Below are 230686 nucleotides of genomic sequence, written 5' to 3'. Positions count from 1 at the left end.
AACTCGTGGACAACGTCCTGCGCGGCCAGATGTACGTCAGCAATTTCCGCCTCGACGACTATCCGGTCCGTGAGGAAGACATTCTGCACACCGGCGTCGCCGCATTCGAGGCCGCGCTCAACACGGTCAACGTCGGAAAGTTCAACCTCTGCACCGGCTCCATCGGGATCACCGAACATGCGTTCTTCGAGGCAATCACTCACGCGCAGAATCGAATTCTCTACGGCAATCCGGTCACGGACTTCGCCCACGTTCGCGCCGCATTCGTCGACGCGTACTCACGTCTGATCGCGATGAAACAGTTCAGTGCCCGGGCGGTCGACTACTTCCGCAGCGCCAGCCTCGAAGATCGTCGCTATCTGCTGTTCAACCCCATGACCAAGGCCAAGGTCACCTCGGAAGGTGAAAAGGTCGTCGGGTTGCTGCACGACGTGATCGCAGCCAAGGGCTACGAGAAGTCCACGTACTTCCGTGAGGCAGCGCAGATGATCGGCACGCTGCCCAAACTCGAGGGCACCGTCCACGTCAACGTCGGCCTGATCCTCAAGTTCTTGCCGAACTATCTGTTCAATTCGGCGCAGTTCCCGGAGATCGTTACTCGTGACGACGCCGCCGATGACGAGTTCTTCTGGAACCAGGGGCCTACCCGCGGCGCTGCGAAGATTCAGTTCCACGAGTGGAAGCCCGTCTACGAGAAGCACTCGTCGATTCCGAACGTCGCTCGCTTCTACGAGCAGGCTATCGCGCTCACCGAATTGCTCACTGCGGCAGCGCCGGACGCGCAGCAGCAAAAGGATCTCGACTTCATGCTCAACGTGGGGCACCTGTTCTCCCTCGTTGTCTACGGCCATCTGATTCTCGAGCAGGCCGAGATCGGCGGGCTCGACGCCGACGTCGTCGATCAGATCTTCGACTTCCAGATCCGTGACTTCTCGGGATACGCGATCGCACTGCACGGAAAGCCGTCGTCGACGCCGGAGCAGCAGAAGTGGGCCTTGGCCGCGGTGCGGAAGCCTGTCGTCGACAGTGAACGCTTCGACCGGGTGTGGCAGCAGGTCAAGGCGTACGACGGTGCATACGAGATGCGCGCATGACGGCCCCGGTGACGCGCGAGCAGTTGATGGCCGTCGTGGAGGGATCCCCGAAAGCCGTCGGCGCGCATGACCGCTCGACCTGGGTTGCCCTGTTTGCCGAAGAGGGCCAGATCAACGACCCGGTAGGTTCACGTCCGCACAACGGGCAGGCGGCGATCGAGAGTTTTTACGACACGTTCATCGCCCCCAATTCGATCACCTTCCATGTCGAGCGAGACATCGTGTGCGGCCGCACGGTGTGGCGTGATTTGAGCCTCGCTACCGAGATGTCGACTGGAGTCGTCCTCGACGTGCCGATGCATTTGCGCTACGACTTGGTGGGGGAGCCGGATTCGTTGCGGATCGGAACCCTCTGTGCGCATTGGGAATTGGTGACGATGCTGAGCCAGCTCGCTACCGCCGGCGTTGCCGGGGTGAAGGCGGCCGCGAAATTGACTCCGCAGTTGCTCTCGAACCAGGGGATCGGGGGAGCGCTCGGATTCTCGCGCGGCATCTTCGGCGTCGGAGACAAAGGCAAGAAGGCAGCTTCGCGGTTCCTCGAGGCGGCCGCTGTCGGTCGAACGCCGCCGGTGCCCGTCGAGCTTCCGGCGGGCACGCCGTTGTCCAATGCCGACGTCAACGCTTTGCTCACCGGCGTGACGAAGAGCAAGATGCTGGTTGCCGGTCGCACTGTGACGGCGAGCGTAGTCGTGTGCGGAGAACCGGCCATCGCACTGTTCGGCTTCGAGGCGAGCGGTCATCGACTCAATCGGGTGCGCTTCTTCACCGAAAGCTGATACCGAGAACACTCGAATGCAGGTCAGGCTCGGCACGCCACTCCGGCGCGCCGAGCCTTCCCTTTTCGGTGAAGTGTCAGATCGCCCCGAGATCCGCAGACAGCCAGTGCTGCGGATTCATGTAGATCGCTACCTGCTCACCCAACTGCGATCGCGCGAATTCGAGATACCCGTCGACCTTGTCCGGGGTCAAATAACGCCGCGAGACTTCGACCAGCATCTCGTCGGTGCCCGGAACGATCTTGTCGACGGATCCGCTGACGCTGACGTAACGGATTGTCGGATCGAGCCTTTCGGCCATCAACGAGAAATGTCCGGCCGACTCGATGAGTCGTGCTTTTCGTGAATCCTTGCCCGTGAGGATCCATGGTTTGCCACCGGGCGAGTACAGGTACCAGATCGGGACGGTCAAGGGACCGCGTTCGGCGCCGTCCGCTACGGACAGCGCCCCGATGTGGGGTTCGGCCAGAAACTGTTCACGCTCATTTTCGGAGAGTGCCATTCCTCGAGATTACCGCGACGTTTGACACGGCGTTGTGACTCCGTACACAATCGATGTGCTCATTATGAACAGGCGTTCGCAATGCGAACATTTCGATCTGAACTACTGGATCCGAACCGGTCGCGAACGCCCACAAGCAGTGAATGTCGAGGATCCGATGACCGCACCGCATACGCAGTCGAGTTCAATTACCGGTTCGCGTGGGGCGCGTGCCGCAATGTGGGTGGCACCGTTGTGTTGGATCGCTGTGCTTCTGGACGGATTCGACCTGGTCGTACTCGGCGCGGTCATTCCTTCGCTTCTCGACTACGACGCGTGGGGATTGAGTACCGGCACGATCACGATGATCTCGACCTTCGGGCTCATCGGCATGACCATCGGCGCCCTCGTCATCGGCACTCTCACCGACGTCATCGGTCGACGCCGTGCGCTGCTGTACGCCGTTGCCGCATTCTCGATTCTGACTCTGTTGTGCGCACTTGCGCCCAATCCGTTCATCTTCGGTCTGCTGCGCTTCCTCGCCGGTGTGGGTCTGGGTGGCGCCCTGCCGACGGCATTGGCTCTGGTCAACGAATTCTCGAAGAAGCAAGGCGGGGGATCTGCGTCGACCATGCTGATGACCGGCTATCACGTGGGCGCCGTTGCCACCGCCGCGCTGGCGCTCGTCGTGATCGAGCCTTTCGGTTGGCGAGCGATGTTCGTTGTCGGCGCACTTCCGGCCGTCGTCCTCATTCCACTCATGTTGCGGTATCTGCCGGAATCCCCGTCATACCTTCTCGCTCACGGAAAGCGTGCCGAGGCCGAGGAAATCGCTGCCCGCTACGGCGTCGAACTCGAGGCTGCGCCTACGTCCGAAGCTGGGCGCGCCGAAGCTGCCAATCCCGTTCGCGCACTGTTCTCTTCGAAGTTCCTGCGTAACAGCATCGCCATCTGGATCACCAGTTTCATGGGCTTGCTGCTCGTCTATGGATTGAACACGTGGCTTCCGACGATCATGCGCGAGGCCGGATACAACCTCGGGGCGTCGTTGACGTTCCTTCTGATCCTCAATGCCGGAGCCGTCGTCGGACTGTTGATCGCCGGGGGTGTGGCGAACAAGATCGGCCCGCGTACCGCAGCCATCGTGTGGTTTGCCGGAGCGGCGTTGTTCCTGGCGCTACTGAGCGTGAAGGTGTCGTTCGGGATCTACGTGATGGTCTTCCTCGCCGGATGTTTCGTGTTCAGTGCGCAGGTATTGGTCTACGCCTTCACCAGCGCCAATCATCCACCTCAGATTCGCGCGACAGCGCTCGGATGGTCGGCAGGCGTCGGCCGGGTCGGTGCCATCTGTGGCCCGATTCTGGGTGGAGTTCTCCTGGGTGCGGGGTACGCCGTGCCGTGGGGCTTCTACGCTTTCGCGCTCGTCGGACTGCTCGGTGCAGTGTCGATCTCCTGCACGCGGGTGCGCATCTGAAAATGTCAGTTTCGTAGCTTGGTGCGCCACTGCTATCGTTGAACATGAGTATGAAGAGTAGCGCTATCGTCGCGTCACAGGCACCGCTACCGGTGGCATCGTCACGATCCGGTTTGTTGTGGGGATTGCTCGGAGTGCTGGCGTTCTCGTTCACCGTTCCGCTCACGCGGGTCGCCGTCGAGGATCTCGACCCACTGTTCGTCGGTGCGGGCCGCGCCGTCGTCGCCGGAGCCCTTGCGATTGTGATGCTGTCGGTTACTCGCGCGACGCTTCCGACACTTCGGCAATGGTTGCGCATCGCACTCGTGACCGTTGGTGCAGTACTGGGGTTTTCACTGTTCACCACGTTTGCATTGCAGACCTCGCCGGCGAGTCACGCGGCAGTCGTGATTGGGTTGCTTCCCGCGGCGACTGCGGTATTTGCCGTCGTTCGAGGAAAAGAGCGTCCCAGTAAGGGATTCTGGTGGGCGAGCGCCGCCGGTGCGGTGTCCGTCGTCGGATTCGTGGCCGTCGCCAACGGTGGACTCGGCTCGTTCCATCTCGCTGATCTTCTTCTGTTCGCCGCGGTTGTCTTTGCAGCACTGGCATATTCGGAAGGTGCGTTGCTGGCCCGCGAGATCGGGTCGTGGCAGACGATTGCCTGGGCATTGATTCTCGGACTGCCGGTCACGATTGCGTTGACGGTGGCGTCCATGGCACAGGCTCCGGTCTCTGCCGATATCAACTCGTGGCTTTCGTTTGCGTACCTGGGATGCGTGAGTATGTTTCTCGGATTCTTTCCCTGGTACCGAGGTCTGGCGATCGGCCCCATTTCCACAGTGAGTCAAACACAGTTGGTTCAACCGGTGCTCAGCATTGCCTGGTCGGCGCTCATACTCGGTGAGGCGTTGTCCCCCTCGATCGTGGCCGGCGGCGTCGTCGTCATCGGGTGTGCCTGGCTTGCCCTGAAGGCCCGAGTGGCAGCGCCGCGTGCTGTGCCGGCACGCGACGCGTCTACTGCCACCGATGATTCAGAAAAGCGGGCCGCCACCGAAGGCACTGCGGTGTGACGCAGGTTGTTTCCCGTTGGCGTCGGTGATTCCGTACTCGACGGCTGTCTCCGCCGTGATCAGTGTGTGACCGCTTCGCGCGTTCACTTCCGGATCGTTGGCCAATGCAGTGATGACTTGGCCGACGAACTCCGGGGTTTCGGCCTCGGCCAGTGAGAAGCCTTCGAAGCTCTCGATCCCACTCGCCTCCATCCGCTCGTTGCGGATCAACCCGAGCCAGAAGGAAAGTGCGGTGACGCCGGTTCCCTTCAATTCGACAGCCATGTCCGCGGCCATCTTGTCCAGACCTGCCTTCGACATCCCGTAGAGCACAGAGTGCAGGTACCCGCGGGTCCCGAACGACGAGATGTTGCCGATCACTCCACTGCCTCGGGGAACCATCAACTTCGCCGCTTCCACCGAAGCAACGTAGTGAGCGCGCAGGCCGATCCCGATCAGGGAATCCCAATCGTCGATCGGCCTCTTCCAGAACGGATCGGCGAAGCCTGCATAGCCCGCCGGATTGGCCCAGACGTTGTTGACCAGAAGATCGAGGCGGCCGGACTGTTCCTCGGCGATACGTGCAAACAGGTCGACGATATGTTGATCGTCGGCGTGATCGCACTGCACGGCAATGCCGTGACCACCGCGTTCGGTGATCTCCGCTGCGGTGCGATCGAGCGGGCCGTCGGCGCCGACGGTTCCTCTCGCCGTCACGTACACCGTCCAGCCGTCGCTTCCCAGGGCGAGGGCAATGCCCTTGCCGACGCTCCGGCTGGCTCCGGTTACGAGCGCAACTTTTCCGTTCGTCGTCATCGCGGCCCACCCAACGAACCCTCGGCGATATCAGCGTCCGGGGACAGGGGGGTCGTAGTCGACCACGTCTCCGTGAAATGGCATTGACTCATTTTCCACACACCGTCCTCGATCACGTATTTGTCGTCGTATTCGCCGGTCATCAACTTCTCGGTGCGTCCGACAGTGTCGACCTGGCGGAACTGCAGGGTCCATCGCCCCACCGCCGACGTCTCCGAGGTCAGTGCGATGTCGGGATGCAATCCGTGATGCATGTCGAGGACCGCGTACCGGCCGTCGATCTTCCGAAGAGCGATCTTCTCGAAGATGTCCGCCATCGGCCCGGCGTCGTCGAACGCGCCGAGGCGGCCGTAGTCGATCGATGCTCCTGAACGGATGAAGCTGCTGCGGAACCGAACCGGATCCTTGGCGTCACAGGCTCGCCAGTAGCCATGTTTGAGCTTCTTGATTTCCTCGATCTGTTCGAGCGCGTCGAGGCGTTGTGCGAGATCCACCGTCGGTCCTTTTCGTCTGGGTTTCCCGGAGACATGTCGGATCGACTGTAGGGTGTCCTCAGTCACATGTGTGTAGTTTTTCCCAGTGACCGGTCAGGAAACGGTGTCGGTTTCGCTCGAGGATTCGTCGCCGGTGAGAGTGATTGCAGTCGAGTCGCTGAAGACGCTGCCCCACAGTTCGCCGAGGGCCGGATCTTCTTCGGCGTGTTCGGGTGCCATCATCGCGAGCAGATTGTTGATCAGCATGCCGTTCGCGATGAACAAGCGCGCTTGCTCGGGCGTGCAACCGGTGCGCTCACGCAGCAAGGTGTAGATGCCGGACATGGCGTTCCGGGACACCGCGGCGACGTCGTCGGTGCTGGTTGCGAAGCCGTGCAACATGACAAGCAGTAGATCCCGGTCGAGAACCAGCTCGCCGTAGGCGGATCCGAGTTCGGCCCAGAACTGCGGATTGCTCGGATCGATTGTGACGGTGTCCAATTTGTCGTTGAAGGTGCGAACGATTTCGTCGAGCGCGCGCGTGAACACCGCGTGGAACAAATCGGCCTTGGTTCCGAACATGCGCACGACGTACGGCTGCGAGACGCCGGCTTCCTTGGCCACGGCGTCCGTGCTGGTGCCGGAATATCCGCCCTTTGCGAACGCTCGCGTTGCCGCGGCAAGGACCAGTGCGCGACGTTCCGGTGCGCTCATCCTGCGGGTACGTGGTTCAGCTGCACCGATCGACATGTTGACACGTTATCACCGGATAGCTTAGTTTCGACTTAAGTAATCATTCAATGCCTTAAGGCACCTTCACTCGAGGAATCGCGATGACCGTTTTGACGAAGTCCGGATCGGACGCCGCATCCGGGTCGGAAAGCAGTGGAGGACGTAAGGTTCCGATCGCGATCGCGATGGTTGCTGCCTCTCTGCCCATGTTCATGGCCACCCTCGACAACCTCGTGATGACGAGCGCGCTGCCGGTGATCGAGAAGGAACTGAACGCGTCCGTCGGGCAACTCCAGTGGTTCATGAATGCGTACACGCTCTGCTTTGCGACGCTGATGCTTTCGGCGACGACGCTCGGCGATCGGTGGGGTCGCCGCCGTATGTTCGTGTTCGGAATCGGGCTGTTCACGGCGGCATCGATCGCTTCGGCGCTGTCCACAACCCCAGGCTTGCTGATTGCGGCCCGAGCCTTTCAGGGCGCCGGTGCTGCCGCGATCATGCCCCTCTCGCTGACCCTCCTCGTCGCAGCGGTACCGGAAGCCAAGCGCGCCATGGCAATCGGCGTCTGGGGTGGTGTCTCCGGCCTGGGAATCGCGATGGGTCCCGTGGTCGGTGGAGCGGTAGTCGACGGGTTCTCGTGGCAGGGGATCTTCTGGATCAACGTGCCGGTGGCGATCGTTGCTGTTCCGCTTGCGTTGTATGCGTTGCGTGAATCGACCGGTCGCACACAACCTCTCGACCTTCCCGGCGTCGCACTCGCCGGACTGGGTGTGTTTCTGGCGGTGTGGGGAATCGTTCACGGCAACGACGACGGCTGGGGATCGCTCGGAGTGGTTGCGTCGTTGGTCGGTTCCGCAGTCGCGTTGGTGCTGTTCGTTCTTCGCGAGATGAAGACCTCACATCCGGTGATGCCCCTACGTCTGTTCCGCTCACGGAGCTTCTCGATGGCGAACGTCATCGGCTTGACCTTCTCGATCGGAATCTTCGGAGCGGTGTTCCTGCTGTCTCAGTACCTCCAGATCGTGATGGGCTACAGCCCGTTCCAAGCAGGCCTGCGGACGCTTCCGTGGACGGCGGCACCGATGATCTTCGCGCCTCTCGCCGGTTTTCTGGCGCCGAAGGTCGGGCTCCGTTCACTTCTGCTGACCGGTCTGCTGCTCCAGGCCGGAGCACTGTTCTGGTTGGCCGCGTTGATCGGTCCCGACGTGACGTACGGTTCGCTGGTTCCGGCTCTACTGATGGCGGGAATCGGCATGGGCTTGACCTTCGCGCCGAGTTCGACCGCGGTACTCGTCGACATGGACGAGCCTGATCACGGAACAGCCAGTTCGACGAATTCGACGCTTCGCGAGATCGGTGTCGCACTGGGAATCGCGGTTCTCACAGCGGTCTTCCTTGCCGCTGGTGGCGCGCTCACCCCGCTTGGCTACGGCGACGCCCTGACACCCGCGCTGCGCATCGGCGGTTGCTTCGTGCTGGTGGCCGTGGTCGCGGCGTGGTTCGTGCCCTCGCATCGAAAGGCCTGAGCCACTGCTGTGCGCCTTTATCAACCCCCGGCGGTTAATAAAGGCGCACAGCAGTTATGAAGTGGGGTCCCCCGGGAAGGCTGAGGTGGCCGGAGCCGTTCCCAGCGCGGACCGCCATCCGGCGCCGCGGATTGCCGCATCGGTGAGGCCGTCGATTCCGAACGTGCGGAGTTGGTCGGTATCGACCTGTTCGACGAATGCCCGGTAGGTCACGGCGGTATCGGATTCGATCTGCGCTGCCAGTTGTGCCGCGGTAACGGCGTCCGTCACCGGGAACGGAATCTCGTAGGCTGCCGCGGCTGTCGGTGGGGTCTCGCCCGCGTCGGTCGACAGGGCAACCAGCGCATCACGTCGCGCGCGGTGCGCGGCCGTATGTGTGGCAACTTCGTTGACACGGGCAGGATTCGAAAACGCGGCAACCACTCCGTAAGCGAAGATCGCGGCATTCTCTGATTCGATCGCGGTCAGCAAGGCAGAACTCTCGGATCGACGGGTGTGCGAAGTGATCACGGAAGCAACACCGCAACCTGAGTCGAGCACGACGCGCTGATCGAACCGAGCAGGCCCGCGCGATAGCCGGACATAGTTCGAGCGAGATCCGCGGCACTGCGCGCCGAATCAGCCAGCGAGGTACTCAAGGATTCGACGCCGGTAGGAGCGTTTGCGACCGAGGTCGACGGGGGTGCTGTGGTCGTAGCGCCGCCGCCGCCCGCTGCTCGTGCAATCTCGGCGTCGAGTTCGAGTGCATGCGCTGTGCGTTCGGCGCTGATCGTGGTCAGTGATGCCGACTTGTCCGGTGCGAGTGCGATCGCGGCGGTTGCGGCGGCAGCGTCGGCGCGAGCTCGCTCGGCCTGGGCCGTCAGCTGGTCGACTTCTGCAGCCGCCTCCGCTGTGCCGTCGTCGGTGCAGGCGGACAACGAGAAGGCTGCAGCGCCCAACGCTGCTGCGGTTCCCGTCATCTTGAGCGCACTCCGCCGGGAGAGTGAGGTAGTAGTCATGGGCGTCAGCACCAGTCCATCGTGCCAGGTGGTCGGCCGATCGTTCGAATCCGCGCGTCGTGTTCAAGTGTGACGTGCGTCGGGCACTCTGGTCACGGAGACGCGCAATGAGCGGTACTCTTGGATGCTTGCAGCATGTGGCACCTGGTGTCTTTTCATGCTCGCAGCCGCCCACGTCGACAGTCGACACAAGTCGGACAATCGACGACAACTGAAATGAGGAGTTCGCGAGATGCCGGTGCCATCCAGGGAGAGGGTGATCGAGCTGATCTCCGAACTCGTGCACGCCCAGGGTTACGACGTCGAGGACGTTGTCGTGACCAGTGCGGGCAAGCACAGCGCGGTGCGCATCATGGTCGACAGCGATGCCGGGATCGAACTCGATGCCGCCGCAGAGATCAGCAGACTCGTTTCGGAACTTTTCGACAGCCTCGAGGAAATCGGTGAAACGCCGTACACCCTCGAGGTGACCTCTCCGGGAATCGATCGCCCACTGACGCTCGAGCGTCACTGGCGTCGGGCCCGCGGACGTAAAGCGCGTATCGATCTGGCCGGCGAGACCGTGGTGGGCCGTATCGGAACGTTGAACGACGATTCCGTGGCGGTTGTCATCGGGGGCCGCGGCGGCTTGACCGTGCGCGAGATTGCTCTGGACGACGTTCAGAAGGCCGTAGTTCAGGTGGAGTTCTCGAAGCCCAGTGAGGCGGAGTTGGAACTCGCGGGCGGCATCCCGGAGGGGCGCGCAGTTCCCTCGGATGCGGTTGACCTCACCGATGACTCGGGCGTGGACAGTGTCGAAGACGACGAAGCAGAATTAGAAGACGTAGAAAACGAAGAAGGGTTCGACAAGTGAATATCGACATTGCAGCGTTGCGAGCGATCGAAGCCGAAAAGGGCGTTTCGATCGAAACTGTGATCGCCACGATCCAGACCGCGCTGCTGACGGCGTACCGCCACACCGAGGGGCACAAGCAGAACGCTCGGATCGATGTCAACATCAAGACCGGTTCGGTGCGAGTAATGGCGCACGACACCGATGCCGACGGCAACATGATCGGTGAGGAGTGGGACGACACTCCCGAAGGATTCGGACGCATTGCGGCTACCACCGCACGCCAGGTCATTCTGCAGCGTTTGCGAGACGCCGAGCACGAGCGCAGTTTCGGTGAGTTCTCCACCCATGAGGGCGAGATCGTCGGCGGTGTCATTCAGCGTGACACGCGTGCGAACTCTCGCGGAATGGTCGTTGTGCGCATCGGCAGCGAATCCAATGGCGCAGAAGGATTGTTGCCGCCTGCAGAACAGGTTCCCGGCGAGAATTACGAGCACGGTGAGCGCATCAAGTGCTACGTCGTCGGAGTTGCTCGCGGCGCCCGTGGCCCGCAGATCACCCTCTCGCGGACTCACCCGAACCTGGTTCGCAAATTGTTCGCACTCGAGGTTCCGGAGATCGCGGACGGCAGTGTCGAGATCATCAACGTCGCGCGCGAAGCGGGACATCGTTCCAAGATCGCCGTTGCCTCACGCGTGCAGGGGCTCAACGCAAAGGGTGCATGCATCGGCCCGATGGGTCAGCGCGTCCGCAACGTCATGAGTGAACTCGCGGGGGAGAAGATCGACATCATCGACTTCGACGAAGATCCCGCGACGTTTGTGGGCAACGCACTTTCCCCGTCGAAAGTGGTCTCCGTCACTGTCGTCGATCCCGAAGCTCGTGCAGCCCGTGTCATCGTGCCCGATTTCCAGCTTTCGTTGGCCATCGGAAAAGAGGGTCAAAATGCCCGTCTGGCTGCGCGGTTGACGGGTTGGCGTATCGACATTCGTAGCGACGCCGCACCCGTTGGTGACGCGTCCGACCGGCCCGCCACGTCCAACGGATAACGGTGGAATGCAGTGATCGAGACGGTTCGGCGGTAGAGTGGACAATGGTTCGACGTGAGTCCTCGGATTCTGCGCGCGTGAAACCCGGTTCGCCGGTCAGAACGTGCGTGGGGTGCAGGGAACAAGGGTCGGCTGTCGATCTGTTGAGGGTCGTGGTTGGTGAGCAGGGGCCGGAGGGTTCCCCGCTGATCCCCGACGTATCGCGAAGACTCCCCGGTCGAGGTGCATGGCTGCACCTGGATCCGAGTTGTCTGAGCCTGGCAGAGCGGCGCCGAGCATTCAGCAGAGCACTGCGAGTGTCCGGAAATCTGGACACGTCCGCTGTCGACCAGCTGGTCGACGCAGTTCACACAAAAGCAGTACCTCTCGAGAAGAACAGGCACAAGCACTCATGAGCACACCGTGAAGCACCAACGATGAACGTCCATCGGCGATAACCCGAGGTCGTGCGGGACCCACATCTGTGGGATGCCTCCTGCTCGACCTCATCAGTGAGGAGAGCAGTGGCAGGCAAGGCCCGCGTGCACGAGTTGGCTAAAGAACTCGGTGTCACCAGCAAGGAACTACTCGCAACGCTCAAGGAGCAAGGCGAGTTCGTGAAGTCTGCGTCATCCACAGTGGAGGCGCCCGTCGCCCGTCGTCTGCGGGAGTCATTCCCGTCGGCAGGCGGAGCAGAAACCAAGTCCGAGACCGGCGCAGCCGCTCCGGCGGCTCGGCCCGCGGCAAAGCCAGGCGCACCGTCGCCGTCAGCCGCAAAGCCCGGTGCCCCGCGTCCCGGCCCCAAGCCGGCCGCACCCGCACCGGCGGCTCCCGCAGCTCCGGCACCGGCAGCCCCCGCGGCTCCCGCAGCTGCTGCTCCGGCAGCACCGTCGGCGCCGGTCCCCACCCCGACGTTCAACGCTCCGAAACCAGCACAGCCGGCACGTCCGGCTCCGGCTGCGCCCGCAGCGTCGGCTCCGGCAGCCCCCGCGGCTCCGGCAGCACCGTCCACCGGCGCAAAGCCCGGCGGACCGCGTCCGGGACCGAAGGCACCTCGCGTCGGTAACAACCCGTACTCCTCGGCTCCCGCCGAGCGTCCGGCACCTCGTCCCGCTCCCGGTGCACCGCGTCCGGGTGCAGGCCAGGGCGGTTCTCGTCCGGCTCCGGGTCAGGGCGGTCCCCGTCCGGCTCCCGGCCAGGGTGGACCTCGTCCGGCTCCGGGTCAGGGCGGTCCCCGTCCGGCTCCCGGCCAGGGTGGACCTCGTCCGCCTGCAGGTCAGGGCGGACCTCGCCCGAGCCCCGGCTCCATGCCTCCTCGCCCGAACCCGGGTGCAATGCCTGCTCGTTCCGCTCGTCCCGCGCCAGGTGGCGGCGGACGTCCGGGTCGTCCCGGTGGCGCTCCCGGTGGTCGTCCGGGTGGCGGCGGCGGTGGATACCGCGGCGGCGGCGCTCCCGGCGCCGGTGCTGGTGCAGGTGCTCCCGGTGGAGCAGCTCCGGCCGGTGGATTCCGCGGTCGTCCCGGCGGCGGTGGCCGTCCCGGTCAGCGCGGCGCAGCGGCAGGTGCATTCGGTCGTCCCGGTGGAGCAGTTCGCCGTGGACGTAAGTCGAAGCGGGCGAAGCGCGCCGAGTACGAAAGCATGCAGGCTCCCGCAGTCGGCGGCGTCAGGCTGCCACGCGGCAACGGCGAGACCATCCGTCTCGCTCGCGGCGCATCGCTGTCGGACTTCGCGGACAAGATCGATGCGAACCCCGCAGCACTCGTGCAGGCGTTGTTCAACCTCGGTGAGATGGTCACGGCAACTCAGTCGGTCAACGACGAGACGCTGGAGCTGCTCGGCGGCGAAATGAACTACGTCGTGCAGGTCGTCAGCCCGGAGGACGAGGATCGCGAGCTGCTCGACAGCTTCGACCTCACCTACGGCGAGGACGCCGGCGGAGAAGAGGACCTCGAGTCCCGTCCGCCTGTGGTCACCGTCATGGGCCACGTCGACCACGGTAAGACCCGTCTGCTCGACGTGATCCGTAAGGCGAATGTCCGTGAGGGCGAAGCCGGCGGCATCACGCAGCACATCGGTGCCTACCAGGTGCTGACCGAGCTCGAGGGCAACGAGCGTCTCGTGACGTTCATCGACACCCCGGGTCACGAGGCCTTCACGGCCATGCGTGCTCGTGGTGCCAAGGCCACCGACCTCGCGATCCTTGTCGTCGCAGCCGACGACGGCGTCATGCCGCAGACGGTGGAAGCGATCAACCACGCCCAGGCGGCCGACGTGCCGATCGTGGTCGCGGTGAACAAGATCGACAAGGAAGGCGCGAACCCGGACAAGATCCGGCAGCAGCTCACCGAGTACGGACTGGTGGCCGAGGAATACGGCGGAGACACCATGTTCGTCGACATCTCGGCGAAGCAGGGTCTCAACATCGACGCACTGCTCGAAGCAGTGCTGTTGACGGCCGATGCTTCCCTGGATCTGCGCGCCAACCCGGACATGGACGCTCAGGGTGTTGCCATCGAGGCGCACCTCGACCGTGGCCGCGGCCCCGTCGCTACCGTGCTCATTCAGCGCGGAACGCTGCGGGTTGGCGACTCGATCGTTGCCGGTGACGCTTACGGCCGCGTCCGCCGCATGGTGGACGAGCACGGTCAGGACGTCCACGAGGCACTGCCTTCACGTCCGGTCCAGGTCATCGGCTTCACGTCGGTCCCCGGTGCAGGCGACAACCTGCTCGTGGTCGACGAGGACCGTATCGCTCGCCAGATCGCGGACCGTCGCAACGCACGTAAGCGCAACGCGCTTGCAGCGAAGAGTCGTAAGCGCATCAGCCTCGACGATCTCGATGCAGCTCTGAAGGAACATTCGCAGCTGAACTTGATTCTCAAGGGTGACAACTCGGGAACCGTGGAGGCTCTCGAAGAGGCTCTCCTGGGCATTCCGATCGACGACGAGGTGCAGTTGCGCGTCATCGACCGCGGTGTCGGTGGCATCACGGAAACCAACGTCAACCTGGCTGCTGCGTCCAACGCGATCATCATCGGCTTCAACGTCCGCGCCGAAGGCAAGGCAACGGAGCTGGCGAACCGCGAGGGCGTCGACATTCGCTACTACTCGGTGATCTACCAGGCCATCGACGAGGTCGAGAAGGCACTCAAGGGCCTGCTCAAGCCGGTGTACGAAGAGGTCGAGCTGGGCAAGGCAGAGATTCGCGCCATGTTCCGTTCGTCCAAGATCGGCAACATTGCCGGTTGCTTGGTCACCTCGGGCAGCATCCGTCGCAACGCCAAGGCACGTCTCATCCGCGACAGCAAGGTCATCGCCGAGACGGTCACCATCTCCTCGCTCAAGCGGGAGAAGGAAGACGCCACCGAGGTTCGCGAGGGCTACGAATGTGGTTTGACCGTCACCTACTCCGATATCAAGATCGGTGACGTTCTCGAGTGCTACGAGCTTCGCGAGAAGCCGCGCGACTGATTATGTCGACACGGGCGTTGGGGCGGACGCACGTGAGTACTAGCTGACATGGACTCTTCCGGACTTGAACATACAAGTCCGGAAGGGTCCATTCGGCTCTGTCTAGGGGGAAAATGTTTGTAGGGGCACTGGAGTTCGACATCCTTTTCGGTGATGTCCACTCACTCAAGGAAAAGCGTTCGATGTTGTCGCCGATCCTGACGGAACTTCGTCGATTCGGTGTGAGTGCAGCGGAGGCGGGGGAGCAGGGACGCCTGCGTCGAGCGCTCGTGGGCGTCGGTGTGGTGAGTTCGTCCGTCGATCACCTGCACGATGTTCTCGATCATTGTGAGCGGGCGGTGGCCGAGCGTCCGGAGATTCAGTTGCTGGCTGTGCGAAGGCGAATCTTCGGCCCGGAAGACTGAGTGTCACTGGTCGGTGTCGGTGAGCCGCTCCTCGAGACGGCGTACCGAAACGAGTTGGTTGGCAAGGGATTAGGCGTCTACGGGACCAAGTGCGACTGTGTCGGCCGCGTCGCGTATTTTCCGCGCAATCTCGGTTCCACTCTGTGCAACGCCGATCTTGACAGGAGCGGTCAGCGCTTTCACCCGGTCCGCGCCTGCGTCGGGGAATCGAAGTAGGCCAACGTCCAAAACCCGAGCGGCCGGGTGATCGTCGCTTCTGAATTCCCGAAGAAATCTGTGCGTTGTCGGCAACCCTTTCAGCGACTTCGATCGCCGTATTCGACGTCTTCGGGTTCGTCACGCTGAATGAAGATGACGTTGTTGCCCGAGGGATCGACGACGGGTGAGCCGACTCAGATCCGGTCCGGAAGCGCGTGATTCGCGGGGCGCCCTTGGCGAGGACCTCCCTGTAGGCGGCGCACTACTTCATGCCACTACGAAGCGCACGGTAGACGCGCCCGGATCGATCAAGGTTGATGTGAGCGATTCGCTGGTCAGATTGAGGCCCGCGTTGCCCGACCCGACCTCAATGGATATCTGGCGGCTCGATTCACCCCGCAGCGAACCGGATCCGTCAGAGATGTGCGTCAAGTCGATTGCTCTGGTTCCACCGGTGCGAGTGTCGCGGTTCGAATAGTTGACGTAGGCGGTGATCGAACACGGGCTGTCGAAAAAGGAAGTCCAGGAGACTGAAACGACTGCAATGCCTGGACGGTCGTGCGGGGTTTGGACGTAGCCCGTGAGTTGTCCGCTACAAGGAAGGGTGTTGTTCCTTCCCAACGAATATGTCAATGGAAGCGGTGTGAACTCGCTGTGGTCGGCCGACGCGATTGCCGGCGAGCAAAGTAGTGCAGTCGCAACGAGTCCTCCGGAAATTATCGATGCGGTGATTCTTGATCGCGTCATCGACCGGACGTTACCAACAAAAGGCCGATCGGTCTGTGCTGTGGGTCCGGCAGGCGCGGGTGGATGGTGATTTGGTTGCCGGGTAGCCGATGGACGAGACTGTTGTCGGTAATAATTCTTGTTAACCAGAACTTTGATCGATCGAGTCACCTCGATTCGAGTGGCCAGGTAGAGGAGACTGACAGTCATGGTAGATCCAGCCCGGGCACGCAAGCTGGCAAAGCGTATCGGAACCATCGTCGCGACGGCGATCGATCACGAGATCAAGGATCCGCGGCTCGCATTCGTCACCATCACGGACACCAAGGTCACCAATGATCTGCACGACGCGACGGTGTACTACACCGTTATGGGTGAGAAGGTCGATTCCGCGCCCGACGTGGAAGCTGCCGCTGCGGGTCTGGAGAAGGCCAAGGGTGTTCTGCGCTCGAAGGTCGGCGCCGGAACCGGAGTCCGGTTCACTCCGACTCTGACCTTCGTCGCCGATACCGTTCCCGACACCGCGCGTCATATGGAAGAGCTGTTGGCCCGGGCCAAGGCCGCCGACGACGAGGTCGCCAAGGCTCGTGAGAACGCACAGCCCGCCGGAGATGCAGATCCGTACAAGGAACCGCGAGTGGCTGCGGACGAAGACGCGGCGTCTCCAGATGTTCGTGAAGCCGACTGACGCGCACCGAGAATGACGATCACCGCACTTTCGGACGTCGACCCCTGCGCGGCGAAATTCGCTCAGGTGGCCGAGGTGCTCGAAGCAGCACACTCGGTGACGATTCTCTGCCACGTGCAGCCGGATGCGGACACGATCGGTAGTGGACTTGCACTCGGCCTCGTCCTCGAGCGTCGGGGAGTTTCGGTTCAGGTCGCGTTCAGCCGGCCGTCGGCGCTGCCCGAGTCGATGCGTGATTTCCCCGGTGTGCACCTGCTCGTGGCTCCCATCGACGTTCGGGAAAACGTCGATGTGCTGGTGACCGTGGACGTCGGGAGCGAGGGGCGGCTCGGTGAGTTGGCGAGTCGACTCACCGGCGCACGTCGCACGATCGTTCTCGATCACCATCGCTCCAATTCGGAGTTCGGAACCATCAACGTGGTCGACGAAACCGCGGCTTCGACGACGGCACTCATCGCACGATTCTTCGATGCGTGGGGAGTCGCGATCGATCGCGATATCGCGCACTGTCTCTATGCCGGACTGGTCACCGACACCGGCTCCTTCCGGTGGGGAGGTCCGCTTCCACATGTGCTCGCGGCGCGTTTGCTGGCGACGGGCATCGACGGCGACGCGATTGCGCGAAAGCTGCTCGACACCCATCCGTTCGGGTGGTTGCCGATGCTGGGTTCGGTACTCGGGTCCGCTGTGTTGATTCCGGACGCCGCCGCCGGCCGTGGGCTGGTGTACGCAGTGATTCGACGCAGTGACATCGGCGATCTTCGCTCCGAGGAGATCGAGAGCGTCGTCGATATCGTGCGAACCACTTCGGAAGCCGAAGTTGCCGCTGTACTCAAAGAGTCGGTTTCCGGAAGCTGGTCGATCTCGTTGCGTGCAAAGTCGGCGATCGACGTGTCGGCGGTCGCTGAAAGTCTCGGTGGCGGCGGGCATCGGCTGTCGGCCGGATACACGTCGACCACGTCCAGCGACGAGATTGTTGCCGCGCTCGTCGCGGCACTCGGCTGAATCCGCGGCATTGAGCGAATCTGACGCCACCTCGGCGAGATCTTCGGCAGCTGAGTTCGACGTCACTGGACGACGAATCTTTTCCCTGGCGTTTCCGGCACTCGGGGTGCTGGCGGCTGAACCCCTCTATCTGTTGTTCGACATCGCCGTCGTCGGCCGACTCGGGGCGCTTCCGCTGGCCGGGTTGGCGGTCGGTGGTCTGATCCTGTCGTTGGTGAGTACGCAGCTGACCTTCTTGTCGTACGGCACGACGGCGCGCGCCGCGCGGCTGCACGGAGCGGGCCGCGAGCGCGACGCGGTGGGCGAGGGCGTTCAGGCGACCTGGCTGGCAGCCGCGATCGGCTTGGCCTTGGTAGTGATCGTGCAGGTGATCGCGGGCCCGTTGACGTCAGCGGTGGCCGGTACTCCCGACATCGCCGCGGCTGCGGAAAGTTGGCTTCGGATAGCGGTATTGGGTGTTCCGCTCATCCTGGTAGCCCTGGCCGGAAACGGCTGGATGCGCGGCGTTCAGAACACGGTGCGACCGCTGCGGTTCGTCCTTGTCGGCCTGGGTATTTCTGCGGTGTTGTGCCCGATTCTGGTGCACGGATTGCTCGGTGCTCCCCGAATGGAACTCGAAGGATCGGCTGTCGCGAATCTGGTGGGCCAGAGTGTTTCGGGTGTTCTGTTCGCCTGGGCGCTCTTTCGTGAACCGGTCTCGGCTCGACCACATTTTGCGATCATGCGGGCGCAGATGCTGATGGGCCGTGACCTGATTCTGCGCAGCCTCGCGTTCCAAGCTTGTTTCGTCTCGGCGGCCGCGGTGGCGTCGAGGTTCGGTGCAGCTGTCGTCGGTGCACATCAAGTTGTCCTCCAACTGTGGAACCTGGTTTCGCTCCTTCTCGATTCCTTGGCGATCGCAGCTCAGACGCTCATCGGAGCAGCACTCGGCGGTGGGTACGCAGCCGCGGCGAAGAGGATGACCTGGCGGATCACCGCGTGGTCGACGGTTTTCGCCGTGGTGCTCGCGATCTTCTTCGCTGCCGGCCACTCCGTGATCCCCGGTCTCTTCACGTCCGACGCCGAGGTGCTCGGTCAAATGTCGATCGCGTGGTGGTTCTTCGTCGCGATCATGCCGGTCGCGGGAATTGTGTTCGCCCTCGACGGTGTTCTGCTCGGTGCCGGCGACGTGGTGTTCCTACGCAACGCGACCATGCTCTGCGCAGTTCTCGGGTTTCTGCCCGCGATCTGGCTCTCCCTCGCCTACGACTGGGGGCTGGCCGGAATTTGGGCAGGGCTTACCGTGTTCGTAGTACTTCGGATGGTCGCGGTGTCGTGGCGAGCGTTTTCCGGCAAGTGGGCCGTGACAGGTCCGGCGACGGCGAGGCGCGGAAGTTCAACTGAGGAAGCAGAGGGATTGTGGCAGCAAAGTTGATGGCGGTGAGCGACATTCACGTCGGTCACAACGGCAACAAGCCGATGACGGAAGAGCTGTTTCCGGATTCGCCTGACGACTGGCTCATCCTCGCCGGTGACGTCTCGGAGAAGACGGACGACATCCGGTGGGCTTTGAAGCTCCTGCGAAGCAGATTCGCAAAAGTCATCTGGATTCCGGGAAACCATGAACTGTGGACGACCGCCAAGGATCCGGTTCAGATTCACGGAGCGCCGCGGTACGAGTACCTGGTTAACATGTGCCGCGAACTCGACGTCATCACACCCGAGGACCCGTTCCCGGTGTGGGAGGGAGACGAGGGCCCGGTCACGGTCGTCCCGATGTTCCTTCTCTACGACTACTCCTTCCTGCCGGAAGGTGCGCGGGACAAGGAACACGGGCTCGAGATCGCGCGGGACAAGAACGTCGTCGCCACCGACGAGTTCCTACTTTCACCTCAGCCGTATGCGACGCGCGACGCGTGGTGCCGCGCGAGGATCGAGTACACCCAGGCACGGCTGGACGCACTTCCCGAAGGCACGAAAACCGTTCTCGTGAACCATTTCCCGATGGTCCGGCAGCCGACTGACGTGCTCATGTATCCGGAGTTCGCATTGTGGTGCGGAACCACCGCGACCGCCGACTGGCACGTCAAGTACAACGCGGTGTGCTCGGTGTACGGGCACCTGCACATTCCTCGAACCACCTACTACGACGGCGTCCGCTTCGAGGAAGTTTCACTCGGATACCCGCGCGAATGGCGTCGGCGCGGACTGCCGGAGAAGCTGTTACGTCAGATTCTTCCCGTTCCGGAGTACCCGCCGGGAACGCTCAACAAGTGGGGTGGCCACTTCAAGGTCACGCCGGAGCAGGAAGCCGAAGTCGAGCGCATGCGCGCCGGACGCTGAGAGGTATCGCTACGTGATCGAACAGATTCTCCCCGGTGGAGTCGCGACGGCCGAGGCCTTCGTCGATCCGCCCGGTCTGGTTCCGCACCCCAGCGAGGAGGCGTTGATCGGCCGTGCCGTCGAGAAGCGTCGTCGCGAATTCGTGACTACTCGGCATCTCGCGCGTCAGGCGATGGGCAAGCTCGGTGTTCCGTCTGCCGCAGTCATGCGCGGCGAGCGTGGCGCCCCGCTGTGGCCGCAGGGAGTGGTCGGGAGCCTCGCGCATTGCGACGGCTACCGCGGCGCTGTGCTGGCGTACTCCATGCAGGTCCGCTCACTCGGGATCGACGCCGAACCGCACGGTCCACTGCCGGACGGGGTATTGCCCGCGGTCAGCATCGAAGCGGAACGAACGTGGCTGGGCGCTCAGACAACCGGCGGTCCGGTGCACTGGGACCGAGTGCTCTTCTGCGCGAAGGAAGCCACCTACAAGGCGTGGTTCCCGCTCACCGGCCGATGGTTGGGGTTCGAGGACGCCCACATCACCTTCGAGGCGGAGTCGGAAACTTCCGGGACCTTCACTTCGCGTCTGCTCGTCCCCGGTGAGGCGACGTCCGGTCCGCCGCTCACCTCTTTCGACGGCAGGTGGTTGGTGTCGGACGGGCTCATCCTGACGGCAATTTCGGTGCAGTGAGCGCGACTGGCAGAATCGACACACGTGTCAGCTCGTGAAAAGCCTTCCTCCGGTCTTGTCGGCGCCGGAATCCTGATCGTCGACAAAGAGGCGGGTATCACCAGCCACGACGTGGTCGCGCGATGCCGCAAGTTGTTGAACACCCGCAAGGTGGGACACGCCGGAACGCTCGATCCCATGGCGACCGGTGTTCTCGTTCTCGGCGTCGAGCGTGCGACCAAGTTACTCGGTCTCCTGGCACTGACCACCAAGGCGTACTCGGCGACCATTCGACTCGGCGCAGCGACGGATACGGACGACGCCGAGGGCGAGGTCCTGACATCTGCAGATGCCTCGGGGGTGACGGACGAGGAGATCGCTGCGATCGTGGCGACGTTGACCGGAGACATCAAGCAGATCCCGGCAAGCGTGAGCGCCATCAAGGTCGACGGTCAGCGCGCGCATGCTCTGGTGCGCGCGGGAGAAACCGTCGAGTTGGCGCCGCGCCCGGTGACGGTGTCGACTTTCGACGTTCTGGCTCGGCGAGATGTCCCGGGAGGCTTCGTCGATCTGGATGTCGAGGTGGAATGCTCGTCCGGAACGTACATCCGTTCGCTGGCGCGCGATCTCGGTCGTGAGTTGGGCGTCGGTGGTCATTTGACGGCATTGCGCCGCACTCGCGTCGGGCCGTTCACTCTCGAACACGCGCGCACGCTCGAAGATCTCGCAGAACAGCCGGGTGTGAGCCTCGACATCGATCAGGCCGCGCAGACGGCCTTTCCACATCGACAGATCACGGCGGAGGAAGCCGAGGCGATCAGTCAGGGTCGTTGGCTCGAGCCGATCGGGATGAAGGGGATCTGTGCGGCCATCGATCCCACGGGTCACACGATCGCGCTCTTGCAGGAGAAGGGACGACGCGCCAGTTCGGTGATGGTCGTGCGGCCGGCGACGCTACGCGGATGATCGTCCGCGAGCGTGTCGAAAGCGACCTCGACGGTTGCGTCGATGCGCTGGCGCAGGTTCACGAGCGCGACGGGTATCCGGACACATGGCCGCAGATCCCACGACGTTGGCTCAGTTCGCCAACTCTGGTGAAGGCGTGGGTCGGTGAGAGTCACGGCCGTGTTGTCGGCCATGTCGCCCTCGACAGCTCGCTCGGAAGTGCGCCCGCGACTGCGGGCACGGTAGCCGTGTCGCGACTGTTCGTTCATCCCGGTTCACGCGGAAGCGGCCTCAGCGGTGCGCTACTCGACGCCGTGACGGATTTTGCCGTCGACCGTCGGTTGGGACTGGTGCTCGACGTCGTCGCCGACGCTCTTCCGGCGATCGCGCTGTACGAGCGTCGAGGCTGGGTGTACGTCGACGAGAGACTTGCCGACTGGACGCGGGCAGACGGCGTCCGGCCCGTGGAACGACGGTACCGGCTGCCGCTCTGAACGACTGTGACTACACGAGCCAAATTGCTTGAGCGACTGGGCTTCCCAGGTCGATGGTGTTGGGACTGTCGCCGAGTCGAACGGACACGGTCCCGGCGAAATCGCGGCGCTCCTCGACAGTGATCTCGACATCGAGACTGACGCCGACGGAATCGAAGTACCGGAGCATTTCGGGATCGGAATCGGAGATCCGGGCAACGCGACCCCGTTCGCCGTTGGCGAAGTCGCTGAGCTGGCGGGCCGGGGGAGTCGGTACCGAACCATCCGTGGCGGGAATGGGGTCCCCGTGCGGGTCGCGTTCGGGGAAGCCGAGTTTGGCGTCCATCCGGGAGATCATCAAATCCGAAACGGCATGTTCGAGGACTTCGGCTTCGTCGTGGACCTCGTCCCAGCCGTACCCGAGTTCCTGTACCAGATAGGTCTCGATCAACCGGTGGCGCCGGACCATGGACACAGCCGCGGCGCGGCCACTGTCCGTCAGCGCGATGGAACCGTAGCGGGCGTGATCGACCAGGCCCTGGTCCGAGAGTTTGCGGATCGCCTCCGACACCGTCGAGGCCGAGACGTTCATCTTCTCGGAAAGGAGCTTGGTGGATACACGCTCGTGAGACCACTCCTGGATCGTCCAGATGACCTTGAGGTAGTCCTGAGCCACCGACGAGAGTGCGAGCGTGTCGATTGCCGCGTCGTGCGCCGAAGTGCTGTCGCCATCCGGCGTCGATGATGCTTCCGAGGTTCCGGTCTTGTGAGCTGCCACAACGCTTAGCTTAGGCTACGAAATCCGGAACTTCCGTACGTGAGCGGCAGCACAGCGGTGATTCGATGGGCGGGTCCCGACGTGACCCGCCGCCAGTGGACCCGTAGGCTGCCAATCGTGCTGAGATGGCGTGGTCTCGACGAAGTTCCGGCCGATTGGGGTCGTTGTGTGCTCACTATCGGTGTGTTCGACGGTGTGCATCGTGGGCATGCCCAATTGATAGCGAGAGCGGTAACCGCTGCCCGCATACGCGGTGTTCCGAGCGTGTTGATGACGTTCGACCCGCATCCCATGGAGGTTGTGCGGCCGGGTAGTCATCCGGCCCAGTTGACGACGCTCCAACGGCGTGCAGAACTGGCGCAGGATCTGGGCATCGACGTGTTCTGCGTGATGCCGTTCACCGCTGATTTCATGAAGCTGACGCCGGAGCGCTACGTCCACGAAATTCTCGTCGAACGTCTGCATGTCGCCGAGGTGGTGGTGGGGGACAACTTCACCTTCGGCAAGAAGGCTCTCGGCAACGTCGATCTTCTCCGTGAGATGGGCGCTCGCTTCGGCTTTGCCGTCGACGGCGTCCAGCTACTCGCCGAGCATGCGGTGACGTTCTCGTCGACCTACATCCGCTCGTGCGTCGACGCAGGTGACATGGAAGCGGCTACCGAAGCTCTCGGCCGTCCGCATCGTGTCGAAGGTGTAGTCGTGCACGGTGACAAGCGCGGACGTGAGTTGGGATTCCCGACGGCCAACGTTGCGCCGCCGATGTTTTCGGCCATTCCGGCGGACGGTGTGTACGCGGCGTGGTTCACGGTGCTCGGTGCCGGCGAGGAACTCGGAACTGTCGTTCCCGGACGTCGATACCAAGCCGCCGTGTCTGTCGGTACCAATCCGACCTTCTCCGGACGGACCCGGACCGTCGAGGCTTACGTTCTCGACACCGAAGCCGACCTGTACGGCCAACACGTCGCGGTAGACCTGGTTTCGAGGATTCGCGGGATGGAAAAGTTCGACTCGATCGAGTCGCTCATCGCGGCGATGAACCGGGATGTCGACCGCGCACGCGAAATCCTGAGCGAGGATGCAGAGCGCAGCGTTGGTTGAGCGCAGAGCGCAGCGTTGGTTGAGCGTGTAACCCAGCGTTGGTTGAGCGCAGAGCGCAGCGTTGGCTGAGTTCGTCCTGCTCTAGTGGCGGCGGCCACATTCGCTGCAGGTGGGCGAAAGTGCCTCATTGCTGCTGGTAGGATCTTCTCTCGGTGCGTGCTGCGGTTTGCGGTGGCCGCGCCCGATCTAGTTCCTTTCACGCAAACGTCATCACAGGAGTGAATCAAGTGGCATTGACCACGGAAGAAAAGAAGGCCGTTCTCGGCGAGTACGGCTTGCACGAGACCGACACGGGATCGCCCGAAGCTCAGGTGGCAATGCTCACCAAGCGCATCACCGATCTCACCGAGCACCTCAAGACCCACAAGCATGACCACCACTCACGTCGTGGACTGCTCTTGATGGTCGGTCGTCGTCGTCGTCTGCTGAAGTACGTGGCAAAGACTGACGTCGCTCGCTACCGCACGCTCATCGAGCGTCTCGGCCTGCGTCGCTAGATTTTTCTCACGACGCTGATCGAAAGCAACACGGCAGGCTTCGGTTTGCCGAACACTCCGATAGCCGGCGAAGCCACGCATATACTGGGCTTCGCTGGCTTTCGGCGTTAGCTGCCGCAAGGCAGTTTCCGCTGTCGGCGCTATGCACAGTTGTCTTTGTGCAGTGCGCAGTCAGCACACCGTATGCACCAGAGAACGTGGTGTCGGTTGTCGGTAGTGGTTCTCCGGACCGGGCGAGTGCCCGAAAGCTCCGGCGGACTTCGATCGACGGCCGCCCGAACGTCGTGACGTCCCGAAGCAGAAATCGCTCGCATCGCAAGGAGCGTCTGCAATTCAAGAGGGGGACGTCCCTCGGTGCGCAGTTTCCACCAGGAGGGTGGAAACGCCCGCGCGGGTACGGCGAAGACGAGAGGGAAGTGAAGAGAAAAGAATGACAGAGAATTCCGTAGTAGAGGTCGACGAAGGCGTGTTCGAATCCACCGCCGTGATCGACAACGGGTCCTTCGGTACCCGCACCATCCGTTTCGAGACCGGACGCCTTGCTCAGCAGGCCGCCGGCGCCGTCGTCGCTTACCTGGACGACGAGACCATGCTGCTGTCCGCCACGAGCGCCAGCAAGCACCCCAAGGAGCACTTCGACTTCTTCCCCCTGACGGTGGACGTCGAAGAGCGTATGTACGCGGCGGGCCGCATCCCCGGCTCGTTCTTCCGTCGTGAGGGACGCCCCTCCACCGACGCGATCCTGACCTGCCGCCTCATCGACCGGCCGCTGCGCCCGTCGTTCGTCGACGGTCTCCGTAACGAGATCCAGGTCGTCGTCACGGTCATGAGCCTCAACCCGCAGGATCTGTACGACGTCGTGGCCATCAACGCCGCTTCCGCGTCGACGCAGATCGCGGGCCTGCCGTTCTCCGGACCCGTCGGTGGCGTGCGTGTTGCACTCATCGTCTCCGAGGACAACAAGGCCGGCCAGTGGGTTGCATTCCCGACGGTCGATCAGCTCGAGAACGCCGTCTTCGACATGGTCGTCGCCGGCCGCGTCGTCTCCGGTAGCGGTGACAACGCCGACGTCGCGATCATGATGGTCGAGGCCGAGGCCACCGACAACGTCATCGCGAAGATCGCCGACGGCGCTCAGGCACCGACCGAGGCCATCGTCGCCGAGGGCCTCGAGGCCGCCAAGCCGTTCATCGCACGCCTGTGTGCCGCACAGGCAGCGCTGGCATCCAAGGCTGCAAAGCCCACGGGTGACTACCCGGTCTTCCCGGCGTACCAGGACGACGTATTTGCTGCCGTCGAGGCTGCTGCGTCCGAAAAGCTCAATGCCGCACTGACAATCGCCGGCAAGCAGGAACGCGACGACAAGACCGACGAGGTCAAGGTCGAGGTTCTCGAGCAGGTTGCACCGAACTTCGAGGGCCGCGAGAAGGAACTGGGAGCTGCGTTCCGCTCGCTCACCAAGAAGCTGGTTCGCCAGCGCATCCTGCGCGATCAGTTCCGCATCGACGGTCGCGGCGTCACGGACATCCGTTCGCTGTCCGCCGAGGTCGCGATCATCCCGCGCGCACACGGCTCCGCGCTGTTCGAGCGCGGCGAGACCCAGATCCTGGGTGTCACCACTCTCGACATGGTCAAGATGGCTCAGCAGGTCGACTCGCTCGGCCCCGAGACCACCAAGCGCTACATGCATCATTACAACTTCCCGCCGTACTCCACCGGTGAGACGGGTCGCGTCGGTTCGCCGAAGCGTCGCGAAATCGGTCACGGTGCACTTGCCGAGCGCGCTCTCATGCCGGTTCTGCCCAGCGTCGAAGAGTTCCCGTACGCGATTCGCCAGGTCTCCGAGGCTCTGAGCTCCAACGGTTCCACCTCGATGGGCTCGGTGTGTGCTTCCACGCTCGCACTGCTCAACGCCGGTGTGCCGCTGCGTGCTCCGGTTGCCGGTATCGCCATGGGCCTGGTCTCCGACCAGGTCGACGGTGAAACCCGCTACGTCGCTCTGACCGACATCCTCGGCGCCGAAGACGCCTTCGGTGACATGGACTTCAAGGTCGCAGGTACCAAGGACTTCGTCACGGCCCTGCAGCTGGACACGAAGCTCGACGGCATCCCGTCGCAGGTTCTCGCCGGTGCACTCTCGCAGGCGAAGGATGCACGGACCACGATCCTCGAGGTCATGGCGGAAGCCATCGACACCCCGGACGAGATGAGCCCGTTCGCTCCCCGCGTGACGGCCATCAAGGTCCCCGTCGACAAGATCGGTGAGGTCATCGGCCCCAAGGGCAAGATGATCAACTCCATCACCGAGCAGACCGGTGCCAACATCTCCATCGAAGACGACGGCACCGTGTTCGTCGGCGCCACCGATGGACCGTCTGCACAGGCCGCGATCGACATGATCAACGCCATTGCCAACCCGCAGCTCCCCAAGGTCGGCGAGCGGTTCCTGGGCACGGTCGTCAAGACCACCGCCTTCGGTGCCTTCGTTTCGCTCCTGCCGGGACGCGACGGACTGGTGCACATCTCGAAGCTGGGCAGCGGTAAGCGCATTGCCAAGGTCGAAGACGTGGTCAACGTCGGATCCAAGATCCGCGTCGAGATCGCCGACATCGATGCACGTGGCAAGATCTCGCTGATCCCGGTCGAAGAGGGCAACGACGAGGCTGCCGCTCCGGTCGCCGACGAGGCTGCTTCCGAGTAGATCTCACTTCGTACTCTGATGCGGCCCCGCGCGGATTTCCGTGCGGGGCCGCATCTGTACTGTCTGTAGACACGTAGACACGAGCCTGTACGTACCTGTTACAACACTTGCACCGAGGACTGCTGAACCTTTTCATGGCAAAGACCACTCCCAACACCACGCGCAGCCGCAGCGCTGTGCTGAAATCGCCGATCGATGCGACTCCCGAATCCGGAGTGCAGCGCACGGTCCTTCCCGGCGGCCTGCGCGTCGTCACCGAGTTCATTCCCGGTGTGCGTTCTGCCTCCGTCGGTGTGTGGGTCGGGGTCGGCTCCCGAGACGAGCAGCCGAGTGTGGCCGGGGCCGCGCACTTTCTCGAGCACCTGCTGTTCAAGTCGACGCCGTCACGGACTGCGTTGGACATCGCGCAGGTCATGGATGGTGTGGGCGGCGAACTCAATGCATTCACGTCGAAGGAACACACCTGTTTCTACGCGCACGTGATCGACGACGACCTTCCCATGGCGGTGGACCTCGTTGCCGACGTCGTACTGCGCGGGCGTTGCAGAACTGCGGACGTCGATGTCGAGCGCCAAGTAGTGCTCGAAGAGATCGCGATGCGCGACGACGATCCGGAGGATCTGCTCGGCGACGCGTTTCTGACCGCGTTGTTCGGTGATCATCCCGTCGGTCGTCCGATCATCGGCAGCGTCGAATCGATCGAGTCGATGTCGCGCAATCAGTTGCATTCCTTCCATGTTCGGCGTTACACGCCGCAGCGGATGGTGCTGGCCGTAGCGGGCAACGTCGACCACAAGCAGGTTGTGACGCTCGCTCGGCGCGCATTTGCCGGGCACCTCGAGCGTGGAGTCAAGCCGGCGCCGCGGCGCGAGGGCACTTTGCGATTGCGCACGATGCCTGAACTGAGCTTGACCCACCGCGACAGCGAGCAGGTCCATCTTGCGCTGGGAGTACGCGCCTTCGGTCGGCACGAGGGTCATCGCTGGGCGCTGTCGGTTCTCAACGCCGCAGTGGGTGGCGGGCTGAGTTCTCGTCTCTTCCAAGAGATTCGGGAGAAGCGTGGGCTTGCGTACTCCGTCTATTCCGGCGTCGACACCTTCGCGGACACCGGAGCGTTCTCCGTATACGCCGGTTGCCAGCCGGAGAACCTCGGTGAGGTTGCCACAGTGATCCGCGAGGTACTCGCAAACGTTGCGACGGACGGAATCACCGATGCCGAGATCGCCCGCGCCAAGGGATCGCTGCGCGGCGGATTGGTTCTGGCACTGGAAGATTCGGGCTCACGTATGAACCGTATCGGTCGCAGTGAACTGAACTACGGCAACCATCGCAGTGTCGCGCAGACGCTCGCGACCATCGACGCAGTCACCTCCGAAGAGGTGCTCGAGGTGGCGCAGGTGCTCTTGACGAGGCCGTTTGCGGCCGCCGTCGTAGGACCGTACAAGCGTGTTCGTGACCTCCCCGCGTCGGTACGCGGGATCGTGGGTAAGTAGCTCGAACAATCGAAATCGGGGTGTGCAGTTGAAGATCCGTGGTGCAGTGCTCGAAGAGATCGGCCGGGAGCGTCCCTTTGCGGAGTCGACTCCTATTTCGATTTCGGAACTCGATCTCGAATCCCCGGGTCCGGGTGAGATCCTCGTCAAGATCGAAGCTGCGGGGCTTTGTCACTCCGACCTGTCCGTCGTCGACGGGAATCGTGTACGACCCGTACCGATGTTGTTGGGGCACGAGGCAGCTGGTCGGATCCTCGAACTCGGCGAAGGAGTCGATTCACTGTCGGTCGGTACCCGCGTCGTGATGACGTTCCTTCCGCGGTGTGGTGAGTGCGCGGGATGCGCCGCCGACGGCCGGATGCCGTGCACGGTGGGTAGTGCCGCCAACAACGAGGGCAGTTTGCTCGGTGGCGCGCAACGACTGCGACGCTCCGGCGAGAACGTCAAACATCACCTCGGTGTTTCAGGTTTCGCGACGCATGCGGTGGTCAACGCCAAGTCGGTTGTTGCCGTCGACGACGACATCCCGGCCGAGATCGCAGCCGTACTCGGTTGCGCGGTGTTGACGGGAGGGGGAGCGCTGCTCAACGCGGCCAAGCCTCGCCCTGCCGACACGGTGATGGTGGTCGGCTTGGGCGGAGTCGGGATGGCCGCAATCCTGACGGCGCGCGCACTCGGGGTCGAGACCGTCATCGGCGTCGACGCACTGGAGTCGAAGTTGGCCCAGGCCCTGGAACTGGGCGCGACCGAGGTCTTCACACCGTCCGGACTGTCCGAGAGTGGCGTCCGTGCGGACATCGTCGTCGAGGCCGCCGGAAATGCTCGGGCCTTCGAGACTGCGGTGGCTGCGACGGCACCGGGCGGCACGACCGTCACAGTGGGGTTGCCTGCACCTGATGCGCGTTCGTCGATCTCGCCTCTCGGGTTGGTTGCCGAAGCGCGGACCATCATCGGCAGCTACCTCGGATCCGCGGTCCCGGCCCGCGACATCCCGATCTACGCGCAATTGTGGCGGGACGGGAAGCTTCCGGTCGAGAAGCTCATCTCCTCGCGAATCGAACTGGCCGACATCAATTCCGGCATGGACGAACTCGCCGACGGAAAAGCAATCCGACAGGTCATTATCTTCGACGCGGAGTAGGCGCACGTTGCTTTTATGCAGCGGAAATGAGAGGTTTGCGTCCCCGATAGCCTCCCGAGTCGCCGCGGAAAATCGTTACCCCTTGTAACGCTCCTCTCGTACTGGACGACTACTCGAATGACGTTGCGTGACGCCCCGGGGGTCGGTCGTACGTTTTCCAAAAGTTGATTGGGGAGAAGATATGCCGGTTCGTGGGTTCTTTTCGCGACATCGAATACTGGCGGGTGCTGTAGCGCCCGCAGCGCTCGGCGTGGCCGCGTTGGTGGCGGTCGCGGTCGCTGTGGATTCTCCGCAATCACAGACGATCGAGACCGAGTTGACCGCGTCTGTCACCGAGTGTCACGACACGGTCGGGATCGGTGTCGCCGGTCGCGGTGACACTCCGGTCGAGGGCACGACGAAGATGCTCGTTGGTGCCGATGGGAAGACGCTCCTCCCGGCGGCGCTCACAGACGACTACAGCAGCCACTGGGTGGACCCGGTACTCAAGGCGCCTGCCGGTTCGGTCAAGGACGGCTCGTACGCCTCGGTCTACATCGCGTACCCCGCAAACATGGACAGTTACGAAGAGGCCGTGACGACGGGCGCGGACAATACCCGCGCTGTGATGAAGGCAATCAGCGCGGCCTGCCCGAACACGAAGTTCTCGATTGTCGGCTACAGCGAGGGCGCTGACGTCGTGCGCCGCGTCGCGATGGACATCGGCTCGGAGGCGAGTACTTCCGGCATCAATCCGGACAACGTCGTCGGTGTGGTCATCTTCGCCGACGCTGGTCGACTCGCGGGCGAGGGGCCGTTCCCCGGTGCCGAGAACCCGTACTCGAACCCGAATGGTTTCAACGAGAAATATCAGAACGGAAAGAACACCGCTTCCGGATCCGGGGCACTTCCAGGCACCAGCGGAGATTTCGGGGCACTGAAAGGCAAGATTGCCTCGTTCTGCTCTGACGGCGACCTCACTTGCGCAGCCCCCGCGAACATTTCACTCCTGATCCTGGCGGCAAACGTCGGTCGGCAGCTCAACGTCGACCAGTTGCAAGCTCAGAATCTGACGCCCGCCACCGGCATGGATATCGCGGTCGTGATGGGACGTGTGATGTTCGATGCGTTCAACGACATCTCGGGCAATCCCGCCTGGATGCAGAGCGACGAAACCTTCCTCGATGTCTTGCTGAAGGTGTCCGACCCGGCATACAAGCCGAGCGAGCCCACCACCGAGCCAGTCGCAAAGGACTCGGTTTCCACTGAAGAAGTATCACCGTTGGCGTACCTGCCGCAGAAGCTGTTCAAGGAAATCGTCGGCCTCATCGCCACGAACCAGAACACCATCCCCGTAGTCATGAACGATCCGTACGGCCTGACCCTGGGCCCGGATGTCGGTCACCACTTCGACTACTGGCGCGATTCGGATGCTGCAAACGGCAAGCCCCTGACATCAGCGGAGTACGCAGCGGCGTGGCTGACCTATCTGGCCAAGCAGGCGCAGGACGGCAAACCGGTCGATTCGTCGGCGAAGCCGACCGCAGAAGAGATGGCGGATGCAATCGATGCCTTGGCTGCTTCGCCTTCGGTTACGGACTCGGCAAAGCCCACCACAACCACGGTCGCAGCGGTGCAACCCGCACCCGCAGGGTCGGAATCTGCAGCACCGGCACCCGCGGCTCCGACGACGTCAGCCGTTGCTCCGGCCGCGACGCCGAGTGTGACTTCAACCGTGACGCCGTCGACTTCAGTCGAGTCGAGTGCACCGCCCGCCGCTACCACGACAACGGCAACATCAACGACGACACAAGCTGCAGCCGGCTAGCCGAGAGGTTTCCGTTCGTCACACGAATAACGCTGTCACAGGCTGCGATCCGCAATCAGTTGCGGATCGCAGCCTGTTTTGGTGTACGGGTTCCGTACGGCGACTGGTGGTGCTTATCGTGGAAGGAAGGTTTCCGGATCACGAATCGTGGGTTTCACCGTGCACGAGCTGTCTATTGCGCAGAGTGTGGTCGAAGCCGTGTGTGAGCGTGCCGGCGAGCGACGAGTATCGAGCGTGCGGCTGGAAGTCGGACAACTCTGCGCGGTGGTTCCACACTCTCTGTTGTTCTGCTTCGACGTCGTCACTGCGGGTACTCACGCCGAAGGTGCCAGCTTGCACATCGATCAGATTGCAACCAGCGCGCGATGCAAAAGCTGTGGCGTGACGTTCTCGCCGCCCGACATGTTCTTGTTGTGCGGGTGCGGCAGTGCTGATGTCGAGGTGCTTGCCGGCCGAGAGCTGCGGATCCTCTCGATGGAAGTGAGCTGAGATATGTGCGCGACGTGTGGGTGCGGGGACACCGCGGGACCGCGGGTGTCGGTGGTCGAAGAGGGACAGCACGAGCAGGAAGACGGTCACGAGCAGGAACACGGTCACGGTCACGGGCACGGGCATGACCATCAGCACGGTCACTCGGAGCACACTGTGCTTCTCGAGCAGCAGGTGCTTGCCAAGAACGACGGCATTGCACTGCACAATCGTGAGTGGATGCGGGTCCGCGGAATCACAGCACTCAACATCATGAGTTCGCCCGGCGCGGGTAAGACGACGTTGCTGGCACGAACGATCCGGGAACTGACACGGGAACGACCTATCGCAGTGATCGAAGGTGACCAGGAAACCCGGCTCGACGCCGAGCGGATTCACGAAACCGGTGCGTCGGTGGTCCAGGTGAACACCGGGGCCGGATGTCATCTCGATGCCGAGATGATCGATCACGCACTACGGGCTTTGGATCCGCCAGACGGCTCGCTGCTTCTGATCGAAAACGTCGGAAACCTGGTGTGCCCCGCGCTCTTCGACCTGGGCGAGGAAGGCAAGGTTGTCCTAATTTCGACGCCGGAGGGGGTCGACAAGCCGAAAAAGTACCCGCACATCTTTGCCGTCGCGGATCTCGTGGTGATCAACAAGATCGACTTGCTCCCGTACGTCGAGTTCGACGTCGATGCCTGCATCGCGCAAGCAAGAATGCTCAATCCTGCTGTGCGCGTAGTTGTTCTGTCCGCCACGACAGGTGAGGGCATGGACGAGTGGTACGAGTGGATCGGTAGTCGTTCGGCGATTTCTCCGGTGGCCGTTGACAACTGATCTGCTCGGGTAGTTAATGAAATGAGTGGGTGCCACGCAAGTGGGCCGAGGTTCGACTCCGGTGGCGTCAGCGTTTCGGTGCCGCGGTGTTTCGAGACCACAGCGAGGCCACAGAGTTTTGAGGCCCCAGCGTGTCAGGCCGGTGGCGGCGCCGAGAATCAGGCGCAAGTGCACCCGTGAAAGCGGCTGACATGGACACACAAAAATCGACTGCTGGCACCACGGCGGAACCTGCCTCCGCTGTAACCCCCCAAAGCGCAGCAGCCAAAGCGGAAGAAACGCTGATTCACGTGCTGTGGATCAATGCCGGTCTCAGTTGCGACGGTGATTCGGTGGCACTGACTGCCGCTACGCAACCCAGTATCGAGGAGATCGCACTCGGTGCGTTGCCTGGCCTGCCTCAGGTAGCGGTCCATTGGCCGCTCATCGACTTCGAATGCGGACCGCAGGGTGGAGCCGACGATTTCCTGGAATGGTTCTGGAAAGCTGACCGGGGAGAATTGGAACCCTTCGTTCTCGTCGTCGAAGGATCTATACCGAACGAGAAACTCCACGACGAAGGGTACTGGTGTGGCTTCGGGAACAATCGCGAAACCGGCCAACCGGTCACCACGAGCGAGTGGCTCGACAAGCTGGCACCGAAAGCCACTGCGGTAGTCGCGGTCGGCACGTGCGCAACCTACGGCGGCATACATGCGATGGCCGGCAATCCGACCGGTGCTATGGGAGTGCCGGACTATCTCGGGTGGACCTGGAAATCGAAGGCGGGCATCCCGATCGTGTGCGTTCCCGGGTGTCCCATCCAGCCGGACAACCTCTCCGAGACCCTGACTTACCTTCTGTACATGGCCACTGATCAGGCGCCGATGATTCCCTTGGACGAATCCCTGCGCCCGCAGTGGCTTTTCGGTGCCACCGTTCACGAGGGCTGTGACCGTGGCGGGTACTACGAGCAGGGCGAGTTCGCGACGGAGTACGGGTCACCGAAGTGCATCGTCAAGCTGGGGTGTTGGGGACCGGTCGTGAAATGCAATGTCCCCAAACGCGGTTGGATCAACGGAGTCGGCGGATGTCCTAATGTCGGCGGGATCTGTATCGGTTGCACGATGCCGGGATTCCCGGACAAATTCATGCCGTTCATGGATGAACCACCTGGCGGCAAACTCTCCACCAATGCGGTGGGAATGTACGGGTCCGTGATCCACAGTCTGCGCCGGATCACCGGTCACACGTTGGACAAGGAACCGCACTGGCGCGAGCGCGGGTCGAAGTTGCTCACCGGTGCGACACGTACGTGGTGACCGACCGGATACATTCAAATCAGTTCGTGAGCAACGTCTCTGGGAGGCACTGCAATGACGGCCATCGTTCCCGAACCCACCTCGACTGCGGACCGCGACGGTCTTGTCGAGATGGCGTGGGACCCCATCACCCGAATCGTCGGCAGTCTGGGTATCTACACAAAGATCGACTTCGCCAATCGCGAAGTGGTGGAGTGCCACAGCACGTCGTCGATCTTTCGTGGGTATTCCCTGTTCATGAAGGGGAAGGACCCGCGCGACGCGCATTTCATCACCAGTCGTATCTGCGGCATCTGCGGTGACAACCACGCCACATGCTCGTGCTACGCACAGAACATGGCGTACGGTGTCAAGCCGCCGCATCTGGGAGAGTGGATCGTCAATCTCGGCGAGGCGGCCGAGTACATGTTCGACCACAACATTTTTCAAGAGAATCTGGTCGCGGTCGACTACTGCGAGAAGATGGTCTCCGAGACGAATCCAGGGGTGCTGGCGCAGGCAGAGAACACGCGCTGTCCGCACGAGGACCAGCATGGTTATCGCACGATCGCCGACATCATGCGGACTCTCAATCCGTTCACGGGCGAGTTCTATCGGGAGGCGTTGCAAGTCTCGCGTTCGACCCGTGAAATGTTCTGCCTGATGGAGGGCAGGCACGTCCACCCGTCGACGCTCTATCCCGGTGGCGTGGGCACGGTCGCGACGATCGAACTGATGACGGACTACCTGTCGCGGCTGATGCGGTACGTCGAATTCATGAAGAAGGTCGTGCCGATGCACGACGACCTGTTCGACTTCTTCTACGAGGCGCTGCCTGGTTACGAAAAGGTCGGTCTGCGACGGACCCTGCTGGGTTGTTGGGGATCGTTCCAAGACCCCGAATACTGCAATTTCTCGTACAAGGACATGACCGACTGGGGCCGGAAGATGTTCGTCACTCCGGGCGTCGTGGTCGACGGGAAGTTGGTCACCACAGACCTGGTGGACATCAATCTCGGTATCCGAATCATGCTGGGCTCCTCGTATTACGAGGACTGGAGTGATCAGGAGATGTTCGTCGAAACCGATCCGCTGGGTAATCCGGTCGATCGCCGGCACCCGTGGAATCAACACACCAACCCACATCCGCAGAAGCGGAACCTCGAGGACAAGTACAGCTGGGTGATGTCACCGCGATGGTTCGACGGAAAAGACAACCTCGCTCTGGACACCGGCGGGGGAGCGTTGGCTCGTCTGTGGAGCACCGCTCTTGCCGGCCTGGTCGACATCGGGTACCTCGAGTCGACTGGACACAGCGTGAAGATCAATCTTCCGAAGACAGCGTTGAAAGGTCCGGTCTCGCTCGAGTGGAAGATACCGGAACACGGCAGCAATACTCTCGAAAGAAACCGTGCGCGAACCTATTTCCAGGCGTACGCAGCCGCGGCTGCCCTTCATTTCGCCGAGAAGGCGCTTGTCGAGATCCGGGCCGGCCGGACCAAGACGTGGGAGTCGTTCGAGGTCCCGGACGAGGGCATCGGATGCGGATTCACCGAAGCCGTCCGCGGAGTTCTCTCTCATCACATGGTGATACGTGACGGGAAGATCGCGAACTATCACCCGTACCCGCCGACTCCGTGGAACGCGAGCCCGCGCGACAGTTACGGAACTCCCGGTCCGTACGAGGACGCTGTGCAGGGTCAGCCGATCTTCGAGGAGAACGATCGAGACCACTTCAAGGGCATCGACATCATGCGGACGGTGCGTAGTTTCGATCCCTGCCTGCCGTGCGGGGTTCACATGTATCTCGGCGGGGGCAAGACCCTGGAGAAGCTGCACTCGCCGACGCAGTCCGTGACCGGGGAGTGATCGATGGAGCAAACGGCCGACTACTGGCGCGGAGCAGGTGAGCGCATCGAGACGTTGTTGCAGGCCAGTGCTGGTGCGGGACCGGTGGCTCGCGATCGCGCCGAGCAACTGGTGCGTGAGGTCGTGCAGTTGTACGGCGCAGCGCTCGAACGCACCGTCGCGCTGGCGGATCCGGCCACGATGGATGCGATGGTTCGCGACGATCTGGTGTCGAGCCTGCTACTCGTGCACGGACTTCACCCGCACGACGTCGAGACCCGCGTACGCGCTGCGCTCGACAGCGTGCGTCCGTACCTCGGCTCGCACGGCGGCGACGTCGAACTGATCGAGGTGGCGAACGGAGTCGTGCGGCTACGTCTGCTCGGAAGCTGCAACAGTTGTCCTTCGTCGTCGGTGACTCTCGAAACCGCGGTCCAGGACGCGGTGCAGGCTGCGGCACCCGAGACCACCGGAATCGACGTCGAAACACCGGACCCGCACGAGCTGAAGTCGGGTGTGATCTCGGTCGAGTCCCTGTTCTCGCACGTACACGCCGACGGGGGAGGTGCGCACTGGGTGGAGGTCCCCGAATTCGCCGAAGTCGACGCGGGTGAGGTCGCGGGCTTCCTGGTATCGGGTACCGAACTGTTGGTCTGCCGCTCCGGTGACGATCTGTACGCGTATCGCGACCGTTGTCCCGTCTGCGACCACTCGATGGCGGGGTCTGTGCTCGAACGCATGATGGGCGTTCCTGCCCGAGACGCCGCCGTTCTTACCTGTCCGACGTGCTCTGCCCACTTCAGCGTGTACGGAGCGGGAGCGAGGGTTGGTGGTGGTTCGGAGCACCTGGCGCCGCTGCCGGTGTTGATCCGCGACGGAGTTCTCTCGGTCGCGCTCGCCGACGATTCCGTGTTGCCGGTGACCTAGCCGTGAACGAAGACCGGTCATGAAAGTCACCCTGTCATGAAAACTACTGTGGGAGAAGTACTCACACGAATCGCCTCGGCGCGCGTCATGCCGACCGGGCCGCTGTGTGAGATGTGCGCGACGGGCATAGGTGACGAACACCAACACGTTGTGGACGTACAGGTTCGGAGCCTGATGTGCGTGTGCCGTCCCTGCTATCTGCTCTTTTCGCCGGTCGACGCGGATCTTCGATACAAAGCGGTTCCCGATCGGTATCTCGAGTTTCCGGACTTCGAGCTGGCGCCGGGCCGTTGGGAGTCTTTGGAAATCCCCGTCGGCCTCGCATTCTTCTTTCGAAACTCGCTTCTCGACAAGTACATAGTCTTCTATCCGGGACCTGCCGGAGCTACCGAATCCGAGCTGCCGATCGACTCCTTCGAGACAGTGCTCGACGAGAATCCGGGGCTCTCGCAGATGCGGGCCGACGTCGAGGCGTTGATCGTCTCCGTGCCCACGTCAGGACAATCGCCGCGATGTTTCGTTGTTCCCGTCGACGCCTGTTACGAACTGGTGGGACGGCTGCGCACCGTGTGGCGCGGATTCGACGGTGGCCAGGATGCCGCGCGCGCAGTGGACGAATTCTTTGCTCGCGTCGAGGCACGAAGCAGGTCGGCATGACTTCTCTCGACTTCTCGGTCGACAACGTGGAGGTGGAACCGTACGCGGTCACGCCGAATCTGACGGTGCGATTGAGGATGTCGGAGACGACCGGCGTGACCGTTCGTGCGGTGGCCCTGCGCGCACAAGTTCGAATCGAACCGCACCGCCGGCCGTACTCCGATGCGGAAGGCGAAGCCCTGCACGATCTCTTCGGTCCGCGGGAGCGTTGGTCGAGCACGCTGCGCACCTTCTTGTGGATGGAGTGTTCCACGGTCGTTCAAGGATTCACGGGAGCAACGGTCGCGGCCTTACCCATGGCGTGTACGTACGACTTCTCGGTGACGGCGTCGAAGTACATGCATGGCCTCCGTGACGGAATCATTCCGATCGTGCTTTTGCTGAGCGGCACGGTATTCACTGACGGACCGCGTGGTTTCTCGGTGCAGCAGATCCCGTGGGACAGATCTGCTGCCTACGAATTGCCGGTCGACGTGTGGAAACTGCTGATGGCCACGCATTATCCGGCCTCCGGCTGGGTACGCCTCGACCATGAGACGATTGCCGATCTCGTGCGATTCAAGGCTGCCCACGGCCTCACGGACCTCGATTCAGCCGTGCGGCAGTTGCTGACGGCGAGCCAGGTGCAGCGATGACTCGAGCGGAGATCGATCACGACGTTCGGGCCGTGGCCGACGCTGTCCTCTACGAGGGCTACCTTCTCTATCCTTACCGGGCCGGTTCGGCGAAGAATCAATCCCGTTGGCAGTTCGGCGTTCTCGGACCGCCCGGCGCCGCCGAGGTCGGAGTCGGGGAGGAACCGTCGATGTCCGCGCAATGTCTGCTCGGCGAATTCGAGCGGAGCGGCGTCGAAGTGACTGCGACTGTGAGGTTTCTGCACCACCAGTCGCGGACGGTTGAACGACTCGGCGCCGGCGGCGCGTGGATTCCGGTCGATCGGTTGGTAGTCGACGGGTGCGAGTCGATCTCGTGGGACGAAGCGACCGAATCCGAGTCGGCATTGGGCCCGTGGGGTCTGGACGAACTCGAAGCCGGCGTCGAAGAAACCTTCTGTGCGGCGGGAGTTGTCGACGGCGAGACTCTCTCGGACTCTCGGGGCAGAGTGGTCGGGCGGATCGTCCGGACACGGCTTCCGGTGAATGGTCGCGTGGCAGTGAGCGCCTCACCCGGAGGTGGACGCACGGTGATGTCCGTGAAGGTCATGAACACCACGAGCATCGACGCGAGGGACAAGGGCACCGCCACGGCGCAGTCGATGCTCGGCACTCACGTCATTCTGAACTGCACAGGCTCGAGATTCCTGTCGTTGTTCGAAGAAACCGATCATTCGGAGCCGCTGCGGCAAAATCGCTGTTATCCCGTGCTTGCGGGTATAGCGGACTCCACTCACCCTGGCACTTCGGCCACCGTTCTGGTGTCACCGATCATCCTGTACGACTTCCCCGAGATTGCGCCGCAGAGCGAAGGATCTCTGTTCGACTCGACGGAGATCGACGAAATACTCACGCTGAGAATCCTTGCCATGACCGACGAGGAAAAAGCGGTGGCGCGGGCTACCGATTCCAAAGCTGCCGACATCATCGACCGGTGTGAGCGCTTGACGGACGACGATCTGGCCGGCTTGCACGGTGTGCTGCGAGATCCGCATGCCGGTTCTGATCTCGTACCCGAGGTGCCTGACGGCGTGGACTGGTGGACCCCGGAAGCCGACACCAGTGTTCAACCGCGCACCGACGCAGTTTTGATCAACGGCGTCCGCGTCTGTGGTGGAAGTACAGTTCGGCTTCACCCCTCGCGTCGCGCTGATGCTCAGGACCTGTTCTTCGACGGCCGGATCGCCCACGTCGCCACCATTCATGAAGACGTGGACGGCGACATTCATGTTGGGGTGACACTCTTGGACGATCCGGCCGCCGATCTGCACAACTGGTACGGCCGCTATCTGTACTTCGCGCCGGAGGAGATAGAACCGATGCCGCCAGACAGCGCGAGTTGACGTACTTCACAGCTATCGGACTTCACAGCTATCGAGAGGAGAACTCGCCATGAGGAGCATGGGATTGCTGTCGACGGCACTTCTCGGCGCCACCGCGATCGCAGCCGCGATCGTCCTGGTGGTGTCGATGCCGGACATCCAGCGGTATCTGAGAATGCGAAAGATGTAAAGCGCTGTGCGCGTGCTGATTGCAGGCGTCGGAAACATATTTCTCGAAGACGACGGATTCGGTCCCGAAGTCGTTCGGGCGCTGCAGCACGAGGATCTTCCGTCGGAAACCCGTCTGGTCGACTACGGGATTCGCGGCGTGCATCTGGCGTACGACTTGTTGGAGCCGTGGGACGCACTGGTGCTGATCGACGCCCTACCGGCCACCGGGGTCCCGGGGAAGCTCTCGATCATCGAGGTGGACCCCGAAAGTGAAGGCCCGCAAGGTGGTTTCGACGCTCACTCGATGCATCCGAGTTCGGTGTTCGCCAGCTTGCAGGCCCTCGGCGGAACACTTCCGCGGACGTTCGTGGTGGGGGCGCACGCGAAATCGATTGGTGACGGGATCGGATTGAGTGCGGAGATGAGCGGTTCGGTCGGGCAAGCCGCATCTGCGGTGATGGCACTCGTGAGGTCGATCAACGTGGATTGCGATGTCACCACATTGGGACCGGAGGTGTGAGTCATGTGTCTGGGAATCCCGGGACGAGTCCGCGAACTACTGGACGGGTACGGCGGTCAACTCGCCCTCGTCGACGTGGAAGGTGCTCCGCGCAAAGTCAACATCGGGATGCTCGACGAAGGCGCCGTCACCGCAGGGGACTGGGTGGTGATCCACATGGGCTTCGCAGTGGAAAAGGTCTACGAACAGGGAGCGCACCGTGCCCGGACCGGCCTCGAACTGATGGGCCGAGGTCAAGCCAGTGAGATCGACGACTCCGATACTCGTACGGGCGAGGTCGGGACATGATGATCGCCTGCCGTGTCATCGTTCGTGGCGTAGTCCAGGGGGTGGGATTCCGGCCGTTCGTTCATGCGACTGCCACCGAACTGGGACTGTCGGGTTCGGTGGGAAATTCTGCTCTCGGTGTCGTGATCGAGGTCGAAGGCGACGGAGAGGCAATCGATGCATTTGTCGTTCGAATGCGACACAGCCCCCCACCGCTGGCACGAGTGGAGTCGATCGAGCGTGAGGACTTGCCGCCGGTAGGTCGTCAGGGGTTCTGCATAATCGAGACGGATGCGGGGTCGGTCGGGCGAACCTTGGCGCCGGCTGACGTCGGAATCTGCGACGACTGCCTCCGCGAACTGACTGATCCGAGCGATCGGCGATTTCGTCATCCCTTCATCACCTGCACCAATTGTGGTCCACGATTCACGATCATCGAGTCGCTGCCCTACGACCGGGCCGCCACGACGATGAAGCGATTCCCGTTATGCGCACACTGTGCGGTGGAGTACGCGGATCCCTCCGACCGCCGATTTCACGCGCAACCGATTGCCTGTCCGGAGTGCGGCCCGACGCTCTCGTTCGTGAAAGAGGATATGCCTGCGGTGACCGGCGAGGCTGCACTCCTGGCCGCCCGATCGCTGCTACGAGACGGAAAGATTCTTGCTGTCAAGGGAATTGGTGGATTCCATCTGGCTTGTGATGCCCGCGACGATCACGCGGTTCACCAGTTGCGTGAGCGCAAGCGTCGAGCAAGCAAGCCGTTGGCGGTGATGGTGCGCGACATGCGCGAAGCCAGAGCGCAGGGTCTTGTCTGCGATGCCGAGGCCGGTGCCATGTCCTCACGCGAACGCCCGATAGTGCTGGTGGCCAAAGCGTCTGGATTCGCGCTTTCGCCCTCGGTTGCCCCAGGAATCCCGGACATCGGAATCATGCTGGCCTACAATCCGATTCAGCATCTTCTTCTCGGCTTGCCTGGGGACGCTGCAGGCCCGGCGGTGTTGGTGATGACGTCGGCGAACATCGGTGGAGAGCCTATTCTGTTCTCCGACAGCGATCTCGCACGACTGGATTGTCTGGCCGACGGGGTATTGACCCACAACCGTCCGATCTTGATGCCGTGTGACGACTCGGTGATGCGAATAGTGGACCGTGGACGGCAGTTGCTTCGTCGCTCGCGCGGATACGCACCGCTGCCCGTCGCCGCGCCGTTCGACTTACCGCCCACCTTGGCGGTCGGGGCCGACCTGAAGAACACCTTCTGTCTCGCCGAGGGTGCCTGTGTGTGGCCGAGCCAGCACATCGGAGACATGGGCGACCTCGCAGTCATCGACAGTTTTGCTGCCTCGGAGCGTCACTTCGAATCGATCACGGGAGTAGTGCCTCAGCAGATCGCCTGTGACGAACATCCGCGGTATCGCTCGTCCTCGTGGGCTCGAAGGCGTAGCGGCGACCGACCGGTGCGCGTCGTCGGGCATCACCATGCACATGTGGCTTCCGTGATGGGGGAGAACGGCCGGGACGGGAGCGAACCCGTACTCGGAATGGCGTTCGACGGCACCGGCTACGGGGCGGACGGCGCAGTGTGGGGAGGGGAAATGCTGCTGGCGACGTACAAGGGCTGTCGCAGGCTTGCCCATCTGGAATACGTACCGCTGCCCGGTGGTGATGCCGGAGTGGAACGACCGTACCGAATGGCGCTCGCTCACCTGTGGCACGCCGGGTTGGATTGGGACGTCGACCTCGCGTCGGTTGCGGCCTGTCCGCCCCGAGAGCGGTCGGTTCTACTTCACCAGTTGGAAACCGGTTTCGGGTGTGTGGACACCTCCAGCATGGGGCGGTTGTTCGACGCAGTCTCATCGCTGGCCGGGGTTCGACAGTGTGTCGACTACGAAGCGCAGGCCGCAATCGAGCTGGAGGGGATTTCGAGGGGAGTCGACAGCGCCGGTTCGCGGTACACCTTCGACTGGATGCAGTCGGACGACGATTCGTGGACAGCCGATCCGCGGTCGGTCATTCGGGCTGTCGTCGGCGATCTCCGGGCGAAGGTGCCCGCCGACGTGATCGGCGCCCGTTTTCACGAATCAGTAGCGCACCTGGTGCTCGAGTGGGCAATTCGTGGTCGGGAAATGGCGGGAGTGGACGAGGTAGTACTCACCGGAGGTGTCTTCCAGAACCCTCTCCTGCTCGTCCGGGTGTGTGCCCTGCTCGGAGAAGCGGGATTCACGCCGTTGACAGGACTGGAATTACCACCGAACGACGGCGGTCTCGCCTACGGCCAAGTGCTGGTCGGGAGTTCGTCATGAGGTCAGGAGTTGTGTCATGTGCCTAGCCGTACCAGGACGTATCGAGTCCTTGGAGGAACGCGACGGAACGACGATGTCGGTGGTGAACTTCGGTGGCGTCCGAAAAGAGGTGTGCCTCGAGTACATTCCTGGCGCCCGAGTCGGCGAGTACGTCGTGGTACACGTCGGATTCGCCATCCAGCGACTCGACGAGGAATCCGCTCGCAGCACGCTGGCGGAATTCGAGCACCTCGGCGTACTCGACGAGGAATTCGGTGACGGGTTCGAAAGGGCTGCCCGGGCCGCGGGGATCGAACCGAAGGAGACGGAATCATGAAGTATCTGGACGAGTTCTCCGATCCGGAACTGGCCGGCAAACTGCTGGATCAGATCCGCGCGCTGGCCACACGGCGATGGGCGATCATGGAAGTGTGTGGTGGTCAGACACATTCGATCATCAGACACGGCATCGATCAACTACTTCCGCAACAGATCGAGATGATTCACGGACCAGGATGCCCGGTCTGTGTCACCCCGCTCGAGATCATCGACAAAGCTCTCGAAATCGCGGCAAGACCCGATGTCATTTTCTGCTCCTTCGGGGACATGTTGCGAGTCCCGGGGAGTTCTTCGGATCTGTTCCGGATCAAGAGTGCCGGCGGCGACGTGCGCGTCGTGTACTCACCGTTGGATGCGCTGACCATTGCCAAGGAGAACCCGGACCGGCAAGTGGTGTTCTTCGGGATCGGATTCGAGACCACCGCGCCGGCCAACGCCATGACCGTCTATCAGGCCAATCGCCTGGGCATCGAGAACTTCTCGCTACTCGTCTCGCACGTTCTCGTCCCACCGGCGATGGCCGCGATCATGGACTCGCCAGAGTGTCGCGTGCAGGCATTTCTGGCGGCCGGGCATGTGTGCAGTGTGATGGGTACGTCGGAGTACCCGGCGCTCGCCGAGAAGTACAAGGTCCCGATCGTCGTCACCGGATTCGAGCCGCTGGATTTGCTGGAGGGAATCAGAAAGACTGTGCTGCAATTGGAATCGGGTCGATACGAGGTCGAAAATGCCTACGCCCGTGCGGTCACGGCCGAGGGCAACACCGCAGCGAAGGCGATGCTCGAGGACGTGTTCGCGGTGTCGGATCGGACATGGCGCGGCATCGGATCGATTCCGGACAGCGGTTGGCAGCTGGCGCCGAAGTATGCGTATTTCGATGCCGAAGAGCGCTTTTCGGTGACCGATATCCATACCGACGAGTCGAGCGTGTGCCGTTCCGGAGAAGTGTTGCAAGGCTTGATCAAGCCACACGAGTGCAGCGCCTTCGGGAAGGAATGCACTCCGCGGAATCCGCTCGGTGCCACGATGGTCTCGTCCGAGGGGGCGTGCGCTGCGTACTACCTGTACCGGCGCCTGGAACTTCAGGAGGCGGGTCATGCCGGCTGAGGAGACCGCTGTCGTGGACCTGTCGGCATGGGTCTGTCCACTGCCGCTGCGTGATTCGCCGAACATCGTCATGGGGCACGGTGGTGGGGGAGCGATGTCCGCCGAGCTGATCGAGCATCTGTTCCTGCCCTCGTTCGGAAGCGCCGCCGATGCAGAACTCGGCGACTCGGCCGTATTCGACGTCGGCGGGGTGCGGCTCGCCTTCTCGACGGACTCGTACGTCGTGAAACCCATGGTGTTTCCCGGCGGAACGATCGGCGATCTTGCTGTCAACGGAACGGTGAACGACCTGGCGATGGCGGGAGCACAACCTCTGGTGATGTCGACAGCCTTCATTCTCGAAGAAGGGACCGCGCTGACCGACATCGCGGGAATCGCGAAAGCGCTCGGTGAGGCCGCGCACGTTGCCGGCGTTCGGCTGGTGACGGGTGACACGAAGGTCGTCGATGCCGGTCACGGCGACGGAGTCTTCATCAACACCGCGGGAATCGGGATTGTCGCCGATGGGGTGAACATCAACCCCACTCGCGCACAAGTGGGTGACGTCGTGATCGTCAGCGGCGACATCGGCGTTCACGGAGTGGCCGTGATGAGTTGTCGCGAAGGTCTCGAATTCGGGACCGAAGTGCGCAGTGATTGTGCGGCCCTGAACGGCGTGGTTGCCGACATGATTGCCACCGGCGTCGACATCCACGTCCTGCGCGACCCTACGCGGGGAGGAGTCGCGGCGACCCTGAACGAGATCGCTCAGGCGTCGAACATCGGGGTTGCACTGGTGGAACGAGATCTGCCGATTCCCGCTGACGTGCGCGACGCCTGTGGGCTACTCGGTTTGGATCCGTTGTACGTTGCCAACGAGGGCAAGTTGATCGCCTTCGTTCCGCGAGACGATGCCGACCGAATTCTGGAAGCGATGCGCGGCAATTCACTGAGTGTGGGAGCCGCCGTGATCGGGGAGTGCGTGGCCGAACATCGCGGAATGGTGGTGGCGCGCACGGCATTGGGAGGCAATCGGGTAGTGGATTTGCCTGCAGGTGAACAACTTCCGCGGATCTGCTGATGACTGCCGTCGGTATCAACGGGCCGGCGTTGTTTGCTCGTTACGCATATCCGCCGAACGAGTTGGGTTACTGCGGACCCGAGGATCCTTCAACGCTGCTCCGCCAGGCCCTTGGTGGCTCGGGCAGCGGCGACCGTGATCGCGCTCGTCAATTCGACGGTGCGTGGCCGTACCTCGAGGCATTGGCCGTAGGTGCCGGCATCGAGGATCCTCTCGATCCGCGGGTGATCGAAGCCTATTGGGTAGGGAGTGATCTCCTCGACTCGCTCGATTCGGCGACGTTGTTGCAGCACTTGAGGACGGCATTCGGTGAACGCGAGAACACCGGGTTTCTCACCGCTCTCGAGGATCGGGACCGCGCGCTCGCACACCACAGTTTCCACGTTTTTCTGGTGTATCCGTGGGTCAAGCTTCTTCGCAAGCGCGGTGCGGTCCCATTGTCCGTTCTCCAGAACTGTCGGATCAGATGCGGAGTGGTCGAGGACGTGAGCCAGGAGCACGCGTCGGTGGTTTCGTCCCCGCTCGAGTTCGACGGTCAGCAACTCGCACGCGGGACGCCGGTGTCGCAGCGAGTGAGATGGAGCGTCGGCGGCCGCTCACTCGCGCCGCCGCCCGTTCCGGGCGCCGTGGTGACGATGCACTGGGATTGGCTGTGCGACAGCATCACTGCAGAGCAGGCACTGGCCTTGGATGCCGCGGAGGACTCCGCACTGCGGATCGCGAACCAGATGTTGTCGACCGATATGTGATCGTCAGTTCCCCTCCAGGACGGAGGCTCCGGTGAATTGGGGTAGCGCGGTACCGGACAGCGCACTGTGGTTGGCAGAGGCATACGCGATTACGGTAGTGGTTCTCGTGATCACCGCGCTGCTCCTTGCTCGGTACACTCGCTGGGGCAACCAATTTCGGCGAATGGCTTGGCCCTACTTCGATCCCCGGCGCACCGTCCTTCCACTGTCGATTCTCGCGTCACTGTTGCTGCTCACGATATTCGGTGTCCGCGTGACTGTGTTGTTCTCGTACTGGTACAAGGATTTCTACGACGCTATCCAGAACCTCGACGAAACCGCCTTCTGGCACTACCTGCGAGTGTTCGCGATATTGGCCGCAGTCCACGTCGCGAGCTCACTTGTCGTCTACCTGGTAGGTCAAACCCTCGATATCAACTGGCGCAGCTGGCTCAATGACGCACTGACCGACGATTGGCTCGACGGCCGCGCCTACTATCGCGGAAACTTCCTGGAGAACCCGGTCGACAATCCGGACCAACGTATTCAGGCAGACATCACCACATTCGTGACGTCGTCCCGCACGTTGTCCATGGGCGCCGTCACGGCAATGGTGTCGATCGTCAGCTTCACCAAGATCCTGTGGGATCTGTCCGGGCCGTTGACTGTTTTCGGTGCCGAGATTCCGCGAGCGATGATCTTCCTTGTCTACATCTACGTATTGGTGACGACGGCACTGGCTTTCTGGATCGGCCGGCCTTTGATCATGCTGAACTTCTTGAACGAGAAACTCGGCGCCACCTTCCGGTACGCACTGGTTCGACTGCGGGAGTACGGCGAGAGCATCGCCTTCTATCGCGGAGAGAACGTCGAACGACGCACCCTCGGACTACGTTTTGCTGCGGTGATCCGCAATATGTGGGCGATCGTTTTCCGGACGCTCAAGTTCAGTGGCTTCAATCTGGCAGTGAATCAGACCGCGGTGGTGTTTCCGTTCCTCGTCCAGGGATCTCGATTATTCAGCGGGCAAATAACTTTCGGCGACGTGATGCAAACTGCTCAAGCGTTCGGCCAGGTGCACAATTCACTGTCCTTCTTTCGAGAGTCCTATGCTGATTTTGCCAGTTTCCGGGCCACACTGATTCGTTTGACAGGGCTCGCAGATGCGGATCGACGTGCCCGCGCACTCCCGGTGCTCGACGCTTTTTCCTCGGGTAAGCACTTGATTGTTCGTGGACTCGATGTGCGCACGCCTGTTGGTGAGGCATTGATCTCCGAACTCGACATGTCACTGGTGCCCGGTGATGCTCTGCTGGTGAAGGGCCCGTCGGGTAGCGGCAAAACCACGCTGCTCCGAAGCATCGCGCAGTTGTGGCCGTACACAGACGGTTCCGTGACCACTCCTGTCGGATCCGTGCTCTTTCTCTCGCAACGTCCGTACTTGCCGTTGGGTTCGCTGCGCGCAGGTCTGGCATATCCGGATCAGTTGCCCTCGGGGCAGCCGAACACAGGGCGTGCGAACTTCGACGACGACAGGTTTCGCGACGCGTTGGCCCACGTGCATCTTGCGCATTTGGTCGGCCGACTCGACGAGGCTGCGGATTGGACTCGAATTCTGTCGCCGGGGGAGCAACAACGGCTGGCGTTCGCCCGAGTCCTCCTGATCCGCCCGCGAACCGCATTTCTCGACGAGGCGACATCCGGAATCGACGAAGGTCTCGAGTACACGCTCTACGACATACTTCGCCATGAACTGCCCGACAGCATCATCGTCAGCGTCGGCCATCGCAGCACACTCGACGTTTTTCACAATCGACAACTCGAACTGCGCGGTGCGGGACACTGGACGCTCACTGATCGCGAAGGCTGAGAACAGCTTTCCTCGGTCGGCCTCTTTCGACAAACCTCGGCGGGAGCATCCACTGCGCGGCGGGCGATCGAAGACATCGTCCGTCAAGAGGTCGAAGGGTTGTCGGGGTCGTTTGTGCGCTGGAGCACCCAGGCCGCAATCCCGGTGCGCGAGCTGTACCCGAGTTTGTTCAGAATGTGATCGACGTGGCCGTCGACAGTGCGTTGGGAAATGACCAGCTTGTCCGCGATTGCTCGGTTGGTCAGGCCCTGTGCGACGAGTTCGGCCACCTGCTGCTCCCGCGGAGTCAGCACTTCGTCGGCCGCCGATTTCGGTGATCCACTGAGCGGTTGCTCTCTCAGCGCGCGGGCCGCTGCGTCGTCGAGAGTCAGAGCTCGTCCATGATCGAATGCTGTTTGAAAAACCCGGTCTCCGAGCCGGTTACGAGCTTTGGTTACGCTGTTTTCGTGGTACTGGACCATGCTCCTGAAGGTGTCCATCGGGCTGCCCGTGGCGGTGAACAGCGTGTCGGCAGCTCCCATCAGTGTGGCTGCCAGCTTCGCGTCCCGGTCGACAAGCGTCCACGCGATTTCCTCGAGGCACCATGCACATCCGAACTGGTTACCCAGCTCTCGCAGCAATCGGAGAGAATCTTCGAGTAGCTCGATGCCGCGAGCGTGGTTGCCATGACGCCACAGGGCGGATCCGTAGTCCGACATCGCCATCGACCGCCACAAGATTTCGCCGCGCGATTCGGTGAGGCCCAACTCCTCCTCGTAAATGCTTGCAGCCCGGTCGGCTTCACCGAGGGCGTCGACGACGAAGGCGAACCAGTAGAGCGCGGGTACCAGACGGGCGATGTTGTCGTTTGCCCGGAATGCTGCGACAGCCTGCTCCAGGTACTCGGCACCGCGCACGAGATCGCCGTCGGCGACCGCGACGAATCCGAGCGTGTACCGCGCCAGTATGTGTCCGTCGTCGTTCCGCTGTATCTCGGCCTGTCGCCGAGCCTCTTCGGCAATGCTTGTCGCCGAAGCGATGTCTCGTTGGAGGGCTGCCAGCAGTGCGCCTGTCGCGGCGGCCTCGACTACCGCGTCACCGAGAGGGCCCTCGGTCAGTGCGGGCACCTCGGCCAGGGCGCGACCCAACCAGTAGCGACCTTCGTTGAATCGACCACGTGCAAGCCAGTAATCATGCAGAGCACTTGCGGTACGCAATGTGGCTTCGACCGAGTCGGGTTCGGTCAGACCGAATTCCAACGCGGTGCGCACGTTGGGTAGGTCGCGGTCGATCCGCGTCATCCAGTCGATTTGGTGCGGCCCCGGCCAGTCGACTCCGGCGCGGAAGACGAGTTGCCTGAACCACTCACTGTGCCTGCGCTGCAGCGAGGCCCACTCGTCGACTGACACCAGTTCGCGCCCGTAGTCGCGAAGAGTCTCGAGTAGGCGGTAGCGAACGTACGAGCCGTTCTGTTCACGGATGAGTATCGACTTGTCGACAAGGGACATCACGAGATCGCCCAAGTCGTCGTTCTGTGCTTCGTCGGCGAGAATTCCTTCGACGGACCCGAGATCGAAGCTACCCGCAAATACGCTCGAGTTCGCCCACAACGACTTCTCCCGCGGCGTACACAGATCGAAGCTCCAGTCGATACTCTGTGCAAGCGTTTGTTGACGCGCTGGAGCGTTCCGGCTGCCCCGCGTCAGCAGTTGGAAGCGGTCGTCGAGTTTTTGCAGGATCTGATCGACCGACATCGCCCTCAGTCGGGCGGCCGCCAGCTCGATCGGCAGCGGTAGTCCCTCCAACCGGCGGACGATCTTCTCCACAGCCGCACTGTTCTCGCTGGTGATGCGGAAGTCCGTCACGGAGGAACGTGCCCGCTGCTCGAACAGCATCATCGCATCACCATCACGGGTGTCGGTTGGCGACGGCGCCTCGGTGGGAATTCGCATTGGCGGCACCCGTAATACCATCTCGCCGGGAATGTCGAGCGGTTCTCGGCTGGTCGCCAGAAGTGCCAATCGGGCACAGCACCGGAGTAGTTCGACGACGGTGTCGGCCACCCAGCCGATGAGGTGTTCGCAATTGTCCAGAACAATCAGGACACGTTCGTCGACGAGACGGCCGATCAGTACCGATCGCGGTGACCGCGCAGATCGGTCTTGTACTCCGAGTGCGGCAAGAATCGTCTGATCGAGAAGTGCCGGCTCCCGCAGTTCACTGAAGTCGACGAACCAGACGCCCCCGGGGAACGCACGGGAGGAATCATCGGCGGCACGGAGCGCCAAGCGGGTTTTGCCGACCCCACCCAGGCCCGTAAGGGTCACGAGGCGGTAGTCCGACAGCAGGCGTCGGACTTCTTTGGCTTCGGACCGACGACCGACGAAACTGCTCAGTTCGATCGGTAGGTTTCCTCGTTTTGCCGCCATGAGAATCGCGCCGAATTTGTACGTGCTGAGTGGATTGACCCCACACAGTGTACGCGGATTCGCGTGCGTGAAATCTGCCATCGCACCACCGGTGTTCGCCCGTAGTTGCCTTTGGGGCGAGGCTTATTGGTGTACGACCCGGAACATCGGACACTTTTTGTCGACGTAGTTCGCGCCTCATTCGAAAGGGATGAGAGGCTCATTCCATCTCTCTGCCGCGCTTACGATTCCGGCATGAAACGTGTGTGGGAAGGTGTGCGGCGCTACGGCAAGACGCTGCACTCGGCTGGGTTGTCGTTCGGCTTGGTGTTTTTCGTCCTCTCTATGAGCCCGTCCCTCTTGCCGCGGGCGTGGTACCTGCAGGGCGTGGCGACCGGTATTTCCGTCGCCACGGGGTACGGCATCGGTGTCAGCGTGGCGTGGATGATCCGCAAATGCGGAGTCGAGCCGACGTGGTCGGATCGGACCAAGAAGTTCGGCTGGACTGTACTCACTGTCCTGGCGGTGATATTGGTGCCTCTCTTTCTGATCTTGGGTTCGTGGTGGCAGCAGATCGTCCGTGATCTGGTCGAGGCACCGCGCGTCAACCGGGCGAACTATCTTCTGGTGCTGCTGATTTCGGTCGCGGTGTGGTTGATCTTGCTCGAGGCGGGTCGCGGTTTGCGGTATCTCACCAGAAGCATCGCTGCCGTCGCTCTGCGGTTTGTGCCCAAAGAGGCGGCGAAAGTCGCGAGCTTGGTCGTCGTCTTCGCGTTGGCGATCTTCGTCGTCAACGGTGCCCTCTACAACGGGCTCATCGCGTTTGCGAACTGGAGTTTCTCCGGTGCGGACAACGACACACCGGATGGTATCGACCAGCCTCTGATCGCCGAACGCAGTGGTTCGCCCATGTCTGCCGAGGCGTGGGATTCGCTGGGTAAGGAAGGGCGCACCTTCATGGGTAGCGGGCCGTCCGCGGAGCAGATCGCCGCGCTGACCGGCCGGGACGCGAAGCAACCCATCCGCGTGTACGCCGGCCGCGAGTCGTCCGATTCCGTCGACGGCGTCGCAGGGCGGGTCGTCGCTGAACTCGAGCGCACCGGTGGATTCGACCGCGCCGTCCTGGCAGTGGTGACCACCACCGGCCGCGGCTGGGTCAACGACGACGTGGCGTCCTCCTTCGAATACGTTCAGGGCGGCGACACTGCCATCGCGGCGATGCAGTACTCGTTCCTTCCCAGCCCGTTGGCATTCATCGCCGACCGAGAAACCCCGATGGCCGCCGGCCGGGCGCTGTTCAACTCTGTCTACGCGAAATGGATCGAGCTGCCGCTCGACAAACGCCCCAAGCTGGTCGTTTTCGGCGAGAGCCTGGGATCGTACGGGGGACAGGCGGCGTTCGCGGGAGCGCAGGACATGGCGACGCGTGTCGATGGGGCGCTGTGGTCGGGAACCCCGAATTTCACTGCTCAATGGCAGGAGATCACCAGCGGTCGTGACTCAGGCTCACGGGAAGCGGTGCCGGTGATCGACGACGGGCAGTCGATCCGTTTCGCCGCTTACCCGGAAGACCTCGAACTCGATGCGCCGTGGAACGACTCCCGCGTCGTGTACTGGCAGCACGCCAGCGATCCGATTGTCTGGTGGTCTTTCGACCTACTCCTGAACAAACCGGACTGGCTTGCTGAACCTCTGGGCCGGGATGTCGATCCGGGAATGACGTGGATTCCGTTCGTGACGTTCTGGCAGGTGACACTGGACATGGTCTTCTCGGCTGACGTGCCCCCTGGTCACGGACACAACTACGGTGCCGAGGCAGCGGACATGTGGGCACAGATTTTGCACCCCGAGGACTGGTCTCAGTCGGACACCGACGCAATTCACGCCGCTCTGACGAACAACTTCCAACCCACCAAGTAGTAGTGCGGACCGCCGACCTCGTGACGGTCCCTCGTCGTTCGAGCGGGAGCACTCGCTCGTGATCGTTCAATCCCTGTTTTTCAGCTATCTCACAAGGAGCGCTATGCATTCGTCAAGAACACTCGTAGCTGCGGTGGCGCTGAGCGCGATCACTGTGTTTGCCGGGGCGGGGTCCGCGGTTGCCGCGCCGGCGATCGGCTCTGTCGATTTCGGTTCGTCGACCGGGTCCGAAACCGGTTCGTCGAGCGGATCAGGATTCGGCTCTGTCGATTTCGGATCCGGCGGTCCTGATGTGGAGCATCCGGTGTCGACCTGCTTCTGGTCGGTGCCGATCAATCCCGAGCGCGCGGACCCGCAACTCAACTACGCCTTTCCCGACACCGCGGCCATCTATTGGGCTGCGCAGTTCACAATCCCCGAGGATGCCGAGTTGGTTGTTCGAGGGCAATATGCGCATGCGCGCTATCAGTCCTTGAACTCGTACAACGCAGCAACCGCTATGCCCACCGCCGTTCTCAATGATATTTCGACGGCCCCGGACGCAGGCTCACACAACACCTATCTTCCCGGTGCCGATCGATCGAATGACGGTGCCAGGTCGTATACGGCGTCGGTCCGCAACGAGGCGTCGCCTGCAGAACCGAAACCCAACACCTTGTATGCCGGTGTGCCGGGCCAGGACCGGATAAGCCTGCTTTATCGCATCTACCTTCCCGACAATGGGCGTGATCTCACTGGTGGAGTCGGACTGCCGGAGCCAGAGTTGCGCCTTTCCGATGGTCGGGTGTTGCGTGGGGAGGATCTGTGTTCGGCGGTCGGTGCGGACAATGGAATCTTGAAGCCGGCGTCGCTGCCGCTGGACACGTACAAGGCATTGCGTGACCAACCAGGCAAGCCTTCGACCTTCCCTTCCGAGCAGACGCCTGTCTGGCGGGCTTACTACAGCGCCGAGTTCACGCTCGGGTGTACCTATCTCGGCAAATGCGATGGCACACCTCAGCGTGTTGGCGGGCAGTACTCCAACATCGACAACAGCTACGTCACGGCCGAAGTCAATCGCGGGTTCGGCGAAGTTCTGGTACTTCGGGGAGAGTTGCCGAGGACTCCTGAGACGACAACCGGCGCAAAAAATCTCGACAGTGCAGTCGACATGCGGTTCTGGTCGATGTGCAGCAATGAATCGCTGGCGACGACGAAGGTAGCCACGTGTCTTTTCGACGAGCAGGTGGCCACCGATGCAGCGGGGCGCTACACGATTGTCGCGTCGCTGCCTGAAGACCGACCTGCAAACGCTACGAAGGAATGTGGGGTGTCGTGGTTGTCGCTCTCACCGGCCGGTGACGGCGCAGGCCATCTCGACGATTCGCTTCTGATCATGCGGAACATGCTGCCGGCCAAGGACTTCGGTCACGCTGCGCACGATACTCGGACGCCCGGTGACGAGAAGGCAGTGATGGGACAGTATCTGCCGGACGGTCAATATACATCCAAGCTTGCGTTCGAGGGCAGCGGCTGCGCGAAGTAGCTCGATACCGTCGAACCGGCCCTCTTCGGTCTTCGCTGCGGAAGCTAGCTACTTCCGTCGTCTATCGCACGGGCGAGGGTGGACATGGTGCGCTCTCGGTGGGTTGTTGCGGGTTGCACCGTGTCGGGCCAGTCGGCAGTTTCTTCCAACGCCCAGTCGGCCCATTCTGCGATGTGGTTGAAGTGGCCGATCATGAATCGGTTGGCCAGTGCCATCAGGTGATTTTGTTGGGGGAGTGTGCCGGCTTCGGGGGCCGAAATTCGTTGTGCGTGTGAGACGAACAGACTTCGGGATCGAGCAGCTTGTTCGCGCGTGGTAGTCAGGGTGGACCGCAGGTCGTCGATCGTGCCTTGGTGGGCGAAGATCACGCGGATCATGCCTTCGAATTGCAAGGCGGGGGGCGTGGTCTGGGTCGCGAGCCAGTCGCTCAGTGCTGTTCGGCCTTCGTCGGTGATGGAGTAGACAGTGCGTGAGCGCTGAGTGCCTTTGGTGACCGTGGTCGCCGTGACCAGGCCGCGTTCGAGCAATATCTTCGGCGCGTTGTATCGCTGGCGGTCCGCGCTGGGCCACAACTCGGCGACCCCGCGTCCGACCTGCTCGGCGATTTCGTATGCGGACCAGTCCTTGGCTGTCAGCAGTCCCAGGATCATGTACGAGGTGGGTGTGAGATCACGCTGAGCCACATGGCTCCCTTCGCTCCGCGGTTGGCATCCAAGCCTACAAGTGTCACTTCCCTTCGCCGTTCGCATCCTCGGTGTCGGCGATGTCGTCGGATGCGTCCTGCGCAGGTTTGCCGTAGATGAAGGGGACGAGCGCTCCGGCGACGGCAGACGCCGGTGCGAAACCGTCAGCGGTTGGTGCCAGATTTCCCCACACCACCATGGTCACATCGTTGACCGGGTCGTACCCCATGAACGAGTTGTAGCCGGGAAGTTCGCCGATATGGCCGTACATCGGACCCATTTGAGCGATGCCGTATCCGTATCCCGCAGATCCCTCGCCATCTGTGGGTTGCACACTGTTCACACGCAATTCCTGGGTGGCCGGACTCAGGAGCGAACCGGTGCCTAGAGCTTTGACCCATGTCGCCATGTCGTTCGCAGTAGAGATTCCCTGACCTGCGGACCATGTCCACGAAGGATTGTGCGTCGTGGTGTCGGTCGGCCTTTCGGTGCCTGCGGCGATCGCGTCGAGGCGAGATTGTGGGAGCGCTTGTTTGCCTTCGCCGAGCGTTTCGACGTTCCCGCTGTAGGTGTACCCGTTTGCATAGGGCGTCGGGATGCTGGTGTCGGTGTTCGCAGGAAACGATGTCCCGGCGAGTGCGAGTGGCCCGAAGAACCGGTCCGCGAAGATCTGCTGAATCGGCTTGCCGTCCAGCTGCTCGGCGATCAAGCCGAGGAGAACGGTATTGGTGTTGGAGTAGTGATAGCCGGTGTCTGGCGCGAAATACGGCGGCTGGCTCAGCCCCATCGCCAGCAGCTCCTCGGGTGTCCACACTCGCTCCGGTTGCTCGTCGAGCGCCTGGTTGAGTTCGAGGGTTTCGGTGTAGTTGTACAGGCCGCTACGCATGTCGAGTAGGTCGCCGATCGTGATGTTGTCGCCGTTGGGGACATCGGGGCGGAACTTGCTGACCGGATCGGTTACCGCCAGCTTGCCCTCGTCGACCAACTGCAGGATTGCCGTGCCGGTCCAGGTCTTGGTGTTCGAGCCCACGCGAACCTTGGTGTCCAGAGTGGGAGGCTCGTTGACGCCTTCTCGGACCGAACCCCATGTGTTGACGTACTTCTGTGTCGGTGTCGTGATCATGACCACCATCGCGATCTCGCGGAATCCCTCCGCCTTCTCGGAGACGACGGAATCCATTGCAGCGCTGTCGAAAGACAAGACGGCGCTGCCAGTCGACCCGGCGGAGGTCGGCGCAGACGAGGAGGGGGACGCGGAATCGGTTGCGGACGAACAGGCTGAGAGAAACAACGCCGTGGCGATGCCGGCGACGGCCACTTTGCGAACCTTGGCGTCGTGTCGTGCTGTCGACTTCCCGTAAGAGTTCATGAAAAGACTTTAAGTGATACTGCACATTGCATGCTGCACTTTGCAGTAAATTACGACAAATCAGTCATGAATCCTCAGGAGTGTCCATGTCGTCCACCACATCAGTTCGCGCCGTTGTTGCTTTGGTCAGCGTCGGCGTAGTCCTCACCGCATGTTCGGCGCAGCCGTCGAATTCCGGTGTCACATCGACTCCGATGCTCCAGATTCCGGACGAGGCAACCCGCATCATGACCACCGATCCCTACTCCATGGCTAACTGGTCGTATCTCGTGGTCGACCCCGACACAGACGAGGTGATCTACAGCAACAACGCGGACAACTCGATGTTTCTGGCCTCGCAGACCAAACATTTCACCGTCGGCACCACCTACGACAGCCTCGGCGTTGACCACACCGTCTCGACCCCCGTATATGCCACCTCCGTTCCCGTCGACGGCACTCTCGCCGGAGATCTCGTGCTCGTCGGCTCCGGCGACCTTGCGCTCGGCGGGCGCAATGCGGCGCAGGGTCGATTCGACTTCGCCACCGACGGAATCGACCACGTGTACGCCGACGCCCTACCCGGAGCCGTTCTCGCGCCCGGCGATCCCCTTGCGGGACTGAACGATCTCGCCCGACAAGTAGCCGGCGCCGGCATCACTCGTGTCAAAGGCGACGTCCTCGTCGACCCTCGTCTGTGGGACACCTACGCGACGGTCGAAGGCCTCGTTCCGTCGATCTTCGTCAACGACAATCTCGTCGATATCCAGGCCCGGCCAGGTGCGGTAGGTGAGCCCGCCACCATCGACATGCTTCCCGGGAACAGCCTGTTCCGCGTCGATGCGCAGGTCATCACCGGTGAAGAAGGTAGCGACTCGACACTGAAGGCAGCAGCGGACCCGACCGATCCCACCCAGATCAACGTGACCGGGTCGGTACCGGCTGGAAAGACGTCGCTGACTGTCCACCGCATCACCGATGCACCGTCGTGGGCCCGGCAGCTGTTCGTAGAGGCATTGCGTCGCAACGGAATCGAGGTTGAAACGGTATCTCGGACCAACGACGCAGCTGCTCTGCCTGCCGATCAGACATATACCGGCAGTCGTCAGGTTGCGAGCCTTCGATCGGCACCACTTTCGGAGTCGGGAGGGATGATCCTCGCGACCAGCTACAACACCGGCGCGAACACCTTCCTGTGTCTGTTGGCGGTAGCGGAAGGATCGTCGTCGTGCAGCGACGGCTTACCGACCGTCAGGGCACTCGCCGAGAAGGCAGGTATTGCAGCGTCTGATCTTGTGGTCATGGACGGCCAGGGCGGAGACCCGTCACAAGCGACACCCGCGGCAGTCGTCGACTGGCTCGGCTGGGTGGACCAGCAGCCCTGGGCCGACACGTTCTGGGCCGGTCAACCGGTACTCGGTGAGCGCGGTTCGTTGTCCGGCGTCGGGACCGAGAGTCCCGCGAAGGGGAAGATCATCGGTAAGACGGGAACGTCTGCCGACGTCGAACCCGACACCGGCCGGTTGATAGTGACCCTTCAGGCGCTGTCCGGTTACATGATCACCCCCGATGATCGCCGACTTCTGTTCGTCGTAGCCGTCAGCGATGCAGTATTTCCCGATCTGCCTCGTGGAGTCTTCCAAGTCGGGGGTGACGTCGGGGGCGTTGCCGCTGCGTTCCAACAGGCACAGACGAACTGACTCGGGGCGAGTGAGAGGTACGGCGGTCCGGGCACTCATCCCTTTCGAACGAGGCATGAATTACGCAGGCGCTCGCAGTGTCAGCATTGTCGCGCAGCGGTATCGACTGCGTCCCGATGAGAAACGAGTGTTGACATGGGATCCGTTATCGGAGATCTCCTCCCCATAGCCGTCGGTGTCGCCGTCTCCCCGGTGGCCGTCATCGCGACGATCTTGATGTTGCTCTCCAAGCGCGCCGGTAGCACGAGCATCGGTTTCGCGGTGGGCTGGCTACTCGGAATCTTCATTGCCACATTTCTTTTCGTCCTTCTTTCCAGCGCACTGAGCACCTCGGACGATGGACCGTCCACCACTGCTTCGTGGATCAAACTGGCGCTGGGCGTCCTCCTGTTGGTGGTCGGAGTCAAGCAATGGCGAGGGCGCAGCGGTGAACACGAAACGCCGAAGTGGATGCACGCCATCGACGAGATGACCGCGGTCAAGGGGTTGGGCCTAGGATTCGCCCTCGCCGCGATCAACCCGAAGAACCTGCTGATGTGCATCGCGGCAGGAGTGTCGATCGGTTCGGCGTCGCTGGCTACCAGTGGAGTGATCGCCTCCGTCCTCGTCTTCACGATCATCGCCAGTTCAACGGTGGCGATACCTGTCGTCGGATACGTGGTGGCTGCTGACCGCCTGCGCGAGCCGTTGGCCAAGCTCAAGGTCTGGCTCCAGGACAACAACACCACGGTGATGAGCGTGTTGATCTTGGTCGTCGGAGTTGTACTGATCGGCAAGGGAATCGGCGGAATCTTCTGACACCGCGCTTTCACGTGGTGTGGACGTGGGACAGCCGGGTGAGTGTCCGATCAGGTCGCTTTCACCGCGTATTCGCCGTCGGCGTGGCCGATCAGTTGCCAACCGCCTTCGATCGGGTCCAGGCGGACGTCGGTGAGATTCGTGGTCTCGAGTTGTGGCCGTCCGGTGCCCGGGTACCAGGCCTCGACCCGCCCCGTGCCGCTCCCGGCAAACCCGTCACGCGATACCTTCGTCAGCGTGCCGGGCGCTGCTCGCGGATAAGCACGCGAGAGTGGAACCGCGAATCCCTCTACAAGTCCGAGTGATTCGCCGGACGGGCAGTCGATGCGATTCAGATTTCCTTGCGGCTGGTGGGTATTGCCGTCTCGAACCGGATGGGGGTCACCGCACGCTTGCGTCCACGACCACCAGGCGCCGCCCATCCGGTACTGGTCGGTGGCGTCGACGAAGCGGTCGACGTCTGCCCCCTGCTTGTCGGCGTCCCCGAACCAGCCCCATTCGCCCGTCCACAACGGTGCGTCGTACCAGGCGGCAGCGCGGTCGGCGATCTTGAATCCGTCCTCGATTGCGGGGAATTCGCTACTGACTGTTATCGATTCGCTGTAAAGATGGGGCGAGAAGACCACCAGAGGATCGGTCAGGTACTGGCGTGGGGGCAGCGCGTCGAAGCCGAAAGCCGACCAGATCGCACTGGGCTCGAAGAACACGAGGTGCGGAAATCCGCCTGCTTCGGCCTGTCTGATGGCGTCGGTGGCTCGCTTGTAGAACTGCCCGATCTGATCAGCTGCCGTGAATGGGTCGCGCAGGCCGGGATTCGGTTCGTTCAACAGGTCGTATCCGGCTACCGCTGGTTCGCCTTTGAACTCGGCGGCCAACCTCGCCCACGTCGCCACGAGGCGACTCTGGATTCCTTGCTCGTCGTCGTAGAACGCCTGGAAGGCGTGGCCGATCGCCGGTGCAGCCTCCCGGAGTCCACCGATGTTGCAGGTTGTCCATCCGCCGGTCAGGGTTGCCCATTCGGGTGCGCCGTCCCAGCCGACTCCCGGCTGCATGAATGACGGGCACGACAGGTCGCTCGGGGTGCCGACATACGGGCCCCATGCGTCCTGATGCATGTCGAGAACGGTGTAGATGCCGTGATCTTTCGCGTTCTGGACTGCGCCTCGAATCCGGTCGACATATGCAGTGTCGAATGCACCGCGAGTCGGTTCGAGGAGGGACCACGCGACGTTGAGTCGGACGACGTTGAAGCCCAGCGCGGCCATCTGCGCGAAGTCCGCTCTTCCCAGCGGCGTGACTGTGGGTAGACCGGTGCCGTTGGTTGCGTAGTCATTGAGGCCGTTGGCGTTCACGCCGCGGAGCAACACCGTTCGTCCGTCGACGTCCTTGATCGTTCGATCTGCGACGGTCAATCGGGGGAGTGTCCAGCCCGATTCCGGAGGAGCAGCGTTTGCCGCCGGGGCTGCAAGCTGGACAGCCAGGATTGCAAGGGTGGCAAGCAACAGCGCACGCATCCGTCGACCTTTCTAGACAAACGTCCAATTCCGAGTTGAGGCTAGCGGGAGAACGTCCTTATTGCGGCGCAATTCGCACATACCCGTCACGACTACATTGCTGGGCACGCCGACTCGAAGCTGCTACTCGAGGTGCGAGAATTGTCGACACGTCGCGACCCGAGGGAGCATTTGTGAAACTTGCACTGACTGAACTGGTCGAACGACTACCCGGCGACGAGTTGGCGATCACGCGTGCGTTCTACGAGTCACGGACCGCTGGCACCGGTCCGAGTTCTCTGCAGGAACTGCTCGCGGTGCGCGCTTCCAGAGTGGTTGATCCCGCGCCGCCGACCCGAGCTGTCGAGCACATACTCGACGTCGACGGCCGAGCCATATCGGTCCGTGTGGTCACACCGAAAGATGGCGTGGTCAACGGGGTCTATCTGTACCTTCCGGGCGGTGGCTTCTACATGAGTTCGGCGGCAAGCGCTGACGCCCGAAGTACGAGACTTGCCGACGAGGTCGGGGTCGCAGTGGTTACCGTCGATTACCGGCTTGCGCCGGAGTTCCCTTGGCCGGCAGCGCCGGACGACTGTGAGGCAGTCGCTTTGTGGCTGCTCGATGTCGCGGCCGAACGGTTCGGGACAACCAAGCTCGCCGTCGGTGGCATGTCGGCGGGAGCAACCTTGGTGATGACAACATTGCTACGGCTTCGTGATCGAGGTCTGGCCATGTCGTTCTCGGGTGCCGTGTTGGAAGCCGGCACGTACGACGTCAGTGCTCAGACTCCCGCCGGCCGCACCATCGGCGACGAATACTTCATCGAAGCCTACGTCGGCCATGTCGGTGATCGCACTGTCCCGGATATTTCTCCGACCTTCGGAGACCTGAGCAGCCTGCCCCCGACCCTCGTTGTCATCGGATCCGACGACGTGGTCCTGGCCGAGAATCTCGCCATGGTGGCACGGCTGTCGGCGGCAGGCAACGACGTCGACTTGCGCCTCTATCCTGATGTCCCGCACGGATTTACAAACCATCCAACGCCTGTTGCCCGCCGCGCTGCGCTCGATATAGGTGCCTGGCTTCGGCGCCGTCTCGACGACGAGTCGGCGTGACAAGCGCGGGCGCGGTTCAGTGTGCCGAGGACACGCGGCGTGTGTTCGGTGTCAGATATTGGTCGAGTGCTTGACGATGGAACAACTCGCGGCTCACCACAGATTTCATCAGGCCGTCGAGGGTTCGCGGATCCCATCCCTTCGGCTACAGACGCCCCGGAATGTCGGAGCGGCTGTGGCCGCGGTCTGTAGTTCGAGCGGGTCCGGCGTGGTCGATGGCGCTGCGGTGACCGGCACGAGTTTCTTCCCGCACGACGGCGACAATCCGGGCACCTGAACACTTGTCCGGTTTCTGGAGCAAAGTCGGGACGAGGAGCGCGTCACCCTTGTAATCTCGTACGTGAGTTTGCGGGGGCGCGGGGTCGTCACGCACAGTGAGTGAGAGGACGACGATGACGACTGCTTACACGCGCCGCCGAGGGGCGCGCCCTTTCGGGTTCGCCCTCGCTGCGCTCTTTGCCGTGGTTGCGGCCCTGACCGGTCCCACATTCGCCTCCGCTTCGAGCAGCGACCTGCAATCGGGTTCGAGCCAGTTCGGATCGTCCGGCGAGCACCCGCCGCTGCCAGAGATCCCACCGCCGTCCGCGGCCGCGATCAGGCTCGACGAGGCGCGGAACTTCCGCGACGTCGGCGGCTACCGGACTACCGACGGCAGGACCGTCCGGACAGGAATGGTGTTCCGTTCCAACAAGCTCAGCTCGCTCAGTGAGTCTGATCTGGCCAAACTCACCGCCGCGAACCTGACCCTCGACGTCGACCTGCGCAACACCTCCGAACGCGCGGAGGATCCCGATCGGATCCCTGCCGGGGTCACCTACCAGGTCGCCGACGTCGTCAGTATCGAACACGGCATCGCGTTCCACGAATTCGTTCCCCTGACTCTCGGTCGCGCGTTGATCGACGGCGCAGTCAACGGAACCTCGAACATCGGCCAGAGCATCGGCTACCCCTTCATGGTCAATTACCGAGGCTCTGATGTCGCCTTCCGTGACCTGCTGACTGCGATCGCGAACAACTCCAACGGCGCAACCGTCTACCACTGCAGTGCAGGGAAGGACCGCACCGGTTGGGGCACCGCGATCCTACTGACCATCCTCGGTGTCCCGCGTGAGGTCATCAGTGCCGATTTCATGGCGTCGAACACCTACCTGGGCCGCGACGACGCGGTGGACCTGTCGTGGCTCGATGCGGCGTACGCCCAGGTGGACCGGCTCTACGGCGGCATGGACACCTACGTACGGGAGGGCCTCGGCGTCGACCAGGGCACTATCGACTCTCTGCGCGCCAAGCTTCTCGTCTAGGCGCAGTCCCACACCTCGGCTTCTTGCGCACTCAGTACCTCTGCTGTCCCAAAGCGGGCGAAACCCGGGTCGGAGAGTTCGAGAACCGTCCACCCTCCAGTGTTTCTCGGTCGAATGCGATTGCCAAGTGGCGCAAGAACTTTACTCGAAAGATCGCGTCTGATCACGGACTCGACGCTGGCCAATTGGTCAGCATCGAATCGAGTGCCTCGAGGATCCTGGACCAGCTTTCCGCGCTGTCAGGTGCACTGTGACTGAACGATCCACCCAACTCGAGGCTGGCGTAGCCATGGAAAACGCTGCCCAGCAACCGAACTGCGTGAGTCTGGTCGAGGTCCGTGAGGTTGTACCCGCGCAGAATCGATCGCATCATCTGCGAGTGTCTGAAGCCAGCGCTCGCTGCTGCGGCCTCCGGGGTGAGGCGCATCTGCGACGCGGCGTACCGGCCGGGGTGTGCCTTCGCGTAGTTGCGATAGACGTTCGCGAAGGCGGTCAAGGCGTCGCGGCCGGACCGACCGGCCACGGCGTCGGCAGCCTGGTCGGCCAACTCTTCCAGGGCGAGTAATGCGATTCTGGTTTTGAGGTCGTTCGAACTCTTCACATGGGAGTACAGGCTCGCGACCTTGACGTCGAACTGTCTGGCGACTGCCGATACGGTCACCTGCTCGAAGCCGACCTCGTCGGCCAATTCGGCACCCGCCATGGCGAGGCGTTCGGGGGTGAGTCCTGCGCGAGGCATGTCCGCTGGTCCTGTTCGTCGAAAAGTGAAACTAATTTGCCTAAACAGTATAGGCAAATTACTGTGTGCTGTAGTTGAACTATACGCAAGCTATCTACAGGTGAATGACATGCACAGCCAGAGCAGCTGGATCACTACCGAAATTTCCGAGGACATCGTGCGCGGAGCCCTCGAAATCGAACGGACCGAATGCGGTGTGCTGACGCACCGTCTGCCTGCGAGGGCTCGCGCACTCTTCGCTGACGGGCAGATGGCCATGGCGCAATCACAACCCTCCGGAGTGCGGCTTGTGTTCCGAACCAGCGCTACGAGCATCGAACTCGATACTCTGCCTACGAAAATGATCTACACCGGCGCCCCGCCGAGACCACAAGGGGTGTACGACCTGCTCGTCGACGGCGAACTGGCCGGGCAAGCAAGCGCCATGGGCGGCAATTCGGTGACGATCGACATGGCGACCGGCGCCGCTCAGAAACAGTCCGGGCCCGTCAGCACCATTCGTTTCGCGGACCTGCCCACGCGATCGAAGGATGTCGAGATCTGGTTGCCGCACAACGAGACCACCGAACTTGTCGCACTTCGAACCGACGCCCCACTCGAACCCGCGGACGACACGAAGCGCCGCGTGTGGCTCCATCACGGAAGCTCGATCAGTCAAGGATCCGGCGCTGAAAGTCCCTCCGGCACTTGGCCTGCTCTTGCAGCCTCCGTCGGTGGAGTGGATCTGATCAACCTCGGGTTCAGTGGCAGCGCTCTGCTGGACCAGTACATCGCCCGCGCGATGCGAGACACTTCTGCTGACCTGATCAGCATCAAGATGGGTATCAATCTGGTCAACTCCGACGTGATGCGTCTGCGGGCCTTCACATCGGCAATGCACGGCTTCCTCGACACGGTTCGCGACGGTCATCCAGTGGCTCCGCTGCTGGTCGTTTCGCCGGTCTATTGCCCGATTCACGAAGACACGCCGGGACCTGGTGCTTTCGATTTCGATGCACTTGCCAGAGGCGAAATGCGGTTCGTTGCCACCGGAGATCCCGCCGAGCGTGCATCCGGGAAGCTGACGCTGCGCTCGATTCGGGAAGAGTTGGCGCGCATCGTAACCCAGCGATCGGTCGATGATCCCAATCTGCATTACGTCGACGGGTGCGATCTCTACGGTGCGGCCGAGAATGCGGAGCTGCCGCTTCCCGATCAGCTCCATCCGGACGCTGCAACGCATCGTCTCATCGGTGAACGCTTTGCCCAACGTGTATTCGCAGACGGCGGTGTATTCGCCGGACAGGTGTAATCGCGCAATCTGGTTCGATCCGAGTTCACACGATTTGACCCTGACGTAGCGTGAGGGCTCACGATGACTTCATGACCGACACCTACCCAGCATTCGACATCAGCCCCGTCCCTGTTCCTACAACCGATGCTGCGCCTCCGGAACAGTTCCGAGGTCTCTACGGAATGCCGATGTTCGTCTCGATTCCTACTTCGGATCTGGCCGAATCGGTCGACTTCTGGATCCGCGGACTCGGCTTCTTCGACCTCTTTTCGGTGCCTGATCGACTGACGCACCTGCGACGCTGGGCATTTCAGGACGTCTTGCTCGTACCCGGTGAGCGAGCAGATTCGCCACCGTCCGTCAGCGTGAGCTTTGCGTGTGTGCTGAGCCAGATCGGCCAGATAGCAAATGCGTGCGAGGAATTGCGGGCCGGATGCACCAGCGGACCGCACGTGAAGCCGTGGAATTCCCTCGAGTTGGAAATTGTGACACCGGAGAATGCACGTGTGATCATGACTGCCGCTCGTCCGTACGACCCGAACAGTGCCGAGGCAGAGTATCTGCGAGGTATGGGAATTGACGGACCAGGCGACTGAGCGGCGGTCTGACGCCGTGGCCTCCCGCACCGCGTCTGTCAAACTGGATGCCGTGACGGACCAACTCTTCGGAGACGACGCAGACAGTGCTCTGACTGTCGGTGCAGCCGCCTCACGACTGGGCGTAACCGTACGTACCCTTCATCATTGGGACGCAATCGGTTTGGTGTGCCCGTCCGGTCGCAGCGACGGAGGCTACCGGCAGTACACCGACGCGGACCTCGGCCGCATCGGCCGGGTGCTTGTCTACCGTGACGTGGGCTTGTCGCTCGACGAGATCGGGGTATTGCTCGAAGCGCCCGCACTCCACGTGGACGAGACGCTGCGTGGGCAGCGCGCCGAATTGCGGCAACGGATCGCCGACTTGGAGGCACTGGGCGAGTCCTTGGATCGCATCATCGATGCCAGGAAGTCGGGTGTGCTGTTGCCGGCAGACGAACAGGTCTCGATCTTCGGCCGGCACTGGCAGCCGTCATGGGGAACCGAGGCGCACGAGCGTTGGGGCGACAGCGCGCAGTGGGCGCAGCACGCGGAACGGTCGGCGGGTAGGACCGCTGAGGATTGGCAGAAGATCGCCGACGGCGTCGAGACGCTCAACGACGATCTGGCGTCGGCGTGCCGCTCCGGCGTCGAACCGGGAAGCGACGAGGCGAATTCGCTGGCAGAACGGCATCGAGCGTCTATCGGCGTCTACTTCGACTGCACACTTTCGATGCACGTGTGCCTGGGGCGGATGTACGTTGCCGATCCGGGCTTCTCCGAGTTCTTCGACCAGGTCGAGACCGGTCTGGCTGCGTGGATCCACGCCGTCATCGATGCGAACGCTCTGGCCAATGGAGTTGTCCCCGAATCGGCGACGTGGGTGTGAGTGAGCTGGAAGTCGCTCGTCAGTCCAACGATGCGCAGGCAGTGCACCACGGTCGGCCGTCGACCCCGGGGGCTCGATGGGCCACTGCGATGCGAGCGGCCAAGATACAGCTTTCGTTGTCGTGATAGACGTCGAGATCCGAAGGAACCGCCGAGTGGAACGCCGGGACCTTCATGTCTACCTCCGTTGTGACTCGCCAGCGAGTTGGCTCGTTGCGGCAATCCTCCCACCCCAGAGATCATCTCGCCTGTCGGCAGAAGTATGGCCGTTGCTCGAGACCATATGGCCGGGGTCTGACGCGTGCAGTCCCGTAGGCGCGATTGTGCAGCCCCACAGTGACTTACAGCGGTGAGAGCCTGATCACCTTGCCGGCCGAAGAGATGCGCACTGCGCACGCGGTGTGATCTTCGACGGCGCTCACCGCAAAGAATCCCGCAGGGATAGGCTGGACGAATGCGTGGAGAGTACAAGGTTCCTGGTGGAAAACTGGTCGCGGTCGACGTCGAGGTGGCGGATGGTCGACTAGCCGACGTCGCAGTCTCGGGGGACTTCTTCCTCGAGCCAGACAGCGCGCTCGACGACATCAACGCAGCGTTGCGCGGAATGCCCGCCGACTCGGATGCAGAACAGTTGGCGCAAGCCATCTCCGCGGCGCTCGACGAGTCCGTCTCGATGATCGGCTTCACGCCCCAGTCGGTCGGCATTGCGATCCGGCGCGCACTCGGTCACGCCACGAGTTGGGCGGATCACACGTTCGACCTCATCCCGCCGGTGGTTCTCGATCCCGCGATGCACGTCGCGCTGGACGAGGTCATCGCGCGTGAGGTCGCATCGGGTGAGCGTCCGCCGACACTGCGATTCTGGGACTGGGACTCGCCCCTGGTCGTGATCGGATCGTTCCAGTCGGTGCGTAACGAGGTCGACTCCGAGGCGGCAGCGCGGCACGGCATCGGCGTGGTGCGCCGAATCTCCGGTGGCGGAGCGATGTTCATGGAACCGGGCAACTGCATCACGTACTCGTTGGCCGTACCGGCGTCGTTGGTCGAAGGTTTGAGTTTCGAGCAGTCCTACGCATTTCTCGATCAGTGGGTGATGGGAGCGCTTGCCGAGGTCGGTATCAACGCTCGTTACGTGCCGCTCAACGACATCGCCTCGGACAAGGGCAAGATCGCCGGCGCTGCTCAGAAGCGATTCGCGTCCGGCACTGTGCTCCATCACGTGACCATGGCCTACGACATCGACGCGGAGAAAATGACGCAGGTGCTGCGAATCGGACGAGAGAAGATGTCGGACAAGGGAACCAAGAGTGCAGCCAAACGTGTCGATCCGTTGCGTTCGCAGACCGGAATGACACGCGCGGCGATCCTGGAGTCGTTTGCGCAGCACTTCCGAGGCCAATACGACACCCGTGACAGCGATTACACGGACTCGGAGTTGGAGCAGGCGCGCAAGCTGGTGGACACGAAGTTCAGCACCGAAGCGTGGACTCACCGCGTCCCGTGACCCTGGGAAATCGGGAAATCGGGACGAGACCCGAGGGGTCTCGTCCCGGTCGACCTAGGTAGCCGGGGTCGTTGAGTGTGCCCCGAGAAGTTCAGCGTCGTCGACGACGGAGTTCCTCTTCGGAATTGTGAAAGTTGCGCTCACACACAGGATTGCGATGACGAAGCACGCCAGTGTGTACCAGAGATTTCCGATGGGATCCCCAGCGCTGGTGGAACCGTCGACCGCGTCGAAGAAGTCGGGAAGCGCACTCGCCCACAGTACGGCCATGACAACCAGGTACACCACGCTGTAGACCTGTACGAATCTGTTGGTGTGTGCGGGAGTGTTCGATTCAGCCGAGCGCAAGTCTCGCCATTGCCGGACGAGAACCACGATCGCGACCACTGTGAGGACGGCGAGTTCCGCCGCGTAGAGGAACCCACGAACGGTGTCGCTACCCATCCCGAAGACCGTCGCCGGGAGCGGGAGAATGAACGTGCCCAGCGAGGCCAGAAGGCCGATGACGATGGTGCGCCACACCAACTGAAGTCCGGAGAAGTGCTTGCCGGCGTCAACGTGCCGTCCGACGAAGTACTGGACGCAGAATGCCAACGACATGGGCCACAGCGCGGCGAAGACGACCACGCTGGGAAGTGGAACCGCGTCGAACATGGGTTGGTTGATCGGGTTCGACGTCGACCACTCCCACCATCGCAACTGGGGTCCCAGATGGTCGAAGATTTCGTAGAACGCATGGTGGACGAAGCCGACGCAGACTGCGCCCAGTAGTGGACCGTACTTGCGGAAAACGCCGAGCATTCTGACTATTTCGAAGGCCAGTGTCGCCATGAGCGGGTAGATGGCAATGATGTACAGCGGCAGTCGACCCCACATGAAGTCGACGGTGAACACGTTGTGCGCGAACATCGTGTCCACTTGTTCTTCGATGCCGAATGCCGCCGGGAAGTACAGCGGAGGCTCGATGATGAACAGGTAGGCGGTGGCGCCGAACCAGAGAACCAAGTTGGTGGGGTCACCGTTGCGGCGCAGTCGCACGATCGCCAACACCAGTGCGAGCACCGAACCGACGATGATCGTCCATTCGAGGACGGGCAGGGTCCAGTTCTCGAGCGCCGCCGGGTTACGGAACTCGACGAGTCCACCTGCTTCCTGGCAGGAGAAACCGAGTTCTGTTGCGAGCTGCGCGAATGTGGGGGAGCAGTGCTCTGCCATCAGTTGGCCCCTGACGTGATCGACTCGGCCTGTGCCTGAGATTCGGCGGTGTACCAGCGTGTGCAGTCGTAGCCGTCGTCGTAACGCTTGAACCACTGGTCGGCCAATGCGGGGAGCTTCTCGTGGTCCGGGTTGTGATTGGGCATCTGGCTGCGGAAGACACCGCCGAGTGCGACGAGTTGTTCGCCGAGTTGCAGGTGATCGAAGGCACGGGGCATGGTGCCCTTGGTCAGGTAGGGCGCAAATGACGTCAGAATCTTCTGCTTGGTGCGGTGCATGGCGAACATCGACAGCGAGTCGACTTGCCGTTCGGAGAGCGGAACGTGCTGGTTGAACCCTGCACAGGCGATGCGAATCACCTTCATCACGTGCGCGAAGATCGACGGCGCCATCCGCATTCGGTAAAGCTCGCTTCCGACAACGGAATTGAAGATGATCAGTGCCGAGCTGCGATGCTCGACCTCCTCGACGAAGTGCCAGATGAACAGCGACGCGACGCGATCGTCTCCCGGACGGAACAAGGTCGCCTCGTTGTCGAGCATCAGCTTGAACACCGGTGTGAAAGTCGCCTCCAGATCAGCGGTGTACGCGAGCCGGTAGTTCAGCGAGGTCGCCTCGGTCAGCAGATCGAATTCACCGATCACGGCGTCGAGCGTGTTCTGCAGTCCGGGGTAGCGCCTGATCAGCGCCTTCACATGTTGGCGGTGGGCGGTCGAGTGGTGGCCTTCTTGACGCATGAATGCCACGGCTTCCTCGGCGACCTCCGGATCGCTGATCCGCGACTTGGTCTGCATGATCATCTTCACGATCATCTTCTCGAAACCGATGGCCAGGAACGAGACCGCGTTGGACATGCTCGACCAAGCCGGATTCTCCGGGTTCCACAGGAAGGGAACGTCATGATCCTCGAATCCGAAATCCATCTTTCGGGGCTGAAGGTTGGTCACTTGTCGAACCTCGTCTTTCGGAGGGGCTGGTCAGGTGGCCGCTCTGGCACTGAAAGCCACGTGTGGCAGTGATCATACATATTGGTGTGCAGTTGTATGTTCACTTTCGACGACGAGAGTGAATTCGAGGGACGCAGATGCAAAACTTGCTTGTGTTAGCCTGTGGCTCTTGGACTTCGAGCGCAAAGACATGGTTCGAGCCTCGTTCGACCGAGGAAGTGGGCAGTGGCACGAAGGCGTGGGTGGGGCGGCAATCCACCGGACAGTGACGAAGATGCGTCTCGTCGAATTGTCGAGGCCGCTGTCGAGCTGATCGGACGAACGAGTTCGGAAATCAGTATCGGCGACGTCGCGGAGTCACTGGGCGTGATCCGGCAGACCGTGTACCGATACTTCCCCAGCGCCGACGCTCTGATGCGGGCAGCTGCGATCGCGTCGGTCGACGGCTACCTCGATCGACTCGCCACACACGTGAGCGGCATCGAAGATCCCGTCGAGGCGATGACCGAGGGTGTTGTCTACACACTGACCCAGGTCCACCGAACGCCGCATCTCGGCATTCTGCTCACAAGCACGAATTCGAGTGTGCACCCGGAAGGTCTGACCTCTCAGGAGGCGCAAGCCTTCGGAATGGCGATGATCACCCGTTTCGACGTGGACTGGGTGCGTTACGGCTACGACGACGCGTCACTTCAGGAACTGGTCGAATACGTCCTGCGGACGATGCAGTCGTTTTTCCTCGCGCCCGGCGACCCGAAGCGGAGCGACGAGGAACTGCGGCGATACCTGCGACGCTGGATGGGTTCGGCGATCATCGCCCAGCCCGTTCGGTGACAGGTGGCCCGGTCAGCGGAGAATTATCGTCAAAGCGACCGCGCTCGCGCACGCTGCGATGACGACGACCAGGGCGAACAGGTCGGCCAGCTGAGGGCGCTTGGGGTATGCCGCGATCAACCCGGTGCCCCCGCGAGCGGAGATTGCTTCGCCCATTTCGGCAGATCGCCGAATTGCCACCGACATGGTTGTGGTGATCAGGTCGACTATCGAATTGTCGGCCGCGCTGTTCACCACAGCTTTCGGGCGCAGTCGCCGCGCCGCAACGAGGGTGAGCATCTCGTCGATCAACAGCGGAAGCGAACGAATACACAGTGCCGTCGCGATTGCCCACTCATCCACGGGAATCTTGAAGAAACGAAGTGGTCGGCCCAGCGTCGCCAAGGCGGGGGCCACATCGCTCATCGACGTCGTCCACGCCAACATCAGTGAGACGCAGAGCAATACGAGACCGAACGTCACAGCTTGCAGGTAGAGGAACACTGCGTCGAGGCCGATCGGAAGGTTGATCAACGCGCCGAGCAGGATCAGCGCCCACAACCACCACGGAGGTCGAGGAACTGCAGTCGGGGGGATGCGTCCGATTACCGCGGTCAGCAACAACAATCCGAGTACGACGCCGATCGCCGGCCAGGACGGGGCGGCGACGACCACGATGCTGACGAGAACCACCGCAACGATCTTCGTTCCGGCCCACAATCGGTGGATCGGCGATGAAGTCGGGACTTCGCGCAGAAGTGTTGTCACGTCGTCGATCCTTCCAAAGTGCTGCTGGCGGCAGGGTCGAGGATGCGACCCTGCGACAGTCGAATTGTTCTGCTGCACACGGCGTCCATGCCGTCGACGTCATGCGAGATGACGACTACTGCGGTTCCGTTCCGACGAATCCACCTGAGCACGTTCAGGATTTCGTGTCGGCCGGGTGGATCGAGACCGGCCAGGGGTTCGTCGAGGATGAGTACGCGGGGTTGGCGGACGAGGAGACCGGCCAGCACGACGCGTCGCATCTGTCCGCCGCTCAACTCGTCGATGCTCCGACCTGCGATGTGACGATCGAGTCCGACGGCGTCGAGTGCCCACGAGACTTGTACGGATCCGATCTCCGGACCGCCGGCTGCCTCGATGTCTTCGGCGACGGTTCGACGCTGCAACTGCAACCGCGAATGTTGGAACGTGAGGCCGACGGTGCCGAGTTGGCGTGAGACGGGTTTGCCGTCGAAGACTGCGGTTCCCTTGCTCGGCGTGATCAAGCCCGCCATGATCCAGGCCAGAGTCGACTTACCGGAACCGTTGCCGCCCAGGACCAGGAGTCCCTCCCCGTCGCCGATGGTCAGATTCACGTCCGACAGTGCGCGTCGCGACCACGGAGTCCGGTCGTTGTACGTGTGGGTGACATCGGTGAGTTGGAGTACAGCACGTGTGCTGGTCGGCCACGGTGCAGATGGAGGACCCGCGAACGTCGACGTCATCCAGCCGGGTTGGTGATCGATCTGCCTTCCACGCTGGAGTTGGATCACCCGATCTGCGGCACGCGTATCGGCGTGGTGGTGGGTGACGAGTACCACGGCCATGGGATGGCGGCGTGACAGTTCGGCGAGGAGCGCGACCAATTCCTCCCTGCCCGCCTGATCGACCATCGCGGTGGCTTCGTCGGCGATCAGCAGCGCGGGGCGCCGGGCCAGAGCCGCGGCAACCGCCAGGCGTTGCATCTCGCCGCCGGACAGCCCCGACGTCTCGCGCATGCCCATTCCGGCGAGTCCCACTTCGGCCAGCAGCGCATCGACGTCGGGATGTGACTCGGGGGGAAGCCCCCAGACGACGTCATCGGCGACCCGGGTTCCGAGGATCTGGCTCTCGGGACGTTGGAGGACAACGGCGGTTCCGCCGTGTCGGCCCAGACCGGCGGAACCGGGTCTCGTCAGGGTCCCGACAGTCGGCGCGCGACCGGCGAGCAACCGAGTGAGTGTGGACTTGCCCGAGCCGTTGTGGCCGACGACGGTGACGAACTCTCCTCGTCGCACCGTGAAGTTGACGTCGACGAGGGCCGGCGTCGATGCACCCGGATAGGTGAAGCCCACGTGATCGAAAGTGACCGGTAACGGATCGATCGGACGGTCGTCGGGTGTCGTCTCGAGTGGATCGGACGAGGGGAGCGCCGCCAATCGGTCGAGGACGGCACCGAGGACGAAATAGGAGACGACGGTACTGAGGACGATTCCGGAGATGATGGACACGCCGATCCACAACCACCAGTAGTCGATGATCGAGCCGATGCTGTTCTCGATCCATTCGGCTGCCCCGACCAGCGTGGGGGCGCGCTTCAAGATTGCGGCCACACCCAGCGCGGTGTTCTCGAGCGAGGTCAGCAACAAGGTGCGCAGGGGCGCGAGAACAAGCAACAGGACTATGGAGAACAACGCCAGCGCGGGCCCGATGACACATGACGAGAGCAACGCGGAGACGAAGCCGAGACCGCGCCGCTTGACGGTACCGATGATTCCGCCGAGGAGAGCGCTCAGCGCGACCGCCGCCGCAGATCCTGAACCCGCCGCGACGAAGGCGACCGCAGTAGCCGAGACACCGGCCGTCGTCACGGCGCGGACTCGGAAGCGCTGGGCGACAATTCCCATCGGAACCGCTGCCACGAGGTTGAGGGCGCTGGCCATGGGGATGACCGTGGCAATGACGGACAACGCGACCGTGAATCCGGCCATGACGGCACCCGTTGCCAACTCGAGTGGTCGAAGGTTGCCGGTTTCGCGGACTTGCGGACGGTTGCTCACTACGTCCAGTGTGCCAGTGGTGACATAACTCCTGCCCGACTGATGGTGAGCGCATCTGCGCGATTGCGTAGGCTTCACCTCAAACAATGGATCGGACGGAGCGTGGAAGACGTGAGTGCAGCACCCATCAGGGTCGGGGTTCTGGGAGCCAAGGGCAAGGTCGGTCGAGCGATCTGCGAGGCAGTGGAAGCTGCTCCCGATCTGGAACTTGTCGCTCAGGTCGACACCGGTGATCGCATCGAGACGTTTGTCGACACCCGCACTCAGGTAGTGGTCGATTTCACCCACCCCGACGTCGTCATGGGAAATCTGGAATTCCTCGTGGCCAACGGAATTCACGCCGTGATCGGCACCACCGGTTTCGACGAGTCCAGGCTTGCGACGGTGCAGTCCTGGCTCGACGCCCAGCCGGCAACGGGTGTTCTCATCGCGCCCAACTTCGCTATCGGTGCCGTGTTGTTGATGCGCTTCTCCGCTGCTGCGGCACGCTTCTTCGATTCTGTCGAGGTCATCGAACTCCACCATCCCAACAAGGCCGATGCCCCCTCGGGTACCGCGTACCGAACGGCCGCCATGATCGCCGAGGCTCGCGCCGAAGCGGGCGTCGGACGCAGTCCGGACGCCACCACGACCGAGCTCGAGGGCGCACGTGGAGCTGACGTCGACGGCGTCCGGGTTCACTCTGTGCGGATGGCCGGACTGGTTGCGCATCAGGAAGTGATTCTCGGAACGCAGGGCGAGACGCTCACCATTCGCCACGACTCGATCGACCGGAATTCGTTCGCGCCGGGCGTTCTGCTCGGAGTCCGCCAGATCGGCTCTCGTCCGGGCCTGACGGTCGGTATCGATTCCTTCCTCGATCTATGAACAAGACCACCCGCACTCTCGCGCTGATCGTTGCGATCTGTATCGCGCTAGCGGTGTACTTCGTGCTGCTCGGTCAGCGCGGAATCCAGCTCATCCAGGACGGCGGTGGCGCCGCAATCGGTCTCGGGATCGGAGTGCTGATTCTGCCTTTCCTCGGGCTGTGGCTCGTCATCGCCACGCTCCGTGCCGGCTTCACGCACCAGCGTCTCGCGCAGCAGATTCACGACGAGGGCCTCGCCGTCGACGCGTCTGCGCTTCCGAAACTGCCTTCGGGCCGGATCGAGCGAGCGGCGGCCGACGAGTTGTTCGCCCAGATCAAGGTCGACTGGGAAGCGGACCCGGACAACTGGAAGCAGAACTTCCGACTCGCTCGCGCCTACGACTACGCCGGTGACCGAAGCCGGGCTCGGGAAACCATGCGCCGGGCAGTGGAACTGGAACGCCGTTCTCGAGGCAAGTAGGTATCTCTGCTGCGGCGAGGGGGCCGCTGAGACGCTACCGCTCGGGAACCGTTGTGGGAGAAGACGGATCCGGAGCGGTGGGGTCGAATGGCGGCGGGTTGTTCGGGTCGAAACTCGTCACCGGCACCGAACACGTCGCGCCCACTTCGGGATACGTGTTCGGGTTGACCCGCAAAGCCGAGACGAATTGGTCGATGCGAGCGTCCGCGGCGTTGTCGAGCTTGAGTTGACGGCCCCAAGACTGCAGTGAGATCGGCGAATCCAGGGTCGGATACGGCGACATCAACGTGTAGCTCATACCTTCGACTCGCTGCGCCAAGCGAGCCTGATCCTCGCTCGAGACGAGGTCGGGGTTGTACGTGATCCACACGGCCCCGTGTTCGAGGGAATGGACCGCATTTTCGGTTCGAATGGCTTGCGGATAGACAACTCCGGTGCAGTTGCCCAGACCGAGTCATGGCGACCGCCGAAGGGCGGTGAATGTGTGTACGCCACACGTTCGTTCGGCCGTACGTGTTGGGCTGCTGGGTAGTCGACCGTGACAACTCCGTCGATGGCTCGGGACGGATCCGGATTGTCGACGCTCGGAACAAACGCATCCGGTCGAGGTGTTCCTTCGAGGGAATTCGCGCACGAAGCCAGCGCGAGAACTGCCGAGATCGCCACTGTCGCTCGAAGTTGTTTGTTCACTCGGCCATGATAGCGGCGCCTGTCCGCTTTCCCGGGACGTGAATCGACTACGACCCGAGAGAGCTTGTCGTCCCGCCCGAGAGCGCGATGTCACTGGCGCTTCGGAGAATTCGGAGCGGAGGCAGCGACCCTTGGTACGCCTCGGAGCCACTGATCAGATCACCGGCCGCGTCGAACGCGATCGCCTCACCCTGTGGCTCGTCCGGAAGGGGCACCCGAATCGGCTTGGTGGTCAAGGCTTTCACGACATCACCGTCGGGGGCTGTGTAGAGATAGACGTCGGTGTACGTGCGCAGTGCTACCACCGTGCCGTCTTTGCTCACGGCGCCGCCCGTGACAGCCATGGTTCCGGCGTGGGGGATCGGTCCACCGGAAGTGAGGGTGGGAGTGAATCTGAGCTGACCTACCTTGGCCAACATGGTCGGCGGCGCCGTACTCAGATCCTGAACGTGCTGTCGCTCAGCGGTTGTATAGACCGCGCTTGCGCCTAGGTAGTCCTTGGTGACGATCACGGGAAGCCCGTCGCTCTGGATCAGCACTGCCTCGGCGTCATGGGCCCCGTCCGGATAAGCCAGGGGGTAGGAGGTGGTGGCACCCGAAGCCGGATCGAGTTCGATCAGCCCGATCGACGTTCGTACCGCGTTGTTGTCGCCGATGTCTGCCAGCCACAGGTGGCCGTCGGGAGTCGACGAGAGATCCTCGACGTCGACGCGAGGGGTGTCCACGTCGATCCAGCGCTGAACGTGGCAGTTCGAATCGAGTTCGGCGACCCGGTCGTCGGAGCCGCTGTCGCCGATTGCATACATCCCGGTTGTTGTGACCGTGAGTCCGGACAGCTCGGAAAGGCCTGCATCAGTGGGCGTGCACAGTACGTCGAAGACACGCGGGGTTTGTTGCGCCGACGCTGGAACAGTGTGAATGCCCACGACCGCGGCGGCGAGAACAACCGAGCCGGCAGCCGCAGCGACTGAATGGGCAAGCGGGCGATTCCACATCACGATGCAGACCTCCGGGCCGAAGAATCGGGACTTAGTACCCGGAGAATACTGGACGTCCGTCTCACTTCGTCCGAGTTTGCAAGAAACGGCCGATGCCGAGACGACGTGATGCGTCAGTGATTCGCCGAGTGAATGCAGGTGCAGGAGGGGATACTCGACTCACTGGAGATCGGCGACAACGAGCAGGAAGTGACGAAGCGATGGCGAAGAGTGAGTCCGACAAGCAAGATGCAGATTCCCCGTCTCAGTTGATCGACCAGCGAATCGAGGAACTCGGAGACTGGCGGGGCGAGATGCTCTCCCGAATACGAACTCTGATCAAAGAGGTGGATCCGGATGTGGTGGAGGAATGGAAGTGGCGAGGCGTTCCGGTGTGGTACCACGCCGGAATGATCTGTACCGGTGAGACTTACAAGAGCGCAGTGAAGGTGACTTTTGCCAAAGGCGCATCACTCGACGACGCTTCAGGTCTCTTCAACTCCAGCCTCGAGGGCAATACGCGGCGGGCGATCGATTTCCACGAGGGTGAAGCCGTCGACGAAAAGGCGTTCAAGGCACTCGTTCACGCCGCGATTGCCCTGAACACCTCGAAGAAGTGACGCCCTGTCAGAGCTGATGTTCAGCGAGGTCGAACGCACTGAGTAGCGTGCGGAATTTCGTACTGGTCTCTCTCAATTCGATTTCCGGATCGGAAGTAGCGACGATGCCGCCGCCGGCGTAGGCCCGCGCCGAGAGGCCGTCTGCTGCGATCTCGGCGCAACGAATAGCGACCATCCACTCGCCGTCTCCGGTCCGGTCGCACCAGCCCACGGCACCCGCATAGAACCCACGATCGGCTTCGGTTGCGGTGATGTGCTCGCGTGCGGCGACCGTCGGTGTTCCGCAGACGGCAGGAGTCGGATGCAGCGCCATCGCCAGTTCGAGCGAGGTCACGCTCGGGTCGATCAGAACACCTTCGATCTTGGTCCCGAGGTGCCACAGTTGCGGCGTCCGAAGTAGTTCCGGCGCACTGGGTGCGGTGAACGATGTGCAGAGCGGTCCGAGTATCGCACTGATGGAGTCGACGACAAACGCGTGTTCGGCGAGATCTTTGGTCGAAGCGCGGAGTTGCTCGGCATTCGCCTCGTCCTGATCCGAATTCGGGTGGCGTGCAATCGAGCCCGCCAACGGGTGGCAGGTGACGACGTCGCCTCGCCGTTCGATCAGAACCTCGGGCGTCGAGCCGACCAGCGAACGCCCGCGGTATTTCCCTCCGGCAGGGGACAGGTCGACGCAGAAGCCGTTGTGCGCGTGGTCGAGTGCGATCAGCTTCTCTGCCAAGGCGGAGGGGGAGATCGCGGACTCGGCTTCGATGGTCAGGGAGCGTGCGAGGACAACTTTGTCGAGTTCGCCTGCTCGAAGGCGGGTGACGGCGCCGCGGACCCTGTCGGTGTGGATCTGCGGGCTCGGTTCGAATTCCGCGACCCGCGAAGTGGGGAGTGTCGGAATGTTCGAGTGATATAGATCACCGTGGACCCGAGTGAAACTCAGTGGCGCAGTGAGGGCGGACGGCGTCTCCGGGGAGAACGGCAGAGCGCCGACGACCGAGTCGATCCGCCCGGTTTTGAGGGCTTCGGCGGCATCGAAGGCGGAGTCGAATTCTTCGACCACTCCCGAAGTGCGGATCGACGTTTGCCTACGTGAGAGCAGGAAAACGGAGTCCGTTTCATCGTCAGTCCGGTTGTTGCGCAACGGGAATTCGGAGACTTCGGCGAGTGCTGACATGGACACCCTTCCAGTTCGACAGGATTACTTGCTATGTTGAGGCTAGCCTTAGTTCGGGTGAATTTGTGCCGTGGCCGTCCGGGTTGTGTACTTCCGTACCGTTATGGTTAGGCTGGCCTAAAGTCAGGCGTGCGGACGGGGTCGACACGAGATGGGTTGGCTCGATCTGAGCGCGTCGACCACTACCCGAGGAGACCGATGAGCAACACCGTGGACCGTGACCAGATCGTGCGCGACGTCGCCGAGGTTCTGTCGATGAGGGCAGAACAACTCGGCGACGACGCGGACCTGGGTGACGAAGGCCTGGACTCGGTTCGCCTGATGACGCTCGTCGAACGGTGGCGGGGGGCGGGCGCGGATGCCGACTTCGCGGAGTTGGCAGAAGAGCCCACGATCAATGCCTGGGTTCAGGTCCTGTGCCCGCAGTGAGTGAGCGCAGAATCGCCGTGGTCACCGGTGCGGGGGCGGGGATCGGCGCCGCAGTGGCCCGGACTCTTGCCCGTGACGGGTATTCGCTGGCGCTTCTCGATCGTGACGACGTCGAATTGAAGCGGGTAACTGCGGAATTGGCAGAAACCATCGTCGACGGCGCCGATGTCGCGAGTCACGTCGTGGACGTGACCGATCGGCAGGCAGTCGACGCGGCAGTGGCCTCCACGATGGACACGTTCGGTCGGATCGATGCTCTCGCGCACGTCGCCGGAATTCTCGACACCGGGTCGGTGCTGGACTCCGATCCAGATCAGTGGCAGAAGATATTCGGCGTCAACGTCTTCGGATTGCTGAACGTGCTGCAAAGTGTGGGACGGGAAATGCGTCGCCGTCGGGCCGGGGCGATCGTGGTGGTCTCGTCGAATGCGGCCGGTGTCCCACGTATGGGGATGGGTGCTTACGGTTCGTCGAAAGCTGCCGCCACCATGTTGGTTCGAACCGCTGGACTGGAGTTGGCCGCAGACGGGATTCGTGTCAACGTGGTCGCTCCGGGATCCACCGACACAGCGATGCAGCGGGCATTGTGGTCGGACCCTTCCGACGATTCGGGTGCCGACGCCGTCATCGAAGGCAATCTGGCGAGCTATCGCCTGGGTATTCCGCTCGGAAAACTGGCCACCGCAGACGATATCGCGGACTCGGTGCACTTCCTGCTGTCCGACCGGGCGGCCCACATCACCATGCAGGCGCTGTACGTCGACGGTGGAGCGACGCTCAAAGCGTGAGACGTAGTTGCTGACAGTACTTTCGAACAGGAGTCACTTGCATGACCTCGAGGATCGCTCGCGAGCCCTTGGCACCCGTCGCACAGTATCCACCCGAATTGGTGACGCATTATCGGGAGCGAGGCTATTGGACTGACGAGACGCTGGCCGGATTCGTCACGGCCGCGGCCGCACGGTATCCCGACAACGAAGCGGTGGTCGGCAGCGATGCCGCTGGCACACAGACACGGCTGACGTATTCCGAGCTCGATCGTCGCAGCTCGGCCGTGGCCGGAGGCCTGTCCGGGTTGGGTGTTCGCCCCGGTGACCGGGTGCTTCTGCAGCTACCGAACATCGTGGAATACGTCGAAGCATTGTTCGGTGTGTTGAAGCTCGGCGCCCTGCCGGTATTCGGGTTGCCGGCGCATCGCCGAACCGAAATCGGCTACTTCTGCCAGTTCGCTGATGTCGCTGCCTATATCGTCGCCGACCGTCATGGCGGGTTCGACTACCGCGCACTGGCGCGTGAGGTGAACGAGGGCCTCGAGACTCCGCCTGTTGTGATCGTGGCCGGTGACCCCGAAGAGTTTGTCGGTTTCGATTCGCTGCGCGGATACGAGATTCCCGTTCTTGCCGACGTCGATCCGTTGTCGGTCGCCTTTCTTCAGCTTTCCGGTGGCACGACCGGTGTTCCGAAGCTGATTCCGCGAACGCACGCCGACTACCTCTACTCGGTGCGGGCGTCGAACCCGATCTGCGGCGTCGACGACTCGACGCGCATGTTGGTGGTTCTTCCTGCAGCGCATAATTTTCCGATGAGTTCGCCAGGCATCCTGGGTGTTTTCCACGCGGGTGGCACCGTGGTTCTGGCGCCGGACACCATGCCGTCCACAGCTTTCGGTCTGATCGAATCAGAGCGAGTCACGCACGCTTCTTTGGTTCCACCGATCGCGTTGGCCTGGATGGCTGCCCCCAGCAAGGCAGATCACGATCTGTCGAGCTTGCGGGTTCTCGGCGTCGGGGGAGCAAAGTTCAGCGCCGAAGCTGCTGCGCGCGTACCCGAGGAGCTGGGCTGCACCCTCCAGCAGGTGTTCGGGATGGCCGAAGGGCTGGTCAACTACACCCGCCTCGACGACACGCAAGAATTGATCGTCAGTACGCAGGGCCGGCCTATTTCGCCCGACGACGAGGTTCGTGTGGTCGACGACGAGGGCGCGCCCGTCGAGCCCGGAACCACGGGGCACTTACTGACTCGGGGGCCGTACACGATCCGTGGCTATTACCGGGCAGATGCGCACAATGCCGAGGTCTTCGACGCCGAAGGGTTCTATCGCACCGGCGATCTGGTCAGCGTCACCGATACGGGACACCTGATTGTCGAGGGTCGCGCAAAGGACCAGATCAACCGCGGCGGTGAGAAGGTGGCCGCAGAGGAGATCGAGAACCACCTGCTCTCGCATCCTGCTGTCCACGATGCGGCCGTCGTCGCCGTCCCCGACGAGTACCTGGGCGAGCGAACGTGTGCTGTCCTGGTGGTCGCCGGAGAAGCGCCGACCGTCGGCGAGATCAAGCGATACATACGAGGCCGAGGCGTTGCGGCATACAAAGTGCCGGATCGAGTGGAGTTCGTGACCGAGTTCCCCGTCACCGGCGTCGGAAAGACCAGTAAGGCGGCCCTGCGCCGTGTTCTCAGTGAATCGATTGCGGCACAGACGCTGTCGAGTTGATCGGTTCTCACCCCACTTCTTGGAGGAGATTCTTCATGGCGCTACCCACCGCAGTCCGATACGAGATGCCCACCGAGTTTCCGCAGAATCGGGTCGACTGGACTCTCGATCCTTCCCGCGCGGTATTGCTTCTGCACGACATGCAGGAGTATTTCGTGAACGCGTACGACCGAAGCGTCGACCCGCTCCGAACCGTGGTTCCGAATATCGATCGCCTTCGCTCGTCGGCGCGAGCTGCCGGAATCCCGATCGTCTACACCGCGCAACCCGGAGATCAGGATCCCGAGGAGCGCGCGTTGCTGTCGGATTTCTGGGGACCGGGACTGAAGGCAGATCCCGCTCACACCGACGTGATCGCCGAGTTGGCTCCGCATCCGGACGACGTGATGCTCACAAAATGGCGCTACAGCGCCTTCATCAAGACGGACCTGCGTGAACGGCTGCGTGAGAGTGGTCGTGACCAGCTGATCATCACCGGAATCTATGCCCACATCGGCTGCCTGACTACCGCTTTGGACGGGTTCATGCAAGACGTGCAGATCTTCTTCGTGGGTGACGCGGTGGCCGACTTCTCCCTCGACGAGCATGTCGGTGCACTCGAGTACGCGGCCGGGCGCTGCGCCTCGGTCACCCGAACCGACGACCTGGTCAAGGCGATGAGCGCGGAAACGGTTTCGGCGTAGGAGTGAACGGCGACGGGTGCGCCACCCGTCGCCGTATTGTCAGGTGTGTGAAGACTTTGTTGGTGGTTCACCACTCGCCCTCGCCGACAACCCACGAATTGTTGGATGCAGTCCTCGCGGGCGCTCGCGATCCCGAGATCGAGGGTGTGGAGGTGAAGGTAGTGCCGGCGTTGGCGGCGACGGTGCCCGACGTACTCGCTGCTGACGGCTATCTTTTCGGTACCACCGCAAACTTCGGTTACATGTCGGGTGCGCTGAAATACTTCTTCGACACCACGTACTACCAATGCCTCGGCGCGGTGTCGGATCGGCCGTACGGCCTGTGGGTTCACGGCAACAACGACACTGCCGGTGCCGTGTCGTCGGTGCGCAAGCTCGCCACCGGGCTCGGATTGGTCGCGGTGGCGGATCCGCTCGAAGTGACTGTGAGCGTGGACAAATCCGTCCGCGATGGTTGTTATGAACTGGGCGGAACCGTAGCAGCAACGCTGATGGACTAGCCTTCACTTTTCTCGTTTCAGTTCACGAAAGAGATTGTCCTGCAAGCGGTTGTAGCAGCGTGCGTTCTCTTGTGAACGCGTCGGGAGCCATCGGAATTCGGGTCACCGGCGAGGCGGATTCCCCGATTCCTCGCCATTTAGTTTAGGCTACCCAAAACGACGTTAGGTCACCCTTGGGTGACGTGTGTCCACAGGCGAGGGGATCAGTGTGAGCGTTCTTCCAGGTTCGAACTCCGGAGCGGCAAACGAAGCTACGTTTGCTCTCACAGGAGCTCAACTCGGGATTTGGAACGCGCAGAGGCTTGATCCCGAATCTCGGAGCTACCTCGTCGGTGAGGTGCTCGAAATCTCGGGCGACGAACCGATCGACACCGACCTTCTGACGGCCGCAATCACGGCGACGATCGGTGAAGCCGAAACCATGCGGCTGCGGATGGTGGAGACAGTCGAGGGCCCGCGTCAGTACATCTCCGGCGAACCGGTGGGCGCCATCCCCGTCACCGATGTCCGTGACGAGCGCGATCCCGTAGCCGTGGCACACGCATTGGTCGACGCCGAGCGTAGCCGGGCGTCCGAGTACTGCCGCTTGATGGTGGAGCGTCCGCTGTACACGTACTCGCTGATCAGGCTCTCCGATCGCGAAATCTGGTGCATCCAGCTCTATCACCACCTGATCGTCGACGGATACAGCGCAGCCATGATTTCGCGCCGTGTCGCTGCGCACTACACGGCCGCGAAGAAGGGAACCGAGGTCGCGCCAACGCGATTCGGTTCTATGACCGATCTGGTCAGCGAGGACGAGGCGTACCGGGCGGGCGAGCAGTTCGCGGAAGATCGTGACTACTGGCGTGATGTCCTGACGCCGTTGCCCGCGTTGGACGGGCGCGGCCAGCAGGTCGCCGGTCCGGCGGAACGAACGATCCAGGTTCGTGAGGTCATCAGTGCCGACGCCCTCGGCCGCCTCAAAGAGGTGGCAGACGCGACGGGAACAACGTGGGCCGAGGCGTTGATCGCCTGCTACGGCGCGTTTCTCCACCGATTGCTGGGTGAGACGGATGTTGTCATCGCGATGCCACTCATGGCGCGCGTTGGGCGCACGGCACTCAAGACCCCGGCCATGGCAGTCAACGTTCTGCCTCTCCGGTTGACGATTCGCAGCCACGATCGTCTCGGTGACCTGAGCAAGCAGGTAGCCGCCACGATGAAAAGCCTGCGCGCGCACCAGCGCTACCGCGGTGAGAATCTTGCTCGGGACCTGGGCGTCGCGGGCACCGGCGCACTCCTTCACGGGATCGGAATCAATCTCAAGGCTTTCGACTTCGCCCTCGACTTCGCCGGCGCTGTGGGCGTACTGCGTAACGTCGCCGGAGGTCCGCCGGAGGACCTGGGTTTGACGGTCACCCCCATAGCGGACGGCGAAGTCCTACTCGGATTCGAAGTGGACGCGCGTACCAATACTCGGGATTCGGTTCAGCGACGCCTCGCCGGTTTCGTGAGCATCGTGAACGCGATGGTGGGGGAGCAAGATCCTGCCGTCGGACAGGTGCAGATGATGCCGGCACCCGAGGCTGCGCGGATCCTTGCCGGCCGTGAGACCGAACCTGTGCCTGGCTCCGTCGAGCTCGTCCCCGACGTCTTCGACCGCATCGTCGCCGATCATGCGGATGACACGGTCCTCGTGTGCGGTGAGGAACGTTTGACAGGCGCAGAACTCGGTGGCCGCGTCCACCGGCTTGCGCGGCTGCTTCGCGCTCGCGACGTCGGCCCGGACGACATTGTCGGACTTGCACTTCCGCGAACGTCCGAGATGGTCGTCGCGCTGCTCGCGACATTGAGCGCGGGCGCAGCGTACGTGGCCTTGGATCCGCAGCACCCGGCTGAGCGATTGCGGGACTTGGTCGACGACGCGCAACCGAAGGTGGTGCTCACCACTTCCACACTGGCCGGGAAACTCGTCGGAGATTCGCGGCCCGTCCCGCTCGCACTCGATTCCGATGCCGCGCGAGAAGAACTCCGTGCCAATTCCGAGCTTCCACTCGAACTCGGTGAACTGGCGACACCGCGGCATGGTGATCACCTGGCGTACGTCATCTACACCTCTGGATCGACCGGCAAGCCAAAGGGTGTGTTGGTCAGAAGTGGTGGATTGGCGCATCTGCTTCACCACCACCGCGCCACTATGTACCGGGAAACTGCCGAGCGAGTCGGAAACCGGCAACTGCACACCGCGCACACGGCGTCGTTCGCCTTCGACGCGTCTCTCGATCAGCTGTTGTGGCTGCTGTGTGGTCATCGGGTTCATGTGTACGACGAAGAACTCCAGAAGGACGCTGTTGCCCTGGTCGCGGCGTTCGAGCGAGATCGCGTCGACGTGGTCGACACGACGCCGTCGATGGCGGCAGCGATGGTGGACAACGGATTGCTGCGCACGCAGCGGCTGCAACTGCTTGTCGTGGGCGGCGAAGCGGCACCGCCCGCACTGTGGGACGCGATCATCGAATCCGGTGTTCCGGCTCGAAACCTGTACGGTCCCACCGAAACGACGGTCGATGCGATCGCGACCACGGTCGAAGGCGCCGGACCGCGTATCGGGTACCCCCTTGCGGGTACCCGTGCGTACCTGCTCGACAGCGCGCTCGAGCCGGTCGCCGACGGTGAACGAGGTGAGCTCTATCTGGCCGGACCGCAATTGGCCAGGGGATACCTCGGCTGCGCCGCCGCAACCTCCGAGCGTTTCGTCGCCGATCCTTTCGGTGCTCCGGGAGATCTGATGTACCGCGCTGGGGACGTCGCGCGCTGGGTACCGGGGCGGGGCTACGACTTCATCGGTCGTAGCGACAAGCAGGTGAAGATCCGCGGACATCGTGTCGAGTTGAGCGAGGTCGAAGCTGTTCTCGGATCGGTGCCCGGAATCGGCGCGGCTGCCGCGCTGATCCGTACGGACGGAGGACGGCCCAGCCTGGTCGGCTACGTTGTCGCCGCTGTCGGCGCGACGCTTCCGCCGCAGGAAGAGCTACGCCGAGACCTCGCCGGTCGTGTACCGGACCATCTGGTTCCGGCCGCAATCGTCGTTCTCGACGAACTACCCGTCACGGTGAACGGAAAGCTCGATCGTGCGGCACTACCCGCCCCGGCTACCGAGTCGGAAGGTCGCGCTGCGTCCACACCGCACGAAGAAATTCTCTGTGACGTGGTGGCCGAGGTGCTCGGCCGCGAACGCGTCGGCGTGGACGAGGACTTCTTCGGCCTCGGTGGTGACAGCATCACGGCAATCAGCGTCAGCAGTCGCCTGCGGGTGCGCGGGCTGGTCGTGGCTCCCAAAGAGCTTCTTGCACAGCGAGATCTGGGAACAATTGCCGCTGCAGCGCGCAAGATTGCCGATGACGCCGACGTCGCAGCTACGGTCGCGGACGTGGCGACCGGCACGGTGATCGCTCCGCCGATCGTTCGGGCACTGATCGACAAGAATCCGACAGACGAGGCAATCGCGGGCTACGCGCAGTGGACTGCGGTGCGCATCGACGATGACCTCTCACTGGATGACCTGCAGTCCGGCGTACAAACGGTCCTCGATCACCACGACGCTCTCCGTCTGCTCCTGCGGCGTGACAACGACAGCGGCACTGCTGAATTGATCGTCCGCGACGCGGGCGCGGTGCGTAGCGAAGGGCTCGTTCGCGAGGTGTCCGACAGCCCCGAACCGCTCCGGATCAGAGAGCTTGCAGAGGCGGCGGCAGCGAGTCTCGATCCACGCGCCGGTGAACTCCTGCACGTTGTGCTGGTGAGGACTGAGGCCGGTCGGCCCGATCAATTGATCGTGGTGGCTCACCATTTGATCGTCGACGGTGTGTCCTGGCGAATTCTGCTTCCCGATCTCCACGAAGCCACCGATGCTGCACGCGAGCGCAGGTCCGCCCGGTTGGCTGCCGGCGGCTCTTCGTGGCGTCGATACGCGGGGTTGCTCGCAGAATTCGGGACCTCGGGCAGCAGGGCATCAGAGCTGGAGCACTGGAAGTCCGCATCGGTGCAAGCGGACGACGAGCCGATCGGCAGCCGTCGTCTCGACCCGGACATCGACGTGACCGCAACAGCTTCCCGCACGACAACTGTTGCGCCCCCGGCCGTCACCGACGCGCTGTTGACCACGCTTCCGGCGGCGTATCGAGCCAGGGCCGACGAAGTGCTTCTTGCTGGTTTGATGCTTGCAGTGCGCTCGTGGCAGCACGGTCACGGCCTGACCGGGTTGCCCGCGCAGACCGTCACCGTCGAAGGCCACGGCCGCGACGCGCTCACCAGCGACACCGACTTCGCCGGAACCATCGGGTGGTTCACCAGCGAATTCCCGGTTCGGGTTCCCACCGAAGCACTGCTGACCGCCGACGATCTTTCCGACGCGCTCGGCGGCGGAGCAGCTGCCGGGCATCTGCTTCGGGCGGTGAAGGAGGCAAAACGCGCCGTGCCTGGAGGTGGCGTCGGCTACGGAGTTCTGCGGCACCTGGATCCCGAAACCGCACCTGATCTTTCCGCGTGCGCTACTCCCGAACTGCTGCTCAACTATCTCGGCCGCTTCCCGTCCCTGCCCGGAACCGGATGGCGATTGCCGGAACAGGATGCATTCGCGGTTATCGAACCGGCGACCAAGGCTATGTCGGAAGTGCTGGCGCTCAACGCATTCGTCCGCGAGGATGGCGAGACGACGCTGGCAGTCGAATGGACTGCGGCGGGTTCAGTGCTTGACGACGCGACGATCGTCGAGCTGCAAGAGCATTGGGAACGTGCGCTCGCTGCCCTGACCGCACATGCCGTACTCTTCGAGGGTGGTTTGACGCCTTCCGATTGCTCGGCGACGATCTTCGGCCAGGGCGCGGTGGTCGATCAGGCAGGGATCGACGAACTCGAAGCCGTCCACGGACCGCTTGCCGACGTACTTCCGTTGTCGCCGCTTCAAGAAGGTCTCCTGTTCCACGCGGTCCGCGACGGCGCGGCAGACGTCTACACGCTTACTGCACGCTTCGACCTTTCCGGCCCCTTGGACGAAGGAAAGCTGGCCGACGCGTTCGAGACGGTGATCGACAGGCACCCGAACTTGCGCGCCGCTTTCCACTACGAGCAGTTCGAACGTCCCGTTCAAGTCATTCCGCGCGGTGCAGGAGTCGAGTGGCGTTCGGTCGACCTGACCTCCGTTCCAGCTGCCACCGCATTCCGCTCTGCAGATCAGCTCGAGGACGAGGCCGCCGAGCATGTCTTCGACGTCAGTTCACCGCCACTGCTGCGCGCTCTACTGATCCGGCTGCCCGGTGGGGTGCACAGACTCGTTCTCAACGCGCATCATCTGCTCACCGACGGGTGGTCGACGCCGATCGTCCTGCGCGAGTTGATGAACGTCTACCACGACGGCGATGCGCACCTCCCGTCGCCGACTCCGTATCGCGACTACTTGGCGTGGATCGCCGGCCGGGATCAGGACTCTGCCCGTGCAGTGTGGAGCGAGCGTTTACGTGGGCTCGCCGCGCCGACTCTCGTTGCCGACATAGGGGCGCCGCGAAGTGTGCCCGTCGCGCTCGAAGTTCCACTTGCGGCCTCGGACGCCGACGCGTTGATCGAACTCGGCCGTGCGCGAGCGCTGACGATCAACACGCTGGTCCAGGGCGCGTGGGCGGCAACGCTCGCCGAGGCGACAGGACAGTGGGACGTCGTGTTCGGGGCCACCGTGTCAGGTCGACCTGCCGAACTCGCCGGAGTGGAGGGGATGGTCGGGTTGTTCAGCAACACGATTCCGGCCCGCCTCGACATCGCCGCGAACGAGCCTTTGCTGGAACAGTTCGTGGGGCTGCAGAACGCGCAATTCGACATCGTGGACGTCGAGCACACCAGTTTGGCCGAGATCGAACGCATCGCCGGGATCGGTCAACTGTTCGACACGCTCCTGGTATTCGAGAACTTCCCGAACTCCGGTGCGGGACAGCCTGCGTCGCACACACTTCGGGTCGAGGGATTCACCAACCGCGGAGTCACGCACTATCCGATGACGTTGATGGCACCGCCGAGCACCGGTCTGGATCTGGTCCTGTACCACGATCCGGCGGTTGTCTCCGAAGCCACGGCGCAGCGAATGGTCGCTCGGCTCGCCGAGATCCTGCGTGGTTTGTTGACCGAACCGGCAGCTCCCGCATCCGCGGTGCTGACGGTTGTCCGACAGACACGCCGCGTTGCCGATGCAACGGCCGCCACGAAGAGGGCCGACGAGCAACGTCAGGCGATCGACTCCGATCCCGCGGTCGTCGATGCGGTGTGTGCCTGTGTTGCAACGGTATTGGAGCTTTCCGACGTCGATCCGGGAGACAATTTCTTCACTCTCGGTGGTCACTCGCTCACTGCGATGAGGTTGGTGGGCAGTCTGCGGAAGCTGGGCATCCGCGTCGTCGTCTCGGATGTGTTCGACACCCCGACCCCCCTCGGTCTTGCCGCGGCCGCCCGCGTCGATCAGAAGAAGTTCTCGCCGGATTCGGTCGCTGTCGTTGATCGACCTACAGTGAACGCGGCGACGTTCCGCTCCCCGGCAGCTGCTGGAAATCCTGATCACGAGCGGTACTGGGTTCGCACGCTTGCGGGCATGCCCCTCGAAACGGACCTTCCCTACGATCGCTCGCGCGGCGAAGAGTACCGCCCGCACACCTACGTTCGTCAGTTACGCGATGCTCGGTTCGGTGACGGATCAAGATTCGACGCGGTGCTGTTGGCCGCCGTGGCGGCGACGCTGAACGGCTTCGGCGGTGGTCGGGACCTTGCGGTCGGGCTGTCCTCGGACGAGACGGACACCCTGATTAGGATCGACCTGTCCGGCCGGCCGCACATTGCCGATGTAGTTCGACGAGTCGAAGACGCAGTGTCCGAGGCACGCGCGCATTCCGATGTCAGCCTCGACCGAATCGCCGATCTACTCGGACGTCCTACCAGCAGCCTCTTCGCTGCCCGCGTCGGTCACTCGCCCGGTAAGAGCGTCGACCTCGAGTTCGTCCGAACTGCAACAGAGCTTCGATTGACGGTTGATGCCGGGCTGTTCGACGCCGCGACTGCGGACGCATTGCTCGACGGTGTGATCGCGGTCCTCGGTCACGAAATCAGCACTGTCGTCGCGGATCTGCGACTGGCGGAAAACAAGCCGGATCGCGACCCGGACCGACGCGCGACGTCGCCTGCCGGAATTTCGCAGTTGTTCGCCCGACAGGTCAGCCGTCACCCCGACGACGTCGCGGTAGTCTCCGGTGAGGTCGGAATTACCTACGGGGAACTGTCGGCGCGGGTCGACGAGTTGGCTCGCGAACTGCTCGCGGCCGGCGCAGGGCCTGAGAAGGTAGTCGCCGTCGCGCTCGATCGAGATGCGGATCTGGTGGCCGGACTGCTCGCGGTACTGCGCATCGGCGCGGCGTACCTGCCACTCGACGTCGACTACCCGACTGAGCGGCTCGAGTTCATGATCGAGGACGCGTCGCCGGTGTGTGTCCTGACCAGTATCGACAGCGCAGGTCAACTTCCGTCGACGGTCGCCACGAGCGTCTTCGTGGACGGTGAGTTCACCAACTCGGGCGTCGTGCTTCCTCCGGCGCCTGCGGCGGGTGATCACCTCGCCTACATGATCCACACCTCCGGTTCGACGGGTCGCCCCAAGGGCGTCATGGTCTCGACGGGCAACCTCGCGGCCTTCGCGGACACGGTAGTCGAGGATCGCTGGATCAGGCCGGGCGATCGCATCGTGGCGGTGACAACGGTGTCGTTCGACATCGCGGCACTCGAGTTGCTGTGCCCGCTCGCAGCGGGCGCCACGGTCGTCATCGCGGACCGCCGGACGGTTCGCGACCCGGATGCGTTGTTGGCGTTGATCATCGCGAGTGATGCGACAGTGATGCAGGCGACGCCGGCACTGTGGCGAGTGGTCACCGAACATGAGGATGCGCCCCGCCTCGCCGCGGTGCGCGCCTTGGTGGGAGGGGAAGCACTCCCACAGGATCTTGCCGACGATCTGGTGGCCAACGCTGCTTCGGTCCGGAATGTCTACGGACCCACCGAGGCCACGGTGTGGGCGACATCTTCGGTCATCACGACCGGTGACCGAGTCACGATCGGTCGACCCTGGACCGATGTGCACGTACGAATCCTCGACGACGACCTGCGCGAGGTTCCGGAAGGCGTTGCGGGCGAGCTGTACCTGGGCGGTGCGCAGGTGGTTCGCGGATACCTGAACCGCCCCGATCTGACCGTCGCTCGGTTCGTCGCCGATCCTTCTCTGCCGGGGGCACGCCTCTACCGCACCGGAGATCTGGTCCGACGCAGGCGAGGGTTTTTGCACTTCCTGCGCCGTGCGGACGATCAGGTGAAGGTCCGCGGTTTCCGCATCGAGCTCGGCGAGGTCGAAGGCGCACTCGGATCGGTAGCCGGTGTGTTCCGCGCGGCAGCCACCGTCCGCGTAGATGCGGCGGGTACCGGAAGTCTGCACGGATACGTGGTTCCCGAAGGTGCAACCGCGCTCGATTCGGTACTGGTGCGCAAGGAGATTGCGCGGCTCCTACCCGAACACATGGTGCCGCAGACCATCACGGTTCTCGAGGCACTACCGCTCACCCTCAACGGGAAGGTAGACCGCAAGGCATTGCCCGACACCGCGCCGGATCGTGTGCCGAGCCCTCTCGTAGCCGTCGATACGGATCGACGGGCACGGCTCGAGTCGCTGAGCCCGGGCTGGCAGGATGTGCTACCGCTCGGTCCCTTGCAGGAAGGCATGTACTTCCAGTCGGTTCTGGACGGTGCCGGCGGTACGGATGTTTATCACATGCAGCCGCGATTCGAGTTCTCCGCCGATGCCGCCGTCGACGTTCGCTCACTCCGCGCAGCGGGGGATGCGCTCTTGCGGCGCTATCCGAACTTGCGGGCCGGATTCACACACGCCGGGTTCGATGCTCCGGTGCAGTTCGTGCCCAGGGAAGCCGAAATGCCTTTCCGTGAGATCGATCTGAGCGCTGTCGCACCCGAGGACTTGGATATCGAGGTCCGCGCAGTCGACGAGGCCGAATTCGGCAGGCTGTTCGACTTGAGTGCGCCGCCACTCATTCGAATGGTGTTGGTCTGGTTGCCAGGTGGGGGAGCGCACCTCGTCTTCACTCAGCACCACCTGCTGACCGACGGTTGGTCGCAGACCTTGATGTACGCGGAGTTGTTTGCGCTCTACGAGTTTGCTCGCACTCACGGCACGGACCCGGTTGGACTCGACGGCGCGCTCGACAAGCCTGCGGACTTCCGTGATCACCTGCGATGGATCGCCGAATCGGATCGCACGGAAGCCCTCTCGTCGTGGAAGGACTACCTCGCGGATCTCGAGCAGCCCACACTCGTGGGTGGTACGGGATCAGGTGGGCGGGCTCCGTTGCCGGTGTTCACCCGCGTTCAGCTCGAGCAGAGCGTCACCGAGGCAGTTCGCGAGCTGGCCAGACGTAGCGGCGTGACCCTGTCCACCGTCGTCTCTGCGGCGTGGGGCCTGGCCTTGCGTGCTGTGACGGGCCGAGACGACGTCGTCTTCGGATCCACGGTCTCGGGACGTTCGCCCGAGGTCGAGGGCGCCGACCGAATGGTGGGCCTGGCGCTCAACACCATTCCGGTGCGTGTCCGCGTACGGCCAGGTGAGGAGATCCCGGCGCTGCTCGGTCGCCTGTTCCGCGAGCAGGGTTCGCTGCTCGAGCATCACTTTCTGGGGCTCGGTGACGTGCAGCGAAGCGCAGGGTTCGCCACGCTCTTCGACACGCTCTACGTTTTCCGCAACACCCCGCGCGACGAACAGGCACGTCGAGACACGTTCGGGCGCAGCGGAATCGTCGGGTTCGATGCGGTGGACGGCACTCACTATGCGCTCACGCTCGATGTGGACCCGGGTGTCGGGGATGCGGCGATGGCGCTCACACTCGAAAACCGCCCCGACCTGATTCCGCACGACGTGGCTGAGGACGTCCTGTCACGCACCATCACGATTCTCGAAGTGATGGCGACATCCGACACGGCTACGGTGGCGGACACGACGATTCCGCTTTCGAGCACTCCCGCGGAATTCGCTTCACAGCACGTCGTGATGCCGCGGCCGGACCAGGCGGGCGGCAGCGTGGACGCCTTGCTCCGCGAAAGGGCGGTGGCCACACCCGACGACACTGCACTGGTCTTCGGTGACGTCACGCTGAGCGCGGCCGAGATGAACTCTCGGGTGGACAGACTGGCGCGGCTACTCGCCTCGGTGCTGGGGCAGTCGGCGACAGGCGGGGGTCCGACCCGTGTTGTGGCGCTCGCACTTCCGCGTACCGCCGATCACGTCGTAGCGATCTTCGCCGTCATGAGGACCGGAGCGGCATATCTTCCCTTGGATCTGGCTCACCCGCCGGCACGCCTGCGCGAACTGATCCTCGACAGCGATGCTGCGCTGGTGGTCACCACGACTCAGACGCGTGACCTCGTTGTTCCCGATGGACAGGCGTGTCTGGTCCTCGACGACCCGGACGTAACCGGGGTACTCGACGGGCAGGCTCCGGCACCAGTCGTCGACGAGGCCGCGGTATGCGGGCCGACTTCACCGGATCAGCCTGCCTACGTCATCTACACCTCGGGCAGTACCGGAAAACCCAAGGGCGTCGTCGTTGGTCATCGCGGGTTGACGACGATGTATCACAATCACAAGGCCGAGATCTTCACTCCGACGGAGAACAGCGCTGGTGGTCGACGTTTGCGCATCGCGCACACAGTCTCGTTCTCGTTCGACATGTCGTGGGAAGAACTGTTCTGGTTGCTCGCCGGGCATGAAGTTCACGTGATCGACGAGCAGGCGCGACTGGACCCCGTGTCTCTGGTGAAGCACTACCGCGAAGTCGGGATCGACGTCGTGAACGTAACCCCCTCGTATGCACGGGAACTGATGGCCGCCGGTCTCCTCGACGGTGAGCGGACGCCTGTGTTGGTGATGCTCGGCGGAGAAGCTGTGCCTGCCGAACTGTGGTCGCGACTGCGCGATCAGGACGGTGTCGACGGGTACGACCTTTACGGACCGACCGAGTTCACGATCAATGCGATGGGATCCCCGGTTCAGGGGAGCGAGACACCGTGCTTGGGTCGTCCGATTCTGAACGCGTCTGCGCGGGTACTCGATTCGGGGCTGCGGGAGGTTCCGATCGGAGCGGCGGGCGAGTTGTACATGTCCGGTGACGGAACGGCGATGGGTTACCTCCACCGGACCGCCCTGACCTCTGCTGTGTTCGTTGCAGACCCCTACTCCGTCGGCAGGCGCATGTACCGCACGGGTGATGTCGTACTGCGTCGCCGCGACGGCGAACTCGAATACCTGGGCCGCGCGGACCATCAGGTCAAGATCCGAGGCATTCGGATCGAATTGGGTGAAGTGGAATCCGCGCTGGCGTCGCTGCCGGGAGTGTTGAGAGCGGCAGCGTCAGTCCGTAGCGAAGGCGGTGCGCCGCCGCGACTGGTCGGGTACGTCATCGAAGAACCCGGCGTTGATGCAGTCGATCTGCGAGCTGCGTTGCGGGAACGCGTACCGGCACACCTGGTTCCGTCGGACATCGTCGTCGTGGATTCCATACCGCTGACGCCCAACGGAAAACTGGACCGGGGTGCGTTGCCGGCGCCCCCTGCCCGAGCGGCGGCCAGAGCACCGCGAACCGAGACGGAAAGGCACCTGTGCCAGGTCTTTGCGCGGGTACTCGGCGTTGATGCGGTGGATCCCGAAGAGAGTTTCTTCGATCTCGGCGGCGACTCGCTTCGAGCAATGCGGCTGGTGGGGGAGATGGAGCACGACCTGTCGGTGAGCGTCGGTGTAGGAACGCTGATGACCCGTCCGACAGTTGCCGAGCTCGCAGCACACCTTGACGAGTCGGCATCCGACATCGATCTGAGTCGCGATCACCTGCTGATCCTTCGAGCCGAAGGCAGCGGTGAACCACTGTTCTGCGTGCATCCGGCGGGTGGATTCGCTTGGCCCTTCGCACCTTTGACCGGCGTCCTCGAGGCCGACCGTCCATTGTTCGGCCTCCAATTGCCCACAGTTGCCGGGGAACCACTCGAACCGACGAACGTGGACCAATTGGCAGCGATGTACGTCGACACGATTCGCGGCGTGCAACCGAGCGGTCCGTACCACCTGCTCGGCTACTCGTTCGGTGACAACGTCGTTGCCGCGATGGCGGCTCAGCTGGTCGATATCGGCGAGACGGTGGAGTTCGCCGGCCTGATCGATACTCATCCACTGGGAGATCGTGACGATCGCGGTCGCGACGATGCAGACGACCGAGATCTGGCCGCCGCCCTGCCACCCGAGATCCTCACTCAGGCACCGGGACTGGTCGAGGCTGTTCGGGCGGGTTTTGATGCCACTCGTTTGCTCGTGGCCCGCTCGACGGACACAACCTACGACGGACCGGTTACTCTGATCACCGCCGACGCCGAGGCGTCCGGACAGCTGCTGGCTGATCGCTGGCGCGGAGTCCGCGGGGACCGGGACATGGCAGTACACCATCTGCCGTACGACCACGCCGGATTGGTGACCCCAGCCGGGTGGGCGGCGATTGCCCCGCTGCTCGACAGCCATCTGTCGAAACGCACGGCCACATAGTTCGAAAACCACACAGTTGAAACACAATGGGAGCTCAATGATGAAGTCCACACCGCCCCTCGCGATACGGAGTTGGCGACGTTTCGTCGCCATCGCAGGGTTGCTGATCGTCGCACTCGTGGCGATGATCGGTTGCAGCAGCGATTCGAACGACGAACCGACCAAGGCTGCAGAGCCCACGACGCGCGTGATCGAGACCGAAAAGGGCTCGGTCACCGTGCCCGCGTCGGCGGAGCGCATCGTGGTTCTGAGTGGCGGTCTCGCCGGATACCTGTACGCCCTGGACGCACCGGTGGTTGCCACCGATACCCGCGTCCTCGGTGTCACGAACCTCGACGGTGGATTCCCGCCGGCATGGTCGGACGCCGCAAAGGCGCAGGGCACCAAGGAATTGCCGGCCGGCGAGCAGCTCAACATCGAAGCCGTCGCGGCGGCTGAACCCGACCTGATCATCGGCGGTGGCCAGGGCATCACCTCGGTTCAGGCCGAGGAACTCTACGACCAGCTGACCGCTATCGCACCCACCGTGTTGGTCCCCAAGACGGTTGCCAACTGGGACAAGCAGCTTGAAATCGTCGCCGACGCCGCGGGCCGTTCCGACCAGGTTCCGGCACTGTTGAGCGCATACGAGGACAAGGTCAAAGAGGTCAAGGGCAAGATCAAGGTTCCCGAGGGCAACGTCGTGTACTTCCTCTCGGTCTCGAGCAACAAGCCGTACCTCGTGCCGCCGACGGCAGCGCTCCCCGCAATGCTCGCCGAGCTCGGTTTCAAGGCCGACGACGTCATGGCCAAGGCCGGCAACCCGCAGCTCTTCGGCTCGGGTGACTCGTTCGAGGTCAGCCCGGAACTGCTCTCGCAGGTCGCCGATGCGCCTGTCGCCTTTGTCCTTCCGGTGTCCGGTCGACCGATGGCCGAGCTTGCCACCGATCCGCTCTACTCGCAGTTGCCGTCGTTCAAGGCCGGCACGACGTTCGAGCTCCCCGCCAGCAGCTACCGTCCTGACTACGACGGCGCAATGGCTACGCTCGACCTGATCGGCCAGACCTTCGCATGACTCGATTCGGTGGGCTGGTGATCGATGTTTCACCGCTGCGGACCAGCCGTCCATTCCGGTATGCCTTCTCGGCGCGATTGATCTCGCTGCTCGGGATCGGACTGCTCGTCGTAGCCGTTCCCGCGCAGACATACCAGCTCACCGGGTCGACCTTGCAGGTTGCCGGAGTGTCCACGGCGATGGCCATCGCCATGTTCTTCGGCAGCCTGTTCGGCGGCGTGCTCGCTGATCGCTACGACCGGCGACGCACCATCCAGTTGGCCCGCAGTGCTGCGGGCCTCGGCTTTGTCATTCTCGGCTGCAATGCGCTCTTGCCACACCCGTCGATGTGGGTCATCTACGTCGCGGCAGCTGTCGACGGCTTGGCCGGCGGTGTCAGCAGCTCGGCCCTGATGGCTTTGATGCCGACACTGTTGCCGCGCAACAAGATGGCAGCGGCCGGCGCATTGGTAGCTCTGACCACCGACATCGGGACGATGATCTCGCCGGCAATCGCCGGCGTGATCATCGCCTCCGGTGGCATCCCCGCGACATACTTTGTCGCTGCGGTGGCCACCGCAGCAACGGTCACGTTGTTCCAAGCCATCGGACCTTCGCCTGCACCGGGAACGAATCACGAAAGCCCGATGCGCGCGCTGGTGACCGGCGTGAAATTCGCCGGCACGCACACAGTCATTCGCGGCATTTTGATCAGCGGACTGCTGGTCATGTTCGTCAGCGGCCCGATGGTGTTGCTGCCGGCATTCGTCGACCAGGTTCTCGGCGGTGGACCCACCATGCTCGGTCTGCTCTACGGCGCACCGGCCGTCGGCGCCGTGATCGGTTCGCTCACCAGCGGTTGGACAGGACGAGTCCACCGCAACGGCGCCGCGATGTTGATCTCTGTTGCGCTGATGCCTCTCGGCCTGGTGGTACTGGGTGCGTCGGGAGCAGCACTCGTCGCTTTCCTCGGTCTCGCCGGATTCGGCCTCGGACGCGCCCTCAACGACATTCTGAGATTTGCCGTCCTGCAACAGAACACGCCGGACGAACTCCGCGGCCGCGTCTCCAGCCTGTGGATGGTGCAGGCCGTCACGGGTACGGCGATCGGGTCGATGGCAGCCGGGTTCCTCGGGCAATGGCTCGAGCCTGGTGCTGCGCTGCTGGCCTTGGGTCTCGCCGGTCTGACATTGGGCCTGGTGCTCCTGGCAACGTTGGGTTCGGTGCGCCGGGTAACTTCGGAGACAGCCGAAGTCGATCACTCCGACATCACCGTGCCGGTGGGGAATGCTCCGCCGGAAAAGGAAGGTAGTTCATGAACCGAGGAGACCACCTCGCGACCATCGCCGAAGTTCTGGCGGGAACCACCGGCGCAAAAGTGCCGTACCCCATCGGCATTCGCGAACTCGAAGTCGTTCGCAGCGAAATGGTCGGATCCGGACTGCTGCGTCTGACTTTGGGAGGACCTGAGTTGGCGGGCTTCGAATCGCACGCTCCCGACGAGCATGTCCGCCTCGTCTACCCGGATGCCGACGGGTCTCTGAGGCTGCCCGAACGAGACGGATTCAGCCTGAAGTGGCCTCGTCCTCTGCCGATTTCGCGTGAGTACACCGTCCGTCGATACGACGCCGAGGCGGGGGAGTTGGACCTCGACTTCGCACTCCACGACGGTGGGTACGCCTCTGATTGGGCTCAGGCGGCCACCATCGGCACTCGGGTGCACGTGGCTGGTCCGCCCGGTGGCGTCGTAGTTCCGTGGACGTACGACCGCTATCTGCTTGCCGGTGACATCACCGCCCTTCCTGCCATTGCTCGTTGGCTCGAGATGATGCCCGCTGCTGCTGCCGGGTGGGTGTTCGTCGAGATCACCGATCCTTCACAGGAAATCGAACTCACCGTTCCGGAAGGCGTCGAGGTGCGATGGCTGTACCGCGGCGACGTGCCGGCCGGTCACTCCGATCTACTCGAGCAGGCCGTCCGAACGGTCACGGTGCCCGAGGGCGAGCGCGTCTACGCCTGGATCTCCGGTGAGGCCACCAGCCTCAAGCCGATTCGCAGATTCGTGCGCGACGAACTCGGATTGAGTTCGGGCGACCACCTGATCACCGGCTATTGGAAGCGTGGAGTCGCGGACTTCGACGAGGACGACGACGACCACTGAACATCGGCTGCCCCAGTCCCAGCCCTCGGCATCGTCACCGCGACAACGAGTCCGACAATCGCAACGATTGCCGCTACCCCGAAGGCCGTGGCGAATGCCGAGTGTCGGGGAAGGCCGCCGGATGAAGTCGCGCTCGCGATGATCCCGGCGGCAATTTGGGTTCCGACGGCAGAACCCAGCGATCTGGCGATGGTGACTATCGCCGTCGTGACACCTACGCGGTCTGCCGGTGCGCTGTCGGCGGAGATGACGAACACTGCCGTCGACGCGGCCGCAACGCCGGTACCCGCCAGGATCAGCACCACAACGATCTGCCACATCGTGGTTGCAAAGACTCCGACGGCGCCGCTCAGGCCGAGGAGGGCAACTCCCGCTACCGCAATGGCTTTCGTGCCGACCCGTTGTGCGAGCTTTCCGGAGATCACCGACGCGATCACCGCTGCGCCGTAGCCGATGCACAGCAGGATTCCGATAGCACTTGTCGATGCACCGCGGCCGAATCCGCTCTCCTCGGGCGCGGCGAGTTGCTGCGGAAGTAGATAGACAACTGCGCCGTAGGTGAACCCGAAAACCACGCCGACGACCACTGCGCTCCACATCGAACGATGCCGCATCATCGTCAGGTCCACCATCGGTTCGTTGGTCCGGCCCTGATACCTGGCCCAGATCGTGAACACCGTAGCGGCAGCGAGAACCAGCAGCATCGGCGTCGGTGCGCCCCAACCGTTGCTCGACGCGCTCGCAAGCCACGCGGTCAGCGTCAACAATCCCAGGGCCAATCCACCCGCTCCCGGCCAATCGAGCCGGCCGCCGACCTTCGACATGCGATCTCGTGGTGTGCTCACAGCAAAAGCAATTGCGCCGAGTATGACGAAAGCGGTCGGAACTGCATACATCGCGGTGCGGGAGACGTTTTCGGCGACGGGCCCGGCCAGCACGACTCCCAGAGCGCCGCCCGCCACGACGACGGCACCGAGCAATCCGGTGGCCGTCTTCAGTTGTTCCGAGGACAAAGTGCGTCGTAGGACCACGAAGCTCACGGGCAACAACCCAAGCCCGAATCCCTGGAGAAACTGACCGAGGACGAACAGCGGGAAGATCGTTGCGAGAGCGGACACGCTGCCGCCGAGCACGACGATGGTCGTGATCGCGAGCAATGTGGGACGGGCGCCGTACACGTCGGCTATTCGCCCGGCCATCGGCGTGACGAGAACAGTGCTCAACGTCAGAGCGACGGAGGCGAGCGCTCCGACGTCGGCCGTCACTCCGAAGTCTCGCTGTATCAGGGGGAGTGCGGGGACGATGATGCTTTCGAGAGCGGCGACTGCTGCGATCAGAAGTGTCAGGCTGGCAATTGTTGCAACCGGTCGCTGCTGATGTCCGGAGATGCTCTCAGTGGTCATCGTGCTCTCTTTCGATCGGGGAGTGAGGAGCTTCTCGACGCGACGATGCGTCACCCCACCAGGAGTCTGGAAGGGTTGTGGCACTGCGTATATCGGTTGGCGCAGTAACGAGTCTTGATATTTCGTTACGCGTACCGTTATTGTGGAGGAATGTAATCGGATTCGTCAGACAAAGCAAGAGTTGGAGGGGCGGAAATAGTGCCAAGTATCGCCAGACAGCAACGGGCAGACTTTCGCTGCAGCCGTCGGTCAATGTCAGGTGATGTGACGGTTGGGCCTATTTCTCGTCGAACATGACGCTGATCACCAAAAGGATTCTGCGAGCAGGGAGTTCATCTGCCGGACACATTCAAGGTCCCCGTTTGAATGCCGGGTTTGTTAGCTTTCTGCCTGTGACGCGACGTCACGGAAAGTTCACGAATCACGGAGGATCATCATGGGTTCTATTTCAACGATCATCGGAATCTTCGAGCTCTACAAGCTTCTCGAGCCGCTGCTGAGCTCGCTGAGCTGATTTAAGTGTTATTCCGCTGTCGAGCCGGGGCGCCGAGGGACTCGGCTCGGCAGCGGATCTCGGCGATCTGTCCGCGATCAGGACCCGTGGAACGGATGTCGGCACCGGCAGAATTCCATCGCTCCGGTGTAGTGGTCCATGACCAGTATTTCTGCGCAGCGAGCGGGCTGTGGTGCAAACCTGAGGCAGCGCTCGATCCAGCCTCGCTTCAGCGAAGGGGCGGGGTGCGTGCAGTTCCCGCATCGGCCGGGACGTTCGGCGACACGTACGGAACCGAGGTGCTCCGGGGGCATGCCAAACATCTTGGTGGTGCGATGTTTCGAGGACAATGGTTCGGCTCGAGCGGAAACTATCTCGCGGCGGTACCGCGGTTTTCCGCCACGAAATGCGAAAGCTCAAGGGGAGCGGATGGCAGGAGTCGAACCTGCGTGGACGGTTTTGCAGACCGCTGCCTTGCCGCTCGGCCACACCCGCATTGATCCAATTATGTTCGTAGTGAACAACAATCGCCATGATTGTGATCAGAGTGAGTTGATCGCTGTGCCAGGCCCTTGGTATAGCAGTGAACTGCCGGGCTAGGAGCGCGAGAACACCGCGACCAGGAATTCGGAATTGTCCTTGAACGGGCGAAGATCCCACGTGGAGAGCAGCAGATCAACCTCGAGACCACTCGTGGTCGCGTCGGCGAGAAACTTGGGGAACTCGTAGCCACGTCCGGCCCCGAATCCGATGACCACTCGGCCGCTCGGAGCGAGATGACGAGCAAATCCTGCCAACACTGCCTGCCTGGTGGACGGGGCGAGAAATGCCATCACATTGCCTGCCGACACGATGACGTCGAAATCCGCCTCGACCCCGCGGGCGGGTAGATCGAGCTCGGCGAGGTCGCCGACAAGCCACGTCGGGCCCGGGTGGTCCTCCTCCGCGGCAGCAATGAGAACCGGGTCGACGTCTACTCCGACAACCACATGACCGACGTCGTGCAGATAACCGCCGAGTCGGCCCGGCCCGCACCCGGCATCGAGAACCCGGCCACTGCGTCCGAGCATCGCGTCGATCAAACGTGCTTCCCCGACAATGTCCTTGCCGTCCGCTCTCATCGAACGGAATCGCTCCACATACCGTGTGGAATGCGTCGAGTCGGCTGCAGTGATCTCTTCCCACTGGCTGGGGACGCGCTCGTTCGGGGCCTGTGCAGTCATTCTTCGAGGGTACCGACAGCTCACCGGGTGCCGACTACCGTCCCGTCTGCGGCGTATCCGACGAGGGTTGGACGCGGGAATGTGAGCGATAATGGAATCCACCCGTAGAAGCGGTCTTCGGCAAGAATTGTGGGATAGATATTGCCATCAGCGGTGTGAAGTTCGGCCCGAACGGCGCCCCCCGCGCCTGCGTCGTAGGTCGCCTCGTGCGGGCCAGCTTCGTAACCGGCTCCGCCCCCGAATGAATCTGCGCCGTACAAGTCGTCGTTCGATCTGCAGCCGTGTCCGAGGCTGGTGAATTTCGACGGTCCAATCTTGTCGACGTCGGCTGACGGCTCGAAAACCGGGGCGACGCACCTCCATCCGTCCTCGCCGTGGGCGACGAAGACGCTGAACAGGGATCCGTCAGGTCCGGGAATGGACCCGACCCGCTCGGCGGTGGACGGATCTATTCCGCCGTTGGTTCCCGGCATCGTCTGCCAACCGGAGTACATGTCGGTAAACGGTTTCGGCATCATCGCCGTGGCAGCGGCGCAGCCCACCACCACTGCTGCGCAGATCGCCGCGACGAGAACGAGGGCACCGACTTGGCGGCGTGGAGTTTTGGTTGCTCCAATGTTGTTTTCGGTAGCCATGATTCGGGTGCGTGCGGCATCCTGGACCTTCTCGGGCCAGAATTCTGTGGTAACCGCATCGGTCGGCCGCAGCATCTCGAGCGTGGTCAGAAGATCTTTGCTCATGGGGTACTCCCGTGTTCGGCGGCAGCGCAAGGTCGAGTGACGTCGATCGGGATCGCGGTGACGGATTCTGGTGTCAAACCGCTGCTCAATCGACGCCGAGCGCGAAAGAGACGAACGTGCATGGCTGGCACCGAACACCCGGCGACCCGCGCTGCTTCGGCGGCGGTCAATCCGTCCCAGGCAGTCAGGAGTAGAGCTTCACGCTCGATGACGGTGAGTGTTGCCAGTGCTTCGAGAAGTTCCGTGCGGTCGGTGACAGTGACGTCGGCGCCCGGCGTCGATGCCGCAATCTGCTCGATTCGTCGCATCTTCTCGGTGAGCGCATCATTGCGTCGAACGCTTCGACGGCTGTTGTTCACGGTGTTTCGAGCTACCACCAACAGCCAGGGCAGAGCCTGCTCGGGCACTTCGTCCAAGCGTCGCCAGGCAACGAGGAACGTCTCGGAGACAACTTCCTGTGCGCTGTGATGATCGACGTGGCGGCAGGTATACGCGAACACCCGACCGGCGTAGTCGTCCCACAAGGCGGTGAAACGCTCTTCGTCGCTCGGTGGCGGCCTGTCCTCGGTTTTCGGCGTCATGTGAAGAGATGTCCGGCTGGTCGCTGATCCTTACAGCGTGGGCGTCAGTAGACGGTTTGCCGTGCTACTCCGTCCGAGGATTCCGACTGTCAGAAGCAACAACGCCAGGATGTACAGCGTCATGATCCAGATGCCGGCAGCGGCAGGCTGCCATTTGTTCGCCTGACCGAGCAGGATGAGGGCGTCAGAGGCGAGGAACAGTGCGCCGCCGATACCGGTGATCGTGTTGTACGCCAGTGCGGTAGATGCGGTTCCCACCAGGATTGCGGCGTACACGGGGACGGCAATTCGAAGTGCCGGTTCGAGCCCGGTCCAGGCATACGACACAAGAGCGATCCCGGCGACGGTGTAGGAGCACAGAAACCATGGCCGCCTTCGCATCTCCCGAAAAGCGCCGTGCGAGAGAAAGAATCGGATGAAACAGAGGTGACCGATCGCGAAGGCTGCCATCCCGATGACGAATGTGGAGTCCCAGATCAGGAACAGGTCTCCGAAAGCGCAGGCAATCAAGGCAGCAGCAACAATTCTCGGTCCACGATGACCGACAACCCAGGCAGCCAGAATCGGCGCGAGCATGACCTTGGTGATCCCGTCCCAGGGCTCAGCATCAGCGGCATTCAGGATCAGATGAATAATCGCTACCGCGGAAAACCCTACGAACCAGGGCGACCGGATGATGCTGGTCAGTCCGGCAGAACGATCGGATTCACGCATCGCCTCAGTGTACGAAGTCCGCTGCACGCTCGGCGAGGTCGAGCGCCGGCTGGGGGAGTATGCCGAGGATGAGCGTGACACCGGCGCCGAGGCCGATCACACTGCTGGTCAGCGCACTCGGCACCACGACGGTCGGAGCGTCCGCGGCCGATTCGGTGAAGAACATCAACACGATCACTCGCACGTAGAAGTACGCGGCGATTGCGCTGCACAGGACGCCGACGATCACCAGAGGTGCGGCGCCACCCTCGGCAGCCGCGCTGAACACCGCGAACTTTCCGATGAACCCACTGGTCAACGGAATCCCGGCGAAAGCCAACAGGAACAGCGCAAACACGACCCCGACCAGTGGTGAGCGCCGGCCCAATCCGGCCCAGCGCGTCAGCGTCGCGACCTCACCGTCTGCGTCCCGAACCAGACTCACGACGGCGAACGCGCCCACTGTGCTGAATCCGTAAGCCAGAAGATAGAACATCGCCGACGCGAGGCCGGCGTCCGAATCCGCAACCACTGCGGTCAGAATGAATCCGGTGTGTGCGATGGCCGAATACGCCAGCATCCGCTTCATATCGGTCTGCGTCACGGCGACGATCGATCCGACAACCATCGTGAGAATCGCGACCGCCCACATCAGCGGACGCCAGTTCACGTATTCGTTGGGCAGGGCTACGTAGAAGACACGAAGGATGGCGCCGAATGCGGCGATCTTGGTCGCCGTCGCCATGAAACTGGTGATCGGCGTCGGCGCCCCTTGATAGACGTCGGGAATCCACGAATGGAATGGCACTGCACCGACTTTGAACAGCAATCCCACCGCCACGAGTGCTGTCCCGAGCCACAGGAAGGCATCGGTCCCCGACCCGATGCGTGCTGCGTCGGCGATACCGGAGAGAGTGACCGTCCCGGCATAGCCGTACAGCAACGCGATTCCGAAAACGAAGAACGCCGACGAAAATGCCCCGAGCAGAAAGTACTTGAGCGCAGCTTCCTGGGAGAGTAGGCGACGTCGACGTGCCAGCCCGCACAGGAGGTAGAGAGGCAGTGAGAACACCTCGAGCGCAACGAACATCGTCAGCAGATCGTTCGACGCGGGAAAAAGGAGCATGCCGCCGACCGCGAAGAGGGTGAGCGGAAAGACTTCGGTCTGGGCGATACCGACCTTGACTGCTTCTTGTTCCGCAACGCTTCCCGGGACGCTCGACGCTTGAGGAGTGAAACTGCCGAGCGCGTCGTGTTGCGCGATCACCTCGGCGGTGTTGCCCGATCCACGTTCGGCGATCAGCAGTACTGCGGGGATCGACACGAGAAGGATGGTCGCCTGCAGGAAGAGCGTCGGACCGTCGACCGCTACCGAACCCATCATCGCCGTCGACCGCGTACCGGCCAGCAGAAGCACTGCCACGAATGCGGCCGCCAAACCTGCGACACCGAGGACGAGTTGCACGGGGTATCGAATACGCCTGGGCGCGAACGCTTCGATGAGTACCCCGAGCACCGCCACGCCGAACACGATCAACATCGGCGAGAGCAGGCTGTATTCGATACTGGGTGACGCCGTACCGGCTGAACCGAGAACGGTCACGTCGGTGAAGGAACTCATTTGTGGGCACCTCCTTCGTGGTCGGCGACAAGCGGTGTCGGCGCCTCGTCGACGACCGTGTGGCTCACTGCAGGAGTGATGACGTCCAAGGCAGGCTTGGGGTAGATGCCGAGTAGCAGCAGGAGAGCGATCAGAGGGGCGACCACCACGAGTTCACGTCGCGCGAGGTCGCGGATCGTTCCCTGCCCTTCCTTCACTGGTCCGCCCATCATTCGCTGATAGAGCCAGAGTATGTAGATCGCGGACAGCACGAGCGCAGCAGTCGCCGCGATGGCAGCGACGTGATAGCGCGAGTACGTTCCGACGAGCACCAGGAATTCACTGATGAACGGAGCCAGACCCGGCAGCGACAGCGTTGCCAGGCCCGCAACGAGGAAGGTCCCGGCCAGGACGGGTGCGACTTTCTGAACGCCGCCGTAGGCTGCGATCGATCGCGTACCCCGCTGTGAGACCAGGAATCCCGCGATCAAGAACAGTGCCGCCGTCGAGACACCGTGGTTGACCATGTACAGCGCGGAACCGGCCTGGCTCTGGCTGGTCATCGCGAAGATACCGAGAATGATGAAGCCGAAGTGTGAAATCGACGTGTAGGCGATCAGGCGCATGACGTCTGTCTGCGCGATAGCCAGTATCGCGCCGTAGACGATACCGATCACAGCTAGCGTGATGATCCACGGTGCAAAAGTCGACGACGACTCCGGGAACAGTTGCAGGCAGTAGCGAATCATCGCGAACGTGCCCACCTTGTCCACGACCGCCATCATCAACACCGCTGTCGACGGAGTCGATTCCACCGCGGAGTCCGGCAACCAACTGTGTAGCGGCCAGAGCGGTGCTTTCACCGCGAACGCGAACATGAATCCGAGGAACAGTGCGTTGAGCACCCCGGGTCCCACACCGAGTTCACCGCTGTTTGCCGCTGAGGCGATCGCCCGGAAATCGAAAGTGCCGCTGGTGAAGGGACTCTCGTCGCGGGTGGTGACCACGTACAGGCCGATGACCGCAGCGAGCATGACCAGGCCGCCGAGGAGGTTGTAGAGCAGAAACTTCACCGCAGCGCGAGATCTACCCACTCCACCGAACCCGCCGATGAGGAAATACATCGGTATCAGCATCGCCTCGAAAAAGATGTAGAACAGGAGAATGTCCAAGGCGCTGAACGAAATCATCACCATGGACTCGACAACAAGGATCAGAGCGAAATAGGTGTGCGGCATCCGTTTGGGTGATGCCGGGTCTGCAGGGACGTCGTTCCAGCCGGCGATCAGAAGCAGTGGGACCAGCACGGCGGTCAGGAGAACCAGAACGAGGGCGATGCCGTCGAGTCCGAGTGTGTAGGTCGTACCGAATGCCGGTATCCAGCTGTGACTTTCGACGAACTGAAACTGCTCGCCGCCGCGGTCGAACGCAACTCCGAGCCCGGCGGCGACCACCAGAACCACCACGGAGACAGAGAACGCGAGAGACTTCGCAAATTGGTACGACCGTGCCGGCAGAGCGAGGACAACACCAGCTCCGATGAGCGGAAGCAGCCAGAGCACCGTCAAGGCGGGGAAGCCGGCATTGGTCACAGAGTCGCTCACCGCTGCTTCGATCACCACAGTTTCGATCACCACAGTGTCACCGCCATCATTGTCGCGACCACGAGTGTTGCTCCGACAAACATCACCAGCGCGTACGAACGAACGAACCCGGTCTGCAATCTCCGCGTGAGCGCGGACAACCCGGTGACGACCACCGCAAAGCTGCCTACGACGCCGCCGATTCCCTTGGTGTCGACCACTTCCAACGACTTGGTGAGTTGTTGTCCCGGCTTCATGAACACCGTCTCGTTGAAGGCGTCACCGTACAGATCGTGGCGAGCCGCAACGGTCAACGGTGAAACCGGAGTCGGTGCCACCAGTGGAATCTCCCGGGTGGCGTACTCGCGATAAGCAATCGCGATGCCGGCGGCAACTGCGAGCAGTGCCAGCGCGGTGATCGACCATGCGGGTATCGGCGGTTCGACGTGATGGGAGCCGACAACCGGTTCGAGCCAGTTCTGCAAGCTGGACCCGATGGTCAGGAGCAGGCCGGCGCCGACGGACCCCACCGCCAAGATGATCATCGGTGACGTCATCACCGCCGGAGATTCGTGAGGTTTCTGGTTCTCCCAGCGGGCCTTCCCGAAGAAGGTCATCAGCATCACGCGGGTCATGTAGAAGGCAGTGAGCGCCGCACCCAAGAGCGTGACGATGCCCAGCACCACACCCTTGACACCGCCCTCGCCGATTGCAACCTCGATGATCTTGTCCTTGGAGAAGAACCCGGCAAACGGCGGAACACCGATGATGGCAAGGTAACCGAGCCCGAACGTGACAAAGGTCAGTGGCATGAACGCTCGGAGTCCGCCGTAGCGCCGCATGTCGGTTTCGTCGTTCATCGCGTGCATCACGGAGCCTGCGCCGAGGAACAGGCCTGCCTTGAAGAATCCGTGGGTGATCAGATGAAGGATTGCGAAGGCGTATCCGGCTGGTCCGAGTCCCGCGGCCAGGACCATGTAACCGATCTGACTCATGGTCGACGCCGCGAGGGCCTTCTTGATGTCGTCCTTCGCGCAGCCGATGACTGCGCCGAACAAGAGCGTCACCGCACCGACGATGACAACCACGAGCTGAGCGCCGGGTGCGAGATCGAAGATCGGATTGGAGCGCACGATCAGGTACACACCGGCAGTGACCATCGTGGCAGCATGAATAAGGGCCGATACGGGGGTGGGGCCCTCCATTGCGTCGCCGAGCCACGACTGCAGCGGCACCTGGGCGGACTTCGCGCACGCAGCGAGGAGGAGCATGAGACCGATCGCCGTCAGGACACCTTCGCTTGCGCCGGACGCGTCGGCGAAGACGTTGCTGAACGCGAGCGAGCCGAAGGTGCTGAACATCAACATCATTGCGATCATCAATCCGATGTCGCCCACCCGATTGACGAAAAAAGCCTTTTTGGCCGCCGTCGCCGCCGACGGCTTGTGCTGCCAGAATCCGATGAGCAGGTATGACGCCAAACCGACGCCTTCCCAGCCGACGTAGAGTCCGAGGAAGTTGTCGGCGAGCACGAGGAGCAGCATCGCAGCGAGGAAAAGATTGAGGTACGCGAAGAACTTACGACGCTCGGGGTCGTGCGCCATGTAGCCGACCGAGTAGATGTGGATCAGTGAACCTACACCGGTGATGAGCAGAACGAAACACATCGACAGTTGGTCCAGCTGCAGTCCGAACTCGACCTGAAGACTGTCGACCGGGACCCAATTGAACAGGTGCTCGGTGACGGTGCGGTCGGCGGTGTCGCGGCCGAGCATGGCGATGAAAAACACCACTGCGACGACAAACGACGCGAGAGCCATGACGCAGGCGAGTAGGTGACCCCACGCGTTCGTGCGACGACCGGCCAGCAAAAGGACAGCGGCGCCGCACAGCGGCAGAGCGGGGAGCAACCAGATGGCGGACGTGATTCCTCCTGACATGTCAGTACTTCAGCAGGTCTGCGTCGTCGACGGATACAGAACGCCGAGATCGGAAGATGATCATGATGATTGCCAGACCGACGACCACTTCGGCCGCAGCGACCACCATCGTGAAGAAGGCGAAGATCTGGCCGTCCAGATTGCCGTGCATGCGCGCGAAGGTCACGAACGCCAGGTTGGCGGCGTTGAGCATCAATTCGATACACATGAACACCACGATGGCGTTGCGGCGCAAGAGGACTCCCGCGGCCCCGATGGTGAACAACAGGACGGACAGATACAGGTAGTTCTCGGGATTCATCGCTGAGACTCCTCACCGGCACTCGGATCCGGGGATCGCGGAGTGAGCGCGCTGCTGACAGAGAGGGTCGAGAACGATCCGTCCGGCAACAAGGCCGGCATGTCCACCGCGTTGTGACGTGCGTACACACCGGGACTCGGGAGTGGAGTGGCGGAGCCCTTTTCGGGATTGCTCTCATCACTGCCCAGGTACGTGAACCGTTGCTGGGAGAGTTCGCGTTGGCTGAGCGTGGCTCCGATCTTCTCCCGGTGCGCAAGCATCATGGCGCCCAGTGTCGCCGTGATCAGTAGAGCTCCGGTCAGTTCGAAGGCCCAGACGTAGCGGATGAAGATGAGATCGGCGAGAGCGTCGATTTTGCCCTGGTCGAGTCCGGTGAAACCGGTGAAGCCCGAGATCGACGCATTTCCGAGTCCGCCGATGAGCAGCAACCCGAAGCCGACGCCGATCACGATCGCGCTGACTCGTTGTCCCCGTAGTGTTTCGACCAAGGAGTCCGAAGAATCGACGCCCACGAGCATCAGGACGAACAAGAACAACATCATCACCGCGCCGGTGTAGACGACGATCTGGACGACACCCAGGAACAGTGCGCCCTGCACGATGTAGAACACGGCCAGGATGATCATCGTCATCGCAAGGAAGAGCGCAGAGTAGACGGCCTTGGGAGCGGCGACGACACCCAAAGCGCTGATCACCGCAAGGGTTCCGAGGATCCAGAATTGCACCGCCTCGCCGGTGGAGGTCGATGTCATCGTTCCCTCCGCCAGGACCGTGGTCGTGACCGCCCCGATCATTTCTCGGTCTCCGGGTTCGTCTCTTGCTCGGGTGCCGCTCGTTCGGGTGCTGCTGCGATGTCGCCGCGGTAGTAGTCGTCCTGAGTTGTGCCGGGACGCAGCGCGTGTGGTGGCGCTGCCATGTCGGGTTTCAGGGGCGCGAGCAGTTGGTCTTTCTCGTAGATCAACCCAGCTCGGTTATCGTCGGCCATTTCGTATTCGTTGGTCATCGTGAGGGCCCGAGTGGGGCAGGCCTCGACGCAGAGGCCGCAGCCGATGCACCGCAGGTAGTTGATCTGATACACCTGCCCGTAGCGCTCACCGGGGGAGAACCGTTCTTCTTCGGTGTTGTCAGCGCCCTCGACGTAGATCGCATCGGCGGGGCAGGCCCAGGCACACAGCTCGCAACCGATGCACTTCTCGAGTCCGTCCGCATACCGGTTGAGTTGATGGCGACCGTGGTATCCGGGCGCGGTGGGGCGCTTCTCCTCCGGATAGAACTCGGTCTCGGGTTTCTTGAACATGGTCGAGAGCGTCACTCCGAAACCCGCGATAGGTCCGAGGAAATCAGGCATGGGAGTCCTCCGATGTGTCGGAAACATCTGTGCGCCGCGGCGGTGGCACGTTCTGACCCGGCAGTTTTCGGGCCGGCAGTGATTGACCTGGGAGCGGTGGAACCGGGAAGCCACCCGACAGACCATCGAAAGGCAGGAGCTCCGAATCGGGCACCGACGAGGCAGTTCGGCGTCGGCCGCGGTAAGTCCCGGCCAACACCGCCAAAAGTCCAGCTCCGAGAACCAGTGCGACGCAGAGGAGTACGAGCCACGTGTTGTAGCCCTCGTTGCGGAACGCACGAACGGTCGCGATCACCATCACCCACACCAAGGCTGCGGGGATCAGAATCTTCCAGCCGAGATTCATGAACTGGTCGTAGCGCAACCGCGGAAGGGTGCTGCGCAACCAGATGAAGACGAAGAGGAAGCCCCACACTTTGGCGACGAACCACAGCACGGGCCACCAACCGGAATTTGCGCCGTCCCACAGGTTGAACGGGAACGGTGCGTGCCACCCGCCCAGAAACAGCGTCGTGGCCAGAGCGGACACCGTCACCATGTTCACGTACTCGGCCAGCATGAACATCGCGAATTTGAGTGAGGAGTACTCGGTGTGGAACCCGCCAACCAGCTCACCTTCGGCCTCGGGAAGGTCGAAAGGGGCTCGGTTGGTTTCGCCGACCATCGCTGTCACGTAGATCAGGAATGAGGGCAGCAGAAGAAAGATGTACCAGGCACCCTGTTGGGCGCTGACGATGCCGGACGTGGACATCGTTCCGGCGTAGAGGAAGACGGCGGCAAAGGACAACCCCATCGCCACCTCGTAGGAGATGACCTGCGCGGTCGATCGAAGTGCGCCCAGTAGTGGATACGTCGATCCCGAAGACCAGCCGGCAAGCACGATGCCGTACACACCGATCGAGGTCACGGCCAGGATGTAGAGAACGCCGACCGGCAGATCGGTCAGTTGCAGAGGTGACCGGGTTCCGAAGATCGACACCTGCGGACCGAACGGAATGACAGCAAACGCCATGAACGCCGGGACGACCGCGATCACGGGCGCGAGCAGATAAATCGGCTTGTCGGCGCCGGTCGGCGTGATGCCTTCCTTGAGGGCGAGCTTGATTCCGTCAGCGAGACTCTGGAGCATTCCGCGGGGGCCGACGCGGTTCGGTCCGACACGCATCTGCATGCGCGCCATCACTTTTCGTTCCGCGTAAATCGCCACCAGCGGGGTGAGTACGAGGAACACGAAGATGGCGAGCGCCTTGCCGATCACCAACCACCATGGGTCGTGCCCGAACGCCGACAGGTCGACCGGCGCAGCGACGCTCTCGTACTCGTGGGCGGTCATTGCGTTCCCGCCTTCGCGATCTTCACGACAGATCCCGCGGTGGCGCAGAGTGTTTCGTAGACGGTGCTACCCGGTGAATTGAGCGGCAACCAGACAGTTCGAGGTGGTAGTTCGGTGATTTCCAACGGCAAAGTGACGGTGCCGGATTCAGTCGACACGGCAACCTGATCACCGTTATCGGCTTCGATCTCGGCGGCGGTCTCGGCCGACAAACGCACGAGGGGGGATCGAGCAGTACCGGCCAGGTTGGGTTCGCCGTCCTGCAAACGACCATTGTCGAGCAACATCCGCCAACTCGACAACACCGCTTCGCCTTGCGCCGGCGACGGCGCGGTTGCTGCCGGTACCTGGGGTGGGGTGGGGCGCGATCCGGACCATGCTCCGAGGCGGTGTATCTCCGCGCGCGCAGAAGCTGCGTCGGGCAGGCCAAGATCGATACCCATCTCGGCCGCGATCGCGTGGAGAACGCGCTGATCGGGCATTACGCCTGTTGTTCTCAATGCCGTGTCGAACACACGCTCGCGGCCTTCCCAGTCGAGGAAGGTTCCGGGCTTCTCGGCGACCGGTGCCACCGGGAAGACGACGTCGGCGAGTTCGGTGACTTCGCTGTGACGGATTTCCAAGCTCACCACGAATCCGGCGGCTTCGATCGCGGCGCGTGCCTTCGCCGGGTTCGGTAGGTCACTCAACTCGACGCCGCCGATCAGTAGCGCAGCAGTCGTCTGCCCCGAATCCAGGAGGCTCGTGGTATCGCGACCGTCGGACGTCGGGATGGGGGCGTCCCACACCGATTCCACCTCTCGACGTGCCATCGCGTCCGCAACGAGGCGTCCACCGGGAAGCAGTCCCGGTAGCGCGCCGGCCTCGACGGCGCCGCGATCACCAGCGCGGCGGGGGACCCAAGCCAGAGAAGCTCCCGTCGCTTCGGCGAGACGGACCGCGGCCGAGAAGCCGCCCGCCACCTCACTGAGTCGTTCGCCCAACAGGATCACCGCACCGGGCCGTCGGAGAAGCTGTCCCTCCGCACTTTCCAGGCGGGCCAACGAATCCATCAGAGCTGCTTCACTTCCGGGAACGGTCCGAAGCAAAGTGCCGCCCATCTTCTGCAGGCCCCGAGTAGCGAATGGCGCGCAGGAGAGCACGGTTGTCTTGCCGAAACGAGCGGCTTTGCGTAGCCGCAGAAAGACGATCGGTGACTCCTCCTCGGGCTCGAGAGCTACCAGCAATGCAGTCGGGGCAGATTCGAGATCCTGGTACGTCACCGACTCTTCGAGCGTGCGGCCCGCGACGTGAGCTGAGAGGAAACCGCTCTCTTCGGCCGAATGAGCACGGATTCGGAAGTCGATGTTGTTGGTAGTGAGAGCAACTCGCGCGAACTTGCTGTAGGCGTAGGCGTCCTCCCTGGTCGAGCGCCCACCGACGAGTACGCCTGCGTCACCGCGGGCCTGCGCGAAGGATCGCGCAACGAGGTCGAGTGCCATGGGCCACGACGCCGGAATCAATTCGCCGTCAGCGTTGCGGATGAGGGGAGTGGTGATCCGGTCACCTTGGGTCGTGTACGTGAAAGCGAAACGGCCCTTGTCGCAGTTCCACTCCTCGTTGACGTCGGGGTCGTCCCCGGCGAGTCGACGAAGAACCTTGCCGCGACGGTGGTCGGTGCGCTGGGCACATCCGTCTGCACAGTGTTCACACACGCTGGGGCTGGACACCAGATCGAACGGTCGCGCCCGGAATCGGTATGCCGTACTGGTGAGCGCACCGACCGGGCAAACCTGGATGGTGTTGCCCGAGAAGTAGGACTCGAAGGGCTCGTTGGCGTAGATCCCGACCTGTTGAAGCGCGCCGCGCTCGAGGAGTTCGATGAACGGGTCGCCGGCGATCTGACTCGAGAATCGCGTGCATCTGGCGCACAGGACACAACGCTCGCGGTCGAGGAGGATCTCGGACGAGAGGGGGATGGGCTTGGGGTAGGTTCTTTTCTCCTCGCCGAACCGGGATTCGGTGCGACCGGTCGACATCGCCTGGTTCTGGAGCGGACACTCGCCGCCCTTGTCGCACACGGGGCAGTCCAGAGGGTGGTTGATGAGCAGGAGTTCCATCACCCCGCGTTGGGCCTTCTCGGCCACAGGCGACGTGAGCTGTGTGGTGACCACCATTCCGTCCGCAACCGGTGTCGTGCAGGACGCCACCGGCTTGCGCTGACCTTCGACTTCCACGATGCACTGACGGCAAGCACCGACCGGATCCAGAAGGGGATGATCGCAGAACCGCGGAATCTGGGTGCCGATCATTTCCGCAGCGCGAATGATCAACGTGCCCTTGGGTACCTGGAGTTCGCGGCCGTCGACGGTAAGAGTGACGAGATCGGTCGGCGGTGCCGCATCGGCTCCGGTGGTGGCATTCGTGGTGGCGTCGGCTGCAGTCATGAGACGAACGCTCCTGTCGCGAGTACGGACCGGCGAGGATCGAACGGGCATCCGTTGCCGTCGAAATGCGCTACGTATTCCTCACGGAAGTACTTCAGGGAGGACATGATCGGGCTGGTCGCTCCGTCACCCAACGCACAGAAGGACTTTCCGAGGATCGTGTCGGAGATGTCGAGAAGTTTGGTGAGATCGGCTTCGGTTCCTGTTCCACCTTCGAGTCGCCGCAGGATCTGCACCAGCCAGTACGTACCTTCGCGGCACGGCGTGCACTTGCCGCAGGATTCGTGGGCGTAGAACTCGGTCCATCGCAACACTGCGCGCACGATGCAGGTTGTGTCGTCGAATATCTGCAGTGCCTTGGTGCCCAGCATCGATCCCGCGGCGCCGACGCCCTCGTAGTCGAGTGGTACATCGAGATGTTCCTCGGTGAAGATCGGCGTCGACGATCCGCCGGGAGTCCAGAATTTGAGTGTGTGTCCAGCGCGAACCCCGCCTGCGTATTCGAGCAGCTCGCGCAGAGTGATCCCGAGTTCAGCCTCGTACTGGCCGGGCGTGGTGACATGGCCCGAGAGCGAATACAGCGTGAATCCCGGTGACTTCTCAGATCCCATCGACCGGAACCACTCCGGGCCGCCCAGGACGATCGACGGAACACTCGCGATGGACTCGACGTTGTTGACCACGGTCGGGCAGGCATAGAGACCGGCGACAGCGGGGAACGGCGGCCGCAGTCGAGGCTGACCGCGTCGTCCCTCCAACGAATCGAGGAGGGCCGTCTCTTCCCCACAGATATAGGCGCCGGCTCCGGCATGGACGACGAGATCCAGATCGAAACCCGAACCGAGAACGTTGCGGCCCAGATATCCGGCCGCGTAAGCCTCGGCGACGGCGGTCTGCAGGCGTCGCAGAACCGGGACAACCTCGCCTCTGACGTAGATGAACGCCTTCGCTGCTCGAATTGCGTACGCCGCGATGATGACGCCCTCCACCAACGTGTGGGGAGTCGCCATCATCAAGGGCATGTCCTTGCATGTGCCCGGCTCGGACTCGTCGGCGTTGACGACGAGGTAATGCGGCTTTCCGTCTCCGGGCTTGTCTGCAGAGGTCTGCGGGATGAAGCTCCACTTGAGGCCTGTCGGGAACCCGGCGCCGCCGCGCCCCCGAAGGCCCGCGTCCTTGACCGTCTCGATCACGGCATCGGGGGAGCCGTCGAGCGCTTTGCGTAGGGCCTGATAACCGTCGTGACGCAGGTAGCTGTCGAGGGTCCACGAATTCGGTTGATCCCAATAGCGACTCAGGACGGGGGCGAGTGTCATGTCACTTCCCTTCACCGGGAGTGTCGGCCGCGGAGGCCGACCCGGGTGGGTTGTCGTCGTGAGATCGGCTGATACGTAGTCCGGCAAGAGTTGCCCCGCCGATGGTTTGTGCTTCGACTGCTTCGATTCTCGTATCCGGGAAACCGGCCAAGGTGCGCGCGGTCTGTCGGAACGAACACAGTGTGGCACCGCGACTGGGAGTCACGCGCTCTCCTGCGCGGAGCGCATCGACAAGTGAGCGCGCCGATTCCGGAGTCTGGTTGTCGAAGAACTCCCAGTTGATCATCACGACGGGGGCGTAGTCGCACGCCGCATTGCACTCGATGTGTTCGAGGGTGATCTTGCCGTCGGACGTCGAGATGGAGTGTCCGCCTTCGTCTCTGGAACCTGTCGAGCCCAGGTGCTCTTCGAGTGCCGCGAGGATGTCGTCTCCGCCCATGATCGCGCACAGCGTGTTGGTGCAGACTCCGACCAGATACTCACCCGTCGGCCCCCGGCGATACATGGAGTAGAAGGTGCAAACGGCGGCGACCTCGGCGCCCGTCAAACCCAGCTTGGCACTGCAGAAATCGATCCCGGCCGGGGTGATGTAACCGTCCTCGGACTGCACGAGATGAAGGAGTGGCAGGAGGGCGGATCGACTGGTGGTCGCGGCGGCGTCAGGCTCACGGTAACGAGCGACCAGGGTTTCGGCGTCGGCGTCGAGTCGGGCGAGGACGTCGGGTGGATAGCTCGATCGTGCGCCAGGACGTACCAGTTGCGTGGGCTCCTCCGGGCGCGGCCCGAGTTCGATGAACACCCGTGACGAGCCGTTCGGGCCGGTCATCGGTCCACTCCGCCCATGACGGGATCGATACTGGCAACCGAGGCGATCACGTCGGACACCATGCCTCCCTCACACATCGCCGCCACCGCTTGAAGGTTGGTGAATGACGGATCCCGGAAATGGACGCGGTACGGCCGGGTTCCCCCGTCGCTGACCATGTGCACCCCCAGCTCTCCACGTGGAGACTCGACGGCGACGTACACCTGACCGGGCGGCACGCGGATACCCTCGGTGACCAGTTTGAAATGGTGAATGAGACCTTCCATGGAGGATTCCATGATCTTGGCGATGTGCTTCTGCGAGTTGCCGAGGCCATCCGGTCCGACGGCGAGGTCGGCAGGCCAGGCGATCTTTCTGTCTTCCACCATGACCGGCCCGGGTTGGAGCTTGTCGAGGCACTGCTCGACGATCTTGAGGGACTCCTTCATCTCCTCGACGCGGATGACGTATCTTCCGTAGCAATCCGATCCGTCGTGCGTCACGACGTCGAACTCGTAGTTCTCGTAGCCGCAGTAGGGCTGCGCTCGACGCTGATCGTGGGGGAGACCCGTGGCGCGAAGGACCGGTCCTGTCACCCCGAGCGCCATACAGCCGGTCAGATCGAGATATCCGATTCCCTGGGTGCGGGCCTTCCAGATGGAGTTGTCGCTGAGCATCAGTTCGACGTCACGCAACCGCTTCGGTAGGACTTTCAACAGGTGTCGAATCTTCGCGACCGACCCGTCGGGTAGATCTTGAGCGAGACCGCCCGGCCTGATGTAGGCGTGATTCATCCGCAGTCCGGTGATCGTCTCGAACACGTCCAGAATCAATTCGCGTTCGCGGAATCCGAACAGCATCGCCGTCACGGCGCCCAGTTCCATCCCGCCGGTCGCCAGGGCGACAAGATGTGACGAGATCCGATTGAGTTCCATCATCATCACGCGAATGACGGTGGCTCGCTCGGGAATGTCGTCGGTGATGTCGAGAAGTTTCTCGACCCCGAGGCAGTACGCGGTTTCGTTGAAGAACGGTGACAGGTAGTCCATTCGAGTAACGAAAGTGACGCCCTGCGTCCAGTTCCGGAATTCGAGATTCTTCTCGATTCCGGTGTGCAGGTATCCGATTCCACATCGAGCTTCCACGACCGTCTCACCCTCGATTTCGAGAATGAGGCGCAAGACCCCGTGAGTGGACGGATGCTGCGGACCCATGTTGACCACGATCCGTTCGGCCTCGCCGGTTCGCTGGCGGGCGGCCGCGGTGACTATGTCGTCCCAGTCCTGTCCCGATGCTGTGACGACGGTTTCCGTCGCGGCACCGGAGTTGGTTCCTGTCGTCTCGTTCATCAGTTGTACGACCTACGCTCGTCGGGAGGCGGAGTCTGGGCGCCCTTGTACTCGACCGGGATACCGCCGAGCGGATAATCCTTCCTCTGTGGGTGCCCCTTCCAGTCGTCTGGCATCTCGATGCGGGTGAGGGCCGGATGACCGTCGAAGACGATCCCGAAGAAGTCGTACGTCTCGCGTTCATGCCAGTCATTGGTCGGGTAGATCCCGACGATCGACGGAATATGCGGATCGGAATCCGGCACAGATACTTCCAGCCTGATTCGGCGGTTGTGCGTGATAGAGGCAAGTGGATACACGGCGTGCAGTTCACGACCGGTGTCCTGCGGGTAATGCACTCCGTCGACACCCAGGCAGAGCTCGAAGCGAAGATCCGGTTCGTCGCGCAGTCTGCGCGCAACCTGCGGCAGGTGGGAGCGTTCGACGTGCAGCGTCATCTCGTCTCGAAAGATCACTACTCGCTCGACTGCATCGGTGAAAGTGCCACCCGCGCTGCTCAATGCCGCGTCCAAGGAATCCGCGACTGCATCGAAATATCCGCCGAAAGGTCGAGAAGCCTTGTCCTCCAGAGAGATCGGAGGGGCGAGCCTGCTGTAGCCCGAAGTGTCGCCAGTTCCGCGGACCCCGAACATCCCTCTCGCGCCGGTGTTACCCGAGGTCATCGCAGAAGCCCCTTCATATCGATCGTGGGGGTGGATGCCAGTGCGGCGCGCTCGGCTGCCGCGCGTGCCTCTTCCCGGTTCACGCCGAGGGGCATCTCCTGGATCTTTCGGTGCAGTTCGATGATCGCGTTCAGGAGCATCTCCGGCCGCGGCGGACAGCCGGGCAGGTAGATGTCGACCGGCACGATGTGGTCGACGCCCTGAACCACTGCATAGTTGTTGAACATTCCGCCGGACGACGCGCACACACCCATGGCCAGAACCCATTTCGGCTCGGCCATCTGGTCGTAGACCTGACGAAGTACCGGGCCCATCTTTTGACTGACCCGCCCGGCCACGATCAGAAGATCTGCCTGTCGCGGCGACGCGCGGAAGGCCTCCATGCCGAACCGCGCCAGGTCGAAGCGGCCGGATGTGGTTGCCATCATCTCGATGGCGCAGCACGCGAGCCCGAAGGTGGCAGGCCACAGTGAACCTTTGCGGACATAACCTGCAAGGCCCTCGACCGTGGTCAGTAGAAATCCGCTGGGGAGCTTTTCTTCGAGACCCATATCCGACTCTTTTCAGTCGTAACAGCTTCGGTGTGACCGGTTTTGTCTGACTTCTTTGTGTTGATCGTCTACTCGTCCAGCTAGTCCCAACCGAGACCGCCTCGTCGCCATTCGTATGCGTATGCGACCGAAACGTTGACTATGAAAAGGCCCATGGCCGCTAGACCGAACAAGCCGAGCGAATCGAAATGCACGGCCCACGGATAGAGGAAGACGATCTCGATGTCGAAAATGATGAACAGCATCGCCGTCAGATAGAACTTGACGGGAAACCGTCCGCCACCAGCGGTGCGGGGTGCCGGTTCGATTCCGCATTCGTACGCTTCGAGCTTTGCCCTGTTGTACCGCTTCGGGCCGACCACGGACGCGAGAACAACCGACACCACGGCGAAGGCCATCGCGATGACCCCGAGAACGAGAATGGGGATGTAAGCGTTCATGTCACCCGAACTCCTCTCCGCTGTGCGGATGTCCGCCTAGCCCGAAGGTGCCGTTAACCCGAAGGTGCCGTTAACCCGAAGGTGCCGTTCGAATTCGATACTGCCAGCAATTCACCACTTATGTGACCTGCGACACCCACACTAGGGGAGGCCTCCGACATTGGGTTGATTTTCGAGGTGCCGAGTTTCGCTCGCGAAAGCCCGAAGTAGTCGGCGCCGCAACGAATCACCGCTGCAACGGGTGCTCACCGGCTCAGTTGCCGACGCAGAAGCGCGATGACGGCGGAAGAGAGTTCAATCGGATCTATCGGCTGCGGCACTGAGGCTTCCGCTCTGGACCACGACGCCAGCCACGCGTCGTCGGGTCGACCGGTCAGTACGAGGACAGGTGGACAGTCGACGATCTCGTCCTTGAGTTGTTTCGCGACGCCCATGCCGCCCGCCGGACTCGCCTCACCGTCGAGGATGGCGAGATCGATTCCGCCGGCATCAAGCTTGTCGACGACGATCGGCGCCGTCGCGACCTCGACGTAGTCGATGGTGGGCATCGAAGGATGTGGGCGCTCTCCGAGAGCGAGCCGAACTTGCTCGCGCGTGTGTGCGTCGTCGCTGTAGACGAGGATGCGCACGGGTGCCATGGAGTTGGGCTCTGCGGTCTCGGCGGACACGCGGCCGACGTTACTCCGGGCGGTCACCGGCTACCGGCGAATGTTCGACATCGGCAAGAACTTCCGAGAAATCGCAGCTCGGCTTCACAGCGAACGGCCCCTACCCGGCGATGAACGCCGAAGTAAGGGCCGCCTGAATTGCGTGTGTGCTCAGAAGTTTTCGACGAACTTCGTCAGGCCCTTGCTTGCCGTTTCCAGGGCCGTCTTCTGCGCCTTCTTCACCAGGAAACCGGGCAGCGGAATCTTGGGATCGATGGTCAGTTCGAAGGTGACCTTGGTTCCACTGTCGGTGGGCGTCAAGACGTACGAGCCGTCCTGCTGGTTCTGCTGGCCGCTCTCGACAAGGGTCCAGGTCACCTTCTCGTCGCCCTCGAAGGCGTAGTCGACTACCTGCTCGTCGTTGATTCCGAGAATGGACACGGCCATGCGAACGCGATGCGGGCGTCCGTCGTCGTGGGTGCTCTCGATGGTGATCTTCTTGTGCGCAGACGACCACTCCGGCAGTCGATCGACCGCGGCGACGGCCTGCATCACCGTCGCCGGATCAGCCTTGATCTCGAATTCCTTGACGCCCGAAACGGCCATGAACGTGCTCCTTCTCGCCTTGCGGCAACGGTTCGTGATTACTGCAGTTGCGCAATTAGATCATTCGGCGATCGGGGTGGCGTCGAACTAGTCCATGCCGTTCTTGCGCATCTGGTCCCGCAACGCGCCCTGAACGGCTTGTGAAACCCACGAGTTGAGGGAAACTCCGTTCTGATTGGCTGCCTCCTCGGCGCGGGCTTTGATCTGCTCCATCATCCTCAACGTCACTCGGCTGATATCTCCGCTGACGTCGTCGAACGAGTAGGGGGAGTCCTTCTTCTCGTCGCCTGCTTTCTCGTCTGTGCCCTCGCCGTCGACCGGATTCGTCGGGCGGACGACGTCGGTCACGATCTCGTTGCCGTCGAGATTGACTCTGACCTCGCGGCCGTCGAGTTTGGTCCCGATCTCCTTGGCCAACTCCGTCGCCGCGGCCAACAAGACCAGGCGGACCGAGGGTTCGATGGCGGCGGACAACGACGCCGCAATCCGGCGCGTGTGATCGTCGCCGAGTTCGGCTGCGGTGACGAGGTCATTCTGCAGCTTTGCGGTGTACTCCGAAATGTCCATGACACCAGAGTGACGTCAAAAGTGACGTCAGTCAAGGACATGGTGACGTCACGCGATCTCGGGGGTGGGCGACCGCTATAGAGTTGCCCAGCACCTGAGGCGAACGGCGCCCAGGTTTTGTGCTTGTCGGTTTGTGCTTGCGAGGAGTGGGTTGTGCCGAACACGGTGTCGCTGAAAGTGCAGTTGGTGGCGAAGTCCGAGTTCTTCCCGCCCGAGGACATTCCGTGGGAGACGGACGCGGATGGCGGCGAAGCACTCGTCGAGTTCTCCGGCCGAGCCTGCTACCAGAGTTGGTCCAAACCGAATCCGCGAACGGCAACGAACGCCGGATACTTACGGCATCTGCTCGAGGTCGGGCACGTCTCGGTGCTCGAGCATGCAACCGTGAGCTTCTACATCACCGGTATCTCGCGCTCGTGCACTCACGAATTGATTCGTCACCGGCACTTCTCGTACTCGCAACTCTCGCAGCGATTCGTCCGCGAGAATGATGCGAACGTCGTTGTGCCTCCCGCCGTCGAAGGTGATCCCGAGCTCGAAGCACTGTTTCTGTCTGCCACCGACGAGAGCCGTCGAGCGTACGGCGAGCTGCTGACCGCCCTCGAGGGGAAATTGCAATCAGTGCCCGGTGCCCCGATGCGGGGGAAGCAAGCCAGGCAAGCCGCGCGCTCGGTGCTGCCCAACGCAACCGAGACGCGCTTGGTCGTGACGGGGAACTATCGGGCATGGCGGCACTTCGTCGAGATGCGCGCCACCGAACATGCCGACGTCGAGATCCGGCGAGTCGCGGTCGAGTGCCTACGTCAGCTTCGCGACGTCGCGCCAAATGTGTTCGGGGACTACGAGATTCTCCGCGGAAGCGACGGATCGGAAATCGCCGTCAGCGCATTTGCGGCCGAGTCGTGACTCGTGTGCAGAAGTAAGAGCTGAACCGGGTAACCTTCTGACCATGACCTACGGTGATTCCGCTTCTCTTGTCGAGCGTCCGTTCGGCACCATTTCCGTTGCGATGGTGACCCCGTTCACTGCCGACGGGAAGTTGGACGTCGACGCGGGAGTGCGCCTCGCAGCCCATCTCGTCGACAACGGCTGCGACGGCCTTGTTCTTGCCGGTACCACCGGTGAGTCTCCCACCACCACCGAGTCCGAGAAGCTCGACCTGCTCCGCGCTGTGATCGACGCCGTCGGCAACCGCGCCAAGATCGTCGCAGGCGCCGGCAGTAACGACACCGCGCACAGCGTCGAACTCGCCCGTGATGCGGCCCGCGCCGGCGCGCACGGTCTGCTCGTCGTCACCCCGTACTACTCGCGTCCGCCCCAAGCCGGACTCTTTGCGCACTTCACTGCCGTCGCCAACGCGACCGACCTGCCCGTCATGTTGTACGACATTCCGCCCCGCTCCGTCGTTCCCATCGAGACCGAGACGATCCGCCGACTCGCCGAGCACCCGCGAATCAAGGCCGTCAAGGATGCCAAGGGAGACCTCAACGCCGGCGCAGAGTTGATCGGCACCACCGAGCTTCAGTTCTTCTCCGGTGACGACCCCCTGAACCTGCCGTGGCTCGCTGTCGGTGCTACCGGCTTCGTCAGTGTCATCGGCCACCTTGTTCCGGGTCGCCTCCGTGACCTTCACACCGCGTTCGTGTCCGGCGACATCGCCCGCGCACGCGAGATAAACCTCAGTTTGATCCCTGTGATTCGTTCCGTTGCCCGCCTCGGCGGTGTCAGCGCTTCGAAGGCGGGTCTGCGACTCATCGGAATCGATGTCGGAGAACCACGCCTTCCGCAGGTTGCACCCACTAAAGAGCAGATCGACGGTCTTGCCGCCGATCTGCATGCGGCAGGAGTTTTGTAAATGACCCGTCCCCCCCGACGTCGTAGTGCCAGTCGTCAAGCCGGTCCGCCTTCGCCTCCGGCTCCCGAAACGGCCGCGAAGGCCGCGCCGGTAGAGGCACCAGCTGCGCCGGCGGCAGAAGCGGCCCCCGCCGCAGCCGCCCCGCCCAAGAAGGCCGCAGCAAGCAAGTCTGCACCAGCCAAGTCCGCAGCCTCCAAATCTGCTGCGCCGAAGAAGTCGGCCGAAGACAGGTCGCCCCGCAAATCTTCCGGCGGTAACCGTCCGGCAGCGTCGAAGACGGGCAACGGACGCGGAAACAAGCGCCCCGAGAACCGTCCGGCCGTCGATCCGACGGGTCGCCTCGGAACACCCCCGAAGGCACCGGCATCGGGTCTGCGCATCGTCGCTCTGGGTGGCATCGGCGAAATCGGTCGCAACATGACGGTGTTCGAGCACCGCGGCAAGCTGCTGATCGTCGACTGCGGTGTGCTGTTCCCCGAGGACCAGCAGCCCGGCGTCGACCTGATCCTCCCGGACTTCCGCTACATCGAAGACCGTATGGACGACGTCGAAGCCGTCATCTTGACTCACGGACACGAGGACCACATCGGTGCTCTGCCGTTCTTGCTGCGCCTGCGTGCGGACATTCCGGTCATCGGCGCGAAGTTCACTCTCGCCCTGGTTGCCGCCAAGTGCCGCGAGCATCGCCTGCGTCCGAACCTCGTCGAGGTCGTCGAGGGAAACACGACCACCCACGGCCCGTTCGACTGCGAGTACTTCGCGGTCAACCACTCGATTCCCGACGCTCTCGCGATCGCGATTCGCACCGACGCCGGCGTTGTCCTGCACACCGGTGACATCAAGCTCGATCAGCTGCCTCTCGACGGCCGCCTGACCGACCTCGCCGGATTCTCCCGCCTGGGCGACGAGGGCGTCGACCTGTTCCTCGTCGACTCGACCAACGCCGAGGTTCCGGGATTCGTCACCCCCGAGCGCGAAATCGGGGGAGTGCTCGACAACGTCATCGGCAAGGCGAAGCAGCGTGTCATCGTGGCGTCGTTCGCCAGCCACGTGCACCGCATCCAGCAGGTCGTCGACGTTGCTGCTCGGTACAACCGCCGCATCGTCTTCGTCGGCCGCTCGATGGTCCGCAACATGCAGATCGCACAGGATCTCGGCTACCTCACGGTGCCCGACGGCCTGGTCGTCGACATCGACACCGCCGCCACCCTTCCCGACGATCGCCTCGTTCTCATCTCCACGGGTTCGCAGGGTGAGCCGTTGGCTGCGCTCTCGCGGATGGCTCGCGGCGAACATCGCCAGATCAACATCCGCGCCAACGACCTGGTCGTTCTCGCGTCGTCGCTGATCCCGGGCAACGAGAACTCCGTTTTCGCCGTGGTCAACGGTTTGGCCAAGCGTGGTGCCACCGTCGTGACTCAGCAGAGCGCCAAGGTTCACGTCTCGGGCCACGCGTCCGCCGGTGAGTTGCTGTACCTCTACAACGCGGTTCGGCCCACCAACGCCATGCCTGTTCACGGCGAATGGCGTCACCTGCGTGCGAACGCAGCGCTCGCCAAGGCAACCGGCGTTCCGGAAGAGCGCATCGTGCTGGCCGAGGACGGCGTGGTGGTCGACATGGTCGACGGCCTCGCCGAGATCGTCGGACGCGTACCGGTCGGACACGTCTACGTCGACGGTCTCTCCGTCGGTGACGTCGGTGAGCCGACGCTGTCCGATCGCCTCGTGCTCGGTGAGGGCGGCTTCATCGCCATCACCATCGTCATCAACGAGTCGACAGGCCGCGCGGTCAGTACTCCCGAGGTGTCCGGTCGCGGGTTCTCCGACGATCCGACGGCACTCAAGGACGCCGCGGATCTCGTGGAATCGGACCTGGCACGCCTGGCGAGCGAAGGCGTCATCGACGCTCATCGCATCGCTCAGTCCGTGCGCCGCGTCGTCGGACGTTGGGTCGCGGACAAGTACCGTCGCCGTCCGATGATCATCCCGACGGTCATCGCGGTTCCGTAGATTCGGCACAGCAGGTCGCTTACGCTCGAACCCGGTCCGGTTCGAGTACTTTGGCGAAGGTGACCTTCGCTCATGACGAACGACTCGCCCTGGTGGACAGCATGGTCGAATTCGGCCCCGATGCACCGACACTGTGTGGGGAGTGGACCAATCGCGACCTGGCAGCACACTTGATCGTCCGGGAGCGGCGTCTCGACGCCGCTCCCGGAATCATGTTGAGCCCTCTTGCCGGACACACCGAGAGCGTGCGAAAGTCCGCAGCGGCGCGTCCGTGGGAGGAAATCCTCGACGACGTTCGGAGTGGGCCGCCGCGGTGGTCGCCGATGTACTGGCTCGACGCGCAGGTGAACACCACGGAGATGTTCGTCCACCACGAAGATGTACGACGCGCACACCTGAACTGGGCGCCGCGTCCGTTGTCGGAGGGTCGGCAGGCTCAGCTGTGGAAGTACGCACGACAGGTCGGCAAGATGGGCTACCGCAAGGCCGCTGTCGAGGTAATTTTCGAACTTCCCTCCGGCGAGAGTGCGGTCGTCCACAAATCCGGCTCACGCAGTGTTGTTCTACAAGGTGAACCCGCCGAGTTGTTACTGCACGCTTTCGGTCGCAACGAAGTGCAGATCGAAGCCAAAGGTGAACTGGCCGACGTTCAATCTGTGATGGCGCTCGATCGCAGTTTCTGATTGCCCTTTCCACCTGAGTGGAGCTCGACCGACGGGTTGTGAAGATCACGTTTCGCACTCGCGACCAGTGTTGCTGGTGTTGCGGATGGTCCAGATGGGGTCGCACAGACTAGCCTGAACTCCATGGCAGGTAAGTCGAGCGCCCGGGGATCCAGTACAAGCACGTCCACGTCCAGGGCATCGACCAGGTCGTCAGCCTCTACTCCGAGTGCCCGAGCGACCGCAAAACCTCGTACGTCGCGCACCACACGGACCGTGTCGACTCCTCGCAACGTCACGACTTCGGCCAGGGCTGGTGGGCGTCCGGCCTCGGGCAAGGGCTCCAAGCCAGCGCCCAAGAAGGCGTCCGGTACGTCGTCGGCCGCGCGCCGCCCGGTATCGAAAACGTCTCAGCGGGCCAGTCCATTGGCGGCTGTCGGGAAGGGAATCGGAGCCGGGTGGTCCCTGGCTGCCCGCGGCGTCGGCGCCACCACACGCACCGTCAGTAAGGTCGGCGAGATCGAAGCCGGCCACCGCCGCGACGGAATAGCGCTCGGCCTGATCGCATTCAGCGTCGTCATCGCCGGCGGCGTCTGGTTCAAGGCCGGTGGTCCGATCGGCGGCGGCATCGACACCCTCGTGCGCGCGATCTTCGGCGCGGCCTCGGCCGTGCTCCCCATCGTCGGCGTCGGCCTTGCGATCCTGCTGATGCGCACCGAACCTAAACCTGAGATCCGGCCCCGACTGATCATGGGATCGTTGCTGGTCGGTCTGCCGGCGCTCGGCCTCTGGCACATCATCTCGGGTTCACCGACAGACTCCACCGGCCGCTCCAACGGCGCAGGGTTCGTCGGGTACGTCGTGGGCGGCCCGCTCACCAACGGGCTCACCGTCTGGCTGTCCGCGCCGCTGCTGGTCATCGCTGCCGGATTCGGAATCCTCCTTCTGACCGGAACCACTCTGCGTGAGGTGCCGAGCAAGTTCCAGTCCTTCTTCGGTGCCTCGTATCGCTCGGACGAATACGGCGACTACGGATCCGAATTCGACGAGGACGGCGAGCACCACTACGGCGAATCTGCTTACGATCCTTCACTGTTCGATGCCGACGGCTACCCGGTCGACACCTACGCCGAGCCACCGCTCAAGCCCGCCAAGCGGACCAGTCGACGCGCACCGATCGACAACTACCCGACGGACGAGTTCGAATCCGGCGACAAGAAGACCGAAGTACTCGGTCTGTGGAACGCCGACGAAACTGCAGTACCCGACGAGCCCGTCGTGGCTGCGGCGGCGCCCGTCGTGGAGACTCCGGCGCCGCGCCCCAAGGTGCCGGCCCGTTCGGTCCCCATCGCCAAGCCGGTGCCGAAACCCGAACCCGAGCCGGAGGAGAAGGAACACTTCGTCACCGATCGGGTCACCGACGGCGACTACAACCTCCCACCGACGACGTTGCTGATCGAGGGCGACCCACCCAAGCTCCGCAGTTCTGCGAACGACGCGATGATCGAGGCGATCAGCGAGGTCCTCGAACAGTTCAAGATCGATGCCGCCGTTACCGGATTCACCCGCGGCCCGACAGTGACGCGTTACGAGGTCGAACTCGGCCCGGGCGTCAAGGTCGAGAAAATCACCGCGCTCGCTCGCAACATCGCCTATGCGGTGGCAACCGACAACGTTCGCCTCCTCGCCCCCATTCCGGGTAAGTCCGCGGTGGGCATCGAGGTACCGAACTCCGACCGCGAAATGGTTCGCCTCGCCGACGTGCTGAACGCGCCGAGCACCCGACGCGATCACCACCCACTGGTGATCGGTCTGGGCAAGGACATCGAAGGCGACTTCGTCAGTGCCAACCTCGCGAAGATGCCCCACCTTCTGGTGGCAGGTTCGACCGGCTCGGGTAAGTCGAGCTTCGTGAACTCGATGCTCGTCTCGTTGCTCACCCGAGCAACGCCGGAAGAAGTACGGATGATCCTCATCGACCCGAAAATGGTCGAGCTCACGCCGTACGAAGGTATCCCGCACCTGATCACGCCGATCATCACTCAGCCGAAGAAGGCAGCGGCAGCGCTGGCTTGGCTGGTAGAGGAGATGGAACAGCGCTACCAGGACATGCAGGCCAACCGGGTGCGTCATATCGACGACTTCAACTCCAAGGTCAAGTCCGGCGAAATCACCGCCCCGCTGGGCAGCGAGCGCGTCTACCGTCCGTACCCCTACATCCTGGCAATCGTGGACGAGCTTGCAGACCTCATGATGACCGCGCCGCGCGACGTCGAAGAAGCAATCGTCCGCATCACCCAGAAAGCCCGTGCTGCCGGTATCCACCTGGTGCTGGCAACACAGCGCCCGTCCGTCGACGTCGTCACCGGCCTGATCAAGACCAACGTGCCTTCGCGTCTGGCGTTCGCGACGTCTTCACTGACGGACTCGCGAGTCATCCTCGATCAGCCCGGCGCCGAGAAGCTCATCGGTATGGGTGACGGCCTCTTCCTGCCCATGGGTGCGGGTAAGCCGACCCGAATGCAGGGCGCGTTCATCACCGACGAAGAAATCTCGGCGGTTGTCGACTTCGCGAAGAACCAGGCGGAACCCGAGTACACCGAAGGTGTCACCGCGCAGAAGGCCGGGGAGAAGAAAGACGTCGATCCTGACATCGGGGACGACATGGACGTCCTCCTGCAGGCCGTGGAATTGGTGATCACCAGCCAGTTCGGCTCGACGTCGATGCTGCAGCGCAAACTGCGGGTCGGGTTCGCCAAGGCCGGTCGACTCATGGACCTCATGGAAAACCGCGGCGTCGTCGGACCCAGCGAGGGCTCGAAGGCTCGCGAGGTACTCATGAAGCCCGAGGAGCTCGACGGTCTGCTGTGGTCGATTCGCGGCGGCGACCCGGACGAGGCACCCGCAGACGAGTAGGGACACCTCGGCGGACAAGCCGTCGACAGACGACCGGAGGAACCCGTGCATGTGACGCCGTTGGCTTGGGGAATCACGATCGTGGTGATCCTCGGTCTGTTCGTCTTCGACTTCTTCGCCCACGTCCGCACTCCGCACGCGCCGACGTTCCGGGAGTCGGCATTCTGGTCGACGGTCTACATCTCGATCGCGGTCGTGTTCGGTCTCGTCGTGATGTGGATCTGGGGCACCACTTACGGCGGTGAGTACTTCGCCGGCTACGTCACGGAAAAGGCGCTCTCGGTCGACAATCTGTTCGTCTTCGTGATCATCATGTCGACCTTCGCGGTACCACGAGAGTTTCAGCAGAAAGTCCTGCTGATCGGCATCGTCCTCGCGTTGGTGATGCGCGGAATCTTCATCGGTGTCGGTGCCGCCGCCATCAACGCGTACAGCTGGGTGTTCTACCTCTTCGGTGCGTTCCTGATCTACACCGCGTACACCCTGATCCGCGATCACGGGCATGAGAAGGAGGCAGAGGAGAAGCGCGACAGTCGCATTATCTCGCTCGTGAAACGGGTGCTGCCGACAACCGAGGAATACGACGGGGACAAACTGATCACCCGGATCGACGGCAAGCGCGTCGTGACGCCGTTGTTGTTGGCGCTCATTGCAATCGGTTTTGCCGACGTGCTCTTCGCGCTCGATTCGATTCCGGCGATCTACGGTCTGACCCAGGAACCGTATCTGGTGTTCACCGCCAACGCCTTCGCGCTGATGGGCCTACGGCAGCTGTACTTCCTGATCGGCGGATTGCTCGAACGGCTGGTCTATCTCTCGTACGGGCTCTCGATAATCCTGGCGTTCATCGGCGTGAAGTTGGTACTGCACGCGTTGCACGAGAACACTCTCTCGTTCGTCAACGGAGGTGAACACGTCTCCGTGCCGGAAATCTCCACGGCACTCTCACTCGGAGTGATCATCGGAGTACTGGCGGTGACGACGGTCGCGAGCCTGTTGAAGACTCGCGACCGGGCGGGGGAGTAGGCCGGGGCCGAGGCTCTCAGGCGCTGAACTGACCCAATACCGGGACCCACTCGGTGATGCGGACGTTCTCGATCAAATCGGCGATCGCGAACGGATCGTGGGTGAAGAGGAGCGAAACGGTGTCGGCGTCGGCGGCGTCGACGATGATCAGCGCGCCGTTTCCATCTGCAAACGGGCCGGATGACAGAACGATCGAGCGGGAGACCAGATCCGCGAGCCACGCGCGGTGATCGCCACGGACTTCGTCGCGCTGAGGGTTCTTCTCGGGAGCGTAGGTGTATTCGACGAGAAACAACGACATCGTGACCGCTTTCGGGGACTGGTGATCGAGACAGGTGTGTGTGAAGAGCAGGGTGTGAGAAGAGTCTGAACGGTTCAGAGAGTCAGGAGCATGCGAGTGTTGCCGAGTGTGTTGGGTTTCACATAGCTCAGGTCGAGGAACTCGGCGACACCGGCGTCGTACGAACGACACATCTCGGCGTAGACCTCGGCGGTGACGGGAGTGCCGTCGATCTCCGCGAATCCGTGACGGTGGAAGAACTCGGTCTCGAACGTCAGAACGAACAACCGTTCCAACTCCAATTCCTTGGCGACCTCGATGAGTTTGTCGACGACATGGAAACCTGCACCCTGCCCCTTGGCTGTCGGATCGACTGCGACGGTGCGGATCTCACCCAGGTCTGCCCACAACACATGCAAAGCGCCGCAGGCGATTACCTGATTACCGCGCTCGGCGACCCAGAACTCCTGGACGGCCTCGTACAGCGTCACGAGGTTCTTCTCGAGCAGGATCTTGCCGGCGTAGATGTCGATGAGGCGCTTGATTTCGGGGATGTCCGACGTTCGCGCGCGACGCACGATCAACTGGCTCTCGGTATAGGTCGGCGCGGTCGAAGTCATGTGGTGCACATTAGTCAATGCCCCTACCGATATTCTAAGTCGCGTGCCTGTCCGCCCCACGCAATTCCCGCGCCGCTCGGCTGTATCCCGGGTTCGGCTCACCGCTCGTGCGGTGATCCGATGAGTACCCCGCGCGATCAGACCGACGCCCATCGCGCTGCCGTCGGCCCGTCCGACGGCACACCTGTCGCGGACAACCCGGTTCCATTGCTGAACATCGCGAACATTCTCACGATGGTTCGAATGGTTCTCGTTCCCGTGTTTCTCGTTGTTCTCTTCGTCGACGGCGGACACTCGACGTGGTGGCGTCTCGGGGCGATGGGCGTATTCATCGTGGCCGCGATCACGGATCGGATCGACGGCCAATTGGCTCGGAAATACGGTCTGGTCACGGATTTCGGGAAACTCATGGACCCGATCGCGGACAAGGCGCTGATCGGAGCCGCGCTCATCGGGCTCTCGGTTCTGGGTGATTTGTCATGGTGGGTGACCGGAGTGATCATCGCCCGAGAACTCGGAATCACGCTGCTGCGGTTCGCGGTTCTGCGGCACGCGGTCATCCCGGCGGGCAAGGGCGGCAAGCTCAAGACCCTCGTGCAGGCCGTCGCGATCGGCTTCTACCTGTGCCCACTGCCGAGCAGTTGGGACATCGTCAGCGGGTTGCTGATGGCTGCTGCCGTCGTGCTGACGGTGGCGACGGGAATCGAATACATCGTGCAGGCGATCAGGCTTCGCGCCGGAGTTCGCGCAGTCGAGTCATGACCGATCCGCTGCTCGGACTCGGAGTGGCCGAACTGGTCGAGGTCCTCGGCGCCGCGGGGCAGACTGTCGCCGCCGCCGAATCTCTGACGGCCGGATTGTTCACTGCAGCGGTGGCGTCGGTGCCGGGATCGAGTGCTGTGCTGCGCGGAGGGCTGGTCGTGTACGCGACCGACCTGAAGGCGACGCTGGCTGGCGTGGACCCCGATCGCCTGGCAACAGACGGCCCCGTGTCCGAGAGCACCGCGGTGGCTTTGGCACTCGGTGCCCGCTCGAGGTGCGGCGCCGACTGGGGTGTCGGTCTGACGGGGGTCGCCGGTCCGAGTGAGCAGGACGGACACCCGGTCGGAACGGTGTTTCTCGGTATCGCCGGCCCGGACGGAACCGAATGCGTACCGCTCGCGCTCGGCGGCGAACGGTGGGAGATTCGAACAACCGCAGTCGCGACTGCCGTGTCGCGGTTACGTGATCGTGTCGCAGAGCGCTCGGCACGATAGGCTCGGGAACCAATCGGATGTGTTCGGACGTTGACGATTGTGAAGACGTACGACCATGCACGATGAGGTCACGGATGAAGGAGGAGCGAGATGGCGCTGCTATTGCGTGAGGCAATCGGTGACAGTCTCCGGCGTACGCGCGTTTCGCAGAGCCGCACGCTACGTGAGGTGTCGAACAGCGCGCGTGTGAGCTTGGGCTATCTGTCCGAAGTGGAACGTGGACGTAAGGAAGCATCGAGCGAACTGTTGGCAGCGATCTGTGATGCGCTCGCAGTCCCACTGTCCGACGTGCTGGTCGACGTGAGCGAGACCCTGGCCACGAAGAAGAGCGCTCCGGTGGCGAGTCGACAGGTCACCGAACCTGCCGTGTCGGCATCCGGCTCTGTCTCGGCTTCCGGTTCGCCGACTATCGCACGCGATACCCGCGTCGTGATTCCGGCACCGAACGCTCGAAGGTTGGCGGCGGCGTAGCCACTACCGGCCGTAACCGATAGATTTTGTACGTAACCGCCGGTTTCCAGCAGGTGGGGTCAGAGCAGATAGGGCGCAGCCCTTGTTTCGGTGCGCGACGGTCGCGCTCCGGGTCGCGTTCGGCGCGGCGCATCAGATGGAGGCAGGATCAAACCAATGGCTAATCCTTTCGTCAAGGGCTGGAAGTACCTGATGGCGCTCTTCAATTCGAAGATCGATGAGAAGGCAGATCCAAAGGTTCAGATTCAGCAGGCGATCGAGGACGCGCAGCGCCAGCATCAGGCGTTGTCCCAGCAGGCTGCGTCGGTGATCGGTAATCAGCGTCAACTCGAGATGAAGCTCAGCCGTCAGCTCGACGAGGTCGAGAAGCTCAACGCCAACGCGCGCCAGGCCGTCAACCTCGCCGATCAGGCCGCTGCTGCCGGCGACAACGACAAGGCGATCCAGTACACCAACGCCGCTGAGGCTTTCGCGGCTCAGTTGGTGACGGCCGAGCAGGGCGTCGAGGATCTGAAGGCACTGCACGATCAGTCCTTGCAGGCGGCCGCTCAGGCCAAGAAGGCCGTCGAGCAGAACGCGATGACTCTTCAGGCAAAGGTTGCCGAGCGCACCAAGCTGCTCAGCCAGCTCGAGCAGGCCAAGATGCAGGAGCGCGTGAGCGAGTCGCTTCGTTCCATGGACAGCACGCTGTCGGCTCCGGGAAACACACCCAGCCTCGATGCTGTGCGCGACAAGATCGAACGTCGCTACGCCGACGCACTCGGCTCTGCCGAGCTCGCCCAGAACTCCGTTCAAGGCCGCATGATGGAGGTCCAGCAGGCCTCGGTCCAGATGGCAGGGCACAGTCGCCTCGAACAGATTCGTGCATCCATGAAGGGCGAGGCACTTCCGTCCGGCGGCGCAGCGGCCACTCCCGCGACTCCGTCCGTCGAGAAGCAGCCCCCGGCTGCCGGTCAGACCGGGCAGTAGCCGAATCCTCGATGTCGGCAGTGATGCTCTGATGTTTTCTTCACGAGACGGTCGATCTGGGCGTGAGCCCCGGTCGGCCGTTCCCGTTTCCGTATCCGGCGCTTTCGGAGCATTGGGACGCACCGCGGACGCATTGCGCGAGGTCGGTCTGTCTGCGGCGGATGCCGCTCGGCGGTGGCAGGACCCGCGCGCCAAATTCGAGCGCAAGCGTGCCCGAGCGCGTCGACGAGCGCAGCGTTGGGGTTTCATGTCCGGCGGATCCGTGGTCGGCACTGCCGGCCTCGCAGTAGCGTCCGCTCCAGAGTGGTCGGTGGTCGTGGCAGGCGGGGGAGCGGCACTGTTCGCGGTTCCCGCCGTCATCGCGGTCGGCCGTTACCGTTCGATGAGTTCCGGCCCACCGCCGTCCGCGCCGATTCGCCGGCGGTTGCCACCGTCGTCGTCTCGCGCGTTCATCCCGATGTCTCGCCTGATCGGCGCCGAGACTTCGCTGTTCGAGATCTTGAGTGTGCTCAGGCGTGCCGACACCATCGACCCCGGCGAGTTGGACGAAATCACCGTCACCGCTGATTCGGCATTGAGAGCGATGTTCGCGGTGTCCTCGGACGTGGTCGCGATGGAACGCGCGGTTGCCGCGACGCCCAAGGTGACCGAACCTCTTGATCCCACAATCGACAGCGCCGTACGTGAATTGCAGTCGGGGTTGGATCAGTACGAGGATCTGGTGTCCTCGGCCGCAGCCTTGACCGCGCCCCACAGCCCGTCGGCACTGGTGGGGTTCAATCGAGAACTCTCGGCGTTGCACGCAGCCGCCGAGCGACTCTCGGCGCTTGCCGACGCCATCGGCGAGGTGGACGACATCACCCGCAAGTACAACTGACAGTTCTCGGTCTGATCGGCGCTCAGTCGTCGGCGCCGCGGGCTGCCAACGCCTCACCCATCGCATCCGCGGTCATCAGCGTGCCGACGATGACCGGCACGGCGAAAGAACGTAGCGAGAAGCCGAGTCCACGCGCCTTGCGTGCCTCGGACACCTGCGTGATGACTTCGAACATGAGCGGGATGCACCGGATCGTCATTGCAAGGAGCAGGGCGATCCGTTCGGGATTGACGCCGAAGCGTCGCAAGGGCGTCAGGAATCTGGTGATCGCGTCGAGCATCTCGGAGATCCGTGTTGTCAGACCCATGATCGCCGCGAAGGCGATCGAAATGATCAGAACGCCGCAAACGACGGCCGCTCGCTGCCATCCCGCGACCACCAGCTGGAATGCCCCGATGAAGAGCAACATCCACAGTGCCGGACGCAGTTGCCGGAGTGCCGTCATCGGAGGAATTCGCGCAATCACGTACAGCGCAACAACGACGATCGCAGGAGCTGCCAGCTGCCAGGGCTCACGCACGAAGATCGAGACTGCGAGGATCGCCGCGATCAAGGCGACGAGCTTGATCCCCGTCGGCATCCGGTGCAGCAGTGAGCAGCCCGGGCGGTAGACGCCGAGGGTGGTCACGAGACCAACGACCGGTAGTGATCGATGGAGTCGGCGGGGGAGCCGTCCGCGACGACGCGCCCTTGGTCGACAACCAACACCCGTTCGAAGGATTCGAGGAGATCGAGTTGGTGGGTCACGACGATCAGTTGCTGATCGAGAGACTCGAATACCGAGCTGATCAGCCGAGAGTTGCGAAGGTCGAGGAGCGTGGTGGGTTCGTCGGCGACCAGTACCGTCGGTTCCGTCACCATGACGGCCGCGAGCGCGAGAAGCTGTTTCTGCCCGCCCGAAAGCTGGTGGGTGGGATGGTCGGCGTGCCCGGCGAGGCCGTAGCGTTCGAGCACCGAGGCCACCTTTGCGGCGCGCTCGGTTTTGCCCGATCCGCTACGGCGGAGCGAGAATTCGATGTCCTCGGCAACCGTCGGCATCACGATCTGGTGGTTGGGATCGGTGAAGACGAATCCGACCTGCCGGCGTACGTCGCGGCCCTTCTTCGCCGTGTCCAAGCCGTTGACGTGGACGTGTCCTTCCGTCGGAACGACCAGTCCGTTGATCATGCGAGCGAGGGTCGACTTGCCGCTTCCGTTCGCACCCACGATCCCGATTCGCTGCTCGCTCAGACGCAGATCTATCTGCTGCAGGACCGTTCGTTCACCGAAGCGGTGTCCGACGTTCTCGAAGACGATCTCACTCATCGGAGATTAGTTCGCCACCACGGTCTTGTTCGACGAGATCGCCGAGTCGCGCAGTAGTGCCGGGTATGCCCGATGAACCTGGGACGCGACCAACGCAGTGACGACCGCTTTGGCGGCGTCGAGCGGGATGAAGGCGGCGTTGGCAGACCAGGCGGCGACGAAGCTCATGTGTCCGCGGACCATCATTCCGACGATGCCGAACGCGTAGAGAACGACGACGCCGCCGAGAAGGTTGATGCCGATGCCTGCGATGATCCGGTACTTGGGCAGCATCTTGGCAGTCAGCCATCCGATGACGAACGCTGTCGGGATCCAACCGATGAGGAATCCGGCCGTCGGGCTCGAGAGAGACACGAGTGCGGTGCGACCGCCGGCAAGGACGGGCAATCCGACCAATCCCAGGGCGATGACCGTCAAGACTGCGAGAACACCCTTGCGTGGTCCGAGCAGAGCGCCGGCCATCATGACGCCCATGGACTGAAGCGTGATGGGTACACCGGAGATACCGATGTTGATCGACCCGGGAAGGCCCAGCGCGATGATGAGTGCGGCGAAGACGGCTACATGCGCGAGATCGCGAGCGGGGAAACGGGTCGTAGACACTGCGGACGTGCTCCTTCGGCGTACGGGATGGAACTTCGCGAGTTTACGCCAGGAGCAAGCTCCGATGGGTTGGACACCTGACCTGCGTGAGGGCCGGTCTCGGGGTGAACCCTGATCTTTACCTGAACTTGCCGCTGAGCTGCTGCTTTGTCACGCCAGACCTGTCAGGCTGGTTCTACGGACGACGCAGCACCTGTCCGATTCGACTGATTATTCAACGGCACGTTGGAGGTAAGCATGTTTTGGAAGATCGTTTTGGCCGTCGTACTGGTGTGGGTCGCACTTGCGGTGGTCGGTGCGCTGATCAAGGGGCTTTTCTGGGTCCTGGTGGTCGGCGCTGTCGGTTTCGGAATCTACTTCCTGGTGAAGGCGATGTCGGGAAGTGACGACAATTCCCACGCTTCGCGGTTCTGACGGGCAAGATCTGCCCTATGGAAAACTTCCCCGAGGACTGGCAGCGCGCGATTGTCATCGTGGCGCATCCCGACGACATCGAATACGGCGCAGCCGCAGCAGTGGCGCAGTGGACCGATCGCGGTAAAGATGTGCGATACGTCCTGGCAACGCGCGGTGAGGCCGGAATCGCCGGTCTGTCGCCCGAGGAGTCCGGCCCGGTCCGCGAGGAAGAAGAGCGTCGCTCGGCCGCGATCGTCGGTGTCAGTGAGGTGGAGTTCCTCGGTCTACCCGACGGTCGTCTCGTGGAAGGCTTGGAGTTGCGCTCGACTCTCGCCGCGGCAATTCGTCGCCACCGCCCGGAATTGGTGGTGACGATGAACTTCTCCCACACCTGGGGACCTGGCTACCTCAACAGCGCGGATCACCGAGCACTCGGGATCAGCGTCCTGGACGCGACCGCTGATGCGGCGAACGAATGGATCTTTCCGTCATTGACGGCTCAGGGACTGGCGCCGTGGTCCGGTGTGCGGTGGGTTGCGGTCAACACGATGACTCCCACACACTGCGTCGACGTGACGTCGACGGTCGATCGCGCCGTGGATTCGCTCGCGGAACATGCGCGATATCTGGCGGCGTTGAGTTCCACGCCGATCCGGGAACAGGCGCGCGCACAGATCGACATGGTCAGCGGACCGAAGCCCGGTTTCGACGCCGAGCGCGCAGTTGGTTTCGAGTTGTACTATTTCTGATGATCTCTGAGCGAGAGAACTCGCAAGTCCCGACGGGATTACCGGTGACTTGTCCGGTATTGTGTTACATACGATGGTAATCCGTAACGCAGATGACTCACTTGCCCCTCGCAAGGCAGATGGTCAGCGCATCCCCAGCCGCGAGATCGACGACGTGATTCTCGACGCAGCAAGGTCGTGTGTCCTCGATTTCGGAATGCAACGAACCACACTTGCGGAGATCTCCCGTCGAGCCGGCGTGAGCCGACCGACGGTCTACCGGCGATGGCCGGACACACGAGCCGTCGTCGCGGATCTGCTCACCCGGGAGATTCGATCAGTGCTGCCAGAGGTGGCGTTCACCGGGTCTGCGGGCACATTGCTCGTGGAAGCTATCGGTGACGTCGTCGGCCAGATTCGCGATCATCCGCTCTTCGTGAAGATTCGCCACGCCGATCAAGAGTTGCTCACCACCTACATCGTGGACCGACTCGGCGCGAGCCAGAAGTCGATTCTCGAACTGATCACTTCCGTCGTGGCTGCCGGTCAACAAGACGGTTCGATTCGCGAGGGAAGCGTCAACGAGATTGCGGCGATGGTTCTACTGATGGCTCAGTCCGTCGTCATCTCCGCACCGACTCTCGAGCCGGAACTTTCGGCCGACGCGTCGGTCGAGCAACTTCGACATGCGGTCGCTGCGTATCTGGCACCTGCAAAGAATTCGGGAGAATAGCTGTGGACCTTCGGGATTCGGCAGGCGGCGATTCAGCTCTCAACGCACAGCGGCGTACTCGTGAACTCGAGCAGTTCGCGAACGGCGATTCGGTTGACGTCCTGGTTATCGGCGGCGGAATCACCGGTGTCGGTGTCGCTCTCGACGCCGTGACTCGAGGGCTCAGTGTTGCGCTGGTCGAAAAGCACGACCTCGCATTCGGCACCAGCCGCTGGAGTTCGAAACTGGCACACGGCGGCCTTCGGTACCTCGCCTCCGGCAATGTCGGTATAGCGCGTGAAAGTGCGGTCGAGCGCGGCATTCTCATGACGCGCACCGCGCCGCATCTCGTTCGCGCCATGCCTCAACTCGTACCGCTGTTGCCCGAAACATCGTTTTTCGGGAAGGCCCTGGTGCGTACCGGTTTCCTGGCCGGTGACGCTCTGCGCATGTCGGCGCGAACCTCAGCGTCGGTTCTACCCCGATCACGGACGGTCAGCGCTGCTCGAGCGCGCGAATTAGCTCCCGCGGTCAAGCGGGAGAACTTACGTGGCGCCTTGACCGCGTTCGACGGGCAGCTCATCGACGACGCCCGCCTCGTCGTCGGCATCGCCCGAACCGCAGCGTCATACGGCGCGCGAATCCTGACCCGCGTCGGTGCATACGACGTATCCGGAACGTCGGCCACCTTGCGCGACGAATTGACCGGGTCCGAGTTCTTGATGCGTGCCCGCGTCGTGGTCAATGCGACCGGTGTCTGGGCTGATCAGGTCGACTCCAGCATCACCCTGCGCCCCAGCCGCGGGACGCACCTGGTGCTCGATGCAGCGCGATTGGGGAACCCCACGGCAGCACTGACCGTGCCGATTCCCGGCGAGACCAACCGCTTCGTCTTCGCCCTGCCCGCGCAGCTCGGCCGGATCTACCTCGGGTTGACCGACGAAGCAGCGCCGGGACCGGTGCCAGACGTGCCGACGGCGTCCGAGGACGAGATCGACTTCCTTCTCGACACCGTGAACACGGCGCTGGAAGTTCCTCTGACCCGTGAGGACGTCCTGGGGACCTTTGCGGGTCTGCGTCCGTTGTTGGACACCGGTGAAGGCTCGACGGCCGACCTCTCTCGCAATCACGCTGTAGTCCGTTCGGACTCGGGCTTGGTCACGGTAGTGGGCGGAAAACTCACGACGTACCGCAAGATGGCCGAAGACGCCGTCGACGCCGCGGTCGAGGTCGGGTCGCTGAGCGCCGGAGCGTGTCGGACACGCGCGTTGCCGCTGGTAGGCGCTGCATCACCGGCGGAATTGAAAAAGACCAAGGCGCCCGCGTCATTGGTGGCGCGATACGGCACCGAGGCTGAGGTCGTGGCCGCGGCGAGCAGCGATCGACTCCGGCCGGTTGCGGACTTGGAGATCTGCGGTGCAGAGTTCGATTTCGCGGTATCGCATGAAGGCGCCCTCGATGTCGACGACGTCCTTGATCGCAGGACGAGGATCGGATTGGTGGCTTCGGATCGCGAACGCGCACTGGGTGCGGCGGAACAGGCCTTTCACTCGGTGTGACACTCTGATCCGGTGCGTGTAGCCGTTGTTGCCGGGCCGGACCCGGGTCATGCTTTTCCCGCAATAGCGTTGTCGCTGGCGTTGATCCAGGCCGGCGACGAACCGATCCTGTACACAGGGACCCGGTGGGTCGAGGCAGCGCGAGCTGCCGGCGTGGAAGCCGAGCCGCTCAAGGGCTTGGCTCCGCGGCCGGGAGACGACGATCTTGATGCAGGCGCTCGGATTCATTCGCGCGCCGCCTATATTTCCACCGAACTGCTTCCCGACCTGAAATCCGTCTCCCCGGATCTCGTCGTCTCCGACATCCTCACTGCCGGAGGCGGATTGGCCGCCGAACGACTCGGCATCCCCTGGGTGGAACTCTCGCCTCACCCGCTGTACTCACCCTCGCGCGGTCTGCCGCCGATCGGCAGCGGGCTCGCGCCCGGCGTCGGAATTCGTGGTCGACTCCGCGATACCCTGATGCGCGCAGCGACCGGACGTTCGATCAAGCAAGGGTTGGCCCAGCGCTCCCACGCTCGCGTCGGTGTCGGGTTGCCCGCTCTCGATCCCGGTCCGCAAGCCCGGCTGATCGCAACACTTCCGGCGCTGGAAGTGCCTCGCCCCGACTGGCCGGAGCACGCACACGTCGTCGGCCCGCTTCTCTGGGAGCCGACCGAGGTCATTCTGGATCCACCGCCAGGTGACGAGCCGCTGGTCATGGTGGCGCCGTCCACGGCGCACACCGGGGCAGTGGGAATGTTCGAGGGCACGGTCGAGGGACTCGGCGGCGCCGGTGTCAGGCTGATCGCGTCGATGCTCGACGGAGCAGAAGGCGAGCATCCCGATTGGGTTCGTGCAGGTCTCGGACGCCAGGACGCGATGCTGCGCGACGCGTCGGTATTGGTGTGCGGCGGCGGGCACGGCATGTTGGCGAAGGCCTTGCTGGCCGGCGTGCCGACGGTCGTCGTTCCCGGGGGCGGGGACCAGTGGGAGTTGGCCAATCGCGCTGCGCGGGCAGGGACGTCGGTGATCGTGCGGCCCGCAGATGCCCAGTCGATTCGCGATGCCGTACTGCAGGTGCTCTCCGACAGACGATTCGCGGACGCTGCGAAGTCTGCTGCCGCGACTGCGTCGCAGGTCACCGATCCGGTGGCGGTGTGCCGACAGGTGGTCAACGGTGGTGTGACGGCGTGAGCATGGTGCGCCTGAATGCAGGTGCACCGCTCTGTGGACTACGGTGGCGGCTGTGCGGTTGACCGAATTTCATGAAATGGTGCGCGAAGAGTTCGGGCAGGTACGAGGCGACTCGATGTTGATCGACCATGTACTCCAGAGTCTCGACGGAATGACTGCCGCGGAGGCTGTCGAAGCAGGCTGGGAGCCTCGCGAAGTGTGGCGCGCGCTCTGCGTGGAGTTCGACGTACCCCCCGCCCGCCGCTGATTCTTCGGCGTGTCGAACGTCTCTCGTCTTCTGTTCGAACACGTGTTCGTCTATGCTGAACCTGTTCGGTGGTGACGCTCTTTTCGTAACTGCGAACTTTCGGTGTTCTACAAATGCGGTGTTTCACGAACGCGGTGATCGGCAAGCGCGAAAGCAAGATCGAAAAGTCTGTCGGTGGCCGGATCTACTCTGATCGCAACACACCAACAGGGTCGGCTCAGGCAGGCACTGAAGAGACGGAGTCTGCTCAGGCAGGCACTGAAGACTGAAACAAGGATGGGGATCACGATGGCACCACAGGCACCTGATCGGGACAAGGCACTCGACCTCGCGTTGGCGCAGATCGACAAGAACTTCGGCAAGGGTTCGGTGATGCGCCTGGGTGAGGGTGTCCGCCAGCCCATCGCCGTCATTCCCACCGGTTCCATCGCGCTCGACGTCGCGCTGGGTATCGGCGGACTGCCGCGTGGCCGCGTCATCGAGATCTACGGCCCGGAGTCCTCGGGTAAGACCACCGTGGCACTGCACGCAGTTGCCAATGCTCAGGCCAACGGCGGCATCGCGGCGTTCATCGACGCGGAGCACGCACTCGATCCTGACTACGCAGCCAAGCTGGGTGTCGATACCGACGCGCTTCTGGTCTCGCAGCCCGATACGGGTGAGCAGGCTCTCGAGATCACCGACATGCTGATCCGTTCGGGCGCCCTCGACATCGTCGTGATCGACTCCGTGGCCGCTCTTGTTCCTCGCGCCGAGATCGAAGGCGAAATGGGTGACAGCCACGTCGGCCTGCAGGCTCGACTGATGAGCCAGGCGCTGCGCAAGATCACCGGTGCCATGAACAACTCGGGCACCACCGTCATCTTCATCAACCAGCTTCGCGAGAAGATCGGCGTGATGTTCGGTTCTCCCGAAACCACCACCGGTGGTAAGGCACTGAAGTTCTACGCTTCGGTCCGCCTCGACATCCGTCGCATCGAGACCCTCAAGGACGGTACCGACGCAGTCGGTAACCGCACTCGCGTCAAGGTCGTCAAGAACAAGGTCGCTCCGCCGTTCAAGCAGGCCGAGTTCGATATTCTCTACGGCCAGGGCATCAGTAAGGAAGGCTCGCTCATCGACATGGGTGTCGAGCACGGGTTCATCCGCAAGTCCGGCTCCTGGTACACCTACGAAGGTGACCAGTTGGGTCAGGGCAAGGAAAATGCTCGTAAGTTCTTGCTGGAGAACACCGATATCCGTGACGAGATCGAGAAGAAGATCAAGGAAAAGCTCGGTATCGGTGCTGACGTCACTGCAACCGACGAAGCTCCCGCCGACTTCTGAGTTCAGTCATGAGCTTCGACGACGGTGACCACGGCGAGAATGCTCGTGAAGAGTACGACGCTCCTCGGCGTCGATCCCGTCAACGCTCCGAGAAACCGTCGCAACGTGCGGAAGGTGGTACGGAGGCGCAGGCCAAAGACGCTTGCCTGCGCCTCCTGACCGACCGGGCACGCAGCCGCTCGGAACTGGAAACCAAGCTGAGCGGGCGCGGCTTCGAGCCCGAGATCATTACCAAGGTCCTCGATCGACTCCAAGAAATCGGGTTGATCGACGACGCAGACTTCGCAAACCAATGGGTTCATTCGCGGCACACGTACTCGGGCAAGGGAAAGCGTGCGCTTGCAGTCGAGTTGCGGCTCAAAGGAATCGACCAGGACGTCGCTTCCGAAGCGCTGTCGCAGATCGATCCCGAAGACGAGCGCGAGCGCGCAGCAGAGTTGGTTCGGCGCAAGCTGAAGAACAAGCCGATCGACGATCGTGACAAGGTCACGCGTCGACTGGTCTCGATGCTCGCGCGCAAAGGATATTCAGCGGGGATGTCGTACGAGGTGGTCAAAGCAGAGATGGCTGCCGCAGAGTCGTAGGCAACACATGTCGTAGGCATCGAATACCAGGAGCGGGGTGTGTCACCGAATTCGGTGACACACCCCGCTCCTCGCGTCAGTGGAACAGCAGGTCGATCAGCTCACGGCTTGGTCAGGTCCATACCCGGTACCGAAACCGCTGGGTCGGCAGACGGAGCCGCGATGGGGCCCTTGCCCTTTCGCTTGCCGGAACGCAGGCGCTTCTCCACCTTGGTTGCCAGGAAGGTAAGCGCGGAGTTGAGAGCGATCATGATTGCGGCAACCACGATGAGCGCCGGCAGGAAGTTTCCGTAGAAAGTGCCGAGCTGTTGGGCCTGACGTACCAGCTCGACATACCCGATCAGGTAACCGAGGGCGGAGTCCTTCAGCGCCACGACCATCTGTGAAATCAGTGCCGGCAGCATGGCGGTAACCGCCTGGGGGAGCAGGATCGTCACCATGATCTGCGTCTTGCGCATCCCCAGCGCCTTTGCGGCCTCACTTTGCCCACGCGGGAGTGAGTTGATCCCGGCGCGGACGATCTCGGCGATCACTGACCCGTTGTACAGGGTCAGACCCACGACGACTGCCGCCAGTGCAAGGTACTTCGACTTGAAGACTTCGTATTCGGCGAACACCTGATACGAGAAGATCATCAGAATCAGAACCGGTACTGCTCGGAACAGTTCGACGATGACGCCGCAAATTTTCCGGATGATGTTGTGCTCGGAGAGTCGGCCGATACCCAGGGCAGAACCGAGGATGAGCGCGAAGACGATGGACATCGCAGCCGCGATCAGTGTCCCGCGGATACCGGGTATCAGATACGTTGTCCACGAGGTGGATTCGAGGAACGGATCCCACTTCGCTGCTGTCAGCTGGCCCTTTTCGTCGAGTGCGCGGTAGATGACGTACCCGATCGCGACCATGAGTGCAGCGACGACAAGGGACGCGAATCGGTAGAGATTTCGCGCTCTGGGGCCCGGCGCGTCGTAGAGGACTGTTGCGCGGTTGCTCATCGTGAAACCTCGAATCGCTTGCTCAGCTTGCCGAAGATCAAGCCCATGGGAAGTGTCAGGATCACGAAACCGACAGCGAAGATTCCACCGACGACGAAGATCGCCGCTTCGTTTTCGATCATCTTCTTCATCAGCGCTGACGCTTCGGATACGCCGATCACCGCGGCGATGGTCGAGTTCTTGGTCAGTGCGATCAGCACGCTACCCAGCGGCGCTGTGACCGCGCGAAATGCCTGAGGCAGGACGATCAGCCGAAGATTTTGGGCAAACGACAGACCGAGTGATCGGCCCGCTTCGGCCTGGCCGACCGGAACGGTGTTGATTCCCGATCGAAGTGACTCACACACGAACGCTGCGGTGTAGACACTGAGTCCGAGCACTGCGAGTCGGAAGTTGTTGTCTGTCAAGAACGTCGGTGAGTCCGACTTTGCGAGATTGACTCCGAGCGTCTGCGACAGACCGAACAGACAGAACAGCAGAATCAGTGTCAGGGGGGTGTTGCGGAACACGGTCACGTACGCGGTACCCAGGAATCGGGCGACCGGAACCGGTGACACGCGCATGGCCGCGATCAGGACACCGATGATGACGGCGCCGATCGCGGAGAAGAACGTCAGCTGGATCGTGGTCCAGAAGGCTTCCAGAATCTGGTCGCCGTACTTGCTCAGAAGGTTCACTTGCCGTCTCCCCAGATCACGGGATCTCCGTTGGTGGCGTCACGCGCTGCGGCTCCCGAAGTGGGGAGCCGCAGCGAGATTGACGGTGAAAAAAGCAGGTCAGTAACGATCAACGGTGGGCGGGGCCGGGATGGGGTAGCCCGACGCACCAACGGTGTTGTTGAAGGCTTCCTCCCACGCGCCGGTGGAGATCATCTTCTCGATGGCATCGTTGATCTTGCCGCGACCCTCGGAATCGTCCTTGGCCAGGCCGACGCCGTACTTTTCGGTCGTGAACGGTTCGCCGACGACCTTCAGCTCTCCCGGGTACTGGGCAGCGTAGCCGGCCAGGATGATGTCGTCGGTGGTGACAGCGTCGACAGCGCCGTTACGCAGAGCTTCGACACAAGCGGAATAGGTGTCGAGCGGCTGGAGCTGGACGTCCTTGGCGTAGTTGTCCTGGATGTTCTGCGCCGGAGTCGAACCCGACACCGAGCAGAGCTTCTTGCCGCCGGTGAGCGAATCGGGGCCGGTGATGTCGGTGTTGTCGGAGCGAACGAGCAGCGACTGGCCCGCGATGAAGTACGGGCCGCCGAAGCTGACCTTCTCCTTGCGCGTGTCGGTGATCGAGTAGGTCGCGACGATGTAGTCGACCTCGCCGTTCTGGATCAGGGTCTCGCGCTGGGCTGACGGCGATTCCTTGAAGGTGATGCCTTCGGGCTTCACGCCGAGTTCGTTTGCGATGTAACGGGCTACCTCGACGTCGAAGCCGGAGAAGGTGCCGTCTGGGTTGCGCTGACCGAGGCCGGGCTGATCGAACTTGATGCCGACGGTGAGAGTGCCGTCGGAAGCGCTCTCGGTGATCGACTTGTTCTCCTCGCCGCCGCCACAGGCCGTGGCAGCGAACGCGATGGCCATGATTCCGATTCCGAAACGGACGGAACGATTGATCTTCATGAAGATCCTCTCAGTTGTCGACACACGAACAGTGCAGTCGAGATGAACGGTGCAGCCGAGGTGAACGGTGCAGTCGAGCAAGTTGTCTTGTGGACGAGGACAGAACTGTCGGAGGGGAGACTGTAATCAGTGCGTGAGGATCTTGCCGAGGAAGTCCTTGGCCCGATCCGACTTGGGATGGGTGAAGAACTCTTCGGGCGTGGTGTCTTCGACAACCTGGCCGTCAGCCATGAACAGCACGCGGTCGCCGGCCTTGCGCGCGAAGCCCATCTCGTGCGTGACCACGAGCATGGTCATGCCTTCCTTCGCGAGGGAGGTCATGACGTCGAGGACCTCGTTGACCATCTCGGGGTCGAGTGCGGAGGTGGGCTCGTCGAACAGCATCACCTTCGGCTGCATCGCAAGGGCGCGAGCGATCGCGACACGCTGTTGCTGACCGCCCGAAAGCTGCGCCGGGTACTTGTCGGCCTGATTGGCGATACCGACGCGTTCGAGCAATGCCTGCGCGGTCTTCTTGGCGTCTTCCTTCTTGGCCTTGCGGACCTTCATCGGTGCGAGCATGACGTTCTCGAGGATCGTCTTGTGCGCGAACAGGTTGAACGACTGAAAGACCATCCCGACGTCGGCGCGAAGTGCAGCAAGTGCTTTGCCCTCTTCGGGGAGCGTCTTGCCGTCGACGGCGATCGTGCCCGAGTCGATGGGTTCGAGGCGATTGATGGTGCGGCACAGAGTCGACTTACCGGAGCCCGACGGACCAAGGACGATCACCACTTGGCCCTTGGGTACCTCGAGATTGACCTCTTGCAGGACGTGAAGTTCCCCGAAGTGTTTGTTCACCGAGGTCATCGAAATCATGGATGTGGAATCGCCGGAGGTGGTCGGCGTCGTCGCATCGTCGGCTTGGGTCATAAACGAGAACCTTAGGCGTAGTTTGCGTCGACGCCCGTGATTTCGCCATGGTTCTTGCCATATGTAATGGAAATTTTACTGTGACGACGTTTATGTCGCGTTTCGGCTGTTTATCAGGGCGTTATTACACGTCGTAGTGGACGTGAGCTAGGCTGAAGCGTGTCACTGATCGACGAAATGTCCCCTGCACTTCCACAGCCGACTGCAGTTCCGGAACCGACGGCAGATTCCGAGCCGACGGCGACGCCTGTTCGCACCTACGAGGTGCGGACGTACGGCTGTCAGATGAACGTCCACGATTCCGAGCGACTGTCCGGTCTGCTCGAGGATGCCGGGTATTCGAAGGCGGAGACCGGAAGCGATCCCGATCTTGTCGTCTTCAACACGTGTGCGGTCCGCGAGAACGCGGACAACAAGTTGTACGGCAACCTCAGCCAGCTCGCCCCGAACAAGGAGGCGAACCCCGACATGCAGATCGCGGTCGGTGGGTGCTTGGCGCAGAAGGATCGTGACACCGTAGTCAAGAAGGCGCCGTTCGTCGACGTCGTCTTCGGCACCCACAACATCGGCTCGCTTCCCGCGCTGCTCGACCGCGCGCGCCACAACCAACGCGCCGAAGTCGAAATCCTCGACGCGCTGGAGGCCTTTCCGTCGACGCTGCCGGCCAAGCGCGAATCTGCTTACGCGGGTTGGGTTTCCATCTCGGTCGGTTGCAACAACACGTGCACGTTCTGCATCGTTCCGGCCCTGCGTGGCAAGGAAGTGGATCGACGTCCCGGCGACATTCTGGCCGAGGTGCAGGCACTCGTCGACGAGGGTGTCTCGGAAGTGACCCTGCTCGGGCAGAACGTCAACGCCTACGGCGTGTCGTTCGCCGATCCGGAACAACCGCGCGATCGCGGAGCCTTCGCCTCGCTCTTGAAGGCATGTGGACACATCGACGGCCTCGAACGGGTGAGGTTCACATCGCCGCACCCGGCAGAGTTCACCGACGACGTCATCGAAGCGATGGCAACCACTGCCAACGTCTGCCCGCAGCTGCACATGCCGTTGCAGTCCGGTTCGGACAAGGTTCTGAAAGCGATGAAGCGCTCGTACCGCAAGTCGAAGTACCTCGGGATCATCGAGAAGGTGCGCGCCGCAATGCCGCACGCCGCCATCACCACGGACATCATCGTCGGGTTCCCGGGGGAGACGGAAGAGGATTTCGAGGAGACGCTGGACGTCGTGCGTAAGGCGCGATTCTCCAACGCCTACACCTTCCAGTACTCCAAGCGCCCGGGCACGCCGGCGGCGGAGATGGCCGATCAGCTTCCCAAAGAGGTTGTCCAGGAACGCTACATGCGATTGCTCGCGGTTCAGGAAGAAGTGAACATCGAGGAAAATCGCAAACTCGTCGGCACCGAGGTCGAACTCCTGGTGGCAGCGGGGGAGGGTCGGAAGAACGCAGCGACTCACCGTCTCAGTGGTCGCGCGCGAGACGGCCGCCTGGTGCATTTCCGCCCCGAGGGAAACCTCGACGGCACAATCCGACCCGGTGACGTGGTGACGGTCGTCGTCACCCACGGAGCCCCTCATCACCTCGTGGCAGATGACGGAGTGCTCACGCACCGTCGGACCCGCGCCGGTGACTCGTTCGACAAGGGCATCACACCCAAGACCCCGCCCATCGGCGTAGGTCTCGGGCTACCGAAGATCGGTGCCCCGGCCCCACAACCCGTCCAGATGGGATGCAACGCATGACCTCGCAACACGAGAACACGACACCACAGCCCGGCGACGACGCTTTCGAGGGCTACCGCAAGGATCTCGACGACGCGGAACGCAAGGTCGCGGGAGAAATCGATCCAGGTGCGCGCGCCATGGTCGTCGCAGTTGCGGTGCTCGTGCTGGTCGGCACGCTTGCGCTGCCCCATGCGGGAGTTGCGAACGGCTGGGATGTGCTCGCGTACAACCAGGATGCGGAAAGCGAACGGATTGCACTGTTCTCACGCTTGTTCGTGTGGTTCGTCGTCGTCTTCGGCATCGGATTCTCGATGCTCGCACTCGTGACGCGTCGCTGGAGTCTGGCGTGGGTTGCGCTGGCCGGCAGCGCCGTGGCGAGTGCTCTGGGAATGATGGCCGTCTGGTCACGTCAGACCATTCCCGCCGGTTTCAACGTGGCCGGACCGTCGATCGGGCTGATCATCGGATGGTTCGCCGTCGTGTTCTTGACGTTCCATTGGCTCAAGGTGGTCTGGACACGAACCAACATTCAGCTCGCTGCGGAGGAACAACGCCGGATCGCTGCGGCTGAAGCCGAAAAGCATCAGGAATGGAACGTCGGCTGACACAGCAGGCCGTCTGTACAAAGCGCAAGACAACGCCGGCTGACTCCTTTCGGAGTCAGCCGGCGTTTTGTTGTCTTGGCAGCTCGTCGTCGATTACTCGTTGACGGCGCTTTCGGCAGCGTCGGCCCACTCACGCCACTGCTTTGCCTGAGCGAGAGCCTTCTCGGCGTCCTTCGTCTTGCCGGCAGCCTGAGCCTTGGCGGCCTGCTCCTCGAACTGGCTCACCCGCTCCTTGAACTGCGCGACTCGGGCAAGTGCTTCCGGATCGGTACGACGCCACTCGGCGTCGACAGCATCGCGCACCTTGGTTTCGATGGCCCGGAGCTTCGCTTCGAGTTCCTGCATTCGGTCGCGCGGCACCTTGCCGATCGCGTCCCACTTCTCCTGCAGGTCGCGCAGCGCTGCACGAGCATTCTCGAGTCCGTGCGCCGGATCGATGTTCGCGTTGGCAGCGAGCAGCTCTTCCTTTGCAACCGCGTTCTGCTCGAATTCGGCATCGCGCTCGGATGCAGCAGCGTTGCGCGCGGCGAAGAACACATCCTGCGCGCCCTTGAAGCGCTTCCACAGGTTGTCGTCGGCCTCGCGCGGTGCGCGGCCGGCAGCCTTCCACTCGCTGAGCAGATCGCGGAATTCTCCAGCGGTCTGCCCCCATTCAGTGGAGGTCGACAGCTTCTCGGCGCGCTCGACCAGTTCTTCCTTCGTCGAACGGGCGCTCGCACGATCTCGGTCGAGTTCGGCGAAGTGGGCTCCACGTCGTCGGTTGAAGGACTCGCGAGCCTTGGAGTACCGCTTCCAGAGTGCGTCGTCGACCTTGCGGTCGATTCCGCGAATCGTCTTCCACTCGTCGAGAATCTCGCGCAGTCGATCACCCGCGGTCTTCCACTGGGTCGACTCCGAGCCGATCTGTTCGGCCTCGACAGCGAGGGCCTCCTTGCGGGCGGTGCTGGCCGCGCGAGACTGTTCCTTCTCTTCCTTCGCGTGCGCTGCGGCCTCGTCGGACCCGGCGACGATCACGTCGAGTCGTCGGGCCAAAGCGTCGAGGTCACCGATCACGGCAGCGGTGGAGAGGGATTCGGACAGAGCGATGGCGGCAGCCTTGGTCTTCTTGGCGTCTCCGGCGCCCGACGTCAGTCGCGCCTCGAGTAGCGAGACCTCGGTCGCGAGGTCGTCGTAGCGACGACCGAAATGGGCGAGACCCTCGGCGGCATCCCCGGCCTGCCACGATCCGATCTGACGTTCACCGTCAGCGGTCTTCACCCAGGCGGTCCCGTCTTCCTCGACGCGTCCGAACTTGCTCGGGTCGCTGGCCGGTGCGGCGGTGACGGCATGCGAGGCTGCTGGGCCGGGGCGAGGTGCTCCGGGGCGGGGTGCACCGGGGCGTGGTCCACCAGGTTTGGGCGCGCCGGGTTTGGGTGCTGCCGGGCTCGGGCTGGCCGAACTGCTGTCGGCGCCGGTGGTGGGTTCACTGTTCTCGGTCATCGGTCCTCGTCTCTGCCGCGCGTCACGGCTGCCTGATCGCATTCCTGGTTCCATTGAACCCGGTACTCACGTTCTCCGACTATTGAATCAGGTAAGAGGGTGTGAGGTCGCCACCTCGGGGTCGACTAGCGTGGCAGCTGTGTTGACTTCCGCTGTTCTCGTCCCCTCGGCGCCGTTGCTCGTGCCGGAATTGTCCGGTGATTCGGCCGAGTCCGCTCAGGTGCGTGCTGCAGCGACAGCCGCCGTGCGGCGGCTCTCTCACGAGGCGGTTCACTGGGTGGGCGTCGGTGTCGACTCCGAGAAGGCAGCGGGCGAACTCTGGCGATCGGGCGTCGGACATGCGCAGATCGGAACATTTGCGGGATTCGGCGCCGATGTCCGGACGTCCCTGGACGCGGATGCGACCGGCGAACCGGTGCCATCACTCGAACTGTGCGCCCTTGTCGCCGGCTGGCTGCGTGCCCGAGCAGACGAGGAGATCACCGTCGACATGCACGCCGTCAGTGCAGAGGCGTCGGCGAATGAATGTCGTGAATTCGGGAAGCACCTGCGCAAGCAGCTCGACAGCGACAACCGACCGCAAGGGCTTCTGATCGTGGCTGACGGTGCGTCCACGCTGACGGCAAAGGCGCCCGGAAGCTTCGACGAGCGCGCCGCGGGCGTGCAATCGGCCATCGACGATGCCCTGACCACCGGTGACCCGGAGGCGCTTCTTGCTCTCGATCCGCAGCTCTGCCGGAGTGTCGGAGCCCAGGGGCGCGCGGCGTGGCAGGTCCTCGCCGGTGTCTTTACGAGCTCGTCTCCGTCAGACCATCCTCGCTCGACGGTCGACTACAGCGATGCACCGTTCGGCATCGGCTACCACGTCGGGACGTGGCGGCCGTGAACGTCCCTGAAGAACTTCGCCCGATCGCAGTTGTCGGTCCGACGGCGTCGGGAAAGTCCGATCTCGCGTTGGCACTGGCCGAGGAATTCGGCGGAGAGATCATCAACATCGACGCGATGCAGCTCTATCGCGGCATGGATATCGGGACCGCCAAACTGACGCCTGCCGAGCGCCGTGGGATTCCGCATCACCTGCTCGACGTTCTCGACGTGACGGAGACGGCCACCGTCGCGCGTTATCAAACCGACGCGATCGCGATCGCCGAGGATCTGATCGCGGCGGGCAAGGTTCCGGTGATCGTCGGCGGATCCATGATGTACGTCCAGTCGTTGCTCGACGAATGGTCTTTTCCGGCAACGGATCCCGAAGTTCGCGCGAAGTGGGAAGCAGTGCTGGCCGACGGTGGGGTCGGTGCGGTGCATACGGCGCTTGTTGCTGCTGATCCGGTAGCGGCGGCGTCGATACTGCCTACGGACGGCCGGCGGATGGTTCGGGCGCTCGAGGTCGTCGAGCTGACAGGTCTGCCGTTCGCGGCCTCGGCGCCGCAGATCGGTGACCCTCGTTGGGGAACCCGCATCATCGGCGTGGATCGGGATACGGAAGAACTCGACAGACGGATTCGGTTGCGAACCGAGCTGATGTTTTCGGGCGGGCTTGTCGACGAAGTTGCCGTGCTGGTCGAGCAAGGATTGCGTGAGGGCGTCACAGCGCCGCGAGCCATCGGCTACGCACAGGTGCTCGCACATTTCGACGGTGAATACGATCTGGCCGAAGCACTCGAACGGACGTTCATCGGGACACGGCGCTACGTTCGACGCCAACGCTCATGGTTCCGTCGCGACGCACGCGTGCACTGGCTCGACGGTGCCGATCCGGAGCTGGCTCGCTCGGCCTTCTCTGCACTTGCAGATCGCGGTCTGTAACACGATCGAGCCGATCAGCTATCTTACAGTTAGCTCTTTCGCGATCCATCCGTTTCGCGATCGACGGACTGGAGGACATCGAACATGGCGCAGAGCGGGACACACGCGCGACCGAAAGGCCGACGCGCGAGTCGGCTGCCGCTACTCCTGCTGCTCGTCACATTTCTCGCGGTAGGCGGCGTGCTGATCTATTTTGCGGTGAGTGCCGCCGGGAAGCCCGTCAGCGCACCCGTTCCCGAAGCGCCATTCGACGTGGGAGCCCCAACCGATCCAGAGGCGACGTGGGCGCCCGCGCCGACGGACCTGCCGCCGAACACGCTCGCGATTCCCGATCTGGATGTGCAAGCCGACATCGTGACCAGTGGGTTCGGCGCCAACCGCGGAATGATCCTTCCGCATCCTGACAAGGTTTCGCATTTCACCAACGGTGTGCAGTTCGGATCTTCGGAGGGCACCAATCTTGTTGCCGGCCACGTCGACGACGGTGATCGCACTCACGGCGCCTTGTGGGCGCTGCACCAGATGAAGCCCGGAACACCGATCTACGTGAGCGACGATGCCGGAACGATGTTCACCTATCACGCAGCGAGCCTGAAGCTGTACGAAAAGGTGGCTTTGCCTGCGGAGTTCTTCTCCGAATCCGGTGTGCCCAGGCTGGTTCTCGTGACCTGCGGGGGCGCAACCGTCCCCGACCCCTCGTTACCGTCCGGATTCACGTACGAACAGAACGTGGTGGTCTCCGCGTCACCTGCGTAAGTCGGTCGGTAGGTCCGGATAGGATGGCGACCATGGATTTCAGTAAGGGCCACGGAACGCAGAACGACTTCGTTGTTCTCCCTGACCTCGACGTACGGATCGATCTCGAGCCGGCACGAGTGTCAGCGTTGTGTGATCGCCAGCGTGGTCTCGGCGCCGACGGCATCCTTCGTGTCGCTCGCGCGGGCGCACTTGCGGACGCCGGCGTGCTCACCGCACTTCCCGACGGCGTCGCTGCAGAAGACTGGTTCATGGACTACCGCAACAGCGACGGCTCCATCGCGGAGATGTGCGGAAACGGCGTTCGGGTATTTGCCCATTACCTCAAGGCGTCGGGCTTGGAGAGCAAGGACGAGTTCGTGGTCGGCAGCCGCGCCGGAGCGCGTCCGGTCGTGGTGCACGGCTACGACGCCACGCACGGTGACGTGACCGTGGCGATGGGCCGGATCAAAGAACTCGGCACCAGTTCGGCAACAATCGACGGCCGCGTCTTCGCCGGTGTCGGCATCGACGTCGGTAATCCGCATTTGGCATGCGTCGACGAGCACGTGACGGCAGAAGTGTTGAGTGCGCTCGATCTGAGTGTTTCTCCGGGCTTCGATCCCGGGTTCTTCCCGCACGGGGTCAATATCGAGATCGTGACGCCGATCCACGACGGCGGGGTCCACATGCGCGTACACGAGCGTGGTGTGGGCGAGACTCGTTCCTGCGGAACCGGAACGGTCGCAGCTGCGGCCGCGGCGCTGAAGTACGACGGCAGCGACGAAGGTTCGGTGCTGGTGCGCGTGCTCGGCGGCGAAGTGCAGGTCACCGTCGAAGGCGGTGAAGGGTCTTTGCGGGGGCCCTCGGTTCTGGTGGCGACCGGGACGATCAGCGACGCCTGGTGGCAATCGCTCGTGTGATATCGCCCGCGGGAAATACGCCTGCAGGAAATACGGATGCACCGTGCCCAGGTTTCGTGGGACCATGGATCTTGTATGACGAACACACATGAAAACGAAGAGTCCACCGCTCACGAGCAGTCCGAGTACGCGCAAGCCGAATACACGGCAGATTCTGCATCGGGCAACCCGTCGACCGGTGAGATGCAACTCGCAGATCGCGGCGCCCTGCGCCGCGTGGCCGGTCTGTCGACCGAGCTCGAGGACGTCACCGAAGTCGAGTACCGCCAGCTTCGACTCGAAAGAGTTGTCCTGGTCGGCGTCTGGACGCAGGGAACCGCCGAGCAGGCCGAGGCGAGCATGACCGAGCTGGCCGCACTTGCCGAGACGGCCGGCTCGGAGGTTCTCGAAGGACTGGTTCAGCGCCGCGACAAACCTGACGCTGCCACCTACATCGGTTCCGGCAAGGCGCAGGAACTGCGCGAAGTTGTCCTGGCGACCGGTGCCGACACCGTCGTCTGCGACGGCGAGCTGACGCCGGCGCAGCTCACGGCGCTGGAGAAGATCGTCAAGGTCAAGGTCATCGACCGGACGGCTCTGATTCTCGACATCTTTGCTCAGCACGCGACTTCCCGTGAGGGTAAAGCCCAGGTGGCTTTTGCTCAGATGGAGTACATGCTCCCGCGTCTGCGTGGTTGGGGCGAGTCGATGTCGCGCCAGGCCGGTGGCCGTGCCGGTAGCAACGGCGGTGTGGGTCTGCGTGGTCCCGGTGAAACGAAGATCGAGACGGACCGTCGCCGTATTCGTGAGCGCATGGCAAAACTACGCCGCGAGATCAAGGGCATGAAGGCCGCTCGCGACACCAAGCGCACACGTCGATTGCAGAGCGACATTCCGTCGATCGCCATCGTCGGATATACCAACGCGGGCAAATCGAGTCTGCTCAATTCGCTCACCGGATCCGGTGTGCTCGTGGAGAACGCGTTGTTCGCCACCTTGGACCCGACGACGCGCCGCGCAGCACTCGACGACGGCCGCGAGTACGTACTCACCGATACGGTCGGCTTCGTGCGACACCTGCCGACTCAGTTGGTCGAGGCATTCCGCTCGACTCTCGAGGAAGTAACCGACGCGGATCTGCTTCTGCACGTCGTCGACGGTTCGGATCCGTTGCCGACAGAACAGATCAAGGCTGTGCGGGAAGTCGTCACCGATGTTCTGCGCGAGACGGATTCGAAGGCTCCGCCGGAGTTGATCGTGGTCAACAAGATCGACGCGGCAGATCCGGTTACCTTGACGCAACTACGTGGTCTGTTGCCTGGCGCCGTGTTCGTCTCGGCGCGGACAGGCGAGGGAATCGCTGAACTGCGAGCACATCTCAGTGAGGTGCTGGTTCGACCGGAGGTCGAGGTCGACGTACTGGTGCCGTACACGCGGGGTGACTTGATGGCTCGAATCCACTCGGACGGAACGATTCTGGAATCGACTCACGAAGAGGCCGGAACGCGGGTGCACGCACGTGTGCCACAGATGTTGGCCTCGGCATTGGTCGAGTACGCACCTAGTGCGTAATTTCGGGGCCGTGGTCGCGGTGATTGCGGCGACTACGGCAACCGTATTGCTTCCCGGAGCACCCGCACAGGCATCGTCGTTCGAACCGAGCGAGTTCGCCCCACTGTGCACACCTACGGATCCTGCGCTCCAGGAGTTGTCGGGGATGGTCGTCGTCGACGATCGGATCTACGCGATGGGCGACGGCGGCAGTGACGACTTCGTATTCGAAATGGACCTGAACTGTGTTGTCCAGAAACAGATTCCGGTCCCGATTGATCCCTACGACGTCGAAGATCTTGCGGTGAGTGGTCGAACGCTCGTTCTGTCGGACACCGGTGACAACCTCCGAACCCGCGAAACGGTGGCGTTCATCACGATGGACCTCGATTCCGGTGACGGTACGTTGCACCGCCTCACATACCCGGACGGAGCGCACGACACCGAATCGATTCTCCTCGACCCCGATGGCCACGTCTTTGTCGTGACCAAGGAATTGTTCGGCGCCAGCAGTCTCTATACACCGGTCGGGGGTCAGAAGCTGAGTGACTTGGCACAGCCAGGCCCGACGCCGCTCGAGCGCGTCGGAGCCGTGTCTGTCGGACCGGAGAAGCCAGTGTCGGTGATGTTCACCGGGGGAGCGGTGTCGTCGGACGGTTCGGCGATCGCGCTCCGGAGCTACTCCGATCTGTACCTGTACGAAGTCGTGGACGGCGGAATCGGCGCGACGCTCACCGATACCGAACCGGTGCGGATCCCCCTCCCGACGGAGCCGCAGGGCGAGGCCGTGGCGTTCAACGACGCGGGCGATGTTCTGATCGGATCGGAATCTGCGGGTGGAGCTTTGCCGCCGGTTTACGTGATGCGCGCGCTCGTGGAAGCGACCGAATCGACGGCTGACTCGTCAGGCGATTCGGTCGGCGTCGGCGTCGATCCGTGGACATTCGCGTGGGCCGGATTGGCTGCGGCAGGATGCGCGATAGGCGGTGTGGCGCTCGTGAGATCTCGACGACGCCGCTGATTCCCCTCAACTCCGCGAATTCGCAGACTGCCGGTAGATGTGGATACTGGAACGAATGCACGGGCATCAACTCCTGACGCGGCTCTCGCGTATGTCACTCGAGCACGGACACATCATCGCAGCGCTGCTCGTGGGTTCCGTCCTCGTCGGTGTCGGCACGCTGCTTTTGCTTCGGTGGTTGCCGCGTCGGGCCGTGCTTGTCGCGCTGGGCCTGTCAGTGGTCGGGTCCGGCAGCGGCGCGATGTTCGTGTGGCTCAGTTATCGACCGTTGCCCGCTCAGCTACCCGTGTCGAGTTTCGTCTGGATAGCGCTGGCGATGTTCGGAGTCGTCGGCGCGGCGCTTGTTCTCCTTCGGCGCCCAGGACTTGCCCGCGGCCTTTCGGTGACGGCATTCGCCGCGCTGGCCACGATCGTCGCGGTAGGTCAGGTCAATGCCCAGACCGGCACCTATCCCACACTCGGTTCACTGGTCGGGCACTGGCCGGTCCGCGCGGTCGAGCACGTCGCCTTCGATTCGCTCCCCGGAGCCGAACCGGGGTTACAGCGGGGACTTCCCACGGAAACCCATTGGCAGGTACCGGTGCGGATGCCGAGCAACGGCGTCGTCACGGAAGCGGCGATTCCCGGCAACATCTCGGGATTCGACGCGAGGCCTGCGACGTTGTACCTCCCGCCCGCCTACCTTGCCGATCCGCGTGCGGAGTTGCCCGTCCTGGTGCTGGTGGCGGGTGAGCCCGGCAGCCCCGGCGACTGGCTGGACAGCGGCCGGCTCGCGACCACCGTCGACGCCTACGCGTCGAGGCATTCCGGGCTTGCTCCCGTAGTGGTAGTACCCGACGCGTTGGGGGACTACGACGCCAACCCCGGCTGCATGGATTCTGCTCTCGGCAACGTCGCGACGTATCTGGACCAGGACGTCCCGAACTGGATCGAATCGAACCTTCAAGTGAATCCGGACGCTGCGCAATGGGCTATCGGTGGGTTCTCCTACGGCGGGACGTGCGCGATCGAGATGGCCGTGAACTTCCCGGACCGATACCCGTCGTTCCTGGACTTCTCCGGGCAGGACGAACCGTCGACCGGTGATCACGAGGACACCGTGGCGGCCATGTTCGACGGTGACGAAAGCGCGTTCGACGCGGTCAACGCCCGAGACCTGATGGCGCAGAATCGGTATCCGCAGTTGTCTGGTGTATTTGTCGCGGGTGAAGACGACGACATCTACCGCCCTCAGCAGGAGATCATGTTCGAGGCTGCGCGCGCCGCCGACATGAACGTGGACTACTACACCCTTCCCGGCGGGCACTCGGGTGATGTGTGGGGCACTGCTCTGGAACTCGAAATGGACTGGCTGGGCCGGACACTCGCACTCACTCCGTGAAAGTGTCCGGCCCACTACACAGCACCGGCCGAAATCGGATCAAGCGTCGAGATCAGCGGCCACCAGTTCGGCGACCTTGGCGAGTGCGTCGGCGTCGTCGGATTCGATGGTGACTTCGGTGTCCTTGGCGGCGCCGAGCGTCATGATCATCAGTGCCGAGCCGGCATCCACCGGTTCGCCGTCGGCGACTGCGAGGGTGACCGTGGCGCCGGAGGCTCCGACTGCTTCGGCGATGAGGGCGGCGGGACGGGCGTGAAGGCCGACTGCGGAACCGACGGCAACTGTCTTGCTGGGCATGGGATCTCCTCGTTGTAGAACTGTCGTTGCGGACGTTGTGGGGTGTTCGGGCAGATCTGGTGACTTCGTTGGTGACTGCAGTGTTGCCTGCTGTCGATCATGCCGCAGCGGGCACGATTTCGGGGTCGAGTTCGGCATCGGAGGGACCCTTGCGGAAGAACTCCTTGGCTCCGACGACGGCGAGCGCAGCTACCACGGTTCCCGCCGCCAGTGAGACGAGGAACCAGCCGATGCCGCCGACTGCGAAGAAGACGAAGATCCCGCCGTGTGGGGCGCTGAGCGTGACGTCGAAAGCCATGATCAGTGCGCCGGTGACCGCGCCGCCCGCCATCATCGAGGGGATGACTCGAAGCGGGTCGGCAGCGGCGAACGGAATTGCACCCTCGGAGATGAATGCCGAACCCAGCAACCAGGCAGCTTTACCGTTCTCCCGTTCGGCTTCGCTGAAGAGCTTGGGACGCAACACCGTCGAGGCAAGTGCCATGGCAAGCGGCGGAACCATACCCGCGGCCATGACTGCCGCCATGATGCGCAAGGTGGCCGGGTCGTTGACGTTGAGTCCGGCTACAGCAAAGGCGTAAGCCGCCTTGTTGACGGGCCCGCCGAGGTCGAAGCACATCATGAGGCCGAGAATGATGCCGAGGAAGATGGCCGAGCTGCCGGACAATCCGTTGAGCCAGTCGGTTAGACCGGAGGTGATCGCGGCGAGCGGACGACCGAGGACGATGAACATCAGTGCTCCGACGACCAGCGTCGCGAACAGCGGGATGATCACCACCGGCATCAGACCTCGCAGCCACTGCGGGACGGCGATCCGGCCGATGTAGAGCGCGACGACACCGGCGATGAGACCACCGACCAGGCCGCCGATGAATCCGGCACCGACAAACACGGCGACCGCGCCGGCTGTGAAGCCGGGAGCGATGCCAGGCCGGTCGGCGATGGCGAAGGCGATGTAGCCGGCCAACGCGGGCACCAGGAAGCTGAATGCCAACGAACCGATCTGGAACAGCACTGCGCCGAGATAGGTGGCCAGACCACCGTCGGGAAGGTTGGTGATCGAGTTGTCGAGAACGATGTCCTTGGCAGGACCGGAGATCTCGTATCCGCCGAGCAGGAAGCCGAGTGCGATCAGCAGACCGCCGGCCGCGACGAAGGGGATCATGTAGCTGACACCGGTCAGGAGGACCTGACGGAGGTGGGTGCCGAACCCTACGGAACCGGCATCGGAATCCGCAGCCGCGGCGGCGGTGCCGTCCACGGTGGCGGCAGCGGGATTCTCGGAGGCGCGCAACGCTTCTGCAAGCATCTTGTCCGGCTCGTTGATCGCCCGCTTCACACCGGAAGCGACAACGGGTTTGCCGGCGAACCGGTCGCGGCCCTTCACTCCGACGTCGGTGGCGAAGATAACCGCGGCGGCTCCGGCGATGACCGAAGGGTCAAGGGGGGTGCTTCCGCTCGAGCCCTGCGTTTCGACGTGAACCTTGACCCCGGCGCGTTCACCCGCGGCGACGAGTGAGTCCGCAGCCATGTAGGTATGAGCGATTCCGGTCGGGCACGCGGTGACCGCGACGATGTGACGCTCCGCGGGCGTTGGAGCCGGGGCCTCCTCGGTGGAGTGTTTCCCAGTGGAAACAGGAGGAGTGGGTGTGGCTGCCGCAGCCTTTGCTGGAGCATCCTTCGGCGCGGGATTGAGGACCTCGTCGACCAAGCGCACGATCTCGTCCGGCGTCGACGCTTCACGAAGTGACGTGACAAACGCGGGCCTGACGAGTGCTCGGGCCAAGGAGGAGAGCAGCTTCATGTGCTCGGCTCCGGCGCCTTCGGGTGCCGCGATCAGGAACACGAGATCGGCGGGGCCGTCGGGTGCACCGAAGTCGACCTTCGGATCGAGTCGAGCAAACCCCAGGGACGCGGACGAGACGGCCTCGGCGCGGCAGTGGGGAATTGCGATTCCGCCGGGCAACCCGGTCGCGGACTGCGCTTCGCGAGCGAGTGCTGCATCGACCAGTCCCGCGGCGTCGCTTGCCCGACCCGCAGCAGTCAATCGCGCTGCGAGAGAACGAATGACATCTTCCTTGGTCGTACCCAGGTCGGTGTCGAGTGAGATCAGTTCGGGACTGATGATCTCCGGGCCGGAACTGCCGGCTGCGGTGGTATCGGACATGTCAGGTTCCTTAGGGCGTCAGGCGAGTTCGGTGGGGACGGGGATGGGAGAGGCGGCATCTGCTGCAGATACCGAAACCGCTGCCAGATCGATCTGTTCGGGCGTGGGAAGGGTTGTGCCGGGAAGGGAGGCAGCGGCGCTTCCGTAGGCGACCGCGTGACGTAGCCGCTCGGATTCCGAGCCGCCTCCCGCTTCGGCGAGGATGTAGCCGGCCAGCGACGAATCGCCTGCGCCGACGGTACTGACTGCGACAATCGGGGGAGCGGTGGCGATCCACGCGCCGTCGGCCGTGACGAGGACAGCACCTGCTGCGCCGAGCGTGGCGAGCACACTGCCGACGCCGCGATCGACCAATCGCTGTGCCGCCGTGATTGCAGGCCCGCGATCACCGTTCTCGGCGGCACGTTCGAGGACGTGGCCGTCGACGCCGGTCAGTTGCGCGAGTTCCTCGCCGTTGGGTTTGAGCAGGTCAGGTGCCGAGTCGGGGAAGCCTTCGGCGAGTGCCGTCAGCGGGGCGTCCGAGGTGTCGACCGCTACCTTGCACGGGTGATCGCGCAGCGCCGCGACAAGTTCGCCGTACCACCCGAGAGGAACGCCGGGGGGCAGTGAGCCGGACAGCGCGAACCACAGGGCGGTATCGGCGCGGGCGATCAGTTCCTGCGCCAAGGCGTCGAGCGTCGAACCCGACAGTGTCGCGCCGGGCTCGTTGATCTTCGTCGTGGTCCCGTCCGGTTCCGCGATGGTGATGTTGGTGCGAGCCAGACCCGTCGTGGCGACGCCGATGTGGGGAATTCCACCGGCGGCGAGCGCCGAGAGTAGGGGGTCGCCGCCGTTCCCCGGTAGGACCGCGAGGACGTCGAGGTCGGCTGCGGCGAGAACACGCGCGACGTTGACCCCCTTGCCGCCGGGGTCGCTGCGAGTGGAGTGGGCGCGTAGCACGGAGCCTCGTTCGAGCCGTTGCGCGAGCTGCACGGTCCGATCGATACTCGGGTTGGCTGTCAGTGTGACGATCATGCGATCACCACCTCGATTCCGTGGTCGTGGAACTCGGATGTGTCTGTGGGACTGATCTCTTCGTCGGTGATGAGGACGTCGATGCTGTCGAGGGGGGCGAAGCTGATCAAGTGCTCGCGGCCGACTTTCGTGGAATCCGCCACCACGACAACGTGATTGGCAGCTTTGACCATCGCTCGTTTGACTGCGGCCTCCTCGCTGTCCGGTGTGGAGAGTCCGTGCCCGACGCTGATCGCGTTGGTTCCGACGAAAGCGACGTCGACCCGCAACGTGCTCAGCAGGCGTAGGGCGTCCTCGCCGACCGCGGCTTGCGTCACCCCGCGTACTCGTCCTCCGAGCAGGATCAGGGAAATCGAGTTCATCGATGCCAGTCGTGCGCCGATCGGGACGGAATTGGTGACTGCTGTGAAGTCGTTCTCGGTCGGTAGTTCGGGGATCATGCGGCCTGTGGTGGTGCCCGCGTCGAAGATCACGCTGCCGCCGGTAGGAGGGAGATAGGTGACCGCGCAGCGGGCAATCCGGTCCTTCTGTTGCGCCCGGGTCTGATCGCGTTCCGCCATGCCCGGTTCGGTCACGTGGAGGGATCCGGTCGGAACGGCGCCGCCGTGTACACGCCTGATCTGTCCGATCCGCTCGAGGAATGCCAGATCGCGACGCACGGTCTCGGTGGTCACACCGAAGGTCTCCGACAGAGCCGCCACGGACATGCGTCCGCGCTGCGACACCATGGTGCCGATCGCTTGTTGGCGTTCTTCCGCGTACACGTGCTCTCCGATTCCGAAATGTGATCCGACGGTGCGTTGTGGGTCACAGTGAATGTTGCTTTATGTTGTTTTACGCCCGAGTGTGTTGACATGTCAAGACTTGGGAGTAATCTTCGTCACAACGAAGGTGTGGGCTCAACGCGCTCGAGGTGCTCCGGTGTGACACCGGGCCCATCGCTCAAGGAGGACAGATGACCGAACAGCTCAATCGCATCACCGTGCACGGCACTCCCGTCGTGCCCGGAATTGCCTACGGCCCGGCTATCTGGCCGTCCAGCCGACCAGAACTCGTCACCGATGCGCCGGCCCTCGACGAGGCCGATCGAGAGGCCGCCGCCGACACCTTCGTCGCAGCGGCGAAGGTTGTCGAGAACCGCCTCCTCGGACGGGCGGCCGACGCTACAGGCGCGGCTGCCGAGGTCTTGCAGGCCAACGCGGCGATGGCAGCCGATCGTGGCTGGATCGGGGCGGCCAAGAAATCGATCGCCGGCGGAGTACCCCCGGTGCAGGCTGCGATCGCGGCGACGGAGCAGTTCGTGGTGCTGTTCACCAAAGTCGGCGGTGTGATGGCCGAGCGCGTCACGGACCTCGAGGACATCCGCGACCGCGTGATCGCCGAACTCTCCGGATTACCCGAACCAGGAGTTCCGATGCCCGAGACACCATCGGTGCTGTGCGCGGACGATCTTGCTCCTGCAGACACCGCGGGCCTCGATGCAACCAAGATCATCGGGCTCGTGACCATCTACGGCGGCCCGACCAGCCACACGGCAATCATCGCGCGGCAGTTGGGCATCCCGTGCATCGTTGCCGCGAAGGAATTGGAGTCCATTTCGGCAGGAACGCCGATTCTGATCGACGGAACCACCGGCGACGTGATCGCGGAGCCGGATCCCGAGCAGGCGCGCGAACTGGTCGAACAATCTCGGATCGATCGCGAACGCGTCAGCACATGGACCGGACCGGGCCAGACGGCGGACGGACGGCCGGTCGACGTTCTCGCCAATGTTCAAGACGGCGCGGGCGCTCGCGCCGCGGCGTCGACTGCTGCGGGGGGCATCGGGCTCTTCCGGACCGAGCTCTGCTTCCTCGGGCGTGAGACCGAACCGACCGTGGACGAGCAGGCGGCGATCTACGCCGAGGTTCTCGAGGCCTTCGCGGGAAAGAAGGTCATTGTTCGCACGTTGGACGCGGGTTCGGACAAGCCGCTCAAATTCGCCAACCATCAAGAGGAAGCGAATCCGGCACTGGGCGTTCGTGGCGTTCGAATCGCCTGGCAGGACATGGGGATTCTCGACCGCCAGCTCGACGCGATCGCCGCAGCGGCGGCGTCGACCAACTCGTCGCCGTGGGTCATGGCACCGATGATCGCTACTCCGGCCGAGGCGAAACGCTTTGCCGATGCCGTGCGGGCACGCGATCTCGTTCCCGGTGTGATGGTGGAGATCCCGGCGGCGGCGCTGTTGGCCGACCAGATTCTCGAACACGTCGAATTCCTCTCGATCGGTACCAACGACCTTGCTCAGTACACGATGGCCGCTGATCGGATGTCCTCCGAACTCGCCGACCTGACCGATCCGTGGCAGCCCGCGGTGCTCGCCCTTGTCGCAGGTACGGCCCAGGCCGGTCAGGCGGCAGGCAAGCGCGTCGGGGTCTGCGGTGAGGCGGCCGCCGATCCGCTGTTGGCCTGCGTACTTGCCGGTCTCGGCGTTTCCTCGCTGTCGTGCGCTGCGGCGTCGGTTGCCGGCGTGGGAGCGAAGGTCGGGTCCGTCACCATGGCGCAATGTGAGGCGGCTGCGGCGGCGGTACTGGCAACCGGTGATCCGGTGGCAGCGCGTAAAGCGGCGGCTGACGCACTCAGCTGACGTGGTTTCGTCGGTCTAGGTCGGCGACCGAGCGCCTGACCTCTAGTATTTCGACCTGTGATCGAACGAGAAACTATGACCGGGGCCGGCGGAATCGGCTGGACTGTCCACGGAGACGGCAAGCGGATCGCCGACGGCGCGGTCGTGGCGCCGGACGAACGACTGAGTTGGCCGCGCACCATCGGGATCGGGATGCAACACGTCATCGCGATGTTCGGAGCGACACTGCTCGTACCGACCATCACCGGCTTCCCCGTCACGACGACGCTGTTGTTCTCGGGTATCGGCACCGCGCTGTTCCTGCTCATCACCCGCGGCCGGATCCCCAGCTACCTCGGGTCGTCCTTCGCGTTCATCGCCCCGCTGACAGCGTCGGCAGGATCGGGCCCGGCGGCTCAGCTCGGTGCCGTCATGGCCGTCGGCATCGTGTTGATGCTGATCGGCGTCGCCGTACGTCTGATCGGCGGACGGGTCATCGACGCCGTGATGCCGCCGGTGGTGACGGGCGCCGTCGTGGCGCTGATCGGCCTCAATCTCGCTCCGACTGCGGCCGGCTCCTTCGAATCACAGCCGCTGATCGCCACGGTGACGCTCGTCGCGATCCTGCTCGTCACCGTCGTGGGGCCCGGCCTGCTGGGCCGTTTGGGCATTCTGGTCGGAGTGGTGATCGGCTGGGTCTTCGCCGCTGTCATCGGTGGTCTCGACAGTGAACGGGTGTCGGCCCTGCGTGAGGCAGACTGGTTCGGGTTGCCGAGTCTGCACGGTCCGTCCTTCGACTGGTCGGTGATCGTGCTCGCCCTGCCCGTGGTGATCGTTCTGGTCGCCGAAAACGTCGGGCACGTCAAGGCGGTCTCCGCCATGACGGGGAAGTCGCTCGACGATCTGGCCGGCAACGCACTGTTTGCAGACGGCCTCGCCACTACCTTGGCGGGTGCCGGTGGCGGATCCGGAACCACTACGTACGCCGAGAACATCGGCGTCATGGCAGCGACGCGCGTGTACTCGACCGCCGCGTACTGGGTCGCCGCCGCCACGGCGGTGATCCTCGCGTTCTCGCCCAAGTTCGGTGCGCTGGTGTTCACGGTTCCGAACGGCGTCATCGGCGGCGCGACGATGGTTCTCTACGGACTCATCGGCATTCTCGGTGTCCGTATCTGGATGGAGGCGAAGGTCGACTTCACCGATCCGGTCAACCTGACGGTCGCCGCGGCTGCGCTGGTCGCCGGCATCGGAAACTTGACGTTGACCATCGGTTCGGTCGAGTTGGGCGGAATCGCCTGGGGCTCCATCGGCATCCTTGTCGCCTACCCGATCATGCGATATCTCGCTAAATTCCGTACTTCGAGTAACAGATAACCGCTACAGTCACGAATCGTGATCGTTCGGGTCATCGACGGGTATCGCAACAGGTTCTACCGTCGGAGACAGTGACGTGGGCCCGCGCACTTCGGCGTGCCCAGTCTCAGCGAATACACCCCAGTGGGTACGTCCCCAGCGGGTACATCACTGAAGTGCCGTATATCGAATTGCAAGGAGTCGGCGTGGAGCGCACCCTGTTCGAACCGGAACATGAACTCTTCCGGGAGTCGTACCAGAAGTTCTTGGCACAGCACGTGGCTCCGAACCACGAGAAGTGGGAAGAGCAGAACATCGTCGATCGTGACGTCTGGGTCGAGGCCGGAAAGCAGGGCTTCCTGGGAACCGCGGTGCCCGAGGAGTTCGGCGGCGGCGGTGTGAAGGATTTCCGCTACAACGCGATCATCACCGAGGAAACCACCAAGGGCGGGTTCAGCGGTATCGGCTTCACGTTGCACAACGACGTCGTGGCGCCGTACCTGCTGGAGCTGACCAATGAAGAGCAGAAGCAGCGTTGGTTGCCCGGATTCGCTTCGGGAGAGCTGATTTCGGCAATCGCGATGACCGAACCGGGTACCGGTAGCGACCTGCAGGGCATCAAGACCAAAGCAGTTCGCGACGGGGATCACTGGGTCCTCAACGGCTCGAAGACCTTCATCACCAACGGAATCAACGCCGACATCATCATCGTTGTCGCGTGTACCGACCCGGACAAGGGAGCGCAGGGCTTCAGCCTCCTCGTCGTCGAGCGGGACATGCCGGGCTTCGAGCGTGGACGCAACCTCGACAAGATCGGCATGAAGGCTCAGGACACCGCCGAACTCAGCTTCACCGACGTCCGCGTTCCCGCCGCCAACCTGCTGGGCGAAGAGGGAATGGGCTTCTTCTACTTGATGAAGAACCTTCCTCAGGAACGACTCTCGATCGCCGTTGTTGCAGCTGCCGCAATGGAATCGGTTCTCGAGAGCACGATCCAGTACTGCCGTGACCGCAAGGCATTCGGTAAGTCGATCGGTAGCTTCCAGAACACCCGATTCGTCCTCGCCGAGTTGGCTACGGAGACCACCGCAGTGCGGATCCTGGTGGACAAGTTCATCGAACAGCTCAATGCCGAGAAGCTGACCGTGCAGGAAGCTGCGATGGCGAAGTGGTGGACCACCGAAGCTCAGGTCAAGCTCATCGACCGCTGCCTCCAGCTGCACGGAGGCTACGGCTACATGAAGGAATACCCGGTTGCCAAGGCGTACATGGACTCTCGTGTGCAGACCATCTACGGTGGCACAACCGAGATCATGAAGGAGATCATCGGACGTTCGCTGAATCTCTGATTCGGGTGATGCACCGCTGATCGTCACGTAAAGACTCTGGGCCCCGGCTGATGCCGGGGCCCAGAGTCTTGTGGTCGTAGGGTGCGAGCGAGCTCAGATCTTCCGCATGACGGTGACAACCTTGCCCAGGATGACAGCGTTGTTGCCGGGAATCGGCTCGAAGAGGTCGTTGTGCGGCATCAGCCACACCTCCTTCTTCGTGCGCTTGAACGTCTTCACAGTGGCTTCGCCGTCGATCATTGCGGCCACGATGTCACCGTTCTCCGCGACGTTCTGCTGACGGACGACAACCCAGTCGCCATCGCAGATCGCTGCATCGATCATCGACTCGCCGACGACCTTGAGCATGAAGAGCGAACCCTGGCCGACGAGTTCGCGGGGGAGAGGGAACACATCCTCCACCGCTTCCTCGGCGAGGATCGGTCCGCCGGCAGCGATGCGGCCCAGGATGGGGACGAACGCCGGCTCCGGTAGCGGGTCGGCGCTGTTGTACTCGCCCGAATGCTTCGACACGGATGCGATGGCGGTATCGGCTGCAACTTCGTCGAGGCCTCGAACATCGACCGCGCGAGGGCGATTGGGATCGCGGCGAAGGAAGCCCTTTCGCTCCAACGTTCGCAGTTGATGTGCGACGGACGAGGTGGAAGTGAGCCCCACCGCATCCCCGATCTCGCGAATGCTGGGCGGATACCCGCGCTCCGTCACCGAATCGCGGATCACTTCGAGAACGCGCCGCTGACGCTCGGTGAGCGTCTCGCTCGACGGAGACGGAACTGCAGAAGCTCCTGCCTCCGCGGCTGTGCTGGAGCGATCGTCCTTCATGGCCTGTTGCCTCCGTGTCTGAAGAAGTCGTGCCTGAAAAAGTGCCTGGTGCACATCACGCAGAAACCTGTCGGTGCCTCCTGCCAACATTCGAGCTGTCGACAAACACGGAGGCTTTCGCAAATTCCCGCTGTGTGGTCTGACACGAATCTAGCCGGATTTGCTCGCGGTTTCAAACATCTGTTCGATTCGTGTCGCTCGAAGTAGAGACATTGTCGGCCAGGCGTGGTAGAAATTCGAACATGCGTTCCATCGAACGCATGATCGAACACATCGATCGGTGTCGACCAGCGGAGGTCACGATGGGTAACGCAGCACTGCAAAGCAACAGGATTTTCGACGACGCGATTGGTGTCGACGCGTTTGGTGTCGATGCGATTGGTTTCGACGGCACGTCGGCACTGAAGTACCACCCCTCGTTCTATGGGCCTGATGGTGGGTCCGATGCTGACGTTGTGTCATTCGAACGGCGCGGTACGGCCGAAATGCGGGGTGTGGCCAGGTATGTCGACAACGAACCGCAGGCGGCCGTCGTTCGCCGTGTTCCGGTGGGCGCGGTTTCAGGTTCGCGGTCATTGCGTGAGTCTCCTCGCCGGTGGGACAGCGAGCACGATTCGTCGCGCCCGTACGGAGGAAGTTTTGCGCACCGAAACCGAGTCGGTGTCTCACGGGTCGAACATGAAGTGGCTGCCGAGGACGTCAGTTGGAAGACAGTGTTCCTGGGCGCCGTATTCACTGCACTGGCAGTGTTGGCGTTGGTGGGGATCGGCGCTTTGTCGAGTGGTGATGTAGCTGGGACACACGGCGCGACCGAAGTGGTTCGCGTTGCCGCGGGTGAATCCCTCAGTGATATTGCCGCCAAGGTTGCGCCTGGCCAGGCTGTCGGTTCGGTGATCGAGCAGATCATGGATCTCAATGCGATGTCGAGTTCCGGACTGTCCGTTGGGCAAACTCTGATCGTGCCGGTCTCGGGCCGCTGACCGTACCCCCTCCCAGGCGGGGGCGTACCGAGCGTGAGAGCAGTCGGTTCACAGCGAGTAAGCTGTCCACTTGACAGTCCCACCACCTCGGGTGGTCGCGTTGAGTACGTGGATCTGCTCTGTAAATCGTCGGAGGATTTGCAGTCGGTAGCGAATCTGAGTTGCGGCCATTTCGGCGACAACGAAGGAACCCCGATGCATTGCCCGTTCTGCCGGCACCCTGATTCCCGAGTGGTCGATTCACGCGAGGCCGACGAGGGCCAGGCGATCAGGCGGCGCCGTTCGTGCCCCGAGTGTGGACGTCGATTCACCACGGTCGAGACGGCAGTTCTCTCGGTCGTGAAGCGCAGCGGCGTGACGGAGCCGTTCAGCCGGGAAAAGGTTGTCAAAGGTGTGCGTCGCGCATGCCAGGGCCGCCAAGTGGACAACGACTCGCTGAATTTGCTGGCCCAGCAGGTCGAAGATGCCGTACGTGCATCGGGTTCTGCCGAGATTCCCAGCAACGAGGTAGGGCTCGCGATTCTCGATCCGCTTCGAAATCTCGACGAGGTTGCGTATCTGCGATTCGCTTCGGTGTACAAGTCCTTCAGTTCCGCCGCGGATTTCGAACGTGAGATCACCGACATGCGCGAACATGCCGAGACCCGTGACGCCGACAAGGCTCCCGGCGCCGAGCCCGTTTCCGTCGACTGAGGCCTTCGACTCAGGTAACGCTCAGAGCACGGAGCGGGCACTAGGTAACGCTGAGAACACAAAGCGAACAATCGAACAAATCGGGCAAGTTATTCGCTTAGTGTCTACCAGGTACGTTCGTCCGCATCTCGGATCTTCACGGAGGCGTTATGAACTTAGTTGCAGTTCTCGGAGTCGTGAACAGCCTGGTAACCCTCGGGTTCGCCAACACTGTTGCCACCTTTGGCGGTTTCCTCACCAACGTCAACATTCAGACAATCTACTGATCGCGCAATCCTCGTCGAACATCAACGCTTGATCGCTTCGATAGCTTTCAGGACTCGCTTTTCGGATATCGGTGTGGGTGTACCGAGGGACTGCGCAAACAGACTCACGCGCAGTTCTTCGATCATCCAGCTGATCGCGTCGACGTCCCTGGCCGTGCGTCGCTCTTCGGGAAGTGAACTCAACAACCGGTCGTACGCTGCGTACACCCGGTCGAGGACATCCATCGCCTGCTGATCTCGTTGTGCGCTTGCAGGCAGAGCTTCGAGACGGAATTTTGCTGCGGCAAGATACCGCGGCAAATCGCGTAGGCGCGCTGAGCCCAATTCGGCGACGAAACCCGGAAAAAGCAGTGAGGTCAACTGCTCTCGGACGTCGTCGGCTGCCTCCCCGCGTGAGCGTTCGAGGACGACGCTCAGTTGGTGGGCGTGTTCGAGGATCGGAACAATCATGCGCAGGATCGCGGAAACGCGCCCGGCCAGTTCGGAGCGTGCGATCTTCACCAGGGCGTCGAAGGCCTCAGGCGTGCGCACCGGTCCACCGTGGGCCGCAATCACTTCGTTGGCAGCTGCCACTCGGCAATCCTCGACGAGGGCCTCCAAGCCGCCGTCCGGATTCTGGCCGAGCGCCAGACGCTGCGCGTTCGACAAGCCGGCGGTCACTGCCTTGAGTTGGGTGGGAACGGCCGCCAGGAGAAGCGCCCGAGTGCCTTCCCGCATCGCCTGCGCCTGCGCAGCCGGTGTACTCAGGACACGAACGGCAACTCCGCCGTTTTCCGGCACCAGTGCCGGGTATCCGGTTACCTGCTGCCCGCCGATGGAGCGAGTGATGGTCGGTTCCAACGCGCCGAGTGTCTCGGATGTCCAGACGGTTGCCGCTGCCCGTTCGGTACCGGTTGCCGCCTTGGCTACTTCTTTCTGCACGCGCGGGGCGAGCGCGCGTCGCAGCTGCGCCAGATCCTTACCCTTCGCGAGAACCTTGCCCGATTCGTCCTCGACGACAAACGTCATCCGAAGATGGTCGGGTAGCGCGGCGGGATCAAAGTCCTTGGCGTCGATCTGGATCCCGCCCAAGTGCGAGAGTTCACGGGCCATTGCGGTCATCAACGGCTCGGATCGAGGTTTGACTGCTGCCAACGCTGCGGCGGCGTAGTCGGGTGCCGGCACGACAGCGCGTCGAATGTTCTTGGGCAACGTCTTGATCAGAGCGGTAACCAGGTCGACGCGCATACCCGGGACCAACCAGTCGAAGCCGACCGGCTGAAGTTGCGCGAGCAGGCCGACCGGGATGTGCGCGCTGACGCCGTCGTCATCCTTTCCGGGCTCGAATTGGTAAGTGAGCGGAAACTGCATGTCGCCCTGGCGCCACGCGTCCGGGTACTCGCCACCGAGGACTGCAGCGGCGTCGGAGTTGACCACGGTTTCCGGCGTGAACGTCAGCAGACTCGGATTCTTGCGCCGCTCAGTCTTCCACCACTGGTCGAAATGCTTGGCGGACACGGCTTCCTGGCCGATACGTTCGTCGTAGAACTCGTAGAGAGTCTCGTCGTCTACGAGGATGTCGCGGCGGCGCGCACGGTTCTCGAGTTCCTCGACGTTGTCGAGCAGTGCGCGGTTCTCGTGGAAGAACTTGTGGTTCGTCTGCCATTCCCCCTGCACCAGCGCATGGCGGATGAAGAGATCGCGGGAGGCCTCGGGATCGATTCGCGAGTACGTCACTGCGCGGCCGGTCACGAGGGGAACTCCGTAGAGAGTGACCCGCTCGTATGCCATCGCCGAGCCTCGCTTGGAGGACCAGTGCGGTTCGGAATAGGTCCGTTTCACCAGGTGCGGGGCGAGCTTTTCGGCCCACTCGGGTTCGATACGCGCGGACATGCGCGCCCACAGCCTCGACGTTTCCACGAGTTCGGCGGCCATGACCCAGCGTGGTGGCTTCTTGAACAGTCCCGATCCGGGGAAGATCGCGAAGTGGCTGCCCCTGGCGCCGAGGTAGTCCCGCTTCTCGCCCTCGCGTAGCCCGATATGCGAGAGCAATCCGGCGAGGAGCGACTGATGGATCGCGTTCTCGCTTGCCCGTGTCTCTCCCACTGTCCAGCCGAGACCGCGGGTGATCTGCCGGAGTTGCCCGTGCAGATCCTGCCATTCGCGGATCCGGAGCCAGTGCAGGAACTCGTTCCGGCACATCTTGCGGAACTGGTTGGAGGACAGATCGTTACGTTGTTCGCGTAAGTAGTCCCACAGCTTCAGGTAGGCCAGGAAGTCGGAGTTCTCGACATTGAACCTGGCATGCTTTTCGTCGGCTGCCTGCTGGAACTCGGCGGGCCGTTCGCGAACGTCCTGAATGGACAGTGCCGCGACGATGACAAGGGTTTCGTGAAGGCAACCGTTGTTCTTGGCTTCCACCAGCATTCGTGCCATCCGCGGATCCACCGGAATCTGGGCCAGCTCGCGGCCGACGGGCGTCAGTTCGGGGTGGCTGGCCTCGGAACCTCGCGCGATGGCGCCGAGTTCTTCGAGGAGTCCGATTCCGTCCTTCACCGCGCGCTGGTCCGGCGGTTCGACGAAGGGGAAGGCCGCGATGTCGCCCAGGCCGAGAGCCGTCATCTGCAAGATCACGGATGCGAGGTTGGTTCGCAGGATCTCCGGTTCGGTGAATGCCGGCCGTGACTCGAAGTCCTCCTCGGAGTACAGGCGGATGCAGATTCCTTCGGCGACGCGGCCGCAACGCCCGGAGCGCTGACGCGCCGACGCTTGGGAAATCGGTTCGATCGGCAACCGCTGCACTTTGGTGCGTACCGAGTACCGCGAAATGCGCGCCGTTCCTGGATCGACGACGTACCGAATGCCGGGAACGGTCAGCGAGGTCTCCGCCACGTTGGTTGCGAGGACGACGCGTCGGCCGGTGTGCGGCGAGAACACCTTGTGTTGTTCGGCGGCCGACAGCCGCGCGTACAGCGGGACGATTTCGGTGTTGCGAAGACGCCGATCGCGTAAAGCGTCTGCGGTGTCGCGAATTTCGCGTTCGCCGGAGAGGAAGACCAAGATGTCGCCTTCGCCCTCCGCGCTCAGCTCGTCGACAGCCTCGCAGACCGCGTCGACGGGATCACGGTCGAAGGTGATGTCGCCGGATTCGACGGTCAGTGGGCGGTAACGCATTTCGACGGGGAACGTTCGCCCGGATACCTCGACGATCGGCGCGGGCTTACCGTCGACAGCGAAGTGCTCGGCGAAGCGTTCGGGATCGATGGTCGCCGACGTGATGATGACCTTGAGATCGGGTCGGCGGGGGAGCAGCTGAGCCAGGTAACCGAGGATGAAGTCGATGTTGAGGCTGCGTTCGTGCGCTTCGTCGATGATCAGCGTGTCGTAGCGTCGGAGCATACGGTCGCGCTGAATTTCGGCGAGGAGAATGCCGTCGGTCATGAGCTTGACGTAGGTGCGATCCGAGACCTGGTCGGTGAACCGCACGGTGTATCCGACGGCGTCGCCGAGTTCGGTGTCGAGTTCTTCGGCGATACGTTCGGCAACGGTGCGGGCTGCCAACCGGCGCGGCTGTGTATGTCCGATCAGTCCGCGGACGCCACGTCCGAGTTCGAGACAGATCTTCGGGATCTGGGTTGTCTTACCCGAGCCGGTCTCGCCGGCAACAATGACAACCTGATTCTCCGAGATCGCGGTCGCGATGTCGTCCTTGCGCTGACTGACGGGCAGGGCTTCGGGGTACGAGACCGCAGGAACACTGACTGCGCGGGCAGCCAAGCGAGTGCGTGCCTTCTCGATTTCTTCGGCCAGCGCCACCAGAGCGTCTGGTGTGCGGGCGCGGTCGAGTTTGCGACGGAGTCGACTCTCGTCGCGGAGTGAGACCTGTGCCAGCGCGCTCTTCAGGTCACTCCGCTTGGGGGAGAGCGGGGCCGGTGGTGTTGTAGACATGCTGATGACAGCCTATCGAACGCATTCACAACTACCGCTCGCAGATCGTAGTGATGTGCAAATATCGTCGAGTGACGACAAATACCGCAAATGAGTCATCGGTGCCTGTCGCGTCGACACCTGTTGCCGTGCGAGTACTTCGATTGTTGTTCGCGCTCTACGGACTCACTGCGTTGTTGTGGATCCCGATTCGCAACGCCGACGGATTCTCGTTGTCGAACTATCTGAGCTACTTCACCATCGAGAGCAATATCCTCGCGGTGTTCGTGTTGCTGGTGGGCGCATTTCGTGATCCGCAATCGCGGACATGGCAGTCGATTCGTGGCGCGGTGACTCTGTACATGGTCATCACCGGAATCATCTACGCCGTCCTACTCGCGAACATCGACGTCAATTTGAACGACGCGTGGATCAACTCGGCGCTGCACCGCATTCTTCCGCTGGTGATGCTCCTCGACTGGGTGTTCTTCGCTTCGCGGCACAGGATCTCCGAAATTCGCTCGCTGCAGTGGCTGCTGTTTCCGGTGATCTACGCGGTGTACACGTTGATTCGAGGTCCGATCGTCGACTGGTATCCGTATCCGTTCATGGATCCGCGCCATCAGGGCTACCTGGCTCTGTTCATTGGATTTGTCGTGCTGGGCATCGCGATGGCCCTGATGGCGTTGGCGGTCAATGCCGTCGGACGGTTGGGCGCCGGGCTACGCGGCCGGAACGCCCCGCAGTCCTAGCCCGCTTCCGGTGGCGATCACCTGATCGAGTCGGTCGATGTTCGGGTGCTTGCCGCGGTTCGCTCGCGCGTCCTCGGTGTGCTCGGCGAAGATCGTCAGTCCTGCTGTCGCGGCTTCGGGTGTCAGGGCGCCGTAGACCTCGGCAAGATGGTTGTACACCTTGACCGAGCCAGACTTTCCGGGCTTGTTCTCGACGGTGTCGATGACGTTTCCGTCGGCGTCGAGTACTTCGATGGCGGCCAGATGGTCGACGGTGGGCAGTGCGGCGAGATTGTCGGCAAAAGTCATGGTCGACAGATTACGTGTGCGCCGGGATACCGGTGCCGGGCGAGCGCCGTCGTGCGCCGATTCCCGATGTCGATATAGTCGCAGCACATCGTTTGCACACCAGCATCGTTTGTATTCGAAGGGGACAATGATGGCTTCGGCATTGTGGCACGGGTTCGCGGACATGGGCGCTGTGGAGAAGAACGGCGCTTTTGTCGTCTCTCGCGGTGAGGGGGCGTACATCTGGGACCGCGAGGGCACTCGGTATCTGGATGCGACGGCGGGCTTGTGGTTCACCAATGTCGGGCACGGGCGCACGGAGATCGCGGACGCGGTGGCGGCTCAGTTGTCGAAGATCGCGCATTTCTCCAACTTCGGTGATTTTGTTCCCGAGACCACGCAGGTGTTGGCGGAGCGGTTGGCGAAGATCGCGCCGGTTGCCGGGAGCAAGATCTTCTTCACCTCGGGTGGTTCGGATTCGGTGGACACTGCGGCGAAGCTCGCTCGCCGGTACTGGCACGAGGTGGGGCAGCCGGAGAAGGCGATCATCGTCGGTCGTCAGAAGGCGTACCACGGAATGCATGTTGCGGGAACGGCTCTGGCGGGTATTCCGGTGAACCGTGAGGGTTACGGCGAGCTGATGGCGGATGCGGCCACGGTCGGTTGGGACGATGCGAAGAGTCTGCTCGAGTTGATCGAGCGGGTCGGTGCGAACAAGATCGCCGCGTTCTTCGCGGAGCCGATCATCGGTGCGGGTGGGGTGTATCTTCCGCCGGAGGGGTATCTGGCGGAGGTGCGCGACATCTGCCGCGAGCACGACATTCTGTTTGTCGTCGACGAGGTGGTGACCGGTTTCGGTCGTATCGGCGGCGAGTGGTTCGCGTCTACTCGTTTCGATTTGCAGCCTGACATGATGACCACGGCAAAGGGTTTGACGTCGGGTTATGTTCCGATGGGGGCGGTGTTCATCGCGCCGCGGGTGGCGGAGCCGTTCTATGCGGGTTCGTGGTGGCGTCATGGTTACACGTACGGCGGGCATGCTGGTGCTGCGGCGGCGGCGATGGCGAACCTCGACATTGTCGAGCGTGAGAATTTGCTCGGGGAGTCGAAGCGTTTGGAGGCGTCGTTGCATACGCATCTGCAGCCGTTGGCGGAGCATCCGCGGGTGGCGGAGGTTCGTAGTGGGCTCGGTGCGGTCGCTGCGGTGCAGTTGGCTGATCCGGCGGAGGCTTTGCCGTTCGTGAAGACGTTGCGTGAGCACGGTATTTCGGGGCGTGCTGCGGGTCAGGGTGCGATGCAGATTTCGCCGACGTTCGTGATGACCGATGATCAGGTCGCGGAGATGGCAGCAGGGATCCTCGCAGCCCTCGGATGAGTTCAGTTGCGGCGCCGGAAGAGCTTCTCGATTCGGCGCCGCACTGCGTTGGGTGCAGGTTCGAGTTCCAGAACTTCTTGCTCCGACTGCTTGGCGTAGGCCTGGGTGTACCGCTCGTGCAGTACCGAGCGAATCTCGTCCGGAGAGTAGGCCCGACGCTGGCGTTCGCCGCGCGCAACGAGGACCCCGGTGGCGGCAATGCCCATGGCACCAGCGAGGCCGACCAGTTTCCAAACGTGCGAGGCGCGCAGAGGAGTAGGGAGTTTCATCCCTCTACGCTAGAGGCATGGACCGACGATTGCTTTCGCAGGTGAGTCTCGACGAGGCCGCCGCGGCGACCCGCACGGGCGACATCTGGATCTTCCGCGGAGAGTCGACGGCCGACCGGGCCATCCAGACGCTGACCAACAGTCCGGTCAATCACGTGGGAATGTCGGTGGTGATCGACGACCTTCCGCCGCTGATGTGGCATGCGGAACTCGGTCACTCGCTGCAGGACATGTGGACCGGACGCTTTCAGCGTGGTGTCCAACTGCACGATCTGAGGTCGGCGGTTCAGGTGTGGGGCGCCAAGTATGGGCAGCGCGGATGGTTGCGCCAACTCGACCACGAGATCACCCGTGAGCAGGAAGACGCTCTGCTCAAGACGATCGCGCGACTGGACGGCACACCGTTCCCGTCGACGGCCAAGCTCGCCTCACGCTGGTTCGGGGGCCGAATCCCGAAGCTGCGCAAGAAGTCCGACGTATCGGCAGTAGCCGCCGAGAGCGCCTACTGCGCCGAAGTGGTTGCCAAGACGTATGAAGCGATGGGTCTGCTTGTCGGTAATCGTCGGATCAACTGGTTCGACCCGGGCAAATTCTGGAGTGGAGATCAGTTGCCCCTCGCACCGGGAGTTGCGCTCGGTGACGAGATCTCGGTGACTCTCAGCGCAAGTGACCTCGAGGCCGGACGCAATCCCGCCGAGTACTCACAAGGTTCGTGACGGCTCGGCGACGACGCGGCCGCCGACTTCGAGCCACCCTTCGGGGGAGAAGGTGGTGTGAAGCACCGATCCGCGTCCCTGGGTGATGAGCAGTGATTTCCTCAACCGGTCCGTGATGCGTAGCGCTGCCGATCCGGTGGCCTCGTCCTCGGCGATTCCCATCACCGGTGCGAACATGCGTGCGCGGATGGCAGCTTCGAGTTTGTCCTGCCATGCCCACAGATACGAATGATCCGCCTCGTAGTCGGACGGATCGGCGTCGATGACGTCGTCGACCGTGTCCATCGGATAGATCGCGAATTCCGGTGCCCACTCGGCACGCGCGCGTACCCATGTGAGAGCGCCGGATTGGCGGACGTCGACACTGCCGGCGGGAACGTCGAGGGCGGTCACGCGGCGGCCCTGCTCGCCCAGCCACCACGTGGCACCGACGGTCGGGTGCCCGGCGAAGGGGAGTTCTGCTGCCGGAGTGAAGATCTGAGCCCGGGCACGCGAGGCGCCGTCATCCGGTACGTCGATGAAGATGGTCTCGCTGTAGTCGAGTTCCTTCGCGACGGCTTGTCGATCCGATTCTGCAACCGTGGATGCGTCGACGATTCCCAGCGGATTGCCGTGCTTGCCGTTCTCGTCCGTGAAGACCCGGACCACACTCACCTCGATACCCATCGGTCCACCCTAGCGCGCGAAAAGCCCTCCCCACCTTCACGGTGGGGAGGGCTCGTCGAACTGCAGTCGGGTCCGAGTGATCAGACCTGTGCGGCAGAGAGGATCTCGTTGGCTTCGACAGCCTGTGCGACGCCCGCGACGATGGAACCGGCGCGGATCGCTTCGAAGATGACCTCGCGGTCGACACCTTCCTGGCGGAGGGTGTTCTCGTGAGCTTCGAGGCAGTGGTTGCAGCCGTTGATCGCGGACACTGCAAGCGACCACAATTCGAAGTCGGCCTTGTCGACGCCCGGGTTGCCGATGATGTTCATCCGCAGGCCGGCACGAAGGTCGTCGTACTTACCGTCGAGGTAGCCCTTGGTGCGGTAGAAGACGTTGTTCATGCCCATGATCGACGCTGCGCCGAGAGCGGCGTTGTACGCCTCTGCCGACAGGTTGTCGGCAGCCTCGGATGCAATCTCCTTGAGCGTGGACGCAGACTTGGTGGCTGCGGCCGTTGCGAGGAGCGTTCCCCACAACTGCTGCTCGTTCAGGACCGTCGTGCGCGCAATGGAACTCAGGTTGAGCTTGAGGTCCTTCGCGTACTCGGGAAGCGAGTTCTTGAGGTTCTCGACGCTCATACTCAGACGCTCGCAGTCAGGAGTTCGCCGGCGTTGATGGTCGGGTCGCCCTTCTTCCAGTTGCATGCGCACAGCTCGTCGCTCTGGAGAGCGTCGAGGACGCGGAGAACCTCGTCGACGTTACGGCCGACGGAACCGGCTGTGACGGAGACGAACTGGATCTCGTTGTTGGGGTCGACGATGAACGTCGCGCGGTCTGCAACGCCGTCGGCGTTGAGGACGCCGGTGGCCTCGGCAAGCTCGCGCTTGAGGTCCGAGAGCATCGGGAAGGGGAGGGTCTTGAGCTCTTCGTGCTGTGCACGCCACTGGAAGTGCACGAACTCGTTGTCGACGGAAGCACCGAGAACCTGAGCGTCACGGTCTGCGAACTCGTCGTTGAGCTTGCCGAATGCAGCAATCTCGGTGGGGCACACGAAGGTGAAGTCCTTGGGCCAGAAGAAGACGATGCGCCACTTGCCTGCGTAGTCGTCGCTGGTGACGGTGGTGAAGTAGTCATCGGGCTGCTGGGCATCGACCTTGGACAGGTCGCCGCCGATGACAGCCGTGAGGTTGTAAGCGGGGAACTGGTCGCCGATTGTGAGCAGAGCCATGTGTCTCATTCTCCTACGTGTCTCGTGAACAGGAATTTCTTGCGCACACGATCCGGCTGTTCGGATTGTGACGGCCGAACGTGCTGGATCGAGAGGGTTTGTCACCGTCAGCGGGTCGGACGGTTTCGACTGGAGTGTCGAGGTTGTGACCGGCGCTTTTTGGTATGAGTCCATTCTGCATCAAACCGTTCAAAAGGTAAAGGTGATGGGTGGCACTACACTGATAGGCATGTCTGATCAGACTTATCAACCTTCCTTGTCACAGCTGCGTGCCTTCGTGTCGGTGGCCGAGTATCGGCACTTCGGTACTGCCGCAGCACGTTCCGGTGTGAGCCAACCCACACTGTCCCAGGCGCTGGCGGCGCTCGAGGCGGGCCTGGGGGTCAAGCTGATCGAACGGAGTACGCGGCGCGTGCTCGTGACTGCGGACGGGCAGCGCTTGCTCGGTCAGGCCAAGCAGATTCTCGAGGCTGCCGACGGTTTCGTCGCGAGTGCCGCCGGCTCCGGCGACTCTCTGACCGGACCGCTCCGCATCGGGTTGATCCCGACCGTTGCGCCCTACATTCTTCCGGGGTTGTTGCCGGAGCTGCGCGACAAGCTGCCGTCGTTGGCGCCGCAGATCGTCGAGGATCAGACGGCGCGCCTACTCGATGCACTGCGATCGGGAGCGCTCGACGTAGCTGTGTTGGCGCTTCCTGCCGGAACGCCCGGCCTGGTGGAAGTTCCTGTGTACGAAGAGGATTTTGTGATGGTCGTGCCGGACGATCACTCCTTGGCCGGACGTGTCGATCTCACGGTGGACGTGCTCGACGCGCTGCCGTTGCTCTTGCTCGACGACGGCCACTGCCTGCGCGACCAGACGTTGGATCTGTGCCGTTCCGTAGACGCTCATCCGCTTGCCGGCGACACGCGGGCGACGTCGCTCGCGACGGTCGTGCAGTGTGTGGCCGGGGGACTCGGGGTGACTTTGGTCCCGGAATCTGCTGTTGCCGTAGAGGTTCGACGCGGAGATTTGTCGACGGCGCGCTTCGCATCGCCGGCTCCAGGTCGCACGATCGGCGTCGTGTTCCGCTCTTCGAGTGGCCGAGCAGAAGGATTCCGTCAGCTGGCCGAGTTGGTCCGTTCGGTCAGCCCGACAGTTTCTCGATGACGTAACTCGTTCGACGTCGACGTGAAAGCTAGTCGGATGAGCCTTCTTTCACGGCAATGACGGCTCCGGGATTGAGAATTCCCAGCGGGTCGAGCGCATCCTTGACCTTGCGATTGAGGGCCATGACGTCTTCACCCAACTGTGACGGCAGCCAGTCGCGCTTGAGTCGACCGACCCCGTGTTCGCCGGTGATCGTGCCGCCGAGCGCGATGGCGAGATCCATCACCCGTCCGAATGCGATCTGTGCGCGTTCGGTCATGTCCGGATCTGCGGGGTCGAAAACGATGAGCGGGTGTGTATTTCCGTCTCCGGCATGCGCCACCGTGCAGATCAGGACATCGAGGTCGTCGGCGATGGCTTCGACCCCGGTCACGAGCTGGGGGAGTGCGCGCATGGGAACGCCCACGTCTTCGAGAAGCAGACTTCCCATCGCGAGCACTGCCGGGAACACTGCCCGCCGTGCTGCCGCGAAAGCGTCACCCTCGGCCTGATCGTCGGTGGCGAATACCTCGGTGGCTCCGTTGTTTTCGCACGCCTGAACAATCGTCTCGATTTCCAGCACGCCTGCCGCGCCGGGTGCGTCGGACTGCGCGAGCAGCAGTGCGTGAGCCTTGCGGTTCAGACCCATGCGTACCGAATCCTCGACGGCATTGATGCTGGCATGATCCATGAACTCGAGCATCGCCGGACGCATGTTGCCGGTGATCGCCAAGACCGCGTCGGCAGCCTCTTGTACCGAGTCGAACGACGCGACGACGGTTGATGCGGGCGGCTGCGCGGGAATCAAACGCAGGGTGATTTCCGTGATGATGCCGAGAGTTCCCTCACTACCCACGAACAGTTTCGTGAGTGAGAGTCCGGCGACGTCCTTGAGAAGGGGGCCACCTAGGCTGACCGCTGTCCCGTCTGCCAGCACGACCCGAAGTCCGAGAACGTAGTCGGTGGTTACTCCGTACTTGACGCAGCAGAGTCCGCCGGCGTTGGTGGCTGCATTGCCGCCGATGGAACAGATCTCGAAGGACGAGGGGTCCGGCGGGTACCAGAGTCCGTGCTCTGCGGCTGCTTTCTTGACCTCCGCATTCATCAAGCCGGGCTGAGTAACGGCCACACGGGCAACCGGGTCGATCGTGATCTGTCGCATTCGCTCGGTGCTGACCACGATGCAACCGTCGACGGCGCTGGATCCACCGGAAAGGCCCGAGCCGGCACCTCTGGGAACCACCGGTACGCGGTTGGCGGTTGCCCATCGCATGACTGCTTGGATGTCTTCCGTGCACGTTGCGCGAACCACGGCAGCGGGGTGGCCGGCGGTCGGATCGGCAGCCCAGTCCTGGCGGTAGCCCGCGGTCAGGTCAGGATCCAGCAGGACGGCTCCCTCGGGGAGTGCCGCTACCAATTCGTCGAGGGCTGAAGAACTCGCGGGAGTCATACTCTCATCATGCTCGACGGAGTTCGACGATGCGCCAATTCGCGAGACCACAGCCCGACTCTGTCGCGCCTGATCAGTTCAGCGTTGTCCGGCAGTAGTCTTCCGAGTTGCCGGCCTCGATGCAGTTGGTCCAATCGATCTGACCTTGCACCCAAGGGGATGGGATTCGGACGCTCGTAGTCGCACTGGTGTCGGGGCGAGTAGCGCCCGACGGATAGCGGCAGATGGCGCCGTCGCAGATTGGCGTATTCGCCTCTGCCTCTGAGCGTAGGACTTGGTCGTGCTGGGCTTGGCAGTAGTCCGAGTATCCGGTGACGGTGCCGTCCGACCAATATGTCTCTACCGGGCCGAGGCCCGTTTGGCACGAAACGATGTAACGCGCCGGTGTGGGTTCCAGCACCGTCGTTATCGGCGATTCTGCGGTAGGTACTGCAAGGGGCGTTGTTGTTTCGGTGGTCGTTGTAGGAGACGTCGTGGGCAGCGGTGTGGTTGTCGATGACACCGGAGGTGCCGGCTGCGGATCACTGGAGGTCGAGCATGCAGTCACTGCTGCGAGTGCGATGCAGATACCTACGAGGGCTGATCGAATAGTCATATGCAGAGAATGTACAGTTTCCGACTGGTCGGAACGTAGAGATTGGCCGTCATATTGGTTTACGTAAGGGAACTGCTGAATCCCTAGCGGCCCTTCTGCTTTCCGGAGAACCGGCCACCCGAACTCTTGGTCCCACCGGACTTCCCGCTACCCGATTTTCCGCCCGCCTTGGCCTTACCGGAACCTGCGTTGCGTCCGGAAATGTTCTTTGCGGTTCCGGCGCCCTTCGCTTTCTGCCCGTTCTTGGCAGCTTCTGCACGACGTTCACGGGCCGCGATCTTGGCTTTCACGGAACCCTTGATCTTCTCGGCCGGCTCACCGTTTCGGCCGCGGGAACTCTGCGCCGTTCGGCCCCGCACGATGCCGATCAGTTCCTCGACCAGATCTGTGGTCTTGGACTCCATCCATGCCAAAGCCACGGGAGCCTCGGGCGCACCGTCCACCGGACGGAAGGTCAGATCCTTGCGATGGTGGAACCGCGCCAGCGAATGGGGAACCACGACAACGCCGACGCCGGCGGCCACCAACTCGATGGCGTCGGCGATGGTCGCGGGTCGCTCGGCGGCGGTCTTTCCGGGACGGGTCGGCCAGTCGAGTCTGTCGTCGAGCGGATCGAGCACTATCTCGTCGGCCAGATCGCCGACGGAAATCTGATCGACAGTAGTGAACACGTGATCTTTCGGCACCACCACCACCGGGGTTTCCGCATACAGCGAGATGGCGCTGATGCCGGTCCGGTCGATCGGCAGGCGAACCAAACCTGCATCTGCTTCACCTGCGCGAAGTGCAGCTTCGAGTTCGAGAACCGGGAACTGAACAAGTTCCAGACGCACCTCGGGAAGCCGCTCGTGCCACACCCGGACCCACTTGGTGGGCGTCACCCCCGGGGCGTACGCGAGTCGAAAAATTGCCTGACTATCCGCGTCTGTCACCAGGCAAGGCTACCGCCTTGGTAAAAGCACCCGTATCGGCTGGTTACTCTTGTTGCATGACGTCGAACAAAACTCCCCAGACGATGAAGCCGACGACGGCTGCCAAGAAGCTGGGTGTGTACCTGGAAGCAACACCTGCGCAGTTCCAGGAAGGCGACGTGACTCGTGACGAACTGACCGCGCTGCAGACCGATCCGCCGGAGTGGCTGCTGGAGCTGCGACGCACCGGACCGCACCCTCGCCCGGTCATCGCTGCCAAGTTGGGCATCTCGATCGCCGGTCTCGCTCGCGGCGGCGTCGAAGAGGCACTCACCACGGATCAGATCGCCGCACTCCTCGAAGAGAAGCCCGACTGGCTCGAGAAGGAACGCGCTGTTCAGGCCGACGTGCGGGCCGAGAACGTTCGCATCAAGGAAAAGCGCGCTGCTCGTCGTAATCAGCCGCGGAAGGCTCGAAGGGGCTGAAAGCCCCCTGTGCGCCTCACTGGTAGCGACCACTATCAGAAAGGCGCACAGGCGCTAGCCTTCTACGACGCTCAGCTCGTCGAATACGATTTCACCCGCGGCATCCGATTCCGGGATGTCGACGACGGCAAGCAGTGCCCATCCGTGATCGCCCTCCGGGTCCTCGAGCACCTGCCGCACCCGCCAGAACTCACCCTCTTCGGTGACTTGGAAGAGCGCCGGCCCGCGCGCCGACGGTCCGGTTCCGATGGTTGCGTACTCCTCGAAGTACGGGAGTAGTTGCTCTTCCCACTCAGCGGCGTCGATACCGTCCTCGAGGTTTTCCAGCTCGTTCCACTGCCGACGCGATGCGAGATCGATGCGTCGGAACATCGCATTGCGCACCATGACGCGGAATGCGCGCGGGTTCGCCGAGATGGGCCGGGGAATGTCGGCGCCGAACGCCACCTCTTCGGTGTCTGCTTCGGCTCCGGGATCGGTAAGTGACTCCCACTCGTCGAGAAGGCTCGAGTCGACCTGACGGATCAGCTCGCCCAACCACTCGATGATGTCTTCGAGTTCCTCGGTGCGTGCCTCCGTCGGGACGGTTTGCCGCAGGGCGCGGTAGGCGTCGGCGAGGTAGCGCAGGACGAGGCCCTCAGATCGGGTGAGTCCGTAGTGGCTGATCAATTCGGCAAACGTCATGGCGCGTTCGATCATGTCGCGCACCACGGACTTGGGGGAGAGGGCGAACTCCGTGATCCACGGGTGGCCGCCGCGATACATTTCGAAAGCCGGGAACAGCAAGTCCGACAACGGTTTCGGCCAGGTGACCTCTTCGAGAAGCTCCATGCGCTCCTCGTACTCGATGCCGTCGGCCTTCATCTGTGCCACCGCTTCGCCGCGAGCGAAGTGCTGCTGCGCCATGAGCACCTGACGCGGATCGTCGAGCGTCGACTCGATGATCGAGACGACATCGAGTGCGTAACTGTCGGATTCGACGTCGAGGAGTTCGAATGCTGCCAAGGCGAACGGCGACAGCGGCTGGTTGAGCGCGAAGTCGCGTTGCAGGTCCATCGTCAACCGAGCCATCCGGCCGTACTCGTCAGGTTCGTCGAGGCGCTCCACGATGCCGGCGCTGAGCAATCCGCGATACAGCGAGATCGCTTTGAGGATGTGCTTACGCTGCGCCGGCCGCGATTCGTGGTTGTCTTCCAACAGGTGCCGCATCGCGTCGAAGCAATTGCCCGGTCGGGCAATGACATTGAGCAGCATCGAGTTGCTGACCGAGAATCGTGACACCAACGGTTCGGGTGATGCCGCGACCAAGCGGTCGAACGTCGCTTCGCTCCAGGACACAAACCCCTCGGGAGCCTTCTTGCGTTGAATCTTCTTGATCTTCTTCGGATCGTCGCCCGCCTTGGCGACGGCCCGCAGATTCTCGACCTCGTGTTCCGGTGCCTGGACGACAACGGTGCCCATCGTGTCGTAGCCCGCACGACCCGCGCGGCCGGCGATCTGATGGAACTCGCGGGCTTTCAGATGCCGTGTGCGGACGCCGTCGTACTTGGCGAGACCGGTGAGCAGTACCGTGCGGATCGGGACGTTGATGCCGACGCCCAGAGTGTCTGTACCGCAGATGACCTTGAGAAGGCCGTCCTGCGCGAGAACTTCGATGAGCCGTCGGTACTTGGGCAGCATGCCAGCATGGTGAACGCCGATGCCGTGCCGGACCAGGCGAGAGAGTGTCTTTCCGAACCCGGTGGTGAAGCGGAAACCACCCAATGCTTCGGCGATCGCTTCCTTCTCTTCCTTGGAACAGAAGTTGACGCTCGTCAGTGCCTGGGCGCGTTCGAGAGCGGCGGCCTGCGTGAAATGCACGATGTACACGGGGGACTGGTTGGTGGTCACCAGATCTTCGATGGTTTCGCCGACCGGCGTGGTCGCGTACGAGAACATCAGGGGCACGGGGCGTTCCGTGCCGGAGACGACGGTGGTGGGCTTGCCCGTACGACGCGTCAGATCTTCGGAGAAGAAATCGACCTCACCGAGTGTTGCCGACATCAAGAGGAACTGGGCGTGCGGCAACTCGATGAGCGGAACCTGCCACGCCCAACCTCGATCTGGTTCGGAGTAGAAGTGGAACTCGTCCATCACGACCTGGCCGATATCGGAGTTCGGGCCCTCTCGCAGTGCGAGATTCGCGACGATCTCCGCCGTCGCACAAATGATCGGCGCCGACGAGTTCACGGCGGCATCACCGGTCATCATGCCGACGTTCTCGGCACCGAAGACCTCACAGAGCGCAAAGAACTTCTCGCTCACCAGCGCCTTGATCGGCGCGGTGTAATACGTACGCTTGCCGAGCGACATCGCGTAGAAATGCGCGCCGATCGCCACCATCGATTTGCCGGACCCGGTCGGCGTCGCAAGGATCACGTTTGCACCCGAGACCAACTCCATGACGGCCTCTTCCTGGGCCGGATAGAGCGTCAACCCTCGTTCGAGGGTCCACGAGGAGAAGGCGTCGAAAACGGAATCAGGATCCGCGTTGTCGGGGAGAAGTTCCGTCAGCAGCACTCGTACAGGCTAGCCGCAACCGCGGATCAGGTTGCGCTTCGCTCGTCCGAGCCCATGGCGTCGAGCACCGCCATGCGGGTGGACGACGTTCCGGTGATGGTGTTCTCGCCGACCCCGGAGATCAGCATGTGACGCCAGCGGGCCTCGTCGAAGACGAGTGGTGCGGTGCTGGAAAGAAAATCTTCGACGATCTGCAGGAAACGCATCGGATCGTCGCGGAACGGGAAGTGGCCCGAGCCGCGGAAGACTTCGAGTCGGGAGTTGGGCATGGCCGCATGCGCGAGGTGCGCATGGGAGACCGGAATGACGGAGTCGTCGTCGCCCCAGATCAGTTGAACGGGCAGATTCTCGGTCAGATAACAGCGGTCGAGCATCGTGACGACCTGCCCGCGCCAGTCCACCACCGCCCGCAGGGTACGAAGGTAGGCCTCGTAGGCCGTGGGGTCGGGGAGATCGGCGAGCACACGAATCAGGTCGGGAGTGTCGTGCAGCATGGTGCCGGGACGCAGATTTGAACCGTGCACGACGCCGGCAAGGTTTCCGGCCATTCGGACGAGCGGCATCGCTCCAGGTATCCGGAGCAGTTTGACGACCTCGTTGACCACCGGAACGGACATGAGGCGCAGCAACGGGTGGACGTCCTTGGTGACGCCACCGGCCGAGACCAGCACGAGGCGATCCACCATGTGTGGGAATTGGTAGGAGAATTGCATCGCGACGCCGCCACCGAGTGAATGCCCGATGACAGTGACGTGCTCGATGCCGAGCGTCGACAGGAGATCACGCATGCCGTTGGCGTACGCGGCTACCGAATAGTCGGCGCGCGGCTTGTCGGAGCGGCCGTGACCCAACAGGTCAGGTGCGATGACGGTGTACTTCTTGGCGAGGTGGGGAATGATCTCGGTCCACGTCGACGAGTTGTCGCCGATTCCGTGCAGGAGCAGTACTGCCGGGCCCTCTCCGGCTATCCGAAATGCGCGTCGGTAGCCGTGAATGGTCCGGAACATCATCCGAGGTTCCTCGTCGGGGACCGGTCGGAGCTGACGGTTCCGTGGTCTGCTCATGTCGCCTCCTGGCTCAGCGTGAGACCACGTTGACTGTCTGCTCCAGTTGTTGAGCCGTCAACGAAAATCTCACAGAGTTCGAGGCTATCCGACGGATGTGTCCTGAACAACAGCCCAGGTAACGGAGGGGTTGCGGAATGCGCACAATGTCGAATTATGCGCCCCGCCCGTCACATTTTGGTCAGATGTCGCCTCGACCGGCGTCTCCAGCTGAGCCGAAGTCGTCGTTCCCAGCCTGTTCGGCCAGGAATTTTTCGAACTCCGCGCCGATCTCGTCGCCGCTGGGGAGGTCGGCTTCTCCAGCTAGAAGTGACGACTGCTGTTCCTGGGCGGCCACGAAAGTGTCGTATTGCCGCTCCAAAGCGTGGACTACAGTCTGAACTTCTTCGTTTCCGGCTATGTGCTCGTTAACCTGTTCTCGAACGCGTGCCGCGGCCTCACCCAGTGCCGCCAGCGGAAGTTCCAGATCCGAAACCTCGGACACGTTTTCGAGCAAAGTCTCGGCGGCGCCGGGGTAATCGGTTTGCGCGAGGTAGTGGGGAACGTGAACCGAGAAGCCCATCGCCTCGTGCCCGTGCTGAGACATACGAAGCTCGAGCAATGACGATGCGCTGCCCGGAACCTGCAGTTCACCTGACCAGCGCTGATGGTCCTGGATCAGGTCCTTGTTGGTCGAATGTGCTGTCACGCCCAGCGGTCGGGTGTGCGGGATTGCCATCGGAATGGCGTTGAGCCCGATGGTTCGACGCACACCGAGCTGTTCGGACAACAGACGAACGGCTGTGGTGAACCGCTCCCACTTGAGGTCGGGTTCCATCCCGGCAAGCAGCAGGAAGGGCGTGCCGGCCGTATCGCGCAGCGCGTACAGATTGAGTGCCGGAGCGTCGTAGTCGGAAAAATGATCGGCCTTGAACGTCATCGTCGGTCGGCGCGAGCGGTAGTCGATCAGCTCGTCGACAGCAAACGAGGCGACAAGCTCGGTTTCCAGGCTTTCCCGCAGATGCGTCGTCGCCAATTTCACGGCGTGACCGGCGTCGGAGTAACCCTCGAGTCCGTGAATCAGGATCGGTCCCTGGCCGTCGGCAGCCGCCAATTGGGGCGCCGGAAATTCCAGCTCGTACATCCTCGACTGTTCGTCCATCGCAGTCCCCTTCGCTCTTCGGTCTTGATCTCAAGTGTCCACTATCGGCGCACGCTCGACAGCATCGGAGTCGGGTGCCCGACAGCACTGGATCAGACGTTCATCGGTAAGAACACCGAGTCGGTGACCGATCATTCCCGATCCGACGAGACGGGCGTTCGCCGAGAGCGAAGCCGAGCGGTATCTTTCGACACTTGTCCTGGGCGTTCGGTAGATGTCGGGTGCGCGGCTTCGGACATGGCAGAGTGGAACACAAGGTCGGCACGACTAATTTGTCCGAAATGGATTGGTCGATTGTCGGGATCGGTCGAGTGCGGAGGCTTACATGCGGGTGTGTCCACGATCGTCCAGGCGAGTGGCCGCAAGCTCCCTTGCAGCAGTGGCCGCCGTTGCACTACTCGCGGGCTGCTCCGGGTCGGTCCAAGGAGCACCCGTTCCGGACTCCGCGCCGGCGACTGCCGGTGTGACCGACAGCGGCTCAGCGGCGCCGAGTACGACGGCTGCCCCCAAATCCTCGTCGCCGAAATCTACCTCTCCGAAATCGGCGGCACCGTTGTCCGAACTTCTGCTGACTCCCGAGGAATTTCCCGAGCCCTTCGGCGCTGTTGTCCTGCCCCCGCAGGCTGTTCCGATGGCGGCGCCGGATCTGGTCGGCGTCCCACGCGGTGCCACCGTCGATCCATCCGAATGTGAGCCACCGGAACAGGATTACGGTCCGAACGGGACCGTGATGGCGGTCGGGACCGACAATGCGACGAGGGCAACGATTTCGGTCGAACTCACGAAGGTCGACGCACCCCTGGACGAGTTGGAAGCGCAAACTCGGCAGTGCCCGTCCATGACCGTCACTGCGAACGGCGTCACGACAACAGTGACGACGGAAATTCTTCCGCCCTCGCCGATCGATGCCGACAAGACGATGTCGCTGCGCCGCACTGTCGTTTCCCCCAAAGCTGCAGCCGGCGATCAGACGATGCTGACGTTGATCGCACAGGTGGGCGACGTGCGGGTAGCGACGACACTGATGACGTTCGGTTCGGCGACGCCGTCGACAGCACCTCTGGATCAGGCATTCACCGCCGCTGTCCAGAAGGTCAAAGCGGGTAAGTGATTCCGCAGCATACGGGTCCGACAAGGATCGGATCGCCCCGTTGTGTCGGGGCGCTTCGTCCACAACAATCGCGGTAATCCACAGACGACTTCGACGTGGGTGTTTCCCCTGGTCGAGTGGATGGCGGCGTCGGGGTGATCAGCCAGGGTCTGTGCATGACCACATCACCTCTTCCGGGAGAATTCGAATTCTCCGACGACGACCTCACCCTTTTCGGATGCGTCGAACGTGTTTCCGATCCAGGCGAATTGATTACGGCAATACCCGCCCTCCTGGGATTTCATCCGTCCAACTCCGTCGTTGCGCTGTCTCTGATGGGGATCTCCGCCTCGACACTCGGCCCGGTGATGCGACACGACTACTTTCCCAGTGTCAGGGGAAAGCCCGCGAGGCAGATGAGTGCAGCGCTGCGCCAGTTCGCCTCAGTGTGTGACAGGGAAGGAGCGCGTGCGGTCGTTCTCGTGGTGATCACCGATTACTCGGCAGCTGAAACTCTGATCGATGAAACCATCGAGCTGGCCGAGGTATTCGAAGACATGCTCGGCGGAACCTGCGTCGAGCTGGCTGACGTATTGTGCACGGCCGCAATAGAATCTGGCCAGCCGTGGACGAGCGTCACGCGTTCGATTCACCGGGGTACTCTGCCCGACCCGGCATCTTCGTCGGTTGCGGCGGCACAGGTGTTGGGCGGGAGGGTCATTCGCCGTTCGCGTGAGGAACTGGTCCGGTGGGTGCACGGTGCCGCTCGCAATCACGAGGTGATTGCGGAACTGATCGCGAGCGGAAGGGAATCGGGTGCGTACGGAGGGGGAGTCGACGGCGATGACCCGGTCCAGGACCGGGTCGATCTGGTGCTGAAACATATTCGTCGTGTGGAGGGAGGAGATCACCCTGACCCGCAGGAATGCGCCGATCTTGTGGTCGCGTTGATGGACGTTCACGTGCGCGACGTGGTGCTGGGTCTGGCGATCACGTCAGTTGCGGCGGCCGCCGAGCAATTGTGGCTTGCGCTCACCCATGAAGTGCCTTGTCCCGAACGCGCTTGGCCGGCAACACTTCTCGGTTTCTTTGCATACGTTCGCGGTGACGGCCCTCTGGCCGGTGTGGCGCTGTCGGTCGCACTGTCGGCCGATTCGGAACACACCTTGGCCGGATTGCTGGACTTGTCCCTTCAATCCGGCGTGCACCCCGACGGGATCCGTGACCTTGCGGCCGTCGGATTGTCCATCGGGGAATCACTCGGAATCGCCGGCTTGCCGCCGGCACTGCCGAGCGGAAGCTAGCGAGCAGCGTGTGAGCGATCGCCCAGATCCTGGAGGAACTGCCACGCATCGGCGACGATGACGTCGAGATCGGTACGCGTGGGCGTCCAACCCAACTCGGCAATCGCCTTGTCGCTCGATGCGATGAGGACCGCGGGATCGCCCAGGCGTCGCGACGCGTCTTCGACGTTGATCGGCAGGCCGGTGACCCGTGCACAGGCAGCGATCACCTCACGCACGCTGAAGCCGGCACCACTTCCCAGGTTGTAGATGCGGTGCTCGCCGGGAACCGAGGATTCGAGCGCCAGTAGATGCGCTTCGGCGAGGTCGAGCACGTGGATGTAGTCGCGTACTGCGGTGCCGTCCGGCGTGGGCCAGTCGGTTCCGAAAACCGAGATCTTGTCTCGCTGCTCGAGTGCGACCTGCAGCACGAGTGGAATCAGGTGGGTTTCGATCACCCGGTTCTCGCCGGCGGACTTGTACGCACCCGCGACGTTGAAGTAGCGCAAGCTGGTCGCGCCCAGGCCGTGGGCGATCGAGTACGAGGTGATCGCATGATCGATCGCGAGCTTGGTCGCGCCGTAGGGATTGGTAGGGCGGGTCGGAGCCGTTTCCACGATGGGGGACTGCTCCGGCTCGCCGTACGTTGCGGCGGTGGAAGAGAACACGAGCCGGGGAGTGCCGGAGAGGCGGATCGCCTCGAGCAACTCGATGGTCGTGACGACGTTTCCGCGCCAGTACTTTTCGGGGTGCAGCACCGATTCGCCGACCAACGACTGCGCTGCGAAATGCAGTACGCCGTCGAAAACGGGTGAACCCGCACTACCGAGGACCTCGGCGGCCAGCGCCCCGACGTCCCCTTCGATGAACTCGGCACCGGCGGGCACCGCGTCGGCATTTCCCGTGGAGAGGTCGTCGATGACGACAACCTCGTGTCCACGCTCGAGCAACACAGTGCTGCACACACTGCCGACGTAACCGGCGCCGCCGGTGACCAGGAGTTTCATCTACTACTTCCTCAGACCTGCTTGACCTGAACGGCGTGAGCCATTTCCTCGGACAGGTCGAACCCGCTGTGACCCGGCACGATGATGGTCACCGAGCCCGGACGGGTTTCGACCGTCACCCTGGCGTCGGGAACGACGCCGGCGTCACGCAGCTGCGCGATCACCTCGGGATCGGACTGCACGTGCTCGGCCAGTCGCCGAACGACCACCGCAGTCTGTGCGCCGTGCGGAATATCGGTCAGACGCACCAACGTTTCGGTGGTGGCAACCGGGCCGTCGAGTCCCAACTGGTCCAAGCCCGGAATCGGGTTGCCGTAGGGCGACGTCGTGGGGTTGTTCAGAACGACGACGAGCCGACGCTCGACCTCCTCGCTCATCACGTGCTCCCAACGGCATGCCTCGGCATGTACGTCTTCCCATTTGAGACCGATGACGTCCACCAGCAGGCGCTCTGCCAGCCGGTGCTTACGCATGACAGAGATCGCGAGATCGCGACCCTTGTCGGTGAGTTCCAGATGTCGATCGCCGGCGACCATCAGCAAGCCGTCGCGCTCCATACGCGCAACTGTCTGGCTGACGGTGGGTCCGCTCTGTTCGAGCCGTTCGGCGATCCGCGCCCGGAGTGGGACTACGCCCTCTTCTTCCAAGTCGTAGATCGTCCGGAGATACATCTCCGTGGTGTCGACTAGATCCTTCACACTCAACCCCTTCGTCAGTTGATCATTCTACCGTTCAGTTCGTGGTTCCGGTGCCGCCTCCACTGCGGCGAGTCCAGCGCGTGTCCGAATTGGATTCGTGTCACTCGATCTCGGTCTCCGTAGCGGGCCACGAGTGTGGTGTGCAGCACGAAACGAGAAGGAAGTAGCGTGATCCCATGACCGCGTCGATCAGATCTGACGGGGACCCCGCGGCGTCTCGAGCGAATCGAGTCGTGGTGTGGAGTCCGGAGTACCTGAGCTATCGGTGGAGCGCCGATCACCCGATGAATCCCACTCGCCTCGATCTCACGATGGCACTCTCGCGAAGCCTCGGACTTCTCGAGGGAATCGAGTTTCTCGAACCGAGTGCCGCGTCCGATGCCGACCTCCTCAGAATCCACACACCGGCATATCTTGCAGCGGTCAAAGACGCGGGTAACTCTGCGAACAACGGTGTGAGCGGCCAGGATGTTCCCCACGGGCTCGGTACCGAGGACAACCCGGTCTTCCCGCACATGCACGAGGCAAGTGCCATCCTCGCCGGCGGCTCGCTGGCGGCAGCGCAGGAAATCGCTTCGGGGCGTACCAGGCGTGCGGTCAGCATCGGCGGTGGCATGCACCATGCGATGGCGGATTGGGCTTCGGGATTCTGCGTCTACAACGATGCGGCTGTTGCGATTTCGTGGCTGCTCGACAACGGCTACGACCGCATCGCCTACATCGACGTCGACGCTCACCACGGCGACGGTGTGCAACATGCGTTCCTCGGGGACCCTCGAGTGCTCACCGTCTCGCTGCATCAGCATCCGGCGACGTTGTGGCCCAACACCGGATGGTCGAGCGAGGTCGGTGACGGCGCGGCCGAAGGTACAGCGGTGAACATCCCGGTGCTTCCCGGAACCGTCGACGCGTTGTGGCTGCGTGCTTTTCACGCCGTCGTTCCGGGAGCCATTGCAGCCTTCCGCCCGCAGATCATCATCAGTCAGTGCGGTGTGGACTCGCACCGCGAGGACCCGCTCGCGGACCTCGCCCTCACCGTCGACGGTCAGCGTGCGGCGTTCCTGGCAATGCGCGATCTCGCCGACCGCTACTCCGAAGGACGGTGGCTGGCGGTCGGCGGTGGGGGATACGGACTGGTTCGCGTCGTGCCCAGGGCATGGACTCACCTGATCGCGGCCGCACTCGATCGTGAGATCGACGTCGACACCGCTGTCCCCGAGGACTGGAAGGAATCGACGAAACTGCGGGCACCGAGCGTCGACCTCCCGCCGACCATGGGTGACGGCGGCGATGTCGCCTACACACCGTGGGACGGCCCGGGTGGTACACCGGAGACAGGCGTCGCGTCGGTGGACCGTGCACTCACCCGAATCGACTCGGCGATCATCGCCACACGCCGCGCTTCGTTCCCGCTACTCGGACTCGACCCGGAGGATCCCCGTGACTGAACAGTCCGATACCGATGCCGGCGGCGCGAGCGAGCAGGCGCCGAAGACCGACCCCGCTCACACCTATCCCCATTCGTGGGTAGTCGATGTTCTCGCCTCCGACGGCGGCGCGGTGGCGCTGCGACCCATCGTTCCCGAGGACGCGGACAAACTCGTCGAATTCCACGGCAAGCTCTCCGAGCGCACCCGTTACCTGCGCTACTTCGGCCCGTACCCCACGATGTCGGCGCGCGACGTCAAGAACTTCACGACGGTCGACCACCACAACCGCGTCGCGTTCGTGATGATGCTCGGCGACGAGATCATCGCGGTGGGTCGATACGAGCGCCTCCTCGACGTCGGTGACGGGAAGTCTGCCGAGGTCGCCTTCGTCGTCGCCGACGCACACCAGGGGCGCGGCCTCGGCCCGATCCTGCTCGAATACCTGGCAGCAGCAGCGGCCGAGAACGGTCTGACGATGTTCGTCGCCGAGGTCCTCTCCGAGAACCGCAACATGGTGACGGTGTTCCGTGAGGCGGGTTATCAGGTGAGCCGCTCGTTCGACGGTGGCGTGCTGCGACTCGAATTCGCGATCGACCCGACGGAAGCGCTTGTTTCGGTACGTAATTCGCGGGAGCGGGCAGCTGAGGCCCGCAGCATGGGAAACGTGCTGAGTCCACGATCGGTGGCAGTGATCGGCGCATCGGCGGACCCGGCCAAGGTGGGTAACGCGGTGTTGACCAACCTGCTGCGCGGCGGATTCACCGGCCCGGTCTATCCCGTCAACGCGGAGCATCGTTCTGTGCACGGTGTTCGGGCATATCCGACGGTTCGTGACATCCCCGACGACGTCGATCTGGCCGTCGTGGCTGTACCTGCGGAATCGATCAATTCGGTTCTCGACGACTGCCTCGACAAGGGCGTCAAAGCGCTGGTGGTGGTCTCGTCAGGCTTCAGTGAGAGTGGTCCGGACGGACGGTCGTCCGAACGCAAACTGGTCCACGCGGCCCGCGCTCACGGAATGCGCCTCATCGGTCCGAACGCGCTGGGTGTCGCGAACAACGACCCGGCGATTTCGTTGAATGCGACGTTGGCGCCGGTTTTGCCGGTGGCAGGCAACGTCGGCTTCTTCTGTCAGTCCGGCGCACTCGGTATCGCCATTCTCGACGAGGCCGCGCGTAGTCGAATCGGGTTGTCCGCCTTCGTTTCTGCGGGTAACCGTGCGGACGTCTCGGGCAACGACCTTCTGCAGTACTGGGATTCCGACCAGTCCACCGAAGTGGTTCTTCTCTATCTGGAGAGCTTCGGCAACCCACGAAAGTTCTCCCGCATCGCGCGTCGAGTTGCGCGCAAGAAGCCGATCGTCGCGGTCAAGAGCGGTCGGCACGCGGTTCCGCCGGTGCTCGCCGCCACGGGAGTCGAGATCGACGATTCCATCGTCCGGGCCCTCTTCGAACAGGCCGGCGTCATCCAAGTCGGATCCATCTCTCAGTTGTTCGACTGCGCACTGCTCTTCGGCTACCAGCCGTTGCCGGCCGGTCCACGGCTTGCAGTCATCGGCAACTCCACCGCGCTCGGTGTCCTTGCCGCGGACGCTGCCCGCAGTGAAGGATTGCAGGTCAGCGACCCGGTCGACCTTGGCGCACAGGCCAGTCCGGAGCTGTTCGCTACCGCCGTGCGTGACGCGTTGGCGTCGTTCGACGTCGACGCCGTCATCGCCGTCTTCGTTCCTCCGGTTGCCATTCCGGTCGAGCCGTTCGCGAAAGCACTCAAAGACGCCGTCGCGGGCTCGGACAAGCCGATTCTCACGACCTTCCTCGCAGCCGAGGGTGTGCCGGACGTCCTTGCGGTCCGCGACGAAGTCGGTAACCCGACCCGCGGTTCGGTGCCGTCCTACCCGGGGCCGGAGCGCGCCGCACTGGCGTTGGCGAGGGCTTGGCGTTACGCGGAGTGGCGCAGCAAGCCGGCGTCGAAGGTTGTTCGCCCGGCAGGGATCGACTCCGAGCGAGCCCAGAAGATGGTGGCCGACTGGCTCGAGAACTCTTCTGGCCGTTGGCTGTCGGACGTGGAAGCAGCCGCTCTTCTCGAGTGCTACGGGGTCGCGGTCGTCGAATTCCGTTCGGTCCTGAGCGAAGACGAAGCTGTCGAGGCAGCGAATGCTGTCGGCTATCCGGTCGCGGTCAAGGCAACCGGCGAAATGTGGCGCCACCGACCGGATCTGGGCGGCGTCAGGCTGGATCTGAGTGGACCGGAATCGGTACGCCTCGCTTACCGAGATCTTGCGGCCGCGTCGGGTGAACCGCTGCTGCACGTGCAGAAAATGGCAACCAAGGGCATCGGGTGTGTGGTCGGTGTCCAAGACGACCCGTCGTTCGGTTCGCTGATCTCGTTCGGCCTCGCCGGTGTGATCTCCGACCTCCTCGGGGACCGTGCCTATCGCGTACTGCCACTCACCGAAGACGCTGCTACGGAGTTGATCGACGCACCCAAGGCTGCGCCGCTGCTCTCCGGATATCGAAACGCCGTTCCGGTCAACAAGGGTGCCTTGGTTGATCTGGTCCAGCGCATCTCGGCGCTGGCCGACGACATTCCGGAAGTCCGCGAACTGGCCTGTGAGCCGGTACTCGCTTCGGCTACCGGCGCGGAGATCACCGATTCGCGAGTACGCATAGGGCCCGAGCCGAGCGCAATCGACCTGGGGCCCAGACGGTTGCGGTAGTCACAGCGTTCGAGATGGACACAGCGAACAACACCGGCCACCGCACATTCCCGAGGGGGAGGGAAGTAGCGGTGGCCGGTGCTTTGTGCGGTGCGTCAGCGCGAGTGGTGTGGCGCGCTGACGCACGTGCTGTGTTGTTTGATCAGCTTGCGTAGGACCGCAGTTTCTCGGCGCGGTCACCGACGCGGAGCTTGCCCATGACCTCGCGCTCGATCTGACGAACCCGCTCACGGGAGAGGCCGAAGAGCTTGCCGATCTGATCGAGGGTGCGAGGCTGGCCGTCGTCGAGACCGTAGCGAAGTCGGATGACCTGCTGCTCTCGCTCGTCGAGCGTCCCGAGCACGCTGCGCACATCGCTGTGCAGCAGACCGGCGATGACGGCGTTCTCCGCCGAAGTCGCCTCGGAATCTTCGATGAAGTCGCCCAACGGCGCTTCTTCGTCGTTACCGACCGGCATGTCGAGGCTTACCGGGTCACGGCTGTGATCGAGCAGGTCCGCGATCTTGTGGGCCGGGATGCCCGACTCTTCGGCCAACTCGTCGTCGGTCGCTTCGCGTCCGAGCTGCTGGTGCAGTTCGCGCTTGATGCGTGCGAGCTTGTTCACCTGCTCCACGAGGTGGACTGGGAGCCGGATGGTGCGGCTCTGATCAGCCATTCCGCGGGTGATCGCCTGACGGATCCACCAGGTGGCGTACGTCGAGAACTTGAAGCCCTTGGCGTAGTCGAACTTCTCCATGGCACGGATGAGTCCGAGGTTGCCTTCTTGAATGAGATCGAGGAGCGGCATGCCGCGGCCGGTGTAGCGCTTGGCCAGCGACACGACGAGTCGCAGGTTCGCTTCCAGGAGGTGGCTACGCGCCGACTGTCCCTCGCGAACGATTGTTGCGAGATCCCTCTTCTTGGCGACTGTCAGGCGCTTTCCCGTGGCAAGAACGTGGCTGGCGTACAGCCCCGCTTCGATTCGCTTCGCCAGTTCGACCTCGTCTGCTGCTGTCAGCAGTGCAGTACGACCGATCCCGTTCAGGTAGACGCGGACCAGGTCTGCGGCCGGGCTCTGGGCGTCCAGATCTGCGGCGCTCGGACGAATGCGAGTAGTGGTGCTGGGGCTTGTCATGACTTGCCTCCCTATCGGCGGTCTCTCACACAGTTCAACGTGTGAGAGTTCCGGGAAAGTTCCCGTGCCGATTTCCGCTAAATCGCCGTGACCTGCAGTTATTTCCCAGTCGTCCTGAGAAGTTGCTGAGAACACAAAAATCTGCAACTCAACGGGAACTCAGTTCGTGACGGGAAGCACCAACCCGTGCCGGACGAGCGAGACCAGCAATGTGACGACGGCCTCACGTAGTTGGTCTGGGTCTTCGTCGTTCGCCGCGGCGAGAAGTTCGACCAGCTCGTCGACCACCAGTCCATCCGCTCGAAGGCCGGCCAGCAGCGCAGCGCCCAGTTCGTCGATCTCGTGTTGCCAATGCGGTCCGTTTCCGCGGTGCACGCGGGTGACGACCGGCCGCCATCCCTCGTCGCCGGGGAGATAGACGCGTTCGAGCGCGGTGTCCGAATCGAGAACGAATCGTTCCTCGAGGACGTCGTGTTCACGCAACCAGGCAAGACGGTCGAAGTATGCGAGCGCCTCGGCCCCGAGCGGGTCCGAGAAGCCGTGCATGAGGTCCTCGGCCATCAGGTCGGTGGGGGAGTCGGTGCGGCGAAGGAACACGAAACCGAAGCCGACGCCCTCCACATCGGCTTCTTCGAGGTGATCCAGCCAGGCGTTTGCTCTCGATGCCGTTTCCGGATCTCGCGGATCCTGCCCGCCGTCCTTGAGCCACGTACCGACGTACAGAGCTGGATCCGCCACGTCGCGCTGCACCACCCAGGCGTCGACGCCGTGCGACGGCAGCCACGACGCGATCCGCGAACGCCAGTCCTGTCCTTCGATGTGCACCCACGATGCCAACAGTGCTGCCGTGCCGCCGGGGTTCAGGTAGTCGATCGAGCGCGAGACCATCAATTCGCTCGCACCGTCGAGATCGAGGCCGGAATCGCGGTACGTGTGATGCACGCGTGCCTCGCCGACGACAAACGGGGGATTGGCGACCACCTGGTCGAAAGTTCGACCCTCGACAGGTTCGAACCAGGACCCTTGAAGCAGTTCGACGTCCAGTCCGTTGAGGGCCATGGTTGCTGCCGTGAGGTCGACGGCGCGTTGATTGATGTCGGTTGCGGTGACCGAATCGGCGTACGTGTTCGCGTGCAGGGCTTGGATGCCGCATCCGGTACCGAGGTCGAGCACGCTGCCGACCTTCGCGGTGGGCGTGGCCTGTAGCAAGGACAGTGACGCGTGCCCGACTCCCAGCACGTGATCGGCCGTGGCCTTCTTGGGACGGATTCCGCCGTCGAGATCCGAGATCACCCAACGATCGCCGTCGCCGACATCGATGGGACGAAGATCGACCGCGGCCCGCACGAGCGGATTCTCACTGTCGAAGTTCTCACCTTCGAGCAGACCGGCGTCGACACACTGCGCAATCGTCAGTGGAGCCAGCGCCGCGGCGACGTCGCCCGCGGGGCAGTCATCGGCGAGAAGGAACAGTCTGACGAGAACGCCCAGATCCCCGAGTTCCCGGGTGGCGCGGCGCACGGGTACCGGCTCACTTCGGCCGAGAGCGGCGTGAACTTCGGGACCCAATGCCTCGAGCATGGTTCCCGTGTCGAATCGATTGCGAAGCAGAGCCTCACGCAGCGCAGGGGTGATGGACAGGAGCGTTTCGCTTCTCACCCCGTCATTCTCGCAGGCGGAACTTGTCAGCCTTCGATGGTGTGGTGCGTCGCGGATTCGATCTCGCCTGCGGTCTTCTTTCGCCCGTCGTATCGACTCGGTTCGTCCTTGGTGCGCGGTGGTCGGTCGTTGGCGATCAGGACGGCGATCCAGGGAAGCGGAATGGATGCACCGATGATGAGCATCGAGATCCAGGCGTTGGCCCAGATGCCGTACGCGATCGCCGCGAGGATCAACGCCGGGAACCGGAAGGACATGATGATCATGTACTTGCGCACTCGGGCTTTGTGCTGTTCTTCGACGGACTGCTGCGCTTCGGTGATCAGTACGGGATTGTCGGGAGTCCCGGCCTCGTCGGACCTGCCGAACGCGCCATTTCGTGCCATGACTCCACTGTTCCACTCTCGGCCGACAATTGCACACGACCCGTGGGTCGCACCGCTGTGACGGAGACGGCATTATTGGAGGGGTGAGCACTCAAACCAAGGAACGTCCCGACGTCTCCACCGACGAAACGACCGACGACGACACCCCGAAGTTCTTCCACTACGTGAAGAAGAACAAGATCGCCGAGAGCGCCGTCATGGGAACCCATGTCGTCGCGCTGTGCGGTGAGGTGTTTCCCGTGACGAAGTCCGCCAAGCCGGGATCACCGGTGTGCCCGGACTGCAAGAAGATTTACGAAGGACTCCGTAAGGGCGACTGACCTCGGGTCACGCGAGCGGCAGTACTTCCAGAGCTCGGCGGATCGACAGCCTCGACGCAGTCGGCCGCCGGGCTTTTCGCGTCTGCCTGCGGGTTGTCGCAGTGATCCTGGTCGACGCAGGAGTTCTGTCGCGACTCCGTTTGTCTGCTGCGCGGCCGCCCGTACGAGGGGACAGTGGCCGGATCCGCTTTGTCGCCCGAGATGCGGATCGGGCTGGTGGCCAGGTGCCAGGTCAGGTTGGTGACCGGGCCGGATTCGTCATCGGTCTTCTGAGCCGCGAGCCACTCTCGCATCTGCTCCATCCGGGTGGCTCGAGCCGGCCAGAACTCCTGCACGGTCGCGTTGAACTCGGCGCCGAGCACGACGGCGAAACCGAGGAAGAACGTGAAGAGCAGAAAGGCGATCGGCGTTGCCAACGCTCCGTACGTGTAGCCGGTGCTGGTGACGAATCCCAGGTACCAGCGCAATCCGGTGCTCGCAGCCATGAAGAACACACCGGCGACCAGAGCGCCGGCGAGGAGCCGATGCCACGGCAGCGACTTCGGCAGAGCGACCTTGTAGAGCGTCGTGAGGCCGATGATCACCAGCAGGCCGACTGCGGGGTAGTAGAACGTGTCGACCAGATTCGATCCGACCACATACCAGGATGCGGGTAGTGCGCGCCCGACGAGCGTCGGGCCGAGAGCTACCAGCGGGAGGATGAACACCGCCATCACCAGGAACATCACGTAGAGCAGCAGGGCGAAGATGCGCTGCCAGATGGGATTGCGGGCATCCTGCTGACCGTGTGCCTCCACGATCGAGTCGACGAACGTACTGATCGCCGACGACCCCGCCCACAGTGAGAGCAGGAAGCCGACCGAGATGATCTCCGGTCGTCCGCGCTGGAGCACGTCCGTCACTGTCGGACGGATGATCTGGTCGACGACGCTTTCGCTGAAGATCGTCCCGCTGAACGTGACGATCTTGGATTCGATGATCTCGACGGTGTTGGGTCCGAACCACCCACCGATATAGCCGATCATTCCGAGAAGACCGAGCAGCAGAGGAGCCAGTGACAGCGTTTGCCAGAACGCGGCCGTAGCCGCCTTTCCGAAGATGGAATCGTCCCAGGCCTTGCTCAGGGTGCGACCGATCAACTGCCCGGTGCGGCGTAGCGGATGCCATCTGCGGTGGTGCAGATCACTTCCGCTCGACTTCTCGCCTCGCGCTTCACTCATGATGTCTCCAGCATCCCTGACGACACACCCGGTTGCCCAACCATGGTGCCGACGTGTCGCACATTTCTGAGACAATTCGCGTGCAGGTCGGCAGGATGCGAGAGCAGCGAAACCTCGCCGGCCGGAGTGAGAACGGCCATGAGTACGCGCTTCGAGTGCGGCTTTCGTCGGTGGCGACGGCTAGGCTCGTCGCCGGACATTGATGAAAATTCGAGGAGCGCGAGACAACAGTGCGATTCCAGTGGAGGCGCGGCCTATGACGTCTGAGACCGTGGCAGCCGAGTTCGGCAATTCGCCCGAACCCGCCGGAGCTCAATCCGCGGGAACCCAACCTGGCGCCCCTACCGGTTCCCTTCGTGCATGGCAGCGCCGTGCACTGACCAAATACCTTTCCAGCAGTCCCCGTGACTTTCTGGCAGTCGCAACTCCGGGAGCAGGTAAGACCACCTTCGCTCTGCGGGTAGCTTCGGAATTGCTCCGCGACCGGACGGTCGACCAGATAACCGTCGTGGCGCCGACCGAGCACCTCAAGCATCAGTGGGCGGAGTCCGCTCAGCGCTCCGGACTGGCATTGGACTCGCGGTTCTCCAACTCGACCGGCCAGACCTCGAGTGACTATCACGGCGTAGTGCTGACCTACGCTCAGGTTGCCTCGCACCCGTCGAAGCATCGCGTGCGCACCGAGGGCCGCAAGACGCTGGTCATCCTCGACGAGATCCATCACGGCGGCGACGCCAAGAGTTGGGGCGACGCCATTCGTGAGGCGTTCGGCGACGCGACCAGGCGTCTCGCACTGACCGGAACCCCGTTCCGCAGTGACGACAGCGCTATTCCTTTCGTCGAGTACGAGCCCGACAAGGAAGGCCTGCTCCGCTCGAAAGCCGATCACTCCTACGGATATTCGGATGCACTCAAGGACGGCGTGGTTCGACCCGTCGTGTTTCTCGCCTATTCGGGCGAAGCGCGGTGGCGAAACAACGCGGGCGAGGAATTCACGGCTCGCCTCGGCGAGCCGCTGAGCGCCGAGCAGACGACTCGCGCCTGGCGTACGGCCTTGGACCCTGCCGGGGACTGGATTCCTGCCGTGCTGCAAGCAGCAGACACCCGTTTGGCGCAGCTGCGCAGTACCGGTATGCCCGATGCCGGCGGACTTGTCATCGCAACCGACCAGACTGTCGCCCGTGAGTATGCGAAGGCGCTCACCGCGATCACCGGCGAACAACCGGCCGTCGTGCTGTCCGACGACCCCACCGCGTCCAAGCGAATCGCCGAATTCGGTGCGAGCGACCAGAAATGGATGGTCGCGGTCCGCATGGTGTCCGAGGGCGTCGACGTTCCTCGCCTGGCGGTCGGTGTGTATGCAACCAGCGCGTCCACCCCGCTGTACTTTGCTCAGGCGATCGGGCGCTTCGTGCGTTCACGGCGTAAGGGCGAAACCGCCAGCGTCTTCCTGCCGTCGGTGCCGGTGCTTCTCGACCTTGCCGCGCAGCTCGAGGCCCAGCGTGACCACGTACTCGGGAAGCCGCATCGTGAGAAGGACGGCCTCGAAGACGACCTGCTCGCCGATGCGAACAAGCAGAAGGACGAGCTGGGCGAGGAGGAGAAGGCGTTCACATCCCTGGGCGCCGACGCCGAACTCGACCAGGTGATCTACGACGGATCGTCCTTCGGTACCGCGACATTCGCCGGAAGTGACGAGGAAGCAGACTACCTCGGACTCCCCGGCCTACTCGACGCCGATCAGATGCGGGCGTTGCTGCGTCAACGTCAGCAGACGCAGGTCGAGGCCAACTCTGCCAAGGCTGCCGCCCCGCAACCGACGGCGGCAGTGGTATCCGATCGAGCGGCCACGGCAGATCAGCTCGGTGCGCTCCGCAAGGAGCTCAACGGGTTGGTGGCGATGAACGTTCACCGCACCGGTAAGCCGCACGGCATCATTCACGCGGAACTGCGCCGAGTGTGCGGCGGCCCGCCGACGGCCATCGCGACTGTCGATCAGCTGACCGAACGCATCGCGATTCTCCGCAGCTGGTAGTAGCCGATAACGCTCCTCCAGGGCCCACGAACGACAGAAGACCCCTGGACGGCAGAACGGGCGATCACAGTGAATGTGATCGCCCGTTCTGGCGTTCATGGCGCGCCTCGTGAAGAGGCCACCCCCGGCTGACAGGTCAGATTGCGGGTTCGCTTTCGGAGACGACGGCATTCATCTCGCGAAGTCGATCCGCGTGTTCGGTTGCGTGGTGTCCACAGAAGAGAAGCTCGCCGCCGGTGGGAAGCACAGCGCGTACGCGTGCTCCGGCACCGCACCGGTCGCACCGGTCGGCAGCGGTCAACTGTGGGCTGGTCAGTGTTCCGGGCATGACTCCTCCGTACTGGCTTTGCGGCATTCGGGCCGCGTGCCTGGGGCCTGGTCCGCCGCGTCGGAATGGCGCGGTAGATCCACTCTTACAGACGTTTGGGGTTTACGGGTTGTTCCCGAAGGCGTTTCTTAGTGTTGTGTCTCACTGGAAATGCGCTGGGCAGGCATTCTCCGGTGAAGATTGTTCGCTGACAGCTGATTCGGATCGCCGACCTCAGCCCGATATTCTGGGCTGATGAACCCGGGACGCGAACCACTTGTCGACGCGAGCGTCGAGTTGCTCCACATGTGCACGCGCGAGGAATGGGCGCGGGCACAACAGATCGGTGAACGCATCCCCGACGGATTCGAGGCCGAGGGCTTTGTTCACATGTCGACTCCGGCGCAAGTTCATCTCCCGGCGAATCGGATCTTCGCCGGCCGGGACGACATCGTGCTTCTCGCCATCGATCCGGCCTTGCTCGGCGGTGAGGTGAAGTACGAACCAGGTGTTCCCTCGGACCCGGAATCGATGCGATTCCCGCATTTGTACGCCCCGATTCCGGCCGCAGCCGTCACCGCTGTCGTCGAGTATCTTCCGGACGCGAACGGCGTGTTTGCGTCGGTTCGGTAGTTCGCCGATTCGCCCGCCGTGGACTGCGTTCGGCGGATTACGGCCCTCACGCGATGCGGGTCGCCGATCGGCGCTACCGTTGGTATATGAACGTAGAAGTCACCCCACTACCGGGGATCGGGACGCGCAAGGATTTTGTTCTGTCTTCCGGTCGTCGCGTGGGTGTCGTCACCCATCGGGACGGTCATACCGATCTCATCGTGTCCAAGGCAGACGACCCTGACGCGTGTGCTGCCTCACTGCCTCTGACCACCGAGGAAGCGGCAGCGCTCAGCAATCTCCTGGGTGCCCCACAGCTGGTTGCACAGCTCGAAGAAGAGCACCGTGACCTTCCGGGAATTCGAACCAAACAGCTCTACATAAAGGACGGGTCGCGCTACGACGGGCAGACACTCGGGGACACCGGCATGCGCACCCGTACCGGGGTCTCCATCGTCGCCGTCATGCGCGCGGGACAGGTGAGCCCGTCGCCGAACCCCGACTTCACCTTCACCGGGGGAGACCTCCTCGTCGCAGTCGGAACGCCGGACGGTTTGGCCGCAGCGGCAAAAATCTTGGCCAACGGCTGACTGGCGCGTGGACACAACCACCCTCGCACTGATCGAACTCGGCGCGGTCTTCTTCGCGCTCGGACTGCTCGGACGGCTCGCTGCTCGCGTCGGCATGTCGCCGATCCCGTTTTATCTGATCGGCGGCCTGTGCTTCGGACAGGGCGGTTTCATCCAGCTCGGCGACATCGGCGAGTTCTCCCATCTGGCAAGTGAGATCGGGATCGTCCTGCTCTTGCTGCTGTTGGGGCTCGAATACACGGCGGCCGAGCTCGTCACCGGTCTCAAACGCTCACGGGTAGCGGGCATCGTCGACATCGTCCTCAATGCGACTCCCGGCGCGGTGGTCGGCTTGATTCTCGGCTGGGGCGTCGTGGGGGCGACGGTCATGGCCGGCGTCACCTACATCTCGTCTTCGGGAATCATCGCCAAGGTGCTCAGCGACCTGGGGCGCCTCGGCAACCGCGAAACACCGGTCGTGCTGTCGATTCTGGTGTTCGAAGACCTGGCGATGGCGCTGTACCTGCCGATTCTGACCGCAATGCTGGCGGGCGTCAGCTTCATGGGCGGGCTCGAAGCGGTCGGAATCTCGTTGCTGGTCATCACCGTGGTTCTCGTTGTGGCTCTGCGATACGGACGGTACGTCTCCGCGCTCCTCGACAGCCCCGACAGCGAGACGCTGCTGCTCAAGCTGCTCGGTGCCGCACTGTTGGTTGCCGGTATCAGCTCTGCGATGCAGGTGTCGGCGGCGGTGGGTGCGTTCCTCCTCGGAATCGCGATCTCGGGATCGACGGCGCACAACGCCAGTCGCGTGCTCGAGCCCCTACGAGATCTGTTCGCCGCGATGTTCTTCGTGGTCTTCGGTCTCAACACCGATCCCAGTTCCATTCCGCCCGTCCTCGGGTGGGCGGCGATTCTGGCCGTCGTCACCGCGATCACGAAGCTGATCACCGGAGCCTGGGCGGCCAGACGTCAGGGTGTCGCGCGAATGGGTCAGGCGCGTGCCGGTGCTGCCCTGATCGCCCGCGGTGAGTTCTCCATCATCATCGCCGGGCTGGCGGTGTCCGCGGGTGCCGTCGACGCCGAACTTGCCGCATTGGCAACGGCTTACGTGCTCTTGATGGCCGTGATCGGTCCGGTGGCGGCAAGAGTTATCGAACCCGTTGCCTCGTTGTACATCAAGGTTCGTACGAAGTCCTGAATGCGGCCCTATTCTGTCCGGATGTCGAACAGAATCGCCCGTCCCGCCGCGACAGTCCTGTGCGCGGTGATCCTCTCGTGCGCTCCGGTACCGGCGCTTGCCGGTGGAATTCCCACGCTCGAACAAGCCGGACCCTCAGCTGCGCAGGTTGCCGCGGATCGATCGCTGCACCTCGAGGGTGCGTCGAACGCGCGTGACATCGGCGGCTACGTCACCGAGGACGGGCAGACCGTTCGGTGGGGGAAGGTGTTTCGCTCGAATGCCCTAGACAAGCTGACACCGTCGGATCTCGCGTCGTTGAGCGAACGCGGAGTGGAATCGGTCGACGACTTCCGCACAGTCGTCGAACGGACGCTCTCGCAGGGCCGTATTCCGAGCGGAGCGCGAAGCAACTGGTTCGACGTCGTCGGAACCAACCCCGCCAACCTCCCGGCGCTGGTGGACATGCCGACGATGTACGCGTTGATGGTGACCGATCCGGGGGCGAGCCGCGCATTCCACGACGCACTGGTGAACGTCGCGGACACTGACGGTGCAGTCCTCTACCACTGCTCGGCGGGCAAGGACCGTACCGGCTGGATGACTGCAGTTCTCCTGACCGTCCTAGGCGTGAGCCGCTCGGATGTGAATTCCGATTACATGCTCAGCAATCAGTACCTCACCGGACCTCGCACGGGGAGCGCGTTCATCGACGGCGTCGAACAGTCCTGGCTGGACACGTCTTTCGCCACGGTGGATCGGGTGTACGGCAACTTCGACAACTACGTCCGGGACGGTCTGCAGTTGAGCGAGGACGATATCGCACAACTCCGGGACACACTCTTGGTCTGAGGCGGCAAACGCAGAAGAGCCGCTCTCCGGAAATCCGGAGAGCGGCTCTTCTGCGCGTAACTGGTGTGACTAGTCGAGGTAGTCGCGCAGAACCTGCGAACGCGACGGGTGGCGCAGCTTCGACATCGTCTTCGATTCGATCTGGCGGATACGCTCACGCGTGACGCCGTAGACCTGTCCGATTTCGTCTAAAGTCCTCGGCTGACCGTCGGTGAGACCGAAGCGGAGGCGAACCACGCCGGCTTCGCGCTCGGACAGCGTCTCGAGTACCGACTGCAGCTGATCCTGCAGCAAGGTGAACGAGACGGCGTCGACTGCGACTACAGCTTCGGAGTCCTCGATGAAGTCACCGAGCTGGCTGTCGCCCTCGTCGCCGATGGTCTGGTCGAGAGAGATCGGCTCACGCGCGTACTGCTGGATTTCCAGCACCTTTTCCGGCGTGATGTCCATTTCCTTGGCGAGCTCTTCCGGCGTGGGCTCACGGCCCAGGTCCTGGAGAAGCTCACGCTGGATACGGCCGAGCTTGTTGATGACCTCGACCATGTGCACCGGGATGCGGATGGTGCGAGCCTGGTCGGCCATTGCGCGGGTGATGGCCTGACGGATCCACCACGTGGCGTAGGTCGAGAACTTGTAACCCTTGGTGTAGTCGAACTTCTCGACTGCACGGATCAGACCGAGGTTGCCTTCCTGGATGAGGTCCAGGAACGCCATGCCACGGCCCGTGTAGCGCTTGGCCAGCGAGACGACCAGGCGAAGGTTGGCCTCGAGGAGGTGGTTCTTGGCACGGTTGCCGTCGCGGCAGATCCAGCTCATGTCGCGTCGCTGAGCCGCAGGCAACTTCTCGCCCTTGTCGGCGAGGTCCTGCATGATCTGCACAGCGTAGAGGCCTGCTTCGATGCGCTTGGCCAGTTCGACTTCCTCTTCGGCGTTGAGGAGTGCGACCTTGCCGATCTGCTTGAGGTAAGCGCGAACCGAGTCGGCGGACGCCGTCAGTTCGGCATCCTTGCGTGCCTGACGGAGAGCTTCGGACTCTTCCTCGTCCCAGACGAAGTCGCCGGAAGCCTTGTCCTTCTCGGACGGCTCTGCAGCGGTCTCCTCGTCTTCGCCGACTGCTACGACCTCGACGACATCGGACTCGACCTCGGCAAGGTCGCCGTCCGTGATGTCGATGTCTTCCAACTCGACATCGCCGTCTTCGGCGTCAGGATCGCCGGCCTTCTTGGGGCTGGCCTTCTTAGCTGCTGCCTTCTTGGCCGGAGCTTTCTTGGCCGGAGCCTTCTTTGCTGCTGCCTTCTTGGCGGGGGCCTTTTTCGCCGGAGCCTTCTTGGCTGCCGGAGCGGTGACGGTGGCCGCCTCCACGGCTGGAGATTGTGGCTCTGACTCTGATGGAGAATCAGCAGTCTGACGTGTATCGGTGGCTGCCACGTACGCCCTTTCGTGACGGTGTCGTGCGGCGTCACGCCAGAGTGGTGATCCGGCGGAGAGGTCAATGGTTGTTGGCCGGCGCGCAGCCGGACTTCACCATTGTAACGACTCTCAGGAAACTCTTACGTCACGGCGGGCCGTAACAGGTAGATTTTCCGCTTTTCACGTGCGGGTTTTCTCATCCGGCGACGGGAGCCGGCCTGGTCAATCCGACCGACGCGAGTGCAGCTCCGGCAATTCCCGCAGTGTTCAGAAGGGTGGCGGGGACGACCTTCGTGCGGTTGGTCAGATGCGGAATCCACTTCTCGTGTTTGCGGCTGATGCCGCCGCCGGCGATGAAGAGGTCGGGCCAGAGCAGGTTCTCGAAGGTGGTCAGAACTCGTGAGACCTCGACCGCCCACTCCTTGTAGCTCCAGTCCTTCTTTTCCTTCACCGACGAGGCCGCTCGATGCTCGGCTTCCTTGCCGTCGACCTCGAGGTGACCGAACTCGGTGTTGGGCAACAGAACTCCGTTGTGCAACACGGCAGATCCGATTCCGGTGCCGAAGGTCAAGAGGATCACGACGCCGGAGGTGTCCTTGCCCGCCCCGAAGGAGTCCTCGGCGATTCCGGCAGCGTCGGCGTCGTTGAGGACGGTGACCTCGCGGCCGCCCAGGGCTTTGCTGAAGAGCGCGGCCGCGTCGGTGTCGATCCAGGACTTGTCGATGTTCGCAGCGCTGCGCGCGACGCCGCCGGTCACGACAGCGGGCAAGGTGATGCCGACCGGACCGGTCCACTCGGCCTGCGCGACGATCTCGGCCACAGTGCCCGCGATCGCATCGGGAGTGGACGGCTGCGGGGTCAGGATCTTGATGCGGTCACCGATCATTTCTCCGGTGCTCAGGTCGATCGTGCCGCCCTTGACGCCGCTGCCGCCGACATCGATCCCGAAACCTGTGGTTGTCATCGTCCTGCGCTCCTGAGTGTCGAATTCGAGGTCACGATCTACCGTTGCAAACACTAACCCGAACAAGGACCCGGGCGCGTGCGACTCGAGGCGTTCGAGTGGTGCCCCTCGGTAGAGATGTGTTGCGATGGTCCGGTGCGCCCTTCAGAAAGAACGTTGCCCGACTTTTCCTCCGATTCTCTGAATCCCGCACACTTGCGGGCAGTTGCCGTAGCCGTCGCCGAACGCGCAGCCGAACACGTCCGCTCGCGTCGGCCCGAGGTATTCGGCCTGGTGGGTTCCGGTGCCGCCGAGGGTGGTTCGGTTGCTGCGAAGAGCACCCCCACCGATCCCGTCACGGTGGTCGACACCGAAACCGAGCAGGTGATTCGCGATCTTCTGGCGCAATTGCGGCCTGCAGATTCGATCTTGGGTGAGGAAGGTGGCGGAGACACCGACGATTCCGCGGGAGTTCGATGGGTCGTCGATCCCATCGACGGCACGGTGAATTTTCTCTACGGAATCCCCGCGTTCGCCATTTCGGTGGCCGTGCAGATCGACGGAATCTCGGTGGCCGGCGCTGTGGTCGACGTGTCGATGGAAACAACGTATTCCGCGCATCGGGGCGGCGGTGCAACCATGACAACGGCCGACGGCGTCGCCAGCGACCTACGAGCCAATGAGGTGACCGAACTGTCAATGGCGCTGTTGGCCACCGGTTTCGGTTACGGAGCGGATCGCCGGAAGGTACAGGGCGCGTTGATCGGGCAGATCCTGCCGCAGGTTCGCGACATCCGACGCATCGGTTCGGCTGCTTTGGATCTGTGCATGGTGGCCACCGGCCGGGTCGACGCCCACTTCGAGCACGGACTGAGTCCGTGGGACTGGGCAGCGGGCTCGCTGATCGCTTCCGAAGCGGGAGCTGTCATCAACGTCCCGGCGGCGGATTCCACTTCCGCAGACGGCGATGTCGTCTACGCGGTGGCTCCGGCAATTGCCGAGCAGTTCGCCGGCATGCTCAGTTCGATCGGTGCGGATCAGCCGATTCCGAGCTGAGGGCTCGTCAGCAGCGTGCGGTGCGGGCCGCTTTGAGCAGCGCGATGTCCATCGGGGCGACCTCGGCGTTCGCGGGCTGCTCGGCCAGGGCATGCAGGATGGCGGTGGCGTCGGTGTTGGGGGTGAGGGCGCCCTTGTTGTAGGTGCCGAGAGCCAGGTCGACTGTGTCGTCGCCGCGACCGTCCTGGACCAGTTCGGCACAGGGGGCGACCAGCCAGACGGAACTGGCGGCGGCGAGGCCGTTCGCTCCGAAACGGATCTGACCCTGGCACTCCATGTTCTGGTCGACGTAGACGGGGTCGTTTCCGACCTGAACGTCCGGCGCGCTGGAGAAGCCGAATTCGCTCAGTTGCGCCGCCACCTGGGCCGCCTGACCGTGTTCACCGTTGGCGTTGAACACGCGAACCTTGGTGGCCGCCAGGGGAGCGGGGTCGACGTCGAGCAGCTTCGACCGGTCGACGACGGTTCCCAACGGCAGTGGCGCCGCTGCCGACGGATCGGAGGAAGGCTGCGGGAGGTTGCAGGCCACGGTGTCACTGACTTCGGCCTCGGCGCTCAGGATGCGAACCCACAACACACTGCCGATCAATGCGAGTACCGCGAACACGGCGATCACCGGCCACGCACGCCGACGGCGGAACGGACGTCCCTGGTCATCGGTAGAGCTGCCTTCGGTGATCAGAGAAACCACGGTATCCCTCGACTTTCTTGACGAAACTTCTACTTCGCCATCGGGCCGAGCGGTGCCGGCATGACGTTCGGTGCCTACCTTAGAGGGCATGTGTGACGACACAGCCGAAGCGAGGCTCGACGCGTCGAACTGCTGTCGATCGCCCACCGCCAGTTGGCCGATTACCGGCCTGTTTCTACCCGGATTCGGCCCGAAAACATCGCCGAAAGGTCACAGCTTGCTCTTGCCTTGGTGACAATTCGCAGTCATTTTTCGGAAATTTCCGATTCGGTTACTACTTTCGTGCTCACGTCGGCTACTGTCTGGCGGCCCAGGTCGTTCAACTGGGCATCGGCAGGACGCCGAAATGACAACCAAATGAGGCGCAGATCACGTTCTCGGAAGGAACTTCCGGGCACTAATTCCAGTCCTGCAGCGTTATGCAGCGACAGGGAATGATCTGGATGCCACGGCGGTTTCCATGCGCATCAAGGATCTACCGGATTCTCGGCGCACACGGGACCGGGATACACGAAGAGGATGGGGTAGACGAGATGGCAACTGACTACGACGCACCGAGGCGTACAGAGTCCGACGAGGTTTCGGAGGACTCGCTCGAGGAGCTGAAGGCGCGACGCAACGAAGCGCAGTCAGCCGTCGTCGACATCGACGAGACGGACACCGCGGAGTCCTTCGAGCTGCCGGGTGCCGACCTTTCCGGCGAGGAACTCTCGGTTCGAGTGGTTCCGAAGCAGGCAGACGAGTTCACATGTTCGAGCTGCTTCCTGGTTCATCACCGCAGCCGCCTGGCCAGTGATGCCAACGGACAGCTCGTGTGCATGGACTGCGCTGCCTGATCTCCCTTCCCGGTGGTCGACCCGTCAGCTCGAGGGTCGACCAAGGGTCGGGCAGTGCTGCTTTGCTGTGACCGCGCTGGTCAGCGATCCAGCGCAGCCAGCAGATCAGCGGGACGACGTGTGCTCACCAACCAGTACGGCGTGGGATCCTCCGGGTCGTCGAGCACGATCAACACCATTGTCTTGACCCAGGGGCGATGTTGGACGAACGCCGACGGATCGAGTTGGCGCCCCATCGCCGCACTCTTCGCGGATGCCGGCACTGCTGCCGCCCGCGAAATCAGTTCGACCGGCAGGTGGGCTCTACCCACGTGCAGTTCTTTCACCCCTGCTGTCTCGACCACCTCGACGCGCATCCGGCTGAGCCAGAATGCCGCCCAGATCGGGATGGGGAGCAGCACGACGTAGGCCAGGTACGAGAGGAGTCCCGGGCGGCCCATGTGGACCTCGGCCGCGAGGAGTCCGGCTACGGCCAGCCCGGCGATCCACCACCAGATCGGCACCCACAGGCGCTCGGAGTACAGCGTCGTGGACGGGGGCGTTGTGGTGGCGACGTCAGGTCGAGATGTTTCGGGCACCTGTCAAGGATAGTCCGTCGCTACGAGTAGTCTTGGCCCACGTGAGCGACCATCTCTCCATCGCCTTGAAGCGACTGGATCCAGACCTGCCCGTTCCACAGCGTGCGCATCCCGGAGATGCGGGTGTGGATCTGTGCTCCACCAGCGACGTCACCATCGAACCCGGCCATAGAACACTGGTCGGAACGGGGATCGCGATCGCGTTGCCGATGGGCACCGTCGGGTTGATCCATCCGCGTTCCGGACTCGCCGCCAAATCGGGACTGTCGATCGTGAATGCACCCGGAACCGTGGACGCGGGATACCGGGGCGAACTCAAGGTCTGCTTGATCAATCTCGATCCGGCCACAGCCATCGACATCCGCCGCGGTGACCGAATCGCTCAGCTCGTGGTTCAACGAGTCGAACTCCCTGTTTTCGAGGAAGTCGAGTCGCTGGACGGCACGACCAGAGGAACCGGAGGCTACGGTTCCAGCGGCGGTCACGCGATACTCGATACCGATGCGCCTGGCGCGGTAGTCGGAGAGGGAGTCTGAATCATGTTCGGACGCAAGAAGAAGACAGACGTCGACGAGGAACCCACCAGCTTCTTCGGTGACGAGAACGACGAGTCGGTGGAGGTCGACGAGGTCGACGACGATCTCGATGCCGCCGGCGACGAGTTCGGTGACGAATCGGAAGGCCCCTACGACATCTCGGAGATCGATTCCGACGATCCGACGGCAGGCCGTGACGGTCAGCGCCTGGATCTCGGATCCGTTCTGGTGCCGATGCCGACCGGCGGACAGTTGCAGGTCGAGATGGCGCCCAACGGTTCGCCGCAGGCCGTGCACCTGGTCACCGAGCACGGTCGCGTCACCGTAGCCGCTTACGCCGCCCCGAAATCACCCGGTCAGTGGCGAGAGGTCGTGGCTGAGCTCGCGCAGTCGCTTCGCGACGACAATTCCGCGGTGAGCGTCGAGAACGGCCCGTGGGGCCGGGAACTGGCTGCTGTGACGGCCAACATGGACCTGCGGTTCATCGGCGTCGACGGTCCGCGATGGATGGTGCGCTGCGTCGTCGCGGGTCCGAGCGGATCCACAGCCGCGAACGCCCCGCTGGTCGCAATCGCACGCGACATCCTGCGCGACACCGTCGTCAACCGAGGATCGGAGCCGCATCCGGTGCGGACACCGCTGCCCGTCGTGCTCCCGCAGGTACTCGCCGAGCAGTTGGCCGCCGCACACGAGCAGCAGCTGGCGGCAGCTCAGCAGCAGCAGGTCGCCGCCCAGCAGCAACAGCAGGCAGCTCCACCCGCTCCGCCGGCACCCCCGGCGCGACCGACCCCGCCGCCTCGTAGCGGCGAATCCGGTTCTGCCATGCAGCAATTGGGTCAGTAACAGAGTTTTCTTCAGGCGCTCGCGGTGGTATCGGATTCGATCGCCGCGAGCGCTTTGATGCAGGTGGCCCCCAGAACAGCGGGATCGCGCCCGATCATGTCGAGCGTCGTCGTGGCCACTGCGCCGCGGGGCAGTGCCGCCGCCCAGCTTTGCGCTACCGCCGCGGGATGAACCGGATCGTCCACCGCCGACGCAATGCCGACCGGAACGCCCACCGCCCGTAGCTCGCTCTCGCCGAGCGAGTGGTACGACGCAGCCTCGTCGAGTGCTGCCGGGAGATCGGGCCACTGCGAGCGCCAGGAGCGCTCGAGTTCGACTCCGAGCCATGCCGGACTCGACGCGAGCATTGCCGCGATCACCGCCTCCAAACCTTCGGAGCGCAGTTGCCCTGCGGTGAACTTCGCGCTCGCCGCAGCGGGTGCGTCGTCCGCCGACCCGATCCAGGCCGGAAGCGCTGCCAACACGCTCGCGGTTCGATCGGGGTTCGCGGCGGCCCACTGGAGCGCAACGGCCGCCCCGATCGAGACCCCTCCGACGATGATTCGGCCGTACGTGTCCGCGGCGCTGTTCATCGCGTCCAGGTAGCCGTCCACGACACGCCGAGGGTCCGGTTCAATTGCGACGATGCGCACACCCAGAGCCGCCAGCGGCGCCCGGAATGCGCGGTCCGCGAAGTGGGCGTCAGAGCCTGTACCTGGGAGAACGACGGCAACGGTCGCCGATTCTGAGTTCTGCATCTTTTGATCTTGCCCGGTGCCCCCGAGACGCGGACTGACCGGTGTGGTTACACGCTCGTAATGGGTCTACAGTGGCGATCACACAGCCCTTCACGTGACGCGAAACCCTTGCGTCACACATGTTCGCAGGAGCGCGCAATGGCACCCGCCGCCGCAGGATATTTTCGTCGACTGACCCAGCGTCTGACCGAGGACGTCGACCAGTTGGACGCCCAGGAAATGGCCGAGTCCAACAAGGCTTCCGGAGGTCAGAAGGCGTGCGATTGTCGTCGCGGTGAAGAAGTCACGATGGTGGGCCGACTCCGCAGCGTCGACGCGTGTCCCAAGTCGGGAAACGCCAGTATCGAGGCCGAGTTCTTCGACGGCACCGAGGTGATCAATCTCGTCTGGATCGGGCGTCGCCGGATCCCGGGTATCGAGACCGGTAAGACCCTGCTGATCCGCGGTCGTGTGGGCGAGCGTGACGGTCGCAAGGCGATCTTCAACCCTTACTACGAACTGCGCGGCGAATAGGCGCGTTTCCCGCATTTACCGTGCAACTCGGTGACTGTGGCACCCTCGACAGGTGACTGAAACACAACAGCGATCGGTAATAGACCAACTCGGCGGGCTGAGTGGTCTGATCTATTCGTCTTTGCCGATTCTGATTTTTGTCCCGGTCAACAGCATCTGGAACCTCACTGCGGCGATCTGGGCCGCATTGGGCGTCGCTGTCGCTATCGCGGCCTGGCGCCTCTTTCGCAAGGATTCCCTCCAACCCGCTATTTCCGGGTTTCTCGGAGTCGGAGTTTCCGCGTTCATCGCCTATCGCACCGGCGATGCCAAAGGATATTTCCTCTTCGGTATCTACACGAGCCTCGCCTACGGTGCGGTCTTCCTGATTTCCATCCTCGTGCGCTGGCCACTCGTCGGAATCATCTGGGGCTATCTCAACGGGCACGGCAATCTCTGGCGTAAGCACAGCTCCGCCGTCCGGCTCTACGACATCGCGACGGCGGCGTGGGCGCTGGTCTTCGGCGCGCGGTATCTCGTTCAGTCACAGCTCTACGACACCGACCACACCGGATGGCTCGCAGTCGCCCGCATCGGCATGGGGTGGCCACTGACCGGTTTGGTGCTGCTCGTGACGGTCTGGGCGGTGCGTAAGGCCGATCGCATCGTCGAGCCGGAACCTGTTGTGGGGCCCGAAGGCAGCGAGCCCACCGCAACGGACGAAGGGTCCGAAGAGGTGGGCTCGGTGAATCCGACGAAGCCGCGCGAAGACCGCGATCTCAGCTGATCAGGTCCTGGTACTCGGGGTGCTTGTCGAGAAACTTCACGACGTACGGGCAGACCGGGTGAACCTTGAGGCCGCGCGCGCGTAGGTCGTCCAAGGCTTGGCGGACGAGAACCCCGGCCAATCCGAAACCTTCGAAGGCCGGGTAGATCTCGGTGTGGTTGAACGAGACGACGTCACCGGACGAGGTGTAGTCCTCGATGCCGGCGAGGTCGCCGTCAGCATGGATCTCGTACCGGCTCTGGCTTGGATTGTCGGTGACTACGGTGTTTTCGGGTGCCTGTGCCATGAGTTTCCCTTTCGTGTCGGTGTGCTCGTGTCAGTTTTCGAGACGGAGTGCTACGCGCAACTGATCCTCGGCGTCGACGGCCGCAACGAAGAGCAGTTCGTCCCCGCCTTCGATGGGATCGTCCATCTGCGGGACGATCACGCGTCCGCCACGCAGAATGGTGACCAGTGCGCAATCTCGCGGCAGTTCGAGTTTCTTGACGGCCTTGCCCGCGAGCGGTGTGTTGTCGGGCAACGTGATCTCGACGAGGTTGGCCTGTCCCTGCCGCAGCGTCATCAGTTTGACCAGGTCACCGACGGAGACGGCTTCTTCGACGAGCGAAGCGAGCATCCGTGGTGTCGAGACGGCGACGTCGACGCCCCACGACTCGTCGAAGAGCCATTCGTTGCGGGGATCGTTGACGCGGGCGACAACTCGGCGAACACCGAACTCGGTCTTCGCGAGCAGACTGAGAACCAGGTTGGCCTTGTCGTCTCCGGTCGCGGCGATCACGACCTCGTACGACTCCATCGACGCGTCCTCGAGTCGGCTGAGTTCGCAGGCGTCCGCATGTACCCACTTCGCCTCGGGCACCGACTCCGGTTCGATGTGATCGAGCTTGCGTTCGATCAGCATGACGTCGTGTGAGCTTCGAATCAGCTCACGCGCAATGGAGCGGCCTACGGCGCCGGCTCCGGCGATGGCGACCTTCATCGAGAACTTCCAATCACGTTGTAGTGCAACACAGTCGCAGATTTGTTGTGAGGGGCGGCGTGCGGTTCAGTCATCTGCGGCCTCCCTCAGTCGTCGCTCGGCGGTGGGTTGCCGGCCAGCGCGACAGCCTCGGCGACGGTTCCCGATACGGCCGCGATGTAGACCTGGTCGTCGGCTTGGATGACGGTCTTGCGATCGGGGAGAACGCCGGTCCCGAAGCGGATGACGAAGGCGACTCGCGAACTGGTCGCGCTCTCGAGGAGGGAGATCGGCTTTCCGGCCCAATCCTCGTGCAGGGCAAGTTCGGTGATGGCAACGGTGCCCGAAGGATCGCGCCACTTCGCCGTCTGACTTTCCTTGGTCAGTGTGTGCAGGAAACGATCCGTCGACCACGGCACGGTGGCGACCGTGGGAATGCCGAGCCGTTCGTAGACGGCGGCACGCTTGGCGTCGTAGATACGTGCGACGACGCGCTCGACGCCGAACGTCTCGCGCGCGACGCGTGCTGCGATGATGTTGGAATTGTCTCCCGAGGACACCGCGGCAAAGGCGTCCGCGCGCTCGATGCCTGCCCGGACCAGCACGTCACGGTCGAACCCCATTCCCAGAACCTTGGTTCCCGGGAAGTCGAGATCGAGACGCAGAAACGCACTCTGATCGCGGTCGATGACGGCGACCTCGTGTCCGATCCTGGTCAGAGATGCGGCGAGGGACGAACCCACCCGACCGCACCCCATGATGACGACATACACGCCCTACTCCGTTCATGGACCCTCGTGGCGCGATTGCACGCCGAATCGAACGGTACAGCCCCTCACGGGAAGAGCAAGTACAACGGTCGCCTGCGTGCCGGTTGTCACGACAAAAGGTGAAGTTGGGGCGCTGATGACTCCGAATCGGGCGAGACGGCTTACGCTTTGCACGTGTCTAAGCTCTCGACCGCTACCAAGCGGCTCCTGCTCGGTCGGCCGTTCCGAAGCGACAAACTCGGGCACACGCTGCTACCCAAGCGAATTGCACTACCGGTCTTCGCGTCCGACGCGATGTCATCCGTCGCGTACGCCCCCGAAGAAATCTTCCTGGTTCTCTCCGTCGCGGGTATTTCCGCGTACGCGTACACGCCCTGGATCGGATTGTCCGTAGCCATCGTCATGGCTGTGGTGGTGGCGAGTTACCGCCAGAACGTCCACGCCTACCCGTCCGGTGGCGGCGACTACGAGGTCGCAACGGTCAACCTGGGCCCGACCGCCGGTCTGACCGTCGGTAGTGCGCTGATGGTCGACTACGTGCTGACGGTCGCGGTGTCGATATCGTCGGCGGCGTCGAACATCGGTTCGGCTCTACCGTTCGTCGCGCAGCACAAGGTGCTGTTCGCGGTCGCCGCGATCGTGTTGTTGACCGCGGTCAACCTTCGCGGTATCCGTGAATCCGGCACGGCGTTCGCGATTCCGACGTACGCGTTCATCGTCGGTATGTTCCTGATGCTCGGGTGGGGATTCTTCCGGATCTACGTCCTGGGTGAGGACGTGCACGCGGAATCGTCGTCGTTCACGCTGAACGCCGAAGACTCGCATCTGTACGGAATTGCCTTCGCGTTCCTGATAGCTCGCGCATTTTCCTCGGGCTGCGCCGCCCTGACCGGCGTCGAGGCCATCAGCAACGGCGTACCGGCGTTCCAGAAGCCGAAGTCGCGCAACGCCGCCACGACCTTGCTGCTGCTCGGGTCGATTGCCATCGTCCTGCTGATGGGCATCATCATCCTGGCTCAGAAGATCGGCATCGTCTACGCCCACAATCCGCAGGAACAGCTGGTCGGAGCCCCGGAGGGCTACCACCAGAAGACCTTGATCGCGCAGATCGCCGAAGCCGTGTTCAGTGGTTTCCCGATCGGATTCTTCTTCATGGCAATCGTCACGGCACTGATCTTGGTTCTGGCCGCGAACACCGCGTTCAACGGATTCCCGGTACTCGGATCGATCCTGGCGCAGGATCGGTACCTACCGCGTCAGCTGCACACCCGCGGCGACCGGTTGGCGTTCAGCAACGGAATTCTCTTCCTCTCCGGTGCCGCTATCGCATTCGTCGTGGTGTTCGGCGCCGAAGTCACCAAGCTCATCCAGCTGTACATCGTCGGCGTCTTCGTCTCGTTCGTGCTCAGCCAGACCGGCATGATCAAGCACTGGACTCGGCATCTGAAGTCCGAGACCGACAAGTCTCAGCGCGCCCGCATGCAGCGTTCGCGAGTGATCAATTCGATCGGTCTGGCAATGACCGCCACAGTCTTGATCATCGTTCTGATCACCAAGTTCGCGGCCGGCGCGTGGATCGCCATCGTCGCGATGGTCGCGATCTTCATCGTGATGAAGATGATCCGCAAGCACTACGACAGCGTCGCGGCCGAGCTCGAGGAGCAGGAGTGGGACGGTGTGCTGCCCAGCCGCACGCACTCGATCGTGCTCGTCTCGAAGCTGCACATGCCGACCATGCGAGCTCTCGCCTACGCGCGAGCCACGCGACCGGACACCCTCGAAGCCATCACGGTCAACGTCGACGAGCCAGACACCCGTGCACTTGTGCGTGAGTGGGAGAAGAGCGACGTGACGGTTCCGCTCAAGGTGATCGAATCGCCGTACCGCGAAATCACCAAGCCGGTTCTCGACTACGTCAAGCGTGTACGACGCGATGCCCCGCGTGACGTCGTCACCGTGTTCATCCCCGAGTACGTTGTCGGACACTGGTGGGAGCAGATCCTGCACAACCAGAGTGCGCTCCGCCTCAAGAGCCGCCTGCTCTTCCAGCCCGGCGTGATGGTGACGAGCGTTCCGTGGCAGCTGAGTTCGTCGGCCAAGGCGAAGCCGCTCGACATCGAGAAGACCGCCGGCGCCACGCGTCGCGGTTACGACACCGGCGAGAAATGATCACCGGCGAGAAATGATCACCGGCGAGAAATGATCACCCGCGAGAAATGATCGGCAACATCGAAATGGCAGGCGTAGTTCGTTGAGTGAGAATTGGACCGGGCAGACCTTCGAGGTCGATCTGGGCAACCCCGGTCACGGCGGGTTCGTCGTCGCCCGGCACGAGGGGCGGGTCGTGTTCGTCCGTCACGGTTTGCCGGGGGAGCGGGCGCTGGTCCGGGTGACCGAGGACAAGGGCGGATCGTTCTGCCGCGCCGACGCTATCGCCGTTCTCGACGCATCTCCGCATCGCATCGATCCGACCTGCCCGATCTCCGGCCCGGGCGGGGCAGGCTGCTGCGACTACTCGCACGCGGATCTGAGCGTCCAACGTGAGATGAAGACTTCGGTCGTGCGGGAGCAGCTTCTGCGACTCGCTCGCGTCGAATCGGACGTCGAGGTGGAGGAACTGCCCGGAACCGGAGACGGAACGGGTTGGCGCACGCGAGTCCGGTTGGCGGTGGACGGGCACGGCGTCGCCGGATACCACGCGTACCGCAGCAGCCGGATCGTCACCGACTTGCGGTGCACTCAGATCGATCAGAGCGCCTACGACGGTCTCGGCGGCCAGCAATGGACGCCGGGCAGTGAGCTGCAGGTCGTTCTCGACGCCACCGGCGAGCGGCACGTCGTGGAAATCGCCGCGCCCGCTGTGTCCAAGACGGGACGACGGACTCCGGGGCGTCGCGGCGCCATGGCACGCCGAGCGGCAAGCGGCGGTCCGCGAAAGACCCGCGTGGCCATCGGATCGGACACAGTGATCGAGCGCGTCGGCAATCGAGAATGGGCGTTGTCCGCCACGGGTTTCTGGCAGGCCCATCGCAGTGCTGCGAACGCGTACTCACAGGTGGTCGGAGATTGGGCCGGAGCCGCTACCGACGGCACGGCCTGGGATCTCTACGGCGGAGTCGGGGTTTTCGCAGCTGTGCTCGCCGACCTTGTCGGGCCGTCCGGGGTCGTGGAGTCCGTCGAATCCTCGGCGCGAGCAGTCTCCGACGGACGGGAAGCGCTCTCGGATCTCGGTCAGGTGCGCTTCCACAGTGCCCGAGTCGAGAACGTTCTCCCGGATCTGGAGCGATCGCCTGCCGTCATCGTGCTCGATCCGCCACGAACAGGGGCGGGTCGTCCGGTCGTCGAAGCGCTCGCCGCAACTGGCGCCGAGCGGATAGTGCACATCGGCTGCGACCCCGCGTCGTTCGGTCGCGATATCGGTCTCTACCTGGAGCAGGGCTTCGGAATCGGCGGCCTCCGGGCGTTCGACGCCTTCCCGCAGACTCACCACATGGAATGCATCGCGCTCCTCGAACGCTGACGCGTGCCGAATTCTTTCCCCGAACGGGTGTGACGCTTCTCGCGTTCACAACAGTTGCTTGCATTACGCAACTAATCGTATAGTTTCGTTCTGCAAGTAGTTTTCCGTTTTCAAGTCACGGCTCGTTCGGGCCACTCGAATTCAGGGGTAGGCAATGTCGGTACAGCCGGAGACGGCCCAGGCGCTCGTCGACACGATCTTCATGTTCGGCAGATCGCTGCGAACCGCGGTCACCACCGGTGCAGACAGCCTGCTGCCGCCTGCACTGGTCAGCGTGTTGTTCATGCTGGCAGCGCGGGGGGAGTGCCGACAGAACGAATTGGCCGTCGATCTGTGTGTCAGTCAGTCGTCGCTCAGCCGACAAATGTCGGATCTGGTCGACGCGGGGTATGTCGAGAGAAATCCCGATCCGGCTGACAAACGGGCGTTCCGCATCCGAGTATCGGAAGAGGGACACGACGTTTTAAGGAAAACCACGCAGCGGCGTGCGGCGCGTTTGCGCAACATGCTCGAAGACTGGAGCCAGGAAGAGGCCATGGCCGCAGTGACATCGCTGCAACGTCTCAACGAGACGTTCGGCGCATCGAATCGGCAGGCCTCACCGGCAGTTCCGCACACGGGCGTAGAAAGTATTGGGAGATAAGGCACATGGCAGCAACAGTTGGAGAAACCCGGGCAAGTACCGGAGGTGACGGATCGCCCCGCGAAGCGGCCGCGATGACTCACCGCGAAATCCTCGAGGCACTCACCGGCCTCATCGCAGCGCTGTTCACCGCGCTGCTCAGCAGCACCATCGTTTCGACCGCGCTTCCCACGATCATCGGCGAATTGCACGGAACGCAGACTCAGTACGCCTGGATCATCACCACGGCACTGCTCGCCACCGCGGCATCGACGCCGATCTGGGGCAAGCTGGCCGACCTGTACAACAAGAAGGTCCTGGTCCAGACCGCGATCGTCATCTTCGTGATCGGTTCGGTCATCGCCGGCGCGGCACACAACGTTCCGTTGCTGCTCGGTGCACGTGTCATCCAGGGCATCGGTATGGGTGGCCTGACCGCACTCGTCGTCGCCATCATCGGCACGATCATCCCACCGCGAGATCGCGGTCGCTATTCCGGATACATGGGTGCGGCCATGGCCGTCTCGATGTCCGGCGGACCGATCCTCGGCGGCGTACTCGTGGACACTGCCGGCTGGCGCTGGTGCTTCTACGTGTGTGTCCCGTTGGCAGTCATCGCACTGTTCCTGCTTCAGCGCACACTGCACGTCGAGACAGTGAAGAAGGACAACGTCTCCATCGACTGGATGGGCGCCACCCTGCTCACCGCCGGTGTCAGCGTCCTGCTGATCTGGGTGTCGTTTGCCGGCCAGGACGACTACTACGCCTGGTTCTCGAAGGAATCTGCCTTCTTCGTCATCGGTGGTCTGGCCCTGCTCGGCCTGACGATGTTCGTCGAATCCAAGGTCAAGGATCCGATCCTGCCGATCAAGATCATCACCGAGCGCACCACGGCTCTCGCCATCATCGCCTCGATCGCCGTCGGTGTCGGCCTCTTCGGCGCGACGACCTTCCTGACGCAGTACTTCCAGACCGCACGCGGATTCGATCCCACCGAAGCCGGATTGCTCACCATCCCGATGGTCGCCGGTATGCTCGTCGCTTCCGTCGGCTCGGGACAGTTGATCACCAAGTTCGGCCAGTGGAAGCCCTTCATCGTCGCCGGCGCAGTCCTGCTGCTTGTCGGTTTCGGACTGCTGTCGACGATCGACCACGCCACCAGCCTCTGGACCATCGGAATCTTCATCGCCATCGTCGGTCTTGGTACCGGCATGTTGATGCAGAACATCGTGCTCGCGGTGCAGAACACGGTCAGCGTCGAGAACATCGGAGCGGCCAGCAGTATCGTGGCGTTCTTCCGCACCTTCGGCGGCGCGATCGGTGTTTCGGTGCTCGGGTCCATCCTTGCGACCCGCGTCAAGACACTGACAGTCGATTCGGTGTCCACCTTGCCGCCCGAGCAGCAGGCGGTAGCCGGAAAGAGCCTGCAGGACGGCCTGGATCTGAGCAACATGCCTGACTTCGTCTCGCAGATCGTCCGGTTCGCTTACGGCGACGCAACAGGTCGGATCTTCCTGGTCGCAGCCGTAGTCGCGGTGGTAACGCTCGTGTCGGTCATCTTCATCCCGAACCGTCCGCTGCGCACCACGATCGATCTGGCAACCCCCGACGCAGAGCAGAAGTTCGAGGAAGAGCGCGAAGAGAAGAACCTCACTCGCTGATCCGCATGCCCGGCTGGTCTACTGCCGGCCGCGTCTTCTGAATTACTTCTGTCACGCCATAGCCCATCGAACGCGGACCGAGATCGATTCTTCGATCTCGCCGCGTTCGACGGCTAGCGGGGCGGAATCCGCTTTCATCGCCGCGACACGCCCGCGCATCGGCGCGATCTGGTCGAAGTCCTCGAGCACCTCGAGGACTTCGACCAGATCTTTGTCTGCGAGGTCTGCGAACTGCCTGGCCTTCGATTCGGCTGCCGTCCACGCCAACTCGCGTGCTCTTGTCGCCAGATCGCTGCGATCGTCGAGATCGAACTCCAGTCCGTCCAGCCGGATCGCATCGCCGCCCACCGATACACATGCTGCGATGACGGCTGCAGGGGAGTTCGCCGCTGCCGGCTCCAGTTCTCGCAGGACGACTCGAAAAGTTGTCGAGGCCGTGAATCCCGTTGTCTCCTGGCGGCCTCCGTCACTCCAATGAGTTTGCGGATGGACGCTCAGTCCGGCGGTGGTGAGGTCCGCTCCGCGTACGCCGCGCGAGTGCAGGGTCTCGGTCAGAGCGCTGGACAGCCGCGCGACGGCGTCGAATGCGTCGGAAACGGCTGTCTGTGTCACCGATACTCCGATCGTCAGCCGCACGATGTCGGGAACAGCTGTAGCAGTGGCGGTTCCGGTGACCGTGACAGTGGACGGCTCCGAGGTGAGGGCGGTGGTCGGCATGTGTACTTCCTATCCGATTCGTCCGGCGGATATGACACTCCGCAACATCAGGTCCAGTTGCTCGTAGGCTCCTGCCGCAAGTCGTTCGAGCAGTGCAAGTTTCAACTCGGGTGCCTGCGCGGTCAGTTCTGCGTATCGCTCCGGTGTCAGGACGGCCACGGTGACCGTGGAATCGGCGCGAATGTCGTTGAGGAAGGGGGTGTCGAGGAACATCGTCATCTCGCCGAACGTCATTCCGGCGGAGAGCGTCGTGATCCGGTGCTCGACCCCGTGTGCGTCCGTGAACATGGTGCTGACCTGGCCACTGAGAATCAGGTAGAACCCCGAGGCCGATTCACCTCGGCGGGCGATCTTCTCACCGCGGGCATAGGTTCGCGTCTCCAATTCGGCCGAGAATCCCTCGATCTGTGCCGCGGACAGAGCATCGAGAACAGGGTGGTCCTCGATCGAGATCGTCGACGCCTGACGATCGGCTTCACAATGCACCGCAAGCAACGTGTCTTCGCACCACTGCATGGCGGAATCGAGGTCCGCAAAAACCCGACCACTTCTTCTATCGGGGTCGATGCTCGAACTCCGTTGTCCCAGTAGTCCTTGCGGATCGACGACCGCCACTGCGCAGGCTTGTTCGGCCAGCTGAACCTGCAGCGCAGTGATCATCCGCACCGCGACGTCGCTCGCGTCGTCGACGCGGCGGACGTCGATGACGACAACTTCGAGACCTTCGTCCACCGAGCCGATTTCGCGGACCGCCGATTCGGCACCGGTGAAGAGGAGGTCGCCGTGCAGCTCGTAGACTCGGCTGCGCTTGCCGACGTCGTCGAGCACAGCCTGTTCGGTCGGGGTGCGTCGTACTCGCGACGGCGCTTCGATGACGCTGTATCTGGCTCGGATCGAGGAGCGTGACGCCCGCGTCACGTGGAGGAAGTGCAGTTCGAGTTCCTTCGACAGTGCCCGGGCGGAAGCAACTCCGCGAACGCTGTTTCCGTGAACGTCGAGCCGGGGGGAGTACACCGCGATGCCGATCTGGCCCGGCAGAACGGCCAGGACTCCGCCGCCGACGCCGCTCTTGGCCGGTAATCCGACCTCTACCAGCCACTTTCCGGCGCCGTCGTACATTCCGCAGGTTGCCATGACACTGAGGACCTGTTCGACGCCCGCGGGAGCCAGCGCACGCTCGTGGGTGAGCGGATTGACACCGTTGTTCGCCATCGTCGCAGCCATCAGACTCAGATCGCGGCAGGTCACGTCGATCGAGCATTGACGGAAGTACAGGTCGACGGCCTCGTCTGGATTGCCGGTGATGACGTCGAAGGATCGCAGCATGTGTCCGATCGCGCGGTTGCGGTGACCGGTGCGCGCCTCGGAGGTGTAGACCGACTCGTTGAATGCCAGTTCACGGCCCGCGTACCTCGAGTACGCCGAGCGGATGCGCTCGAAGCGGGCCTCGGGATTCGGGCCGGCAACCAGTGATGCAGCGGTGATCGCCCCCGCATTGATCATGGGGTTTCGTGGCCGTTCGGTGAGCGGGTCGAGGCTGATTTCGTTGAACGGCTCGCCGGATGGCTCGACGTCGATTTTCGCGGCAACCGCCTCGCTTCCCCGATCGGCGAGAGCCAAGGCGTAGGTGAAGGGTTTCGAGATCGACTGAATGGTGAACGGGATTCGCGAGTCACCGATCTCGTAGACGTAACCGTCGACGGTGGCGATGCAGATTCCGAACGAATCGGGGGCGACCGCCGCGAGTTCGGGGATGTAGTCGGCCAACTCGCCCTCGTCGAGTGATCGGACTTCGTCGAACACTCGCGTTATCAGGTCGTCGACCACAGTTCCCATACGTCGACCTTAAGCTGACATGGCGGTCGTTTTGTGGAACAAGAGTTGTCGAGTCGATTGCGACGGATCCCATTTGTCTGTGATTGCGATCACGAGCGATCCGTGGGATTTCGCTGTTACGCGAAGTCACACCGGAATCGGGCCGAGTCCGCGTGTCGGTTCGCCGGAACGCTCCGTAGACTGGCAGCACTGTCGCGAAGACAGCCGCGGCGCGCACCGGTGCAGCTGTGAAGCACGGAGGGAGCGATCTCGTTGGGTGTTCTTGCCCGCATTCAGGGTCCTGACGATCTACGTCAGTTGAGCCACGCCGAGATGACGGAGTTGGCCGACGAGATTCGTGAGTTCCTCGTGCTGAAGGTCGCTGCGACCGGTGGTCACCTCGGGCCCAACTTGGGCGTCGTGGAGTTGACCCTCGCACTGCACCGAATTTTCGACTCGCCGCAGGACGCGATCATCTTCGACACGGGCCATCAGGCCTACGTGCACAAGATCCTCACCGGCCGTCAGGATCAGTTCGACACCTTGCGTAAGCAGGGCGGACTGTCCGGATATCCGTGCCGCGCCGAGAGCGAACACGACTGGGTCGAGTCCTCTCACGCTTCCGCCGCTCTGTCCTATGCCGACGGACTCGCCAAGGCCTTCGCGTTGACGGGTCAGAATCGCCACGTTGTCGCCGTCGTCGGTGACGGCGCGCTGACCGGCGGAATGTGTTGGGAAGCCCTCAACAACATTGCGGCGGGCAAGGACCGTTCGGTGGTGATCGTCGTCAACGACAACGGTCGCTCGTACGCGCCGACCATCGGCGGGCTCGCCGACCATCTCTCGGCACTGCGGACCGCACCGAGTTACGAGCGCGCGCTCGACAGCGGCCGACGCCTGGTCAAGAGACTGCCCTGGGTCGGGCGCACCGCGTACTCCGTCCTGCACGGAATGAAGGCCGGTCTCAAGGACGCGGTCAGCCCTCAGGTCATGTTCACCGATCTGGGTATCAAGTACCTCGGACCGGTGGACGGACACGACGAAGCCGCCATGGAATCGGCGTTGCGCCGGGCGAAGGCTTACGGCGGGCCGGTCATCGTTCACGCCGTCACGCGCAAGGGCAACGGTTATGCACACGCCGAGAACGACGTGGCCGATCAGATGCATGCCACCGGCGTCATCGATCCCGTCACCGGTCGCGGCACCAAGTCGTCGGCGCCGGACTGGACGTCGGTCTTCTCGGCCGCATTGATCGAGCAGGCTTCGCGTCGTGAGGACATCGTCGCCATCACCGCGGCCATGGCCGGGCCCACCGGACTCGCGGCCTTCGGTGAGAAGTTCCCCGATCGGATGTTCGACGTCGGGATCGCCGAGCAGCATGCGATGACCTCGGCCGCCGGCCTGGCGTTGGGCGGACTTCACCCCGTCGTCGCTATCTACTCGACGTTCCTCAATCGAGCTTTCGATCAGTTGTTGATGGACGTCGCTCTGCTCAAACAACCGGTGACGGTCGTGCTCGACCGCGCCGGGGTCACCGGAGTCGACGGCGCCAGCCACAACGGCGTCTGGGATCTTTCGCTCCTCGGAATCATTCCCGGGATCCGCGTCGCGGCACCGCGTGACGCAGACACGCTGCGCGAAGAACTGGACGAGGCGCTTCTCGTCGACGACGGCCCGACGGTCGTACGGTTCCCGAAGGGTGCTGTACCCGAAGCTATTCCGGCAGTGAAGCGACTCGACGGAATGGTCGACGTTCTCAAGGCCAGCGAGGGTGAGCGCGGCGACGTGCTCCTCGTCGCGGTGGGCCCGTTTGCATCCTTGGCGCTCGAGATTGCCGAGCGCCTCGACAAGCAGGGCATCTCGGTTGCCGTCGTCGATCCGCGGTGGGTTCTGCCGGTCGCGGATTCGCTGGTGAAGATGGCGGACAAGTACGCGCTCGTGGTCACCATCGAAGACGGCGGTCTGCACGGCGGCATCGGTTCGACGGTCTCGGCTGCGATGCGTGCCGCCGGCGTGCACACGTCCTGCCGTGACATGGGCGTTCCCCAGCAATTCCTCGATCACGCCAGCCGCGAAGCCATCCACAAGGAACTCGGACTCACGGCTCAGGATCTCTCGCGCAAGATCACCGGCTGGGTGGCGGGGATGGGCAGCGTCGGCGTCCACGTCCAGGAAGACGCGTCCTCGGCGTCGGCTCAGGGTGAAGTCGCGCAAGGCTGACAGCTCGTCTCGCAATAATCTCGAAAAGCGGTGGCCCTCGGACCAATCCGAGGGCCACCGCTTTTCGGTGTGAAACCGTGAGATCTCGCTACTGGACGGATTCGAGCGTGCTGCCTCGCGTTTCCTTCACGAACCTCAGGACGACGAACAGCGACAGTAGCGCCATGACGGCGTATCCGGCGTAGGTGTAGGACAGATTCCAATCGGCCAGGGCCGGGAATGTCCAGGACACCAGGAAGTTCGCGACCCAGTTGGTGGCGGTCGCAATTCCCACCGCTGCAGCACGCACGCGGTTGGGGAACATTTCGGAGATCAACACCCAGACCACCGGGCCCCAGGACAGAGCGAAGAAGAAGACGAATGCGTTGGCTCCGATGAGTGCGATCGTGGCGTTGGCCCCGGTCAGCGTGGCCACGGATTCGCCGATCTCGTTCTTCGTCACTGTTGCCGAATGGAAACAGAAGGCTGCGGTACCCAGTGAGATGGCCATACCGGCAGAACCGACCAGCAACAGCGGCTTTCGCCCGACCCTGTCGATGACGGCGATGGCCACGAACGTGCCGACGATGTTGACCAGAGCGCTCACGACACTGATGAGCAGCGAGCGATCGGCCCCGAATCCGACTGCCTGCCAGAGCGTGCTCGAGTAGTAGAAGATCACGTTGATGCCGACCAACTGCTGCAGTGCAGCCAACGCGATGCCGACCCACACCAGATGCGAGACGCCGAGCCGCTTCGAGAAGAGTTGGCGGACTGTGGTCTTGGCCTGCTTCTCCGTCAGTGATTCACGAATCTCGTTCATCCGTTCGGTGACGGCGTCGTGATCTCCGCCTTCGAGGTCGGAGATGATCTTGCGAGCTCGATCGTCCTTGCCCTGCGCCACGAGGAATCGCGGAGACTCCGGAATCGTGGTCGTCATGATCAGGTACAGGACTGCGGGAACAGCCTCGAGCATCAGCATCCACTGCCAGGCTTCGAGGCCCGCGATCTGATTGCGATCACCGCCGGCCGCAGCTTGGAGGGCATAGTTGACCAACTGCGACACGGCGATTCCGAGGACGATCGCCAACTGGTACATCGAGCCGAGGCGTCCGCGAATCGCGGCGGGGGAGATCTCCGCGATGTATGCCGGGGCGATAACTGATGCGAAACCTACGGCCAGGCCGCCGACCACGCGCCAGAACGTGAGGTCGTAGACGCTGAACGGAATTGCGGAACCGACGGCGCCGATGATGAACAGCACCGCGGCTATCTGCATGACGCGGATGCGGCCGAGTCGGTCTGCGAGTGTGCCTGCGATCCAGGCGCCGAGTGCTGCGCCGAGCAGAGTCAGTGAAACCGTGAGCCCGGTGCCCGAGGCGCCGATGTCGTACTTGTCTCGGATCGCACCGACTGCCCCGTTGATGACGGCGGTGTCGTATCCGAACAGAAAACCGCCGAGCGCGGCGGCGCCGGCGAAGAGCACTGCGTGTCCGACGTCGGCGCGAGTAGCGCCGGATCCACCGCCGGAGGCGGTTCCGCTGAATGCCATTCCTGCCCCCTCAAAGGCCCTACGGTCGACACCCCGATGCGCCGATCCATCCGCGAGCACTCTGCACGCTACGCCCACCGGAGGAGATTTGGCGGGGACTCACGCGCCGTTATCCAGCTGAGTCCATTCTCGCGTCGAATCAGGCCGACTCAGAGATGAGGTATTGATTGCAGTGACTATGCAGACAATCAGGCAGGCGCAGGTGAGATGGGTTTATTCGCCCGCGAGACGCTCGGCTCTGGCCGCGATGTCCTCGAGATCCTTTGCCATGAATTTCCGGGTCACCCGCGCGCCCAATCGGCCGAATACTGCTGTGAAGATCTTCGAGATACGTGACGTGGATTCGGATTCACCGGAGAAGTGCATCTCGAGGATCGTGCCTGCGGCGTCAGGCTTCAGAGTGAACCCACTCGTGTAGTTCATGCCGTGGGAGTTGGCTTTGACGACCGTGCGGGTAGGAGCGTCGACTTCGGTCACCCACATGTCCTCGGTTGCTTCCTTGCCCATCATCTTCCGAGTCTCACGCCACTTGGTACCGACGGCGTAGCCCTCTCCGGCGAGCCGTTCGATACGGATCACGCCGGAGAGGGTCTCGGCAGCATTGTCGAGGTCCGTGAGGACCTGCCACACGGTCTCTGCCGGTGCTTTGACGTGCCTGGTTACGGAGATCGAAAGTTCAGCCATGCGGGTGAGCATAAAGACCGTGACCGACACTGCGTCTTTTCTAGGTGGTTGCGCGCTTCGCGGCTTCGCTCAAGGTCGGTGTGATCTGGCCGAGGACCCACGGCGTGCTCAGGACGTTGACGTTGCTCAGTCCGCCGATGACGCGGGTGTCGCTGAGGAATGCGGTGGATCCGCGCTTGACCGCGTCGAGTCCACCGACTGCGGGTATGCCGGACGGATCACCGGAACCGTCGGTGAAGCCGACGATCACATCGGCGTCGATGTCGGCGATGTTCTCGTAGGAGATCGTCTTGAAGAACGATCCGCCTGCGTTGTCCGCGGCGAGCTTCTCGACGCCTGGTGCGTTGACGAACCCGAGTTCGGTCAGCACCTGGACGCGCGGATCGGTGGGCAGGTAGACGTTGATGTTGCTCGAGTCGGTGTCGAAGTTGACCACTGCCAACGTCTTCCCCGCGAACTCCGGGTGGGCTGCGGCGGTATCGGCGAGAGTAGCGTCGAGGCCGTCGACGAGCTTGTCGGCCTCTTCGCTCTTGCCGACTGCCTCGCCGACGATGCGGGTCTGGTCCTGCCAGGACGTCTGCCAGGCAGCGCCGGGGTAGGCGGCCGTCGGTGCGATCTTGCTCAGTTGGTTGTAGACGGATTCCTCGAAGCCCTCGTACGGCGCGAGGATGACGTCGGGTGTCAACGACGCGATGGACTCGATCGGCGGTTCTCCGCTGGCCGGCATGTCGAAGAGCGTGGTCTTGTCCGCGTCGAAGTAGTCCTGCGCCCAGGGCATCACGCCGTTGTCGTCCGCACCGTAGGTGTACTTGGGCTGTCCGACCGGAGTCAGATCGAGTGCGTACAGGATGTCCTGCGCGTTCCATCCGAGAGTGACGAGGCGCTCGGGCTTCGATTCGATGGTCGTGGTGCCGAAGGTGTTCTCGATACTGACGGGGAATCCGTCCGTACCTTGTGCGGTCGTCGAGGTGTCCGTATCCGAGGAGCACGAGACAAGGGCGGTGACTGCAATTGCAGCGGCACCGAGGGCGGCAAAGCCTCGAACAGAAGTTTTCATGAAGGGCAGCCTAACCTACTGATTTTCGGCAGCCAAACGAAACCGAGTGCGCTGTTTATGCAGGTGGGGGTGAGATGTGGGCCGGGTTTCACGGGCCCCCGTTTCGGTGGGCGATACTGTCCCGGTGCGATCACAGCAAAAGATTCTCGCCGCCGTTCTCGGACTGATCGAAGGCGGCGGATTCGAGGCTGTGAACATTGCCGCGGTTGCCACTGCGGCCGGTGTCTCGCGTCAGACGGTGTACTCGATTTTCGGAACGCGAGAAGAGGTCGTCTCCCAGGCGATGGGCGGTCTTGCCATCGAGGTGCTCGGGGAGATCACGGCACAGGTGGAGTCGGTCGACACGGCGTGTGACTATGTCGTCGAATTCATCGTTGCCGCGCGAACTGCCGTGCGTGCTCACCCGGTTCTGGCGACACTGCTTCTCGCAGAACGGGGAAACCCCGTCTTCGACGTCGAAATGATGAGTCGAGCAATACCTTTCGCTACTCAGATGCTCACTCCGATGGTCGAACGTGGTCTCGCCACGGACGTGGAACTCGACGAGATAGTGGAAATTGCCGTGCGTCTCGGACTTTCGGTTGTCGCCTTCGACAGTGAGCTCGTCCATTCCGACGACTCCCTGCGCGCCTTTCTCGCGCGGTGGCTCGGGCCCGCAATTCGGTCGACCTCGTAGTTCCTCGCCTACTTCGTCAAAACCTTGACACTAGATCGTCAGAGTGTCTAGTTTTGGCGTGCCCGGAATTCTCTGGCGACATTCTTCGAGGGAGCACCAGTCATGTCCGGAGTGAAACGTAGGTCATTTTTGGCCGGTACGGCTGCCGTGGGAGTCGCGATGACGGCGCCACGCACTGCCAAGGCTGCAACAGGGATTCCGCTGACCCGTGAGGAACACCGTGTCGTCGTCGTGGGATCGGGATTCGGCGGCGGGGTCACGGCTCTTCGCTTGGCCGAGGCAGGGGTTCCGGTCACCCTGCTGGAGAGAGGGATTCGGTGGCAGACCGGACCGAATGCCGAAACTTT

General features: G+C 63.0%; 211 protein-coding genes, 1 tRNA gene and 1 pseudogene (2 of these 213 running past the window's edge). 123 read left to right on the top strand and 90 right to left on the bottom strand.

Annotated features, from left to right (window positions below; genetic code table 11):
- Both G8767_RS06140 and G8767_RS06135 read left to right on the top strand, forming a co-directional pair.
- Positions 1-1094, top strand: the 3' portion of a protein-coding gene (locus G8767_RS06140; RefSeq protein ID WP_095970666.1) for an acyl-CoA dehydrogenase family protein. The gene continues 637 nt to the left of window position 1, outside the view; only the last 1094 of its 1731 coding nucleotides appear in the window; the start codon falls outside the window, past its left edge; the stop codon is at positions 1092-1094.
- A complete protein-coding gene (locus G8767_RS06135) occupies positions 1091-1870 on the top strand; it encodes a ketosteroid isomerase family protein (RefSeq protein ID WP_166809621.1) in 780 nt (259 codons plus the stop codon). Before G8767_RS06140 ends, G8767_RS06135 begins: the two co-directional genes overlap by 4 nt.
- A gap of 76 nt (positions 1871-1946) precedes the next feature.
- Here the strand turns inward: G8767_RS06135 and G8767_RS06130 are convergent, their stop codons facing one another.
- Positions 1947-2372, bottom strand: a complete 426-nt coding sequence (locus G8767_RS06130; protein ID WP_095970664.1) for a pyridoxamine 5'-phosphate oxidase family protein — start codon at positions 2370-2372, stop codon at positions 1947-1949.
- A 157-nt stretch (positions 2373-2529) separates the two neighbouring features.
- Between G8767_RS06130 and G8767_RS06125 the strand changes: the two genes are divergently transcribed.
- Complete coding sequence (locus G8767_RS06125) at positions 2530-3825, top strand: aromatic acid/H+ symport family MFS transporter (protein WP_166809620.1); 1296 nt, start codon at positions 2530-2532, stop codon at positions 3823-3825.
- Between the two features lie 50 nt (positions 3826-3875).
- Positions 3876-4874, top strand: coding sequence for a DMT family transporter (locus G8767_RS06120; protein WP_206029044.1), 999 nt, complete (start codon positions 3876-3878; stop codon positions 4872-4874).
- On the opposite strand, the gene G8767_RS06115 is transcribed toward G8767_RS06120, so the two are convergent.
- The 3 genes from G8767_RS06115 to G8767_RS06105 all read right to left on the bottom strand — a co-directional run bounded on the left by G8767_RS06115 (position 4836) and on the right by G8767_RS06105 (position 6892).
- Positions 4836-5669 carry an SDR family NAD(P)-dependent oxidoreductase gene (locus G8767_RS06115; protein ID WP_166809619.1) on the bottom strand — a complete coding sequence of 278 codons (834 nt, stop codon included), beginning with the start codon at positions 5667-5669 and terminating at the stop codon, positions 4836-4838. The genes G8767_RS06120 and G8767_RS06115 overlap by 39 nt on opposite strands.
- Positions 5666-6163 (bottom strand): nuclear transport factor 2 family protein, encoded by a 498-nt coding sequence (locus tag G8767_RS06110; RefSeq protein ID WP_166809618.1) that lies wholly within the window; start codon positions 6161-6163, stop codon positions 5666-5668. Before G8767_RS06110 ends, G8767_RS06115 begins: the two co-directional genes overlap by 4 nt.
- Positions 6164-6256: 93 nt before the next feature.
- The gene (locus G8767_RS06105; protein WP_021333000.1) at positions 6257-6892 is read right to left on the bottom strand and encodes a helix-turn-helix domain-containing protein; all 636 of its coding nucleotides are present in this window, start codon (positions 6890-6892) and stop codon (positions 6257-6259) included.
- Positions 6893-6975: 83 nt separating this feature from the next.
- Here G8767_RS06105 and G8767_RS06100 point away from each other — a divergent pair, with 83 nt between their 5' ends.
- Complete coding sequence (locus G8767_RS06100) at positions 6976-8400, top strand: MFS transporter (RefSeq protein ID WP_166809617.1); 1425 nt, start codon at positions 6976-6978, stop codon at positions 8398-8400.
- Between the two features lie 54 nt (positions 8401-8454).
- On the opposite strand, the gene G8767_RS06095 is transcribed toward G8767_RS06100, so the two are convergent.
- Together G8767_RS06095 and G8767_RS06090 are read right to left on the bottom strand one after the other, a co-directional pair.
- Positions 8455-8910: a ferritin-like domain-containing protein gene (locus G8767_RS06095; protein WP_124566248.1), complete on the bottom strand. Its 456-nt coding sequence runs from the start codon at positions 8908-8910 to the stop codon at positions 8455-8457.
- The gene (locus tag G8767_RS06090; protein ID WP_166809798.1) at positions 8907-9359 is read right to left on the bottom strand and encodes a hypothetical protein; all 453 of its coding nucleotides are present in this window, start codon (positions 9357-9359) and stop codon (positions 8907-8909) included. Before G8767_RS06090 ends, G8767_RS06095 begins: the two co-directional genes overlap by 4 nt.
- 271 nt (positions 9360-9630) lie before the next feature.
- On the opposite strand from G8767_RS06090, the gene rimP reads away from it, so the two are divergent.
- The 5 genes from rimP (at position 9631) to G8767_RS06065 (ending at position 15132) form a co-directional block, all read left to right on the top strand.
- The gene (rimP, locus tag G8767_RS06085; RefSeq protein WP_095970659.1) at positions 9631-10251 is read left to right on the top strand and encodes a ribosome maturation factor RimP; all 621 of its coding nucleotides are present in this window, start codon (positions 9631-9633) and stop codon (positions 10249-10251) included.
- On the top strand, positions 10248-11279 hold the full coding sequence (nusA, locus tag G8767_RS06080; protein ID WP_003942738.1) for a transcription termination factor NusA: 1032 nt from the start codon (positions 10248-10250) through the stop codon (positions 11277-11279). Before rimP ends, nusA begins: the two co-directional genes overlap by 4 nt.
- A gap of 44 nt (positions 11280-11323) precedes the next feature.
- Positions 11324-11674 carry a YlxR family protein gene (locus G8767_RS06075; protein WP_095970750.1) on the top strand — a complete coding sequence of 117 codons (351 nt, stop codon included), beginning with the start codon at positions 11324-11326 and terminating at the stop codon, positions 11672-11674.
- A gap of 108 nt (positions 11675-11782) precedes the next feature.
- Complete coding sequence (gene infB, locus G8767_RS06070) at positions 11783-14728, top strand: translation initiation factor IF-2 (protein WP_030535614.1); 2946 nt, start codon at positions 11783-11785, stop codon at positions 14726-14728.
- A 113-nt stretch (positions 14729-14841) separates the two neighbouring features.
- Complete coding sequence (locus G8767_RS06065) at positions 14842-15132, top strand: DUF503 domain-containing protein (RefSeq protein ID WP_003942205.1); 291 nt, start codon at positions 14842-14844, stop codon at positions 15130-15132.
- Positions 15133-15597: 465 nt separating this feature from the next.
- On the opposite strand, the gene G8767_RS06055 is transcribed toward G8767_RS06065, so the two are convergent.
- Complete coding sequence (locus tag G8767_RS06055; protein ID WP_029255181.1) at positions 15598-16077, bottom strand: hypothetical protein; 480 nt, start codon at positions 16075-16077, stop codon at positions 15598-15600.
- A gap of 187 nt (positions 16078-16264) precedes the next feature.
- Here G8767_RS06055 and rbfA point away from each other — a divergent pair, with 187 nt between their 5' ends.
- The 7 genes from rbfA (at position 16265) to G8767_RS06020 (ending at position 22162) form a co-directional block, all read left to right on the top strand.
- Complete coding sequence (gene rbfA, locus G8767_RS06050; protein ID WP_095970657.1) at positions 16265-16744, top strand: 30S ribosome-binding factor RbfA; 480 nt, start codon at positions 16265-16267, stop codon at positions 16742-16744.
- Positions 16745-16756: 12 nt separating this feature from the next.
- Positions 16757-17749: a bifunctional oligoribonuclease/PAP phosphatase NrnA gene (locus tag G8767_RS06045; RefSeq protein WP_095970656.1), complete on the top strand. Its 993-nt coding sequence runs from the start codon at positions 16757-16759 to the stop codon at positions 17747-17749.
- A 76-nt stretch (positions 17750-17825) separates the two neighbouring features.
- Complete coding sequence (locus G8767_RS06040) at positions 17826-19163, top strand: MATE family efflux transporter (protein ID WP_301179019.1); 1338 nt, start codon at positions 17826-17828, stop codon at positions 19161-19163.
- Positions 19148-20071, top strand: a complete 924-nt coding sequence (locus tag G8767_RS06035; protein WP_003942180.1) for a metallophosphoesterase — start codon at positions 19148-19150, stop codon at positions 20069-20071. Before G8767_RS06040 ends, G8767_RS06035 begins: the two co-directional genes overlap by 16 nt.
- 13 nt (positions 20072-20084) lie before the next feature.
- Positions 20085-20744 (top strand): 4'-phosphopantetheinyl transferase, encoded by a 660-nt coding sequence (locus G8767_RS06030; protein WP_095970653.1) that lies wholly within the window; start codon positions 20085-20087, stop codon positions 20742-20744.
- Positions 20745-20768: 24 nt separating this feature from the next.
- Positions 20769-21689 carry a tRNA pseudouridine(55) synthase TruB gene (truB, locus tag G8767_RS06025; RefSeq protein ID WP_095970652.1) on the top strand — a complete coding sequence of 307 codons (921 nt, stop codon included), beginning with the start codon at positions 20769-20771 and terminating at the stop codon, positions 21687-21689.
- Positions 21686-22162, top strand: coding sequence for a GNAT family N-acetyltransferase (locus G8767_RS06020; RefSeq protein ID WP_166809615.1), 477 nt, complete (start codon positions 21686-21688; stop codon positions 22160-22162). The genes truB and G8767_RS06020 overlap by 4 nt, the downstream gene beginning before the upstream one ends.
- 10 nt (positions 22163-22172) lie before the next feature.
- Here the strand turns inward: G8767_RS06020 and G8767_RS06015 are convergent, their stop codons facing one another.
- Positions 22173-22919, bottom strand: a complete 747-nt coding sequence (locus G8767_RS06015; RefSeq protein WP_095970650.1) for a metal-dependent transcriptional regulator — start codon at positions 22917-22919, stop codon at positions 22173-22175.
- 117 nt (positions 22920-23036) lie between these two features.
- Between G8767_RS06015 and G8767_RS06010 the strand changes: the two genes are divergently transcribed.
- The 22 genes from G8767_RS06010 (at position 23037) to G8767_RS05905 (ending at position 47998) form a co-directional block, all read left to right on the top strand.
- Entirely contained in the window at positions 23037-24017 is a 981-nt protein-coding gene (locus tag G8767_RS06010; protein ID WP_166809614.1) for a bifunctional riboflavin kinase/FAD synthetase, read from the top strand.
- A 227-nt stretch (positions 24018-24244) separates the two neighbouring features.
- Positions 24245-24514 (top strand): 30S ribosomal protein S15, encoded by a 270-nt coding sequence (gene rpsO, locus G8767_RS06005; protein ID WP_007735061.1) that lies wholly within the window; start codon positions 24245-24247, stop codon positions 24512-24514.
- A gap of 430 nt (positions 24515-24944) precedes the next feature.
- On the top strand, positions 24945-27215 hold the full coding sequence (locus G8767_RS06000; RefSeq protein ID WP_166809613.1) for a polyribonucleotide nucleotidyltransferase: 2271 nt from the start codon (positions 24945-24947) through the stop codon (positions 27213-27215).
- Positions 27216-27349: 134 nt separating this feature from the next.
- The gene (locus tag G8767_RS05995) at positions 27350-28708 is read left to right on the top strand and encodes a pitrilysin family protein (RefSeq protein ID WP_003942169.1); all 1359 of its coding nucleotides are present in this window, start codon (positions 27350-27352) and stop codon (positions 28706-28708) included.
- A 28-nt stretch (positions 28709-28736) separates the two neighbouring features.
- The gene (locus G8767_RS05990; protein WP_206029038.1) at positions 28737-29849 is read left to right on the top strand and encodes an alcohol dehydrogenase catalytic domain-containing protein; all 1113 of its coding nucleotides are present in this window, start codon (positions 28737-28739) and stop codon (positions 29847-29849) included.
- A gap of 181 nt (positions 29850-30030) precedes the next feature.
- Complete coding sequence (locus G8767_RS05985) at positions 30031-31656, top strand: cutinase family protein (RefSeq protein ID WP_166809611.1); 1626 nt, start codon at positions 30031-30033, stop codon at positions 31654-31656.
- A 159-nt stretch (positions 31657-31815) separates the two neighbouring features.
- Positions 31816-32145 carry a hydrogenase maturation nickel metallochaperone HypA gene (hypA, locus tag G8767_RS05980; RefSeq protein WP_095970748.1) on the top strand — a complete coding sequence of 110 codons (330 nt, stop codon included), beginning with the start codon at positions 31816-31818 and terminating at the stop codon, positions 32143-32145.
- Between the two features lie 3 nt (positions 32146-32148).
- Positions 32149-32964: a hydrogenase nickel incorporation protein HypB gene (gene hypB, locus G8767_RS05975; RefSeq protein ID WP_166809610.1), complete on the top strand. Its 816-nt coding sequence runs from the start codon at positions 32149-32151 to the stop codon at positions 32962-32964.
- Positions 32965-33155: 191 nt separating this feature from the next.
- Positions 33156-34265 carry a hydrogenase expression protein HypE gene (locus tag G8767_RS05970; RefSeq protein WP_235172061.1) on the top strand — a complete coding sequence of 370 codons (1110 nt, stop codon included), beginning with the start codon at positions 33156-33158 and terminating at the stop codon, positions 34263-34265.
- Positions 34266-34319: 54 nt separating this feature from the next.
- Entirely contained in the window at positions 34320-36113 is a 1794-nt protein-coding gene (locus G8767_RS05965; RefSeq protein WP_124566238.1) for a nickel-dependent hydrogenase large subunit, read from the top strand.
- Positions 36114-36116: 3 nt separating this feature from the next.
- Positions 36117-37019 carry a NifU family protein gene (locus G8767_RS05960; RefSeq protein WP_095970644.1) on the top strand — a complete coding sequence of 301 codons (903 nt, stop codon included), beginning with the start codon at positions 36117-36119 and terminating at the stop codon, positions 37017-37019.
- A gap of 36 nt (positions 37020-37055) precedes the next feature.
- Entirely contained in the window at positions 37056-37676 is a 621-nt protein-coding gene (locus G8767_RS05955) for a DUF5947 family protein (protein ID WP_166809609.1), read from the top strand.
- Positions 37673-38311 carry a DUF6084 family protein gene (locus G8767_RS05950; RefSeq protein ID WP_124566237.1) on the top strand — a complete coding sequence of 213 codons (639 nt, stop codon included), beginning with the start codon at positions 37673-37675 and terminating at the stop codon, positions 38309-38311. Before G8767_RS05955 ends, G8767_RS05950 begins: the two co-directional genes overlap by 4 nt.
- Positions 38308-39672, top strand: coding sequence for a hypothetical protein (locus G8767_RS05945; RefSeq protein WP_166809608.1), 1365 nt, complete (start codon positions 38308-38310; stop codon positions 39670-39672). The genes G8767_RS05950 and G8767_RS05945 overlap by 4 nt, the downstream gene beginning before the upstream one ends.
- A gap of 175 nt (positions 39673-39847) precedes the next feature.
- The gene (locus tag G8767_RS05940) at positions 39848-40342 is read left to right on the top strand and encodes a hydrogenase maturation protease (RefSeq protein WP_166809607.1); all 495 of its coding nucleotides are present in this window, start codon (positions 39848-39850) and stop codon (positions 40340-40342) included.
- Positions 40343-40345: 3 nt separating this feature from the next.
- The gene (locus tag G8767_RS05935) at positions 40346-40630 is read left to right on the top strand and encodes a HypC/HybG/HupF family hydrogenase formation chaperone (protein WP_166809606.1); all 285 of its coding nucleotides are present in this window, start codon (positions 40346-40348) and stop codon (positions 40628-40630) included.
- Positions 40627-42915: a carbamoyltransferase HypF gene (hypF, locus tag G8767_RS05930; protein WP_166809605.1), complete on the top strand. Its 2289-nt coding sequence runs from the start codon at positions 40627-40629 to the stop codon at positions 42913-42915. The genes G8767_RS05935 and hypF overlap by 4 nt, the downstream gene beginning before the upstream one ends.
- Positions 42916-42931: 16 nt before the next feature.
- The gene (locus G8767_RS05925) at positions 42932-43231 is read left to right on the top strand and encodes a HypC/HybG/HupF family hydrogenase formation chaperone (RefSeq protein WP_095970637.1); all 300 of its coding nucleotides are present in this window, start codon (positions 42932-42934) and stop codon (positions 43229-43231) included.
- Complete coding sequence (gene hypD, locus G8767_RS05920; protein WP_166809604.1) at positions 43228-44340, top strand: hydrogenase formation protein HypD; 1113 nt, start codon at positions 43228-43230, stop codon at positions 44338-44340. The genes G8767_RS05925 and hypD overlap by 4 nt, the downstream gene beginning before the upstream one ends.
- Positions 44330-45400, top strand: coding sequence for a hydrogenase expression/formation protein HypE (hypE, locus tag G8767_RS05915; RefSeq protein ID WP_095970635.1), 1071 nt, complete (start codon positions 44330-44332; stop codon positions 45398-45400). Before hypD ends, hypE begins: the two co-directional genes overlap by 11 nt.
- Complete coding sequence (locus G8767_RS05910) at positions 45400-46149, top strand: DUF6390 family protein (protein ID WP_166809603.1); 750 nt, start codon at positions 45400-45402, stop codon at positions 46147-46149. The genes hypE and G8767_RS05910 overlap by 1 nt, the downstream gene beginning before the upstream one ends.
- A 31-nt stretch (positions 46150-46180) precedes the next feature.
- Positions 46181-47998, top strand: coding sequence for an ABC transporter ATP-binding protein/permease (locus tag G8767_RS05905; protein ID WP_166809602.1), 1818 nt, complete (start codon positions 46181-46183; stop codon positions 47996-47998).
- Positions 47999-48081: 83 nt separating this feature from the next.
- Here the strand turns inward: G8767_RS05905 and G8767_RS05900 are convergent, their stop codons facing one another.
- On the bottom strand, positions 48082-50487 hold the full coding sequence (locus G8767_RS05900) for a LuxR C-terminal-related transcriptional regulator (RefSeq protein WP_166809601.1): 2406 nt from the start codon (positions 50485-50487) through the stop codon (positions 48082-48084).
- Positions 50488-50640: 153 nt separating this feature from the next.
- On the opposite strand from G8767_RS05900, the gene G8767_RS05895 reads away from it, so the two are divergent.
- Together G8767_RS05895 and G8767_RS05890 are read left to right on the top strand one after the other, a co-directional pair.
- Positions 50641-52305: an alpha/beta-hydrolase family protein gene (locus tag G8767_RS05895; protein WP_166809600.1), complete on the top strand. Its 1665-nt coding sequence runs from the start codon at positions 50641-50643 to the stop codon at positions 52303-52305.
- A 103-nt stretch (positions 52306-52408) separates the two neighbouring features.
- Positions 52409-53830: a hypothetical protein gene (locus G8767_RS05890; RefSeq protein WP_166809599.1), complete on the top strand. Its 1422-nt coding sequence runs from the start codon at positions 52409-52411 to the stop codon at positions 53828-53830.
- Between the two features lie 44 nt (positions 53831-53874).
- Here the strand turns inward: G8767_RS05890 and G8767_RS05885 are convergent, their stop codons facing one another.
- Positions 53875-54513: a PadR family transcriptional regulator gene (locus tag G8767_RS05885; RefSeq protein ID WP_124566228.1), complete on the bottom strand. Its 639-nt coding sequence runs from the start codon at positions 54511-54513 to the stop codon at positions 53875-53877.
- A gap of 43 nt (positions 54514-54556) precedes the next feature.
- Positions 54557-55882, bottom strand: a complete 1326-nt coding sequence (locus tag G8767_RS05880; protein ID WP_095970630.1) for a serine hydrolase domain-containing protein — start codon at positions 55880-55882, stop codon at positions 54557-54559.
- Positions 55883-55968: 86 nt separating this feature from the next.
- Between G8767_RS05880 and G8767_RS05875 the strand changes: the two genes are divergently transcribed.
- Positions 55969-57561, top strand: a complete 1593-nt coding sequence (locus G8767_RS05875) for a D-alanyl-D-alanine carboxypeptidase (RefSeq protein ID WP_166809598.1) — start codon at positions 55969-55971, stop codon at positions 57559-57561.
- A gap of 135 nt (positions 57562-57696) precedes the next feature.
- Complete coding sequence (locus tag G8767_RS05870; RefSeq protein WP_166809597.1) at positions 57697-58359, top strand: GAP family protein; 663 nt, start codon at positions 57697-57699, stop codon at positions 58357-58359.
- A gap of 50 nt (positions 58360-58409) precedes the next feature.
- Here G8767_RS05870 and G8767_RS05865 read toward each other — a convergent pair whose 3' ends face one another.
- Positions 58410-59873, bottom strand: a complete 1464-nt coding sequence (locus G8767_RS05865) for a cellulase family glycosylhydrolase (protein WP_166809596.1) — start codon at positions 59871-59873, stop codon at positions 58410-58412.
- A gap of 173 nt (positions 59874-60046) precedes the next feature.
- On the opposite strand from G8767_RS05865, the gene G8767_RS05860 reads away from it, so the two are divergent.
- Positions 60047-60970: an alpha/beta hydrolase gene (locus G8767_RS05860; RefSeq protein ID WP_166809595.1), complete on the top strand. Its 924-nt coding sequence runs from the start codon at positions 60047-60049 to the stop codon at positions 60968-60970.
- 392 nt (positions 60971-61362) lie between these two features.
- Positions 61363-62271, top strand: a complete 909-nt coding sequence (locus G8767_RS05855; protein WP_166809594.1) for a tyrosine-protein phosphatase — start codon at positions 61363-61365, stop codon at positions 62269-62271.
- A 163-nt stretch (positions 62272-62434) separates the two neighbouring features.
- On the opposite strand, the gene G8767_RS05850 is transcribed toward G8767_RS05855, so the two are convergent.
- Positions 62435-63010 carry a TetR-like C-terminal domain-containing protein gene (locus G8767_RS05850; RefSeq protein ID WP_166809593.1) on the bottom strand — a complete coding sequence of 192 codons (576 nt, stop codon included), beginning with the start codon at positions 63008-63010 and terminating at the stop codon, positions 62435-62437.
- 109 nt (positions 63011-63119) lie between these two features.
- On the opposite strand from G8767_RS05850, the gene G8767_RS05845 reads away from it, so the two are divergent.
- The 3 genes from G8767_RS05845 to G8767_RS05835 all read left to right on the top strand — a co-directional run bounded on the left by G8767_RS05845 (position 63120) and on the right by G8767_RS05835 (position 65747).
- Entirely contained in the window at positions 63120-64301 is a 1182-nt protein-coding gene (locus G8767_RS05845; RefSeq protein ID WP_166809592.1) for an SGNH/GDSL hydrolase family protein, read from the top strand.
- A gap of 71 nt (positions 64302-64372) precedes the next feature.
- Positions 64373-64879: a VOC family protein gene (locus tag G8767_RS05840; protein ID WP_166809591.1), complete on the top strand. Its 507-nt coding sequence runs from the start codon at positions 64373-64375 to the stop codon at positions 64877-64879.
- 52 nt (positions 64880-64931) lie between these two features.
- Positions 64932-65747, top strand: coding sequence for a MerR family transcriptional regulator (locus G8767_RS05835; protein ID WP_166809590.1), 816 nt, complete (start codon positions 64932-64934; stop codon positions 65745-65747).
- Positions 65748-65766: 19 nt separating this feature from the next.
- Here G8767_RS05835 and G8767_RS05830 read toward each other — a convergent pair whose 3' ends face one another.
- Positions 65767-65922 carry a hypothetical protein gene (locus G8767_RS05830; protein WP_166809589.1) on the bottom strand — a complete coding sequence of 52 codons (156 nt, stop codon included), beginning with the start codon at positions 65920-65922 and terminating at the stop codon, positions 65767-65769.
- A gap of 278 nt (positions 65923-66200) precedes the next feature.
- On the opposite strand from G8767_RS05830, the gene G8767_RS05825 reads away from it, so the two are divergent.
- On the top strand, positions 66201-67250 hold the full coding sequence (locus G8767_RS05825; protein WP_166809588.1) for a biotin/lipoate A/B protein ligase family protein: 1050 nt from the start codon (positions 66201-66203) through the stop codon (positions 67248-67250).
- A gap of 54 nt (positions 67251-67304) precedes the next feature.
- On the opposite strand, the gene G8767_RS05820 is transcribed toward G8767_RS05825, so the two are convergent.
- Complete coding sequence (locus G8767_RS05820; protein ID WP_166809587.1) at positions 67305-68465, bottom strand: hypothetical protein; 1161 nt, start codon at positions 68463-68465, stop codon at positions 67305-67307.
- Positions 68465-69412 (bottom strand): metal-dependent hydrolase, encoded by a 948-nt coding sequence (locus G8767_RS05815; protein WP_095970618.1) that lies wholly within the window; start codon positions 69410-69412, stop codon positions 68465-68467. The genes G8767_RS05820 and G8767_RS05815 overlap by 1 nt, the downstream gene beginning before the upstream one ends.
- Positions 69413-69637: 225 nt before the next feature.
- Here G8767_RS05815 and G8767_RS05810 point away from each other — a divergent pair, with 225 nt between their 5' ends.
- Positions 69638-70246 (top strand): TetR/AcrR family transcriptional regulator, encoded by a 609-nt coding sequence (locus G8767_RS05810; RefSeq protein WP_095970617.1) that lies wholly within the window; start codon positions 69638-69640, stop codon positions 70244-70246.
- Between the two features lie 12 nt (positions 70247-70258).
- Here the strand turns inward: G8767_RS05810 and G8767_RS05805 are convergent, their stop codons facing one another.
- Both G8767_RS05805 and G8767_RS05800 read right to left on the bottom strand, forming a co-directional pair.
- The gene (locus tag G8767_RS05805; protein WP_095970616.1) at positions 70259-70993 is read right to left on the bottom strand and encodes an energy-coupling factor transporter transmembrane protein EcfT; all 735 of its coding nucleotides are present in this window, start codon (positions 70991-70993) and stop codon (positions 70259-70261) included.
- The gene (locus G8767_RS05800) at positions 70990-73029 is read right to left on the bottom strand and encodes an ATP-binding cassette domain-containing protein (protein ID WP_166809586.1); all 2040 of its coding nucleotides are present in this window, start codon (positions 73027-73029) and stop codon (positions 70990-70992) included. The genes G8767_RS05805 and G8767_RS05800 overlap by 4 nt, the downstream gene beginning before the upstream one ends.
- A 102-nt stretch (positions 73030-73131) precedes the next feature.
- Here G8767_RS05800 and dapB point away from each other — a divergent pair, with 102 nt between their 5' ends.
- Together dapB and G8767_RS05790 are read left to right on the top strand one after the other, a co-directional pair.
- Entirely contained in the window at positions 73132-73896 is a 765-nt protein-coding gene (gene dapB / locus G8767_RS05795) for a 4-hydroxy-tetrahydrodipicolinate reductase (protein WP_003942179.1), read from the top strand.
- Positions 73893-74357 carry a hypothetical protein gene (locus tag G8767_RS05790; RefSeq protein WP_046378448.1) on the top strand — a complete coding sequence of 155 codons (465 nt, stop codon included), beginning with the start codon at positions 73893-73895 and terminating at the stop codon, positions 74355-74357. Before dapB ends, G8767_RS05790 begins: the two co-directional genes overlap by 4 nt.
- Before the next feature lie 34 nt (positions 74358-74391).
- On the opposite strand, the pseudogene G8767_RS05785 reads toward G8767_RS05790, so the two are convergent.
- Both G8767_RS05785 and G8767_RS05780 read right to left on the bottom strand, forming a co-directional pair.
- Positions 74392-74999, bottom strand: a pseudogene (locus G8767_RS05785) (DUF3105 domain-containing protein).
- 95 nt (positions 75000-75094) lie between these two features.
- The gene (locus G8767_RS05780) at positions 75095-76042 is read right to left on the bottom strand and encodes a hypothetical protein (RefSeq protein ID WP_206029027.1); all 948 of its coding nucleotides are present in this window, start codon (positions 76040-76042) and stop codon (positions 75095-75097) included.
- 203 nt (positions 76043-76245) lie between these two features.
- Here G8767_RS05780 and G8767_RS05775 point away from each other — a divergent pair, with 203 nt between their 5' ends.
- On the top strand, positions 76246-76644 hold the full coding sequence (locus G8767_RS05775; protein ID WP_124566210.1) for a DUF1801 domain-containing protein: 399 nt from the start codon (positions 76246-76248) through the stop codon (positions 76642-76644).
- A gap of 7 nt (positions 76645-76651) precedes the next feature.
- Here the strand turns inward: G8767_RS05775 and G8767_RS05770 are convergent, their stop codons facing one another.
- Positions 76652-77809 carry an isochorismate synthase gene (locus tag G8767_RS05770; RefSeq protein ID WP_206028986.1) on the bottom strand — a complete coding sequence of 386 codons (1158 nt, stop codon included), beginning with the start codon at positions 77807-77809 and terminating at the stop codon, positions 76652-76654.
- A 198-nt stretch (positions 77810-78007) separates the two neighbouring features.
- On the opposite strand from G8767_RS05770, the gene G8767_RS05765 reads away from it, so the two are divergent.
- The 9 genes from G8767_RS05765 to G8767_RS05725 all read left to right on the top strand — a co-directional run bounded on the left by G8767_RS05765 (position 78008) and on the right by G8767_RS05725 (position 97761).
- Positions 78008-78238, top strand: a complete 231-nt coding sequence (locus G8767_RS05765) for a phosphopantetheine-binding protein (protein WP_003942230.1) — start codon at positions 78008-78010, stop codon at positions 78236-78238.
- A complete protein-coding gene (locus G8767_RS05760) occupies positions 78226-79026 on the top strand; it encodes a 2,3-dihydro-2,3-dihydroxybenzoate dehydrogenase (RefSeq protein ID WP_166809584.1) in 801 nt (266 codons plus the stop codon). The genes G8767_RS05765 and G8767_RS05760 overlap by 13 nt, the downstream gene beginning before the upstream one ends.
- Positions 79027-79067: 41 nt before the next feature.
- The gene (locus G8767_RS05755; protein WP_166809583.1) at positions 79068-80732 is read left to right on the top strand and encodes a (2,3-dihydroxybenzoyl)adenylate synthase; all 1665 of its coding nucleotides are present in this window, start codon (positions 79068-79070) and stop codon (positions 80730-80732) included.
- Between the two features lie 35 nt (positions 80733-80767).
- The gene (locus tag G8767_RS05750; protein WP_124566205.1) at positions 80768-81415 is read left to right on the top strand and encodes an isochorismatase family protein; all 648 of its coding nucleotides are present in this window, start codon (positions 80768-80770) and stop codon (positions 81413-81415) included.
- A gap of 47 nt (positions 81416-81462) precedes the next feature.
- Positions 81463-81915 (top strand): flavodoxin family protein, encoded by a 453-nt coding sequence (locus G8767_RS05745; protein ID WP_019748153.1) that lies wholly within the window; start codon positions 81463-81465, stop codon positions 81913-81915.
- Positions 81916-82123: 208 nt separating this feature from the next.
- The gene (locus G8767_RS05740; RefSeq protein WP_346842960.1) at positions 82124-94567 is read left to right on the top strand and encodes an amino acid adenylation domain-containing protein; all 12444 of its coding nucleotides are present in this window, start codon (positions 82124-82126) and stop codon (positions 94565-94567) included.
- Between the two features lie 40 nt (positions 94568-94607).
- Entirely contained in the window at positions 94608-95621 is a 1014-nt protein-coding gene (locus G8767_RS05735; protein WP_095970745.1) for an ABC transporter substrate-binding protein, read from the top strand.
- Positions 95618-96919 carry an enterobactin transporter EntS gene (gene entS, locus G8767_RS05730; RefSeq protein ID WP_166809581.1) on the top strand — a complete coding sequence of 434 codons (1302 nt, stop codon included), beginning with the start codon at positions 95618-95620 and terminating at the stop codon, positions 96917-96919. The genes G8767_RS05735 and entS overlap by 4 nt, the downstream gene beginning before the upstream one ends.
- Entirely contained in the window at positions 96916-97761 is an 846-nt protein-coding gene (locus tag G8767_RS05725) for a siderophore-interacting protein (protein ID WP_095970605.1), read from the top strand. Before entS ends, G8767_RS05725 begins: the two co-directional genes overlap by 4 nt.
- Here G8767_RS05725 and G8767_RS05720 read toward each other — a convergent pair.
- From G8767_RS05720 to G8767_RS05610, 23 genes are all read right to left on the bottom strand, one after another.
- The gene (locus G8767_RS05720) at positions 97710-99164 is read right to left on the bottom strand and encodes an MFS transporter (protein ID WP_166809580.1); all 1455 of its coding nucleotides are present in this window, start codon (positions 99162-99164) and stop codon (positions 97710-97712) included. The genes G8767_RS05725 and G8767_RS05720 overlap by 52 nt on opposite strands.
- 917 nt (positions 99165-100081) lie before the next feature.
- Positions 100082-100152: transfer RNA gene (locus G8767_RS05715), tRNA-Cys, on the bottom strand.
- Positions 100153-100253: 101 nt separating this feature from the next.
- Positions 100254-100880, bottom strand: coding sequence for a class I SAM-dependent methyltransferase (locus tag G8767_RS05710; RefSeq protein WP_166809579.1), 627 nt, complete (start codon positions 100878-100880; stop codon positions 100254-100256).
- Between the two features lie 20 nt (positions 100881-100900).
- Positions 100901-101620 (bottom strand): hypothetical protein, encoded by a 720-nt coding sequence (locus G8767_RS05705; protein ID WP_124569773.1) that lies wholly within the window; start codon positions 101618-101620, stop codon positions 100901-100903.
- Positions 101617-102201, bottom strand: coding sequence for a sigma-70 family RNA polymerase sigma factor (locus tag G8767_RS05700; protein WP_166809578.1), 585 nt, complete (start codon positions 102199-102201; stop codon positions 101617-101619). The genes G8767_RS05705 and G8767_RS05700 overlap by 4 nt, the downstream gene beginning before the upstream one ends.
- A 30-nt stretch (positions 102202-102231) precedes the next feature.
- Positions 102232-102915, bottom strand: a complete 684-nt coding sequence (locus G8767_RS05695; RefSeq protein ID WP_095970598.1) for a lysoplasmalogenase — start codon at positions 102913-102915, stop codon at positions 102232-102234.
- Between the two features lie 4 nt (positions 102916-102919).
- Positions 102920-104515 carry an NADH-quinone oxidoreductase subunit NuoN gene (gene nuoN, locus G8767_RS05690; RefSeq protein ID WP_166809577.1) on the bottom strand — a complete coding sequence of 532 codons (1596 nt, stop codon included), beginning with the start codon at positions 104513-104515 and terminating at the stop codon, positions 102920-102922.
- Positions 104512-106116, bottom strand: coding sequence for an NADH-quinone oxidoreductase subunit M (locus G8767_RS05685; RefSeq protein ID WP_124569781.1), 1605 nt, complete (start codon positions 106114-106116; stop codon positions 104512-104514). The genes nuoN and G8767_RS05685 overlap by 4 nt, the downstream gene beginning before the upstream one ends.
- An 8-nt stretch (positions 106117-106124) precedes the next feature.
- A complete protein-coding gene (gene nuoL, locus G8767_RS05680) occupies positions 106125-108017 on the bottom strand; it encodes an NADH-quinone oxidoreductase subunit L (protein WP_166809576.1) in 1893 nt (630 codons plus the stop codon).
- Between the two features lies 1 nt (position 108018).
- Entirely contained in the window at positions 108019-108318 is a 300-nt protein-coding gene (gene nuoK, locus G8767_RS05675) for an NADH-quinone oxidoreductase subunit NuoK (protein WP_003942238.1), read from the bottom strand.
- The gene (locus tag G8767_RS05670) at positions 108315-109112 is read right to left on the bottom strand and encodes an NADH-quinone oxidoreductase subunit J (RefSeq protein WP_166809575.1); all 798 of its coding nucleotides are present in this window, start codon (positions 109110-109112) and stop codon (positions 108315-108317) included. The genes nuoK and G8767_RS05670 overlap by 4 nt, the downstream gene beginning before the upstream one ends.
- On the bottom strand, positions 109109-109666 hold the full coding sequence (gene nuoI / locus G8767_RS05665; RefSeq protein ID WP_095970594.1) for an NADH-quinone oxidoreductase subunit NuoI: 558 nt from the start codon (positions 109664-109666) through the stop codon (positions 109109-109111). The genes G8767_RS05670 and nuoI overlap by 4 nt, the downstream gene beginning before the upstream one ends.
- Positions 109659-110999, bottom strand: coding sequence for an NADH-quinone oxidoreductase subunit NuoH (gene nuoH, locus G8767_RS05660; RefSeq protein ID WP_095970593.1), 1341 nt, complete (start codon positions 110997-110999; stop codon positions 109659-109661). Before nuoH ends, nuoI begins: the two co-directional genes overlap by 8 nt.
- A complete protein-coding gene (locus G8767_RS05655) occupies positions 110996-113425 on the bottom strand; it encodes an NADH-quinone oxidoreductase subunit G (protein WP_166809574.1) in 2430 nt (809 codons plus the stop codon). Before G8767_RS05655 ends, nuoH begins: the two co-directional genes overlap by 4 nt.
- Complete coding sequence (gene nuoF, locus G8767_RS05650) at positions 113422-114741, bottom strand: NADH-quinone oxidoreductase subunit NuoF (protein ID WP_124569765.1); 1320 nt, start codon at positions 114739-114741, stop codon at positions 113422-113424. Before nuoF ends, G8767_RS05655 begins: the two co-directional genes overlap by 4 nt.
- A 1-nt stretch (position 114742) precedes the next feature.
- A complete protein-coding gene (gene nuoE / locus G8767_RS05645; protein ID WP_166809573.1) occupies positions 114743-115567 on the bottom strand; it encodes an NADH-quinone oxidoreductase subunit NuoE in 825 nt (274 codons plus the stop codon).
- Positions 115564-116895, bottom strand: a complete 1332-nt coding sequence (gene nuoD, locus G8767_RS05640; protein ID WP_095970589.1) for an NADH dehydrogenase (quinone) subunit D — start codon at positions 116893-116895, stop codon at positions 115564-115566. Before nuoD ends, nuoE begins: the two co-directional genes overlap by 4 nt.
- Positions 116895-117557 (bottom strand): NADH-quinone oxidoreductase subunit C, encoded by a 663-nt coding sequence (locus tag G8767_RS05635; RefSeq protein WP_095970588.1) that lies wholly within the window; start codon positions 117555-117557, stop codon positions 116895-116897. The genes nuoD and G8767_RS05635 overlap by 1 nt, the downstream gene beginning before the upstream one ends.
- On the bottom strand, positions 117554-118108 hold the full coding sequence (locus tag G8767_RS05630; RefSeq protein WP_095970587.1) for an NADH-quinone oxidoreductase subunit B: 555 nt from the start codon (positions 118106-118108) through the stop codon (positions 117554-117556). The genes G8767_RS05635 and G8767_RS05630 overlap by 4 nt, the downstream gene beginning before the upstream one ends.
- A gap of 80 nt (positions 118109-118188) precedes the next feature.
- The gene (locus G8767_RS05625; RefSeq protein WP_003942165.1) at positions 118189-118548 is read right to left on the bottom strand and encodes an NADH-quinone oxidoreductase subunit A; all 360 of its coding nucleotides are present in this window, start codon (positions 118546-118548) and stop codon (positions 118189-118191) included.
- 245 nt (positions 118549-118793) lie between these two features.
- Positions 118794-119186: a response regulator transcription factor gene (locus G8767_RS05620; protein WP_166809796.1), complete on the bottom strand. Its 393-nt coding sequence runs from the start codon at positions 119184-119186 to the stop codon at positions 118794-118796.
- Between the two features lie 180 nt (positions 119187-119366).
- A complete protein-coding gene (locus G8767_RS05615) occupies positions 119367-119801 on the bottom strand; it encodes an SRPBCC family protein (RefSeq protein WP_166809572.1) in 435 nt (144 codons plus the stop codon).
- A gap of 87 nt (positions 119802-119888) precedes the next feature.
- Positions 119889-120368 carry a toxin-antitoxin system HicB family antitoxin gene (locus G8767_RS05610; RefSeq protein ID WP_166809571.1) on the bottom strand — a complete coding sequence of 160 codons (480 nt, stop codon included), beginning with the start codon at positions 120366-120368 and terminating at the stop codon, positions 119889-119891.
- A 153-nt stretch (positions 120369-120521) separates the two neighbouring features.
- On the opposite strand from G8767_RS05610, the gene thyX reads away from it, so the two are divergent.
- The 6 genes from thyX to G8767_RS05580 all read left to right on the top strand — a co-directional run bounded on the left by thyX (position 120522) and on the right by G8767_RS05580 (position 128837).
- Positions 120522-121274, top strand: a complete 753-nt coding sequence (gene thyX, locus G8767_RS05605; RefSeq protein ID WP_095970584.1) for an FAD-dependent thymidylate synthase — start codon at positions 120522-120524, stop codon at positions 121272-121274.
- A 43-nt stretch (positions 121275-121317) separates the two neighbouring features.
- Positions 121318-122223 carry a 4-hydroxy-tetrahydrodipicolinate synthase gene (gene dapA, locus G8767_RS05600; RefSeq protein WP_003942142.1) on the top strand — a complete coding sequence of 302 codons (906 nt, stop codon included), beginning with the start codon at positions 121318-121320 and terminating at the stop codon, positions 122221-122223.
- Positions 122224-124233, top strand: coding sequence for a ribonuclease J (locus tag G8767_RS05595; protein ID WP_095970583.1), 2010 nt, complete (start codon positions 122224-122226; stop codon positions 124231-124233).
- 59 nt (positions 124234-124292) lie between these two features.
- Entirely contained in the window at positions 124293-124916 is a 624-nt protein-coding gene (locus tag G8767_RS05590; RefSeq protein ID WP_095970582.1) for a TIGR03085 family metal-binding protein, read from the top strand.
- A gap of 123 nt (positions 124917-125039) precedes the next feature.
- Positions 125040-127811, top strand: a complete 2772-nt coding sequence (locus G8767_RS05585; protein WP_166809570.1) for a DNA translocase FtsK — start codon at positions 125040-125042, stop codon at positions 127809-127811.
- Positions 127812-127856: 45 nt separating this feature from the next.
- Positions 127857-128837 (top strand): TerC family protein, encoded by a 981-nt coding sequence (locus tag G8767_RS05580; protein ID WP_069146046.1) that lies wholly within the window; start codon positions 127857-127859, stop codon positions 128835-128837.
- 16 nt (positions 128838-128853) lie between these two features.
- On the opposite strand, the gene G8767_RS05575 is transcribed toward G8767_RS05580, so the two are convergent.
- Positions 128854-129138, bottom strand: a complete 285-nt coding sequence (locus G8767_RS05575; RefSeq protein WP_095970580.1) for a YciI family protein — start codon at positions 129136-129138, stop codon at positions 128854-128856.
- 74 nt (positions 129139-129212) lie between these two features.
- Complete coding sequence (locus G8767_RS05570; RefSeq protein ID WP_095970579.1) at positions 129213-129737, bottom strand: amino-acid N-acetyltransferase; 525 nt, start codon at positions 129735-129737, stop codon at positions 129213-129215.
- A gap of 120 nt (positions 129738-129857) precedes the next feature.
- Between G8767_RS05570 and pgsA the strand changes: the two genes are divergently transcribed.
- The 5 genes from pgsA to G8767_RS05545 all read left to right on the top strand — a co-directional run bounded on the left by pgsA (position 129858) and on the right by G8767_RS05545 (position 133310).
- On the top strand, positions 129858-130499 hold the full coding sequence (pgsA, locus tag G8767_RS05565) for a CDP-diacylglycerol--glycerol-3-phosphate 3-phosphatidyltransferase (protein WP_003942125.1): 642 nt from the start codon (positions 129858-129860) through the stop codon (positions 130497-130499).
- Positions 130496-130993, top strand: a complete 498-nt coding sequence (locus tag G8767_RS05560; RefSeq protein ID WP_095970578.1) for a CinA family protein — start codon at positions 130496-130498, stop codon at positions 130991-130993. Before pgsA ends, G8767_RS05560 begins: the two co-directional genes overlap by 4 nt.
- 90 nt (positions 130994-131083) lie before the next feature.
- A complete protein-coding gene (locus G8767_RS05555; protein ID WP_095970577.1) occupies positions 131084-131464 on the top strand; it encodes a helix-turn-helix transcriptional regulator in 381 nt (126 codons plus the stop codon).
- Between the two features lie 156 nt (positions 131465-131620).
- Positions 131621-132433 carry a phage shock protein PspA gene (gene pspA, locus G8767_RS05550; protein ID WP_003942098.1) on the top strand — a complete coding sequence of 271 codons (813 nt, stop codon included), beginning with the start codon at positions 131621-131623 and terminating at the stop codon, positions 132431-132433.
- A 31-nt stretch (positions 132434-132464) separates the two neighbouring features.
- On the top strand, positions 132465-133310 hold the full coding sequence (locus G8767_RS05545) for a hypothetical protein (protein ID WP_240951942.1): 846 nt from the start codon (positions 132465-132467) through the stop codon (positions 133308-133310).
- A 22-nt stretch (positions 133311-133332) separates the two neighbouring features.
- On the opposite strand, the gene G8767_RS05540 is transcribed toward G8767_RS05545, so the two are convergent.
- Genes G8767_RS05540 through G8767_RS05530 form a run of 3 tightly spaced genes read right to left on the bottom strand, consistent with a single transcriptional unit; the run spans position 133333 to position 135218 of the window.
- Positions 133333-133938 (bottom strand): energy-coupling factor transporter transmembrane protein EcfT, encoded by a 606-nt coding sequence (locus tag G8767_RS05540; RefSeq protein ID WP_166809569.1) that lies wholly within the window; start codon positions 133936-133938, stop codon positions 133333-133335.
- A complete protein-coding gene (locus G8767_RS05535) occupies positions 133935-134615 on the bottom strand; it encodes an ABC transporter ATP-binding protein (protein WP_166809568.1) in 681 nt (226 codons plus the stop codon). Before G8767_RS05535 ends, G8767_RS05540 begins: the two co-directional genes overlap by 4 nt.
- Positions 134616-134621: 6 nt before the next feature.
- Positions 134622-135218 carry a biotin transporter BioY gene (locus G8767_RS05530; RefSeq protein ID WP_058226268.1) on the bottom strand — a complete coding sequence of 199 codons (597 nt, stop codon included), beginning with the start codon at positions 135216-135218 and terminating at the stop codon, positions 134622-134624.
- A gap of 237 nt (positions 135219-135455) precedes the next feature.
- Here G8767_RS05530 and G8767_RS05525 point away from each other — a divergent pair, with 237 nt between their 5' ends.
- The 8 genes from G8767_RS05525 to recX all read left to right on the top strand — a co-directional run bounded on the left by G8767_RS05525 (position 135456) and on the right by recX (position 141946).
- Positions 135456-135632 carry a hypothetical protein gene (locus G8767_RS05525; RefSeq protein WP_166809567.1) on the top strand — a complete coding sequence of 59 codons (177 nt, stop codon included), beginning with the start codon at positions 135456-135458 and terminating at the stop codon, positions 135630-135632.
- Positions 135633-135649: 17 nt separating this feature from the next.
- Positions 135650-136363: a PIG-L deacetylase family protein gene (locus G8767_RS05520; protein ID WP_019748191.1), complete on the top strand. Its 714-nt coding sequence runs from the start codon at positions 135650-135652 to the stop codon at positions 136361-136363.
- A gap of 73 nt (positions 136364-136436) precedes the next feature.
- A complete protein-coding gene (locus G8767_RS05515; protein ID WP_095970573.1) occupies positions 136437-137075 on the top strand; it encodes a TetR/AcrR family transcriptional regulator in 639 nt (212 codons plus the stop codon).
- A gap of 2 nt (positions 137076-137077) precedes the next feature.
- Positions 137078-138613: a glycerol-3-phosphate dehydrogenase/oxidase gene (locus G8767_RS05510; RefSeq protein ID WP_166809566.1), complete on the top strand. Its 1536-nt coding sequence runs from the start codon at positions 137078-137080 to the stop codon at positions 138611-138613.
- A 12-nt stretch (positions 138614-138625) separates the two neighbouring features.
- On the top strand, positions 138626-139789 hold the full coding sequence (locus G8767_RS05505) for a nucleotide disphospho-sugar-binding domain-containing protein (protein WP_166809565.1): 1164 nt from the start codon (positions 138626-138628) through the stop codon (positions 139787-139789).
- Between the two features lie 52 nt (positions 139790-139841).
- A complete protein-coding gene (locus G8767_RS05500; RefSeq protein WP_003942185.1) occupies positions 139842-140036 on the top strand; it encodes a DUF3046 domain-containing protein in 195 nt (64 codons plus the stop codon).
- A 288-nt stretch (positions 140037-140324) separates the two neighbouring features.
- Positions 140325-141362 (top strand): recombinase RecA, encoded by a 1038-nt coding sequence (gene recA / locus G8767_RS05495; protein ID WP_007735170.1) that lies wholly within the window; start codon positions 140325-140327, stop codon positions 141360-141362.
- Positions 141363-141370: 8 nt separating this feature from the next.
- On the top strand, positions 141371-141946 hold the full coding sequence (gene recX / locus G8767_RS05490) for a recombination regulator RecX (protein ID WP_166809564.1): 576 nt from the start codon (positions 141371-141373) through the stop codon (positions 141944-141946).
- A 101-nt stretch (positions 141947-142047) separates the two neighbouring features.
- Here the strand turns inward: recX and G8767_RS05485 are convergent, their stop codons facing one another.
- From G8767_RS05485 to gluA, 4 genes are all read right to left on the bottom strand, one after another.
- Positions 142048-142944: an amino acid ABC transporter permease gene (locus tag G8767_RS05485; protein WP_007735172.1), complete on the bottom strand. Its 897-nt coding sequence runs from the start codon at positions 142942-142944 to the stop codon at positions 142048-142050.
- Positions 142941-143621 (bottom strand): amino acid ABC transporter permease, encoded by a 681-nt coding sequence (locus G8767_RS05480; RefSeq protein ID WP_019748198.1) that lies wholly within the window; start codon positions 143619-143621, stop codon positions 142941-142943. The genes G8767_RS05485 and G8767_RS05480 overlap by 4 nt, the downstream gene beginning before the upstream one ends.
- A 99-nt stretch (positions 143622-143720) precedes the next feature.
- Complete coding sequence (locus G8767_RS05475) at positions 143721-144557, bottom strand: glutamate ABC transporter substrate-binding protein (RefSeq protein WP_020907523.1); 837 nt, start codon at positions 144555-144557, stop codon at positions 143721-143723.
- 126 nt (positions 144558-144683) lie between these two features.
- Entirely contained in the window at positions 144684-145412 is a 729-nt protein-coding gene (gene gluA / locus G8767_RS05470) for a glutamate ABC transporter ATP-binding protein GluA (RefSeq protein WP_095970742.1), read from the bottom strand.
- 213 nt (positions 145413-145625) lie between these two features.
- Here gluA and miaB point away from each other — a divergent pair, with 213 nt between their 5' ends.
- Together miaB and G8767_RS05460 are read left to right on the top strand one after the other, a co-directional pair.
- On the top strand, positions 145626-147209 hold the full coding sequence (gene miaB, locus G8767_RS05465) for a tRNA (N6-isopentenyl adenosine(37)-C2)-methylthiotransferase MiaB (RefSeq protein ID WP_166809563.1): 1584 nt from the start codon (positions 145626-145628) through the stop codon (positions 147207-147209).
- Positions 147206-147796 carry a hypothetical protein gene (locus G8767_RS05460; RefSeq protein ID WP_124569757.1) on the top strand — a complete coding sequence of 197 codons (591 nt, stop codon included), beginning with the start codon at positions 147206-147208 and terminating at the stop codon, positions 147794-147796. The genes miaB and G8767_RS05460 overlap by 4 nt, the downstream gene beginning before the upstream one ends.
- 93 nt (positions 147797-147889) lie before the next feature.
- On the opposite strand, the gene G8767_RS05455 is transcribed toward G8767_RS05460, so the two are convergent.
- A complete protein-coding gene (locus G8767_RS05455; protein WP_166809562.1) occupies positions 147890-149275 on the bottom strand; it encodes a DUF349 domain-containing protein in 1386 nt (461 codons plus the stop codon).
- Between the two features lie 139 nt (positions 149276-149414).
- On the opposite strand from G8767_RS05455, the gene G8767_RS05450 reads away from it, so the two are divergent.
- The 7 genes from G8767_RS05450 to G8767_RS05420 all read left to right on the top strand — a co-directional run bounded on the left by G8767_RS05450 (position 149415) and on the right by G8767_RS05420 (position 156674).
- Positions 149415-150161: a class III extradiol dioxygenase subunit B-like domain-containing protein gene (locus G8767_RS05450; RefSeq protein ID WP_166809561.1), complete on the top strand. Its 747-nt coding sequence runs from the start codon at positions 149415-149417 to the stop codon at positions 150159-150161.
- Complete coding sequence (gene miaA / locus G8767_RS05445) at positions 150149-151084, top strand: tRNA (adenosine(37)-N6)-dimethylallyltransferase MiaA (RefSeq protein WP_166809560.1); 936 nt, start codon at positions 150149-150151, stop codon at positions 151082-151084. Before G8767_RS05450 ends, miaA begins: the two co-directional genes overlap by 13 nt.
- An 84-nt stretch (positions 151085-151168) precedes the next feature.
- Complete coding sequence (locus G8767_RS05440) at positions 151169-151840, top strand: class F sortase (RefSeq protein WP_166809559.1); 672 nt, start codon at positions 151169-151171, stop codon at positions 151838-151840.
- Positions 151841-151872: 32 nt separating this feature from the next.
- A complete protein-coding gene (gene dapF, locus G8767_RS05435; RefSeq protein WP_166809558.1) occupies positions 151873-152742 on the top strand; it encodes a diaminopimelate epimerase in 870 nt (289 codons plus the stop codon).
- A gap of 75 nt (positions 152743-152817) precedes the next feature.
- Complete coding sequence (gene hflX, locus G8767_RS05430) at positions 152818-154293, top strand: GTPase HflX (protein ID WP_095970564.1); 1476 nt, start codon at positions 152818-152820, stop codon at positions 154291-154293.
- 10 nt (positions 154294-154303) lie between these two features.
- Positions 154304-155293 carry a hypothetical protein gene (locus tag G8767_RS05425; RefSeq protein ID WP_235172110.1) on the top strand — a complete coding sequence of 330 codons (990 nt, stop codon included), beginning with the start codon at positions 154304-154306 and terminating at the stop codon, positions 155291-155293.
- Between the two features lie 55 nt (positions 155294-155348).
- Positions 155349-156674 carry an alpha/beta hydrolase-fold protein gene (locus G8767_RS05420; protein WP_240951939.1) on the top strand — a complete coding sequence of 442 codons (1326 nt, stop codon included), beginning with the start codon at positions 155349-155351 and terminating at the stop codon, positions 156672-156674.
- Positions 156675-156713: 39 nt separating this feature from the next.
- On the opposite strand, the gene G8767_RS05415 is transcribed toward G8767_RS05420, so the two are convergent.
- The 4 genes from G8767_RS05415 to G8767_RS05400 form a co-directional block, all read right to left on the bottom strand.
- Entirely contained in the window at positions 156714-156971 is a 258-nt protein-coding gene (locus G8767_RS05415) for an HPr family phosphocarrier protein (RefSeq protein WP_003942144.1), read from the bottom strand.
- Positions 156972-157068: 97 nt separating this feature from the next.
- Positions 157069-159138, bottom strand: coding sequence for a fructose-specific PTS transporter subunit EIIC (locus tag G8767_RS05410; RefSeq protein ID WP_166809556.1), 2070 nt, complete (start codon positions 159136-159138; stop codon positions 157069-157071).
- Positions 159139-159156: 18 nt separating this feature from the next.
- Positions 159157-160152, bottom strand: a complete 996-nt coding sequence (locus G8767_RS05405) for a 1-phosphofructokinase family hexose kinase (protein WP_166809555.1) — start codon at positions 160150-160152, stop codon at positions 159157-159159.
- Positions 160149-160916 carry a DeoR/GlpR family DNA-binding transcription regulator gene (locus tag G8767_RS05400; RefSeq protein ID WP_095970559.1) on the bottom strand — a complete coding sequence of 256 codons (768 nt, stop codon included), beginning with the start codon at positions 160914-160916 and terminating at the stop codon, positions 160149-160151. The genes G8767_RS05405 and G8767_RS05400 overlap by 4 nt, the downstream gene beginning before the upstream one ends.
- A 191-nt stretch (positions 160917-161107) precedes the next feature.
- Here G8767_RS05400 and G8767_RS05395 point away from each other — a divergent pair, with 191 nt between their 5' ends.
- The 3 genes from G8767_RS05395 to G8767_RS05385 all read left to right on the top strand — a co-directional run bounded on the left by G8767_RS05395 (position 161108) and on the right by G8767_RS05385 (position 165465).
- Positions 161108-162781 (top strand): putative PEP-binding protein, encoded by a 1674-nt coding sequence (locus tag G8767_RS05395; RefSeq protein WP_166809554.1) that lies wholly within the window; start codon positions 161108-161110, stop codon positions 162779-162781.
- A 75-nt stretch (positions 162782-162856) separates the two neighbouring features.
- Complete coding sequence (locus tag G8767_RS05390; protein WP_166809794.1) at positions 162857-164137, top strand: solute carrier family 23 protein; 1281 nt, start codon at positions 162857-162859, stop codon at positions 164135-164137.
- Positions 164138-164322: 185 nt separating this feature from the next.
- Positions 164323-165465 (top strand): acyl-CoA dehydrogenase family protein, encoded by a 1143-nt coding sequence (locus G8767_RS05385; protein WP_007735194.1) that lies wholly within the window; start codon positions 164323-164325, stop codon positions 165463-165465.
- A gap of 93 nt (positions 165466-165558) precedes the next feature.
- Here the strand turns inward: G8767_RS05385 and lexA are convergent, their stop codons facing one another.
- Complete coding sequence (gene lexA, locus G8767_RS05380; protein ID WP_007735195.1) at positions 165559-166287, bottom strand: transcriptional repressor LexA; 729 nt, start codon at positions 166285-166287, stop codon at positions 165559-165561.
- Positions 166288-166529: 242 nt separating this feature from the next.
- Here lexA and G8767_RS05375 point away from each other — a divergent pair, with 242 nt between their 5' ends.
- The gene (locus tag G8767_RS05375; RefSeq protein WP_166809553.1) at positions 166530-167267 is read left to right on the top strand and encodes a LysM peptidoglycan-binding domain-containing protein; all 738 of its coding nucleotides are present in this window, start codon (positions 166530-166532) and stop codon (positions 167265-167267) included.
- Positions 167268-167462: 195 nt separating this feature from the next.
- Entirely contained in the window at positions 167463-167960 is a 498-nt protein-coding gene (gene nrdR, locus G8767_RS05370; RefSeq protein ID WP_095970738.1) for a transcriptional regulator NrdR, read from the top strand.
- A gap of 287 nt (positions 167961-168247) precedes the next feature.
- On the opposite strand, the gene hrpA is transcribed toward nrdR, so the two are convergent.
- Complete coding sequence (gene hrpA, locus G8767_RS05365; RefSeq protein ID WP_166809552.1) at positions 168248-172153, bottom strand: ATP-dependent RNA helicase HrpA; 3906 nt, start codon at positions 172151-172153, stop codon at positions 168248-168250.
- 101 nt (positions 172154-172254) lie between these two features.
- Between hrpA and G8767_RS05360 the strand changes: the two genes are divergently transcribed.
- Positions 172255-172884 carry a Pr6Pr family membrane protein gene (locus G8767_RS05360; RefSeq protein ID WP_124569744.1) on the top strand — a complete coding sequence of 210 codons (630 nt, stop codon included), beginning with the start codon at positions 172255-172257 and terminating at the stop codon, positions 172882-172884.
- Here G8767_RS05360 and G8767_RS05355 read toward each other — a convergent pair.
- Positions 172855-173172 (bottom strand): DUF2322 family protein, encoded by a 318-nt coding sequence (locus tag G8767_RS05355; RefSeq protein WP_166809551.1) that lies wholly within the window; start codon positions 173170-173172, stop codon positions 172855-172857. The two genes, G8767_RS05360 and G8767_RS05355, sit on opposite strands and share 30 nt — an antisense overlap.
- Before the next feature lie 130 nt (positions 173173-173302).
- On the opposite strand from G8767_RS05355, the gene G8767_RS05350 reads away from it, so the two are divergent.
- Positions 173303-174526 carry an aminotransferase class III-fold pyridoxal phosphate-dependent enzyme gene (locus G8767_RS05350; RefSeq protein ID WP_206028981.1) on the top strand — a complete coding sequence of 408 codons (1224 nt, stop codon included), beginning with the start codon at positions 173303-173305 and terminating at the stop codon, positions 174524-174526.
- Between the two features lie 2 nt (positions 174527-174528).
- On the opposite strand, the gene G8767_RS05345 is transcribed toward G8767_RS05350, so the two are convergent.
- The gene (locus G8767_RS05345) at positions 174529-174795 is read right to left on the bottom strand and encodes a hypothetical protein (RefSeq protein WP_095970552.1); all 267 of its coding nucleotides are present in this window, start codon (positions 174793-174795) and stop codon (positions 174529-174531) included.
- Positions 174796-174812: 17 nt separating this feature from the next.
- Between G8767_RS05345 and G8767_RS05340 the strand changes: the two genes are divergently transcribed.
- Positions 174813-175511 (top strand): hypothetical protein, encoded by a 699-nt coding sequence (locus tag G8767_RS05340; RefSeq protein ID WP_166809549.1) that lies wholly within the window; start codon positions 174813-174815, stop codon positions 175509-175511.
- Here the strand turns inward: G8767_RS05340 and G8767_RS05335 are convergent.
- The 3 genes from G8767_RS05335 to G8767_RS05325 form a co-directional block, all read right to left on the bottom strand.
- The gene (locus G8767_RS05335) at positions 175497-176177 is read right to left on the bottom strand and encodes a PhzF family phenazine biosynthesis protein (protein WP_095970550.1); all 681 of its coding nucleotides are present in this window, start codon (positions 176175-176177) and stop codon (positions 175497-175499) included. The genes G8767_RS05340 and G8767_RS05335 overlap by 15 nt on opposite strands.
- Before the next feature lie 80 nt (positions 176178-176257).
- Positions 176258-176797 (bottom strand): carboxymuconolactone decarboxylase family protein, encoded by a 540-nt coding sequence (locus G8767_RS05330; RefSeq protein WP_003942122.1) that lies wholly within the window; start codon positions 176795-176797, stop codon positions 176258-176260.
- A 2-nt stretch (positions 176798-176799) separates the two neighbouring features.
- Positions 176800-177387 carry a peroxiredoxin gene (locus tag G8767_RS05325; RefSeq protein ID WP_095970549.1) on the bottom strand — a complete coding sequence of 196 codons (588 nt, stop codon included), beginning with the start codon at positions 177385-177387 and terminating at the stop codon, positions 176800-176802.
- Positions 177388-177616: 229 nt separating this feature from the next.
- Between G8767_RS05325 and G8767_RS05320 the strand changes: the two genes are divergently transcribed.
- A complete protein-coding gene (locus tag G8767_RS05320; protein ID WP_166809548.1) occupies positions 177617-178537 on the top strand; it encodes a hydrogen peroxide-inducible genes activator in 921 nt (306 codons plus the stop codon).
- A gap of 28 nt (positions 178538-178565) precedes the next feature.
- Here G8767_RS05320 and G8767_RS05315 read toward each other — a convergent pair whose 3' ends face one another.
- Both G8767_RS05315 and G8767_RS05310 read right to left on the bottom strand, forming a co-directional pair.
- The gene (locus G8767_RS05315; protein WP_166809547.1) at positions 178566-179966 is read right to left on the bottom strand and encodes an FAD-linked oxidase C-terminal domain-containing protein; all 1401 of its coding nucleotides are present in this window, start codon (positions 179964-179966) and stop codon (positions 178566-178568) included.
- 678 nt (positions 179967-180644) lie between these two features.
- Positions 180645-181493, bottom strand: coding sequence for a LysR substrate-binding domain-containing protein (locus tag G8767_RS05310; RefSeq protein ID WP_124569741.1), 849 nt, complete (start codon positions 181491-181493; stop codon positions 180645-180647).
- Positions 181494-181549: 56 nt separating this feature from the next.
- On the opposite strand from G8767_RS05310, the gene G8767_RS05305 reads away from it, so the two are divergent.
- A complete protein-coding gene (locus G8767_RS05305; RefSeq protein ID WP_095970546.1) occupies positions 181550-181957 on the top strand; it encodes a DUF5997 family protein in 408 nt (135 codons plus the stop codon).
- A 54-nt stretch (positions 181958-182011) separates the two neighbouring features.
- Here G8767_RS05305 and G8767_RS05300 read toward each other — a convergent pair whose 3' ends face one another.
- The 3 genes from G8767_RS05300 to G8767_RS05290 form a co-directional block, all read right to left on the bottom strand.
- Positions 182012-184516 (bottom strand): DEAD/DEAH box helicase, encoded by a 2505-nt coding sequence (locus G8767_RS05300; RefSeq protein WP_124569740.1) that lies wholly within the window; start codon positions 184514-184516, stop codon positions 182012-182014.
- 26 nt (positions 184517-184542) lie between these two features.
- Positions 184543-185580 carry an alpha/beta hydrolase gene (locus tag G8767_RS05295; RefSeq protein ID WP_007732813.1) on the bottom strand — a complete coding sequence of 346 codons (1038 nt, stop codon included), beginning with the start codon at positions 185578-185580 and terminating at the stop codon, positions 184543-184545.
- Positions 185581-185761: 181 nt separating this feature from the next.
- Entirely contained in the window at positions 185762-186721 is a 960-nt protein-coding gene (locus tag G8767_RS05290) for a PAC2 family protein (protein ID WP_124569739.1), read from the bottom strand.
- A 355-nt stretch (positions 186722-187076) separates the two neighbouring features.
- Between G8767_RS05290 and G8767_RS05285 the strand changes: the two genes are divergently transcribed.
- Both G8767_RS05285 and G8767_RS05280 read left to right on the top strand, forming a co-directional pair.
- Positions 187077-187832: a sensor domain-containing protein gene (locus G8767_RS05285; protein WP_124569738.1), complete on the top strand. Its 756-nt coding sequence runs from the start codon at positions 187077-187079 to the stop codon at positions 187830-187832.
- 155 nt (positions 187833-187987) lie between these two features.
- Entirely contained in the window at positions 187988-189115 is a 1128-nt protein-coding gene (locus tag G8767_RS05280; RefSeq protein WP_124569737.1) for a DUF4192 domain-containing protein, read from the top strand.
- Here the strand turns inward: G8767_RS05280 and galE are convergent.
- Together galE and G8767_RS05270 are read right to left on the bottom strand one after the other, a co-directional pair.
- Positions 189112-190101 carry a UDP-glucose 4-epimerase GalE gene (galE, locus tag G8767_RS05275; protein ID WP_095970541.1) on the bottom strand — a complete coding sequence of 330 codons (990 nt, stop codon included), beginning with the start codon at positions 190099-190101 and terminating at the stop codon, positions 189112-189114. The genes G8767_RS05280 and galE overlap by 4 nt on opposite strands.
- A gap of 11 nt (positions 190102-190112) precedes the next feature.
- The gene (locus G8767_RS05270) at positions 190113-190799 is read right to left on the bottom strand and encodes a metal-dependent transcriptional regulator (RefSeq protein WP_003942150.1); all 687 of its coding nucleotides are present in this window, start codon (positions 190797-190799) and stop codon (positions 190113-190115) included.
- Positions 190800-190975: 176 nt separating this feature from the next.
- On the opposite strand from G8767_RS05270, the gene G8767_RS05265 reads away from it, so the two are divergent.
- Both G8767_RS05265 and G8767_RS05260 read left to right on the top strand, forming a co-directional pair.
- Complete coding sequence (locus G8767_RS05265; RefSeq protein ID WP_003942159.1) at positions 190976-192247, top strand: acetoin utilization protein AcuC; 1272 nt, start codon at positions 190976-190978, stop codon at positions 192245-192247.
- Positions 192240-194945 (top strand): bifunctional GNAT family N-acetyltransferase/acetate--CoA ligase family protein, encoded by a 2706-nt coding sequence (locus G8767_RS05260; protein WP_124569736.1) that lies wholly within the window; start codon positions 192240-192242, stop codon positions 194943-194945. Before G8767_RS05265 ends, G8767_RS05260 begins: the two co-directional genes overlap by 8 nt.
- Before the next feature lie 142 nt (positions 194946-195087).
- On the opposite strand, the gene G8767_RS05255 is transcribed toward G8767_RS05260, so the two are convergent.
- From G8767_RS05255 to G8767_RS05245, 3 genes are all read right to left on the bottom strand, one after another.
- Entirely contained in the window at positions 195088-196059 is a 972-nt protein-coding gene (locus G8767_RS05255; RefSeq protein WP_003942639.1) for a sigma-70 family RNA polymerase sigma factor, read from the bottom strand.
- Between the two features lie 159 nt (positions 196060-196218).
- Positions 196219-197718 carry a methyltransferase gene (locus G8767_RS05250; RefSeq protein WP_095970539.1) on the bottom strand — a complete coding sequence of 500 codons (1500 nt, stop codon included), beginning with the start codon at positions 197716-197718 and terminating at the stop codon, positions 196219-196221.
- Positions 197719-197744: 26 nt separating this feature from the next.
- Positions 197745-198104, bottom strand: a complete 360-nt coding sequence (locus tag G8767_RS05245; RefSeq protein WP_003942638.1) for a DUF3099 domain-containing protein — start codon at positions 198102-198104, stop codon at positions 197745-197747.
- Between the two features lie 83 nt (positions 198105-198187).
- On the opposite strand from G8767_RS05245, the gene G8767_RS05240 reads away from it, so the two are divergent.
- Entirely contained in the window at positions 198188-198424 is a 237-nt protein-coding gene (locus G8767_RS05240) for a DUF3039 domain-containing protein (protein ID WP_003942602.1), read from the top strand.
- Here the strand turns inward: G8767_RS05240 and G8767_RS05235 are convergent.
- Positions 198397-199644, bottom strand: a complete 1248-nt coding sequence (locus G8767_RS05235; RefSeq protein ID WP_124569735.1) for a YihY/virulence factor BrkB family protein — start codon at positions 199642-199644, stop codon at positions 198397-198399. The genes G8767_RS05240 and G8767_RS05235 overlap by 28 nt on opposite strands.
- Before the next feature lie 256 nt (positions 199645-199900).
- On the opposite strand from G8767_RS05235, the gene G8767_RS05230 reads away from it, so the two are divergent.
- Entirely contained in the window at positions 199901-201679 is a 1779-nt protein-coding gene (locus G8767_RS05230) for a DEAD/DEAH box helicase (protein ID WP_020907558.1), read from the top strand.
- A 136-nt stretch (positions 201680-201815) separates the two neighbouring features.
- On the opposite strand, the gene G8767_RS05225 is transcribed toward G8767_RS05230, so the two are convergent.
- Positions 201816-202007, bottom strand: coding sequence for a hypothetical protein (locus G8767_RS05225; RefSeq protein WP_003942643.1), 192 nt, complete (start codon positions 202005-202007; stop codon positions 201816-201818).
- A gap of 234 nt (positions 202008-202241) precedes the next feature.
- On the opposite strand from G8767_RS05225, the gene G8767_RS05220 reads away from it, so the two are divergent.
- The 4 genes from G8767_RS05220 to G8767_RS05205 all read left to right on the top strand — a co-directional run bounded on the left by G8767_RS05220 (position 202242) and on the right by G8767_RS05205 (position 205199).
- Positions 202242-202619 carry a DUF952 domain-containing protein gene (locus tag G8767_RS05220; protein WP_166809546.1) on the top strand — a complete coding sequence of 126 codons (378 nt, stop codon included), beginning with the start codon at positions 202242-202244 and terminating at the stop codon, positions 202617-202619.
- A gap of 86 nt (positions 202620-202705) precedes the next feature.
- Positions 202706-203188, top strand: coding sequence for a cation:proton antiporter regulatory subunit (locus tag G8767_RS05215; protein WP_021344116.1), 483 nt, complete (start codon positions 202706-202708; stop codon positions 203186-203188).
- 7 nt (positions 203189-203195) lie between these two features.
- Positions 203196-204368, top strand: coding sequence for a cation:proton antiporter (locus G8767_RS05210; protein ID WP_003943778.1), 1173 nt, complete (start codon positions 203196-203198; stop codon positions 204366-204368).
- A 21-nt stretch (positions 204369-204389) separates the two neighbouring features.
- Complete coding sequence (locus G8767_RS05205) at positions 204390-205199, top strand: tyrosine-protein phosphatase (RefSeq protein WP_166809545.1); 810 nt, start codon at positions 204390-204392, stop codon at positions 205197-205199.
- Positions 205200-205268: 69 nt separating this feature from the next.
- Here G8767_RS05205 and G8767_RS05200 read toward each other — a convergent pair whose 3' ends face one another.
- Both G8767_RS05200 and ppgK read right to left on the bottom strand, forming a co-directional pair.
- Positions 205269-206627 carry an RNA polymerase sigma factor gene (locus tag G8767_RS05200; protein WP_019748245.1) on the bottom strand — a complete coding sequence of 453 codons (1359 nt, stop codon included), beginning with the start codon at positions 206625-206627 and terminating at the stop codon, positions 205269-205271.
- 178 nt (positions 206628-206805) lie between these two features.
- Positions 206806-207573, bottom strand: coding sequence for a polyphosphate--glucose phosphotransferase (ppgK, locus tag G8767_RS05195; RefSeq protein WP_095970734.1), 768 nt, complete (start codon positions 207571-207573; stop codon positions 206806-206808).
- Between the two features lie 156 nt (positions 207574-207729).
- Here ppgK and G8767_RS05190 point away from each other — a divergent pair, with 156 nt between their 5' ends.
- Positions 207730-208608, top strand: a complete 879-nt coding sequence (locus tag G8767_RS05190) for an inositol monophosphatase family protein (protein ID WP_095970535.1) — start codon at positions 207730-207732, stop codon at positions 208606-208608.
- 7 nt (positions 208609-208615) lie between these two features.
- Here G8767_RS05190 and cei read toward each other — a convergent pair whose 3' ends face one another.
- Positions 208616-209299 (bottom strand): envelope integrity protein Cei, encoded by a 684-nt coding sequence (gene cei / locus G8767_RS05185; protein WP_003942618.1) that lies wholly within the window; start codon positions 209297-209299, stop codon positions 208616-208618.
- A gap of 533 nt (positions 209300-209832) precedes the next feature.
- On the opposite strand from cei, the gene G8767_RS05180 reads away from it, so the two are divergent.
- Positions 209833-210135 (top strand): DUF4193 domain-containing protein, encoded by a 303-nt coding sequence (locus G8767_RS05180; protein WP_003942593.1) that lies wholly within the window; start codon positions 209833-209835, stop codon positions 210133-210135.
- Positions 210136-210215: 80 nt separating this feature from the next.
- Here the strand turns inward: G8767_RS05180 and G8767_RS05175 are convergent, their stop codons facing one another.
- Complete coding sequence (locus G8767_RS05175) at positions 210216-210713, bottom strand: DUF3093 domain-containing protein (RefSeq protein ID WP_075833062.1); 498 nt, start codon at positions 210711-210713, stop codon at positions 210216-210218.
- A 41-nt stretch (positions 210714-210754) separates the two neighbouring features.
- On the opposite strand from G8767_RS05175, the gene dut reads away from it, so the two are divergent.
- Positions 210755-211249, top strand: coding sequence for a dUTP diphosphatase (gene dut / locus G8767_RS05170; RefSeq protein ID WP_166809544.1), 495 nt, complete (start codon positions 210755-210757; stop codon positions 211247-211249).
- A gap of 3 nt (positions 211250-211252) precedes the next feature.
- Positions 211253-212092 (top strand): DUF3710 domain-containing protein, encoded by an 840-nt coding sequence (locus tag G8767_RS05165; protein ID WP_124569730.1) that lies wholly within the window; start codon positions 211253-211255, stop codon positions 212090-212092.
- An 11-nt stretch (positions 212093-212103) separates the two neighbouring features.
- Here the strand turns inward: G8767_RS05165 and G8767_RS05160 are convergent, their stop codons facing one another.
- Positions 212104-212829, bottom strand: coding sequence for a hypothetical protein (locus G8767_RS05160; RefSeq protein ID WP_095970532.1), 726 nt, complete (start codon positions 212827-212829; stop codon positions 212104-212106).
- 138 nt (positions 212830-212967) lie between these two features.
- Between G8767_RS05160 and G8767_RS05155 the strand changes: the two genes are divergently transcribed.
- A complete protein-coding gene (locus tag G8767_RS05155) occupies positions 212968-213342 on the top strand; it encodes an OB-fold nucleic acid binding domain-containing protein (protein ID WP_003942613.1) in 375 nt (124 codons plus the stop codon).
- A 52-nt stretch (positions 213343-213394) separates the two neighbouring features.
- Positions 213395-214108, top strand: a complete 714-nt coding sequence (locus tag G8767_RS05150; RefSeq protein WP_166809543.1) for a DUF3159 domain-containing protein — start codon at positions 213395-213397, stop codon at positions 214106-214108.
- Here the strand turns inward: G8767_RS05150 and G8767_RS05145 are convergent.
- The 3 genes from G8767_RS05145 to G8767_RS05135 form a co-directional block, all read right to left on the bottom strand.
- Positions 214101-214394 carry a GNAT family N-acetyltransferase gene (locus G8767_RS05145; RefSeq protein WP_166809542.1) on the bottom strand — a complete coding sequence of 98 codons (294 nt, stop codon included), beginning with the start codon at positions 214392-214394 and terminating at the stop codon, positions 214101-214103. The genes G8767_RS05150 and G8767_RS05145 overlap by 8 nt on opposite strands.
- A gap of 30 nt (positions 214395-214424) precedes the next feature.
- A complete protein-coding gene (locus tag G8767_RS05140) occupies positions 214425-215087 on the bottom strand; it encodes a TrkA family potassium uptake protein (RefSeq protein ID WP_003942632.1) in 663 nt (220 codons plus the stop codon).
- 86 nt (positions 215088-215173) lie between these two features.
- Positions 215174-215839 carry a TrkA family potassium uptake protein gene (locus tag G8767_RS05135; protein WP_095970529.1) on the bottom strand — a complete coding sequence of 222 codons (666 nt, stop codon included), beginning with the start codon at positions 215837-215839 and terminating at the stop codon, positions 215174-215176.
- A gap of 171 nt (positions 215840-216010) precedes the next feature.
- On the opposite strand from G8767_RS05135, the gene G8767_RS05130 reads away from it, so the two are divergent.
- The 4 genes from G8767_RS05130 to G8767_RS05115 all read left to right on the top strand — a co-directional run bounded on the left by G8767_RS05130 (position 216011) and on the right by G8767_RS05115 (position 221639).
- On the top strand, positions 216011-218005 hold the full coding sequence (locus G8767_RS05130; RefSeq protein WP_095970528.1) for an APC family permease: 1995 nt from the start codon (positions 216011-216013) through the stop codon (positions 218003-218005).
- A gap of 82 nt (positions 218006-218087) precedes the next feature.
- Positions 218088-219356, top strand: coding sequence for a TRAM domain-containing protein (locus tag G8767_RS05125; RefSeq protein ID WP_166809541.1), 1269 nt, complete (start codon positions 218088-218090; stop codon positions 219354-219356).
- 154 nt (positions 219357-219510) lie between these two features.
- Positions 219511-219999: a MarR family winged helix-turn-helix transcriptional regulator gene (locus G8767_RS05120; RefSeq protein WP_166809540.1), complete on the top strand. Its 489-nt coding sequence runs from the start codon at positions 219511-219513 to the stop codon at positions 219997-219999.
- A 5-nt stretch (positions 220000-220004) separates the two neighbouring features.
- On the top strand, positions 220005-221639 hold the full coding sequence (locus tag G8767_RS05115) for an MDR family MFS transporter (protein WP_185564972.1): 1635 nt from the start codon (positions 220005-220007) through the stop codon (positions 221637-221639).
- Positions 221640-221690: 51 nt separating this feature from the next.
- Here G8767_RS05115 and G8767_RS05110 read toward each other — a convergent pair whose 3' ends face one another.
- Together G8767_RS05110 and glsA are read right to left on the bottom strand one after the other, a co-directional pair.
- Positions 221691-222356, bottom strand: a complete 666-nt coding sequence (locus G8767_RS05110; protein WP_166809539.1) for an SIMPL domain-containing protein — start codon at positions 222354-222356, stop codon at positions 221691-221693.
- 9 nt (positions 222357-222365) lie between these two features.
- Positions 222366-224192: a glutaminase A gene (gene glsA / locus G8767_RS05105; RefSeq protein ID WP_166809538.1), complete on the bottom strand. Its 1827-nt coding sequence runs from the start codon at positions 224190-224192 to the stop codon at positions 222366-222368.
- A 252-nt stretch (positions 224193-224444) separates the two neighbouring features.
- Between glsA and dxs the strand changes: the two genes are divergently transcribed.
- A complete protein-coding gene (gene dxs / locus G8767_RS05100; protein WP_166809537.1) occupies positions 224445-226391 on the top strand; it encodes a 1-deoxy-D-xylulose-5-phosphate synthase in 1947 nt (648 codons plus the stop codon).
- A gap of 88 nt (positions 226392-226479) precedes the next feature.
- Here dxs and G8767_RS05095 read toward each other — a convergent pair whose 3' ends face one another.
- The 3 genes from G8767_RS05095 to G8767_RS05085 form a co-directional block, all read right to left on the bottom strand.
- On the bottom strand, positions 226480-227922 hold the full coding sequence (locus G8767_RS05095; protein ID WP_124569724.1) for a sugar porter family MFS transporter: 1443 nt from the start codon (positions 227920-227922) through the stop codon (positions 226480-226482).
- Positions 227923-228135: 213 nt separating this feature from the next.
- A complete protein-coding gene (locus tag G8767_RS05090) occupies positions 228136-228606 on the bottom strand; it encodes an SRPBCC family protein (protein WP_166809536.1) in 471 nt (156 codons plus the stop codon).
- 40 nt (positions 228607-228646) lie between these two features.
- Complete coding sequence (locus G8767_RS05085) at positions 228647-229663, bottom strand: iron-siderophore ABC transporter substrate-binding protein (protein WP_124569723.1); 1017 nt, start codon at positions 229661-229663, stop codon at positions 228647-228649.
- Positions 229664-229787: 124 nt separating this feature from the next.
- Between G8767_RS05085 and G8767_RS05080 the strand changes: the two genes are divergently transcribed.
- Positions 229788-230339, top strand: coding sequence for a TetR/AcrR family transcriptional regulator (locus G8767_RS05080; protein ID WP_166809535.1), 552 nt, complete (start codon positions 229788-229790; stop codon positions 230337-230339).
- A 102-nt stretch (positions 230340-230441) separates the two neighbouring features.
- Positions 230442-230686: the start of a GMC oxidoreductase gene (locus tag G8767_RS05075; protein ID WP_166809534.1), read on the top strand. 1327 nt of this gene lie beyond the right edge of the window; only the first 245 of its 1572 coding nucleotides appear in the window; its start codon is at positions 230442-230444; its stop codon lies off the right edge, out of view.

This window comes from Rhodococcus sp. IC4_135 (assembly GCF_011602025.1).
In the GTDB taxonomy this organism is placed as follows: Bacteria; Actinomycetota; Actinomycetes; order Mycobacteriales; family Mycobacteriaceae; genus Rhodococcus_F; species Rhodococcus_F baikonurensis.
The sequence above is the reverse complement of the archived record's forward strand: the minus strand, read 5'-3'. Positions and strand labels throughout refer to the sequence as shown.

Bases quoted from the DNA above. Each gene is read 5' to 3' on its own strand.
- rbfA (WP_095970657.1), top strand. From the start codon at position 16,265: ATGGTAGATCCAGCCCGGGCACGCAAGCTGGCAAAGCGTATCGGAACC.
- nuoF (WP_124569765.1), bottom strand. From the start codon at position 114,741: ATGACACTCGCCCCCGTCCTGAGTCGCTATTGGGATCAACCGAATTCG.
- G8767_RS06000 (WP_166809613.1), top strand. From the start codon at position 24,945: ATGACAGAGAATTCCGTAGTAGAGGTCGACGAAGGCGTGTTCGAATCC.
- G8767_RS05485 (WP_007735172.1), bottom strand. From the start codon at position 142,944: ATGAGCAACCGCGCAACAGTCCTCTACGACGCGCCGGGCCCCAGAGCG.
- G8767_RS05475 (WP_020907523.1), bottom strand. From the start codon at position 144,557: ATGAAGATCAATCGTTCCGTCCGTTTCGGAATCGGAATCATGGCCATC.
- G8767_RS05290 (WP_124569739.1), bottom strand. From the start codon at position 186,721: ATGGACGAACAGTCGAGGATGTACGAGCTGGAATTTCCGGCGCCCCAA.
- recA (WP_007735170.1), top strand. From the start codon at position 140,325: ATGGCACCACAGGCACCTGATCGGGACAAGGCACTCGACCTCGCGTTG.
- G8767_RS05520 (WP_019748191.1), top strand. From the start codon at position 135,650: ATGGAAAACTTCCCCGAGGACTGGCAGCGCGCGATTGTCATCGTGGCG.
- G8767_RS05095 (WP_124569724.1), bottom strand. From the start codon at position 227,922: ATGGCATTCAGCGGAACCGCCTCCGGCGGTGGATCCGGCGCTACTCGC.
- G8767_RS06135 (WP_166809621.1), top strand. From the start codon at position 1,091: ATGACGGCCCCGGTGACGCGCGAGCAGTTGATGGCCGTCGTGGAGGGA.
- G8767_RS05965 (WP_124566238.1), top strand. From the start codon at position 34,320: ATGACGGCCATCGTTCCCGAACCCACCTCGACTGCGGACCGCGACGGT.
- G8767_RS05570 (WP_095970579.1), bottom strand. From the start codon at position 129,737: ATGACTTCGACCGCGCCGACCTATACCGAGAGCCAGTTGATCGTGCGT.
- G8767_RS05985 (WP_166809611.1), top strand. From the start codon at position 30,031: ATGCCGGTTCGTGGGTTCTTTTCGCGACATCGAATACTGGCGGGTGCT.
- G8767_RS05555 (WP_095970577.1), top strand. From the start codon at position 131,084: ATGGCGCTGCTATTGCGTGAGGCAATCGGTGACAGTCTCCGGCGTACG.
- G8767_RS06055 (WP_029255181.1), bottom strand. From the start codon at position 16,077: ATGACGCGATCAAGAATCACCGCATCGATAATTTCCGGAGGACTCGTT.
- G8767_RS05955 (WP_166809609.1), top strand. From the start codon at position 37,056: ATGAAAACTACTGTGGGAGAAGTACTCACACGAATCGCCTCGGCGCGC.
- G8767_RS05720 (WP_166809580.1), bottom strand. From the start codon at position 99,164: ATGACCACTGAGAGCATCTCCGGACATCAGCAGCGACCGGTTGCAACA.
- hypB (WP_166809610.1), top strand. From the start codon at position 32,149: ATGTGCGCGACGTGTGGGTGCGGGGACACCGCGGGACCGCGGGTGTCG.
- nuoE (WP_166809573.1), bottom strand. From the start codon at position 115,567: ATGACCGGCCCGAACGGCTCGTCACGGGTGTTCATCGAACTCGGGCCG.
- pspA (WP_003942098.1), top strand. From the start codon at position 131,621: ATGGCTAATCCTTTCGTCAAGGGCTGGAAGTACCTGATGGCGCTCTTC.
- G8767_RS05215 (WP_021344116.1), top strand. From the start codon at position 202,706: ATGAACGTAGAAGTCACCCCACTACCGGGGATCGGGACGCGCAAGGAT.
- G8767_RS05340 (WP_166809549.1), top strand. From the start codon at position 174,813: ATGGACCGACGATTGCTTTCGCAGGTGAGTCTCGACGAGGCCGCCGCG.
- G8767_RS05180 (WP_003942593.1), top strand. From the start codon at position 209,833: ATGGCAACTGACTACGACGCACCGAGGCGTACAGAGTCCGACGAGGTT.
- G8767_RS05635 (WP_095970588.1), bottom strand. From the start codon at position 117,557: ATGACCTCGGGTAACACCGGCGCGAGAGGGATGTTCGGGGTCCGCGGA.
- G8767_RS05345 (WP_095970552.1), bottom strand. From the start codon at position 174,795: ATGAAACTCCCTACTCCTCTGCGCGCCTCGCACGTTTGGAAACTGGTC.
- G8767_RS05845 (WP_166809592.1), top strand. From the start codon at position 63,120: ATGCACAGCCAGAGCAGCTGGATCACTACCGAAATTTCCGAGGACATC.
- G8767_RS05615 (WP_166809572.1), bottom strand. From the start codon at position 119,801: ATGGCCGTTTCGGGCGTCAAGGAATTCGAGATCAAGGCTGATCCGGCG.
- nuoI (WP_095970594.1), bottom strand. From the start codon at position 109,666: ATGCCTGATTTCCTCGGACCTATCGCGGGTTTCGGAGTGACGCTCTCG.
- G8767_RS05890 (WP_166809599.1), top strand. From the start codon at position 52,409: ATGCATTCGTCAAGAACACTCGTAGCTGCGGTGGCGCTGAGCGCGATC.
- G8767_RS05960 (WP_095970644.1), top strand. From the start codon at position 36,117: ATGGAGCAAACGGCCGACTACTGGCGCGGAGCAGGTGAGCGCATCGAG.
- G8767_RS05375 (WP_166809553.1), top strand. From the start codon at position 166,530: ATGCGTTCCATCGAACGCATGATCGAACACATCGATCGGTGTCGACCA.
- nuoH (WP_095970593.1), bottom strand. From the start codon at position 110,999: ATGACCGCCCACGAGTACGAGAGCGTCGCTGCGCCGGTCGACCTGTCG.
- G8767_RS05750 (WP_124566205.1), top strand. From the start codon at position 80,768: ATGGCGCTACCCACCGCAGTCCGATACGAGATGCCCACCGAGTTTCCG.
- G8767_RS05970 (WP_235172061.1), top strand. From the start codon at position 33,156: ATGGACACACAAAAATCGACTGCTGGCACCACGGCGGAACCTGCCTCC.
- G8767_RS05295 (WP_007732813.1), bottom strand. From the start codon at position 185,580: ATGAGCAGACCACGGAACCGTCAGCTCCGACCGGTCCCCGACGAGGAA.
- G8767_RS05420 (WP_240951939.1), top strand. From the start codon at position 155,349: ATGCACGGGCATCAACTCCTGACGCGGCTCTCGCGTATGTCACTCGAG.
- galE (WP_095970541.1), bottom strand. From the start codon at position 190,101: ATGAAACTCCTGGTCACCGGCGGCGCCGGTTACGTCGGCAGTGTGTGC.
- G8767_RS05410 (WP_166809556.1), bottom strand. From the start codon at position 159,138: ATGTCCGATACCACCGCAGCCGGCAGTTCCGGCCCGGAGATCATCAGT.
- G8767_RS05140 (WP_003942632.1), bottom strand. From the start codon at position 215,087: ATGAAGGTCGCCATCGCCGGAGCCGGCGCCGTAGGCCGCTCCATTGCG.
- G8767_RS06020 (WP_166809615.1), top strand. From the start codon at position 21,686: ATGATCGTCCGCGAGCGTGTCGAAAGCGACCTCGACGGTTGCGTCGAT.
- nrdR (WP_095970738.1), top strand. From the start codon at position 167,463: ATGCATTGCCCGTTCTGCCGGCACCCTGATTCCCGAGTGGTCGATTCA.
- G8767_RS05855 (WP_166809594.1), top strand. From the start codon at position 61,363: ATGACGACTGCTTACACGCGCCGCCGAGGGGCGCGCCCTTTCGGGTTC.
- G8767_RS05870 (WP_166809597.1), top strand. From the start codon at position 57,697: ATGGGATCCGTTATCGGAGATCTCCTCCCCATAGCCGTCGGTGTCGCC.
- G8767_RS06120 (WP_206029044.1), top strand. From the start codon at position 3,876: ATGAAGAGTAGCGCTATCGTCGCGTCACAGGCACCGCTACCGGTGGCA.
- G8767_RS05245 (WP_003942638.1), bottom strand. From the start codon at position 198,104: ATGGCACGAAATGGCGCGTTCGGCAGGTCCGACGAGGCCGGGACTCCC.
- G8767_RS05700 (WP_166809578.1), bottom strand. From the start codon at position 102,201: ATGACGCCGAAAACCGAGGACAGGCCGCCACCGAGCGACGAAGAGCGT.
- G8767_RS05350 (WP_206028981.1), top strand. From the start codon at position 173,303: ATGGCTTCGGCATTGTGGCACGGGTTCGCGGACATGGGCGCTGTGGAG.
- G8767_RS05205 (WP_166809545.1), top strand. From the start codon at position 204,390: ATGTCGAACAGAATCGCCCGTCCCGCCGCGACAGTCCTGTGCGCGGTG.
- G8767_RS06125 (WP_166809620.1), top strand. From the start codon at position 2,530: ATGACCGCACCGCATACGCAGTCGAGTTCAATTACCGGTTCGCGTGGG.
- G8767_RS05545 (WP_240951942.1), top strand. From the start codon at position 132,465: ATGTTTTCTTCACGAGACGGTCGATCTGGGCGTGAGCCCCGGTCGGCC.
- G8767_RS05655 (WP_166809574.1), bottom strand. From the start codon at position 113,425: ATGACTGCAGCCGACGCCACCACGAATGCCACCACCGGAGCCGATGCG.
- recX (WP_166809564.1), top strand. From the start codon at position 141,371: ATGAGCTTCGACGACGGTGACCACGGCGAGAATGCTCGTGAAGAGTAC.
- G8767_RS05710 (WP_166809579.1), bottom strand. From the start codon at position 100,880: ATGACTGCACAGGCCCCGAACGAGCGCGTCCCCAGCCAGTGGGAAGAG.
- G8767_RS05265 (WP_003942159.1), top strand. From the start codon at position 190,976: ATGACCGCGTCGATCAGATCTGACGGGGACCCCGCGGCGTCTCGAGCG.
- G8767_RS05220 (WP_166809546.1), top strand. From the start codon at position 202,242: ATGAACCCGGGACGCGAACCACTTGTCGACGCGAGCGTCGAGTTGCTC.
- G8767_RS05935 (WP_166809606.1), top strand. From the start codon at position 40,346: ATGTGTCTGGGAATCCCGGGACGAGTCCGCGAACTACTGGACGGGTAC.
- G8767_RS05585 (WP_166809570.1), top strand. From the start codon at position 125,040: ATGGCAGGTAAGTCGAGCGCCCGGGGATCCAGTACAAGCACGTCCACG.
- G8767_RS05280 (WP_124569737.1), top strand. From the start codon at position 187,988: ATGACCACATCACCTCTTCCGGGAGAATTCGAATTCTCCGACGACGAC.
- G8767_RS06115 (WP_166809619.1), bottom strand. From the start codon at position 5,669: ATGACGACGAACGGAAAAGTTGCGCTCGTAACCGGAGCCAGCCGGAGC.
- G8767_RS05165 (WP_124569730.1), top strand. From the start codon at position 211,253: ATGTTCGGACGCAAGAAGAAGACAGACGTCGACGAGGAACCCACCAGC.
- G8767_RS05460 (WP_124569757.1), top strand. From the start codon at position 147,206: ATGACCTCGCAACACGAGAACACGACACCACAGCCCGGCGACGACGCT.
- G8767_RS05925 (WP_095970637.1), top strand. From the start codon at position 42,932: ATGTGCCTAGCCGTACCAGGACGTATCGAGTCCTTGGAGGAACGCGAC.
- G8767_RS05900 (WP_166809601.1), bottom strand. From the start codon at position 50,487: ATGGCAGATTTCACGCACGCGAATCCGCGTACACTGTGTGGGGTCAAT.
- G8767_RS05440 (WP_166809559.1), top strand. From the start codon at position 151,169: ATGGCGCAGAGCGGGACACACGCGCGACCGAAAGGCCGACGCGCGAGT.
- G8767_RS06075 (WP_095970750.1), top strand. From the start codon at position 11,324: ATGGTTCGACGTGAGTCCTCGGATTCTGCGCGCGTGAAACCCGGTTCG.
- G8767_RS05790 (WP_046378448.1), top strand. From the start codon at position 73,893: ATGAACAAGACCACCCGCACTCTCGCGCTGATCGTTGCGATCTGTATC.
- G8767_RS05825 (WP_166809588.1), top strand. From the start codon at position 66,201: ATGCGTGGAGAGTACAAGGTTCCTGGTGGAAAACTGGTCGCGGTCGAC.
- lexA (WP_007735195.1), bottom strand. From the start codon at position 166,287: ATGAAGGACGATCGCTCCAGCACAGCCGCGGAGGCAGGAGCTTCTGCA.
- G8767_RS05780 (WP_206029027.1), bottom strand. From the start codon at position 76,042: ATGTGGAATCGCCCGCTTGCCCATTCAGTCGCTGCGGCTGCCGGCTCG.
- G8767_RS05850 (WP_166809593.1), bottom strand. From the start codon at position 63,010: ATGCCTCGCGCAGGACTCACCCCCGAACGCCTCGCCATGGCGGGTGCC.
- G8767_RS05755 (WP_166809583.1), top strand. From the start codon at position 79,068: ATGACCTCGAGGATCGCTCGCGAGCCCTTGGCACCCGTCGCACAGTAT.
- G8767_RS06130 (WP_095970664.1), bottom strand. From the start codon at position 2,372: ATGGCACTCTCCGAAAATGAGCGTGAACAGTTTCTGGCCGAACCCCAC.
- G8767_RS05670 (WP_166809575.1), bottom strand. From the start codon at position 109,112: ATGATCGGGGCGGTCACGACCACGGTCCTGGCGGAGGGAACGATGACA.
- hypE (WP_095970635.1), top strand. From the start codon at position 44,330: ATGCCGGCTGAGGAGACCGCTGTCGTGGACCTGTCGGCATGGGTCTGT.
- G8767_RS05395 (WP_166809554.1), top strand. From the start codon at position 161,108: ATGACCGAACAGCTCAATCGCATCACCGTGCACGGCACTCCCGTCGTG.
- entS (WP_166809581.1), top strand. From the start codon at position 95,618: ATGACTCGATTCGGTGGGCTGGTGATCGATGTTTCACCGCTGCGGACC.
- G8767_RS05770 (WP_206028986.1), bottom strand. From the start codon at position 77,809: ATGTCAGCACTCGCCGAAGTCTCCGAATTCCCGTTGCGCAACAACCGG.
- hflX (WP_095970564.1), top strand. From the start codon at position 152,818: ATGACGAACACACATGAAAACGAAGAGTCCACCGCTCACGAGCAGTCC.
- G8767_RS05325 (WP_095970549.1), bottom strand. From the start codon at position 177,387: ATGGCTCTGCTCACAATCGGCGACCAGTTCCCCGCTTACAACCTCACG.
- G8767_RS05830 (WP_166809589.1), bottom strand. From the start codon at position 65,922: ATGAAGGTCCCGGCGTTCCACTCGGCGGTTCCTTCGGATCTCGACGTC.
- G8767_RS05945 (WP_166809608.1), top strand. From the start codon at position 38,308: ATGACTCGAGCGGAGATCGATCACGACGTTCGGGCCGTGGCCGACGCT.
- dapF (WP_166809558.1), top strand. From the start codon at position 151,873: ATGGATTTCAGTAAGGGCCACGGAACGCAGAACGACTTCGTTGTTCTC.
- G8767_RS05735 (WP_095970745.1), top strand. From the start codon at position 94,608: ATGAAGTCCACACCGCCCCTCGCGATACGGAGTTGGCGACGTTTCGTC.
- G8767_RS05155 (WP_003942613.1), top strand. From the start codon at position 212,968: ATGGCACCCGCCGCCGCAGGATATTTTCGTCGACTGACCCAGCGTCTG.
- G8767_RS05160 (WP_095970532.1), bottom strand. From the start codon at position 212,829: ATGCAGAACTCAGAATCGGCGACCGTTGCCGTCGTTCTCCCAGGTACA.
- G8767_RS05765 (WP_003942230.1), top strand. From the start codon at position 78,008: ATGAGCAACACCGTGGACCGTGACCAGATCGTGCGCGACGTCGCCGAG.
- G8767_RS05525 (WP_166809567.1), top strand. From the start codon at position 135,456: ATGTTTTGGAAGATCGTTTTGGCCGTCGTACTGGTGTGGGTCGCACTT.
- G8767_RS05110 (WP_166809539.1), bottom strand. From the start codon at position 222,356: ATGCCGACCACCGCCCTCACCTCGGAGCCGTCCACTGTCACGGTCACC.
- G8767_RS05085 (WP_124569723.1), bottom strand. From the start codon at position 229,663: ATGAAAACTTCTGTTCGAGGCTTTGCCGCCCTCGGTGCCGCTGCAATT.
- G8767_RS05120 (WP_166809540.1), top strand. From the start codon at position 219,511: ATGTCGGTACAGCCGGAGACGGCCCAGGCGCTCGTCGACACGATCTTC.
- nuoL (WP_166809576.1), bottom strand. From the start codon at position 108,017: ATGTCAGGAGGAATCACGTCCGCCATCTGGTTGCTCCCCGCTCTGCCG.
- G8767_RS05230 (WP_020907558.1), top strand. From the start codon at position 199,901: ATGACGTCTGAGACCGTGGCAGCCGAGTTCGGCAATTCGCCCGAACCC.
- G8767_RS05995 (WP_003942169.1), top strand. From the start codon at position 27,350: ATGGCAAAGACCACTCCCAACACCACGCGCAGCCGCAGCGCTGTGCTG.
- gluA (WP_095970742.1), bottom strand. From the start codon at position 145,412: ATGATTTCGATGACCTCGGTGAACAAACACTTCGGGGAACTTCACGTC.
- G8767_RS05705 (WP_124569773.1), bottom strand. From the start codon at position 101,620: ATGAGCAAAGATCTTCTGACCACGCTCGAGATGCTGCGGCCGACCGAT.
- rimP (WP_095970659.1), top strand. From the start codon at position 9,631: ATGCCGGTGCCATCCAGGGAGAGGGTGATCGAGCTGATCTCCGAACTC.
- G8767_RS05625 (WP_003942165.1), bottom strand. From the start codon at position 118,548: ATGAACGCTTACATCCCCATTCTCGTTCTCGGGGTCATCGCGATGGCC.
- G8767_RS05910 (WP_166809603.1), top strand. From the start codon at position 45,400: ATGACTGCCGTCGGTATCAACGGGCCGGCGTTGTTTGCTCGTTACGCA.
- G8767_RS05405 (WP_166809555.1), bottom strand. From the start codon at position 160,152: ATGATCGTCACACTGACAGCCAACCCGAGTATCGATCGGACCGTGCAG.
- G8767_RS05415 (WP_003942144.1), bottom strand. From the start codon at position 156,971: ATGCCCAGCAAGACAGTTGCCGTCGGTTCCGCAGTCGGCCTTCACGCC.
- G8767_RS05840 (WP_166809591.1), top strand. From the start codon at position 64,373: ATGACCGACACCTACCCAGCATTCGACATCAGCCCCGTCCCTGTTCCT.
- glsA (WP_166809538.1), bottom strand. From the start codon at position 224,192: ATGGGAACTGTGGTCGACGACCTGATAACGCGAGTGTTCGACGAAGTC.
- nuoK (WP_003942238.1), bottom strand. From the start codon at position 108,318: ATGAATCCCGAGAACTACCTGTATCTGTCCGTCCTGTTGTTCACCATC.
- G8767_RS05335 (WP_095970550.1), bottom strand. From the start codon at position 176,177: ATGGGTATCGAGGTGAGTGTGGTCCGGGTCTTCACGGACGAGAACGGC.
- G8767_RS05725 (WP_095970605.1), top strand. From the start codon at position 96,916: ATGAACCGAGGAGACCACCTCGCGACCATCGCCGAAGTTCTGGCGGGA.
- G8767_RS05115 (WP_185564972.1), top strand. From the start codon at position 220,005: ATGGCAGCAACAGTTGGAGAAACCCGGGCAAGTACCGGAGGTGACGGA.
- G8767_RS05695 (WP_095970598.1), bottom strand. From the start codon at position 102,915: ATGCGTGAATCCGATCGTTCTGCCGGACTGACCAGCATCATCCGGTCG.
- G8767_RS05255 (WP_003942639.1), bottom strand. From the start codon at position 196,059: ATGACAAGCCCCAGCACCACTACTCGCATTCGTCCGAGCGCCGCAGAT.
- G8767_RS05390 (WP_166809794.1), top strand. From the start codon at position 162,857: ATGACCGGGGCCGGCGGAATCGGCTGGACTGTCCACGGAGACGGCAAG.
- G8767_RS05575 (WP_095970580.1), bottom strand. From the start codon at position 129,138: ATGTCGTTGTTTCTCGTCGAATACACCTACGCTCCCGAGAAGAACCCT.
- G8767_RS06045 (WP_095970656.1), top strand. From the start codon at position 16,757: ATGACGATCACCGCACTTTCGGACGTCGACCCCTGCGCGGCGAAATTC.
- G8767_RS05875 (WP_166809598.1), top strand. From the start codon at position 55,969: ATGTCGTCCACCACATCAGTTCGCGCCGTTGTTGCTTTGGTCAGCGTC.
- G8767_RS05895 (WP_166809600.1), top strand. From the start codon at position 50,641: ATGAAACGTGTGTGGGAAGGTGTGCGGCGCTACGGCAAGACGCTGCAC.
- G8767_RS05775 (WP_124566210.1), top strand. From the start codon at position 76,246: ATGGCGAAGAGTGAGTCCGACAAGCAAGATGCAGATTCCCCGTCTCAG.
- G8767_RS05820 (WP_166809587.1), bottom strand. From the start codon at position 68,465: ATGGCAGAGCACTGCTCCCCCACATTCGCGCAGCTCGCAACAGAACTC.
- hrpA (WP_166809552.1), bottom strand. From the start codon at position 172,153: ATGTCTACAACACCACCGGCCCCGCTCTCCCCCAAGCGGAGTGACCTG.
- G8767_RS05515 (WP_095970573.1), top strand. From the start codon at position 136,437: ATGGTAATCCGTAACGCAGATGACTCACTTGCCCCTCGCAAGGCAGAT.
- G8767_RS05320 (WP_166809548.1), top strand. From the start codon at position 177,617: ATGTCTGATCAGACTTATCAACCTTCCTTGTCACAGCTGCGTGCCTTC.
- G8767_RS05145 (WP_166809542.1), bottom strand. From the start codon at position 214,394: ATGGCACAGGCACCCGAAAACACCGTAGTCACCGACAATCCAAGCCAG.
- G8767_RS05620 (WP_166809796.1), bottom strand. From the start codon at position 119,186: ATGGCACCCGTGCGCATCCTCGTCTACAGCGACGACGCACACACGCGC.
- G8767_RS06065 (WP_003942205.1), top strand. From the start codon at position 14,842: ATGTTTGTAGGGGCACTGGAGTTCGACATCCTTTTCGGTGATGTCCAC.
- G8767_RS05225 (WP_003942643.1), bottom strand. From the start codon at position 202,007: ATGCCCGGAACACTGACCAGCCCACAGTTGACCGCTGCCGACCGGTGC.
- nuoD (WP_095970589.1), bottom strand. From the start codon at position 116,895: ATGAACGAGACGACAGGAACCAACTCCGGTGCCGCGACGGAAACCGTC.
- G8767_RS05595 (WP_095970583.1), top strand. From the start codon at position 122,224: ATGACCCGTCCCCCCCGACGTCGTAGTGCCAGTCGTCAAGCCGGTCCG.
- G8767_RS05355 (WP_166809551.1), bottom strand. From the start codon at position 173,172: ATGACTTTTGCCGACAATCTCGCCGCACTGCCCACCGTCGACCATCTG.
- G8767_RS05950 (WP_124566237.1), top strand. From the start codon at position 37,673: ATGACTTCTCTCGACTTCTCGGTCGACAACGTGGAGGTGGAACCGTAC.
- dapA (WP_003942142.1), top strand. From the start codon at position 121,318: ATGACCTACGGTGATTCCGCTTCTCTTGTCGAGCGTCCGTTCGGCACC.
- G8767_RS05880 (WP_095970630.1), bottom strand. From the start codon at position 55,882: ATGAACTCTTACGGGAAGTCGACAGCACGACACGACGCCAAGGTTCGC.
- G8767_RS06090 (WP_166809798.1), bottom strand. From the start codon at position 9,359: ATGACGGGAACCGCAGCAGCGTTGGGCGCTGCAGCCTTCTCGTTGTCC.
- G8767_RS05315 (WP_166809547.1), bottom strand. From the start codon at position 179,966: ATGACTCCCGCGAGTTCTTCAGCCCTCGACGAATTGGTAGCGGCACTC.
- ppgK (WP_095970734.1), bottom strand. From the start codon at position 207,573: ATGACAACCACAGGTTTCGGGATCGATGTCGGCGGCAGCGGCGTCAAG.
- pgsA (WP_003942125.1), top strand. From the start codon at position 129,858: ATGAGTACCCCGCGCGATCAGACCGACGCCCATCGCGCTGCCGTCGGC.
- G8767_RS05630 (WP_095970587.1), bottom strand. From the start codon at position 118,108: ATGGGTCTCGAAGAAAAGCTCCCCAGCGGATTTCTACTGACCACGGTC.
- G8767_RS05535 (WP_166809568.1), bottom strand. From the start codon at position 134,615: ATGAGTGAGATCGTCTTCGAGAACGTCGGACACCGCTTCGGTGAACGA.
- G8767_RS05330 (WP_003942122.1), bottom strand. From the start codon at position 176,797: ATGAGCGTCGAGAACCTCAAGAACTCGCTTCCCGAGTACGCGAAGGAC.
- hypF (WP_166809605.1), top strand. From the start codon at position 40,627: ATGATGATCGCCTGCCGTGTCATCGTTCGTGGCGTAGTCCAGGGGGTG.
- G8767_RS05455 (WP_166809562.1), bottom strand. From the start codon at position 149,275: ATGACCGAGAACAGTGAACCCACCACCGGCGCCGACAGCAGTTCGGCC.
- G8767_RS05235 (WP_124569735.1), bottom strand. From the start codon at position 199,644: ATGAGTGAAGCGCGAGGCGAGAAGTCGAGCGGAAGTGATCTGCACCAC.
- G8767_RS06105 (WP_021333000.1), bottom strand. From the start codon at position 6,892: ATGTCGATCGGTGCAGCTGAACCACGTACCCGCAGGATGAGCGCACCG.
- G8767_RS05090 (WP_166809536.1), bottom strand. From the start codon at position 228,606: ATGGCTGAACTTTCGATCTCCGTAACCAGGCACGTCAAAGCACCGGCA.
- nuoN (WP_166809577.1), bottom strand. From the start codon at position 104,515: ATGAGTTCCTTCACCGACGTGACCGTTCTCGGTTCAGCCGGTACGGCG.
- G8767_RS06100 (WP_166809617.1), top strand. From the start codon at position 6,976: ATGACCGTTTTGACGAAGTCCGGATCGGACGCCGCATCCGGGTCGGAA.
- G8767_RS05560 (WP_095970578.1), top strand. From the start codon at position 130,496: ATGACCGATCCGCTGCTCGGACTCGGAGTGGCCGAACTGGTCGAGGTC.
- G8767_RS05610 (WP_166809571.1), bottom strand. From the start codon at position 120,368: ATGGACATTTCGGAGTACACCGCAAAGCTGCAGAATGACCTCGTCACC.
- hypD (WP_166809604.1), top strand. From the start codon at position 43,228: ATGAAGTATCTGGACGAGTTCTCCGATCCGGAACTGGCCGGCAAACTG.
- G8767_RS05865 (WP_166809596.1), bottom strand. From the start codon at position 59,873: ATGCGTGCGCTGTTGCTTGCCACCCTTGCAATCCTGGCTGTCCAGCTT.
- G8767_RS05305 (WP_095970546.1), top strand. From the start codon at position 181,550: ATGACGTCGAACAAAACTCCCCAGACGATGAAGCCGACGACGGCTGCC.